This is a genomic window from Tenacibaculum sp. M341 (assembly GCF_004337695.1).
GTDB lineage: Bacteria > Bacteroidota > Bacteroidia > Flavobacteriales > Flavobacteriaceae > Polaribacter.
In genome coordinates this window covers 173,014-403,699 of sequence record NZ_SJXJ01000001.1, presented here as the reverse complement: position 1 = coordinate 403,699, position 230,686 = coordinate 173,014, and the positions used below count along the sequence as shown (strand labels likewise).

Genomic DNA, 230,686 nt, shown 5'->3' with positions numbered 1-230,686 from the left:
GCTAGTGAATCATATCTTAAATCTCCTAACTCTATGGCAATGTTTTCAAAACCATTACTATATTGCTCTAGATATTTGTTGTGTTTTGCCATTTTTATATTTGTTTTTAATTATTTAACAGACTGATAAAATTGTAATGCTAACTCTGTAATTTCTTTTTGTTTTGCTATCCCATTAATCCATTCTAAACGTATAGACTCCCAACCATAATACATTCCTGCTAAACCACCATTAATAGCTGCTGTTGTATCAGTATCACCTCCTAAATTTACTGCACTTAAAACAGATTCCGTATAGTTGTTTGAATTCATAAAACACCAGAGTGCACTTTCAATAGATTCTAATACATATCCACCAGAATTAATTTGATTTTCTGATAGTTCATATACTTTATACTTTAAAATTCTATCAAATAAACTTACCTCTTCTGCATTAAAACCATTCAGTACTATAAAATCATTTACAACGTTTTGCATTTTAGCATATGCTGTTATTTTATTTTCTCCTGACAGTAATAAAATTCCAAACTCAACAAAAATAAAGCACGATACTACAGACCTTAAATGGGCATGCGTAATACTAGAAACTTCCTTTATTGTTTGAAATCTGATATTAATATCTTTCTCTTTATACAGAAAAAAGACCAAGGGTAAAATTCTCATTAAAGAACCATTACCATTATTTTCTGGAAAAAACTCACCGCTAAACTTAGCTTTTTCTCCTTCTATAATTCTTCGTAAGCTCCTTCTGGTAGTTCCTCCAATATCAAAAACTTCATCATGAGCACCCCAATATCCTTCTGTATACCATTTTACAAAAGTTTTTCCAATATCTTCAATATCATATTTCTTTGAAAGGCTTTCTGCTGTACAAAACATCATGGAACTATCATCTGAAAAAGTTCCTGCTGGCTGATTCCAACACATAAACGCTAGATAATCATCCACAGGATTTTCTTTAAGATACTCTCTAGACTTAAATTCTACAGGTACGCCTAATGCATCTCCAATAGCTTGTCCAAAAAATGCTTCTTTTATTTTATTTTCTAAATTCATACACTGCCTTTCTAATATTTATGAAATTATTTACTTAAACTCTATAAACTCAGCCGGTACATGATCTGTTAACCAAACTCCATTTTTAGATTGATAAAACTCAAATCCTTTTGCTTGCATATCTCCAGATCGTACGGTTAAAATAATAGGCACTCCTCTTCTACTTCCTACTTTGGTTGCCGTTTGTAAATCTTGACTTAAATGTACATGCTGTCTGTTCATTTTTTTCAATCCGCCTGATTTAATTAAGCTCATAAACTTAGAAACCGTTCCATGGTATAAAAACTCAGGAGGCTGAATAGCTTTAAACTCTAAATCTATTGTTTTTAATGAATGCCCTTGATTAGCTCTAATCATGGTTTCATCTTCATTAAAACTGAATCTTTTTTTATCGTTATTAGCAACAACTTCTCTCAAAACATCAATTGAAAGATTCATGTTTCTTCTTTTCGATTTTGCTATTAATTCATCTATCATTGCCCAACCATTTTTATCTAATTTTAATCCAATTGTTTCTGGTTGATGTCTTAGCAATAGACTTAAAAATTTACTTATTCTTTTTATATTTTTTTCGTTCATTTTCTTTTTGTTTTACAAGGAAATCAATTTCCTCGTTTAATTAATTGTTTTTCCATTTAGAATATCCTTCTCTGTAATACCAATAGGAATTCTATATACTGGAATTTTAATGTTATAATGTTTTATATACTTTTTTATAGCGTTATCTATATCGTTCATATAATAACGAGATGAGAAATGTCCTAAGATTAATTTATCTATGTTAATATTGGCTACCATTTCCATCACTTCTTCTAAAGAACTGTGTTTGTTTTTATCATTTCCTGATGCTAACTCTTCTTTTGTTAAGAAAGTAGCTTCATGAATTAATATTTCTGAATTATCATATTTCGAATAATCAAAAACTGGGGTATCACCAGAATAAGTTAGAATTGTTCTTTTAACTTGTTCATTAATAAAATCATCTCCTTTCTCTTTCTTTAAGTTAATCAAATCTTGCTGTACTAAACTTCTAAATTCAGGTTTTAACTTCTTTTTAGTTTCTGCTACTCGAAACGATAAACTTTTTAATTGATTCGATACATTTATATGCTTATTTTCAAAACAAAACACTTCGTAATTATTCTTTATTTGAACCACTTGCTCATTCTCTAATGGAATCCATTCTGTTCCTGTTGTGTGTGGATCAAATTTTGATGTAAATGTTTCTATAAACGGAAATGATCCTGAATCTTTCGGATAAAATATTTTAGGTTTTCTGTTTGCAAACAATTGATTGTATTGAAAAAGGCCTCCTAAATGATCTCGATCTGCATGTGAAACGAACACATGTTTAATTTTACCACTCTTACCCAAAAGATTTGATGTTACTCCATCGCCAGCATCAAATAACAATCCTAATTCTTCTATAAAGTACCAGGTTGCAAATAATGCCGTTGAATATCCATGTATTGTTAGTTTCATTTTTTATTTCTTTTTTAAATAAATAGTAATTATGATAATCTTCATTGCGAGGCACGAAACAATCTGCTAGTCGATTTATTAGAAATCATATACTATCGTATCAATATCATTTTTTATTAAATTCTCTTTAATAATTGGTTCTATTTTTTCCCATTTACCTCCTGCCAAACCACAACCAATTCTAGGCATATGAACAGAGGCGTTCAATTCTGTTGCTACTTCAGTTAATTTTTCAAGGCACTCGTCAACTGCTTCATATCTTATTGGAACACCATTACTTCCTGTTTTCATGCCTCTTTGCCCAATCATATTACACACATATGTGAACTTATCAACCTGAATAATTTGAATATTTCACAACTCAAAATCATTTTTAGATCTTTCTCTATGCCATTTTCTGTAACTGATTTCTGGCTCTTTCCATCTTTTTGAAACTGCTAAAACAAATCCTTTTCCCCATCCTCCTAAATCATTACAAATGTGAGCTATAATTTTAACTCCTTTTGCTTGAGGAGAAGTAGCATCTCCTTTTATATATTTTATCTCTTTCATTTTTATTTTTTAAACATTATTTACATACATCTTATAATTCTCTTCATCAAAGCATACAAATAATACTTTGTCTAAAACAGGATATTCTTTTACTGTTTGAATAGCTATTTCTGCAGCTATTTCCTTCGGAAAACGATAAATTCCTGTACTTATATTCGGAAAAGCAATTGTTTTTAAACCATGCTCTTTGGCTAATAGCAAACTATTTTTATAACAATTTGCTAATAACTGCTTTTCAATATCATTTCCTTTATTATATACTGGTCCTACTGTATGAATTACCTTTTTTGATGGTAAATTTCCAGCAGTAGTAATAACAACTTCTCCTGTTTTACATTTTCCTTGCCTATTTCTTATTTGTTGACATGCTTCTAAGATCACTTTTCCTCCAGCTTTATGAATTGCACCATCAACTCCACTACCTCCTAACAAACTAGAATTAGCAGCATTTACTATAACATCTACATTAACAGTAGTAATATCGGTTTGTATCACTTCAATTTTCATATATCTTTTCTATGGTAGCTATTAACTCTGTCACTTCAATAGCCTCACTTTTGATATATTTACTTCCTATGTACACTTTCAATACGCTTATTTCTCCTTGAATAGCCTTATTAAATTCAGATAATCTATCTGATGGTACCCACAACTCATCATGAATTTTTCCACCCACATTTTCTATCTCATATTTTTCAAACTCTTCTTCTGTAATATCAAATTGAGTAACAAAACCTAGATAATTTCCAAACTCATCTTTGGTATTCCATTTAGATGCTATTTCAGAAGCATATACTTCATTTAAAACTGGATAAAAAATTGGCTGCCATTTTAGTCTAGGCGGAAATTCTTTGAATCCACTTTCAGCTATTAATTGCAACTCTTTTTCTCCTACAGGTCTAAATAGTGTTATTGTTTTCATTTTCTTTTAATTTTTCTCTTACCTTCATTAAAATTTTACCTAGCTTATTTAAACCAGTTCCATCTTTTCCGTCACCCCAATACGAATCATTTTCTGTATGCTCTATAATTTTTAAGTCAAACGTTTGGAATAAAATTTCTTTTAACTCATTATGTTGATGAAATTTAGCATATACAACATTGTACATCACATTATCTTTAATTTTATCCCAATTACGTTTTAACTTTACTTTTCTCGATCTACCTAACTCAGCAGCTTTCATTGGCGAAGCACTTTTTCTTATTTTTTCTTGATAAGATTTATTATCAAACTTTTGTGCTTGAAAATAATGCTCTGAAGTTGGCCAAGTTTTACCGTTCATTTTTACTGGATATAAGGCGAAGTTTGAAAATTCTCCCCATTTTTGATGTTCGCTATAAAACTTGATCGTTTCCATTCTTAATCTTTATAAAAAATGCTATCATTCCATTGCTCTACTTCATCCATCCAGTTTTTAGGAATACACTCATCTTTTGAATTCATTATAGAAATACCTCCTACAATTGCACATGTAGTATCTCTATCTCCTAATGCCGAAACTGTTTTCCAAAGAGATGTTTCAAAATTATTCATATGATGATAAATACTCCATAAAGCAATAGGTACTGTATCTTGAGCTAGCATTTTAGTTCCGTTACCTAGTGCAGTTACTATTGTATTAATTGTATACGATTTAGGTAATGTTTTTATCTTTTTAATTTTATATTTTAAATCACTCTCTGGTGTATATTCAATTATTGTATCTAACCAAACATCTTTATCTATATTCTTTGTTTCCGTACACAAAGCTGTTGCAATAGCTACACTAATAGCTCCTGCTATGGCTTCATTGTTATAATGTGTTATTTCTGACGACAGCTTAGCTTGCTCTGAGACCTTATCTAAATTATCATAAAAATAAGCTCCAATTAATGCTACTCGCATTGCTCCGCCATTCCCCATAGATCCTGATCCGTTAAAACTAGATTTAGAAATAGACAACCAATCTGTATTCCCTTTCATATCCATCAATTTTCTGTGCATTGAAGGACCGTAACCTCTATGCCTATCTTTCTCATAGTTTTCAGCAAATTTAACCGCTATAAAATCCTGATTTACTTCTCCAAACTCTTCTAACGATTGTAAAATAGGAATCGCCATAATAGTATCATCTGTAAATCTCCATTGTGTTTCTGGAATTGTTTTGTTACTTAGCGCTATTTCTACTTCATCTCTATTTCTAAAAAAACTATCTCCAAAAGCATCTCCAATAGAAATTCCTGTTAAAGATTGTTTTGCCAATGCTATTCTTGTTTTCATTTTTCCATTTTTTGTGCAAATTGATGACTCAATTCTATTATTTCTTCCTTTTTTACTAAAACTTCTTTCCATTTCTCAGGAATTTCATCTATTCCATAATACAATCCTGACAAAGCTCCTGTAACACATGCGGTTGTATCTGTATCTTCACCTAAATTAACAGCTTTTAAAACTGAGTCTGTGTATGAATTTGTGGTTAAAAAACACCAAATACTAGCTTCTAATGTATTTAACACATATCCTGATCCACTGATTTGTTTTTCTTCAAGTGTTCTTAAAGGTTCAATATCATAATCATTAACTTTATTTTCTAATACTCTATGAAACCTATCTATCTCTGCTTGAGAACAAATGGCATTTGAATATAAAAAACCATTCACCGCAGTTATCATATTTTTATAAGCTTCAATTTTATCTATTCCCTTTAACAACTCCAGTAAAAACTCTACATAAATAAAACAACTGATTACAGATCTGATATGCCTGTGTGTAATAGATGATACGTCTTTAACAATAGCAAATCGCTCTTCAATAGGCTTATCTTTTACATAAAAAGCAATCGGGCTAATTCTCATTAACGATCCATTACCATTGTCAAACTCTCCGTCTCCTCCTGCCAACGTAGCTGGTGTTCCCTTTATAAAAGCATGAATTGCCGAGTTGGTTGCAATACCAATGTCAAAAACTTCTCCATGTGCTGTCCATAAAGTATCTGTATACCATTTAGCAAATGTGTTGGCTATATCACTACAACTGTATCCATTACATAAGCTATCTGCCAAGCAAAAAGTTAAAAAACTATCATCACTCCAAGTTCCTTTTGGTTGATGATGCGAACCAAACTCAAGCATATCTGTAACAGGACTATTGTTTAAATAATACCTACTTTTAAATTCTACAGGTACTCCAAGAGCATCTCCAATTGCCAGCCCTAAAAACATTGCTTCTATTTTATTTTTCATAACATATTTTCTTTCTAATTAAACAAACTTTTAAACGGTTCTATAAATTTCTCATTCCTAGAATAAATAGCAAAAACTACTTTTTTAAATTGATTTTTAAACCTACCATTAAAATGTTTATGGAATAGATTTGCTATTTCAATAGGATCGTTTTGAAAAACGCCACAACCCCACGCTCCTAAAATTAAATTTTCATACCCTTGATCTGCACATAATGTCAACATTTTCTCTATTCTGACACTCATAATTTCAGAAACATCTTTTAATAATTCTTTCTCTTTCAATTTAACAACTCCTTTATTTACTGCTGCAGAAGTTATAAAACTACACAAAACAAATTCTTTTAATAAATCACCTTTTTTATTTCTAAAAACTGGCACTTCAGGACTATTAATCATTCCATCAGTATACATACATGATTTCATAGCTCTGTGAGTTTCATAAAAATTATAAGTACTCATTTGACAACCATACAAAGCTGATGAAACTGCTAAACTTTCTTCTTGTGCTAAAGCTCCATTTAAAAAGCCTCCTCCAGGATTTTTTGCTGAAGCAAAATTTAAACACATTAACTTTTCATGTTGCTCATTACTTAGTCTTAAAATTGCACTTATCGAATCTTCACTAGTTACTTCAAAACTCGTCTGATTATTTTGTTTTAACTCTATACTATCTTTTAGAGTCTTTAGCTCTTCTGATTTAAAAAATCGTGATCTATTTATTGCTGAATCAATTTCACTTTTTAAAGATACTTTTTCTCCATTCTCAACGATATAAAAACCATTTTGAATAATTTCTAAAGTCTCTTTTGCTTTTAATTTTCTTGTTGACTTTTTCATCTTATTCTCAATCTTTTATTTACAGTTTCATCTCTACTTATAAATGGTTTTTCCTCAGGAACCATCAAACTCTCCAAATCATTTTGTAATACAAACTGATGTTGTTCATTTACAAATGACGATACATCTTCTATTTCTAAAATATCTTCTTTTGCATATTGTACGATTTCTTCATTTCTAATTCCAAGCTGAATGGCTCTTCTCTCTAATTTCGCACCATATGGATCATGATCTGGATCCCACTGCAAACGAATTGATGAATTTGCTACCGCTTCTTTCCATGCTTCATGACTTTCATATAAATCTGCTTGAAAACTAGAATACACTGCTTGTGATAAATAGCGTTCAAATGCTTCTCTTTTTAAATGAATTGCTAATACAACTTCCTGTCCTTCTTTAGTTCCCCAACCATTACGATACATCATCCATAAGAAATTAGGCTTAATCCAAGTCATTCTTGTATACTTAAACGGACCTCCAAAAAATTGATTTCTTACCGCAAAATTTCCAATTGCTGGTCTGTATGATTGATATACAATTACTTTTTCATCGTCGTACTGTGCCATTATATGATGCCCTTTTTCTGGCCATTCGTTCAACTGTTCTGTATATTTTTTAACTTTTACTTTCATGTTTTCTTTTTTTAAAAGGAGATCTAACTCCTTATTTATGGAATATCATAATGCAGATCTTTCTCATCGTGAGTAAAAAAATATGCATAGTTTGACCTTAATTCATCCCACCCTTTTTCTGTTTTATATTTTTCCTTCATAACATCTTCCCATGCTATCCTCATTTGTCTTGCGCATAAAAGAGGTGGCATTCCACCTATTCCTGTTCCTAAACCTGGTATCGCTACCGTTTTTACTTTATCTTTTATTTTGGTTCCATCTTCAAACTCTCCTTCTTTTAGCAAAGTGAAAATTGCTTTCGTTGCTAAATAAATGTTAGGAGACCTTAATATGGTCATTGGTGTTCGCATAGTTGGCGCAGAAATCAAATACTTAAATTGTTCTTTATCTGTTGATACTATTGCCGCTTGCCCTACTAAAAGTTCACCATAGTATTTCTCTCTCAATAATTTTTGCAACTTTTTTTCAATATGCCATCCTAAGTTTTTCGAAATTGAAAAATCAATTCCTCCATTCATAAACCCAAAACTATTGGCTGGACTCACAATAGCATCGCAAGACAGGTCAAATATTGATTGGTTACTTACAATTACATCATCAATATTATAAAACACTTTACTCCATGCTTCTGTTAATTTTGAATTAATATCTGTAAAATAAAACTTCATATTTCTTCCAATTTAATTTGCGTCACACCATCAACATCTCTAAAACTATCTGTGGTATAAATCTCTTTAAAGTGTTCATTTAATGCTGCTACACCTTTGTTAAAAATACCATGACTAATCGCTAAGTATAAGTCACCTGCATTTTTCTTTTTCAATTCTCCTGCTAACCCCATAAATGTACCGCCGCCATCGCAAATATCATCTACAATTAAGCAATCTTTCCCACCTAAATCTTCTTCATACACTTTAAAACCTTCTAATTTTCCATTTTTTACATTTCTCTTTTTCGAACATTCAATCACAGCAATTCCCCCCAAATATTCCGACACTTTATAAATCTTTTTCAATGCACCTCCGTCAGGAGAAATCAATAACACTTCTTTTCCTATCTTTTGTAATACCTTTTCTATAAAAGTATGGTTCGGTATACTTTTACAATTATTTAATAACGCCGGAGTTACCTCTGAATGCGGATCAAAAACCGTGATACTACTCAATTGTTGATTATTTAATACATCAGCATACACCTTTACCGTTAAAGGTTCGCCAGCCACCATCACACGATCTTGTCTTGCTCCTGGAAAATATGGTAAAAAAACGTGCACATTTTTCACCCCACATCGCTTTACAGCATCAATTGCACAAAGCAGCATTCCAAAATCATTAAAAGAAGTAACTCTTGCTGTTATAGTAACCTCTATAACATTTTCTAAATTACTTTTTAGTTTAATGTGTGGTTCACCTCCTGAAAAAACAAAAGACTCAAAAAGAACCTGTCCTTCTCCTAATGGTTTAAATGATGTATCTAAATTAAAAATCATATTGTGTTATTTTTACGCAAAACTAAGACATAAAAACAATACAACAAAATATTTTGTGTAAAATTTACACTATCTTAATTTCAAAGTGGAAATCTTCGGCGACTAATTGATCGTATTTCTGTTTGTTAAACTTGAAGAGTTTCGCAGGTCTACCGCTGCCTTTCTGTTGAATTTTATCTGTCTCTTCTACAATTCCGAAGCTTAATATTTTTTTTCTAAAGTTTCTTCGATCAATTTGATGTTCTAGTATGGTAGTATATAAGTTTTCTAGATCAGAAAACGGAAATTCTTTATTTAAAAGGTCAAAACCTATTGGCTCATATTGCAATTTTGCTTTTAAACGTTTTTGAGCCATCTCTAAAATTACTTTATGATCAAAAGCTAATGAAGGCAAATCATCCATAGCAAACCATTGTGCTTCATCAGCATCTGTATCTGCTTTTATGGTAAAATGATTAGGTCTAACCAAACCAAAATAACTTACTGACACTACTCTATTTCTAGGATCTCGTTTAGGAGCCCCAAAACTATATAATTGCTCTAAATAATCTATGGTAACACCAGTTTCTTCTTTAAGCTCTCTAGTTACTGCAGACTCTAAAGATTCATCATCTAATACTAATCCTCCTGGTAAAGCCCAAGAATCTTTAAAAGGTTCAACACCTCTTTTAATTAATAAAACAGATAATTTTTTAGATTCGTAACCAAATACAACTGCATCTACAGCTACTTTTATATTTTGAATTGCTGGCATATTTTGTGTTTAGACCACACAAAATTACAAAGTTTCCCTTTAAAACACATCACTCAATAGGTATTTTGTACTCGTATTTCTTCAATTTATGATAGATTTAATTAAATTCTGAAATTGATTATAAAAACTAAGAACTTTCATAAATCTGTGCCATGTAAATTAGTATTTTCGCGACATTAAAATTAATGCTGATTATGATTACTGTAGATCAATTACGTGTAGAGTTTAGTGGTAACACCTTATTTAGCGATGTTTCATTTGTAATTAATGAAAATGATAAGATTGCTTTAATGGGAAAAAATGGAGCAGGAAAATCTACCATGATGAAGATTATTGCAGGAGTTTCTTCTCCTACAAAAGGAGCGGTACGTTGCCCAAAAGATACAGTAATTGCCTATTTACCGCAGCATTTATTAATGGAAGATAATTGCACTGTTAAAGAAGAAGCATCCAAAGCTTTTCAAGGTATTTTTGATATGAAAGCAGAAATGGATGATTTAAATAAGCAATTAGAAACTCGTACCGATTACGAATCGGAAGCTTACATGAAAATCATAGAGCGTGTATCTGATTTAGGTGAAAAATACTACGCCCTAGAAGAGATTAATTACGAAGCTGAGGTTGAAAAAGCTTTAAAAGGACTAGGTTTTAAACAAGATGATTTAGATAGAGCTACTTCTGAATTTAGTGGTGGATGGCGTATGCGTATAGAATTAGCTAAAATATTACTTCAGAAACCTGACTTAATTTTATTAGATGAGCCTACCAACCACGTAGATATTGAATCTGTTATTTGGCTAGAGAATTTCTTATTAAATAAAGCAAAAGCTGTAGTAGTAATTTCTCACGATAAAGCTTTTATTGATAATATCACCAATCGTACCATAGAAGTGACTATGGGAACTATTCATGATTACAAAGCTAATTATTCTCATTATTTAGAATTACGTAAAGAACGTAGAGCTCACCAATTAAAAGCTTACGAAGAACAACAAAAATTTATAGCTGATACCAAAGCTTTTATAGAACGTTTTAAAGGAACTTATTCCAAAACGAATCAAGTAGCTTCTAGAGAACGTATGCTTGAAAAATTAGTTCCTATAGAAATTGATGAAGTAGATACTTCTGCTCTAAAACTTCGCTTCCCTCCTTCTCCTAGATCTGGAGATTATCCTGTTAAAGTTGAAGGCTTAACTAAAAGTTATGGCGACTTAACTGTTTTTAAAGATGCTAGTTTTTCTATTGCAAGAGGTGAAAAAGTATCATTTGTTGGTAGAAACGGTGAAGGAAAATCTACCATGATTAAGGCAATTATGGGAGAAATTGATTTTGAAGGTGAATGTGGTTTGGGGCACAATGCTAAAGTTGGATATTTTGCTCAAAATCAAGCTTCTTTACTAGATCCTGAGTTGACAATTTTTCAAACTGTTGATGAGGTTGCTGAAGGTGATATTCGTACACAAATAAAGAATATTTTAGGTAGATTTATGTTTAGTGGCGATGATTTAGAAAAGAAAGTTAAAGTATTGTCTGGGGGTGAAAGAACTCGTTTAGCAATGGTTAAACTATTACTAGAACCAGTAAACTTATTGATCTTAGATGAGCCAACGAATCACTTAGATTTGAAATCGAAAGATGTAATTAAAGAAGCTTTACTTAATTATGACGGAACTTTAATTTTAGTTTCTCACGATAGAGATTTTCTTCAAGGTTTATCTGAAAAAGTATTTGAGTTTAAAGATAAGCGTGTAATTGAACATTTTGAAACTATTGACGCATTTTTAGAACGAAATAATATAAATGCCTTAAAAGAGATTGATTTGTAAAATATTTTGTTTTTACTATGATTTCTCCAGGTTTTATTAAAATCATTGAGTCTACTGATTTTATTCAATCACAAATTTTAGTTAAAATAGCACATATTGAAAATGGCATTCCGCCAGAAACAAAATTATATGATACTTTTACCAATGAATATTGGATTGTAAAAAAGCGAGTTCATACGAGTCTTTTAATACAGAATAATGCTGAAAAGTTTTTCGATTGTGAAACTCAATCCATACACATAGACAATCATTTTGTTTCTCTAAAAGAAAAAGAAGTCAATCTAAAAAAAGATGTAGAAAGAAGTCAAAAAGGAATTTATTTTTACATACTTCAATATTCAAACAAAAAACTACAAAAGAAACAGATTAAAGGGAATTTTCTTAGAATAGAAACTCCTTTATAATAGTTTTAAACTCAGAAAAACATTATAAAATAATTACAGTATTTGTAGTGTTTTTTGCAATAAACGTAGTTTTTAACTCTGTAAAGACAACTAATAAAACCCAAAAAAGAAGCTAATACATTTAATATTGTCTAAAACACCAAAAAAATAATTAATACGAATCATTTTTTTAAAAGGTCTTGATCGAAACAAGTTTCGATCAAGACCTTTTTTTAATTTCATCAAGATCTTTTTTCAAAAAAAAACAACTAATCACTTAAACATTATGCGTAAAAAAACCCTTAAACCAAAAGGTTAAAGGGTTGAATATTTCGCTTACTAAAAAAGTAGTATGTATAATTTCTCTATTGTTTTGTTAAGTATAATTATCTACAGCGAATTCTTGCTTTCTAATTAAACATGAATTGCTCTGTTTTGAATTGTTTTTAAATTTTGTATTCATAGCCTCGTTTTTTATCAAAACAATGCTAAATCTTTTTTTACATGAATCAAAATCAATTTTCAATAATAGAAAGTTTATTTACAACTATTGTAAGTTTTTTTCTATTTATTGAAAAACATCCATTAACTATTCTATTAATTAGAAAAATTGATCATCATATGTCTTTATTTTTATACTTCAACAATAATAATTTAAAGTGTAAACATTGAAGTTTTGAAAGTAAAAGACCAATTAAAATAACATTAAATAATCTAAAAAATCCAATTTCATTTTTCTATTTTTGTCGTTTCAACACAACAAAAAACAATGAGTTTAACAACATTAAACGCAATCTCACCTATAGACGGTAGATACCGAAATAAAGTAGCTCAATTAGCAGATTACTTTTCTGAAGAAGCATTAATTAAATATAGAGTTAAAGTTGAAATTGAGTATTTCATTGCTTTATGTGAAATTCCATTACCTCAATTAGAAGGTATTGATAAAGGATTATATGAAGACTTGAGAAAAATCTATATTGATTTTACTGCGGAAGATGCTCAAAAGATTAAAGACATTGAAAGTGTAACTAATCATGATGTAAAAGCTGTTGAGTATTTTATTAAAGAAAAATTTGACACTTTACAATTATCTCAATACAAAGAGTTTATTCATTTTGGATTGACTTCTCAAGATATTAACAATACTGCTATTCCTCTTTCTATTAAAGACGCTATTGAAGAAGTTTATTTTCCTACATTAGATAGTTTAACTTCAAGATTAGCTGAATTATGTGAAGAATGGGAAAATGTTCCAATGTTAGCTCGTACTCACGGACAACCAGCTTCTCCTACTCGTTTAGGTAAAGAGTTATTTGTTTTTGTTGAGCGTATCAATCAGCAAGTATTATTTTTACAACATATACCAAATGCAGCTAAATTTGGTGGAGCTACAGGAAACTATAACGCTCACAAAGTTGCATATCCATCTATAGATTGGAAATCTTTTGGTACTTCTTTTGTAGAAGAGGTTTTAGATTTACACCATTCTTTTCCAACTACTCAAATAGAACATTATGACCACATGGCAAGCTTGTTTGATGCCATGAAAAGAATCAATACTATTTTAATTGACTTAGATAGAGATATTTGGACATATGTTTCTATGGATTACTTTAAGCAAAAAATTAAAAAAGGTGAAGTTGGTTCATCAGCTATGCCACACAAAGTAAATCCGATTGATTTTGAAAACTCTGAAGGTAATTTAGGTATTGCAAATGCTATTTTAGAACATTTAGCTGCTAAACTTCCAGTTTCTCGTTTACAACGTGATTTAACTGATAGTACTGTTTTAAGAAACGTTGGTGTACCTTTCGGACATACATTAATTGCATTTAAATCTACCTTAAAAGGTTTAAACAAATTATTGTTAAACAAAGAAAAATTTGAGGAAGATTTAGAGAATAATTGGGCAGTTGCTGCAGAAGCTATTCAAACAATTCTACGTAGAGAAGCTTATCCTAATCCATACGAAGCTTTAAAAGGGTTAACTCGTACCAACGAAAAAATTACCCAAAAATCAATTGCAGATTTTATTGACACATTAGAAGTATCTGATGCTATTAAAAATGAGTTAAAGCAAATTACACCTTCAAATTATACAGGTATTTAATGAAATATATCGCATATATATCAATATTAGTAATGTTCATCGTTTCTTGTGATACAAAACCCACAGGAAACGCTGAGCGTTTTAAATACGGAACTTTTGAAATTCCTGCTGGAGAGGGATACTCTAAAACAACTATTATTAGAAAAGATAGTTTACAAATTGAGTATTACACAAAAAAAGTAACAATTTCTACAGATAGTACCGTATCAGAGAAAGAAATTAAACGAGTAGATACTTTATTAATTGGTTGGAAAAATAATTTCGCATATACACTGCGAATGAAAAATCCAAGAACAGATTTAGATAAAGATCCAATTTTTGTTCAAATAACAAAAGTTAGAGACTCTTCTTACGATTTCAAATCAAGAATAGGCTATTCAAAATTTACTACTCCAGGAACCGTTTACATAAGTAAGTAATTATTTTTCAGTTTCCTTTTATGAAATACATTACTGCTATTGTATGTATATTATTTGTGCTAGTCTCATGTAATTTGAGTACAAAAGATAGTTCTGAACGTTTTAAATACGGAACTTTTGAATATTCTCCTGGTAAAGGCTATAAGAAAACTATTATTATTAGAAAAGATAGCTTACAAATAGAATACAACACTAAAACAGTTACAATTTCAACAGATAGTACTGTTGTTGAAAAAGAAATTCAAACCATAGATACAGTATTCATCAAATGGAAAAATAATTTTTCATATAACTTGCGAATAAAGAATCCTAAAACTGATTTTGAAAAAGAGCTTATTAATGTTCAAATAACCAAAGTAAGAGATTCATCTTACGATTTTAAATTAAAAAGAGGATATTCTAAATTTACTTCAAAAGGAACGCTTTACATCAGTAAATAATTATTACTGATTCTTTAATTTTCTTAAAAATTTCATAAAAATCAACTATTTAAATTGGTTTTTAATAATAATTCTATTTAATTTGCGAGCTGAATGGAGTTTTTGAAGAGATATCTATATATTATCGTGCTTACATTATTACTGATGCCTTCAGTAATTAAGCTAACGCACCACTGTTGTGACGTTGCTTCACTTGCTCACCATTGTGATGATCATCATCATCAAAAGAAAGAGATATCTACTTCTAAGAAAGATCTTAGTTTTCATGAATTAGAAATAGATTGTGACATTTGCTCTTTTCACCTTCATAATTTTGCTTCAACTGAAATTCAGCATATTGTTTTAGTTTTTTCTGAAAAAATTGACGCTTATGCTAATTTCTACTGTTCATTTAGTCTAGATTTAAACTTACTATTCCAACTTAGAGCTCCTCCATCTTTAGTCTAGATTAATTAAACAACACTTTAATTTACACTAAATTACCATAATGAACTTAAGAATTAAACTTTTGATTCTATTCGTGGGCATTAATATAGCTTCATTAATAGGTCAAAACTGTAATTATACCTTTTCAGGTCTTGTAGAGGACTTTCATGATAAGTCACCACTAGTTAATGCAACTATTTATATAAAGAATTTAAATAAGTATACGACTAGTGATTTTGATGGAAAGTTTAAAATTCCAAATCTTTGTGAAGGAAAATTAATCGTTGAGATTTCACATTTAAGTTGTGATACACAAACTTTAGAACTAACATTAAAAAAAGATTTATACAAAATAATAGATCTAGAGCATCATGTTGAAGAGTTAGATGAAGTTCGTGTAAATTCACAAACAAAAATTGAAAAAACAAGCATTGAGAAATCAGTAAAACAAGAAGTTGTAGAAAGTTTTACTGATAAATCTCTAGGTGATGCTTTGAATACTGTAAGTGGTGTTTCTTCTTTAAATACAGGAAATACCATTGTAAAACCTATGATTCATGGCTTACACAGTAGTAGATTACTAATTATCAATAACAATGTCCGTTTATTTGATCAAGATTGGGGAGATGAACATGCACCTAATGTTGATATTAATGCTGCCAATACTTTGCATGTTGTAAAAGGAGCAAATACACTTAGATATGGTAGTGATGCTATTGGAGGTCTTGTAATTTTAAAGCCTAAAAAATACGCCGTTAAAGATAGTTTATTTGGTAGCTCTATTTTATCATTAAATACGAATGGTAGAGGTGGTAATTTCAACTCTGAAATTGTTAATACTTACAAATCTGGTTATTATTTGAGACTACAAACTAGTTTTAAAAGATTCGGTGATTTTAAAGCTCCTGATTATTATTTAACGAATACAGGACTAAGAAACATAAATTCTTCTGCTAGATTTGGATACAATAGCTTTACAAGAGGATTTGATGTGTTCTATAGTTTTGTAGATAATGAATTTGGTATTTTACAATCTTCACATATTGGAAATGTAAACGATTTAGTAGCGTCTATAAATAATAGACAACCGAGAGTTATCGATGACTTTTCATATGATATTAATACACCTAAACAAGCTATTAGACATTATTTAGGGAAAGTTGAAGCATATCAACGTTTTAAAAACTTTGGTAAATTAACAGCGCAATATGATTTTCAAGTAAACAGACGTAAAGAGTTTGATACTAGAGTTGGAAGTTTTAAAAATGTTCCTGTAATTGATTTACGTTTGTTTACCACAAGTTTACAACCTAACTTAAAAATTGATTTCTTAGATGATTTTGAATTTAACACAGGTATTTTAGCTAGATTTCAAGAAAACGACGCTATTGGTGGTACTGGAACTAATCCAATAATTCCAGATTATGAAAAATATGATTTTGGAACTTACTTTACAGCAAATTATCAGCCTGATGCTACAACAGATATTAGTGCTGGTGTTCGTTATGATTACTCTTACATAAAAGCCGAAAAACGATATAGAGTAAATGACTGGTTTGAAGTTTATAATTATGATGAATTATTTCCTGAGTTTGATACTGGTATCATTAGAAGCTCTCGAACTTTAACCAGACCGGAATTTACTTTTCATTCTGTTTCTGCAAATGCTGGTTTATCAAAACGATTTGACAATGACTTTAATTTACTAGTAAATTATGGTTTGGCAACACGTGTGCCAAATCCCTCTGAATTATTTAGCGATGGATTGCATCATAGTACAGCGCGTATAGAAGTTGGTTTTTTAACTATGGAACAAGAAGTAGCCAATAAATTTTCTATCTCATTTGAGAGAAATAATGAAAATTTTGGTTTTTCAATTAGTCCATATTACAATTCTATTAACGGTTTTATTCAACTTATTCCTGTTGATACCGTTACAACCATTAGAGGTGCATTTCCTATTTGGCATTACAACCAAGTAGATGCTCGAATTTTTGGAATTGATATTGATATTAATAAAAAAATTAACGCCCAACTAAATTACCAAGGAAATATTAGTTTGTTACAAGGAGATAATTTGACAGAAAATATACCCTTAATTCATATGCCAGGTACCAATTTTACAAATAGTATAGCTTACACTAATAAAGATTTTCACAATTTATCTGTAGGCTTAAAAAGCAAAACTGTTTTGCAACAAAATAGATATCCTGATTATAACTTTTTTACTTTTAATCCAATTATTCAAGAAGATGTTTTTGTAGATATAAGCTCTACTCCTGCTAGTTACTCTTTATTCGACTTTAATAGTTCAATAACTTTTAAAGCTTTTAAAAAAGGAAGTGTTAGGTTTGAACTAAACGTAGAGAACATTTTCAATACGTCCTACAGAGACTACTTAAACAGACAACGATATTATACTGATGATATTGGCAGAAATATTAACCTTAAAATTAAATTTAATTATTAATTAAACACAATTATGAATACTCTAAAATTAACAAAAATGAAAACAATTAAATTATTAGCTTTCTTATTTATTTCAAGTTTAGCATTTACAGGATGTTCTGATGACGATGATGATCACGGTGGTGATGATCACGATCACGAGGAAGAAGTGATTACAACTTTAACGTACACACTTACTGACGGTACAGATACTATTACATTAACTTTTGAAGATTTAGATCCAGACGATTCTGTTGATGGAGTTGCTACTGTATCTGGAAACTTAAAAGCAAATACTGATTATACAGGTGAATTAACTGTTTTAAACAAAACTGATAGCGATGATCCTGCACACATTCAAGAAGAAATTGAAGGTGAAGCTGAGGAGCATGAGTTTTTCTACACAACTACTGTAGCAAATGTTACTATTTCTAAAACTGATGAAGATGGAAATGGAAATCCTTTAGGTTTTACTACTAATTTAGTAACTGGTGCTGCTGGAACAGGAACTATTACTGTTGTTTTAAAGCATGAGCCTAAAAAGCCAAATGATGGTTCTGTTGCAGATGCTGGTGGTAATACTGATATTGAAGCTACTTTTACTGTTGAAGTAGAATAATTTCACCAATATTTCAAAAACTTTAATAAAAGAGCTTCATATGAAGCTCTTTTTTATTTTTATACTATCACAGCCGTGATATTCCAAAAAACATGAAATATAATGGAGGTTAGAACTGACTTAGTTTTACTATATAAAAAGGCGGATATCAATCCTCCAAAAAAAGCTATGTAAGTCAAATAAAAACCTTCATTTGAATTTAGTATGAATAAATTATTGAAAGGTAGATGAATTAAAGCAAATAACACAGCACTTAAAAACATTGCTCTATTAGCTGTTATTTTTTCTTGTAAATAATCTTGAATATAGGATCTAAAGAATAGCTCTTCATACAAGGGAACAAAAAAAGCTACACTTAAAACACTTAATTTAAAAAACGCTCCGTACCCATTAAACTCATATATCAATTGAAGACTCTCACCTGTAATGACATTATAAAAATTACTTAACGGAATTTGTACAAAAACAAATACGATACCCAATACAGCTGCTACTAAAGACCATTTTACACTAAAAAAATCTAATAAGAACCTAAACCTTCTGTTTTTTGTAATGTAAACAAAAAACAAAATTAACATACAATGAACTAAACTTTGAATTAAAATATAATATTGATTGTAATAATCAACTTCTAAATTCACAAAATAAAGCCAGCTACTTATAGCTTCCATCATTAAAACATATAGAAATGTATCTTTAAAAGCATATAAGATTTTAAAAAAACGCTCTTTCAATTCAAATAAATTTTAATTATTTGTTAAGATACTATAGAATATTCATTTCTTAATGCTTTTTTATTCAAAGTTATTTTTAAATTTATATTATATTATGTATACTTGTAAAAGTATTTAATCAGTCAAATAAATATCAAACTGAATCTTTTTAGAAAATATATCGCATTTTTAGGAATTATAGCTATAATAGCTCCTTCTTTAATTCAATTGCATCATGCATTTGAAGATCATGATCATGGTCATGTGGTATGTACCTCTAAAACTGAAAAACATTTTCATGAAGGTGACGAGAGTGATTGCTCAATGATGCACTATCAAATGGAAATTAATGCTACTGATTTTAATATTGCTTACGAAATATTACCAAAATATTTTGTTCCAACTAATTTTAATGAGTTACCATCAGATAAAAAAAATGTAACTCTCATAAGAAAATCTTCTCGGGCACCACCTATCACTGCTTAATTTTTGGTAAAATAAATTAATAATACATTGTTATTAATTACTTAGTAACATGTTTTTTCTAAGTATAAAAGACTACATATAGTTACTATATTTCTTTAGAAGTTATTAAAACAAACGTATTAAATTAATTTATAAAGCCTTTGACCAATAACAAATTATAAAAGAGATTATAATATTGGGATTTCTGGCATGTACCAAATCAATTTCCTTACTCAGGAACCGTCGCAAGTTCATAAACTAATACCTGAACATGATACGTATAATATGGGAGTATATACTATCATTACTGAGTTGTTTTTTAATGGTTTAATTTTTTCAGCAGGTTATTAGATATAGGGTTGAGTTTTGAAATTCAGGTATCTAGCCAGAAACTTCCAACTGATACTTTGCAACTTACAAAATTAAATGCAATAAATTAAATTTAATTGCTATAATTATAAATTTTGTAGAATATCATTTTCCTTGTATAAACAAAAAAACTGCCTTCAAAAGGCAGTTTTTCATTTATAAATACTTTTTAATTACTTAGAATCTAAATCTAATCATTTAAGTTATTGTCTTATGAAGGCTTATTTGTCGTTTCTCTTTTATATAAAGATGAATCGATAATCACTTTTTCAATCTCTTTATCGTTATTCTCTAATCTACTCAATAGTAATTCTGCTGCTGTCCTCCCTACTCTCTTACCGTGCTGGTTGATAGTTGTCATACTTGGCGTTAAATGCTCAGATATTGTTCTACCTGCATATCCTACCAAAGCAAGCTTACCACTGTCTAAGATATCTTTCTTTTTACCTACTCTAAAAGTAGCTAAAGAAGCCTCTTCATCTAATGCTATAATTGCATCAATGTCTTCACTCTCTATCATCTTATCCAATTCTTTCTCTACCCTTTTTTCTGGTCCGGTAATAATAATTGGTTCATGTGAATCTTTAATGGCATCTTCATAACCTTTAATTCTTAATTGCCCAACACTTAAATTATGAATGGTAGCTGCTAATGCAATTCTTTTTCTACCCATAAATTGTAATTCTTTTACAGCATTTAAAACAGCTTCATAATCATTTACCATTACTTTATCACATTTAACATCATCAGAAACTCTATCAAACATTAATAAATTAGTGTACTTAGAAATATTCGTTAAATGATCATAGTTTTCTAACACTTGTGTTTCTTCAGAAACCGCTATAATAATAGCATCAACCAAACCATTTGTTAATGCTTGTACATACTGAACCTCTTTTTTATAAGATTCATTAGTAACACAAATGATAATGTTATAATCAGTTTTTGCAACCTCATTTTCAATACCACGCAAAGCTCTTGATAAAAAGAAATTTTTAATACTAGGTAATATCACTCCGATAGTACTTGCCCTACCCGATTTTAAATTAATAGCTGTTCTATTTGGTTTGTAATTGTATTGCTTAGCTGCTTCTCTAACTCGTTCTTTAGTAGAAATACTAATTTCATGGCTATCATTCAATGCTTTAGATATCGTTGAAATAGATACATCAAGCATTTTAGACAGTTCTTTAAGTGTTATATTCTTCATTTATTGATTAGATTATATCGAATTACGAAATAAAAATACAAGAAAATCTTAATTTGTATCCTACAAAACATTTAAACTTCATTTTTATATTATTAAATCTTTAACTCAATTAACTGTATTATATTCAAAAAAACACTGAAAAACAAACGATTAATTAAAATAAGTGACAAATAAAATTTAACATTAATAACTTTATACTAATCTTTTGTTTAAACGCTAAAAACAATTTAATAATTTACTAAAAGTAATTTGGGATTCATTTAAAATAATTAACCTTATTTATCTGTTTTTATGAAACTTAATCAAAAAATTATCCCAACTAAAAAATTCATTGTTACTACGTTAACATTAGCAATGAGTGCTACTTTCAGTAGTTTTTGTATGGCACAAGAAATACAAAACAACAACTCAAAAGAAACAAAAGGTTTTTCTTTTGAAATTAAAAAAGATGCAGAACACAATCCTAAAAAGTATTCTAAAGCAGCCAAAAAATCCTCTTTTTTGGCTAAAGACATTTTAGTTTCTCGTGCTATTCTTCCAGCAGCTAGTTTTGCTGAAGGTCCTACATCTGGTCAATATATTGGTGCAACTTCTATTAATGAGCAAACTATTCCGTTTATCAATAAACAACCAATACAAGGTTTTTCTTCTGTATTAAATAACTACAACGGAACATTTACCGCTTTATCTGATAATGGTTTTGGTAGTATTGAAAACTCTGCTGATTATAATTTACGTTTATACACTATAAAACCAAGATTTAAAAGTGTTTTTAGCTTTGGTAAAAAGAAAGGAGATATTAAAGTTTTAGATTTTATAGAACTTAAAGATCCAAATCACTTAATCCCTTTTGCTATTGTAAACCATTTTACTGATGATAGAGTATTAACTGGTGCCGACTTTGATATTGAATCGATTCAGCGTACTAAAAATGGTGATTATTGGATTGGTGATGAATTTGGTCCATTTTTACTTCATTTTAATAAATATGGTGTGCTTTTAGATGCTCCTTATGCTTTGCCTGATTTTAGTGAACCTGGTAAAGAACTTAGAGCTCCTCAAAATCCGTATAACGAAGAAATTAGTGCTTTACGCGTAATGAATGCAATGCGCGCACATGCGAAAGCAAACGGAAGTAAGGCACCTGTAATGTCTCCTTGGTTTGTAATGTTAGATGATAACAATGCTAATACAACTGTTGGAAGTAGAAACAATGCTCCTGAAAGTTTAAAAAATGCTTCAAGTGAGTTATTCAATGTTACTTCATTAAACAAAGCTGGACATGACGTAGTTGTGTATACAGTGAATGATTCTGAAAACATGAATTTACTTTTAGAATTGGGTGTACAGGGAATTATTTCTGATCGTCCTGACCTTTTATTAACAGCGGTTGAAAATTTTGACGGAGATAACAATGGTACTCCTGATTATTTAGACGCTAATGGTTTAATTGATGTTACTAAATTTGATGCTCAAGGTCATAGAGGTGCAAGAAATCTTCGTCCAGAAAACACAATACCATCAATGGAGGCTGCATTAGATTATTTAATGCCAACTTTAGAAACTGATACTGGTATAACCTTAGATGGTGTACCTGTTTTAGATCACGATCCACATATTGAGGCTGCTAAAACACGTAAATTAGATGGTACTGCTTACGAATTTAATGATGAAGTATTGGTGAAGGATTTAACATTGCAAGAAATTCAAAACACATTTATTGCTGATAAAATTCTTGATGGACGACCAGTACAAACAAACGATTTAGCTTTGTCTCCTGTTTCGGTAGCTTTTGCTAATGAAAAAGGATTTATCAGTCCATATATTATGCCTTCACTTCAACAACTTTTTGATTTTGTTGCTTTTTATGTAGCATATTATAAAAATGGTGCTGGTAAAAATCATGCTGATGCTACTAAAAGATGGAAAAATGCAGCTAAAGTTCGTTTTAATATTGAAACCAAGATTAATCCAAGAACTGATGTTGATGATCGTGGCGATATTTTTGCAGAAAGAACTGTAAATCCTGAAACGTTTACAAAGGCTGTTGCTGATGTTATTGTTGCTAATAATTTACAAGATAGGGCTGATATTCAAAGTTTTGATTTTAGAACTCTTTTATTAACTCAAAAACTATATCCTGCAATTAGAACTGTATGTTTATTTGGTGATTTCCCTAAAGTTGGTAGTGCTGGTGACGGAACTAACTTACAAGATCAGAATGGCGAAAACACACCTTGGTTAGCCGGATTGTATTGGCCATATCGTCAAACAAAACTTACTTCTCAATTTAAAGTACCATCTAGTGGTGGTTTTGAAGGAATGGCATTAAGCAGTAATGGTAAAAAATTACTTCCTCTACTTGAAAAACCTTTGACAAACTCAGAAAACAACAACCTTTTAATTCATGAGTTTGATCTTAAAACAAAATCGTATACAGGTAAGCAATTTCAATATCCGTTGAATGAAAAAGCTGCAGCTATTGGAGATTTTATCATGTTTAGTAAAAAACGTGGTTTAATTATAGAAAGAGATAATTCTCAAGGAGATTTAAACGGATTTAAAGCTATTTACGAAGTTGAATTATCACCAAACAAAACTAAAGTTAAGAAACGTTTAAATCTTGATTTATTAGATATTAATGACCCTTTTAGAATTTCTACAGGTTTAAACGGCGATGTAGGTATTGGTAATAATTTTGCTTTTCCTTTTGTAACTATTGAAAGCGTTGTTGTTTTAAATCCGTTTTTAATAGGAGTTTTAAATGATAACAACTACCCTTTTAGCGTTGGAAGACATGTAGGAAAACAATTACCAGACGATAATGAATTTATTTTAGTTTGGTTAGATCAACCATTAGGTAGAAAATGGAAAAAAGATACTTTAAATAACTACAAGAAGAAACAAGAAGAAGTGAATGTGTATCCTAACACTTTTAGTGATAAAATTACTTTTTCTAATGACACTTTTTCAAAAAACACAGTGTCTATAGACATATATGATATCTCAGGAAAATTAGTTACTAAATTGGTTGATTCAAATGAAAACAACAACGGTTTTAACTATACTTGGAACGGAAAGAATGATCTTGGAAAAGAAATCAATACTGGTATTTACATTGCAATCATCAATGTTAATGGCGAGTTAATCAAGAAAAAAATAGTAAAAAAATAATTCAACTCTAAAGTATTTTACAAACTTTAGTATTCAATTTATTTGAGCAGTTCAATAGTTATTGAACTGCTTTTTCTTTTTAATTTTGCAGCGCTATAGCAATCAAACATGGATAACAACTATATTTTTACTTCTGAGCGTCTCGGTTTTAGAGATTGGAAAAACACTGATCTTTCACTTTTATTTGAAATGAATACAAATGAAGAAGTAATGCAATATTTTCCCACAAAACAATCTAAACAACAGTGTGAGGATTTTATTACTAGAATGCAAAACCAACTTCAAAAACTTAACTTTTGTTATTTTGCTGTTGAATTGATTACTACAAAAGAATTTATCGGTTTTATCGGTTTAAATGAACAAACCTATGAAGCAGATTTTAATCCGTCTATTGATATTGGTTGGCGTTTATTGCCTAAATTCTGGGGAAAAGGTTTTGCAACCGAAGGTGCTAAAGCTTGTTTAACATACGGATTTGATCATTTAAAACTTAAAGAAATTGTTTCGGTTGCTCCTGTTATTAATACACCTTCTATTGCAGTAATGGAAAAAATAGGAATGCAAAAAGTAAAAGATTTTAATCATCCATATCTTACAGAGTATCCTACACTTGAAAAATGTGTGTTGTATAATACATCAAATTCATAATATTAAATAGAAAAATGTTTTTGTTAATAATGTGAAATTTATAATTCAATTTTACAGTAACAAAAAACACTCATAATCGTCTCTGATTTTAGTAACCAAGTTTTAAAATTCAAAGATGAAGGATAAATTAATTCCTCAATTGTTCATTATTTTCTTAAGATATTTAATGGGCTTTGCTTTTGTATTCAATAGCATTAAAAAAATAAAAGGAAACAGATTTACCACTGAAAGTGGTGCTGAAAATCCTATTGATAGTGCTTGGCATTTTTTTGAAACCTTATATGAGTCTGGGATTTATTGGAAATTTTTAGGTTTAGGTCAATTAATTGCAGGGCTACTATTAATAACTCAACGTTATGCCAAATTAGGAGCTGTTATGTTTTTTCCTATTATGGCTAATATTTTTGTAATTACCATATCCTACGATTTTAGATACACCTACGTTGTTACAGCTTTAATGTTATTGGCTAATATATTATTACTTCTATGGGATTGGAACACTTTAAAAGTGTTAATAAATCTCAAACCAACTGTTTCTAATATAAAAAGATTAGAAGATCATAAAGTTTGGAGTATTATCGGTTTAACCTACTTATCTTGTTATTTTATTGCTGCATTAATTGCTAATGATAATGCTGCTTATATTTTACTTTTAAGTTTTGCAGCTATTAGTATTTTCGGGTTTGTTTTTGGAATACGAAACAGAAAAGCTTATTAGTTTTATTAGTGGAAACTAAGTATCAAGAATTAAGTACTGAGTATTGAAAAATATCTTTTTAAGCTTAAAGTTCCTTGCTTAAAAGTATAAGCAACTACATAAACAATTTGTTTCTTAAATTTAGCATTCAATATTTACAAATGGATAAACAACAAATCAACGAGATATTAGAAGAAAAGCATCAAATGTTATTCAATTGGATAGCTGAACAACCAACAGAGAAATGGTTATCTCATCCAGAAGGAAAATGGACCGCTGGTCAGCACATTGCTCATTTAGTTAACTCAATAAAACAAGTAAATTATGCTATGAGCTTGCCTAAATTTATATTAAAATATAAGTTTGGTAAAGCAAATAGATCTGTAAGAACTTATAATCATATTGTTGAACGATACGATGAAAAACTTGCTAAAAATCAAGAAAAAGCAAAAGCTTTTAACTCAAAATTAAAAGTCCCTCCTTTAAAACAGCGAGATCAATTATTAGCAACACTTTTAAAACAACAAAAAAAGCTTCAGAAAAAAACAAACAAGTGGTCTGATAAAGATTTAGACAACATTATTTTACCGCATCCACTAATGGGAAAAATGCCCGTTAGAGAGATAATTATGTGGACTGCACACCATACAGAACACCATACAAAAGATTTAATTGAAAACTACTAACGAAAATGCTATATTTGTGCCTCAAAAATGTAGCAGACATCAATGTTTAATAATTTAAGTGAAAAATTAGATAAGGCGTTACATACGCTGAAAGGTCATGGTAAGATAAATGAAGTTAACGTAGCTGAAACGTTGAAAGAAGTTCGTAGAGCTTTATTAGACGCCGATGTTAACTTTAAAATAGCAAAGCAATTTACCAACACAGTAAGAGAAAAAGCGATGGGACAAGACGTACTTACTACGTTAAATCCTGGGCAATTAATGGTTAAAATCGTAAAAGATGAATTAACCGATTTAATGGGTGGTGATACTGTTGGTATAAACCTTGGTGGTTCTCCAACTGTTATTTTAATGTCTGGTTTACAAGGATCGGGTAAAACTACTTTTTCTGGTAAATTGGCCAACTACTTAAAAAACAAAAAAACAAAACAAGTATTATTAGTAGGTTGTGATGTATATCGTCCTGCCGCTATTAATCAGTTACAAGTTGTTGGAGAACAAATTGGTGTTGAAGTATATGCTGAAGAAGGAAATAAAAATCCTGTTGAAATTTCAACAAACGCTATCAAACATGCAAAAGCCAATGGTAAGAATGTAGTTATTATTGATACGGCTGGTCGTTTAGCTGTTGATGAAGAAATGATGACTGAGATTTCTAACATTCACAAAGCTATTAAACCACAAGAAACATTATTTGTTGTAGATTCTATGACAGGGCAAGATGCTGTAAATACAGCAAAAGCTTTTAATGATCTTTTAAATTTTGACGGAGTTGTTTTAACAAAGTTAGATGGTGATACAAGAGGTGGTGCTGCATTATCTATCAAATCTGTTGTAGATAAGCCAATTAAATTTATTGGTACAGGTGAAAAAATGGACGCTATTGACGTTTTTCACCCAGATCGTATGGCTGATCGTATTTTGGGAATGGGAGACGTTGTATCTTTAGTAGAACGTGCTCAAGAACAATATGATGAGGCTGAGGCTAGAAAACTTCAAAAGAAAATTGCTAAGAACCAGTTTGGTTTTGACGATTTCTTAAGCCAAATTCAACAAATTAAGAAAATGGGTAGCATGAAGGATTTAGTTGGAATGATTCCTGGTGCTGGTAAAGCCTTAAAAGATATTGATATTGATGATGATGCTTTTAAAGGAATTGAGGCTATTATTCACTCAATGACTCCTTCTGAAAGAACTAAACCATCTATTATCAACGCAAGTAGAAAGAAGAGAATTGCTAAAGGTTCTGGAACTTCTGTTCAAGAAGTGAACCAATTAATGAAGCAGTTTGATCAAATGAGCAAGATGATGAAAATGATGCAAGGTGGTGGCGGAAAACGCATGATGCAAATGATGAGAGGAATGCGTTAATAATTTATTAGAAACAAGATAATATTGGTGGTTTAGAAATTTCGAAGCCACCTTTTTTGGTTGTAAAACCAGTATAAACAACAACACACAACACAACAACAATGATTTTATTAGACGGAAAAAAAACATCAGCAGACATTAAAGAAGAAATAGCTTTAGAAGTTGGTGAATTAAAAAGAAATGAGAAAAAAACACCTCATTTAGCAGCTATTATAGTTGGTAATGATGGTGCTAGTTTAACATACGTAAATGCAAAAGTAAAAGCATGTGAGCGTGTAGGTTTTGAATCTACTTTGATTCAATTATCTGAAGAAACTACTGAGGAAGAATTATTGAATGAAATTGAAATTTTAAATGTTGATAATGACATTGATGGTTTTATCGTTCAATTACCTTTACCTAAACATATTGATGAACAAAAAGTTTTAATGGCAGTTGATCCTGAAAAAGATGTTGATGGATTTCATCCTGAAAATGTTGGAAAAATGGCGTTAAACTTACCTACATTCATTTCGGCAACTCCGTTTGGTATTTTAGAGTTATTAGAGAGATATAATGTTGAAACATCTGGTAAAAATGTAGTGGTTATTGGTAGAAGCCATATTGTAGGAAGTCCTATGAGTATTTTAATGTCTCAAAAAAGAAAAGTAGGAAATGCTACTGTAACCTTAACACATAGTAGAACTCAAAACTTAGAAGAAATTACTAAAAAAGCAGATATTGTAGTTGCAGCAATTGGTATTCCTGAGTTTTTAAAAGCAGATATGGTTAAAGAAGGTGTAGTAGTAATTGATGTTGGTATTACTCGTGTAGCAGATGCTTCAAAAAAGAGTGGTTTTAGATTAGTTGGTGATGTTGCTTTTGAAGAAGTAGCAGCTAAATCTTCTCATATTACTCCTGTACCTGGTGGTGTTGGTCCAATGACAATAGCAATGTTATTAAAAAACACATTATTAGCAAACAAAAGAAGAAATAAATAATTTTATTGATTCTTAATGATACTCAAAAGGATTGAATTTAAAATTCAGTCCTTTTTTACTTTATCTTTATTACCTCACAAGATTTCGTATGTCAATAGAAAATATTCCTGAAATTTATATTCAAAATCAAGATAAAAATCCTGATTTGTTTGTTTACGACTTTAAAATGACAAGTGATGTTGTAAAAAGTAAAGTCAATTTAGGAATGAATATGTTTAGCTTTTTACAAGTTGGAACCAAACAGGTGCATTTTGCTGAAGCTTCTGTTATAGTTAATAAAGATCAGTCTCTTGTTTTAAAAAAAGGAAATTGGCTTTGGACAGAATTATTAGATACGGAAACAATTTACTATTGTAAGCTATTATTTTTCTCTCAGAAAGTTTTAGAAGACTTTTTAAAGAAACATAACATTGGTAAACACTTAAATAAAACCGAAATTCCATATTTTACCATACAAAATGATGCTTACATTACTTCTTACATCAACTCTTTAAACACTATAGATAAAGCTAAATCAAAATTTACTGATAGATTATTACTTGTAAAACTTGAAGAACTCCTACTCTATCTTATTAGTAAATATGGCATTGCTTTTGAAATATATTTACAATCTTTAATCACAAAAGAGACTTCAACATTTAAAAAAATTGTAGAAAGTAAAATTCACTCTAATTTAAAACTAGAAGAGATTGCTTTTTTATGCAATATGAGCTTATCTACTTTTAAAAGGCACTTTTTAAATGAATACAATGAATCTCCTGGTAAATGGCTAAAAAACAAAAGACTATTAAAAGCTAAAGAAACTTTAAAGACTGGTAATTTAAAACCTTCAGAAATTTTTTCTGATTTTGGATACAATAATCTATCTAATTTTAGCATTGCTTTTAAGAAAAAATTTGGTGTTAACCCAAGTGAAATTAACTTGTAAAGTATTTTAATAAAAACAGTGTTTTTCCGTTAACATATATCTATAAATAACCTTAATTTAATTTAATATTAACTAATGGTCGTTTTTCATAAGTTTTTGAACTATTTTAGTAAGCGGAAACAATAAGGAGAGATTTATTTTTGTTTTTTATTTAACTTTAAAATTACAAAAATGAACATCACATTAGAACAAGCAGAAAAAATTATTAGCGTAGCAAAAAATAAATCTGTTGAAATAGATACTAAAATGAACATAGCAGTAGTTGATGCTGGTGCAAATTTAGTTGCTTTTGCTCGTATGGACGGTGCTTGGTTAGGTTCTTTAGATATTTCTATTAAGAAAGCAAAAACGGCTCGTTATTTTGATATGAATACTGGCGTTATTGGAGAATTATCTCAACCAGGTGGTTCTTTATATAATATTGAGCATTCAAATAACGGTTTAATAACATTCCCTGGTGGAGTACCTATTAAAAACGAAGCTGGAGAAGTTATTGGTGCTATTGGAGTGAGCGGTAGTACTGTAGAAAATGATCACACTGTAGCTGAAGCAGGAGCATTAGCTATTTAATAATAACATTATATATTTATAAAAAACCCTTCATAAATAATATAATTAGAATTGGTCGGAAATTTTTTCCGACCTTTTTTATTCTATAAAGTGTATGCTAAACACACTCTGTTATTTCTTATAGTAAACTTATGAATGAATTTGAAGTCCTAGTTCTTTTCCTTTAGTCAACATAAACTCATAAGAAGCTTCATAATTATTAGGAATTTCACCTTCTAAAATAGCTTCTTTTATCGCTTCTTTAATCTGACCAATTTCTCTACATGGTTTTAAATTAAATACTTTCATTATTTCTTCACCAGTAACAGGTGGTTGAAAATTACGAACTCTATCTCTTTCTTCTACCTCTTTTATTTTAGTACGAACTAATTCAAAGTTTTTGTGGTAACGTTTAAACTTCTTAGGATTTTTAGTAGTTATATCTGCTTCACACAAAGTCATTAAACTATCAATATCATCACCTGTATCAAAAATTAAACGTCTTACAGCCGAATCTGTTACTTCAGTAGCTAATACAATTGGTCTTGAACTCAATAGTACCATTTTCTGAACAAATTTCATTTTATTATTCAAAGGCATCTTTAACCTTTTAAATAATTTATACACCATTTTAGATCCAACAAATTCATGAGAATGGAATGTCCAACCATTTTTTTTGTCAAATCTTTTCGTAGGTGCTTTTCCTATATCATGCAACAAAGCGGCCCATCTTAACCAAACATCACTTGTTTTTTGGGCTATATTGTCAACCACTTCTAATGTATGATAAAAATTATCTTTATGAGTTTGACCTTCTACATCTTCTACTCCTTTTAACGCTATTAGTTCAGGAATGATTTTAGATAATAACTTTGTCTTTTCTAATAATAAAAAACCTATAGAAGGCTTTGGTGAAGCTAATATTTTATGTAATTCATCAACAATTCTTTCTTTAGTGATGATATCTATTCTATTAAAATTCTTTGAAATTGCTTCTAAAGAGTTTTCTTCTATTGTAAAATTAAGTTGTGTAGCAAAACGTATTGCACGCATCATACGCAATGGATCATCAGAGTAAGTTATATCTGGATCTAATGGAGTTCGTATAATTTTGTCTTTTAAATCTTGAATTCCGCCAAAAGGATCTAATAACTTTCCAAAAGATTCTTTATTTAAGCTTAATGCTAAAGCATTTATGGTAAAATCTCTTCTATCTTGATCATCTTGTAATGTTCCTGATGAGACTTCTGGATTTCTACTCTCTCTATTATATGATTCTTTTCTTGCTCCTACAAACTCTACCTCTATATCATTAAAACGTAACATTGCTGTTCCGTATGTTTTGAAAATTTGTACTTTAGGTTTAGTTGGTAATAAACTTGCTACTTTTTCTGCTAATTCGATACCACTCCCCACAGCAACAACATCAATATCTTTAGCAGTTCCTCGCTTTAAAATAAAATCGCGTACAAAGCCGCCTATCACATAACTTTCTAGTTGTAATTCTTCACTAGCTTTAGTTATATAATTGAATATTTCGTTAGAAAGTGCTTCTTTAAAAAACTGTTCTTGCATACTATTCTCTTATCACAATAATATCTTCGCCATCTATTTTCAAGATTGTTGAAGATTTGGTTGAAATTTTATCAGTCTGCAAATCTACCACATAATCTACGCCATTCAAAATAGATTTTGAAATTTCAGAAAATGACTTTGGTGTTGGTTCTCCACTTATATTTGCTGAAGTTGACACAATAGGTTTTCCAAAATCAGTAATCATTTTTTCGCAAAAATCATTTTTTACAATTCTAATCCCTATCGTTGTATCTTCTTTGTTAATAATATTATCAGCAATACCTTTCGGATTTTTATAAATAATGGTAGTAGGTTTTGTTGACGTTTCTAAGATCTCTAAAACTTTTTTAGGTATATCACTTATATAAATTTTTAGCATTTCTAATGAATTTACTAAAACTATTAAGCTCTTAGATTCTTCTCTATTTTTCAATTTATAAATCTGTTTTACTGCTTCTTCATTGGTAGCATCACAACCTATTCCCCAAACAGTATCTGTTGGATACAAAATTGTTTTTCCTGATTTTAACGATGCTACTGTATCTTTAACTATTGTAAACATTTATATGGTTATTGTTTTAGTAGGTTAACTCAATGTAATCTAGAAACTTCTTCTGATATTCATTCAAGTTACTAACTGCTTCTATTTTATCTACTGCTATTTTAGTATTATCAAAATTAAAAAAAGATATCTGTATTTCTTCCTTATATATTTTCTTTAAGGTTATTAATGCAGTACTAATACTACCTACAACTATTTTAGGTTGTTCGTTTCTTAAAGCAAAGTCTAACTCCACATTAAACTTGTTTCTACGAATCTCACAATTTAACTCGCTTTTAATTCCAGCTATTCTTTCCTCTGTTTCTCTACCATGAGGAATATATACAATCTCTTTATCTTTATAATGTAAAGCTATCTTTTTTAAAGTTGTAACATAATCTTTTTGAGATAGAATTTTCGCTGCTACAACATTAGTTCCAATAATATACACAATATCTTCTTGAACCTTATAATCCTTAGTTTTTAAAGATGCAAACCAACTAAAATTGTTTTTTAATACTGTAACATTTGGGATGTTTCCTAAATCGTAATATGTATAAAAACCGATACTCTCAACAGGTTTTTCTATAAAAATATTTAACGACTTATAGATACTTTCTACAATACTATATTTAATACCTGCTTTGTTTTTTCCTTTGAATAAAGAAAAACGGTTGGTTAAGTTTTTATTTTTCTTAAACTCATCAGCTATATTTACGGTTGCATGTCCATCATCTAACAGATAAAGATGATTATACCTCAAATTATTTATAAAATAACTAGCTATAGGAAATGCTCTTGAAAATAGATAATCGTAAGATTCTTTCTGAAGTTTTTTTATCAACTTAATCCAAGAAACTCCGTAAGAAGACTTTTTTTTAGTTCGGATAATGTGATTCCAATTTCCTGATTTTTCTATCAAAAAATTTAACGTCTCATCGTCTTTTTTATCTGACTTAATAATTAACAAACAATTATCAAGTTTTAATTGATTGCGAGCTTCAATTGCTCCTAAAAGCTCTAATGGCTTGGTTATAAAAAAAATAGACTTCATTTAGTTTAGAAATTTAGTTGATCTTTTACTTAGCCATGTTCTATATTTTAAAACATCTAAATAATACTTAGTAATCGCTACTAATAAATAAAACTGTATGTTCAACTTTGGTATAAAAAACAATACAAAGCCTAAAATACCTAATAATAGTTTACCAAAAACGTTTTTTAATACTAAGAGTAATTGTGCTATATGTTTTTTGACTCCCTTAAAATGAGTATCAACATATACATGTCTTGAGAAGATAACTTCAGATTTTGTTAAAGCTGCTGTTTTTACATTAATTCTTGAAGCCCCTCCATGATCATGCACAATAAATGCATCTTTTAATAAAGCTACTTTTCCTCCTTTATCAGTAACTTTTTTACATAAATCTACATCTTCAAAATACATCCAAAAATCTTCATTCCATGCATTAATTTTTTGAAACCACTCTTTACTAATGAAAACTGTAGAACCAGAAACCCAATCAGGAAAAATAATGTTAGAGGTGCTTTTTGATATTTGCTTATAATCATTGTTCAATAATCTATATACAGCTCTAGTTAAACCAAATAAGGTTGAAAACTTTGGAAAAATTCTAATACTATCTTCCGATTTTCCTTTGCTATTTTGCTGACTACAAGAAACAATTCCAAAATCGGGTTCATCTTTTACCTTTGAAAGCATTTTCTCAATAGCATCCTCATTTACTAAAGTATCAGGATTCAAGAATAACAAAGAGTTTCCTACTGCATTTTTTGCTCCAACATTACATCCGTTAGCAAAACCATTATTACCAGTATTTTGAATAAAAATTACTTCTGAATGCTCTTTCGAAAAATCAACTAAACGATCATCATTAGAAAAATTATCAACAACCAAAACTTCTAAAGAAAAAGAATCACTTTTAATATTCTTAATCGTTCTCAAGCAATTATCTACATACTTCCAGCTTTTATAATTGACTATGACTATTGAGACATCAATAGCTTTTCGATTATCTGGTAAATTAAAAAAAGTTAACTGACTATTTTTATTTGTAGTGATGCTTCTTGAAAACTTTAATCTTACTAATTCATAATAACGTTTATACACTCCATAACCATGTAAGTAAGATATCTTTAATCCTTTAAGACCATCTAAAAAACCTAACTTTAATACAAAATGTAATAAAAAACGAATTATTGGTTTTACTAAAAAATGATAAAATGTTACTTTTTCTTTTTTGGCAAACAGCTCTTCTGCTTGTAACTTGGCATAATGATTTAATTTTGATTTATATGAAGTATAATCACTATACGAATAATGATTTAAAGAATGTTGCAATTTTTTCACTTCTCCTTTGGCTATTATTGTTTCATGAACCTTACCTTCATACTTACATAATTTTCTATCAAAAAAACGAATCACCTTACTTCTTTGAAAACCACTAAAGTATAGTCTTTTATTATTTATAAAAAAGTTTCTATGAATGTAATATCCTGCATTATTTATATTTCCCGAAGATATTATTTCTAATAATTCTTCTTTTAACTCTGGAGTTACTTCTTCATCTGCATCGAGTAAGAAAATCCAATCATGAGTTGCTTGCTCAATTGCATAATTTTTTTGTGTTGAAAAATCATCAAATTTCCGTTGTAATACTTTTACATTTTGATGCTTTTTAACAATTGATAAAGTGTTATCGGTACTAAAAGAATCTATAACTATTAATTCATCTACAAAATCTAATGATGAAATGGCTCTTTCAATATTTTTTTCTTCATTTAATGTAGGGATTATAGCTGTTACTTTTATCAAAATAAATCAATTAATCAATAAACAAATAAGTACTTGTTTAAGGCAAAGATAATTTTAAAAATAAAAAACAACTAACATTTTTTAAGCTTAAATTTCTTTGCTCTTGCTAACTAAAACTAAATTTAAGTAGAATTATTTTCTACTGTTTTATTTGGCAAATAACTGACTTTGATCTTTAAATGCCTTAAATTCTAACGCATTGTTTTCTGGATCATTAAAAAATAACGTTGCTTGTTCTCCTACTTTTCCTTTAAAGCGAATTGTTGGCTCAATTATAAACTTAATTTTATGAAATTTTAATCTTTCTGACAATTGCTCCCAATCTTCCCAAGATAATACTACTCCAAAATGAGGAACTGGTACATCATGACCATCTACAGGATTCGTTATTGATTTTGTTGGAATAAAATTTTCTTTTTGATGCAACACCAATTGATGTCCAAAAAAATTAAAATCCACCCAATAATCAGCACTTCTTCCCTCTTCACACTGAAGAATTTCTCTATAAAACAATCTACATTTTTCTAAATTTTGTACTGGTATTGCTAGATGAAATGGTTGTACTGACATGTATTTTCTATTTGGAATTGTATGTTTCTTACACTGCTAATTTAGCGAAAACATTCAATTTTTATTCATCTTTTACCACAGATACAGCGGTACCCGTAACAGAAACGATTAATGTAGATGAATTCGATAATGGTTCTATTTCAACAGAAATACCAACAATAGCATTTGCATTCAGTACGATAGCGTTATCTTTCAATTTTTGAAAAGCTTCTTCTTTTATATTTTGTAAACCTTCTTCAGAAGCTTTGTAATACTTTTTCATACTAAACATGTCTTTAAATGACACATTTGTACCTTTATAAGTGTAAGAAGTATTATAAGATATACCTGTTACTATTCCTTTGTATTCTGATATTTTAAAACCTTCTATTGAATTTGTTGTTGTTAAGATCATTTAATGTTTTTACTTTATTAGTAGAAAAAATATTTATTTGTTACGTCTATTAATATATCTAATTTTTATAACGTATAAATAAGAAAGGTCCAAGATTTTAAAAACCTTGGACCTTTCTTAAACATTTCTATATGTTTTATTTTCCACCTTTAAGTGTTTTTTGCCATTCTTTTAATTCCTTCCATTTACCATCAAATGCTAATTTAGATTGTTCTGGCCAAGTATGAGGTTTGTGTCGAGTATAACGATTACCCGCTTCTTTCAATATCCCTTCTAAAGTTGCTACAGTAGCTTTACTTAGCTTTTCAAAGGTTTCTAAGCCATTTTCTGATAAAATAGAAGCTATTTTAGGACCAATACCTTCTATCTTTTTTAAATCGTCTTTCTTTTGAGTTTTTGATGGTATAGAACTTAAATCTACAACACTATTATGAATTCCTGCATACGGAGATGGTACATAATCATCTGCTTCATTATCATTAAACCAACCAGTATCATTACTTAAATAACGAAATTCATATTTTTTACCATTTTTGAGTTTTAAACTTTTAGTAAAAGAATCTCCATCTTTTTTCATTTCAGAAGAGCTCTCATTTATTTGCCAGTCATTAAAATCTCCTAATAATAAAACCTGCGATGAATTTAACGTTTCGTAATTCCCAATTTTAAATGTTACTAAAGTATGTAGTTCTTTACTTTCTACTTGCTTAACTATTGCCATTTTTTAAGTATTTATTTCTTATAAATATAAGATATAAATTATTTAATTTCAATAAATTAAACTTCAAAAAAAAGCCATAAAAACAAATCACTAATAACGTATTTTACTCTTTTTTACCAAATTAATTATTTAGACTACTTAGAGTCTTAATTCTTTTAGTTTTCTTCAAAAAAAAGCACTGATTTTTAACATATTATAAATGATATTTTTTATATAAAAAACTACTTTTTATACGTTTAAAAACCTACAGCTGTGTCATCTCCACGATGATCTGCTCCTCCTTCTAATTTTCCATTAGGTAACACCAAAATAGCATCAACTTTACCTATAACTGGTGAATTAGTTTCATCTAAAGCATATCCTAAATTCTGTAAATTAGTTTTTACTTTTTCAGAAAAACCTTTCGGTTCCATTTTAATATCATCAGGCAACCATTGATGATGAAATCTTGGTTGATTCACAGCAGCCTGCATTCCCATATCATATTCATGTACATTCAAAATTGTTTGTAATACAGAAGTAATAATAGTTGATCCTCCTGGAGTACCTACTACCATAAATAACTTCCCTTCTTTTTCTACAATTGTTGGAGTCATAGAACTTAACATTCGTTTTTCTGGTTCTATCTTATTTGCCTCTGCTCCTACCAAACCAAACATATTAGGCACACCTGGTTTGCTGCTAAAGTCGTCCATTTCATTATTTAAAAAGAAACCTAACTCAGAACTGTACAATTTAGATCCGAATGCTGCATTTATAGTTGTGGTTACAGAAACTGCATTACCATACTGATCTACAATTGAATAATGAGTTGTTTCTGTACTTTCATTAAAATCTACTGTTCCATGTGATAATTCGCTAGAAGAAGTTGCTTTTTCAAATGAAAAACTTTTCATTCTTTCAGTATTGTACTCTTTACTAATCAAAGTATTTCTAGGTATTTTCACAAAATCAGGATCACCTAAAAAATGACTTCTATCTGCATATGCTCTACGCTCTGCTTCTGTTATTACTTGAATTGCTTTCGTAGAATTATGACCAAATGAATGTAAATCATAAGGCTCAATAGCTTTCATGATTTGTGCCAAACAAATTCCTCCACTAGATGGCGGAGCCATTGATATAATTTTTAAATCATCATAAGTAAAAGTAATTGGATCTCTCCACTTAGCTTCATATTTTGCTAAATCTTCTTCTGTAATTATTCCTCCGTTATCTTGTATAAAAAGAGCTAACTTTTTTGCTGTTTCTCCTTTATAGAATTCATCTCTTCCATTCTTTTGAATTCTTGATAAAGTTTCAGCTAAAGCATTGTATTTAATTGTATCTCCTTTTTTCCAATTATTATCTAATAAAATAGTTTCTTTATTAGCTTTCCTAAAAGCTGGTGTATGCTTTTTTAATCGATCTTCTTGCTTTTGAGTTACAATAACTCCCTTTTTAGCTAAATCAATAACTGGTTGTATAATTTCTTCTACTGATAATTTTCCAAATTTTTGATGAGCAGCAAATACTCCGGCTACAGTTCCTGGAACACCAACTGCCATACTTCCCAATGTACTTTTACCTTCTATTACATTACCTATAGAATCTAAATACATATCTTTTGTAGCAGCCAACGGTGCTTTTTCACGGTAATCTAGTGCGCCTATTTCTCCTGTATTTTTTCTGTAAACCATAAATCCGCCACCTCCTATATTACCTGCATAAGGAAACGAAACTGCCAAAGCTAATTCAGTAGCCATCATGGCATCAAAAGCATTTCCTCCTTTTTGTAAAATAGCTACTCCTATTTTTGAAGCTTCTTCTCTAGCGGAAACTACCATTGCTTTATCGGTAATTACACCTACTTCTACTTTTTGTTGAGTACAATTAATTAATAAAAGGATTGAAAAAATAAATAAGGCTGATTTTCTCATAATTTTTGAATCTCTAGTTTGATATATTGATTGATTTCTTTAAAAAACGTTTTAAAATCATTTTCTAGTTCTGTGTAATGCAATTCTAAATCTTCAATGGCTAAATGCATTTGAGATTTTCCTTTTGTTCTTCTATTCATTCCATGCAATACATCCTGAATTCCATCTAAAAATTGATAATTATACAACCAATCATATTGAATCATATACGGAAGTAATTCCTGAGTTTTTTCAGGTAAATTTTCTCTATTTTTTAATAATAATGCATAAATACTTTGAGAAAACACATTCAACGGAATTTGTGAATAGGAATCCCAATTTTTGGCTAAAAAATGATCGTAAAAAATATCAATAATAACACCTCCATAATGTCCATAACGTTTATTTAGCCTACGCTTACTTACTTTCACTATTTCATTTGTATCAGTAAAGGTATCTATTTTTCGATGTAAAAAGATACCTTTTTGAATGTCTTCAGAATAATGTTTAAACTTGTTTCCTCTGATATGATCGGCTACGAAATTTCCTATGATAACTTCTGAATTATTAGGAGATAAATAGAGATGTGATAGAAAATTCATAGAATAAAAGTAGGGAAAAAACTTAAATCGATACTCCTCTTCTTTGATTTTGTTTATTTAACACTGAACTGATTTTTTATAGAGATAGGTTTACCTTCTTGTGTTATTCCTGTTATTTCAATCTCAAAATCACCAGAAACATCTGAAGTATAAAAACTTACAGTATTGTCATCTGATAAAGTAAGGTTTGGATTCCAATATAATTGAGTTCTAAAATCTGGAATTCTTTTTATGCTTCCTTTTTGATAACTTTGAAAAAAATACTCCTTTTGTGGTTCAGGTTTTAATATTTCAAATTCTTTGGAATGTATTTCGTTAGGTTTAAATTCATCTTCAAATGTTTTAACAACCATTACGCCTTGATAGACTTCACTTCCATAAACATATTTATTTCTATATATAGTAACCGTATTTATTTTGTGAGCTTTTAACTCAAAGAAATCGTTATGGTTATAAACCATATATCCATCAACTATTAATAAAGAAGGTAAACTAGCATTCGTATCTAAGTTTTGATCTCTTACATGTATATAATATTGTCCTCTCTTCTTATTTAAATACACATTCTCTAAAACCTCTATAATTGTTTCCTTTACAGTAGGAAATCGTTTATAATCATCTAGTTTTATTATTGTTTTTTGATCTTCAAAGAAAAGTGATGGTATTTTAAATTTAATGATACTATCTTTTTTTACTACTTGGTATGCATTTTCAATTTGAAAATATTTACTTCTATTTTTTATAGATTCTATTAACTCCTCATTCAATTTTAAGTATTTAAAATTTGAAAACTTATCACCTATCGCTTCTTCGTTTACCAAAGAAATTTCATAAACTTCTCTGTTGCTGTTCAATACTTGAAGGTTTATTGTAGATGTATTTATATTTTTTACATTAAAATAAAATATCCCTTCCTCATTAGTAATAGCTGTTTTCACAAAAGTATTATCATCCTTTACAGATAAAGCTAATTTTATATTTGCAACTTTATGAGTAGGATTTTTGGAAACCAACTTCCCTTTAATCAAACTTCCTCTTAATTCAGGTAAATAGAATTTAATTTTTGAAGAATTATCTTTTACTTTTTTATCAAACTCAAATTGTGTTAATTTTAATGGTATGTCGTCATTGTTTTTTTGTGTTACAGAAACTGAATACGATCCATTCATTAACAACTTGTCAAACATTAATTCTACTTTATCTCTTTTTGAATATGATTTTTTATTTATTCTTAAAAGATCATTATTTATTATGTTACTTTTTGATTGTGTTGTGATGACTACTTCTTTATTTTCATCTTTTATCAACGCTGTTTCAAAAGGATTTACAATATAAATTTCATCTTCAAAAAATAATTGATCATTTTTCATCCATTGTGTATATGCTATTAATTTATAAGTACCTGTATTTAATTTGGTACCTATATAAAAATCACCATATCCTACGCTTTCCGATAAGTTCACCTTGTGTTTTAATACACTTTTACTTTGAGAATTAACAAGTTCTAAATATGCGATTTTACTTGCTTTAGACAATTTTTTTTGTTCTTTTTCTAAACAATAAATTTTATAATATAATTTTTCTCCTGTCAAAAGAAAATTATTGTTGTAATGAACAAATAAATACTCTTGAGGTAAATCATTAAACGATTCTTTAGAAATACTTAATTGACTATTTAAGTTTATGTAACTCAAAAACGTTAAAAATAATGTCAGTTTTTTCATAATTTTTCTTAATCTATCCAAAAATCTGGTTTTTCTGCTTCTCCAACAAATCTACAATCAGCACAACTGTCATTAACGACATAGTAAGGACCTGGCATAGTATCGGATACATTGGAGTTTAAATCCCAATATTGATATCCATTACTAAGAGCATTTAAAAGAGGTTTAGATTCTCCATCTCCGCTTAACACAGCAGGTGTTACTAGTATACATTCTTCTGGATAATTATTTATAACATCAATATTCAAATCTTCAGAATTAAAAAATATTCTTTTTTCAGAAACTGAGGAAACTTCAAAAAAACCGATTACTTGTCTATTATCGTCATTTTCAGAAGTAATATTTCCTTGAATAAAACCTACTTGATTTTCTAAAAAAATTCCTTCTGACTCTGAAAATCTCTTTAATGCCTGGTAAAAACTATAGGCTTCTAAACTCTGAACATATTGTTTTATAAGTATACTATATCTATGAGCTACTATGTAGTTTTGAGTTGAAATAGAACGAACTACAAAACCTTTTAAATCTCCTTCAGATAAAGACTGTGTTTCCGATTGAATGATTTTATTCGAAAAATCTGTTTTATAACAAACATGACCTCCTTGATCACTTTTTACAAGAATATTTTCTGGTGGATAGGGCACTAACTCTAACTCAAATGGTGTCCAGTAAGGTGCAACTAACTTATAAGTTTCTTCATATTCAAATAAATAATAACGAGCATTTTTTTCTAAACTTTTGCTGTCTAAGGAAATTTGAATAATTTCTTCTTTAAGATTATTCTCCTCAATCGAATAATTAATATTTTTAATCTCTGAAACACCAGTAATAGATTCGAAAGTTGAAGTAAATTCTCCTTTATCTTTTGTTTTAATATTTAATTTATATTTCTTCCCTAATGCTGCTTCAAAAGTTACATCAGATTTATAAATACCTTCGCTAATTTCTGAAAAATTATATACATTCTGTGCTTCATCTATTACACATACTATAGATTGTTTTTCAGGTATATTATTGATAGAATCTATCTGAATAGTTCTTGATAACTTAATAATATGATGTTTATTTTCATTTGTTATTCTGGCTTCAACTACTAATAAATCGTCAAAAGCGATATTTTCGTTTTCGAAAGGTTCAACACAGCTATTGTTCAAAACCATGATCAAAAAAAATAATATGTGTAATGTGTTTCTTTTCATAATCTAAAATTTAAAGTTATAGGTGATTGTTGGTATTGGCGTAGAAAAAATAGAACTCTTATATCCATTAATATTTCCATTTTCTGTTTCAAAGAAAACTGAATAAGGATTATTTCTACCTAAAACATTGTACACAGAAATGTTCCAAAAACTATGAGCAAACTTTTTAATTTTGTGGTTCCCTTCAATATTAATTCCAATATCTAATCGGTAATAATCAGGAATTCTAAAAGCATTTCTATTACTATAGTTTGAGTATTCAATACCGTTTAATATGTATTTTCCTGTTGGATATGTTACAGGTCTTCCCGTTTGATAACTAAAATTGCTAGAAACACTATATCTGTTCGTGATTTTATAATTAAAAACAACATCTAAACTATGAGGCTTATCGTAATTTGTAGGAAAAAACTCACCATTATTAACAGTTTCTTCTTTAAACTGACTATCTAATTTTATGAATGATCTAGAATATGTGTATGCTAGCCAACCATTGGCTCTTCCAACTTTTTTTCTTAATAAAAATTCTATTCCATAAGATTTACCTGGTCCTTGTAAAACTTCTGTTTCTATATTTTCATTTAATAATAATGTCGCACCTGTCTTGTAGTCTATTAAATTTTTATAATCTTTATAATATCCTTCTAAACTTAATTCAAAGTTATTGTCTGCTAAATTTTTAAAAACTCCCAAAGAAAACTGTGTTCCTTCTTCTGGTAAAATATTCACATCTGACAACCTCCAAGTATCTATTGGTGATGCTGTTGTATTATTACTTAATCTATGGATGTATTGAAATGACTTGTTTATTCCTGCTTTTATAGACAAATCATTTTCAAACGCATATCGACCTGAAAAACGATAACTAAATCCTTGGTAAGCTTTATATACTTCATTATTATTATAGGATATTGTATTTAATAATGTTGACTCGTTCTTAGGTAAATTTTCTTCATAAAATCTCTGTTCAGATAATCCTAATCCTAATCCTAAAAATTGTGAAAAACGTAAACCTACATCAAAGGATAACTTTTTATTTAAATTAATTGCATCTGAAATAAAAACACCATTTTCTAAACCTCTTTCTTTTGCTATATTTAAAGGTATTACTGTGGAATTTTGATCACTTGGATTTATATTACCTGGTGATACATTATATAACTTTGACTCGATTCCATAATGAAATACATGTTTTTTAGAATGCTTGTACTGCATTTTTAACTTCAGATCAGTTTCGTTAATTCTATATTTTAAATTGAAGTTTCTGTTTCCCTCATTTTTATAGTCAATATTAAAATTATATCCACTATTTGCTAAAATTAAATTCCCTTTATGCTTATCGTTAAATTTATGTTCAAAATTTAATGTTCCAATAATATTGCTATAATTATTAATTGAATCAGAAGCTATTTGAAACTTATCTTTACTGTAATAACCTGTAATTTTAAGAGAGTTCTTATCGTTAAACTTATGACTATGTTTTGCTATTGCATCATAAAAAGAAACATTGCTATTTTTTAATCTTTTGTCATCCAAAAGCTCTAAAATCCAATCAGAATAAGTACTTCTTAATCCTATTAATAAAGATGATTTATCTTTTACAATTGGAGTTTGTACACTAATATTTCCTGTAACAGGTCCTATGGATGCTTCACCTATTACTTTCTGAGTATTACCTTCTTTTGTTTTCATATCAAAAACTGAGGAAAGCCTACCACCATATTCTGACGGAATATTTCCTTTATATATTTTTAAATCATCAGTAGTAAAAGGATTTATAGCAGAAAATAATCCCAAAAAGTGAGTAGGATTATACATTACTCCATCATCTAATAGAAATAAATTTTGATCAACTTTTCCTCCTCTAACATTTACTCCTTCCGCTCCCTCTCCTGCAGATTTGATTCCTGGTAGAGTTAAAACTGCTCTTAACAAATCTCTTTCTCCTAAAACTTGTGGTATTGTTTTAATGTCTTCAGCTTTCAACTGAGTTATACCAGTAACAGTTTCGCGTAAGTTTTTATCTTTTTCACCCTGAATAACTACTTCATCTAATTCTTCTAATTTTTCTAACATTGAAAAGTTTAAAGAACCATTATCGTATATAACCAACGTATAACTATCATTAGAAAAACCAGCATATCTAGCTTCTAAGTTATTTTTTCCATACGGTAACTGTAATTTATAATATCCTTTTTTATTCGTAGTTGTGTAAATATTTTTCTCTTTTTCTAAAATAGTTACTCCTTCAATAGGTTTATTTGTTTTATCGTTTATCACATAACCACTTATTGTATATAAATCTGATCTTTGACTCTTTTCTTTACCTATAAAAACATCAACATCATCGTAATTTTCTACTATTATAGGTGAAACACTATTGGTGTTTTTTACATTTTCAAAAATTGTTGGTCTAATTAAAACTCCTTTAGTTAAAATAACTTTACTTGTTTCTATAATTGAATAATTTATATCTGTATCAATAAATATTTCATCTAATATTTGCTCTAAAGAAGCATTTGAAAAGGTTTTTGTTATTTTTCTATCACTCAACCATTCTTCTAAAAAAAAGAATTCATAAGCAGTGTTTTTTTCTATTATTTGAATGATTTCCTTTTGATTTAGTTGATTAAATTCAATAGAAATCTTTTTTGAATTGTTTTGAGAAAAAATATTGTTAACCCAAGAAACAATTACAATGAATAAAAGTATCTTTTTCATAGCTATTTAGTTGATTTCAATAAGTTTTTGATTGATCGTTTTTACTAATTCTTGGTAAAACGCATCTGGATTCTTTTTTCTAATATAATTTTTACTCTTGAATTGGTTAGAGATAAGTTTTTTTAAATTTGGAAATATTTTGACAAAATCTTTCTTGCTTTTCACAAATCGAAATTCTCCATCATATTCAAGTAAATACCTTACTCTTTCACTAAATTCAAAATGAACAAAGTTTTCTTTTGACTTTCTATATGCCTTCTTCTTGTACTTTTTATAAAGTGATAAAAACTTGTTTTTAGTTAGTGGCTCTACAAATCCAAAAGAGCTATTAGTATTGATAAAGTTTGTGGTTTTTAATTCTCTTTTCAACTTACTTATAACTAACTCTTCTTTAATACTAATAGTTTTAGATTTTATTGGTGCAATATCTTTAATTGTAAAATTTGATACCAATTTATTCTCTAAAATGAAAATAAAAGTTTCGTCATTATCTGGTATTTTAACAATTACTTGATCATCTACTAAATCATATTTAAAAATGACATCAGTAAATTTTTCTCCCTGATAATTAACATTTCCTGTTAAAAAATAATTCGTTAAATAATAATTATGATCTCCCCTTAACTTTCTAAATTTTTCTTTAAAAAGCACTCCATAGCTTAAAGATGTGTTTTTAGGGTTAACAATATGATCAAATTGGGCATAATAAGTTTTCTCTTGCTGTGAAAAAGTAATATTACACAGAAGTATGGAAAACAGTAGCAAACGGTTTTTCATAATAATTTTTATAAGATTTTTTGGCTGATATTGCTAATATATATAATTCACACCAATTTCCTATAATTCAATACAATAAATCCACTACTTACAATGTTTATTTACGATTTTCTCAATATTAACTCTTATTTCCTTTTAAAATATATTTCATCTCTTAAAAAATCAACATATTGTTATTTAAGATCACTCAACTTTAAACTCTTTTCTTGTAGAAATAGGTTTACCTTCTTGTTTTATTCCTGTTATTTCAATCTCAAAATCACCAGAAACATCTGATGTATAAAAACTTATAGTGTTTTCATCTGATAAAATAAGATTTGGATTCCAATCTCTCTAACTCCTAATCCTATAATTTCAATCTATCCAAAAATCAGGTTTAGTTGAAGGACCAGAATCTCTACAATCACCACATTTTTTAGGTACCAATATATAAGGACCTCCAGGACAATTAGACTCTGGGTCTTTTCTAGCATAAAAAACATATTCACCTGACTCAAGTAATTTTAACAAAGGAGATTCATCTCTAATTGCTAAAGAGGGCTTTAAAAAATAACATTCAGATATATTATTGTAATATAATTCATCTGTTACATTTTCTCGGTTAAAGAATATTCTCTTATATGAAATTGAAGAAACATCAAAATATCCTACCACTTGTTTTCCTGTTTCAATATTCTTTATATTACTTGGAATTTTTCCAACTTGGGTTTGAGAGAAAACATCATTAGAAACCGAAAATTTTTCTAACAACTTATAATAATTATGTGTTTTTTGACTAATTGAAAATTGCTTTATTAAAATGCTATACCTTATACTTATTTCAATATCATCTATAGGTATTGTTCTTACAGGAAATTCGCGAATGAAATTCTGAGATAATTTAGTAGTTTCAGCCAGAAGTATTTTTTTTGAATGTACAGTTGGATAGCAAAACCTACCATAATCTTTTAGTACTGGAGCAATTACAAATGGAGGTGTGTCTGAAAAAACTTTAAGTTCTTCAGTATTCCAAAAATTAGGAGCCATTTTGTATGTTTCACTATACTCATACCTATAAAACTTTTTATTTTCATCAAAGCTTTTTGAATCAACACTTAAAACTAATTTAGTTTTAGAATCATCCTCTATTACAGTTCTATTTATAGACTCAATGATAGAATTCTCCTCCATTAATTGCTCCGGAGTTGATTCATATACTTTTCCATCTTTTGTTTCAATTACTAACTTATAACTTATATTTAAATCAGCCTTAAATTTTTCTTCAGACTCATATTTACCTTCTTCTATTTCTATAAAATTATATACTAATTGATTATCATCAACAATAAATACTTTAGCTCCAGTTTCCTTTATAATTTCATCTGTCCTTAGTTCTACAGTATTAGATAATTTTACTAAATGATTTTTGAATTCATTTGTAATAACCGCATTTACTACTAAACTTCTTTCAAACGAAAGGTTTTCAATATCAAAAGGTTCAATACAACTTATTAGTAAAATAAAACAAAACCAAATATTATATCTTCTCATTTTCATTATACATTTTCTTTATCAATCATTTAATTTAACATAGACTGTTTTTAAAATGATTATTATTTAATATACATTTATACTTGTTCTTAATCAATCCAATAATCAGGTTTTAAAGCTGGACCTAAATGCCTACAATCACCACATTTTATTGGAATCATAAGATAAGGAGCTACTGGTATTGGAGTAATTTCTTCTGATAATCCATAAAAAACAAACCGTCCAGAATTTAATATCTCTAACAAAGGGGATTCATCACGTATACTAACACGAGGTGCAAAAGTTTCATAGCATTGACCTGAAGTATTATTATCATATAAAGCATCTGTTACTTCTTCTCTATTCAAAAAAAATCTTTTTGAATTAACAGATGAAATATGAAAATAGCCTACAGCCTTACTACCTGTTTGAGTATCTTCTATATTACTAGGAACTTTGCCTACTTGTGTTTGAGAAAAAACATTATCGGAAATAGAAAACTTTTCTAGTAGCTTAAAATAATTATAAGCTTTTTGACTAATTGAAAACTGCTTAACTAAAATACTATAACGAATGCTCAATGCCACATCTTCTAAAGGAATACTTCTTATAGGAAAATTACGAAGAGAGTTTTGAGATAAGTTAGTTGTTTCTGTTACTATTATTTTTTTCGAATAATTAGTTGGGTAACAAAATCGATCAAAATCTTTTAATTCAAGATCAAACACATAAGGAGGTCTATCAGAAATTGTTTTGATTCTATATTTATTCCAAAAAGTAGGGGTTACTTTATATGTTTCAATATATTCATATTTGTAAAACTTTTGATCTTCATCGAAACTTTTGGCATTAATGCTTAAAACCACTTTTGTTTCAGAATTTTCTTCAATTACATCTTTGTTTATTTCTTCAATTATAGAATTTTCTTCAGCAAGTTTCTCAGGTGTTGATTCATAAATTTTTCCATCCTTTGTTTCTATTACTAGCTTATACTCCAAATTTAACTCTGCTTTAAATTTCTCTTCAGATTCATACCTTCCATTTTCTACCTCTAAAAACCTATACAACTGACTATTAGAATCTACTACAAAAACTTTTGCTTCAGTTTCTTTTATTATTTCATCAGAACTTAATTCTACAGTATTTGATAATTCTACTGTATGATTCTTATACTCATTAGTAATAACTCCATTTACTACTAAATTCTTTTCAAAAGAAAGATTTTCAATATCAAAAGGTTCAATACAACTTACTATCAAAATAAAACAGAACCAAATGTTATATTTTTTCATTTTCATTTTTAAATTTACATTATTGTTATTATAGTATGATTATAAAATATTGAACTATTTTGCTTTTAATTAAATCACAACAAATCAAGTAAAAACCTCAATTACTCCACTTTAAACTCTTTCTTTAAAGATATAAGTCTACCATCTTCTGTTACCCCTTCTACTTCAATTACAAAATCTCCTGAAACATCTGAAGTATAAAAATTTAGTGATTTTTTATTCGATAAATCTATGTTTGGATTCCAATATAGTTGAGTTCTAAAATCAGGTACTCTATCTATTTCTTCTGATAAATCATCGTCATATCTTTGAAAAAAATATTTCTTATTAGGTTGTACTTTTAAAACTTTAAATTCTTTTAACACATTAGTATTTAACAGTTGATTTTTTTCAAAAGTTTCTACAAAAACAATTCCAGAATAAATATCATTACCATAGAAAAAAGGTTTATTTATTAATGAAATAGAATTTATTTCTTTTGGATCGAGATTTACAAAACTTATATGATCCATAACAATATTACCATCTACTATAACAAGTGATTTTGTGTTTATAAACTTTGAATTGGTTACAACATACACCTTCTGGTCTTTATCTTTCCCAATAATTCTTGCACCTTCAACAACTTCTGTAAAAGTTTCTTTTATTGTTTTAAACCTCTTAAAATCATCTAACTTGTATGTAATTTTCTCTGTACTTAATAATGGGAAATTACTAGGCTTCTTAATTAAAGAATCTTTTTTAACATCTGAATAAGAATTTTCTATTTGAGAATAAATACTCTGTTTATTCATTATAGCTATCAAACTATCATTTACTTTAAAATCTAAATTTTTACCAAAACTAAAACTAGGAACATCTTCTTTTGCTAATTTAATCTCGTAATCAGCTCCTTTAACATTTAAGACTTGCAAATACACAGATTCATTATTTAATTCACTAACATTAAAGAAAAAATTTCCTTGTTTATCAGTAGTTGCAGTCAATGGTAAATTATTTGAACTATTTAATGACAATGATAATTTTATATTAGAAATTTCTTCTCCATTCTTAGCTTTTAAACAACCTTTTATCAAACTCCCTCTTAATTCAGCTAAATCATCATTTTTTGTAGTATTAATAGATCCTTTATTAATAATTATTGCTTTATTTGGAATGTATTTATTTTTTTTTCTAACTGATATAGACAAATTACTCTTTAATATTGAGTCTTTAAATTCTAACACCACTTTTTCTCTTTTACCATAATTATACTTGTCTATTTTTACAGGTAAAAAAGCATTATCAATGTTTCTATTAGTAATGATTTCTTTATTACTTTCATCAATTTTTTCAATTTTTCTAAAAAATGGATTCATAATAAAAATATTACTTTGAGAAAAAGAACCTTTACTCCCCATCCATTTAGTGTAAGCTATTAATTTGTAGGGTCCAGATTGGATTTTAGAAGAAATAAAAATTTCACTATTTCCTTGTCCATTTCTTAAATTAATTTTTTGCTTTAAAATACTTTTATCCTCATTATCTACAATCTCGACATAAGCTACTTTACTATTCTTTGAAATTTTATTTGTATAAGAATTTAAACAATAGAGTTTATAATAAAGTGTTTCTCCTGTTACTAGAAAATTAGAATTATAATGAATCTGTACTTTTTCATTTAATACTTTATTAAATACTTGAGAACTTTCTGTTCTATCTTGTCCTTTTATGGTTAATATCGATTGTAATAACAATACTATTATTAAAATATTTTTTTTCATAATTTTTAATTAATCTATCCAAAAATCAGGTTTCTCAGCAGGTCCTAAATGTCTACAATCACCACATTCCCTTGGAATTACTAGATATGGAGCAAATTGAATAACTGAGATTTCATCTGATAAACCGTAATAAACATACCTTTCTTCTCTAAGTAGATTTAACAAAGGTGATTCTCCATCTCTTGCTCTTACAGGCGGAGCAAAAATATTATAACATTGACCTGATGTATTATTGTTATAATAAGTATCAGTTACCTTGTCTCTATCAAAAAATATTCTCTTTGTAAATACAGATGCTACATGAAAATATCCAACAGCTTTATTTTTTGTATCAATACTCCTTATGTTACTGGGGATTTTTCCTACTTGCGTTTGTGAAAAGACATTATCAGAAATAGAAAATTTTTCTAATAATTTATAATAATTATACACTTCTTGATTAATAGAGAACTGTTTAACCAAAATGCTATAACGTATACTTAAAGCGATATCTTCAATAGGAATACTCCTTACAGGAAACTCTCGAATAGAACTCTCTGATAGATTCGTTGTTCCTTTTAAAATTATTTTCTTGGAGGCACTAGTCGGATAACAAAATCTATCAAAATCTTTTAGTTCAAGATCAAATTCATAAGGATAAGTATCTAAAACAGTTTTTATTCTATATTTTCTCCAAAAAGGAGGTGTCACTTTATAAGTTTCAACATATTCATATCTATAAAATTTTTGATCATCGTCAAAACTTTTAGTATCAACACTTAAAATAACTTTCGTTTCAAAATTATCTTGAATTACATCTGTATTGATTTGTTCTATTATAGAAGTTTCTTCTGCTAACTTCTCTGAAGTTGACTCATAAACTTGCCCATCTTTGGTTTCTATGATAAGCTTATACTCTAAGTTTAACTCTGCTTTAAATTTTTCTTCAGACTCATATTTACCAGCACTAACTTCTATAAACCTATGTACTAACTGATTGCTATCTACAATAGAAACCTTAGCATCTGTTTCAAATTTAACTTCATCTGAATTTAACTCTACTGTATTTGATAACTCAATCATATGATGTTTGAATTCATTAGTAATTACAGCATTTACTACTAAATTCTTTTCAAATGAAAGATTTTCTATATCAAAAGGTTCTATACAACTTGTTATTAAAATAAAATAAAACCAAACTTTATACTTTTTCAACTTCATTTTTAAAATTTAAAATTATAAGTAATCGTTGGTATTGGATTTGAAAATATAGAACTCTTATAACCATTTACATTACCATTTACAGTTTCAAAAAATATCGAATACGGATTATTTCTACCTAAAACATTGTAAATTGATATATTCCAAAAGCTATGTGCAAACTTTTTAATTTTGTGATTTCCTTCAATATTAATCCCAATATCCAAACGATAGTAATCAGGAATTCTAAATTGATTTCTAAAACTATAGGTTAAAAACTCTACTCCATTAGAGGTATATTTTCCTGTAGGATAAGTAATCGGTCGACCTGTTTGATACGCTAAATTTGCTGAAAAACTATACCTTTCAGTTAACTTATAGTTTAAAACAGCACTAAAGTCATGAGGTTTATCATAATTTGTTGGAAAATATTTTCCATTATTTATAGTTTCTTCCTCAAATTGGCTATTAAATTGAATTAATGATCTTGAATAACTGTACCCAAGCCATCCGTTTAGTCTTCCTTCGTTTTTTCTTACTAAAAATTCTACTCCGTAAGATTTTCCATCTCCTTGTAGAACATCAGTTTCAATATTCTCATTTAGTAATAAAGTTGCCCCAGTTTTGTAATCTAATAAATTATCATAATCTTTAAAATACCCTTCTAAACTAAGTTCATACTTATTTCCTTTAATATTTTTAAAAAGACCTAAGGTAACCTGTCTTCCTATTTGAGGTTTGATATTTACATTTGACAACCTCCAAGTATCTATAGGCGTTGCTGTAGTATTATTATTTAACCTGTGAATATACTGAAATGACTTATTAAAACTACCTTTTAAAGACAAGTCTTCTGTTAATGAGTATCTACCTGATAAACGATAACTTAATCCGTGATATGCTTTAAAAATTTCATTATTACCATAACTTTTAGTTGTCAATAAATTCGAAGAATTTTTAGGTAATCCATTCTGATAAAAGTTTTGTGAAGAAGCACCTAATGCCAAAAACTGAGAAAACCTTAAACCTACATTAACATTCAATTTATCAGTAACTTTTATTTCATCAGCTAAAAAAACGGCATTTTCAAGTGCCCTTTCTTTAGCTATGGACAAAGGTGTTATATCTGAATTGGTACTACTAGGTAAAATTGTACCAGGAGATATATTGTATAATTTAGACTCTAAACCATAATCAAAATTATGAGTTTCAGAATGTAAATATTTCATTTTCAATTTCAAATTAGTTTCATTGATATTATAATCTAAATTAAAACCGTTTTGATTAGTATCATCATCAAAATCTATACTAAAGAAATACTTACTATTTGATAGAATCAGATTACCAGTATTCTTTTCATTAAATTGATGTCTCCAATTAATTGAAGCTATTGAATTACCATATTTATTTATAGAATCTGATGCTATTTGATATTTATCTAAACTATGATAACCAGTTACCTCTAAAGAGTTATTATCATTAATTTTATGGTTATACTTTGCTATAACGTCATAAAAAGAAGCACTACTGTTTTCAAAATTATCTTTATCTAAAAGATTTAATATCCAATCAGAATACGTACTTCTTACACCAAGCATTAAACCTGATTTATCTTTAATTACTGGTATTTCAACACTAAGATTACCTGTAACAGGTCCTATAGATGCTTCTCCTTTAAATTTTGTTGTATTGGGATTTTTAGAATTTATATCAAAAACAGAAGAAAGCCTACCTCCATACTCTGCTGGAGTACTACCCTTATATATTTTTACATCCTTAGTCGTAAAAGGGTTTACTGCAGAAAACAAACCTAAAAAATGTGTAGGATTATATATTATTCCATCATCTAATAAAAATAAATTCTGATCTACCTTTCCTCCTCTTACATTTACCCCTTCAGAGCCTTCACCTGTAGACTTTATTCCTGGTAAAGTAGTGGCTACCTTAAGTATATCTCTTTCCCCAAAAACCAGTGGTATATTTTTTATTTTCTCTGCTTTAATTTGTGTTACACCTGCTATTGTTTGTTTGACATTTTTATTAATGTTACCATCTATTACAATTTCATCTAATTGTTCAGATGTTTCTCTAATAAAAAAATCTAAATTTCCGTTTTCAAAAACTATAATATTCTTTGATTGCTTTTCATAATCTATAAAAGAAACTTCTAATTCATTTTTACCAAAAGGAACATTTATGCTATAAAATCCATTTTTGTTGGTAACAACATATTTCCCTGTACTTTTTTCATATACAGATACACCTTCTATAGCTTTTTTTGTGGTTATATTTTTTACATATCCTTTAACTGTATAGTTGGTCTTTTTGGTCAAACTCTCTCTACCAATCTTTATAAAGTTTTCATTTTTACCTTTTTCAAATACAACTGAAGAAACATCTTCTGTTAGAGATTCATTATCTGTTTGATATACACTTCTTTTTATAAGATAGCCTTTTGTGAGAACTACCTTATTATTTTCTAATACATGAAAATTAACATCACTGTTTTCAAACACTTTTTCAAGTATTTCACCTATATTTCTATTTTTAAAAGAGTGAGTGTTCTTTACAGTATCCATCCATTTTTTTAAATAGAAAAATTTATAATCAGTTTTCTCTTCTATAAGCTGTATAATTTGTTTTTTATTTAAGTTTCTTATTTCTAGAGAGATTTTTTCCTTTTTTGTTTGAGAAAAAACTTTGACAAAACTTATAAGAAGAAAAAAACATAGCAAAATCTTATTCATAATTAGCCTTTTTTGATGTAATTAATTTCATTAACTCTACAATAAATTTATTGTAGTTATTCTTTTGAAGGAATTTGTTTTTCTTATAAAACTGTGTAATAGTTTTCTTTTGATTTGGAAATTCTCTTTCAAAACTTTTCTTTGATTTTACCGTAAAAATTTTATCATCAAAATCAACAAGATGTTTTATTTCTTTTTTAAAAGTATAATACACATATGCTCCATCTTTATTTTCCTTTCTTTTTTTATGATATTTCTTTAAAAGTGAAAAAGTATTAGAAAAGTAAACCTGTTCTAAGAAACCATAATCATTATAATTAATAAACTTTTTACCTGCAATTTGAAATTCTGACACTAAACTTTTATCAAGTATAATAGACTCTTCTATACTCTTAGTATTTACTTTCAAAATCAATAAATCTTCACTCAACTCGTATTTTATATACTTATCATAAAAAACTTGATTGCGAAATTTAAGTTGACCTTTCTGATACCTTTCGGATATGAAATAATTATGGTTTCCTTTTTTCTTGCGATATTTTTCCTCAAAAACAACTCCGTAATTTAAGTTTACATTTTCATTACCAACTTTGTTATCAAAAGTATTGTATAATTTAGAATCTTGATTTTGAGCAAAAAACATAGGGATATTGATGAAAAACACCAATATCAATAAGATATTTCTTTTCATTTATTAACAATTTATTAATTTAATGAGTAACTTAACTGTAGCAAATAATAAGCACGTATGTTCATTAAAACTTTAATTTCAAAATAAAATTTATGTTTTAAAATAATATTGGAGTAACAATTAGCGTTAGTGAGCTGTGTAAGATTTATTCTAACAATTTGTAAAATACATAGCATACACAGAAAAATTGAAAACAGTAGTAAACAGTTTTTCATAATAATTTTTATAAGATTTATTGGCTGATACTGCTAATATATATTTTTCACACGAATTTCCAATATCCACAACAAACATTTTAACAACTTGCTATTGTTTTTAACATTTATATATTTTTTAAATCTTTTTCCAATAAATTATTTAGTAAAACCATTAATGATTACTCAACTTTAAACTCTTTTCTTGTAGAAATAGTTTTACCTTCTTGTGTTACTCCCGTTATTTCAATCTCAAAATCACCAGAAACATCTGAATTATAAAAGCTTATTGTATTTTTTTCTGATAAAATAAGATTTGGATTCCAATATAATTGAGTTCTAAAATCTGGAATTCTTTTTTTACTACCTTTTTGATAACTTTGAAAGAAATACTCTTTCTCTGGTTGTACATTTAAAACCTCAAATTCTTTTATTTGATTATTATTAAGCATGTAATCTTTTTTAAAAGTTTCTATCAATAAAACTCCTTGATAGATTGCATTTCCATAAAAGTATTTATCTATAATAATGGATATTCTTTTTATTTTTCTACTATCGTAATCGATAAAATCATTATGATTATGAACTACATGACCCTCTACAATTAATAGTGATGGTAAACTTTCTACTGAACTTATTTCATCAATATCTGATAACGGAACTATAAACCTATCTCCCTCTTATAGATTTCTAATCTTAGCCTTGTCTATTATTTCTACAAACGTTTCTTTTTCAATTTTAAAAGTATGATGAATGTATTTATCATCTTGATTTTCTTTCACAAATTTTAAATGTTTCTTCAGTAATTGAAAACCATCATTTTTAAAAACGTTTTCAACAAAACCGTATTCTTCAGTTTTTATAAAAGACCTATCCTCTATTTGAAAGCTTTTCACCAATTCTTTTTCAGGAACTATAGAAACATACCCATCTAAATTTAAAATCTTTAAAACGATAAAATCATCAACTATATCATACTTTAAAAAAACATTACAAAAAACTTCTCCTCTGTAATTTATACTTCCTTTTTTAAATTGATCTGTCACAAAAAAATTATGATTCTCTTTTATTTTTTTGATGTACTTTTCTTTATAAACAGTTCCGTAACTTAATTTTGTATTAATTTGATTTACAGTATTATCAAAAAGAGCATAAATTTTCTGATCTCTTTCATTATTTTGAGATGATACTGAGCTACTAATAAGTACTAAAAAGAATAATAAATATGCATTCATTATTTTAGATGTAAAGTTTGGTCGATTTTGTTCAAAAAGAACAATAATTTAAAATTAGTTGTTATTATTTGCTAAAACTGTTAAAAAGCTAATTTTTGCTATTTTTTATTGTAAGATTGTTAAATAATTTTGAAACCACACAAAATTGTGATGCTCTTTATCAAATCATAATTTATAAATAACGCATACCTTAATCATCATTTAAATAAATACAATATGAAAAAATTAATTGTTCTACTAATAAGCATACATTCAATAATTGGTATAGCTCAACAAAAAAATATGACAAATAATTCCGAACCAAAAGATGAAGCTATTTTTCCTGAAAAATGCTTAGGTGTATGGGAAGGTATTATGCAAATCTACGGTAATAATAAACTTCTTGATAATGTTAATGTAAAGTTTACGGTTGCAAAAACAGATATTACTGGCAAGTATGTTTGGAAAACTGAATATCTATCTCCTAAAAGAACAATTGTAAAAGATTATAAACTTATTATTAATGATTTAGAAACTGGTCGTTATGTTTTAGATGAAGAAAATGGAATAAAATTGATGACTTATAATGTAGGCGATAAATTGTATAGTTCATTTAAAGTAAAAGACACTCATTTAACTGCTTCTACAGAATTTTTAGGTGACAAACTTATTTTTGAAGTAACATCGGGTAAAGAGATTAGCAAGGAAAATGATATTGCTGGTTTTTCAGTTACCAATGTACAGCGAGTGGTACTTCGTAAAACTAAATAAATACTTTGCAACTAAAAAAAAGCAATTACAAAATATTTTGTAATTGCTTTTTAATTAGAAAATATACTTTCTATTAATTTTTACTTGGTATATTCTTTAAAATCTCTAATAAGAACTTCCAAAACTTTTGAGTAGATGAAATTTGTGCTCTTTCATCTGGTGAATGAGCTCCACGAATATTAGGTCCAAAAGAAATCATATCCATATTCGGATAATTTTGTCCTAAAATACCACACTCTAAACCAGCGTGACAAGCTGCTACATGAGGCTCAGCATTATTCATTTCAACATATAAGCTTTTTAAAACTTTTAAAATATCTGAATCTGTATTTGGTAACCAACCAGGGTAAGAACCTGAAAATTCTACATCAAAACCAGCTAATTCAAATACCGAACGTAAAGAATTTGCTAAATCCCACTTATTTGTTTCAGAAGAAGAACGAGTTAAACATCCTATTTTAATATTTCCTTCTTTTAGGATTACTCTGGCAATATTGTTAGACGTTTCTACTAAATCTTCAATATCAGGACTCATTCGGTACACACCATTTAAAGCTCCATATATAGACTTAATTAAACCTGTTTGAACACCTAATTCTACTACTTTTTCAGGTAATGCTGTTTCTTTAATTTCAATTTCTAAATTTGGCTCTAAAGAAGCAAATTCAGCTTTAATTTTTGTAATTAATTCGGCTAATTCTGAAACAAAAGATGCTTTAGAAACAGTATCAACTACTACAGAAGCAAAACTTTCTCTTGGAATAGCATTTCGTAAACTTCCACCATTGATTTCAGCTATACGCACTCCATAATTAGTAAAACCGTCAAACAACAAACGATTCATTATTTTATTAGCATTACCTAAACCTTTATGAATATCCATTCCTGAATGCCCACCATTTAATCCAGTAACAGCAATTTCAAAAGCTGTTGTATTTTCTGGAGTTTCTTCTTCTTTATAGGTTCTTGTAGCTGTAATATCTACACCTCCTGCACAACCAATACCAATTTCATCATCTTCTTCTGTATCTAAATTCAATAAAATTTCACCAGTAAGTAAACCACCTTCTAATCCCATTGCTCCAGTCATACCAGTTTCTTCATCTATCGTGAATAAAGCTTCAATTGCAGGATGTGCAATATCTGTAGAAGATAAAATAGCCATAATTGATGCTACTCCTAATCCATTATCAGCTCCTAATGTAGTTCCTTCAGCCTTTACCCAATCACCATCAACAAACATTTTTATACCTTCTGTATCAAAATCAAAAACAGTATCAGCATTTTTTTGATGTACCATATCTAAATGACTTTGCATTACAATGGTTTTTCTATCTTCCATTCCAGAAGTTGCAGGCTTTGCTATAATTACATTACCAACTTTATCAACTTTTGTTTCTAAATTTAATTTTTTACCAAAATCAACCATAAATTGAATAACACGCTCTTCCTTTTTTGACGGACGAGGAACTGCATTCAAATCAGCAAAGTGATTCCAAACACTTTTTGGTTCTAAATTTCTTATTTCTGAGCTCATATTTGATTTGCTTTAATTGATGATTCAAAGGTACGTTTTTAGGATGTAAAACGATTATATTTCGCTAAGCAACCTAAGAAAAACTTACTGGTTTAAATAAAATAGGTAAAAGTCCAAGCAAAATAACTGTCTCTTCCAGTTATATCTATTACAGGAGAAAAAACTGGTGAATTTCTGTATGGATCTGTTATACCATAATAATATCTTAAGCTTGTCATAAAACGTTCATTATATTGAAAATTTAGACCGAAAGCTACAAACATATTAAAAGAAATTTTACCATCACTTCTTGTATCAAACTCTAAATCATAAGGTTCAACATATAAAGGATCTAGAACATAATCAAATTCAGATTCATTAACTAGGTTGTAATTGTAAAGTAAATCAAATGAAGGTCCAATATTTACCCCTAGTTTGTAATCGTCTTTTATCAAATACGAATAGTTTAATAAAATAGGAATACTTATATTCTGAAGGTTAAATTTTATGTCTCTAGGCTCAGCAAGCTGATTCTCTCTTCCTACAAATTTCACAAAATGCTTGTTATAATTAATTTCAAAAAATAATTCGAAACGTTCACTTAATTCCGCAGTTCCAAGAACTCCTACTGTAAAACCTGTTGACGATTTAGAAAACAAATAACTCGCATCAGTAATATAATTTGTTGCTCCAATAGTAACTCCAAATCTTCCATCAAATAAAGGATCGCTATCGTTTCTAAAAAAATTATTTTGACTAAATAAAGTTGAATATATTGATAAACAAATTAAGACTGTAAAATTACGCATATTCCTTTCTTATAAATTTTAGCAAATATATATATTTGCTAAAATTTATTTTATGAAAAAACTAATTATTGTTTTTGCCTTATTTACTCTGTTTGGTTGTGAAATTGAAAACATTGATTTCATTACTCCAATAGTATTAACAGATGAACCTAGCAGTGTTTTAACAAATTCTGCTGTTTTAGGTGGTGAAGTAGTAGCTGAAGGTGGTAAAGATGTAATTGAATATGGTGTTGTTTGGAGTGAAAATTCCTCACCTACTATTAATGATAATAAATCTGTTGAAGGAGAGCGTTTAGGAAGTTTTTCTAATCTCTATTCAAATTTAAAGTCTAATACTAAATACTTTTACAGCGCATACGCAATCAGTGAAATTGGTGTTGGTTATGGTAAGGTATATGAATTCACTACTTCATCTGAACCTTCTTGTGATCCGGCTATTGATAATAGAATTGATACTGGTGTTAATCAAATCAATATAGATATGGTTAAAAATCAAGATCCTACTGGATTTAATGATGGAAATATTGAATTTGAAGCTAGTAGTGGCTTTTCAACCGCTAGATTTTTTCTCCAATTTAACGAAATAAATAAATCGCTTCCATTAACAGGTGAATATAAAACAGTTGATTTATTTGATAATCAATCAACTCGATCTAATGGTGAAGTAAAACTAAAAATCACTGATTTTGGTTTAGGCTCGTTAGGTGGAGGGAGTGCTCCTATTGGGGAAACAGTTTATGTTGAAAATAAAGATGGTAAAATTACTTTTATTTTTTGCGGAGTCAATGTAGGAGATGTTTACAATCTATCTGGTAAATTTACATATGAATAAATAGTTCTAAATGGAATTTTCTTCTAAATTACTAGAAAACGCGGTAAATGAAGTGAGCAGATTACCTGGTATTGGTAAGCGTACGGCACTGCGTTTAGTATTACACTTATTAAAACAACCCAAAGAGCATACAAAATACTTAGCTGAGGCATTAAGCACTTTAAGAAATGATGTAAAGCTATGTAAGAAATGTCATAATATATCTGACACTATTTTATGTGACATTTGTAGTAACCCTAACAGAAATCAAGAAATTGTATGTGTTGTTGAAGACATTAGAGATGTAATGGCTATAGAAAATACGGGACAATTTAGAGGTTTATACCATGTTTTAGGAGGTAAAATTTCTCCTATTGAAGGAATTGGACCTCAAAACTTAAAAATTGAATCTTTAATTGAAAAAGTTAAAAACGGGGAAGTTAAAGAGTTAATTTTCGCACTGAGTTCTACCATGGAAGGTGATACCACAAATTTTTACATATACAAACAAATTGAAAGTTACAATATAAAAACATCTACAATAGCCAGAGGAATTTCTGTTGGTGATGAATTAGAGTACGCCGATGAAATTACTTTAGGAAGAAGTATTGTAAATAGAATTCCGTTTAGTCAATCTCTAAAAGGATAAATTTATATTACAAAGAAAAAGGTACACGTTACAAAGTATCGTACACCTTTTTAACAGTTTGACTTTCTTAATTTAAATTATGAACACAAATTCAAGAATTAGTATATAAACTATATCAAACTGTTATTAAATTCTAACCAAGATAGATTGTTTATTAATCTTATCTTAAAGATAATCAATTTATTATGTAACCACAAAAGGATTATCACTTTTTAACACTTTAAAAACTTAATTTACAAACACATACAACATACATCAATCATAAAAAGAAAAACGCGTGTAATATCTAATATTACACGCGTTTCTATTAACAGTTTTTTCTCTTAGTGTCTTAAAGCATAACTTGCGCCTTTACCAAACTCTGTTAAGAATAATAATGATGTTTTCATCAGTCTGTTAACTCCCTTAAGTAATAATTTAACCATGTTAAAAAATTTAATAATCCCTGATCAAATTTACATTATTAACATATGTTAACAATACAAGTATCGATGTATGGCAGAAATAAATCGTTGAAAATAAGTAAACAAGCGTTAAACAGAATTTAAAAAACTAACAATCAAAACATTAACAAAAAGAAAAACGCACATAATACATTGTATCATATGCGTTTCTATTAACAGTTAATTATTCTTAATCTATCGAAACTTTAAAAGTTTCTAACCAAACCCTGTTAAGAATAAAATGATGATTTCATCAACCTGTTAACTCCCTTAAGTAATATTTAACCATATTAAATATTTTATCCCGAGTCAAAGTTACACACATTGATCTATGTTAAGCATTGAGTTTCGACACTTAACATATGTTAATCGTTGAAAAGCTTTATTTAACAGTTAAAAAACTAAATAACACACACTTACAAACTCCTACTTTTAATAAAATCAGTTATTAAATAACTAATAAACTTACCTACTTGAGCAGAAGTTGTTGAATTTTCTACAATTATTGGCGCACCTTCACAAATGTGTAAATATGCTGCATTTTTATTCTTTCCTAATTGATATACAAAATAACGTGCTTGTTGAGGCGTAAAACCACTTGGAGTCATAGCACTACTCGGAAAGTTTTGTATGCAATCTAAATCTATCTCAATTCCAAAAGAATTCTCTGCTATAAAATTTGTAGCTCTTTCTAACTCTCTATCAAAAGAAGTTGTTTTAAACACTTCCATTTCCTCAAAAAAGTTATATTCAAGATTAAAATCGTTATGAATTTGTTCAAAAATATATTGAGGTGTGTAATTTTGATGCAAACCAAACATAAAATAACGATGTAAGAAATTGTGTTGCAAAGCATATGAAAAACCATTTCCACTATGACGTTCTTCTAACAATCGTAAATCTGTATGCGCATCTAAATTAATTACATTTATCTTTTCATTTTTAGCTAAAGAAGTTCCTTTAATATTTCCATAGGCATTGTTGTGTCCTCCACCAATTACAATAGGTATTTTATTTGCACTAACAATTACCTCAATCCATTTAGACAATTCATCATCTACTTTTTTAACTAACTCATCACCTTCTGCCCTATTTGCTGCATTAAAATTCACAACATCATCTAAAAAATCTAAATACCCCAAAACCAATACATCTTCTCCTCTATTAAACTGATTCTGCTGAGTATTTAAAAATGCTTTCAGAGCAGGAATAAAAGCTGTATGAGCACCTCCATTTCCGTAATTCATTCGTACACCAATGTCTTCTAGCACACCAATAATTACAAATTTAGCTTTAGAACTTTGTAACTCTTCAATTACATTTTTTGATTTGGTTATCGTTTGTACACATTCTCCTAACTTTATTTCTCCACTTCTTACATTTATCAATTCTCTTACATTCTCCTCAGAAAAAACTTGTAACACCATATTCTCTTTATTTTTCAGTACTAAACCTTTTCTCCGTTTAAATACACAACATCAATTAAATTAGAACCAAAACTATATGGTAAAAATCCGTATGAAGGAATTTCTTTTGTTATAAAAAAGTTTGCTTTTTTACCTTTAGTAATTGATCCTACTTCATCTTCTAAATTCATTGCATATGCACCATTAATAGTTGCTGCATTTATGGCTTCTTCAGGTGTCATTTTCATTTTTATGCATGCAGTTGCTACCACAAAATTCATATTTCCTGAAGGTGTTGATCCTGGATTATAATCTGTAGCTAAAGCCAATGGTAAACCTGCATCCATTATTTTTCTGGCTGGCGTATAAGGAATACTTAAAAAATAAGAACACGAAGGCAGTGCTACTGGCATTGTTTCACTGTTTTTAAGCGCTTCAATATCATTCATAGTCATAACTTCTAAATGATCTACAGATAATGCATTATTTTGAACACTTGCTTGTAAACCTCCTATGGAAGTAAATTGATTTACATGAATTTTAGGTATCAATCCGTGTGCAATACCTGCTTTCATTATTCGTTCTGTTTGTTTTACAGAAAAATATCCTGTTTCACAGAATACATCAATAAAATCGGCTAATTTATCAGCAGCAACCTTCGGAAGCATTTCTTCAATAACTAAATCTACATAAGCTTCTTTGTTATCAGTATATTCTTTCGGAAAAGCATGTGCACCTAAAAAAGTAGCTTTTATAGGAATAGCATACTTCTGTTGTAACTTTTTTATTACTCTAAGTATTTTTAGCTCTGCTTCAACTGTTAGTCCGTATCCTGATTTAATTTCTACTGCACCAGTCCCCTGTTGAATAACTTCTTCTAATCTTTTTGCTGATTGATTATACAAATCTTCTTCTGAGCATTCTTGTAATTTTTTTGCAGAATTTAAAATGCCTCCTCCTCTATTGGCTATTTCTTCATAAGTTAATCCGTTAATTCTATCAACAAACTCTTGCTCTCTATTTCCAGCGTACACAATATGTGTATGACTATCGCACCAAGAAGGTAAAATCATCTTACCTTCACAATCAATTATAGTAGCTTCATTAATAGCAGGCATTCCATCCATACTACCATAATCTGTAATAATATCATTTTCAACAACAAGAAAAGCATCTTTTATAGTAGGTAATTCGTTCATTTCTTTACCTGAAACTTTACTTACGCTTTTATCTCTTACTTGTATTAGTTCTTTTATATTTTTAAAAATAGTTGTCATAAACAAAAATATCTTTTATTCTAAAGTGTAATAAAAAGGAAAACTCCATTTAACATCTAGTCCTTTTTCAATAGTCAAATTCTTTTTTCCTCTTGATAGTTTTTTTAAATCTAAATACCCAATCAATCCAAATTGCTCTGTTCTTGAGTGTGTGTATCTTAAAAAGTCAATATGTTGCTCTTTTTCATCAATTTTTACTGTAATATATTCTTTGTAACATTTTAATAATAAAGCATCTTCTTCTTCATGTGTTAATCCTTCTTTATCATGATCACAAATTTCTTTTCGTTGTTTTTTCTCATGAATAAACATTGGAATAAAAACCTTTATCACATCTTTTTTAATAATATCAGAAGGTATCTCTGGTGTTAGTAAGAAATTGTTTTTATCATTATTAACCTCGTAATAACTGGCTTCTAATTTCGTTTTATCAAAATAATTATCATACCTAATTAAATAAGGTATATTGGTTTCCTTCATTTGATAAATAGCAATAATACTTCCTGATAATAAAAACAGTAGCATTAAATAAGAAAGTCTCTTTTTCTTCTTAAAGTTAGATCCAAATATCATGGTTACCTGTAAAATAGTTTTATACAACGGTCCATACATAATCATTGAAACTAAACGTACTACCTTAAATAATCGTACTTGAATTTTGTCATTCGTTTTGTTCTTTTTTGTGTTGGCAAAAATGGAATATCCAATCTGTAGTACCAATAAAATGATTAAAATAATAATTGGAATTAAAACAATTGTTGAAGGTATAAAAAGCGATAGTAAATTATAAATTATGATATAAAAACTAGCTACAACAGATAAATACATGTATATCAATAGAGCGGTAAATGCTGCGGAAAAAATAACACTACATAATTCATCTACATTATCAATGGTATCTTTTAATTTCGGTAAAATTGTTAAAAATTTTTCTGTATAGGTTTTTGAATACATACTGTCATCCAAACTATAATCAGAAAATACCGAGTTTAACCCTACTAATCCTATCCAATAGGCTCTTAAAAAGAAATGAATTACAAACATAGAAGCCATAACACTTATAGCAAATAGTCCTAAAAAAACAATACCATAGGCTATTAAATATTGACTTGGATACAAAATACTAATAAAAATATTCGTCATCCATTCAACCATGCCAAATAACTTAAAAGTACCGAAGATTGCAATTGCAGATACTAGTAGTTCAGCTTCCCAACTTTCATCTTTTAATCGTTGTAACCATGCTCTTTTAGATGATTCTCTATTATCTTGTTGATCCATATTTGGTTATTTTCGACTAAAATAGAATATTTATTATAAAATTAGTTACCAGTTCTTGATAGACTAAACTTATATTAAAAATACAATATTAGGTAGTTGAAGTTTTCTTTTAGCTACAGAGTTAGAGACTGAAGGTTTCAGTATATTAAAATACTTCTTAATTCTTAGTACTTCATACTAAAAACTCTTCCAGCTTCTAACGCTTAGCTTTCTCTACCAACTCTAACTTATCTAAAGTAGCTTTTGTAGTAAACAAACCATAATTTATAAATACACTCTTCTTTTCTACTTTATCAATAGTACCAACAGAGTTTCCGTCAATCAAACGAACTCTATCTCCTACTTTAAAAACATAACTAGCTCTTTCTTCTGCTATTTTCTTAGCTTCTACCTTTTTCTCTTGTCTAACTTTAACTACTTTTTTAAGTACTTCTTGCTCTACTTTTTTAATAGCTTCTTTTTGTTCATCAGCTATTTTTTTGTCTTTGGCTTTTTCTGTTTTTGTTTTCTTTTTAGGTGGGTTTTTCTTTGTGAATTTGGTTTTTTCAGCAGCTACCCATTTAAAAAAGTTTGCTGATAATTCTTTTTTATTATTGGTTTGAAAGTATTTGTTTAATAACTCATTAAGCTTACGACCAAGACCAAGCATACGTTGATTGTTATCGTATAACTCTTGAAAACCTTCTAACTTTTCTCGTATTTTTTGTTCTTTTTCTTGTAAGCTTTCTATATGCTCTTGTCCTTTAGATTGTTGCTTTTCTAAAGAATCTGAGGTTTTTTGCAACCTGTTACGTTCTTTCTGTAATTTAGATATTGTTTTATCTAAACGTACTTTTTCACTTTCTACTCGCTTTTTAGCTCTGTTAATTAAACTGTAAGGAATACCGTTTTTCTGAGCCACTTCAAAGGTAAATGAGCTACCTGCCTGACCTATAAACAACTTATATTTAGGTTCTAACGTACGCTCGTCAAATTGCATATTGGCATTCGTAACATTTTCTAACTCATTTGCCAATACTTTTAAGTTAGCATAATGCGTTGTAATAATTCCGAACGATTTTTTTTGATAAAATTCTTCTAAGAAAATTTCAGCTAAAGCCCCTCCTAATTCAGGATCTGACCCCGTACCAAATTCATCAATTAAAAACAACGTATTTGCATCACATTTACGTAAAAAGTAACGCATATTTTTTAAGCGATAACTATAAGTACTTAATTGATTTTCTATAGATTGATTATCACCAATATCTGTTAAAATGGTTCCGAATAACGAAGTTTCACTACGCTCATGTACTGGAATTAACAATCCACTCTGTAGCATTACTTGTAATAAACCTATTGTTTTTAAAGTGATACTTTTACCTCCTGCATTAGGACCAGAAATAACAATAATCTGTTGTTTCTCGTTTAATTCAATTGTTTGAGGTATGGTGGTAATGTCTTTATCTTCATTCTTCTTCCAAAGAATTGGATGATAAGCATCTCTTAAATAGATTTTTTGCTCGTTAGAAATTTTAGGTAAAATAGCATTAATTGATACTGCGTATTTTGCCTTTGCTCCTACTAAATCTAGGTGCGTTAAAAACTCTAAATACTCTTTTAATAATGGAACTAACGGACGAATTTCTTCTGCTAAAGCTCTTAAAATTCTAATAATCTCCTGTTTCTCCTCGTATAATAGGTTCTGTAACTCTCTACTGTAACTTAGTGTTGCTTGTGGTGCAATGTATACAATGTTTCCAGATTTAGAGGTTCCCATAAGGCTACCTTGTACCTTTTTTCTGTGCATTGCTAATACAGCTAAAACACGTTGATTATCTATAATAGATTCTTTAATATCATCTAAATAACCATTAGCTATGTTTTTGCTTAATGCTCTAGAAAAGCTTTCTCCTATTTTTCCTCTAACTTGATTTATTCCTCTACGGATTTGTTTTAAAGCTGAAGATGCATTATCAGCTATTTCTCCATAAGGTGTTACTATTTTTAAAATAGCATCAGAAACAAAGGTGGTATACTCTACTTCTTCACTTAAATCAAATAAGGTTGGATAATATTCTTTAAATTTCTTTAGAAACTTTTTTAACTCATTTACTGTTTGTGTAACCGTTGCAATTTTTAACAAAGCATCTGCTTCTAAATAACTGTTTTCTATTGCTAAACGCTTTACAAAATCAGTAATGTTATCAAAACCATGATTTGGTATTCTATTTTCATTTTCAAAAGAAGCAACGTATTCATTCACCAAATTTAGCTCAAAAAACAACGCTTCTTTGTTGTAAATAGGTCTTGTATTTAAAATTTCCTTTCTACCTAACTGTGAAATACACGACAAAGCAACCTGTTCTAAAACGGCTGTAAATTCTAAGTCTTGTAATGTTTTTTCTGAAATATTCTGTTTCAATTTCTTATTTTTGAAAGCTACAAAAATATAAATAATGCAAGTAAATATCGCTGAAAGTTGGAAACATATTTTACAACCTGAGTTTGAAAAAGATTATTTTAAATCTTTAACTCAATTTGTTAAGGAAGAATATAGTTCGCATACATGTTATCCTAAAGGGAATGATATTTTTGCTGCATTTGATTTTTGCGCCTTTAATGATGTAAAAGTTGTCATTATTGGGCAAGATCCTTATCATGGAGTTGGTCAGGCAAATGGTTTGTGCTTTTCTGTACACGATACTATTGCACACCCTCCTTCTTTAATTAATATTTTTAAAGAGTTAGAACAAGATTTGAATATTCCGTATCCTACATCGGGCGATTTATCTAGATGGGCTAAACAAGGTGTGTTACTATTAAATGCCACTTTAACAGTTAGAGCCCACGAAGCTGGAAGTCATCAAAAAAAGGGATGGGAAAAGTTTACTGATGCCGTAATTAGTAAAATATCTTCTGAAAGAGAAAATGTTGTTTTCTTACTTTGGGGTGGTTACGCCAAGAAAAAGGGTGCTAAAATTGATACTAAAAAACATCATGTATTACAATCTGGTCATCCTTCACCTTTAAGTGCCAACAGAGGTTACTGGTTTGGTAACAAACATTTTTCTAAAACTAACGAGTTTTTACAAAATCAAGGATTAGATACTATAACTTGGTAATTGTTGATGGTTTGAGGTTAATGTTATTATTTTTTAAATAATTGATTGTTACTAAAACATTACTGTTTTAAGTTTTTGTCACTCCTACAGTTGCCATTACATTACTGTTTTAAGCTTTTGTCACTCCAACAATTGCCATTACATTACTGTTTCAAGCTTTTGTCACTCCAACAATCGCCATTACATTACTGTTTCAAGCTTTTGTCACTCCAACAATTGCCATTACATTACTGTTTCAAGCTTTTGTCACTCTAACAATCGCCATTACATTACTGTTTTGAGCTTTTGTCACTCCAACAATTGCCATTACATTACTGTTTCAAGCTTTTGTCACTCCAACAATTGCCATTACATTACTGTTTCAAGCTTTTGTCACTCCAACAATTGCCATTACATTACTGTTTTGAGCTTTTACAGAAATAAGTTAAAAGTCTACATATATAGCTTCATCTAACTCATATCTCAAATAACACTTATATATTCTTGTAAAAGAAAATACTTTTATCCAAAAAACAAATAATGAATAAAATAAACCCAATGACACTTATTGGTCTTGTAATAAATGCCTTTATCTTAATTTTTACAGGAACTTCAGAAAGATATCAAATACTATTTATACCAACCTTAATTGCTTTTTTATTGTGCATTATTGGAGCAATACTAGTCGCTAAAAATCAATTAAAAGCGGGTAAAATCACTTTTATTATTGGCAGTATTTTATTTATTCCCTTAGGAATAGTTGGTATTATGGGAATTCAAAAAACAATTAGTGAAATAGCAGAAAAACAATTTAACGAAGAAAATTATGGAAACAGCAATTAAAGAAATTGGATTAAGTTGGAAAGGGAGAAACAAATCATTTATGGTGGGTGGAATAATGATTTTAGGATCTATTATTTTATCTGCTAGTTTTAATAGAATTGTTTTAATGCCTTTGGTATTCGGAATTGTATCTATTGTAATAGGATCTTTAACTGCAGGCACTAAAATATTTAAATTTTACCCAAAACATTTTGTTTTTCAACCTAGTGCAGTACACAAAAGATTAATTTTAAATGATGATTTGGTAAGTTTTGAAGTTGAAAACCGTAAAATTACCATTCATTATAATGATGCTGGTTCAAATAAGAAAATCAAAATTTTAAAAGAAGTAATAACTCAAGAAGATGTTGATGTTTTAAGAAACACATTAAACGAAATAATCGTTAATAGAGTTGGTGAATAATTGTATCGTCTAATTAATCTAACATTTAAAAATCAACACATAATGAATCTGATCAATTTCAAATCAGCATTAGTAATACTAATACTTTCACTTGGTATTTCTTGTTCATTACACAGTCAAAAAAAGACTCATGATGTATGGGAACACACTGAAATAGGAAGCATTACTATTTATTTTTCTTTGGAAGAGGCTTTAAAGACTCCTGAAAAAATTAGAGGACTACAATTAAGAGACCTCGGACTAAATGAACTTCCGAAGGAAATAAGCAAATTGAAAAATCTTGAATACTTAAGAGTTCATCATAATAACTTAACAACAATACCCGATTTTATTATTTCATTACCTAAATTGAGAGTATTAGAGATTGGAGGAAACAGACTTGGTAATGTAACTGAAAAAATTGGCAAAATGACAAATCTTGAGCATTTAGGACTTAAAGCAAATGGTTTAACTAAAATTCCTGAAAATATCGGTAAACTAACGAAACTAAAAACACTAAATCTTGACTTTAATTACTTAACTTCTCTACCTGAATCTATCAAAAATCTCATCAATTTAGAAGATCTTTCATTGATGAGAAATGATAGTTTTACAAGAGCTGAACTTGAAAAAGTAAAAAAATTATTGCCTAAACAATGCTTTGTAAGATAAAAACAACAGATGCTATACTACCGTTATTTCTGGTAGTAAAGTATCATTGTAATACGGTAATGTAATGGCATCTAAAATATCTTCAGTAACATCAGGATAATTCACCTTTACTATTTCTGATGATTTTAACCACTTCTCTATTTTGGGTAATCTTTTCTTGTTTAGTTTTTTTAACACCGGAACTCCCATTTCCCTCAAAGACAAAGCATTGCATTGTTGCTCGTACTGGTTTTTCATAGGAATTACCATCAACTTCTTTTTTAAATACAAAGCTTCAGCCGGCGTTTCAAAACCAGCTCCGCATAACACACCACTAGAAGAGGCAATACTCTTAATAAATTCTTTTCCGTTAATAGGATGAATTGTGATGTTATTGTGTAACTGAAATTGATTGGTATGTTTTGAAAAAACTTGCCATTTTACGGTTTTAAACTTTGATAAAATTTTGATTAACTTTTTATCTCCATAAGCTGGTAAATACACTGTATAATGCCCTTTATTGGTTATGTTTTTATAGCGTATTTCTTTTCTTATAATTGGTAAAAACGTAGCTGAAGAATATGTTTTAAAATGGAATCCGAACTTATTTCTAGCAGGAGCATAATATTTCAAAATAAGTCTTTCCAGTTTAAATCTTCCGTATTTAGGTGCATTATCATCTGACACTGCATTCTGATGACTTAATGATATTATGGGAACGTTTCTTAATTTACATGCCCAAGCAGATACTGGCTCAAAATCATTAATTATTAAATCGTAATCTCTTACTGGCAACGATTTGATCTCTTTCCATAAAACCTTTGATTTTACTTTTTTTAATGTTTCTACGATATCTACTCCACCTCTTTTTCCGAAGATAAAACTTAAACCATATAATTTATATTTTATTTCAAAAGGTAACTCTAATTCGCATTGATAACCACTTATTAACACATCTACATCTGCCCTTTTTTGTAAAAATGGTATAATTTCTAAAGCTCTACTTGCATGACCGTTTCCTGTTCCTTGAAAAGCGTATAAAATCCTCATATCTATTTAGAAAATTTTTGAATATTAAACTCCTGTAGTAATTCGTTAAAAATTTCGGTATTGCTATGTGCTCCGTTTCCTATTAATTCAGATTCGTGCACCTCAATAGCATCAACCTCTTTTTTAACTAAATCATCTTTTTCATATTCGTATAAACTCCACGCTTGATTAGTATATTCTAAAGCTGTTAAATTTTCAATCCAGTCACCTGAGTTTAAATAAATAGTACTTCCTTTTTCATTATTTACTTCCCTAATCGTTGGTTGGTGTATATGACCACAAACAACATAATGGTAGTTTTCGTCAATGGCAATATCTGCTGCTGTATTTTCAAAGTCGTTTATAAACTTAATAGCTCCTTTTACACTGTTTTTAATTTTCTTACTAAAAGACAACTTACTGTAGCCCAACGTTTCACTAACCCAATTTACAAAGGTGTTTAACATTATTAAAAAGTCGTAGCCTATACCTCCTAGTTTTGCCAACCATTTAGAATGTTGCATGGTAACATCAAAAACATCACCATGAAAAAACCATCCCTTTTTACCATCAATATCTAAAACAACTTTGTTTACTATTTCAAAACTTCCTAAACGAAAACCTTTAAACCTACGTAACATTTCATCATGATTACCAGTTATATAATACACTTTGGTATCTGAAGTTATAAAAGCCATTAATTGTTTAATCACTTTTAAATGCGATTTCGGAAAATAACGCTTATTAAACTGCCATATATCAATAATATCACCGTTTAAAATCAGAATTTTAGGATTAATTGTTTTTAAGTAGTTGTGTAATTCAACAGCCCTACACCCAAAAGTTCCTAAATGCACATCTGAAATAACCGCAATATCTAACTTACGTCTCTTACTTTTTTTCATCGTTTAAAGGTCAATTACAATTCTAAAATTCTCAATAAGTTATTAGAACGTACTTTGTTTAGTTAATCGATGCTAAAGTATGTGAAAACGCTGTGTTTTGAGTAAAATATTAATTAATAGACTGTTATAAAAAGTTGAATTAATACAAGTCTTTGTAAATTTTTTGTAAAAAAATAAGGGTAGTTTGTTGTTTTAGTACAAATACCATCAGCAAATAATGCTGATGGTATTTAAATATCACTAAAGTAAAGTAGTATTTGTTATAAAGCTTTCTGTAGGTAGCTCTATTGCTTCTTTATCTTTTCTGAATAATCTGGCTGAAAATTCTCCTTTTAATTGAATTGTGTCGTCGGTTACCTGTAACCAGCTTCCTTCACGCAATCCTAACACCGGAGTTTCATTATAAACATGATATTCTTTAATTCTTGTTTCTCTGGTTTCTCCCATATGAGTTGAATCAGGATTTGGATCTAAATAATGTGCATTAATATTAAAAGGAATTAACTCCATTGTTTTAAAACTAGGCGGATATACAATTGGCATATCATTCGTGTTCATCATAGTAACACCACAAATATTACTACCTGCACTTGTACCTAAATAAGGAGTTCCGTTTTCTACCACCTTTTTTAAATCGAATAAAATATCATTTTTATATAATTGATTCACTAATTCAAAAGTATTTCCTCCACCAACAAAAATACCTTGTGCATTTTGTATCGCTTCTTTTGGATTATCAAACTCATGAATTCCTTTTACTTGAATATCCAACTTATCAAAAGCTTCTGCCGCCTTAGCTGTATATTCATCATATGAAATTCCGCTTGGACGAGCGTATGGTATAAAAACAATCTCTTCTACCGTATTATCAAAAAAAGTAGATAATGTTGGTAAAATATATGCTAAATAACTGCTTCCATGAACAGTAGACGTGCTTGCTATGATTATTTTTTTCACTTTTTATTTGATTTAGTTTTAACAAATGTATTTAAAATCATAGTTTTGCAACTCAACAATTAACAAAAAAAAATATTATTATGAAAAAATTACTTTTTCTTTTTGCAGCAACTTTATTATTCGTTTCATGTTCTGATAGTGATTCAGGTACTAGTTTAGATCTTAATGATAGTACTATCAGCGGAACTTGGGATTTAACTTTATTTGATTTAGATGCTGTAACTACTTTAAATATTCAAGGTGCAAATATTTCTGGTGAATCTAAGGCTGTAGGTAAAGATTATAACTTTAGTATCACTTTTACTGACAATCCTAAAGAATTTACTACAAGCGGTAGTTTTACTGTTGTTACAACTAGTACTACCAATGGAGTTACTAATACTTTAGAAGAAAAAGTTTCTGCTATCTCTGAATTAAGTTCAGGTGAATGGAAAATTGAAGACAATCAATTAGTACTTATAGGAGGTGGTGTTTCTTCTCCTATCGGTGTTGAAAGTATCACTGAAAACAAAGTTGTTTTAAAATTAAACGTTGATGAAACTCAAGATACTCAAGGTTTTGATTTTAACGTTAAAGGTGTAAGCACTTTTGTATTTGAAAGATAAAAATTAATTAATATTCAAATATAAAAACGCATCCAAATCGGGTGCATTTTTTATTTAACATACATTTCTACCAATGTTAAAACTTAGTATCTATTAACATTAAACTACTTATTTTTAACTCAATAGCCAATGTATCCTTGCAAATAAGTTATACTCTTGTACTTGTTTAAAATATATCAAATTACACCATGAAAAATTTATTATTAATATTTGTAGCAAGTGTGTTATTTATTTCTTGTAATGAAGAGGCTACAAACACTGTAAATCAAAACGATTTAGCTGGTACTTGGAATTTAACTGAATTTATAATTGGTACACAGAGAACTACAACTGCTATACCTTCCGGAGATGTAATTAACTCCACTACTTCAAAGACAATTGGTAAAGAGTCTAGTTTAACTTTTACATTTGATGAATCTACTAATGAGTTTACCACTGATGGTGAAATTACAATAGCACTTACAACAGATATAGGTACTAACAATCCAAGAACAGTTGAGGTAAAAACTAAAATAATTTATGGTTTGAATTCTGGTGCATGGAAAATTGAAAATGATCAATTGATATTTTCTGTAGATGATAAAGATGTTGTTATGGATTTAGACCGTTCTACAGATGGTAAAATAGTTTTAAAACAAATTATAGATACTAGCCATGATTCTTTAAGTGGAGATAAAAATATTAAAACACAAGGCATAGTTACTATTGTTCTTGAAAAATAGTTTTTAAAATAAATAGAGCATACAAAACCTGTAAAATTAATGTTTTACAGGTTTTTCTATTTAACAAACATTTACAGTTATATTAAAACTTTTTAAGAAGAATAGTGTTTTAATTTGTAACAGAACTAATTATATGCAAAAACTATTACCTTTTTTCTTTTTTACAATTACTTTTTATGGTGTTTCTCAAAACACTAGTATCGAAATTTCTGGTTCGCTATCTGATCGAATTGGGGAGGTTGTAAACGCTCATATATTAAATAAAACCTCAAAAAAAGGAAGCTTTTCTGACGATGAGGGAAATTTTAGTATCAAGGTTTCTTTAAATGATGAAATTGAAATCACTTCTGTTCAACATCATACTGTTAATATTACCGTAAGCAACGACATCATAACAAATAGAGAATTAATAGTTCAACTCCATTTAAAAGATTACCTATTAGAAGAAGTTGAAGTTAAAAAAACAGACTTATCGGGAGTTCTTGTGTCTGACTCTAAAAACATTGGAATATCTGACAGAGAAAAAATAATGCAAAACTTAGGTTTTAATCCACATCCTAAAAAAATATCTCAAATAGACCGTAAACTAATAACCGCTTCTTCTAGCGGAGCTGGATTAGTTTCTTTAGACCTAGTAATAAACACCTTATCTGGAAGATTAAGAAAGCTAAAAGAGGAAAAAAATGTAATTGAAAGTGATCAAAAAATGCAATTCATAAAAGATACGTATGGAAAAATGATTGTTCAAGAATTTGGTATTGATAGTTTAGAACTTAGTCGTTTCGTTTACTTTTCTCATTTTGATAAAAACTTTAATAAAGCTTATCATAGCAGCGAATTAGTATTTATTGAATTTTTACAACAACAGGCTACTTTATTTAAAACTCTAAAAGAATAATTGGCTTTGAAAAATATTTCACTACTTACTATATTTATTACTGGATTAAACACTTATGGTCAAAAAGTAATTATAAAAGGGAATGTTTTTGATGGTATAGGTACCATTCCAAATGCACACATACATAATAAAACAACCAAACAAGGTGCTTTTACTGATTATGAAGGAAACTTTCAACTTGAAGTTTCTCTAAATGATGAAATAGAAATTACTTCAATACAACATCATACCAAAGAAATAACCATTAATAATGTAATTCTTCAAAACAAAGATATTTTTGTAAAACTTCATTTAAAAGACTATCTATTAGATGAAGTAGTCATAAAAAAACAAAATCTGTTTCCTTCTTATGAAAGAAATTTTAAACAAAGTATAAGAGATATAGCCGTTGTAAAATCAGAAAGTCTAGACTTTTCTAAGATTGACTTTAATGAAACTGTTACCCTAAAAGATGATAATATATCGAAATCTAAAGTAGATATATCTAAAATGGTAGATCCTACTAAAAGATTTGAAGGAGTAACTTTAACTTCATTTTCATTATTTACTACCAAAAAAGAAAAAAGATTAAAAGAGAGAATTGCTAAAGAAAATTTTGAAGATCAACTTCCGGATAAAATTATCAGTTTAATTGGTAAACACAATTTAATTACTATCTATAAAATTCCAGAAGATAAAATATATCTATTCATAAACTATGCTATCGATAAAAAAGTAAAAGAATTAGTAAAAAAAGATAAAGTTTTGTTATTAATAGAAGATATAAAAGATAAAAGTGAGCGCTTTCTTAAAGAAAACCAATAAAAACTATTAATTTGGTCTCTTTTTTGCACCAAATAAAATCATGAAAAAAATACTCTTACCATTTATACTCATATTTTCATTATATGCTTTTAATGCTCATAAATTTTACATAGCACTTACCGAAATAGAATTAAATTCTGAAAAACAATCTGTGCAAATGATTATGAATGTGTTTATAGATGATATAGAAACAGCAATTAATAAAGACTACAATACAGATTTACAATTAAATACTAAAAAAGAGAATAGTAAAGTTGATGAGTTTTTCTTCAAATATTTACAAAAGCATTTTGATGTTACTATAGATAACAATAAATGTAATTATAACTTTATTGGTAAAGAATATGAAGGTGATTTGGTTTACTTTTATCTAGAAATTGAGAACATTCAAAACTTAAAAAACATTGAAATACAGAACGATGTATTAATTGAACATTTTCCAGATCAACAAAATCTAATTAAAGTAAAAGTAAACGGAGAAAGAAAAAGTTTATTTTTAACCAATTCAAATGATAAAGGTTTGTTAACTTTTTAACGAAACCGCAAACTTATTAGTAATTTTAAGCACTATTTCAAATAACATAACTAAAAATGAAAAAAACAATTGTACTGATTTTTTCAGCTTTGTTTGTGATTACAACCATTTCAGCACAAAACAATGCAAGAAAAACACAAAAAGGTCATACAAATGAAAACAAGTTTAAACAACTTGATGACTTATTGGCTACTCCAAATGACAAACACACAGCTTCTGGTGCTCCAGGTGTAAAATATACTCAACAAAAGGTTGATTATAAAATGGACATCGTTTTAAACGATGAGAAACAACAAATATCAGGAAAAGAAACTATTACATACCATAATAATTCTGAAGATGCATTACCTTATTTATGGGTACAGTTAGATCAAAACATGCGTGCTGCAGACTCTAAAACTCCAGACATTAGAACTGATAGAGTTCCTAGAGCTGTTGATAAAAAGAGTTTTGATCGTAACTTTAAAGATGCTCCTTTTGATGGTGGTTTTAAAATAATGAGTGTAACTAATACAGATGGTAGCAAATTATCATACATTATTAACCAAACAATGATGCGTATTAACTTACCTACGCCATTAGCTGCAGGTGCTACTTTTTCTTTTAACATTGAGTGGTGGTATAATATTAACAATCATAGAGTTGTTAGAGGAAGATCTGGATACGAACATTTCCCAGAAGATAACAATAACAATTATGTAATTGCTCAGTTTTATCCAAGAATGTGTGTGTATGATAATGTAGAAGGATGGCAAAATGATCAGTTTTGGGGAAGAAGTGAATTTGCTTTAGAGTTTGGTGATTTTGAAGTAAACATTACAACTCCTGACGATCATATTTTAGGAGCTACTGGTGTTTTAATGAATGAGAAAGAAGTATTAACTAAAAAACAACAAAAGCAGTTAGCTGTTGCTAAAAAGACTTTTGATAAACCTGTTATTATAGTTAGTCAAGCTGAAGCTGAAAAAACAGAGAAAACAAAATCTAAAAAAACAAAAACTTGGAAGTTTTTTGCTAAAAACGTAAGAGATTATGCTTTTGCTACTTCTAGAAAGTTTATTTGGGATGGTATGGCTGTTGATATTAACGGTAAAACGGTAATGGCATATTCATATTATTCAAAAGAAGCGAATCCTTTATATGGTGATCATTCTACAAAGGCTGTTGCACAAACATTAAAAACATATTCTCGTTATACTTTTGATTACCCTTACCACAAAGCTATTTCTGTAGATGGACAAATGGGAATGGAATATCCTCAAATATGTTTCAACCCAGGAAGACCTAATCCTGACGGAACGTATTCTGATAGAGTAAAATATAGAATGATTAAAGTAACAATTCATGAAGTAGGACATAACTTCTTCCCTATGATTGTTAACTCTGATGAGCGTAAATGGACTTGGATGGACGAAGGTTTAAACTCTTTTGTTGAAATGCTTGCCGAAAAAGATTACGACCCGAATTTCCCTATTGTAAGAGGTTTACCTAAAAACATTGTTGGGTATATGGATGGAAATCAAGAAAGAATAGCGCCAATTATGTCTAAAGGTGATAATGTATATGAGTTTGGTAATAACGCATACGGTAAACCTGCTACTGGTTTATGGATTTTAAGAGAAACTATTATGGGACGTGAGTTATTTGACTATGCTTTCAAAACATATTCAAAGCGTTGGAAATTTAAACACCCTACTCCTGCTGATTTCTTTAGAACTATGGAAGATGCTTCTGCAATGGACTTAGATTGGTTTTGGAGAGGTTGGTTTTATACTACTGATGTAACTGATATAGGAATTCAAAATGTAAAGAAATTCTATACAAAAGAGAATAAAAATGATGTAGATTTTATTGAAGACACAACTGCTGGTTTAGCTTTTGGTAAAGGAAAGAAATCAGATTCTAAATTTTACTATGAAGTTACTTACAACAAACCTGGTGGTTTAGTAATGCCTATTATTGTTGAATTTACATACAAAGATGGTACTAAAGAAAGAAAAACATATCCTGCTCAAATTTGGAGGTTAAATGATAACCAAGTAACTAAAGTTTTCTCTTCTACTAAAGAAGTAACAAACATTGCTCTTGATCCAGATTTAGAAACTGCGGATGTTGATACTAGTAACAACAACTGGCCTAAGAAGAATGACACTAAATTTGATGCTTTTAAAAGTAAAATTAAAGGATAATATTTAGTAATACATTTTATAATTACAAAAAAGACAGCAATAGATAATTGCTGTCTTTTTTACTTTATACGGTTATTTACATTTAGTAAATTTGTGTAATTACTAATAGCTACGTTAAAACCTATTTAAACATGGATTTATTTAATCAAAATAATGAAATCACTAATTTACTACCTAGTGGTGGTACTGTAAATTATTACGGATGCGTGTTTAATAAAAAAGAGGCTGATTTTTATTACGATCATCTTTTACATAACATTGAGTGGAAAAATGATCAAGCTATTATTTTTGGTAAGCTCATAACCACCAAAAGAAAGGTTGCTTGGTATGGAGATAAACCTTTCCAATACACATACTCAAAAACTACTAAAACAGCCTTAACCTTTACTGATGAACTTTTAAACATTAAAAAATTCATTGAAAAAGAAACAAACGAAACATATAATTCTTGTTTATTGAATCTATATCATGATGGCTCTGAAGGTATGGCTTGGCATAGCGATGGCGAAAAGGACTTAAAAAAGAATGGGGCTATTGCTTCTATAACTTTTGGAGCGGAAAGAAAGTTTGCTTTTAAAAATAAGGACACTAAGGAAGTTGTTTCTTTAGTGTTACAACATGGTTCTCTTCTTGTTATGAAAGACGAAACACAAACCAATTGGTTGCACCGCTTACCTCCTACTAAAAAAATCCACAGACCAAGAATTAATCTTACTTTTAGGACAATAACCACTATTTAGCAATCGGCTTGCAGTAAGCAGTTTTTTAGTTGGCAGTAGTTGAACTACTCTTATTATATAGCCATTAATCTGAAAATTTGATGCGGTGTAACTAAAATCACAAAGTCTAACCTCTTTTTTCTAGCTTCTATCTTCTTTATTAATTATAAAAAACAATATACGCATTTAAGCTTGTAGCAATCGTCATCCAAACTAAATAAGGCGCTATTAAAGCAGTATAAAACTTCAACTTTTTAAGATGATTAAAAGCGAAATAACCTATCAGTAACCATAAAGCTGCTATTACTATTAAACCGACTACGGTAAGATGCTTGTTGAAAAAGACTAAGTTCCATCCTACATTCAATAACCATTGCGCTATGTATAAACTCATTAACGTTTTACTAAATTCTTTGTACTCATAACTTAATTTGGTCATGTAAAATGAAAATAACAACATAATGGTAGTCCAAGCCACACCAAAAACCCAATTTGCAGGTGTCCAAGGTGCTTTGTTTAAAGATTCATACCAACCTGTTCTAGGTCCGTCATTCATTACTAAAACACCAACATAAAGTGCTAAAAAATTGAATACTAAAAAAATGATGAAACGTATGTATTTATTCATAAATGGTTAATTAATTTTTATATGATCTATCGTTAATTTGAAATCTTCGTTTTTCTTATTTCCGATTAAAATAGCAACTTTTTCTATTTTATTAGAAGAAAAGTTATCCTTATCCAAACGGTACCCTCTAAAAGAAGGATAAAAATCCTTTAAATCTAATACAATTTCTTCCCAATTATTAGAAGTTTCAAAAGATTGTACATACCAATAACGCTGACTTAATGTTGATTTTATTCTGAATTGATATTGTTTTCCGTCTCCTTTTACTCTTAACTTTACGCGAGTAGCATCCGAAGGTACCTCAACAGAAACAGAAGCTTGTGTCATAGCAAAACCTCCATTATTTTCTGTAGAAACAGCTCCCGAAAAAACAGCATCAAACTCGTCATTTAAAGAAATTGAAGATGATGAAATGCCTCCCATAACATCATCATTTACAATTCTCCAACGATTCATTTCACAATCTTTATGAAAATCAAAAACAGTTTGTTCCTTCATAAATAAGCATATTGAAAAAAATAAAATCAGCAAGCGCATATTATAATTTTAAACTTACAATACCTGCATCAATTGGAAATACTTGTCCAGATATAGCTGCAGCGGCATCTGATAATAAATAAGCTGCTAAACTAGCGACCTCTTCTGCTTTTAAAAACTTTTTAAGTGGATGACGCATTTCCATATTTTCACGCTGCTTATCATTTCTTAATAGTTTTTCTGCCAACGATGTATCTGTAACTGTTGGAGCAATACAATTGAATCTTACTTTTGTAGCAAACTCTCCTGCTAAAGATTTTGTAATTCCCTCTACTGCAGATTTACTAGCTGCAACACTTGCATGAAATGGCATACCTAATTTAGTAGCTACTGTACTGAATAAAATCACACTACCATTATTATTTTTTAATGATTTTATATATTTCTGAATAACTTTTACAGCTGCTATTACATTAATTTCAAAATCATTTCTAAAATCATCTAAAGACAATCTATTTATAGGCTTTAAATTAATACTACCAGGACAAAATACCAATCCATGAATGTCATCTTCTATTTCTGGTAACTCATCTTCTAAAACATCAATTGAATAATGAGTTATGTTTGTATGAGCTTCTGGTACTGTTCTACTTAAATTAATAATTCCATGGGTCTCTTTTAATGCATTTACAATTGCACCTCCAATACCTTTACTACCTCCTATTACTAGTATATTTTTCATATGTATGTTGTTTGTTCTTCTGAAAACAGAAGCTTATTTTATGATTTCTAAACTGAATTAGCGTTTAGATACTTTATTATTTGAAATATTTCTTTGTCTACTACACTTAAACCTTCCTTTTGCAAATTCTCTTTTTGCTTGATGCTTTGTACTTCTACCTTGTACTCGTTTGCGCCACATTCTAAAGCTTGAAGGTTTCATTTCTTTGCGCATAAGGTCAATCACTTCTTGTTCCTTTAATCCAAATTGATATTTAATTGCATCAAAAGTGGTTCTGTCTTCCCATGCCATTTCTATAATTCTATCTATTTGTCTATCCGTCATAGTAATCTAAGTTTAAAAAAGTGTTCTTTAAATCAGTCATTTTATTAATGAACTTTTTGTTCTCTACGTAATTTTTATTTTTTAAAAACTGAATTGAATTTCCATCGGCATGGATGCTAAAAAACTGAGCATTATAAATCACCAGTTTATAATAAGGTATTGCCCAAGAAAAACGTTCTAATCTGTTAGTAAAATGCACTAAAATCCCTTTAGGTCTTAGCTCAATATTTCCATAATTCAATTCACTAAACTGTTTTTGTTTAGGCTGAAGTTTACTACTCATTTTTGCAATCATTAGCCTACCCGATCCTACACCTTTCATTTTAATTTTTTGAAATAGTGAAAAGTCTTTTCCTAAGGCTATGTTTGTTTCTTTGATGAAATCTTCGTTGTTATATGTTGTATTGTAAATCATTCGTCTCTTAACATTCTTTTTCTATCTGTGATAGTATGTTTTCTTAAAATTCGCATACTCTCTCTACGTACCATCGGATTTTTTTTCATATTCCATAAAATATCACTTGCTTTCTTTCTATTCTCTTTAACATCTACAATCGGACATGGATAATCTTTCCCTAAATGGAAATTATTAAACTGCTGGTCTAATTGTGTCATTAAATAAGGTTCATGAATAAAAGGCACTGGTAAATTTGCTAATTCTGGCACCCATTTTTTTATAAATAAAGCATCCGGATCATGTTCTTGTCCGTTTTTTATCGGATTGTAAATGCGTAAATTGTTAATTCCTGTTTCTCCTGCTTGCATTTGTAACTGCGGAAAATGAATTCCTGGTTCAAAATCTAAGAAACATCTAGACAAATGATGAGTTGCTTCTTGCCAAGGTTGCCATAAAATGTGTGTAAAAAAAGAAACCAACATTGCTCTCATTCTAAAATTAACATAACCAGTTTCATTTAAACAACGCATAGAAGCATCTACTAACGGAAAACCTGTTTGACCTGTTTCCCATGCTATTTTATAAGTTTCAGAAATTGATTTTTTAAGTTTGTGATATCCTTTATTAATGCTTGCATTCTCCATAGTACACTCCATTTCAAACTTTTGAATAAAGTGTGCTTGCCAACGTAAACGAGATATAAAAGCTCCTAAATGTCTTTTATTCTCACTTTCTGCTTTTACTTCTTTTGCTTTCTGAAAAATTTCTCTAATTGATACATTCCCCCATGCTATGTATGGAGATAAACGACTACAACTTGATCTTGAAGCTTCTGGCTTAGATATATGGAACATGTATTTCTCATGTCTTGTTTCAAAAAAAGTATCTGCATATTTCCAAGCCATCGATCTACCACCATACTGAAAATTCGTATCCTTCTCAGTAGCTAAATCCATTAACATAAAATACTTAGATAATTTATCTATTTCTTGAATTGACAAGAAATCTTGTGAAGATGCTTCAAATGTTAAAGGAGATTGGTACATGTAATGTTCCCATTTTTCAAACCAATCTTCTCTATTTAACAAACCTCTTAAAACTCCGTTGTTAATATTTTCTGACCATTCAATCGAATTGTTTCTACAATATCTATTGAATTCTTTATCTCTATTAAAAGTAACTAATAAACCTGTTTCTTGATGCGAATAGACATTAGTGATATTGTAAGCATTAAACAATTGATTAAATACCGCAAAAATATCTGCCTGTACACATAAAACTTTAGTGTTGTACTTTTGTAACTGCTCGTTAAGATCTTGTAATGATTGTTTTATAAAATTCCAATGACGCTCACTGTAATGAGGATCATTAAGTAATAAATTTTCAAAAACATACAATAACAATACTCTTTTACCGCTTTGTAAGGCATTGTATAAAGCCTCGTTGTCTTCCAATCGTAGATCGCGTTTTAGCCATACTACTGTTATGTTCTCTCTATCACTCATCTTTTTAAATCTTTATACTGTTTGTTGCAATTCTTTGGTTTGTTCTAAACTTTGTAAAAAGTCGGTTGCGTTTTTAAAATGTAGTGTTCTTTTCTCCGCATCCATTTTATCTAAGTTGGTAATCAGCATTCGTAGTCGGGCATTTTTAGATAAAAACGCTCTATTTACATCCATAAATCTCCAAAACAACCCGTCCCAAATTTTCTGCCAATCACCATTTTCGTAATTACTCATTTTTTTGATGTAATTACTGCTACTTATATAAGGTTTGGTAGACATTAAGCCTCCATCAGCAAATAAACTCATACCATACACATTAGGTACCATTACCCAATCATATGCATCAATAAAAAGCTCCATAAACCATTGGTATACCTCATCAGGATCAAACTCACATAACAACATAAAATTCCCTAAAACCATTAATCGTTCAATATGATGAGCATATCCTGTTTTTAATATCTTTTTTATAATATTATCTACTGGTAAAATTCCTGTGGTACCTGTATAGAAAGGAGCTGGAATTTTTCTTTTATGCTTCCAGAAGTTTTTGGTACGCTCTTCTGTTCCTTTTACTTCGTAAACACCTCTAATGAATTCTCTCCATCCTAGAATTTGTCGAACAAAACCTTCTAATGAATTTAAAGGAACTCCATTCGAATTTGAATACTCTACAGCTTTATGTATAACATCTAAAGGAGCTAATAATCCTACATTTATTAATGGCGATAATACACTATGATTTAAAAAATGAGCTTCTTTTACCATTGCATCTTCATAATCACCAAACTCATGAAAACGTACTTCAAAAAATTGTTGTAGCCAGACTTCTGACTCTTCATAAGTAATTGGATAAATAGAAATGTTTGAAAGGTTTCCTATATTTTTAGAAAAATGATTTGATATATATATTCTGGCTTCTTCTGTAAATACATTCTTATCTGGAAAGGAAATAGCTGGTGGAATTTTGTTTTTAGGATACTTTTTTCGGTTATCTACATCATAAGTCCACTTTCCTCCTACAGGACCTCCATTTTCTATTAAAACATTTCTTTTTACTCGTTGTTCTTTGTAAAATGTTGTTTGAAAAAACTTCTTTTTTGTTGACTTAAAAAAAGGACTTAAATCTTCTCTAGAATTTATAAACAATGGATTGTCGTACCAGTGTAATTCTACAGAATCATTAATTACGCTTTTTATTCTCTTTTCTAGCCAATTATCAGTAGGATCAACAATATGTAACTCCTTCACCTCTGACTTCATTAAATCAGCAATCAATAATCTAATATCTGAAAGTGAATTCGCTGCTTCAATATACACTACCTCAAATCCGTTTTCTTTTAAATAACTTTCATAAAATTTCATTGTTGCTCTATGAAAATAAAGTTTTTGTTTATGAAAATTATATTGATTAAAAAACAATGCTTCTTCTACCATATAAATAATAGTATTTGAAGGTAGAAAATCAATATTTTTAAATAATTGATGTGGAAAAAGTATTGTTATATTCTTCATTTAAAATAATGTTGGTTGTAACCACATACTCTGATACGCTCCTTTACTATCGTATCTTTCTGCTTGTAGTTTTACGTTAAACTTTCTATCTCTTGGGTCGTTACCAACTCCTGCTACGTATTGCCAATTTCCATAATTGCTATGCACATCATAGTCAATTAACATACTTTCAAAATAAGCTGCTCCAATTCGCCAATCTAGCAACAAGTTTTTTGCGAAATAAGAAGCTACGTTTTGTCTGCCTCTATTGCTCATCCAACCTGTTTTTTGCAATTCAATCATATTTGCATTCACAAATGGTTCGTTTGTCTCTCCTTGAATCCATTTATCTATTAACTTCTGATCAACTTTCCAATCGTACTCAATATTTTTTATACCCGTTACTTTGAAAAGTTTATTCTGATGCTTTAACGATAAAAACTTAAAGTAATCTCGCCATATCAATTCAAAAATCAGCCAGTAAGTAGATTGATTACTTCCAAATTCAGCTTCAAACTTTTTTACCTCCCAATAAATTGTTCTTGCTGATATACTTCCATTTGCTAGCCACGAAGAAAATTTAGAACTGTAGTTCGTACCTATTAATCCGTTGCGTGTTTTTTTATACACTGCTAGCTTTTTGGATTCGAAAAAATACTCATTCAAACGTTCTTTTGCGGCATTCTCCCCCCCTTTAAAAGGAAAAGCTGTATTAATGGGCTTTGAAAAACTATTGAATCCTAATTTTGAAAGTGTTGGAGCCTCGTACTCAAATTCAATATAATCCTTTCTCGATTTCATTACCGATAAAGTTTCCTCTTGAATATTCCCATACTTCTCTACTTTCTTCCTGAAGTTGGTAAATACTTCTGGTATGGTACGTTCATTAAAAGGAATGTCTGCTGGATGATATAAAAACTGATCGTACATTTCAACTACTTCAGTACTCTCTGGTAGTTTATTTTTTACTTTATTGATCGTTTTTAACTCTTCATCAGTAAACTCTTTTTGAACATAAAGAGCATCCGCTTTGTGTGTCAGACAAATTTCAGGCAATAGAACATGCGGATGCTCATAAGAAAGAAAAAAAGAAATATTATGTTTCTTAAGATTTTCTGCTAAATTATTTACAGACTCAATTAAAAATTGAGCTCTAAACTTTTCTGTTTTTTTAAATCCGAATTGTGTTGTTTCAAACTCATTAGGATTAAAGAAATACGCAGCAATTACACGATCGTAATGAATACAAGCATCATGCAATACTTTATTGTCGTACACTCTTAAATTGTTTGTAAACCAAACTATAGCTGTTTTTGTCTGCTGCATTTTTTACTACAATATTTAACGTTCTCCCAGTCTCTTTCCCATTTTTTTCTCCATGTGAAAGGTCGCTTACAACACTCACATATTTTTGTTGGCAAATGCTGTTTTTTTACATTCCTCATTTTTGAACTATCAATGCATCTATCATACCTTTAAATACAAATGCATGAAAGGGCAAAACCGAATACCAATACAATCGTCCCCAAATTCCTTTTGGTCTAAAAACCGCACGCTGATATAGTTTGTTTTTTACAATTTTAAATTCTAACCAAGCTTCTCCTGGTAATTTCATTTCAGCAAATAACAACAAACGTTTTTCTTTTTTATCTGCTAATAAAACTCTCCAAAAATCAAGTGGATCACCAGGTTCTAAATACGTATTATGAGTTCTTCCTCTTCTTAAGCCTACGCCTCCAAAAAGTTTGTCAACATATCCTCTTATTCGCCACAACCAATTGAAACTATACCAACCATTCTCACCTCCGATACACCAAATTCTGTTAATGGTAAAGTCTTCATCTTCTATTTTTCTTGATCTTACATCTGAAAAACAACCAAACTTTGGAATTTGAATGTGGGTATTTAACTGTGCATTAAAAACACCACTACTCATAGCATCTTTCCAACTAGAAACTACATCATTTTGTTGAATTTTTTGAAAAGCTAAGGCAACAGATTCTTTGTACGTAATTGGAACAATATTTAACAAGCTATTTATATTGCTTTCTTTCGCTATTACCTCTACCTTCATACTATCTACTAAAGCTTGCGCTAGATTAAAAGAAGTTGAAGTAACAAAGTATAGCCAATAAGATGATAGTTTAGGAGTTAAAACCGGTAACGTAAAAATGTAACGTTTAAACTGCCTTACCTCTGCAAACTGTAATAACATTTGTTTGTAGGTTAATACCTCTGGTCCGCAAATATCAAATGAGTTATTGTACAATTTTTCATTAGCTAAGCCTTTCACTAAAAAGCTCAGTACATCTCTAATGGCAATGGGTTGTGTTTTTGTATTTAACCATTTAGGCGTTATCATTAAAGGTAACTTCTCTACAATATCTCTTATAATTTCAAAAGATGCACTTCCGCTACCTACTATAATACCTGCTCTAAAAGTGGTTAGTGCGTAATTATCAGATTTTAGTGCCTCCTCTACGCGTAATCGAGATTTTAAATGTTTCGACAATGAACTATCATTTACAATCCCGCTTAAATAAATAACTTGCTTACAATTTGTTTTTTCTACCAGCTTTTTAAAATTAAATGCGCACTTTTTTTCTAGATCTTGAAAATTAGTTGCTGTTGTAGACATGGAATGTATTAGATAATAAGCCGCATCTATATCTGTTGGAAAAGCTGGTATTTCTTCTTCTAAAAAGTCTACCTTTATAAATTCAATATTTTCCTTGTTTTCTATTTCATCAGGAATTCGATTTAAATCACGGACACAACAGACTAGTTTATGACCTTTTTCTAATAGTTTTAAAACTAATCTTTTTGCTATGTAGCCTGTTGTACCTGTGATTAATACCTTCATTTATATTGTTTTTTGAATTTCTTTAGGACGTTGATATCCTTCTCTTGTAAGCAGTTTAGGCACTGCATAACCATCTAAACCATTAATGGTAGCTACTTCTCCTTTAGATAGATTTAAGAAACCATCTTCTTCTAACATATCATCTTTTACATCAAAAAATTGAATTTCTCCAACAACCATAATGGTATCATTAGCTCTTATATAATACTCCTCTACAAATTTCATGGCTATTTTTACAGGAGATTCTTTTACAAAAGGTGCTACAAAGCCATTTAAATATTCGGGTGTTAAGTTGGTTACATCAAATTCAGAAATACTTTTATCATATTTTGCTGATGTATGATGCGCATCTTCTATTATTGGTTTTGTGATATGATTTAAAGTATAGTATCCTATTTCTTTTAAATTCTCATAAGTATTTCTAGGTACTGTTGTTGGTCTTAGAATAAACCCTAGTAACGGTGGATTTGAACCTAAGTGAATAATAGAACTAAAAACAGCTACGTTTTCTATGGCACTAGAAGAAATACTACCAATTAAATTGGCAGATTTATAGCCCGATAAGCTATTCATTAAATTAATTCTGTGAATATGATCAAAACTATTGATGTCTTCTTGTGTGAAAAATGCCATTAGTATTTTTTAAAGTTATTTATCTTAATGTTTGTTGCTTTTAAATCGTGCATTAGGTTATACAATCCAAAGAATGTTCTATTGATGTATATAAAGTGCTTAGAACCTCTATTACCATTCATATTTCTCAACTCAGTGTTCTTTGCATACTTGGTACCTAGCTCGGTTATTTTACCGAAGAATTCTTCATTAGAAAAATCGAATGTTTCGTTATTGAATGGTTCTGTAAAAAGACTCAACATTTCATGGAACATAGCCTTGAAAAATGTTAGTTCTTCTTGTGTATCATCTTCTCTTAATATTTCTAATTGATATAACTTCTCTACAAAGAAGGCTTCATTAGAAATATTATCCTTATTAGCTAACTCAAAATAAGGCACATAAAAGTCTTCTGGTACTTCTTTCATACAACCAAAATCCAATACAATTAACTCAGCTTCTTTTGAAATCAAAAAGTTACCTGGGTGTGGATCTGCATGTACTTTCTTTATCACATGCATTTGATACATGTAAAAATCCCATAAAGCTTGTCCTAATTTATTCGCTTTTTCAGTGTCTGTATTTGAACTTGTGAATTCTGAAAGATGTACTCCTTCCATCCAATCCATCGTTATAATTCTATCTGAAGAAAAATCTTCATAATAATTTGGAAAGCGTAAGTTAGCGATGTGCTTACAAGCATTAACGATAGCTTGACTTTGTGAAACTTCTAATATGTAATTCGTTTCTTCAATCAGCTTGTTTTCTACTTCTTTAAAGTATTTATCGCTGTCTTTACCTCTAATATTGAACATTTTAATAGCAATAGGTTTTACCAATGCTAAATCTGTTGAAATACTTTCGGCTACGCCTGGATATTGGATTTTAACCGCATACTTTTTTCCATCTTTTTCAGCTAAGTGAACTTGACCAATACTGGCTCCGCTTACCGCATTTAAATCAAACTTATCAAACAACTCGTTTGGAGCTTTTCCAAAATATTTTTTGAATGTTTTATTTACCAATGGTGGTGATAATGGTGGTACAGAAAATTGCGATAAAGAAAACTGCTCTACATAGGCTTGAGGTAAAATACCTTTTTCCATACTTAACATTTGAGCAACTTTTAAAGCACTTCCTTTTAACTGCTTTAAACCATCATAAATATCTTCAGCATTGTCTTTGTTTAACTGTTCTTTTGCTTCTTCTTCTCCACTAACTATTTTATTACCGTAGTATTTTAAATAGTTTACGCCAACTTTTGCTCCAGTTTGAACTAGTTTAGTGGCTCTTTGAATTTTTGAGGTGGGGATTCTGTCTATCGTCTTCATATATCTGTCTTCATTTTTTCTTTAAATAAAAATTTTCCTAAATCAATAACACTTTTGATTGGCGCAATATTTAATATTTCGAAACTTGCATTTACTGCTTTTTCAATAAAAACATCTGTTTTTTCAAAAGAAGCAGAAGTATCTTCTAACCAAAATTTCATCGTAAATAATAATTGTGCCCAAGCGCTTTCTCCAATAGCTTTATCTTGAATTTTTTCAATTCTCTCTTGCTTAAAATCAAGTTTATCTATATCTAAACTATGTATGAAGCTTATAAAATGCTTTCTTAATCCCTTTAATAATTTTAGGGATTGTAACTTATTAGCATCTAATGCATAGGTAACATAGCTTCTATTAGCAGTAAGTATTTCAAAAAAAGTGAAATAAAAACTTAATAGTTTGTTTCTGGTATCAAAGTCGTGAAACTCTTCGCTTTTGTGTAATAATTCTAATGTATTGACAAAAAACTCTGTAAAAACCGATGTTCTAATTGCTTCAAAAGATGCATAACTACTATAAAATAGTGCTTCATCAAAGTTGTTGTCTTTTGCAAACTTATATACCGATTTTGGATCTTCATTGTGTTCTAAAACATAATCCATATACATTGTTAAAATGTCTTCTTTTTTTATACTCTTCTTTTTAGCCATGAATAAAATTTTAAGTTACATTATGGTAACTAATTTGTAGTGTTTCAAAGATACGATTTTTTTGTTTAATTTTTACAACAATAAATTAAACAAAAATTAAATACTATAAAAAATACGAGCTATCATCGTTGATAGCTCGTATTTAATTACCAGTGTATATTACATTGATTAATTCTTCAAAGCATAGCCTGCTGCTCTTCCGAATTCCGCTAAGAATAATGTTGTTTTCTTTGATAATCTGTTTAATTCTTTAAGTAATAATTTTACCATTTTTTCTTATTTTATAATCCCAATTCAAATATAGATAATTAACATGGTTTAAGCATCAGTGTTTTCCCCCCTTATTAAAACATTATCAGTTAATTACACATTACAGAAAGTAAAAAACAACGATAAAATACATTTTTAAGCAGTATTAAATGATTCTTTAAAAAAAGACGAGAGCCATATTAAATATGGCTCTCGTTTAACAGTTTTTACTAATCTTAACTTAAAAAAAGTACTATTTTATCTTTTTATGTTTGTATAATCTTTCGATACTTTTTTAATAACTGTTAATTCCCTTAAGTAATAATACCTTATATTAAATAATATAATTAATCCCACTCCAAATATATAGAAAATTATCATATGTTAATAAAAAAAACATTGTTCTTTTATCACAAACAGCAAATAATCAATTACATATGGTAAAAAAAAGGATTTCTAATTGTATTTTAACTACATGAGGTTATTGCTTTTTTTAGTTTACTGATTAACACATAAAGTTCTTCTTCTTTATAACTTGCAAAACCTACACGAATACAGTTATGGTTCGATTTAATACTATCGTAACGATTAAAATCTCCAATTTCTAATTTATACTTTCGAGCTTCTAAAGCTATCTTGCTCCAATTGTAAGGTGTTTTCAAATGTAACCATACTGCCATACCTCCTTTCGGAATTTCAAAATCAACATAGTTTCCCAATTCAGATGACACCAATTCACAAAAAAGATCTCTTCTTCCCCTGTAGACTTTCATTACTCTTCTAATATGATTATCTAAATCGCCAGATTGAATAAAATCTGCAAATGTCAACTCTAACAAGGCATCTCCTTGTCTATCAACAATTCTTCTCAATTTTGCAGCTTCATCAATAAAAGATTTATGAGCTATTAAATATCCTATTCTAAAAACTGGTGCTACTGTTTTGCAAACTGATCCTATATAAATTACATTCCCGTTTACATCGTGACAGGCTAATGGTAAAATAGGTGCATGATTATAATTAAAATCATAATCGTAATCATCTTCTACAATAGCAAATCCATACTCTTTAGCTAAATTTAGTAAATGAATCCTTCTTTCTGCAGATAAAGTAACTGTAGTTGGATGATGATGATGAGAAGTTACATAAACAGCTTTTACCCTATGCAACTTACATAACTTTTCTAAATCCTTAGTTATTAATCCTTCTTCATCAACTCCAATTCTTTTTATGATTGCTTTCGATTTTTCAAAGGTAATATCTGCGGATATATAGTTGGTTTTTCCCACTACCACTACATCATTTTCTCTCAACAACAATTGGGAACTTAAATAAATACCATTTTGGCTACCTCTAGTTATTAAAATGTTATCTAGATTAATTTTTAATCCTCTTGTTTCATTCAAATAAGCCACTAATACTTTACGTAACTTTTCATTGCCATATGTAGAAACATATGAAAGATCTTTGTAAATATTCTTTTTACCTGCTACTCTTCGATAAGTTCTAGCAATTTCATCTACTGGAGTCAATCGAGTATCACATATTCCATCATTTATGTAAGTCCAATCATCTTTTAGTTCATTGAATTTTCTCCCTAGGAAATCATTGGTGTAAAAATCAAATTTCTTTGAATCGTTATTCTTTGTTTCTGATACTGATAATTCTTTCGGGTTAAAATCTGGTAATTTACAATGTACAAACGTACCTTTTTTGGGTACACTCTCTACCCAACCTTGCATTGCTAATTCGTCGTAACAAGCTACAATAGTTTTTCTATGAACATTTAATAAATCAGCTAAAGTTCTTGTTCCTGGCAATTTACTTTGCGACGGTAATTTTTGTTCTTTAATTAATTGTATAAATTGATTAGACAATTGAATATATAATGCTTGAGACGATTTTCTATCTAACTTAAAATAGGTTTTATACGGAAACATACTGGACTACTTATTGTTTTTCTTCTGGATGCTTATAGTAGTCCATAAAAATACTACTTTTGAAGTATAAATAAGAAAACTAACATGAATAGAAGTGAATTAAATAATTCTGAATTCAACGAATATTTTAAAAGATATATTGATCAATTACCTGAAAACATCAACCTAAAAGAAAGTTTTTCTGAAGGAATGAAAAACACTTATAATTTCTTCAGTAATATTTCAAACGACAAACTTGAGTATAAATATCAACCTGAAAAATGGACTGTTAAAGAAGTATTTCAACACATCATTGATACAGAACGTATTTTTATGAATCGTTGTTTTAGAATTGCTAGAAGAGATCCTGAAGACTTAACAAGTTTTGATCAAAATATATATATCGCTCCTTCTAAAGCTAATGATAAAAGTATTACTGATTTATTGGGAGAGTTTAAAATAAATAGAACCAATTCTATGTATTTATTAAATACTTTAAACAATGAAGATTTGTGTTTTGTAGGTAAGGCTGGCGGAAGTAATTTATCTGCTAGAGCAGCTGCTTTTATTATACCTGGTCATGATATTTGGCACCAAAAAGTAATTACAGAACTATATTTATAACAATAATGGTAGAATTTAAGATAGCGAGTGCAAGTGATTTTGAAATGCTTGCTTTGCTAGGTAGAGTTACTTTTAGAGAATCTCATGGTGGATATATTGAAGACAAAACAAATTTAACCGCATACCTTGATAAAGCTTTCTCTACCGAAAAAACTTTAGAAGAATTACAAAATAAAAATAACATCTATTATATAGTTTATAAAGACAAATTTCCTATTGGTTATGCTAAACTTGTATTAAACGCAACCATAGATTGTGTTTCTTCAAATAACAGCTGTAGACTGGAAAGAATTTATATTCTTGATGAGTTTATTGCTATGAAATATGGTTACGAGTTATGTAATCTTGTAATTAAAAAAGCTGAAGAACTAAACTTTGATACCATTTGGTTATCTGTATACATTAAAAACACCAGAGCTATTCATTTTTATGAAAAGTATGATTTTGAAAAAGTAGGAAACATCTCTTTTCAAATAGGTAAAAAAGGATATGATAATCCTATTTTATCAAAAAAACTATAGAGAACAATAAATTTAAAATTATGGAAGAATTTGAAAAAAGTAAACTAAATCGTGTTAAAAGAGGAGCTAATAGAGCTGTTTACGATAAAAAAGTAGTTCATGAAATTATAGATGCTGGTTTTTTAGCACATGTTGGATATATTTATGATGGTTACCCAATATCTATACCAATGGCTTATGCAAAAGATGGTGATAAATTATATTTTCATGGTTCTACCGGAAATAGAATGTTACTTTCTATTCTTGAAAGTAAAAAAACATCTATAAATATTACTCATTTAGACGGATTAGTATTAGCACGTTCTGGTCTTCATCATAGCGTAAATTATAGATCAGTTACCTTGTTTGGATCTTTACAAAAAATAGATGATGATGCTAGAAAAACAGAGATATTAGAAAAGACCATTAACAATATGACTCCTGATAGATGGGATAGTTTACGAACTATGACTCAACAAGAGTTAGATAGAACTATTATTGTTGAATTTACCATAGAACAAGCTTCGGCTAAAGTTAGAGCTGAAGGTGTGAATGACGAACCTGCTGATGAAAATTTGCCTATTTGGGCTGGAGTTATACCTATAAAGCAAATTGCTGAAAAACCTATTTCTGATGATAAACTAGCCGATAGTGTTCAAACACCAAAGCATATTATTGATTATTACGAAAAAAATAAAGCAACACTAGCTTAATAATTAAGATTTTAAAAGGTTAACCTTAATATATTGAATCTATTAATTGAAACATTTCTTCTCTAGATGGATTGTCTGGAAATGGTTTATTAAGAATTTTATGAAAAAATATTTTATAATCAGTTACCATTTCATTGAAGTCTGTTTCGGTTAACTTTTTAAAATCTTCAGTATCATCGGGTAATGCTCTTGACAAAATTTCGTCATACCAATCTTTATCTTCATAACTATTTATTTGCCAATCATCTCCTGTATGTTCCCATATAGAAATTATTCCCAGCAATCGTAATGGATCTGAACCAATAAATTGCCTTTCTTCTTTTACAGCCCAAAAATCACCTAAATACTCCTCTCGTTCATCAGGATACAAGAAAATTTTATATCCTTTAGATTTTATAATTCCTAAGGCTGTATTGTAAGTATTCATGGCATCAGCAATCCTACATTTGTTTTCTTTCATTATTTATAGAATTTTACTTTTTATAAGAAACAATATTGATATTATCAGATTTAACTTTGAACTGAAAAGATATTTTATAAAAATGTAAATTATCGAAATCTCTTTTTGTTAATTGAAGAAACTTACTCAATTCATTTATTGTTCTAAATTTAGTTTTAAAACAATTATTAAAATCTTCTAAATGAAATGTAAAATCCTTATCTAAATTGTTTTCTAGGTAACTAGCAAACTTCCTTTGTAAGTTCACTTTTTTATTTACGGAATACCAAGTGTAACCAAGTACTAAAAAAACAATGATCATAACTGGAAGGAAATATTTTTCTGAACCTGGATACGATCTTACACCTAGTGAAAAAATATTGGACATCAGCTTTTTCATTGTTGCTTTACATCAAAAAGTATTATGAGTTATTTTTTTCTGATAAATACTCTTTAGTATCTTCAAAATCGGCAATTAACATATTAATTCTTTTACTTTCAAAATATTCAATATACTCATCACGACTTTTATATACAGCATTCTCAAAACTTTCATAATGCTCTATACACCCTAATACTTCTTTACTCTTTTTTGTTGAAACCTTTTTTAAATACTCTTTCGTTAACTCTTTATCAATACCAAAAACAAGCTCGATATCAGTTGTGCACTCTAAATCTGTTCCTCCTCCATATTTTACACTATACAAGTCATAAATATCTTCAAAATCCATTATTTTATACAACATAAAAGCACATAACTGAATCGTTTCTGTTGGAATTTCTACTTCTTGACCTTCCAATTCTTCTGCTATTAGCCATTTTATTAGAACTTTATCAGACGGACTAAAATCATTGTAAAGAGTAAAAATTAACTCGCTCCTTTTCCAATAATTATCATCCCAATAATCGTTTTTTTGACATCTAAACTCTTCTAGAATGGTATTATCATTGGTTTTTCTATACTTTTCAAGTATTTCTTTCATAGCTGTAAATTTATAAGTTGATTTGTTTATGAATCGGAATTGGTAAATCTACTCCCTCTTTTATAAATCGTTTGTGAACCGCTTCTTTCAATTTACATTTTGTTTTAAATTCTTTAAAAGGTTCAACCAACCACACATAAGCCCGTAAATGAATATGATCGGAATGAATATCAATTACTCTAACATCAATTTCTCCGCTATTATTCATTTCATCTTTAATTACATTAGGTAATTTAAAAGCTTCTTCCTGAATAATTTTTCTAGCCAAATCAATATCAGCTTTCACTCCAACTTTAAAATTATTAAAACTAAGTACGTGAGAATCTTGTATGGTGTGATTTAAAACAGAATCGGTACTAATTACAGAGTTAGGTATAATTAATCTTTTGTTTTCAAAATTATTAATTACTGTATGTCTTAAAGTAATATCTTCTACTATTCCTACACGCTCTGTATCTAATTTTATGTAATCTCCTACTCTAAAAGGTTTAAAAATTACGATAAAAGCCCCTGCTATTAAATTCGATAAGGCAGCTTGAGCAGCAAAACCAATTACAGCTGCAATAATACCTGCTCCAGAAAAAATAATTGTGGCTTTACTTCTAAATAAAGGAACTGTAAGTATGATATACACCAAAGCAAAAATTCCGATAAAAAACTTTACGGAATTTCTTAAAAATTGAATACTGGTTCTACCAAAACGTTCTGATGTTCTTGATTTGATTATCAACAGAATCAGATATCTTATAATTCTTGATAAAATCCATGCAGTAAATACTACCAAAAATATGTAGAGTGAAATTCCTAGTAAAGAATCTAAGTCTAGTAGATATGTAAGTATTTTCTGCATATAAAGTTAGTATCTAAAATAAAGCTGTCTGACTTTCATCATCGCCTTCTTTCTTCTTTTTAATGGCATTTTCAAGCGCCTTTTTAGCTTTATCTTCTTTACTTACCATATTAGATGGTCTTTCAACCGCATCCTCTTCTACATTTTCCACGTTTTCAGTAACTTCTTCAACAGGCACTTCCTCTGGTTCCTCTTCATATGGAAGTGACTCTAAAAAGTTAATCGTTCTTATTTTAGCTGCTGTTAATTGATTACCTACTGCTTTAATTCCTTTGATAGATATAAAATCTTCAAAATTTACTTCCATTCTAGGTAAACTACGTTTAGAAAACACAATTTCTACTACAGGTCTGTAATCAGTAGCTACAATTTGTAACTGAGATTTTTCATGATCTGTAATAAATACTTCTTCTTTATCTGTAGACTCTAATAAAAATCTCTTCACAAAATAACGTTCTTTATGACCGTCGTAATAAATAGCTGAAATTGGTTTTTTAGGCTTCCATTTTTCTAGTACAATCATATCATTGGTAAAATGCATTGCCAAATCTGGAGTAACCGCTTTTGCTTTACCTGATTGGGATACTATTAATATTTTATCTTCTGCCTTAAACTCTCCTAACAGCTCTCCTCTTTCATCAACATTTAATCTCTTCACAGTATCATCAAACCAAATTTTACGAGGCTTTAAAGTAGAAACCCCAGCTTCTTTAAATTCAATTTTCTTAATACTTTGTTTAGTAATTAAATTTCCTCTTACAGATCTTCCTTTAATAGCTAAATCTGCAAAGTCTATATCCCATTTTAATTTTTTAATACTCCCTACTGCTCTCAATAAAACAGTCACTATTTCAGCTTCACCATTTGGGTTCGCTGTAAAGTATAATACTTTAGAACCTTTATTCCCGTTTGTTAAATCATATTCTTTATCTCTGGTTACTGAGGTAACATTGAAACGTTTCATATAACTTGGTCCACGAGTACCATCCTTGTACATCATATTGTACACGGTTCTTTTGTCTTTTTTCTTAAATACTGCAATATGGATAATGCCTTTACCAACAAAAGTTTTAGATCCTACTTTGGTTACTAACATTTTTCCATCTTCTTTGAAAACTATGATGTCATCAATATCTGCACAATCAGATACAAACTCATCTTTTTTCAAAGAAGTTCCAATGAATCCTTCTTCTCTATTTACATAAAGTTTGGCATTTCTCATAACCACTTTAGTAGCTACGATATCATCAAAAATTCTGATTTCTGTTTTACGTTCTTTTCCTTTTCCATATTTTGCTTTTAATTCTTTATAATAATCAATAGCAAATTCTATTAAGTTATCTAAATGATGTTTTACTTCAGCAATTTTTTCTTCTAAGCTTTCTATAAACTGCTTAGCCTTATCAATATCAAACTTCGAAATCTTTTTAATTCTGATTTCAGTAAGCTTTACAATATCTTCTTCGGTTACTGCACGTTTTAAATGTGTAACATGTGGCGCCAATCCTTTGTCAATTGCCTCAATTACACCATCCCAAGTTTCTTGTTCTTCAATATCACGATAAATTCTATTTTCAATAAAAATTCGTTCTAAAGAAGAAAAATGCCATTGTTCTTCTAACTCATTTAATTGAATTTCTAGTTCTCTTTTTAATAATTCTACCGTAAAGTCAGTAGACTTTTTAAGTACTTCAGAAACACCAATAAAAATAGGTTTGTTATCTTCAATAATACAACATAACGGTGAAATAGAATTCTCACAATTGGTAAATGCATAAAGAGCATCAATTGTTTTATCTGGAGAAATATTTGGTGGTAAATGCACTACAATTTCTACATCTGCAGCCGTATTATCTTCTATTTTCTTTATTTTAATTTTTCCTTTATCGTTCGCTTTTAATATGCTATCAATTAAAGAAGTTGTAGTAGTTCCGAATGGAATTTCAGTTATTACTAATGTTTTCTTGTCAAGCTGAGATATTTTTGCTCTTACACGTACCTTTCCTCCTCTTTTACCATCACTGTAATTGGTAAAATCAGCAACACCTCCTGTTAAAAAATCTGGAACAATTGTAAAACTACGACCTTTTAAATACTTAATGGATGCATCAATTAATTCATTAAAGTTATGAGGAAGAATTTTTGTTGAAAGTCCTACTGCAATACCTTCAGCTCCTTGTGCAAGTAACAATGGGAACTTTACAGGAAGGTTTACTGGTTCTTTTTTACGACCATCATAAGATAACTGCCATTCTGTAGTTTTAGCATTGAAAACAACATCTAATGCAAATTTAGATAAACGTGCTTCAATATAACGCGATGCTGCAGCTCTATCTCCTGTTAAGATATTCCCCCAGTTACCCTGCATATCAATTAAAAGCTCTTTTTGTCCCATTTGCACCATGGCATCTGCAATAGAAGCATCACCATGTGGGTGATACTGCATTGTATGACCTACAATGTTTGCTACCTTGTTATAACGCCCATCATCTAAATCTTTCATAGAATGCATAATACGACGTTGCACAGGCTTAAAACCATCTTCAATGGAAGGTACTGCTCTTTCTAAAATTACATACGAAGCATAATCTAAAAACCAATCTTTGTACATACCAGTTACCTTAGTAATGGTTTCTGTATTTTCTGATTGATTTTCGTTGGTTAATTCTTCGTCGTGTTCGTAATTGTTATTTTCTTCGCTCATGTATTAACTTTATACGCTTTGAGTGTTATTTTTTAAATATAAATAAATTATTAGTCTCCACCACATCCTCCACAAGAACTGCATGAACTACAAGAGCTACATGAGCTACAAGAAGAAGAACAACTTGTAGTACAAGAACTATCTCCAAAAAACCAATTAGAAGAACCTTTTGCTTTACTCAATTGATTTCCCAAGAGTACCGTTAAAGTTCCTACTAATATGATATGTTCATTATTTATAATTTTTCTTAAATAATCGTCTTTTGTATCTATATAACTATTTATTTCTGATAAGAATTTCCTTTTTAATTTTCTTTGATAAACAGTAGAAAAATACCAGTAAGAAATTACCAATAGTGCAATAGTTACTATCATTAAAACAGATAAAGGTTTTTGACGTAAAAAACCAATGATCAATCTAGAAAAAATAAAAGAATAAAAAACAAAAAGTAAAATTAAAGCATAAATTTTACCTTGAATTAACTCTTTAGAATGTAAAACTTTATCTATGATCAAATCTGCTACATTAGATAATCTTTTAAATAATGATTTATTCTTAATTTCATTAATAGCAACTCTTAAACTGTCGTCAGGAAACCTTTCTATATAATTAAGAACTGCATTTTCATAAACATCCTCTTCTTCTGTTCTTGTTTTTTTTAATGATACTGCCGCTTTATCGTCTTCATCAGAAACTTTTAAAAAGCTTTTATCAAATAAATCATTGCATTTATATAATACTAACTTATGTAAACTTTGTTCAGCTACTTCAATAATTTCTTCTTTGGTTAATTTTCTTAAATATGGATTTTTAAAAATTAATTCTTCAAATGCCTTTTTTACACTGTAACCAATTACTATATCTAAAATACCAATTAATCCCAAAAAAGCAAAAAGAGTTATCGTTACAAACCCCGGATTATCTATCATTAATAAGATAGGTTTCCATAACATAACTGCTGGTATTAATAGAACTAACCCTATCAACAACAGCTTACTTTTATCATCAATTATATTATTCAATCTTTCGTCAACCTTGTTAATCTGTATATTATCCTCAAAAGATTGAGTAGTCCAGATTACTTCATTTTTAGTCTTAAAGTATTTTTCATATTTATCAGCTGTAAAACTTACTGCATTAGCTAAATTTTCTTGTTCACCTACTCTTCCTGTTGATGGAATATGCTTTATATTTTTACCTAAAAGATCACAAAACTGCTGATATGATTCAGAAAAAGTCAAATGTAAATGCCAGACAATATCAATAATATGAGATGGTGAGACCATTTTCTTTGAAACAGCTGCTAAAAACATAAACTTTTTATATTCTAAAATAGCATCTTCTGTAAACTTAATAGACCAATTATTTTCGTATGACAGCTTTATTGAAAAACCATAATCTTCTTCTGGGTGATCTAACTTAAAATCTCTCACATTTTCCCAGAGCAATTTTTCTTCTTTATTCATGTATTTAACTTTCCTCTACAATATCTTGTTCAACCTTTAAATTTTGAATGATAAATTTTTGTCTATCAGGTGTATTTTTCCCCATATAGAATTGAAGCATCTGATCTATAGACATTTCTTTATCTAGCATTACAGGATCTAAACGAATATCATCACCTATAAAATGAACAAATTCGTTTGGAGAAATCTCCCCAAGTCCTTTAAATCGTGTAATTTCAGGTTTTCCTCTCAATTTATTGATAGCAGCTTGTTTTTCAGCTTCGGAATAACAATAATGTGTTTCCTTTTTATTACGAACTCTAAATAAAGGTGTTTCTAAAATGTATAAATGCCCCTCTTTAATTACTTCTGGAAAAAACTGTAAAAAGAAGGTTATTAATAACAAACGAATATGCATACCATCTACATCGGCATCAGTTGCAATTACAATGTTGTTATATCGTAATCCTTCTAAACCATCTTCAATATTTAAAGCAGCTTGCAATAAATTAAACTCCTCGTTTTCGTATACAATTTTCTTGGTTAATCCGTAAGAATTTAAAGGTTTTCCCTTTAAACTAAAAACGGCTTGAGTGTTAACATTTCTTGACTTAGTGATTGATCCAGAAGCCGAATCTCCCTCCGTTATAAATAAAGTTGTATTTAAATAATCTTCCTTTTTAGTATCACCAAAATGAATACGACAATCACGTAATTTTTTGTTATGTAAATTTGCTTTTTTAGCTCTATCTCTTGCTAGTTTTCGTATTCCAGAAAGTTCTTTACGCTCTTTTTCTGCTTGTAAAATCTTTTTCTGTAATGTTTCAGCAATTACTGTATTCTTGTGTAGATAATTATCTAACTTATTTTTTACAAAGTCATTGATATAAGTACGAACTGTTGGTAAATCACCTCCCATTTCGGTAGAACCTAACTTTGTTTTTGTTTGACTTTCAAAAACAGGTTCCATTACTTTAATAGAAATGGCTGCTATTATTGATTTACGTATATCTGAAGCTTCAAAATTTTTACCATAAAACTCTCTGATTGTTTTAACAACTGCTTCTCTAAACGCTGCTTGGTGTGTACCTCCTTGTGTAGTATTTTGACCATTTACAAACGAATGATATTCTTCTGAATATTGCGTTTTACTATGCGTCATTGCAACTTCAATATCATCTCCTTTTAAATGAATTATTGGATACAACATATCTTCTTGATTGTTGTTATCTTCTAATAAATCCTTTAATCCATTTTCTGAATAATACTTTTCTCCATTGAAAACAATTGTTAACCCTGGATTTAAGTATACATAGTTTTTTAGTAGACGAATTACATACTCAGGACGGTATTTATAGTTTTTAAAAATAGCATCATCTGCAATAAATGTTACTTTAGTTCCTCTTCTTCTAGATGTTTCTTCTAAAAGGTCTTGATTTGTAAGATTCCCTTTTTCAAATTCTGCTGAAGCAGATTTACCATCACGTGTACTTTCTACCCTAAAAAAAGTAGATAATGCATTTACTGCTTTGGTACCAACTCCGTTTAAACCTACTGACTTTTTAAAGGCTCTACTATCGTATTTACCTCCTGTATTCATTTTAGAAACCACGTCAACTACTTTCCCTAAAGGGATACCACGACCGTAATCTCTAACAATTACTTTATTTCCTTGAATAGATACTTCTATGGTTTTACCAGTACCCATTACAAATTCATCAATAGAGTTATCTAAAACCTCTTTAACCAAAATATAAATACCATCATCTGGCGAAGATCCATCTCCTAGCTTCCCAATGTACATTCCAGGTCGCATTCGGATATGTTCCTTCCAATCGAGTGATCGTATATTATCTTCGGTATATTTCGTTTCTTGCGTCATAAAAATCAGTAAAGTTGAGGTATGAACCGCTAATATAGTACTTAGCTTTATTTTTAAAAAGAATATAATCAGGATTTAATTAACAAAAAACGCCAACGATGTTAAAAACGTTGACGTTGGGTATTTTAATCTATTTTTTAGACTATTCTGACCAATATCTTAAAGTAACTACAATGAATCCATCTGCCTCTACAAGATCATTTGATAATGTTATTGTTTTACTACTCGCTCCATCAAAGTATCCATCAAAAGCGTCAAAACGATATGATCCTTCTTCTAAATTAAAAAACAAATCTATTGGATCTCCTTGATTTTCTCCTGCGGAAAAATATACATTCGTTGCTAAATTTTGCGCAAAATATCCTGGTAAGGTATCTGCTGATATTGAATTTCCATTATTATCAACTAACTCAATTCTTACATTAAATGTTTGTGGAATTTCTTTTAAATCTTTAGCAACATCTATGATTTCTTCAACATAATTAGAAACACCAATAAAACCTTGGTTAATTTTCCCTATCAATCTTTGAACTTCTGATACGTTATTACTGTTTATAGCTGTAACTAATGCTTGAGAATCGTTTTCTACACCATCACCAATTCCTTCTATTTGAGAAGCTCCAAAAACAATTTCATCTACTTCTAAATTTGGATTTAAATTTTCAGCATTGTAAGCAAAAGAAATAATTTCATCAGAATATTCTTCAATAGTAGCAAACTCTTTATTTATAATTGCTAAAAAACCTGTTGTATTTGGCGTTTGACCAAAAAAGTACTCAACAGTAAGAGTTCTTAACGCTGAAGTTGCTTTTTCATTACTATTAGTAATAACTTCTCCAGATGTAATTATTGAATTTAAAGAGTTACTTGTATTTTTTTGAGCTTTTAAATTAAAACCAAATGCTGTTAAACAAACAATACAGATAAATTTTAGTGTAATTTTTTTCATTTTTTTGAGATTAAATTATTTTATCCTGAAATTTATTCATTGGTTTAAAAGTTATCTAAACTATAAATTTAATTTTCTGTTATCATAAAAGTCTCAATGTTAATTTAAAATCAGTTTTAAATTAATTACAATAAAAAATCTCTGTCGAATTTAAATATCAACAGAGATTTTTTTAAAAGTTTTAATTGCTTATTATGTTCTTATTTAGAACTACTTTTCTTATTAAACATACTTGCTATAGATTTTAAACCTGCATTATCTTGATCTATCTTACTACTATTTACCATTTTCATAATAGCAGAAGGATCCATTTTTTCTCCTAACAATCTAGCAATTCCTACTCCAAATTTTTCAGCTTCAACAACCCCAACAATTTCTTTAATATCATCAGTTGTTTCACCTAAGTAATAAATAGTTCCTCTTCCTATTTTGTCATTAAACTTCATTAATGTTTTATATTCTGAATCTTTAAAAATACTTCTTAGCTTATTTTTTTCAGTTGTTAACTCTTCTTCACTTGCATCAGATTTAGCTAAGAATGCAATATTAACTTTTTTAACACTTTTAAAAGCTTTTAAATCTTCTTCAGATACATCTTCCTTTAAATCAAAAGGCAGTGTACTTGTTGAAAAATCTAATGTTGTAAAGTTGTCATTAGACTGACTTTCAACCAAGTATTTTTGCAAGGTTAGTTCCTTTTGGCAAGAATTCAAAAAAACTGCCAAAAACAGTATTGATATGGTAGTATATAGTTTTTTCATGGAATTTATATTTTTAAACCAAGAGGAATTTTTCCTCTTGGTTATGTATTAGATTAAAATTATTTGTTCGATTTTTTCTCGTAGTTACCAGCTATTTTTGCTAGTTTGTTTACATCTATTTCTCCTGTTAATGAAATAATAGTTGCTGAAGGCTTATCATCTTTGTCTTCTTTATCAGAACTTTTCACATACATTAAAACCTCACTTACAATATCTTTATTACTTGTAGATTTGATGTAAATTTTAACTCTAGATCCTTTATCTTTTACTCTCATTAACTGAGTTAAGTTTGAACTTTTAATAGCCTTATTAACCATTTCATCCATTTGAGCTGCTATTTTCATATCTTCAGTAGAAAAAACTTTTAACTCTTCTAATGATTTCGCTGTATTAATAATTTCCATATCTTCAGATTGCGCATCTGGAAACTTTTTAATTAACTCAAAAGCATCCTTGGTTACAACTACAGATGAAACTTCATCTAAATACTCTAATTTATCAAACATAGATTGACTAAATCCTACGTTAGCGGCAAATATAAATGCTAATAATATGATTACTTTTTTCATGATTTCTAATTTTTAAACTTGGGTTTACTTGTTTACTTTTTTAATTAATAATTTACTTTGTTAAGTACTGTTTTCACAGTTGAATCGTAGGTACCTAATTTACCAACAGCTTCTCTTCCTTTATTTAAATTGTTTGAAACTGCATACAATGCGTCATTTCCTTTATTTAAATTGAATGAAACCTGCAACAATGCTTCTTTTACTTGAGCATATTGTTGTTTTGCTACATATTTATCATGCTCTTGCTTTCCTAAATAAATACTTACGACTAAAGTTAAAGATGCTGCTATTGATAACCATTTTAAGTTCTTACTTTTTGTTTTCTTAGGTTTTAACTGAATGATTGTATCACAAACTTCACTTTGACTTTCTTTAAAATACTCAAACAGCGCTACGTATTCTTGTAAATGTGGAGCTACATTACCCGATGTAAAATATGTTCTTAATAATTGCTCTTCTCTTACAGAAGTTTCCGCTTCTAAGTATTTTTCTAATAACTTTTCTATGTTAGCTAACTCCATAGTTATGTTTTTTAATTAACGCTTCTCTTATTGTTTTGCGAGCTCTAGATAAAGCTACTCGAACTGCTGTTGGCTTCATATTTACCATTTCACATATTTCGTTAAAATCATATTGTTCAATATCTCTTAACTGAATAATCATTCTTTGCTGTTCGGGCAAATTTTCTATAAGCTCATGCACTTGGTTTACACTATCCTTATATTCTACTTTCTTTTCTAACAATGTTTCTTTTTCTTTATAATTGCTATGCACCAATGTTAAGTTGCTAGCTTGTTTCGATTTTAATCTATCAAAACAATAATTTTTTGTCATTGTCATTGCAAAAGCTTCTACATTCTTATAAGTAGCCAATTTTTCCTTGTTTCTCCATAATTTAAAATAAAGCTCTTGTGTCGCATCTTCTGCTTCCTCTCTCGATACAAGCAAGCGTTTTGCTAAACGAAACACCTTATCTTTAAAGGGTAAAACAGCTTTTAAAAAGTCTGATTGGTTCATAGTTTGGTTACTTAATTGTTAGTTGTATTAACTTCTTTTACACACTTACGACGAGCCAGTGTTTTTTTTGTTACAATTATATTTCAAATAAATACTAATTTTTACATAAATTACGTTAAATACTATAGGTACATTGTAATTTTAATTATAAATTTACAATTATTAAGAGTAATTATTTTGTTATGAAAGCTAGATTTAAAACGAGTGTAATGTTAATTGAAAATATAAAAAGTATACGAATGAAACGAAACATGACCTACAAAGTATTATTGCTTTTAATAACTTTCTTCTCTTTATTTAATTGTAGTAAAGATGAATTTGTTCCTGGTGATTTAGAAGTGAATGATTTTGTTTGGACAGGTTTAAATGCTTATTACAGATGGCAAGGTGAAATTAGCGATTTATCTGACAGAAGATTTTCTACCAGAGAACAACTAAACACTTATTTAGCTGGATTTGATGAACCTAATACTATTTTTCAAAGTTTATTATACAGACCTATTGATATTGATTCTGTTTCTACTCTTCATGAAGATTTCAATATTTTAGAAGAACAATTAAAAGGTGTTATTCTTACTACAGGAATGGAATTTGAAATTGTTAATTTCAGAGACAATTCTGAAAATGTTTTTGCATTTGTTTCTTATGTACACCCTAATTCTAGCGCTTCTCGTAACGGTGTAACAAGAGGTATGATTTTTACAGCTGTAAATGACACCCCATTAACTAGAGCAAACTACAGAGGTTTATTATTGAACAATCCTACAGGATATTCTATTACGTTGGCTGATAACTATAATAATGGTAATCCAATGATTACTCCTGCTTCACCTACAACTACTCCAGCCGTCATTGATTTAGTAGCAGAAACAATCTCACCAGATCCTGTTGCAATTAATAAAACATTTACTGAAGGAACTACCAAAATAGGTTATTTGTTATATAATGAATTCAATAATGAGTTTTTAAATGAATTGAATATTGCTTTTGCTAATTTTAGAACAGAAGCTATTGACGAATTAATTGTTGACTTACGATACACTTCTAATGGATCTATTGAAGCTGTGAATATTTTAGCTAGTTTGATTGCTGGTCAATTAAAAGGTGAAGTTTTAGCCTCTGAAGTATGGAATAATAAAGTAAACACCAACAGAAGCACACAATTATTAGAAACTTTAATCACTGATATTCTTCCTAACAGAAATCCTTTAAATGCTTTAAATCTTACTAAGGTATATTTTTTAACGTCTAATAAAACAGCTTCAGCTTCTGAAGTTTTAATTAATGGTTTAGCTTCTCATATTGATGTTCATACCATAGGAGAAAACACTAAAGGTGTTTACAATGCCTTTTCTGTTTTATATGATTCTGAAAATTACAAGAAATTTGAAATAAATCCTAGCCATAATTATGCATTACTTCCTAACGTTGCAACTGTACTAAACAAAGATGCGATAAATAGCAGAATCACTGCATCACAAACATTAGCGGAAGATTATGGTAATTTAGGAGAATTAGGTGAAAGAACTGACCCTATTTTAGATTTTGCAATAGATAATATTATTAATAGTACTACATCTGATGTTCCTTCGGAATTCAGACGTCATGGTAACTCTAAAGAAAACTATGTTACCAATGAAGTTTTATTAACTCCTCTTAAATAAATAAGAAGGAGTTATAAAAAACTTTGAATAGCTAATTCATAACTTTTTAGTCCAAAACCAGAAATTACTCCCTTAGCATTCGGAGCTATGTAGCTTGTATGTCTAAATTTTTCTCTAGAATGAACATTAGAAATATGAACTTCAATAACTGGAGTTTCTATTGCTTTAACTGCATCTCCTATTGCTACTGAAGTATGTGTGTAAGCAGCTGCATTCAAAACAATTCCGTCATAAGAAAAACCAACTTCATGAATCTTATTGATTATTTCACCTTCAATATTTGATTGAAAATATATCAACTCTACATTCGAATACTTTTCTTTTAATTCTTCTTCAAAAAATGACTCAAAAGATGTATTTCCATATATAGTTGGCTCTCTTTTACCTAATAAATTTAAATTAGGTCCATTTATAATTATTAATTTCATTTTAAAAATATTTTTACCTACCCCAAAGATTATAAACAATACCTAAACCTAAATGACTATAAGTTGGCTGTCTTTTTTTAACAGCAGAATAGAAAAGGTTAAATTTAAAGCTATCTGTTAACTTATACCCTAATAGAGGTTTAAAAAAGATACCACCTCTATCTCCACTTGGAGACAATCCCACAGCAAAACCTGCATCAATACCAAAATAAAAAGCATCGCTAGCAGAATGAAACCTTACAGAACCACCGATAGGCATGTACAGGAAAGAATCCTTTCTTTCTCCATTAAACTCTTTAGGCAAATAAAGTACAAAATTCAACGAAGGTCCTACTTTAATATTATTAGAAACTTCAAATAGGTAATTAGCATCTAAACCATAAGCAAACGTAGAAAAATTTTCTATGTTACCAATAGTAATTCCTGTATTCACCCCCACATTTACTTCTTCTTGAGAAAATAGATTATTTAGTGAAAATAAAATAAAAACAATTACTAGATTATTCTTCATATATAGAGATTTGCGTACGAATATAAAGATATTTTTAAGGTATAAAAAAAGAGACTGTTTAAAAAACAGCCTCTTTTAAAATATATTTTTATTCTAAATTAGAAAGAGTAGTATCCTCCTAATCCGATAACAGCAGCATTAGAACCATCTACACTGATTCCAGAGTAAGTAGCTTGTAATGTAATGTTATCCATAACTTTGTAACCTACCATTGGTCTGTAGTAAAATCCACTTTCTAAACCAGTGTCTACACCGATAGCGTAACCTAAGTCAGCACCTAATACAAACTTTTCAGAAACATTATACCTTGCAGCAGCAGCAACTGGTAAAAAAGCATTACTTGGTCCTTCAACTGTTACAGATGTTCCTCCTGCAGTAAAAGTTTGATCTTTACCTAAAAATTGTAAGTAAGAAAAAGATGCTCCTAATTCGAAATCGTCAGATAATCCGAATAAATAGTTAATTTCACCACCATAAGCAAAAGAACTAGCATCACTAGCGTCACCTACTGGTAAACCGATGTTAGCACCAACGTTGAAAGTTCCTTCTTGTGCATTTAATGTAATTCCGAAAGTTACCATAGCAATAGCTAATAATAATTTTTTCATAATTTTTTATAATTTAAGTTAATTCGGGGGCAAAAGTAATCTTATTTTATAAATAGCAAAGCCTTTTTAATGTTAAAAAACACCTTTTTTTGTTATCATAGGTTAATTCTTTTTTTACCAACCTCGTTTTAAACAACATAGAAAAATTAAAAATAACCTTTTTAAAAATTTTAGCTTAAATAAACTTTTTTCACTACAAAAAGAGTACATTTATTTGTATTAGACATAATCTTATATATAGAAAGAAAGACTAATGGATTGGATTCAAAAAATAGCAGACTATCGTCAATACTTACAAATTGAAAGAGGCTTATCAGATAACTCTATAGATAGTTATGAAAGAGATGTTGTAAAACTTGTAAACTATCTTAAAGAATTTCAAATTGAAACATCTTCTATTCTTATTCAAAAAAAAGAAATACAAAATTTTATTTATGAGATATCTAAAATAGTGAGTCCAAAAACACAAGCTAGAATAATTTCTGGTTTGAGAAGTTTTTTTGATTACTTGGTTTTTGAAGATTATAGAGAAGACAATCCTTTAGATTTAATTGAGGCTCCTAAAACTGGAAGAACATTACCTGACACCCTTTCTAATGAAGAAATAGACACTATAATACGCGCTATCGAACTTTCGCATCCTCAAGGAGAACGAAACAGAACAATTATTGAAACTATTTATGGATGCGGTTTACGTGTAAGTGAATTAACAAACCTTAAACTATCTGATCTCTTTTTTGATGAAGGTTACATTCGCGTGATTGGTAAAGGTGATAAATATAGATTAGTCCCTATTCATGAAGTGACCATAAAATATTTAAACATATATATAAATGAAATCAGAACACATATAGAACCTCATAAAGAAGATACTGATATCATTTTTTTAAATCGAAGAGGAAAAAGATTAACTCGTCAAATGATTTTTACAATTATAAAACAATTGACAGCTAAAGCCAATATTGAAAAGAAAATTAGTCCGCACACCTTAAGACATTCTTTTGCTACTCATTTATTAAAACAAGGAGTAGATTTAAGAGCTATTCAACAATTGTTAGGACATGAGAGCATAACTACTACAGAAATATACGTTCATTTAGATAATGAATACTTACAAAAAGTAGTTGAAGAGTTTCATCCAAGAAATAAATAGGAAAATAAAGCGCATAAAAAAAGGCAAGCTACCTACATCACACTGCTACAACCTAATACCCTTGCTGCATTCCTGCCCTGGGGGATTCAAAGGGAGCTAGTTGTGTAGAACTTGCCGGCTGCAAATCTACAACCTTTTTTTGAATTGACAACAAAAAAAATTAATGTTTTTTCTGTAACATTTTTAAGATGTTGAATACTAATAAAATGTTTTAAGTAATTTCGCAAATTTTTAACTAATCAAAACTTATTTAAATGGAAAATCAAGTAAACCAAGCTAACAGTAAAAACACTATTTTAAACTATGGAGGGATATATGGACTAATAATTGTATTTGTAAGTTTAGTTGCCTATGCTATGGGTAAACATCTGGACCCAAGTGTAGCAATGATATCTCTTTTAATAACTGCTATAGCTATAATTGGATCTATAGTTTTAGGTATTAGAAAATTTAAAATTCAGAACAATGGTTTTTTAACTTTTGGGCAAGCTATTAAAATTGGTGTAGGTATTGCTATTTTAGGTACATTAATCGTTATTATATATCAGCAAATCTTTACTAATGTTATTGAGCCTGATTTCATGCAACAAGCTTTGGATAGAACAGAAGAATCTTTAATTGATGCTGGGTTATCTGATGAGCAAATTGAAACTCAGTTAGCTATTCAGGAAAAAATGTCTGGTCCATTAATTTCATCTGCTATGGGAATTTTATTTTGGGCTTTTATTGGTTTTGTAATTTCTGCTATAGCAGGAGCTGTAATGCAAAAGAAAGAAGAAGATACTTTTTAAATCTAAGTACTACTACATATAAAATAAATTGTAACTTTACATTTCTAAAATTGGGTAGTAATTAATGATAAATATATCGGTAGTAATACCACTTTTAAACGAAGAAGAATCTTTACAAGAATTATATGATTGGATTGCAAAAGTTATGCAGTCCAATCAATTTTTATATGAAGTTATTTTTATTGATGATGGGAGTACCGATAACTCTTGGAACATCATCCATAAATTATCTGAACAACACCCTGAAGTCAAAGGAATTCGATTTCAAACTAACTATGGAAAATCTCAAGCTTTAGATGCTGGTTTTAATTTAACAAAAGGTGAAGTAGTTATCACTATGGATGCTGATTTACAAGACAATCCAGATGAAATTCCTGAACTTTATAAGTTAATTACTGAAGAAAACTACGATTTAATTTCTGGCTGGAAAAAGAAACGATATGACAATGTTTTAACTAAAAATATTCCCTCTAAGTTGTTTAACTGGGCAGCAAGAAAAATATCTGGTTTAAAGTTAAATGATTTTAACTGTGGTCTTAAAGCATATAAAAACGAAGTAGTTAAATCTATTAAGGTTAGCGGTGAAATGCATCGCTATATTCCTGTACTAGCTAAAAACGAAGGATATAGAAAAATTGGTGAAAAAGTAGTAAAACATCAAGCTAGAAAATACGGAGAAACAAAATTTGGAATGGATCGATTTGTAAACGGTTTCTTAGACCTCATTACCATTTCATTTTTATCAAAATTTGGCAAGAGACCTATGCACTTTTTTGGTTTGTATGGAACACTAATGTTTTTATTTGGTTTTATCTCTGCTTTTTACATAGGTTTTATGAAACTATATAGAGTTTTTCACAAAATTAAGACTATATTAGTTACAGATAATCCTTGGTTTTATATTGCACTCACCTCTATGATACTGGGAACATTATTATTTTTAGCTGGTTTTGTTGGGGAACTTATTATTAAAGTTAATGCTCATCAAAAACACTACAACATCAAAGATCAAATAAACTTTTAACCTTATTAATATCTCTAAAAAATGCAAGAAATTATAGATAAAGCTACACTATGGCTAACAGACACTTTTGATACTGATACTCAAAGTGAAATTCAAACATTGGTAGATCAAAAATCGGAAGATTTAGTGGATCGATTTTATAAAGATACTGAGTTTGGTACCGGTGGTATGCGTGGTGTGATGGGAGCTGGAACTAACAGAATAAATAAATACACTTTAGGAAAAGCAACCCAAGGTTTAAGTAACTACTTAAACAAAGTATATGCTAATGAAGATATTAAGGTAGCTATAGCTTATGACTGTAGGCATAATAGTAAAGAGTTTTCTGAATTAGTAGCTGGTGTTTTATCGGCTAACAATATCAAAACTTATGTTTTTGAGGACTTACGCCCTACTCCTGAATTATCTTTCGCTGTAAATCATTTAGATTGTCAGGCAGGTATCGTTCTTACAGCATCTCACAACCCTCCAGAATATAACGGTTACAAAGTATATTGGACTGACGGAGGTCAAATTGTTCCGCCTCAGGATAAAGAAATCATATCAGAAGTAAATAGTTTAGAGTTCTCAGACATTAATTTTAATAAAAAAGAAGATCTAATTTCATATGTTGGTAATGATATTGATGAGGCTTTTTGGGATGCTTCTATTAAAAATGGAACTTTTGAAGTTGGTGATAGATCAAACTTAAAAATAGTTTTCACTTCATTACATGGTACATCTATTAAATTAATTCCAGAAGTATTAAAGCGTGCAGGGTATTCAGAAGTTCATATTGTTGAAGAGCAAGCTGAACCTAATGGTGATTTTCCAACAGTAAAATCACCAAATCCAGAAGAACCAGAAGCTTTAGAAATGGCTATTAATTTAGCTAATGAAATAAATGCTGATATTGTTATTGGTACAGATCCTGATAGTGATCGTTTAGGTATTGCTGTTAGAGATTTAGAAGGTAATATGAAGTTACTTAACGGAAATCAAACCATGAGTGTTATGACTGATTTCTTAATAAAACAATGGAAAGAAAGCGGTAAATTAAATGGTAAACAATTTGTTGGTTCCACAATTGTTTCTACTCCTCTTGTAAATGAAATAGCTAGTAGTTATGGTGTTGAAACTAAAGTAGGACTTACTGGCTTTAAATGGATTGCCAAAATGATTAAAGATTTTCCTGAACTTGACTTTATTGGGGGTGGTGAAGAAAGTTTTGGTTTTATGGTAGGTGATTTTGTTCGTGATAAAGATGCTGTGACTTCTACCCTACTTGCTTGTGAAATTGCTACATATGCAAAAAACAATGCTAGTTCATTTTACAAAGAGTTAATTACAATTTACACTAAACATAATTTCTACAAAGAACATTTAGTTTCTTTAGTAAAAAAAGGAATGAAAGGTGCTGAAGAAATTAAGCAGATGTTAATTGATTTAAGAGAAAATCCTCTATCTGAAATTAACGGAGAGAAAGTAGTATTCGTAAACGATTATTTATCTTCAACAAGCACTAACTTAAACACGGGAGAAAAAACAACTATTGATATTCCTAAATCTAATGTTTTAATTTACGAAACTGAAAACGGAACTAAAGTTGCTTGTCGTCCAAGTGGTACAGAACCAAAAATTAAATTTTACATCAGTGTAAAAGATTCTTTAAACAGTGTTGAAAATTATGAAACTGTAGAAAAGAACTTAGATAGTAAAATTCAAAAAATTATAAAACAACTAGGAGTTTAATTAATGAATTATTTTAAACGTTTTTTAAAATATGCCATTCCATATAAATGGACTGGCATATTTGGTATCATATTTAATATTTTTTATGCTTTTTTTACAACATTGTCATACATTATATTGATGCCAACATTAAATGTACTTTTTGAAGAAACTGAAAAGGTTTATACTAAACCTGAACTCACTTCTTTTTCTGGTCAAAAAATTAAAGCATACTTTAATGATCTTTTAAATTATTATGTAACCTACAACAATGAAAATTATGGTGCTGAAAAAACGTTGATGTACATTATAGTGATAGTTGTATTTGTTTTTTTATTAAAAAACATTTTTGGTTATTTAGGTCAAGTTTGTTTAGCTTTTCTGAAAAATGATGTTTTAAAAGACTTAAGAATAATTTATTATAATAAAATCTCAAACCTTTCTATCCCATATTTCTCAGACCAAAATAAAGGAGATATTATTTCTAGAGCTACTACAGACCTTAACAACATAAACAATACATATTTAACTCTTGTTATTATTTTCATACGAGAACCTTTAAATATCGTATTTACATTATGCGCAATGTTAATTACTAGTTTAGAGTTATCGATTTTCATTTTTGTTTTTATTCCATTAGCTGGTTTATTGATAAGCGCCATCAGTAAAAAAATAAAAAAACAATCTGGAGAAATATTTTACAAAAACGGTGTATTCTTAGGTTTGATTGAAGAAAGTATTTCTGGACTAAAAATTATAAAAAACTATACGGCAGAAGCTTTATTTGCTAAAAAATTTAATGATCAGACTGTTGAAATTAAGAACTTAAGTAATAAATTGAGTATCAGGGAAAGCATTGCTAGTCCTTTAAGTGAATTTTTAGGTATTCTAACCATTGGTTCAATATTATGGTATGGTGGTAAAATGGTTTTAATAGATCAATCATTAGCAAGCGGAACTTTTGTTGGTTTTATGGCAGCTGCATATAACATATTATCACCAGCAAAAGCAATTGCAAAAGCTAATAATAATGTAAAAATAGGAGACGCTTCTGCTAAACGTTTTTTTGAAGTTTTAGATACTGAAGATAGCATCAAAGAAGTTAGTGATCCTTTAGAAATAGATGACTTCAAAAATGAAATTGAGTTTAAAAACATCTATTTTAAATATAATGATCAGTATGTTTTAGAAAACTTCTCCTTAAAAATCCCAAAAGGTAAAACGGTGGCTTTTGTTGGTCAATCTGGAAGTGGTAAATCAACACTAGCTAACTTAATTACTCGTTTTTATGATGTGGAAAAAGGTGAAATTTTAATTGATGGTATCAATATTAAAAACATATCTAAAAAATCACTTCGTAATTTAATGGGAGTTGTAGCTCAAGACCCAATTTTATTTAACGATTCTGTAAAAAACAATATTCTTTTAGGTAATACTAATGCTTCTTTTGATAGTGTACAAGAAGCTGCTAAAGCTGCCAATGCTCACGATTTCATTGAAAATCTTCCTGAAAAATATGAAACCAATGTGGGTGAACGTGGAGATGAACTCTCTGGCGGACAAAAACAACGTGTATCTATTGCTAGAGCTATTTTAAAGAATGCTCCAATAATGATTCTTGATGAAGCTACATCAGCTTTAGATAGCGAATCTGAAAAGTTTGTTCAAAATGAACTAGATATCATTATGAAAAATAGAACTTCAATGGTAATTGCGCATCGCTTATCAACCATTCAAAATTCTGACTTAATAATTGTAATGAGAGATGGTAAAATTATAGAACAAGGAAAGCATACAGAATTACTTAACAAAAATGGTGATTATGCTAAACTTGTAGCAATGCAAACGATTTAATTTATAAAGTTTTAACTTACAAGTTTAAAGACAATAGATTTTATATTTTGCAATTCAATATTTCTTACAATAAAAAAACATAAAAAGTTAAGGAATGTGAGTATGGTTTAAGAGAAAAACTGTCACTTCGAGTGAGATTATTTGTAATGCAATGAAAAAAATTGTATCGAAAAGCTTTCACAACATGAATTGTTCTCGATACAATTTTTTATTACGTTTTAATTCTTAAAAATCACTCAAACCGACAAAGATTTTGTATCAAATATTGACGTTAAGAAATAAAAAGATTTGTCATTAAATGATAACTGTATACTAAAACACTGCTAACTGTAAACTAAAGATTATGGTTTCAATATAAAAATAGCAATCCCTACAAATACAATAATTTGTAGCCATTTTAAGTATAACCCAATTTTATTATTCTTTTTTATTAAAGTAGATATTGAACCTGCCAAAATTGCAATGGTAGAAAAAACAACAAAAGAGACAAGAATAAAAATTCCGCCTAAAACATAAAATTGAATAAAACTTGAGATAGTCTCAGAAAATAAAAAACGAGGAAAAAAAGCTAAAAAGAATATTGTTACTTTCGGATTTAATACATTCATCCAAAAACCCGTTTTGAATAATTGTAAAGTTGTTTTAGTCTCTATATTATCAGTAGAAAAGGCAATTTTTGCATCACTCTTATAAACCATATAAGCCAAATACAAAAGATAACCAGCCCCGAAAAGTTTTATTAAAAAGGATATATGCTCGTTAGCTTTAATAATTTGAGAAACGCCTACGGCTACTAATGTGGTATGAATTATACAGCCAGTCATTAATCCAAAAACAGTAGCCAAACCATACTTTTTTCCATTTACAATACTTTGTGTAAGTACAAAAATATTATCAGGACCAGGTGAAATTGCTAAAATTGCCGTTGCTGAAGCAAATGCTAGTAAAGTTTCAAACATAATTTTTAATAATTACGAATTTAAAATTATGAATTACTTTTTATTTCTTTAAAATAGCTTTGTTAATTCTCTTTATCAATGAAGGTCCTTCGTAAATAAAACCAGTATAAATTTGAACTAAATCTGCACCTGCTTCAATTTTTTCTAAAGCATCTTTTTCTGAATGAATTCCTCCTACTCCTATAATTGGAAATGCCTTATTAGAATTATCAGCTAAATATTTAATTACTCCTGTACTTCTATCTTTAATAGGTTGACCACTTAAACCTCCATTTCCTATTTCTTTTAATCTTGCTTCAGAAGCTTTTAAACCTTCTCTATTTACAGATGTATTAGAAGCAATAACTCCATCTATTTTAGTTTCTGCAACCAACTCAATAATTTCATCTAATTGAGTGTTATTTAAATCTGGAGCTATTTTTAATAAAATAGGTCTCGACTTTGCACCACCAGACATTGCTATCTCATTATTTAATTTTTGAACTTCTGTAATTAATTCTTTTAAATAATCTGCATCCTCTAATTTAGCATGACTTGATACATTTGGACAACTTACATTTAACACAAAATAATCAACATGTGGATGTAAGCCCTTAAAACATTCCAAATAATCTGCTGTATAATCTTCGGGCTTAGTAGCTGTATTTTTACCTATGTTTCCTCCTATAATTACTTTTCCTTTATTCTTTTTTAATTGCTCAATAGCAGCTTCTAAACCTTCATTATTAAATCCCATTCTATTGATAATTCCCTTATCATCTTTTAAACGAAATAATCTTTGCTTAGGGTTACCTACTTGACCTTTTGGTGTAACTGTACCAATTTCTACAAAACCAAAACCAAAATCAGCTAATTCATTGTACAAAACTGCATTCTTATCAAATCCCGCTGCTAAACCTACTGGATTACTAAAAGTTAAACCGAAAAGATTTCGTTCTAAACGCTTATCATTTACTTTGTATAATCCTCTAAAAATTGAAGAAACAAAAGGAATTTTTGACAATACTTTTACTAATGAAAACGTAAAATGATGGATTTTCTCTGGATCAAAAAGAAAAAAAATAGGACGAATAAGTAATTTATACATTGTATTTATTTGATCGATATACTATACTATCGATGACTAAGTTTTAGTTGTGTTTATAAAAAAAGCTCCCTTTTAAAAGGAGCTTTCTATTTTATCTTAATTCAGCAGCAACATTCTTTTCAAATGTTTGCTGTAATTTTTGCATTATTTTATCAATCTGCTTATCATTCAAAGTTTTATTTTCGTCTTGTAAAATAAAACTTACTGCATATGATTTCTTACCTTCTGGTAAATTCTCACCTTCATATACATCAAACAAATCTACATTCTTCAATAATTTTCTTTCTGATTGGAAAGCTAAATTATAAATCTCTTTAAATTCAACTTTAGCATCTAATAACAACGCTAAATCACGCTTAACAGCTGGGAATTTAGGTAAATCAGAAACTTTTATTTTCTTATTCCCTGTTAATTGTAAAATATTTTGCCAGTTAAAATCTGCAAACAATACTTGTTGTTTTATTGAAAATTCTTTTAATACTGATCTTTTTACAACACCTAAGTCTACTAGTTTCGTTTTACCTAAGCTTAAAGACAAACCTTCAGAAAAAACATCTGATTTTGTTGGAGTAGATTTTAAATTAGAAAAACCTAAACGAGCTAATAGATTAGTTACAATTCCTTTTAAATAAAAGAAATCAGAAGAAGTACTTGCAACTTTCCAACTATCCTTTGCTCTATTACCAGTAACAAATAAAGTTAAATGCTTGTCTTCTTGGTATCCACTTTCATATTTATGATATGTTTTTCCTAATTCGAAAAACTTAAGTGAATTATTTTTTCTATTAATGTTATAAGCAATACTCTCTAAACCACTAAATAATAATGATTGACGCATTACTTTCAAATCATTACTTAACGGATTCAACATTTCTACATTAAACTCATCTTTTAAATTATCTGAAAGTTTAATATAATCAGCCTTTGTTAATGAATTTGCCATTGTTTCATTAAAACCTAAAGCTACTAGTTGATTTGCTACTACATTTTCTATTTTTACTTGAACATCATTATCAAAAGAAATAGAAGTATTTAGTTTATGAGAAAACTCTATATTATTGTAACCATAAACACGTAAAATTTCTTCAATAATATCAGCTTCTCTTTGAACATCAACTCTATATGAAGGAATTACTAAACCTAAACCAGCTTCGGTAACACTGTTTATTTTAATTTCTAATGAAGCTAAAATATTTTTAATAGTTTCTTTAGGAATTTCCTGACCTATAAGTTTGTATACGTTTTCAAAAGATAAGAACACCTCAAAATCCTTAACCTTTTCAGGGTAAAAATCCATAATATCAGAAGACATTTTACCTCCTGCGTATTCTTCAATTAATAAAGCAGCTCTTTTTAAGGCATATTTAGTTTGGTTGATATCTATTCCTCTTTCGAAACGGAAAGAAGCATCTGTATTTAAACCATATCTCTTTGCAGTTTTTCTAACTGAAACAGGATTAAAATAAGCACTTTCTAAAAAGATAGTCGTTGTATTTTCGGTAACTCCAGATTTTAAACCTCCGAAAACACCACCAATACATAACGGGTTTCCTTCAGCATCACATATCATAATGTCTTCAGCAGACAATTCTCTTTCTACTTCATCTAAAGTGACAAACTTAGTACCCTCTTCTAAATTTTTAACGACAACTTTATTTCCTCTAATTTTAGAAGCATCAAAAGCATGCAATGGTTGTCCTAATTCATGCAACACATAGTTTGTAATATCAACTATATTATTTTTAGGAACAATACCTATAGCTTTTAACCTATTTTTTATCCACTCAGGAGAATCTTTTACTTCAACATCTGTAATGGTAATTCCACAATATCTTGGAACTAATTCTTTGTTCTCAACTTCTACATCAATCTTCAATCTTCTTTCATCAACATGAAAATCAGAAACAGACGGAGAAATTAATTCTAAATTCACATCTTTTTGTAACAAACCAGCTCTTAAATCTCTTGCTACTCCAAAATGGCTCATAGCATCTGCTCTGTTTGGTGTTAAACCAATTTCAAAAACATGATCTGTTTCAATATTAAAAACTTCAGAACAAGGTGTACCTGGAACAAAAGATTCTTTTAAAACCATAATTCCATCATGACCAGAACCTAACCCTAATTCATCTTCAGCACAAATCATTCCGTGACTTTCCTCACCTCTGATTTTACCTTTTTTAATTTTAAACCCTTCTCCTTTTTCATCATATAACATAGTACCTATGGTAGCTACAGGAACTTTTTGACCCGCTGCAACGTTAGGAGCACCACACACAATTTGAACTGGAGATTCTCCTCCTAAATTAACTGTAGTAACCTTTAATTTATCAGCATTAGGGTGCTTTTCACAAGTAAGCACTTCTCCAACTACTACACCTTTCAAGCTTCCTTTAATACTTTCTTTCAGCTCAATACCTTCAACTTCTAACCCTAAATCAGTTAACAGTTCTCCTATTTTCTCAGGAGCCCAATCAAACTGTAAAAACTGTTGTAACCAGTTATATGATATTTTCATTGTGTTTTTTATACTATTTGACTTGCAAATTTACACTTTTCTATCAATTAAAACAGCCCTAAATCACACAATTAAATTCTCACTTTTTTTTTCATAATAAATACAGTAATAATTTATTGATTTTTAACTATTAACTAATGTTTGATTAACATTATTAAAAGTTATTTGCCAAAAACTAACTAAAAATATACTTTCAATGAAACCATTAATAAATCTTATATTTTTAATTTCAGTGATTGCATCCTATGCGCAAATTCCAGCGTATTATAACGATGTAAACCTAAATTTAAGCGGCAATGCATTAAGAAACGAACTTTCTACTAAGGTAATTGCTACACATACAAACTTTTTAAGCTATACTCCTGGTGTTTGGAATGCTTTAAAACAAGCAGATATAGATCCAACAAACTCTTCTAGAGTCATTTTAATTTACGGATGGAATGATTCTGATGGTACTATATCTAATGATAGAACTAGAGGCATAAATAATAACGGTGGAGCTTCTACTGACTGGAATAGAGAACATGTATATCCAAGATCTTTAGGTAATCCGAATTTAGGATCTTCTGGTGCTGGATCAGATGCTCATAGTTTAAGACCTTGTGATCCTGCAAGAAATTCATCTAGAGGAAATAGAAAATTTGCTGATGGTAATGGAAATTCAGGTGGTGTATCTGGTGGATGGTATCCTGGTAATGAATGGAAAGGAGATGTAGCTAGAATGATGATGTATATGTACATTCGCTACGGAAATCAATGTTTACCCAGAAATGTTGGAGTTGGAACCTCTGTTTCTTCTGATAGTAATATGATTGATTTATTTTTAGAATGGAATGCTGAAGATCCTGTTTCTTCATTAGAAATTCAAAGAAACTCTGCTTTAGTAGGAATACAAGGAAACAGAAATCCTTTTATTGATAATCCTGCTTTTGCAACACAAATTTGGGGTGGTCCTCAAGCACAAGATCGTTTTGGAAATACCGGAGGCGGTGGTTCTGGTGGTGGAAACAACAATGAATTATTTATTTCAGAATACATTGAAGGATCATCAAACAACAAAGCTTTAGAAATTGCAAACCTTAGTGGTAATACTGTAAATTTATCGAGTTATTCTTTAAGAAAAGCTACCAATGGAAGTGGTAATTTTTCAACCGTTTATAATTTATCTGGTCAATTATCAAATGGACAAGTTTACGTAATTGCAAATAGCAACGCTTCTTCAACTATCAAAAACAAAGCGAATACAACTACTTCTAGCGGTATCGTTACTTTTAATGGAAATGATGCTATTGGATTATTTAAGAATGGTACTTTAATAGATCTTATAGGTAATCCTTCAAGTAGTTCGAACTTTGCTCAAAATGTTACATTACAAAGAGTTTCTAGTGTAAATTCTCCTAGTAGTACATACATTTCTTCTCAATGGAATAGATTAAGTGTAGATAACTCTTCAGGTTTAGGTACCATTTCTGGCGGAAGTAATAATACTAACATTTGTGATGGTGTATCTGAATGGAGAAGTAATATTAATTATGCTGTAGGTAGTAGAGTAACCTATTTAGGTAACCTATTTGAAAGAACTGTTAGTGGATGGACATTAATAGGTGCTTGTGGATCATCTCGATCAGTTAATACATCAGAAAAAACACAAACTCCTCCTCTATTGACAACTACTTTTAATGTTTTTCCAAATCCGGCTGAACAATTTTTAAACATCAATTTATCAAACGAAAAAGAAGCTTCTTTTCAAATAGTAAATTACCTTGGTCAAGTTTTATTGAAAGGAATGCTACCTTCTACCAACGGAAAAATTGATATCATTAATTTAGATAGAGGAAATTACATTCTTCAAATAAATCAAGATGAAAAAATATACACCAAGCACATAATAAAAAGATAAATACATAACTTTTTTATAAAGTGAGCTGACCAATGTTTTTATTTGGTCAGCTTTTTTTTATACAATTACTTTTTTATTAACATAAGGTAAATTTTAAGCAAAAATTCAATTTAAAAAGCCATTTACCATGAAAAATTCTTCGTTTTTATTGAAAATTGTTAATAACTTATCAATCGTTAACAATCACTTAACAATATTTTAACATTACAGTCAGTTATTTGCCGAATCAAACATAAAAACCCTGTAAATGAAAAAATTAATACCATTTTTACTGTTCTTTTTAACAGTGACTATAACGTTTGCGCAAATACCTTCGTATTACAATGATGTTAATTTAAACCTTAGCGGTTCTTCTCTTAAAAATGAACTTGCTTCTAAAATAATAAGTACTCACACAACGAATTTATCGTATACTCCTGGTGTTTGGGATGCTTTAAAGCAAACAGATTTGGACCCAACTAGTTCATCTAGAGTATTATTAGTTTATGGTTATAGTTCATCAGGAACTACAGCAAGAACAAGAGGAGTAAATGATAATGGTGGTGCTACTTCTGATTGGAATCGTGAGCATGTGTATCCAAAATCATTAGGTAATCCTAACTTAGGAACTTCTGGTCCTGGTGCAGATGCACATCATATTAGACCTGCCGATGTTACTTTTAACTCACAAAGAGGTAACTTAAAATTTGTAGATGCTTCTGGTAATGCAAGAAGTGTATCTGGAGGTTGGTATCCTGGTGATGAATGGAAAGGTGATGTTGCACGTATGATGATGTACATGTATTTACGTTATGGTAATCAATGTTTACCTAGTAATGTAGGAATTGGTAGCAGTGCTTCTTCTGATGCTAATATGTTGCAATTATTTTTAGAATGGAATGCAGAAGACCCTGTTTCTAACTTTGAAATTCAACGTAATCCTATCTTAGAAGGTTTACAAGGAAATAGAAATCCATTTATTGACAACCCTGCTTTTGCTACTGAAATTTGGGGAGGTCCTCAAGCAGAAGATCGTTTTGGAAACACCGGAGGCGGTGGCTCTGGTGGCGGTGGAGGAAATACATTGTGTAGTTCTACTGTTACTTCTTTTCCATACTCTCAAAGTTTCGAAAACACTTTTTCTGGTTGGAATCAAGCTTCAACTGACAACTTTAATTGGTCTTTAAATTCTGGTAGTACTCCATCTAGTAATACTGGTCCTAGTAGTGCAAATGCTGGTTCTTACTATATATACATGGAATCTTCAAGTCCAAATAACTCCAATGATAGAGCAATCCTTTATGGTCCTTGTTTTAATCTTTCTTCTGCTAGCCAAGCTTCTGTTACTTTTAAATATCATATGTATGGTGCAAGTAATATGGGAAGTCTTTCTTTAGAAGCTAGTTTAAATGGTACTAGCTGGACATCTATTTGGAGTAAATCTGGTAATCAAGGAAATTCATGGCAAACAGCAACTGTTGATTTATCAGGTTATTTAGGTCAAACAGTTCAGTTACGTTTAAATGGAATTACTGGTACTACTTGGCAAGGAGACATGGCTGTTGATGCTTTTAATGTTTCTACTTCTGGAAGTTCTGGTGGTGGCTCTAACGATCCTTGTGAAGGGGTCTCTGAATGGAGCAGCAGCACTAGTTATGCTGTTGGAGCTAGAGTAACTTATTTAGGGAACTTGTACGAAAGAACTTCTTCTGGTTGGGTTTTATTAGGAGCTTGTGGTGCTTCTAGATCAGCTGGTAATGTTAACACACCAACTCCCCCTCCATTTACAGCTACTTTTAACGTATATCCTAATCCGACAAAACAATTTTTAAACATCAATTTAGCTAACAACAAAGAGGCTTCGTATAAAATTATCAATTATATAGGTCAAACTTTAACAGAAGGTACCTTATCTAATACAACTACAATTGATATGAGTGAATTACAAAAAGGATCTTATATACTACGAGTAACAAATGGTAAAGAAACATTTACAAAACAGATTATAAAAGAATAGCATCAAAACGCTACTTTATAATATAAAAAACTGCCTGATTAGAATATCAGGCAGTTTTTAGTTTTATAGAGATATTGTTTAAAAATTAAACTTAATCAACCATACAACATTTTTTATATTTCAATCCACTGTTACATGGACAAGGTGCATTTCGAGAAACATCAACACGTTTAAAATGAAGATCCATATCATCCATATCTTGTTTGAAGATTTTTTCTAATAACTCATATAATTCAGGATGTTTTTTAGCTAATAATTTAGGTCGTTCAAAAAAGTACTCGCTTACTACCGAAAAGAACTCGGCATTATTGGTACCTCCATACGGATTGATATCTGACTCTCCTTCATAAATTTCATCTATCTTTTTATTCATCAAATCTAACCAAGGAATCACATATTGTTTATCTAACAACACTTTAGGTACACCGTCAATTTCTCCATCTAACTTATCAATTAAATGTACAAATTCATGTATTGCTGTATTCTTTTTATCAGATCCGTTTTCAAAGCCTAAATGTAATGCTGGTTTTGATAATACCATTTTTCCTTCTAAATAACCATTTCCTACCATTCCTAGAATTCTTCTATTCTCTCCTGTAGTTTTAAAATCTCTATCAAACATTCTAGGATATAATATGATCTCTGATATGTTAGGATATCGCCAAGTTGGAAAGTTGAAAATAGGAATTACAGCACTAGCACCTATCAATAATTTATCTGTAATATCAACTACTGTATCTACTCCTATGAACTTGCAGTTCAAAATAAAATCATGAACTTTATATTCGAATATTTTTTTCTGATTAGCATCTAATGCATTGTAAAAAGCTACTTTTTCTACTAAAATCATCTTCCATTTCTTCAAAAATGGAGTTGTAGGACTAATCCATTCTGATTTTTTAGGCTTTACGAAAAAAACAGCATAAACAATAAAGACAATAATTAGGAATAAAGAAAATAATACTGCCATAAATACTAGATGTAATCCTCATCATAAACCACTACAGAATTTACTGCTAAATCGTGCATAGCTTTGTTTTGTTTATCGCTGGAAATAGTAAATAAAGAAATCCAACCAAGTATTGATTTCATTAAAAATCGAATAACAGATTGTATAATATTAATCTTTTTACCAGAATTAGTATTTTGTACTTTAACCTTACACATTCTATGTCCCATAGAAGCGCCAAATAAACTCACTGTAATAGGTTCATACAAAAAAATCGCAATAACAGTTATTACTTTATATGTATTAGACACTTGATCTAACGAACTAAAAATTTCAGTTGAAGCTCCTATTAAAGCTATAATTATCAATCCATCAATTACCGAAGCTTTAAGTCTATCAATTATTCCAGGATAATCTACTTTTTCCATGTATAACAAAGTTTTAGGTCGGCAAAAGTAATACAAAATTGATGTGAAAACGAATTTACTAGGCAGATTTGATAACAATTATAGAGCTTATAAACTATTGAAAAATATTGTTTTATAATTTATCACTTTTTTAAAGTATAAAAGTTTGTGGTGAATTGAAAAAATATGTAGGTTTGATAAAACAATTAACAAACAAAATAAGATGGAAATTACGGCAAATAACCCAAACAGAAAATCGTGGTTAAAAATCAGTGACAATTCGGATTTTCCTATTCAAAATATACCTTTTGGCGTTTTTTTAACAAGAGACGATATCATTACTATTGGAACTAGAATTGGTGATTATGCTATTGATTTAGCTGCTTTACACCAATTAGATTACTTTAAAGGTATTCCTTTAACTGATGATATTTTTTTACAAGACACTTTAAATGATTTTATTGCTGACGGTAGAAAAACATGGAGATTAGTTAGAAATAGAATTGCTGATATTTTTGATGTTACCAACGGAAAACTTAGAGATAATGCTGATCACAAAGACAAAATTATTTTTAGAATGGATGAAGTTGAAATGCTTCTTCCGGTTCAGGTTGGTGATTATACCGATTTTTATGCAAGTAAAGAGCATGCAACAAATGTAGGAAGCTTATTTAGAGATCCTAAAAATGCTTTATTACCAAACTGGTTACACATTCCTATTGGATATCATGGTAGAAGTTCTTCTATTGTTCCTTCTGGTACACCTATTAGAAGACCTATTGGACAGTCTAGACCTGCTGAAGGAGAAAACTCGCCTAATTTTGGTCCTTCAAAATTATTAGATTTTGAACTAGAAATGGCTTTTATCACTACTGTTGCAAATGATTTAGGTGATCGTGTATCTGTTGAAGAAGCAGAAGATCATATTTTTGGATTGGTTTTATTTAATGATTGGTCTGCAAGAGACATTCAAGGATGGGAATACCAACCATTAGGACCATTTTTAGGTAAAAACTTTGCATCTACAATTTCACCATGGATTGTTACTTTAGATGCCTTAGAGCCTTTTAGAGTAGAAAACCCAAAGCAAAATCCAGAGCCTTTACCTTATTTACAACATGAAGGTAAACATAGTTTTGATATTAATTTACAAATGGCTATTCAACCTGAAGATAAAGAGGAAACAGTAGTTTGTAACTCTAACTTCAAATACATGTACTGGACAATGGCACAACAATTAGCACACCATACAGTTAATGGTTGTCCTGTAGAAGCTGGAGATATGATGGGTAGTGGAACTATTTCTGGTCCAACACAAGATAGTTTTGGTTCTATGTTAGAATTAACTTGGAAAGGACAAAATCCAATCAAAATGAACGATGGTTCTGAACGTAAATTCATTAACGATAATGATACTGTTATTATGAGAGGTTATTCTCAGAATGATAAAGTTCGTATTGGTTTTGGCGAATGTGTTGGTAAAGTATTACCTGCAAAAGAGTTTAAAAAATAAAAAACTTTATAACCTACTAGAAAATTGAGTTATCAATAATCTAGATATCTTATTAGAGGCCTTTCAATTAAAAATTAATTGAAAGGCTTCTTTTTTTCATCCGACAAAGTGTTTTTATCTAAAAATTCACTTTTATTTAAATTTGAAAACTGGTAAATACTTAAAATAACACTCTAATTAATTTTTGTAAATTCACAAGCGAAAATCAACCAATTATGAAATCTTATTTTTACTTTTTTATTTTTCTAATTTTTATTTCTTGTAACTCAGAAAAGAAAAATATAGTTCAGAAACTTGAAAAAGGATCTTATAAAGGTATTCTTCATATTCAAGATAACGAACAGATTCCTTTTAATTTTGACGTAAATAATGAAAAAGAATTCACTGTTTTTAATGATACAGAAGCCATTAAAGTAACTGAAATTTCTTACAAAAATGATTCTATCAAAATTCAATTACCTTATTTTGAAGGGTATATTACTGCCAAAATCAAAAAAGATGGATTAGAAGGAATTTTTATAAAGAAAAATGTTGATAGAGTTGTTCCTTTTTCAGCAATAAAAAATAAACCTCGTTTTGAAACAACTGCAAAACCTTTAGTGAATATTGAAGGAAGTTGGGAAACTGTTTTTAGTCCAAATTCAGAAGAAGATAAATACATTGCCAAAGGTATTTTTAAACAAAAAGGAAATAAAATAACTGGAACTTTTAGAACAACTACTGGTGATTATCGTTTTTTAGAAGGCGTAATGAATAATGATATTGTAAAGCTTTCAACCTTTGACGGTGCACATGCATTTTTATTTACTGCAAAAGCTACTGATTCTACTTTAAATGGTTTCTTTTATTCTGGAAACCATTGGAAAGAATCTTTTGTTGCAAAACTTAATAATGAATACGAATTACCAGATGCTGAAAAGCTTACTTTTTTAAAAAAGGGATACGATAAAGTTTCTTTTTCTTTTCCTGACGATAAAGGGAATTTGGTTTCTTTAGAAGATGAAAAGTTTAAAAATAAAGTAACTGTACTACAAATAATGGGAACTTGGTGTCCAAATTGTTTAGATGAAAGTAAATATTACGCTGAAGTTTATAATAAATACGAATCGAAAGGAGTTGAATTTGTTGCTTTAGCATTTGAAGTTGCTAAAACCCAAGAAGAAGCCTTCGAATTGATTAACAGATTAAAAGATCAAGTAAAAATTCCATATACTGTGTTACTTGCTCAAGTAGCCTCTGCTAGTAAAATTTCAGCACAACAAAAATTGCCAATGTTGAATCATATTTTATCTTATCCTACTACAATCATTATCGATAAAAAAGGAAAGGTTCGTAAAATACATACTGGTTTTAATGGTCCTGCTACAGGAAAAGAGTATGAGAATTTTAAAACTAACTTTGAAAGTTTTTTAGATGAGTTAGTAATGGAGGAATAATAAAAGAGTGTCAGAATTAATATTTTTCTCTTAATTCTGACACTCCTAAAATTCTTAAGCTCTTAAAACACCTACTGCACTAATATAAAATACTGCCAAGGTTGTAAAGTAGTTTCTTTTAAAGTATCAAAATCGAAGCTACCGCCTGTAATATGCTCTTTGTAAGTTCCTTTTAAAACTCCAGTAAAGCTTTGCTCTTTGTTTGATAAATTACCTACAAAAATCACTTTTTGTCCTTCTTTTTCTCTAGAAAAAGCTAAAATATCTTCATTTTTAGTATCTATTCTAGTGTAAGAAGCAGACTTTTTACCTCCATTTAAAGCTTTGTTATTTAATTTTAAATCACCTAATTTTTTTAATAAATCCCATTCTTTACCTTTAGTTTTGGTTATAGAATCTTTTTCAAAGAATTTTAATCTATGATCTAAACCATACTCTTGACCAGAATAAATTAAAGGCATACCTGGTGTAACATAACTTAAAGCTGTGAATAAAGGTGCACTCTCCCCCATTCTTTCTTTTATTGTACCGTTCCATGAGTTTTCATCATGATTGGTAACAAAAGTCATTAAAATATCATCAGCAGCATATCGTTCAGCATCTTTAGAGAATACAGCATCCCATTCTGCTACCTTTTTTTCTCCTTTGGCAATATGATTCATAGAATGATGACGATCCCATCCATATCCCATATCAAATAATCCATCTTCCATTAACTCAGGCTTCCATGCTTCAGCTAACATAAAAATATCTTTTTTAGCTCTTAGTTGAGGAATAGCCTCTTTCCAAAAAACTGTAGGTACTTTACCTGCAACATCACATCTAAACCCATCTATATTTTCATTTACAATCCAATATGTCATATCTGCAATCATTTGTTTGCGCAAATCAGCATTTTCATAATTCAAATCAGCTACATCTGTCCAATCAGTTTCTTCAGGATGAATTACTTCTCCTTTATCATTTTTTGTATAAAAATCAGGATTTGTAGTCAACCAAGTATGATCCCAACCAGTATGATTAGGTACCCAATCTAACACAACATAAATTCCATTATTATGCGCTGTTTTTAATAAAGTTCTAAAATTTTCAATAGTTCCAAATTCAGGATTTATCTTTCTAAAATCAGAAACAGCATAATAACTACCTAAATATTTTGCCTGTTCTTCTTTAGGAAACTCTGAAGCAAACTTACTGTTTTCTCCCCCTGTGGCTTTACGTTTTGTTTCTGAAATAGGAAAAATTGGCATTAACCAAATAATTTTCACTCCCAATTCTTTTAACTGCGGAATATCTTTAGTAAAAGCATTAAAAGTTCCTTCTTTTGAATATTGACGAATATTAGCTTCGTAAATTACTGATGTTTCTATATCTACATCTGAGATTGGTTGTAAACCTTTTTCCTCCTTTACAGATTCTTCAGTTTTGTCTACTTGTTTTTCATCTTTTTTAACTTCTTGTTTACAAGAAAGGCATAATAGCATAGAAATGCTGAATATGAATATTTTTTTCATTTTTTATTCTTTTTGAATTAAAACATGAATACTAAAAATGCTAACTAAAAATAAATCAGTTCACTTCTTTACTATTCATAATGACTAATTTTTTGAAATTTTTATTGCTCTAGTAAAACAATATTATAAGGAGAATCAATCGTTATTTTTCCGTTTGTTACTGTAGCTTTTTGGTTTGAATACGCATCGTTTACAATAGTACCATCTTTAAAAACAGCAGCAACTTCTACTTCTTTTACTCCTTCTGATAAATTAAGTCCGATCATAACTTCATCCTTAAATTCTTCTGAAGTATATGTTCTTTTAAATGTATAAGGTGATTGTGTAAGCATTTTATGAACTCCTGCACCAACCGATGGATGATTTTTTCTAAACATACCTAACTTTTGAAAATGAGTTAGTAAAGCTTTAGTATCATCATTATTGACATCTTCCCAATTCATAAAAGAACGTAATTTTGCATCTCCTACTGCTTCATCATTGGTTAAAACTCTTCCTGTTTCGTCTCCGTAATAAATTTGTGAAGCTCCAGGAGCCAATAATAATTTTGTCCCTGCATCATAAGTATGTTCTCTTTTTGCATCAAACGGATGACCATCATCATGAGATGAAATGTAATTTAAAACACTTGCGCCTTTTAAATCTCCATGAATTTTATCTGAATAAGTAGCAAATAATTTCTCTATATCCCATTCTTTGGCAGTCCATTTAAAATCAAAATTGATTAAACTCGTAAATCCATTATCAAAATAATCTACTTTTTTATCTCCATAATCATAAAATCTTCCTCCATTTATTCCATATCCATATACTTCACCTGTTAAATAAAAATGATCTTCTAATGTATTTGCTGGATTTGCTTTTTTAAATGTGCTAAAAGCATCGTCACATATTTTTCTAAACTCTTTCCAAACACTTTCTTCAACGTGTTTTACAGTATCTACACGATATCCATCAATACCATACTCTGCTACATAATCAGCTAACCACTTCATAATGTAAAAACGTGGTGCCTTTGGGTAACCGGTAGCAGCAAAAAAAGCGTCCAATTCTTTTTGTTCTTGAGCTAATCTTCCTTCAGATTTCCATTTTTCTACCAACTCTTTTGGCAATTCAACTTCTTCATTACTGTTGGTTAATACATCTGGTAAATTTTTAACAAGCGTACAACTTACAAATGTTTCATAATCTTTGTATACACATTGTGGTTCAGTTCTTACCCAATCATTAGACCAAACAGGGTCTTTTTCGGTTACAGGTCCTGTGTGATTTACTACAGCGTCCAATAAAATCTTAATATCATTTTCATGAGCAACAGTTATCAATTCTTTTAAATCAGCTTCAGTTCCAAAATTCGGATCTAAATTTGTCCAATCTTTGGTCCAATACCCATGAAAACCATAACTAAATCCAGTACTTTCATCTGTTCCTCCATGAATCTGTTCAAAAATTGGAGATAACCAAATTGCATTTACACCTAATTTTGTAAAATAACCTTCTTTTATTTTTTGAGTAATTCCTTTAATATCCCCTCCTTCAAAACCTCTATTTACTCCTGTTTTTTTAGTTCTATCAAAATTAACATCATTAGAAGTATCTCCGTTATTAAAACGATCTGTCAATAAAAAATAGATGTTAGCAGCTTCCCAAACAAAAGGAGCTTTTTTAACTTTTACAGAGGTTTCAGTAACCTTTGCTGTTTCTTTTTGTTGTTTACAATTAAAAAATAATGTAAACATTAGCATTAATACTAAAAAGTGTTTCAAAATTTATAATTTAATAGTTAAAGTGTTTGAGTTGTTTGTCATCCATTTTACAGGAATGGATACCTGTTTGCTATCTTTATTCCAACTAAAATCTATGCTTTTACCTCTAAGTGTTACTTTTTTCGGTTGTTGCTTTATATTGTGAATGATTACATTGATTTTTTTCAATCCTGCTTTGTATTTTTTTCCTATTTCAGCTTTAAAAACTATGTTTAATTTACTCTTTTTACTATTTGATGTAAAATTCATTAATTCATACATCCCTTTTTCAAAAGCATTAGCTGTAACACCATCATCATTATAAATTTTTCTATTACTCTTTTTAACAGAAACATCATGATAATAATGTAAATCAAACTCAGATAATGAATAGTCTTTTGTTGTTTGAATAGTTTGAATTTTAGGAATAAAAGCTCCAGCTCTAACATAAGTAGGAATTGAATTTTCTTTTACTTTAACATTCTTAGATTGTCCTCCTTCAATTTTTTCATCTGTATAAAAATCAAACCAAACTGAATTCTTTGGAAAATACACTTCTTGTTCATTTAACTTATATTTTAAAATTGGCGTGATTAAAAAATCTTTTCCCCATAAATAAGTTGTAGCATTTGAAAATAAAGTTGTGGTTTCATCTTCAAAAAACAAAGGACGCATTAAAGGAGCTCCACTTACATGATTTTCGTAAACTGTTGTATAATTATATGGTAACAATTGATAACGTAAGTTAATTGCTTCTTTTGCTAACTTTTTAGCCTTTTCAGCTCTAAAAACTGGTTCACTTGGTACTTCCTCTTGTGCATGTGGGCGATAAATCGGTTGAAAAACACCGTATTGTAACCAACGTGCATACAATTCGTCGTCTAGGTTTGCTCCTGCAAAACCTCCTAAATCAGAATGCATAAAAGCTAAACCTTGTAAGCCCATTTGCAATGCTATTTCTGGTTGACTTTGTAAGCCTCCCCAAGTTCTATTAACATCCCCTGACCAAGGAATCATTCCAAATCGTTGCGAACCAGAATACCCAGCTCTCATTAAAATAAACGGACGCTCTTCTGAAAATTCATTTTTATATCCTTCATAAATCAATTTTGCCCAATCATGTCCGTAAATGTTATGAACTTCGTCTGCAGTACCTGTAGCGTGTAATAATTTAGATGGATGCACTTCTGGCTCTCCTAAATCACCCCACATACCTGAAACTCCGAGATTTTTTAAATCTTTATAAATATTCCAAAACCATTCTTTTCCTTTAGGATTATAAATATCTATTAATCCTGTATTCCCAAAATAAAAATCATATGTGAAAGGATTTCCTACTGAATCTTTAGCCAAAATACCTTTGTCAGTAGCTTCTTTCCATTTTTTTGAGCTTGTTAGTACAAAAGGTTCAGTAATTAAAACAGTTTTAACGCCATCTTTCTTTAAATCAGAAATCATTTTTTTCATATTTGGGAAAGAATCTTTATACACTTCTAAATTCCCCATGGTTCCTTTGATTTCTTTTCCAAACCAATATAAATCAAGAATTACCGCATCTACAGGAATTTCTTCTTTTTTAAATGCTTCAATAGTTTCTTTGGTCTCTTTTTCAGAGTGATAACCAAATCTACTAGAAAAATTACCCAATGCCCAACGTGGTAACATTGGTTGTTTTCCAGTTAAATCAGTATAATTATCTAATAAATTATACCACGTATTACCTACTATAATTTGATATGTTTTTCTACCTGAAATAGTTTCGTAGGTTAAAGTGTTATTTTTCTGACTATCTAAATCTAAATATCCAATAGGTGCATTATCAAAGTGAATCATATACTTTTTTGAAGACACGACAATTGGCATGGTAAAATTCATTAATTCAGAATGTGTTTCATAGCCGTAATGAGCTCTATTATACAAAGGAAGACGATTTCCTCTTCTATTCATACCTAAAGCTCTTGCTCCTCCACCATATAAAATTTCATCATTTGTAAGATTAAATTCAATCTTTTCAGTAATATCAGCAGTAATATTACCTTTTACCATATCCATAGGTTGGTGTTTGCTCTTATAATATCCTCTTTTTTCAGATATAATAGGTGTTCCTTTATAAGAATATGAAATTTTAAAAGGCGCTTTTTGGATAGTTACACTAATACCACAAGAAGTAAAATAACACTGATTACTCGTTTCTTTAAATTTAATAGATTTACATTCTTCAAAATTTTCAAATCCAACTAAAGCATGAGATGCCGACTTATAGGTTTCTCCAGTTGGTACAAATTTAGTTTCTATGATCTCTGGAGAATAAAAATTAAACATGTAAGCCCCATCATTTGTCTTCACTTCTAAAAATTCACCATCTTTAAAAGAAGCTTCAATAAACTTTCTACTATCATTTTGAGCAAATATTGCGATGGTAGAAAGAAGATATATAATTGAAAAAATACGTTTCATTAGTTATGTAATAAGAATTTTGCTGGAATATCAAATCGTTTATTCCATGAGTTTTCACTATGATCTGCACCATCAAACTTTAAATTTTTATAGTTTGATGTATTGTACCCTACTTTATTGAAAATTGCATCTACTTTTTTAGCATAAGGAGGATAATATTGATCTAATGTTTTTGTTCCATAATCAAAATAGAAAGTATGATTTTTGGGATCTGGAACATTACCTGCTAAATATGCTAAAATTGCTTTACCCACCGGATTATCTACTATGGGTTGTGCTCCTGGCCAATGTGTTGAGAAACATACTGCTCCAGAAAATATTTCAGGATATTCACAAATAGCATACATAGACATTAATCCGCCCATAGAAGAACCTGCCACAAATGTGTTTGATTGATCTTTATATGTTGCATAATTTTTATCTATAAATGGCTTTAATTCTTTCACCATAAACTTTAAATATTCATCTCCTTTTAAATTAAGATTGAATCCTTGCTTTTTTGCATCAGCATATAAAGAGTCTCTAACTTTTGTAGGCATGTAGTTATTAGCTTTTTCTGGATATAAATCTTGCCATCTAATGTCAGAAATACTATGTATTCCAACTACTATAACATCTTTAATTTTTTGGTCTTTGTTTAATTTAGAAATCCAATCATCAACTTTCCATTCTTGCTTGTTCCATGTAGTTGTTGAATCAAATAAATTTTGACCGTCATGCATATATAGCACTGAATACTTTTTGGTTTTATCATAATTTTCAGGTAACCAAACATCCACATTTCTAGGAGTAATATACTTTGATGGAAATTTTTCAACACGCTCTAAACTTCCTGCGTATAAAACTGCTTTTGATACTCTTTTTACTTCTATTTTTTTATGCTGAGCATATATTACAGTCATAAAAAAAACACATATAATTGATACGATAGATTTCATTATTTGGCTAATAAAAATTTTAATGGAATGTTAAATCGTTTGTTCCATGAGTTTTCCGAGTGGTCGGTTCCTTCAAAAAATAAGTTTTTAGAATCCACCTCTGAATATCCTTTATCCTTTAAAATCTCGTCTACTTTTGATGCGTAAATAGGATAATATTGGTCTAAGGTTTGATTTCCATAATCAAAATATATTTTATGAGTTCCTGCTGATGGCAAATTCTTATCTACATATTTAAATATTGCTTCCGGATATGGATTATCTTCTGTAGGCATAGCTCCCACCCAATGCGTAGATAAACAAGCTGCTCCTCCAAAAACTTCTGGATATTCACTAATCGCATACATTGACATTAATCCACCCATACTTGATCCCATAACAAATGTGTGCGCTTTATCTCTATAAACTGAAAAATTTTCATCGATAAAAGGCTTTAATTCTTTTACTAAAAACTGTAAATAATTATCTCCATTAAGCGTAAAATCTTTAGAACCAGCAATACTTTTTAAGGATGGTTTAATACTTTCATCTATAAAATCATATGCCTTTTGTGGAAATAAATCTTGCCAACGAATCTCTGGAATATTATGAATAGCCACTACAATAAAACCTTTTACAGTATTGTTTTTTTGTAATTGTGTTGCCCATTCATCTACCTTCCACTCTTGTTTATTCCAAGTTGTAGTACTGTCAAACAACATTTGTCCGTCATGCATATATAACACGTTATACTTTTTATTTTTAGTATAACCTGTTGGTATCCAAACATCAATATTTCTTGGTTGTATATATTTAGAAGGAAAATTTTCTACTCTATTTAATAAACCTCCGTAAAGTGTAACCTCTGTTATTTCTTTTGTTTTAATACCTTGTTCAACCTCTTTTTTTTGAGTTTTCTTTTGATTAGCACAACCAAAAGCAAACAATATTAAAACAAATAATGTTATTATGTTTTTCATAAAAACTAATTTAATTTGGTAGTTAAAATGATACTTCCTTTTTTATTTAATTCAATAGTATCTTTTAAAGAAATAACTTCTTCTGTTATAATATTTTTCAGCTTTTTGCCTTCGATATTTAATTCTTTAAACCTTTCTAAATCAAGAATTATTGGTGATTCATTTTTGTTGATTATATGCAGAACTGTTTCTCCTTCAATAATTCTAGCTAAGACATAAGTTCCGTTTTCCGGTGCAAAGTGAATCGTTTTTCCTTTATGAATTGCTTTACTATTTTTTCGATAGTTTAAAATCTTTCTCAAGTAAGATTGCATGTCTTTCTCACTTTCAGATAAACCTTCTGTTGTAAAAGCATTTTGAGAATCGTTTTCCCATCCTCCTGGAAAATCAGATCTTATTAAACCATGATCACCTGGTCTTTTACTGTTTTCTTTTAAAATTTCTGTTCCGTAATATATTTGAGGTATTCTAGGAAGTACTAACATGTAACTTAGCGACATTTTAGTATTTGTAATATTTTCTTTTAAAGATGTAAATATTCGATTCTCATCATGGTTATCTAAAAACACTAATAAATCATTCGGATTTACATATGCAAAGTCATTTGCCAATGCTTCATACATTTTTATAAGTCCCGTATTCCAGTTTTCAGACTCATTCAATGCTTCTGTGATTGACTTTTTAACCGCAAAATCCATAGTAGATTTTAAATTAGACTCATAACCATCTTTGTTTTTCTTTCCTCTTTGCCAATATGCTATTAGTAATGGATTGTATGACCACTCTTCTCCTACAATAGAAAAGTTTGGGTACTCATTCATAATACTTCCTGCCCATTTAGACATAAATTCTTTATCTGGATATGGATACGTATCTTGTCGTATTCCTCCCAATTGTAAAGTCTCAATCCACCAAATACTATTTTGAATAATGTAATTCGCCATAAATGGATTTCTCTGATTTAAATCGGGCATTGTTTTTACAAACCAACCTTTACTCATTGCATTTTTATCTACTTCAGCTGCATAAAAATCTTGATTGGTGGTTCTTCTATGATTTGTTGGAATTAAAGATTCATTTTTCCAATTTCCTTTATTTTTTTCATAGTTTTCTTGATAGTTTACCCAATCTTCAAATGGTAAATCTTTCATCCACCAATGCTCCAAACCACAATGATTAGCTACCTGATCCATAATTAATTTCATATTTCTCTTCTTCATTTTTTTAGCAAGATTTTTATAATCTTCTAAAGATCCAAAGCGAGGATCTACTTGATAATAATCGGTAATAGCATATCCATGATAAGAACTTTGGTACATATCATTTGTTAATAAAGGAGTTGGCCAAATACTAGTAAAACCTAAATTTTCTATATAATCTAAATGATTTATAATTCCTTGAATGTCTCCTCCATGACGTTTATAATCATGCATTCTATCTATTTCTTTTTCTTTTAGTGAAGTAACAATATCGTTTGAAGTATCTCCATTAGCAAAACGGTCAGGTGTTATCAAATAAATAGCATCAGTGCTATTAAAACCTGTATATTGTTCTGAGCTTTGAGTGCGTTTTTTTAACTCATAAGTATGTTTCTTTTCTGTTCCATTTTCAAAAGAAAAAACAATATCAAATTTACCAGCAGATGTAGTTTTTTCAATAACTAGATCTAAAAATAAGTAATTAGGACTTTTTCCTTTTGTAATATTTTGAATGCTTACTCCTTGATATTCTATTTTTGGAGTCGCTTTAGAAATATTCTCTTCTTTCACAAGCAACTGTAGTGAAGTATCTTTAAAGCCAATCCACCAATTTGGAGGCTCAACACGTTCTAAAAATGTATTTGAAACTTCTACCTTTTTAGGTGTTTCAACCTTATTTTCTTCTTTTGAAACACAAGAAAATAAAAATAATAAGATACTAAATATTAATAGGCGTTTCATCGTAGTTAGTAGTAGTGAATTTTGCTGAAAATTACATTTGTGTATTTAAGTAAAACCTCACAGATTTAAATAACCTGTGAGGTTTAAAAAATAATTCTTAATGTTATACTGTTATTAATGTATTCGGCTTAACAGTTACATTTTTTTCATTAACTAAAATAGTTAACTCTTCTTTTCCTTCTAATTCAAATTTTACATCATTATGACAAACAGAAATCTTAATGATTTGGTTTCTAAAGTTGATTTTAAAAGAATAACTTTCCCATTGTTCTGGAATTTGAGGCGTAAAACTTAAGGTATTATCCTTAATTCTCATTCCTCCAAAACCTTCAACAATACTCATCCATGTACCAGCCATAGATGTAATGTGTAAACCTTCCTCTACTTCTTTATTGTAATCGTCTAAATCTAAACGAGAAGTACGTAAATAAAAAGTATAAGCTTGTTCCATTCTACCTAATTTGGCAGCTTGAATACTGTGTACACACGGCGACAAAGAACTTTCATGAACTGTTAATGGTTCATAAAAATCGAAATGACGCTCTAATTCTTCATTTGTAAAATGATCTTCAAAAAAGTAGAACCCTTGTAAAGTATCTGCCTGTTTGATATATGGTGATCTTAAGATACGATCCCAACTCCACTTTTGATTGATTGGACGCTGTGATTTGTCTAAATTAGCAACAGTTATTAAATCTTTATCTAAAAATCCATCTTGTTGTAAATAAACCTGATGTTTTTCAGAATAAGGGAAAAACATATTGTCTGCTACTTTTTTCCAATCTGCTAATTCTTCTTTAGTAATATTTGTTTTACTACTAATTCTTGAAAAATCATCTGCATAATCTTTTGCAACAATATCAATATTTTCTAACGCATAATCAATACACCATTTTGCTATGTAATTAGTGTACCAGTTATTATTAATATTGTTTTCATATTCATTAGGTCCGGTAACACCTAACATTACATATTTTTGTTTGTCTTCTGAAAAATTAACACGTTGGTGCCAAAAACGAGCAATACCAATTAAAACTTCTAATCCTTTTTCTGGAATATAGCTGTAATCACTGGTATATCTATGATAATTAAAAATAGCAAAAGCTATAGCTCCATTCCTATGAATTTCTTCAAAAGTAATCTCCCATTCATTGTGACATTCTTCACCATTCATGGTTACCATTGGATATAAAGCCGCTCCATTTGTAAATCCTAATTTCTCAGCATTTTCAATTGCTTTATCTAATTGATTGTATCTGTAAGTAAGTAAACTTTTAGCTACTTCTTCATTTTTAGTAGCCATATAAAATGGTAAACAGTATGCTTCTGTGTCCCAATAAGTACTACCTCCATATTTTTCTCCTGTAAATCCTTTTGGACCAATATTTAGACGAGCATCTTTACCTAAATATGTGTGATTTAATTGCATGATATTAAATCGAATACCTTGTTGCGCTTTAACATCTCCAGTAATCGTAATATCTGCCATTTCCCAAATCTTAGCCCAAGCTTCTTTTTGCTGATTGAATAAAGCTTCAAAACCAAGATCTAATGCTAACTTTAATACATTTTTAGATGCAGTTATTAACTGATCTTCTTTATGATTTGTATCTACAACATATCCTCCAAACTTATGAATTGTAAAAGTTTCATTAGCTTTTACATCAGCTTCATAAGTAAAAGATATTTGGTTAGCTGTTTGATTTGTTGTAGGCTGAATTTGTTGTTGTTTGTTGTTTAAAAAGCACTGTGATTGCATAAAAGTACAGGTATGAAAATTAGTTTTCATCGTATGTGCTTCTATAAATGCTTGTTGATGCTCATTGTCTGATTCTATATTGGTAGTATTCCAAAATTGATCATCCCAATTGCTATCTTCATTTTGAATACCACTATCTAAATAAGGTTCAAAAGTAATTTTTGCGTCAGAATCTATTGGAGTTACATTATATTCAATAACACCTACTTCATCAAGATCTATACTTAAAAAGCGTTTTGTTTCAACTTTTACGGTACTATTGTTTTGTAAAGTCGCTGTGAAACTACGGTACAAAACTCCTTCTTTCATATTTAACTCACGACGAAAATCTGATACTTTTACACACGCATTTAAATCTAACTCTTCACCGTTAACAAATACGTTAATACCAATCCAATTAGGAGCATTTAACACCTTAGCAAAGTATTCTGGATATCCATTTTTCCACCATCCTACTCTAGTTTTATCTGGGTAATAAACACCAGCTATGTAGCTTCCTTGAAATGTCTCTCCTGAATATTTTTCTTCAAAATTTGCTCTTTGTCCCATGGCACCATTACCAATACTGAACAAACTTTCAGAGGATTTAATTCTATTATCGTCGAATCCTTCTTCAATAATAGACCATTCGTGAGGTATAATATAATTCTGGTTCATTTTCTTCCTTAAATAAGTAAAAAACTGTTCGTTTTTTTAATTTTCTATTAGTTGTTTTATAAATGCAGTTGTTATTTCTGTGAAATCTTTAAATACATAATCTGCTTCTTTTAATGTTTCTTTTTCTCCAATACCTATAGAAATCATACTCGCAGCATTTGCGGCTTGAATTCCAGCTACTGAATCTTCAAAAACAATACAATCTTCAGGTTTTATGTTTAATTCTTTGGCAGCAATTAAGAATACTTCGGGGTCTGGTTTTGCTTTACTAACATTTGTACCATCTACAATAGATTTAAAATCGTTAATAAGAGCAACTTTTTCTAAGATCATACGTGCATTTTTACTTGCAGAACCCAATGCAAAAGGTTGTTCTACCTCTTTTAAAAAATTAAGAACTTTAGGTACATCTACCAAAATCTCATCTTCAGTCATGGTATTAACATACCCTAAATAATCAGTGTTTTTTTTAGCCATCAACTCTGTAAACTGCTCTTCAGATACAGAGGTATTTCCCCATGCTAAAATTTTTTCTAGAGACTTTACACGGCTAACACCTTTTAGTTCTTCATTTTGTTCTTCAGAAAAATCTATATCCAAACTATTGGCTAGTTTTTTCCATGCTAAAAAATGATATTTAGCGGTGTCAACGATAACACCGTCTAAATCAAATATGAATCCTTTCTTATTCATTTTTAAATATCTTCGTTTATTTGGTAAGAAATTGCTTTTTTATTTGTTATTAAAAAGTTTGATAAACCAGCGATTATTAAACTTAATCCAGCTACAATCATGGCATTAATAGTTTGTTCACCTAAAAGGTTAGAGATAAAGTTAATTCCTCCTAAGGCAGCTATTATTTGTGGTATTACAATAAACATATTAAAAATCCCCATAATAACTCCCATCTTTTTAGGATCTACAGAACTTGATAACATTGCATATGGCATTGATAAAACACTACCCCAAGAAAAACCTATTAGTATAAATGATACTATTAAATAACTCGGTGATGGAATAAAATACATAGAAATAAATCCGATACCACCAGCAATTAATGAGAACATATGTACATATTTCCTATTAATTCTTCTTTTAGAAGTATATAATACAAGTAGTAAAGCAAAAACCATAGATGACAAACCATAAATCCCCATGTATTTACCTACTTGATTCGAAGATTCTTGAAATGCTGTATTAATTACATTAAATTCTTTAGCTTGTACTTCATTTGACATATCATATGCTTCTTCTACAGGTGCTGGTGTTTTAAAAACATGTTCAGTAAGTGCTGGATTAGCCATAGTCCACATGGTAAAAAAGGCAAACCAACTAAAAAACTGAATAACTCCTAACTTCTTCATAGTCAAGGGCATTCTCGATATGTTTTCTAAAATATCTGATATAAATCTATTTTTCTGCCTCTTTTCTTCTTCAAAAGCTTCCATATCTTCAGGCGGATATTCTTTTGTTGTAAATACTGTATATAAAATACTTACAAGAAAAATAACCGCTCCAACAGCGAAAGCTACTTTTACAGAATCAGGAAGAACTCCAGAAGCAGCTTCATCACTTGCTCCTAATTTAGACACCATCCATGGTAAACTACTTGCAACCCATGTACCCACACCTATTATTAATGTTTGTACAACAAAACCATAAGAGCGTTGAGAGTTTGGTAATTTATCAGCGACTAATGCTCTAAAAGGCTCCATAGATATATTAATAGAAGCATCTAAAATCCATAAAAAACCAGCAGCAACCCATAATGTAGGAGAATGTGGTATAAAAATCAAAGTAATTGAACTTAATATCGCTCCTATTAAAAAGTAAGGACGTCTTCTTCCCCATCTAGGGCTCCAAGTACGATCACTCATGTATCCAATAACAGGTTGTACTAGTAAACCTGTTAAAGGTGCTGCAATCCATAAGATGGGAATATCATCTATGTTAGCTCCTAATGTTTGAAAAATTCTTGACATGAAACCACCTGTTAAGGCCATTCCAAATTGAATTCCTAGAAAACCAAAACTCATGTTCCAGATTTCTAAGAAACTTAATTTACGCTTGTTCATTATCGTAATTATTAGTTGATACTACGATAAGCGCTAAGACTTATCTTACTTTTTTGCAGAATATAAGATTATCGATAAGTCGTAAATATGGTGTAAATATATAATTTTTTTTGTTTAATCAACATAAAATCCCTTAGAAGCTTTAAAAAACAAACTTTTACCTCTAAGTCAAATGATTAAATCATGTTCCTTTTCATTGAGTATTGAGTATTGAGTATTGAGTATTGAGTATTGAGTATTGAGTATTGAGTATTGAGTATTGAGTATTGAGTATTGAAAAATAATAGTTCTAAGTAAAACAGTGAACTATCTTTTAAAAAAGATATCATCAAATTACAAAGCTTAGAAAATTACAGCATACAATTTCACTATTGTTAAAACATGAACAAAACTTCACATCTCAATTTCACTAATTCCATAACTTCTTCTACGGATTTATATTCTTCAAGATTACATCATTTTGAAGATTATTCCATGATCGGTAGATCTTTACTTGATTCTCTAATTTTCAAATTACTAGATATCACTTTAGTTTGAGATATTTTAACTCTTTTATTTTCTTCAATTCGATCAATTAAAAGTTCCGCAGCTTGTTCACCCATTGTAAAACCATGTTGCACCACAGTGGTAATTGAAGGCGATGAATACTCTGATATTAAGCCATCTGTAAAACCAACTACGGAAATATCTTCAGGTATATTCATTCCTTTTTCTTTTGCTATTCTGATAGCTATTGCAGCATAAATTTCATTAACCGCAAAAACTGCATCTATTTTCTGATCAAATAACTTCTTTATCTGTTCGTAAATACTTTGCTCCTCATCTACATTGATTATTAAATCATTGTTAATTGGCGTCAACGATTCTTTCAAAGCCCTCTTATACCCTTTCAACCTGTTCAATCCAACCGTAACATGCTCTGGAGTTGTTATAATACCAATATTTTTACAACCTATATCCACCAAATGCTTTGTTGCCTTATGCCCAGCCCCTACATCATCCACAATAACCTTATCACATTCTATAGAATCATGAACTCTATCAAATAAAACCAAAGGAACTTCGTTTTCTATTAAGTTATAAAAATGGTTCAAATCATTATTCCTAAGAGATTCTTTAGCTATAGAAACTATTAACCCATCTACACTACCATTGGTAAGTACATTTATGGTTTCTACTTCTTTAGCTTGATTTTCATTAGAGAAACAAACCATTATATTGTAACCACGTTCATTCGCTACTTTTTCTATTCCAGAAATCACTGTTGAAAAGAAATGATGTACTATTTTAGGTAAAATAATACCAATCACTTTTGTCTTTTGATTTCTTAATTGTAACGCTAAATTATTAGGTCGATAATTATAGTGGTTTGCATAAGCTTTGATACGTTCTTTAGTCTCTTGACTAATTTCATGACTATCTCTTAAAGCTTTTGACACTGTTGAAGTTGAAACACCCAACTCCTTAGCTATTATTTTTATGGTAATTTTTGGCTTCATATTTTGCAAAGCTGATAAAAAAATCAACACTAATTTATCAATACGTTAAGTTAAAGTTAAAAAGTTATCAACACGAAAACGTTTTCGTAGTGTTAATAGTAGCTAGAGCGTATTTTTAATACCTATATTCACATCGCAGATTAAAGATTATTGATAAAAACAAACGAATTAAATTTACTTATTTATCTAAGAACACAAACATGAAACAAACAAAACAATTATTTAGTTTATTTCTACTGCTTTCTTCTTTGATTATACATTCGCAACAAACAGTTAAAGGTACTGTAACCGAAAAAGCTACTGGAGCTTCATTACCTGGTGTATCTGTTATTGTGAAAGGACAAACAAGAGGTGCGGAAACAGACTTTGATGGAAATTACACCATCGATAATATCAAGCCAACTGATGTTTTAATTTTTTCATTCATAGGTTTTGCCACAAAAGAAGTTACAGTAGGAAATCAAGCTACTATTAACTTAGCTCTAGAAGAGAGTGAACAACTACTAAACGAAATCGTTGTAGTTGGATATGGTACTACCACTGTAAAAGACGCAACAGGATCAGTTGAAGTAGTTTCTTCTAAAAAATTCAATAAGGGTGCTATTGTATCTACAGATCAGCTTTTAACTGGTAAAGCTGCTGGGGTTAGAATAACAACAAATGGAGGATCTCCTGACTCGGCTCCTAATATTAGGATACGTGGAGGATCATCACTAAGTGCACAGAACAATCCTTTAATTGTTATTGATGGAGTTGCTATTGGTAATGATAACCCAGCTGGGGTTTCAAATCCATTAACATTAATTAACCCTAACGATATTGAAAGTTTTTCTATATTAAAAGATGCTTCTGCTACTGCCATATATGGTTCAAGAGCTTCTAACGGGGTAATCATCATTACTACAAAACAAGGTTCTTCAGGGAAAACTAAATTCAATTTTTCTTCTGACATCTCTATTAGTAATGCAGGAGAAGGTTTAGACTTTATGGACGGGAGACAGTTTTATAACTTTATTGAGCAAAACTTCCCTACACGATTAGGTCAGTTAGGTGTTCCTGTTGGTAGTGTTAATTCTAACGAACAACCTATACAAATAGTAAATGGTAGAGCTATTTACAATACCAATTGGAGAGAAGCAATTTTAAGGACAGCTATTACTACAAATACAAACTTTAGTGTTGGGGCTAATTTGTTTGATAAAATTCCTTTCAGAGGATCTGTAGGATATACCAAAGCGCAAGGAATTGTTCAAAATGACGATTATGATAGGTTTACTTCTTCATTGAAATTAACTCCAAAATTTTTAGATGACAATCTTAAAGTTGATGTAAATGCTAAAACTATCTTTGCTGAGAAAAATGCGATAAGTACTGATGATGTTATTAGAGAATCATTACAGTTTGACCCTACAAAACCAATATTCAACAATTCACCAACTAATAGATTTGGACAATATTATTTAACTACATTTGATGATGCAGGTAAATTTAGAAGAATTGTTCAAAGCAATCCATTAGCTAGATTAGATCAAAGAGACAGACCTGAAAATGTTTTCCGTTTTTTAGGTAATATTGAATTTGACTATACCATGCCATTTTTACCAGAATTGAAGGCTGTGCTTAACTTAGGTTTAGATGCTTCTAAGTCGAAAGTAGAAGAAACTTTCAGTCAAAATGCTTTTGAAACTTATCAATTTGACACTGAAAACGATAATATCAATAATAACTTTCTTTTCAATCCAGGTGTAAATTTTAGAGAAAACCAAAGTGTTACAAACACAACTTTAGATGGTTATTTAAAATACGAAAAGGTTTTAGAAAAAGGGTTCATTAATAAATATGATATTCAAGCTGGTTATTCATATCAGAATTTTAAAAATGATGGTACACAAGATAGATTTATCTACAATAATGTAACTGGAGTTAGAGAAGCTGTAGTAAATCCTGCAAACCCTAATTTTAGATATTTCAATGTATTAAATCTACAATCTTTCTTTGGTAGAGCCAATATTAGTTTATTAGATAGATACCTATTGACTTTCTCTATTAGAGCTGATGGTTCTTCTTTATTTATTAAAGAAAATAGATGGGGATACTTCCCTGCTGCTGCATTAGCTTGGCAAATAGATGAGGAAGACTTTTTAAAAGATTCTAATTTTGTCCATAATTTAAAACTTCGTTTAGGTTGGGGTAAAACTGGGCAACAAGATATTACGGGTACTGTAGGTTTTTATCCTTCAATTCCTTTATTCTTAGCGGGAGATAATAATAGTCAATATTTCCCTAATTCATCAATTTATTCTGCTCAAGCATTTAATCCAGACTTAACTTGGGAAAAAACTTCTACGTACAACTTAGGTTTAGATTTTTCACTATTCAAAAATCAATTATTATCTGGTAGTTTTGATATTTACAAAAGATTTACTACAGATTTATTAGCTGAAGTACCAATTCCTCCAGGACAAGCCTTAACAAATGCTTTTGTTGACAACGTTGGAGAAACTGAAAGTGAAGGTTTTGAATTAAATATCAATTCTACTCCTGTAGATACTGAAGATTTCACCTTTAGCGTAGGTGGTAACATTGCTTATAACCGAACAGAAGTTACTAATTTAGACGGAATAGATAAAATTACAGTAGATGATACTGATCTAAGAGGTACTGGAACAGATTTATTAAGTCATGCAGTAGGACAACAGGCTGGAAGTGCATCTGTGTTTAAACAAATTTATGACACAAACGGTAATCCTATTCCAAATGCATTTGTAGATATTAACGGAGATAACAAAATTAATGATGATGATAAATTTTATAAAGCTATTGCTCCTAATTGGACTTACGGTTTTAATTTAAGTTTTAATTATAAAAACTGGGATTTAACATCTAACTTTAGAGGACAAATTGGTGGTTATGTTTATAATTTTTCTCAGCTTAACTATGGTTTCCTAGAAAGCGCAATAAGTTCTAGTCAAAACAACCTTACAAATGTATTAGATTTCAATAACGGTGCTGCTAACTCTGTGTTTAGTAATGTGAATGGTGACGCTCAATTTACAGATCATTATCTTGAAGATGCTACCTTCTTAAGATTAGATAACATCACTTTAGGTCATAGATTTGATAATATTATCAAAAACGGAACAATAAGATTATATGGTTCAGTAATGAATCCATTTATCATAACTAACTACACAGGTTTAGATCCTGAAAACTTTGGAGGAATTGATAGAAATGCCTATCCAAGACCTACTGTATATACTTTTGGTATTAACGCTGATTTTTAAAAAGACTTAAAAAATGAAAAAATTTATAACATTAATAGGTTTATCACTGACCTTTTTGAGTGCTTGTACTGGTGATTTAGATGTGACTCCAGAAGTTGAGTTAAGTTTGGAACAAGTATTAGCTAATGACCCAAATGCAGTTGATGGCTTAATTTCTAAACTATACGGTTCGTATGCTTTAACTGGACCAACAGGACCTGGTAGTACAGATATTGTAAGTAATGATGCAGGTGAAGGTGCTTTTTTAAGAGCAATTATCAATTTACAAGACTTTACTGCTGATGGAATGAAAAATAGATGGGGTGATGATGGTTTAGACCAGCTTACAACTACTTCTAATTGGGATCAAAACAACAAGTTTTTCAGGCTTTTCTTTGACAGAGCTTATTTTACCATTCCACAATGTAATAACTTTTTACAAATTCTAGATGGTGCAGATTTTCCAAACGAAGAAAATATTAACGCAGAGACTAGGTTTTTAAGAGCCTTAGCATATTATAACATTATAGATGTATTTGGAAAAGGTGTTTTGGCTACAGAAGAAAACTTAGGTCAATCTGATTTCTTAGAAGAATCAAGTAGAGTTGAATTATTCAACTATGTTGAATCTGAATTATTAGAAATTGAGCCTGTTATTTCTGAAACAAGCACTTATGGTAGAGCTAATAAGTATGTAGTAGATATGTTATTAGCAAAATTATATATTAACGCTGAAGTTTACACTGGAACTGCTCGTTGGGATGATGCTGCTACTTATATTAATAAGGTAATTAACGAAGGTGGTTATAGTTTAGATACTAATTTTGTAAAAGTTTTTTCTGCGGATAATAATACTTCTACTGAAATTATTTTTCCTTTAATTGCAGAAACTATTTCTAGTCAAAGTTATGGTAACACAACATATTTAGTTAACGGTAACCTAAGTTTAGATACTATGCCTTTAGCACAATTTGGGGCTACAAATGGTTGGACAGGTCATAGAGCTACAAAAGCTTGGTATGGATTGTTTGGTAACCTAGCTACTACTACTGATGTTAGAGCTAGTTTATTCTGGACAACTGGACATAATTTTGAAATGAACGATTATAGAGAGTGGACAGATGGATATCCTTCTATTAAGTTCAGAAACACAAATTCAGATGGTTCAGGAACTCCTACAGAGTTTTCTGGAACTGACTTTCCTTTCTATAGATTAGCTGATGCATATTTAATGTATGCAGAATTAGCTTTAAGATCGGCTAACGGAACAAACCTTGGTGATGCTTTAAATTATGTAAACGCTGTTAGAACTAGAGCTGGAGCTTCAAGTATTACTACTGCCGATTTAACTTTAGATTTTGTTCTTGATGAAAGAGCAAGAGAATTAAACTTAGAAGGACACAGACGTTCTGATTTAATACGTTTTAAAAAATTTACTGGAAATAGCTATTTATGGCCATGGAAAGGTAATTCTGTGAATGGTGCTTCAATTCCTGAACACTACAAATTATTCCCAATACCTGCTACAGCTTTGCAAGCAAACCCTAATTTAAAACAAAATCCAGGATACTAATAATACAACAACATGAAAAATATATATATCAAAATTTCTTATGTACTAGTTTTCGTACTAGCTGTAGGAATTATTGGATGTAACGATAACTCTGAGACTTTTACAGTCTCAAGTAATCCAACTACTCCAATATTAAACAATGTTTCTATCAGTGATATTGAAATTGATCGAGTTAATGTTAATACCCCTGGTTTAACATTAAACTGGGAAAATGCTGATTATGGAGTACAATCTGTAATTACTTACGATGTACAGTTTTCAAGTGATGAAAACTTTACTAATCCTGTAATTGCGTCTTCTGTTCAAGGAAAAAACTCTGTTACACTTTCTATGGGAGAGTTAAACACAAATGCTGGTAATGCTGGTCTAAATCCTTTTGAATGGAGTAATTTATATGTAAGAGTTTCCGCTTCTTTAGGTAGTCAAAATGGGGTTCCAACACCTTCAAACACATTAGTTTTAAATGTGTATCCATTCTTTAACTATGTTTTTGATGATTACTTTATTGTTGGAGATGCTACATCTCCAGGTTGGGATAATAACAACAATAATCCTGCTTTATACAGAGATATTGATAACCCTAACTTATTTACATACACTGGATATTTTGGAAGTGGATTCTTCAAAGTTTTAGAAACTAAAGGTTCATGGACTCCACAATGGGGTACAAATGATGGTACTTCTATTGAAGCAAACCCAGGCGGTGGTGATGATCCTGAAAGATTTCCTGATGCTGGAGGAACAAATATTACTCCAGGATACTACACCTTTACTATAAATTTTGGAACAAATGACTTCTCTTTTGAAGCTTTTGATGAAACTGGAATTACTAGTCCTGGTAGTTTAGAAGTACAAGGTAGTTCTTTAGCTACTTCTGTAGCACTAACTCCACTTGCTTTTGATGGTCACATATGGTATGCTAACTCTGTAAGATTATTACCTGGTGAATTACAGTTTTTAGCAAACGGAGCAGATGCTTGGGGTAGTGATACTGCTTTCTCTGGTATAGCAACCGTTGGTGGTGCTAGCATTCCTGTACCTGTTGAAGATGATTATGATATTTGGTTTAATGATTTAACTGGTCAGTACATACTGATTCCTTTAAACATTTAATTTAAAAGACTTTAAAATGAGTAAATTAATAAATAAAATAGTAATTGCATTTGTGGCTACCATGTTTATGTTGGCTGCATGTGAGAATGAAGAAAATTTAAATATTACTTCTCCTGAGCCTGTCTTTACATTAGACACTCCTGGTATTTCAAATGTATTTTTAAATTTTGCTTTACCTGATAATCCAGCGTTTACAATTACATGGAAAGATGAACTTACCAAAGACAACAATACCTATAATATTGAAATGTCTAAGGATGATACTTTTGATTCTCCTATAGAATTAGGACAAACTGAAGGTACAAGTTTTTCAATGTCTGTTACAGAATTTAATACGGTATTGAAAGATGCTGGGTTTTCTTCTTTTGAAGAATTACCAGTACATTTTAGAGTAAAAAATGGAGAGAAAGTTAGTAATTCAATATTTTTATTGGTAACTACTTATTCTGTAGAAATTCCATCAATTACTGCTCCTGACGCTACTTTTAGTATTGTACTTTCAGATTTAGATCCTGAAGCAGTAGCTACAACAATGACATGGACAGATCCAGAAATAAACGATAACAGCACTGCTGCTATTACTTATAGACTAGAATTAGCGGAAGCTGGTACCAGCTTTGCTACTCCTTTAACAGTTGCAGAATCTTCTGATTTAACATATGATATTACACATGGAGCCTTTAACACTTTAGCTTTAACAGCTGGTTTAGTTGCTGAAACAAGTGGTAATCTTGATTTAAGATTAATAGCTACTACAGCAACAGATTCTGGTGATTTGATAAGAACTTCAGATACAGTGACAATTGCGGTTACTCCGTATGATGTTACTTTACCTTCTTCTTTATTTGTTGTAGGTGCTGGTGCTGTTGATGCTGGTTGGGGATGGACTTCTCCTGTAGAATTACCTTTACAAGGAAAAGTATATTCAGGAAACATTAGATTAACACCTAATGGTGGTGGAAATTTCAGATTCTTTACAGTTAGAGATGATTGGGGTTCTGGACAAAATTATACGTACTATGCCGATAGAGGATATACTTTTGATCCTAATTTATCTGACGCAATGGACGGTGATAATAACTTCTTATTTACTGGTGCGGAAGGTGAATATTTTATAGAAATTGATACTGAAAATGAAACAATCACTTTAGGACCTCCTGTTGTTGGACCAAATTGTGTTCACGATCAACTTTGGGTTGTAGGTGCTGGTGCTGTTGATGCTGGCTGGGGATGGACTTCTCCAATCAGAATTAGATGTACTGGTAACGGTTTATATCAAGGTAACATCAATCTTACTAATGATGCTTTCAGATTCTTTACAGTTAGAGATGACTGGAACTCTGGACAAAACTATCCTTTCTATGCAAATGATGGTTATACAATTAATACTGATTTAGTAAATGCTGGTGACGGAGATAGTAATTTCTCTTTTACAGGCGCACCTGGTGAATACTTTTTAACTGTTGATACTGTTAATAAAGAAATTAAATTAGAACCTAAAAATACTACTTGCGAGTTTGTAGATTTATGGATGGTTGGTGCTGGTGTTCCTGATGCTGGCTGGGGATGGGCTTCTCCAATTCAATTCTCTTGTGTTGATATAGGATTATACAAAGCTGAAGTTACTTTTGCTAATGATGCTTTTAGATTCTTCACTGTAAGAGACGATTGGAATTCTGGTAGAAATTTCCCATACTATCAAACTGAAGGTTATACTGTTGACGCTAATTTTGAAGATGCAATGGACGGTGATAACAACTTTAGATTTGTTGGTACTCCTGGTACTTATACCATTTATATGGATACAATAGCAAAAACAATTACTTTAGAGTAAATTTAACCAGAAATATACCTAAATTTAAAAGCTATTCTATCTCTATAAATTAGTAGATAGAATAGTTTTTTTAATTATTCAAACATGAAAAAATTTACAACAATATTATTCTTATTATTGGGGAGCATTCTCACTTATGCACAACAGCAAACTGTTACTTTTTCAGTTGCGCCAAGTACATTTAATGAAGATGACGCTATTACAATAACTGTTAGTAATATAAACACTACAACATGGGGTGTTTCTGATATTTATTTATGGACTTGGTCTTATGACATTAATGATGAAAATGTCGTGGATGCACCAAACAATGGTTCATGGACCAATTCTAATGAAGCACATAAACTAACAAATAATGGTGATGGAACTCATTCAATAACTCTTACACCAACTACTTTTTACAATAGGACTGGTATTGGTCGTGTTGGTATGCTTATTAAAGCAAAAGATGGTACTGGAGACAAAAAATCTCAAGATTACTTTCATGAAGTAGGTGCTTTTCAACTAAATGTAAGTGCTCCAACAGAAAATACTACCATTATTAATTCTGGTGAAACAATTAATGTTACTGCTACAACAAGTTTAGCTGCTAACTTCACATTAAAAGGAAATGGCACTACTGTAGATACTCAGAACAGTACTACTTCATACAGCTATAGCGCTGCTATTACTGAAACAACTGATTTTATTTTAGAAGCTGTAAACGGTGCAGAAACTTTATCTAAATCGTTTAAAGTATTAGTGAAACCAACAATTGTAGAAGAAGCTTTGCCTGCTAATTTAAAAGATGGTATCAATTTTAATGCTTCTGATAATACAAAAGCTACTTTAGTATTATTTGCTCCTAATAAAGATTTTGTACATGTTATTGGAGATTTCAATAGTTGGGCTATTGATGATAATTTCTTAATGAAAAAAGATAGTAGCAAAGATCGTTTTTGGATAGAAATTTCAGGATTAACTCCACAAACCAATCACATGTATCAATATTTAATTGATGGTGAAATAAGAGTTGCAGATCCCTACTCTACTTTAGTGCTTACCGAAACTAACGATCAATTTATCAACGCTACAACGTATCCTGATTTACCAACATATCCAACTGGAAGCACAAATCATGCTGTTACAGTTTTAAAAACAGGTGAAACTCCTTTCAACTGGCAGGTTACTAACTTTGATAGACCAGAAAAAACAGATCTTGTAATTTATGAAATTTTATTACGCGATTTTGATAGTTTACATAGTTTTGATGCTTTAAAAGCTAGATTAGATTATTTAGAAACCTTGGGAATTAATGCTATTGAATTAATGCCTGTTAGTGAGTTTGACGGGAATGAATCTTGGGGATACAACCCATCATTTCATATGGCTTTAGATAAATATTATGGTACTAAAGAAGCTTTTAAACAACTAATTGATGAATGTCATAAAAGAGGAATTGCTGTAATTTTAGATGTTGTATACAATCATGCTACAGGACAAAATCCATATTACAGAATGTGGAATACTGTAAATGGTGATTACGGAGGAACTGCGACTGCTGATAGTCCTTTTTTCAATCAAACAGCGAAACATTCTTTTAATGTTTTTAACGACTTTAACCATAGTTTACAAGCTACTAAAGATTATGTAAAAAGAACTACTCAATATTGGATTGAAGAATTTAAAATTGATGGTTTCAGATGGGATTTAACCAAAGGATTTACACAAAACTGCTCTGCTTCTGATGACGCTTGTACAAATGCTATGCAAGCTGATAGAGTTGCTGTTTTAAAAGAATATGCAGATTATCAATGGGATGTTGACAATGATTTTTATGTAATTTTTGAACACTTAGGAACCAATACTGAAGAAACAGAATGGGTTAATTATAGATTATCTGAAGGAAAAGGAATTATGATGTGGAGTAATTTAAACTCTAATTACAACGAAACAACAATGGGATTCCATAATTCAAATAAATCTAACTTTTCTTGGATTGATTACAAGCAGAGAGGTTGGTCTGTACCAGCAAACATTGCCTACATGGAAAGTCATGATGAAGAACGTTTAATGTACAAAAATCTACAATTTGGTAATCAAAATGCTAGTTATAGTGCTAGAGATTTAAATACTGCTTTAAATAGAGTTGCTAGTGCAGGTGCTTTTTATTTTACAGTTCCTGGACCGAAAATGATTTGGCAATTTGGTGAATTAGGGTATGATATTAGTATCGATCAAAATGGTCGTACTGGTAACAAACCTATTTTATGGCAATATGATAACGTTACTGAAAGAAAAGCGGTATACAATCTTTGGTCCAAACTAATTGCTTTAAAAAAACAAGAAGGAATTTTTAAAACTTCAGATTTTACACTAGATGTTGATGATAATACTGGTTTAAAGAAAATTCAACTTATAAATGATGATAATACTGATGACTTACAATACATCACTATTATAGGTAACTTCAATATCGTTGAACAAAATATAAACCCTACATTTCAAAAAACAGGTACTTGGTATGATTTATTAGATGAAACAAACACTATAAATGTTACTAATGCCAACGGTACTATTTTATTACAACCTGGTGAAGTTAAGGTTTTCGGAAGTGCTGCTGTTACTTTGTCTACTGATGAGTTTATTAACGAAACTGATAATTTAACTTTATTTCCAAATCCTTCAAGTGAGTTCTTCTCATTAAATAAAGATGTTGAAGATATTGTAATTTATAATATCTCAGGAAAAGAAATAAAAAGCTATTCTGGGAACTACAACAAAAATCATTCTTTTTCAATAGATAACTTATCATCAGGTATTTATTTTATTAAAGGAACGACTAATAGAACTTTGTTTTCAAAAAAATTGCTTGTAAAATAAATTCCATTTTAACTTTCAAAAGAGAAGACTAACCTTCATTGGTTGGTCTTTTTTTTATTAAATAATTCCTACTACTCATCAATATAAAATTTGATATTTTTGTAGTTATAAACACACATAGATGAAGAGATTTTTTAAAATTCTAGGAATAATCATAATAGTTTTAATAGTAGCCGTTACTGCTTTTTACTTTGCCAACAACGAACCACTTCCGGTTGGTGAAAAGGGAGAAAAAGCTGAAACACTAGCTAAGAAAATGTTAGCTGCTATTAATAATGAAGCTTATGAAAATACAGAAGTTTTAGAATGGTCTTTTCGAGATACTAATTTTTACAAGTGGTATAAACAACAAAGTTTAGTTGAAGTATCATGGAATGGTAATAAAGTTACTTTAGACACTAGATCTTCAGAAAATAGCAAAGTAATCAATAATCCAGATAACAAACCTGAATCTGAACTAATTAAAAAAGCCACTACTTATTTTAATAACGATAGTTTTTGGTTAGTTGCTCCTCATAAAATACTTGATGCAGGAACGGAAAGAAGCATTGTTAATTATAATGGTAAAGAAGCCTTACTTGTTTCCTATACTTCTGGAGGTAGTACTCCTGGAGATTCGTATTTATGGATTTTAGATGATAACGGCTTCCCTACTTCATACAAAATGTGGGTAGGAATCATCCCTATTGGAGGAATTGAAGCTACTTGGAACGATTGGAAACAAACCAATTCTGGTGTTCAACTTCCTACTAAACATTCAATTTCTTTATTTGGTTTAGAAATCGATATGGGAGATGTAAAAACTAGCAATCCTACTTCTGATGGCTTAGCTAATAAAATTTTAAAAGCAATCAAACATGATGCTTATAACAAAACCAACTTTTTAGAATGGAGTTTTGGTGGAAGACGTTCTTATAAATGGAATAAAAAAGATCATATTGTTGAAGTTTTATGGGATAGCACTAAAGTAATTTTACATCCAGATAACTTAGATAAAAGTACACTGTTTTACAATAATAAACCAGCTGCTAAAAATGAAGAAGTTATAAAAAAGGCTGAAAGTTATTTTAATAATGATAGTTTTTGGTTAGTTGCACCTCATAAACTATTTGAAACAGGCATTATTAGAACCGTTAAAAAAGTAGATGGTAAAGAAGCATTACTAGTAAAATATACTCAGGGAGGAACAACTCCTGGAGATTCATATTTATGGATTTTAGATGAAAATTATATTCCAAAAAGTTATAAAATGTATGTACCTAGTATGAAAATGGATGGTGTTTCTGCTACTTGGAAAGATTGGATTACTACTGAAAGTGGTACTTTACTACCTACAAATCATACTTTTGGAGAAAATGGAATTTTAAGCATGGGAGATGTTAAAGGGTACAACTAATCAACAAAATTTTATATTTTAAAATTCTAAAATTAAATCCACTACTTTTGCAACATGCGAATAGATATTATTACTGTAGAGCCTGATTTATTAAGAAGTCCTTTTGAAAATTCAATGATGAAAAGAGCCATTGAAAAAGGATTAGCTGAAGTGCATTTTCATAATTTAAGAGAATATGGTCATGGCAATTACCGTCAAATAGATGACTATCAGTTTGGTGGCGGCGCAGGAATGGTGTTAATGATAGAGCCAATTGCTAGGTGTATTGAAAAGTTACAAGCAGAACGTACCTATGATGAAATCATATATACAACTCCTGATGCTCAAACATTAAATCAAGCTACAACAAATCATTTATCTTTAAAAGAAAACATCATTATCTTAACAGGTCATTACAAAGGTGTTGACCAAAGAGTTAGAGATAAATATATAACCAAAGAAATTTCTATTGGTGATTATGTATTAACGGGTGGCGAGTTAGCGGCAGCTGTAATATGTGATGCTGTTATAAGGTTAATTCCTGGTGTTTTAGGTGATGAAACTTCTGCTTTAACAGATTCCTTTCAAGACAACCTTTTGTCTCCTCCAGTATATACAAGACCTTCAGACTATGAAGGTATGAAAGTTCCTGAAATTTTACTTTCTGGAAACTTTCCTAAAATTGAAGAATGGAGAACTGAAAAAGCCTATGAGCGTACCAAACAAATCAGACCAGACTTACTAGATGAATAAGCTTTTACCTCTTATTAAAAAACACCCAGCAATTAGCATTGTTATAGGTTTTCAATTATTTCGTTTTTTATTGATTCCTTTTATGGGCTTAATGCCTCAAGATGCTTATTATCATTTTTATGGCGAAAATCTATCTTGGTCTTATTTTGATCATCCTGGTATGATTGGATACCTTTTACGTTCTTTTACATTCGTATTTGGTAAATCAGTTTTTGTTGTAAAACTTGCAGATTTTGTAATTACATCACTTACACTATTTAGTTTTTATAAATTAGGTAGTTACTTTCTGTCTACCGAAAAACTAAACAAAGCAATTGTATTAATAACTTCTACATTTTTCATATCAATATTGTCTTTTAACTCTACACCTGATGTTCCCTTATTATTATTTTGGACATTAAGTGTATTGTTTCTTTACAAAGCTATATTTGAAGAACGTAACATGTATTGGATTTATGCTGGTGTAGCCATGGGACTCGCTTTTAACAGTAAGTATACGGCATTATTACTTCAATTTGGCTTATTAGCCTTTGTTGTATTTTCAAAAAAATATAGAAAGTTAATTCGATCACCTTGGTTATGGACTAGTATTTTCATATCAATATTGGTTACCTTCCCTGTGTGGTATTGGAATTATCAACATGATTTTGCATCATTCTTATTTCAATCTTCTAATAGAACAAGTAGCATTTCAAAATTTAAGATTTCTCCTTCATTCTTTTTTGGAGCAATTGGTCATCAATTATTTTTATTGTTGCCTTTCTTATTTGTAATATTCATATTTTTTACTTTTAAATACTTAAAACGTTTTTTTACAACATTTAAGTTACCTAATAGCAAAACATTATTTTTATTAGCTTTCTTTATTCCTACTTTTTTAGGATTCTTTTCACTTACACCAATATATTGGGTAAAATTAAACTGGTTAATGCCTTCTTACATTACTGGAATTATATTAGGGAGTATTTTTATCAGTAAAAAATTCGTAAAATATCAAGTTATATTTTCTGTGGTTTTACACCTTCTTGTAAGTCTACAAATACTATTTTATTTGGTTCCAATTAAAAGTGATGATACTTGGGTAGGTTGGGAAGAATTAGCTAATGAAATGGATGTATTACAAGAAAAATATCCTAATACTTTTATTTTTTCCAATGATGGTTATAAAACATCTGCGGCTTTAAACTTTTTTATGGACGATAAGGTTTATGCTTCTAATATTATTGGATTACATGCGTTACATTTTGATTATTTAGGTGATAATTTAAATGATTTAAATGGTAAAAATGCTTTTTTTATAGATTCTGATAAACGTTTTAAAAACGATAACAAAAAAGAACAAATTATTCCAGAGATATCAAATTATTTTGAAGAATATATTGAATTAGATCCAATTATTATTTCAGAAAAAGGTAAAAAAATTCGTAAGTTTTGGGTGTATTATTGTAAAAACTACAAAGCCAAACCTTAAAAATATTATGATTCATAATTAAGAGAATCTAACTTTAAAAGCTTGAAATTTGATTTCAAGCTTTTTCTTTTTCATCCTTGAATAGTTTTACCATCATAGTATACCTATATTATTAAAAGAGCATTTTTACTTTTCTAATAGATATAAAAAAACATATTTAACCACTTTACCTGATCTAACAATAGGAATCTCCTCTACTCTATTTATAATACTGTATTCGTTTTTGTACATCTCGCTTGGATCGATATAATTTCTACTATCTGTTATAAATAAAGCTTTTGCTAATGACGATGATTGCTGTTTATTGATCCAATAATACTTATGAATTTCATTTAAGGCTCCTATACCATAGACATTCATATGATTTGGTCTTGCTATATAATAATCTATGTGAGCTGCAGGATACCAACGATTTGATATTATTGGAAAACTTTTCAATTCTCTTTCTTTAAAGATCAAACTTAATTTCTCAGATGCTTGTTTCCATCCGTACATATCCAACAAAACATCTTTTCTTCCTAAACTCTCCTTATCTATTGATGATTGTTCTGGTAAAAATAAACCCTCATTAATTACAAAAACTGTGATGAATAATAATGTATAAAAACTAACTCCACCTATCACTAATTTCTTTTGTATATTTTTTCTCTCAGCAATAAATAAAGCTATTAAAGGTAACATTGTTATGTAAGAAACCCCAGACCAATGTGGTAAAGTATCTCTAAACAACGACAAATAAATAGTTGTTAAAATCAATGGAACTGACACTGATAAAAATAAAAACAGTTGCTTTTTTTCTACCAGAAAACGTTTCTTAAAAACAGCAACCATACATAAAACAAACATGATTACTACATAAGGATTGTTATATAAAAACTGCCCTAGTGCTTCTCTTAAAAACGAATCTTTATTAAACTTAAAACTAAATAAAGACACTCTATCTCCATGAAACTTATAACTAATAAAATCGTTATCATAATTCCAATAGAAAATTAGAATCATAAAAAATAAAGGAAATAAAAATCCTACATAAAAAAATACGTTTTTCAACCATTTTCTATTACATAACAACACATATAAAAAGACTCCAAATAATAAAAAAACAGCCTGATATTTAGCATAAATAGCACATCCTGAAAATAAAAAGCCAATTATGAGTTTTAGTTTTGATACATCATTGGGATTATAAGGTAATACTTGTATAAAAAAATAAAAACCTAACAACCAACACAAAACCAAAGGCGAATCTGGTAAAATAAATGTTCCTGCTATCACAAAACCATAAATATGAATAGCATACAGTAAAACTGCTATAAAACCAGTTTTTTCATTTTTTAAATAATTAGCTACCAAAAAAACAACATACATACTAATACCTGAAGGTATGATTGCAGCTAATCGAATTGCTAATTCTGAATCGAAATATAAATTCAATGTAAAAAATTGAATAAAAAATCCAACCATTGGAGGATGATCAAAATGACTAATTGCTGGATATTTTGCATACAACCAATAATACACTTCATCGTTACCAAACTCTAAACTTGTGGCTAAAAAAAAGCGGAATAAAACGCTAACAACAATAACTATTATAGCGAAACCTTTGTAGCTATACTGCATTAATGAATTCTTCTTTTTTCAGGAAAAAATATTCCCATACTTACAAATGCGATTAAAACTCCTAAAAATGAACCTACAAAAATATCTATCCAAAAATGTTGAGAAAGATATACTCTTGAAACTCCAGCAACCACTGCTAAAAAAATCCATAAATATTGAGAAAAGCAATTTTTAAAATACAAACAAAGTGTAGCAAAAATAGCAAAAGCAGTCATTGTATGTCCTGAAGGAAATGAATTCCAAAGTGCCATTTTTACTCCTTCTACCAAATGCAATTGTTCTTCACCAAAAAGACCTAGAGGTCTTGGAATTCCTTTAAAAATTATCTTTTTAAAAAGATGAGTTACCAATAATGTTAACACTCCAGCAACCATAAAAACATAAGACATTTTTCGCTTTACAAAAAAGAAAACAACTGTTAACACGCCAAACATAACACCATCACCTAAAAAAGTAGTGTATTTAAAAAATATATCTAAAAAAGTGGTATGAAAAGTATTTAAGAATAAATGTAAATCCGCTTTATTAAAAAAGATTAACAAAAGAATAGACGCTATGAAAAATATAGCATAAGTAGCTACTATTTCTTCTCTTATGCCTTTTGCAAAATTGGCTAATGCATTTATATGATTTCTAAATGTAAAGTTGGTCTTTCTTTTTAACGGAAGTGTAATTGAGGTTTTCATATTTGAATATTTTTTCATCCAAATATATTTTCACAAGTTATATTAAACTGAAACTATCTATTAAATAAAAGACAATAAAAAAGAAGTGCTTAACGGTAAATCAACAATTTTTTAAAAAACATTCTTTCATTATTAAAGATGGCTTAATAAAAGTAAAAAGAGTAAAAAATCAATAAATATTAATTTTTTACTCTTCTATTTAATTAAGAATTTACCTTTACGGAAAAACTTATATACTTGATTTCACAGTATTATATTCAGAAATAATCTCTTCAACTACTTGTTTTGCTGGTTTTATTTCGTGAATTAATCCTGCAATTTGTCCTATTTCTAACTCTCCTTCCTCTAAATCCCCTTCAAACATTCCTCTTTTAGCTCTTGCTCTTCCTAGAAGAGTTTTTAAATCATCAATAGTCGGATTTTGTTGATACAACTCTTGAACATCTTTAAAAAACTTATTTCTAACCAAACGTACTGGTGCTAATTCTTTTAATGTTAAATAAGTATCACCGTCTTTAACATTTACAATAGTATCTTTAAAATTAGCATGCGCAGAAGACTCTTCTGTAGCTGCAAAACGACTACCAATTTGAACTGCATCAGCACCTAAAACCATTGCTGCAAGCATTCCTCTACCCGATCCTATTCCTCCAGCAGCAATCACAGGTATCTTTACCTGATCTTTAACCATTGGAATAAGCGTAAAAGTTGTGGTTTCCTCTCTTCCGTTATGTCCACCAGCTTCAAAACCTTCACAAACAACAGCATCTACACCAGCTGCTTCTGCTTTTAAAGCAAATTTTACAGAACTAACCACATGAACTACTGTAATACCTTTTTCCTTTAAAAAAGAAGTCCATGTTTTAGGGTTTCCTGCAGAAGTAAAAACAATTTTCACTCCTTCTTCAACGATGATATCCATTATTTGCTCAATATCTGGATACAACATTGGTACATTAACTCCGAATGGCTTATCTGTTGCTTTTTTACATTTTTGGATATGTTCTCTTAAAACATCTGGATACATTGATCCTGCTCCAATTAAACCTAATCCACCAGCATTAGAAACAGCTGAAGCTAATTTCCACCCAGAAACCCAAATCATTCCTCCTTGAACTATTGGATATTCTATATTAAAAAGTTCTGTGATTTTATTTGTCAAAATATGTTTTTAATTAGTTGATGATATAAATAAAAAAGATTAAAATTAAGAGGCAAGCTGTAAACAATAAAAATACTGGTAACTTAACCACTTTAAAAGAAAAACTAACTAGCTTCTCTAAACTTTCTGAGCCAAAATTAATGTTTTCTATATAAGAATCAATTGTATCTGTTCCTTCTTCTTCTGAAATATGACTTACTTCTACTTCTTTAAAATCTATTTTATCCGATATAAAAATTAATACTTTTCTAATTATTTTTCCGAAGAAACCACCAATTAAAGGTATTTTATCAGTGACAGCATGAGTTAAAATAGGTATGGTAACTATATGTAATATTCCTTTAAATAATAAAGAAAAAACATACCCTCTATTTTCACTGGTTATTTGGCTTTTAGTGTTTGATAAATCTTTAATCGCCAATTTCATAATCTCCAAAGAATAATTAGATATTTTTAAAATATCCATTTTCATTTTAAACAGTAATAGTATAATACCAGATAATATTCCTGTTAAAAAGAACAGTACTAAACCTACTACAGCATAGATGATATATTCTATATGAACTAGTTTTAATGAATAAAAACCAAAAAAATATAAGAATAAAGAAAATAAAACAGGACGAATAACCCAGCTTACAATGTACTGTGGTAATAAAAATAATTCTACAAAATTGGAGATAACTTTTTCATTTTTGTATTTTGAAATATCAATCCCCAATTCATCTTTTATCTTTCTATCTAAATCCTTTACATCTTCTTTATTCTTAATTTTCATTCAATTTACTCTTTAATCAACTTAACTATTTTATGCTGATTTCCTTTTGATGTTTTTACTAAATATAATCCACTGTTAAAAGAAGTTATATCAATTTCTTTAGCAGTTGCATTTTTAATGTTCAATAACTCTTTTCCTAAAACTGAATAAATAACAACATCTAAAGCCTCAGAAGAATCGGTATTGTTTAATTGTAATGTGAAAGTGTTTTTAACAGGATTCGGAAATACTTTAAATCCACCAAAATCTGCTACATCATTTACAGAAAGCGTCTCAGAATATGCTTTATCAAAATTAGGAATTCCATATCCATGTTGATCAGTTGGATTGGTATATCTATCTGCAGATTCTCTAATCTTCTGCATAATTTCCATATTTGTTAAATCAGGAAAAGCTTGCCAAAAACAAGCAATTACACCTGCCATTACTGGTGAAGAAAAAGAAGTTCCGTTAGAAGTTCTTGCATTTCCAGAAATATGATCTATCACATATACATTTTGTCCATGAGCTAACACATCTGGTTTTACTCTACCATCAGAAGTTGGACCAAAAGAACTAAAAGATGCAATTGTACCAGAAGCATTCACTGCTCCTATTGAAAATACACTAGGGGCATCAGATGGTGCTCCCATATATCTCCAAGCTGAACTTCCTGAATTACCTGCTGAGTTTACAATAATCATTCCTCTAGAAACTCCAATTTCAGCTCCTCTAGTTATAAAAGTAGTTTTACCATCCATATCATCATAAGTATAGCTGTAATTTGAATTATCAAACGTAGTATACCCTAAAGAACTGTTTATTACATCTACTCCTAAACTATCAGCTCTTTCTGCTGCTTCCACCCATAAACTTTCTTCTAAAGGCACTTCTCTTGCAGCATCTTCTGTTCTAAATAAATAAAAAGAAGCATCTGGAGCCGTACCAATAAAATCTCCGTCTAAATAAGCCCCAATATCAGATAAAACATTAGTACCATGATTGTGAGCTCCGTAAAAATTATCATTTCTATTTACAAAGTCATAACCTCCTAAAATCTGATTATTATCTCGTAATCTTTTAAAAGCTTCTAATGTGTTTACATTCGGAAAACCTGCATCAATAACAGCTATATGCATATTGTTTCCTGTAAATCCTTTTTGATGTAACGTTTCTCCTTTCAACATTTCTATTTGATTCTTAGCATTACCATAATTAAAAGTAGTTGCTGAATTCTCAAATTTATTTTGATGTTGATGCTTTTTACGTTGACTATTTTTAGTTACAGTGCCTCTTGCACTTAATGCTCTGTTGGCAAATTCTATTTTTTCTACAAAAGAAAAATTAGTTAATAAATTATCAATATCTGCCTTTGCTCCTTGAACATGAATTGCATTTAACCATCTAGATTTTGCTAAAGCGGTAATGCCTGATGCACTCTTTATTTGATTATAATATGTAACTTCTACTGGTACATCTTTTTCATCTAAGGCTATAGATTGTTTAGTTCTTCTATCTAAAGCTCGTTGCGTTAACATGGTTAACGGATTTGCCATAAACGTTGAGGCACTTGGTTTATCTTTTAAGAAAATCCAAGCATCTTCTTGTGCAAAAATTTGAATACTTAATAAAAATACAAGTAAAGTAATTGTTTTTTTCATTGAAGGTTGATTTAAGATTAAATCTTAAATATAAGCATTAAGAAATAACTCCTGAACCTAAAAGCTCCTCATTTTTATACCAAGCTACAAATTGTCCTTCTTGAATTGCTGATTGTGCATTTTCAAACTCTACATATAAACCGCTCTCTACTTTGTGTAACGTTGCTTGTTCTAATTTCTGACGATAACGAATTCTTCCCTCTACTTCCATCGTTTCCCCTGTTTGTAAAGCGATATCTTCTCTAACCCAATGTAATTCTTCATTAGATACAAATAACACATTTCTGTATAAACCTTTATGCGCTTTTCCTTCACCTGTATAAATTACATTTTCATTTACATCAGTTTCTATCACAAACAAAGGCTCTTTTGTTCCACCAACAGCCAATCCTTTTCGCTGGCCTTTCGTAAAATAATGCGCTCCTTGATGCTTACCTACTACTTTACCATCTGCAACAGCGTAACTATATTTTTTAGCTTTGTAGGCTAATTCGCTTTCTTTAGAGTCAAAACTTGGTAACATTTTGTTGTAATCCTCAAACGTACTTGGTATTTGAACTATTTCTCCTTCTTTAGGTTGTAACTTTTGTTGTAAAAAATCTGGTAAACGTACTTTACCTATAAAACACAATCCTTGCGAATCTTTTTTCTCTGCAGTAATTAAATCAGCTTCTTTAGCAAGTTCTCTTACTTCTGGTTTTGTTAATTCACCAATAGGAAACAATGCTTTTGCCAATTGTTCTTGCGATAATTGACATAAAAAATATGATTGATCTTTGTTATTGTCCTTACCAGCTAATAATTTATATACAGGTTTACCGTCAATAATTTCCTCTTCCTTTCTACAATAGTGTCCTGTAGCAACATAATCAGCACCTAAACTAAGAGCAATATCCATAAAAACATCAAACTTAATTTCTCTGTTACAAAGTACATCAGGATTAGGAGTTCTCCCCTTCTCATATTCATCAAACATATAATCTACAATACGTTCTTTGTATTGTTCACTTAAATCAACTGTTTGAAAAGGAATTCCAAGTTTATCAGCCACAATCATAGCATCATTACTATCTTCTAACCAAGGACATTCATCAGAAATTGTTACAGAATCGTCATGCCAATTCTTCATAAACAATCCTATTACCTCATACCCTTGCTCTTTTAATAAATATGCAGTTACACTACTGTCAACACCTCCTGAAAGACCTACAACAACTCGTTTCATATTCAATATAAATTAGTCTGCAAATTTACGAATACCTTTTCAAATAATTTGTATCGAATTTATATCTGTTTTAAAAGCTATATTTTTTATCTATCGCATACTTCACCAACTCATTTCCACTATTCAATTTTAGCTTACGAATCATGTTTTTTCGATGGGTATCAACCGTTGTTTTAGCTATAAATAAATTTTCAGCAATTTCTTTTGAAGTTTGACCATTTGCTATTAGTTGAAGAATTTCTTTTTCTCGGTTAGATAATACTACTTTTTCTGATGTTCCAATGGTTACTTTTTTATCAATATAATCGTTCATAAAGTTAAATGCCACATTGGGATCGAAGAATGTTTCGCCGTTAGCCACTGTTACAATTGCTTTAGAAAGCATTTTAATACCTGAATTTTTCAGTAAATATCCTGATGCTCCCACATCTAACATCTGTTTTATCGCCTCTGGTTGATCAAACATTGTTAATGCCAGTACTCTTATGTGAGGATATTTTGTTTTAATAGCTTTGGTGGCTTGTATACCATCCATTTTAGGCATTCGAATATCTGTAATTACTAATTTAGGCTGTTTTAATGATACTAACTTTACTAAATCTTCACCATTGTTTACAGTTCCTATAATATTGATATGTTCGTCATATTCAAAAAATGATTTTACTCCATCAATTAGCATTTGATGGTCTTCTGCCATTGCTATTGTAATCATATTGTCGTGTCTTTTACTCAAATATACAAATAGAATCTACTGAAAAGCTACTTATAGTTAGGTATTCATAATTGGAATATTAATAATAATTGAAGTTCCTTTTTCTAAGGTTGAATCTATTTGAAATGTTCCTTGTAAATGTTGTATTCTTTTTTGAATGGATGCTATTCCTATTCCGCTTTTAAATGTGGTGTTTTCAACATCAAATCCTTTCCCATCATCTTCTATTATGATGTTTAACGAATTATCAAACTGAGAAATATTAATCGTTGCTTCAGATGCATTTGCATGTTTAATTATGTTAGTAGTTAGTTCTTGAATAATCCTAAACACAGTAATTTCCATACTATTTTCTAGTCTATTATCCAATCCATAATCAACTACATAAATCTTTATTTGATTTGCTGCTGATATTTTTTCTGCCATAATTTTAATGGCTACTAACAATCCTTGATTGGCTATTACTCCAGCATTTTTTGCATGCGCAATACTTCGGACTTTTAAATAGGTTTCATCAATCAATTTTTCAGTTTTATTGTATAATTCCTCTTGATTGAAGTGTTTTTTCTCTCGGTTCAATTTTAAATTTTCAAAATGCAATTTTAAGGTTGCTAGTACGCTACCAATATTATCATGTAAATCCTCTGCAATTCTAATCCGTTCTTTTTCTTGTCCGTCTATCATTGCATTAATTGTATGAATCTCTTGTTCTTTTATTAAAGTAAGATTCTTTTGCTTTTCTAGCTCTTTTTGTTGCTCTGCTAGCAAACGCTTTTTTCTAGAGTTTTTTAGATTTAAATAAGCTATTGTTCCTCCTAGTATTAATAGGATTGACGTTCCGTAAAAGAGATTCCTATTTCTCTTTTTTTCTTGCTGTTCTATTAATATTTGTTTTTCTTTTTTTTCTGTTTGGTATTTAATACTCATATTTGAAATTTCATCAATATGTTTTTCTTGATTTAATGCCATATTCAGAAAAAAACTTTTATCCAAATAATAATGTGCGCTATCAATTTTATTTAAATCACGATAAACTCTAGATTTCCAAAAGGTATAATAAGTCATATTCCAATCTATCAACTTACCTTTTAAATTATTAATCTTTATTTTATTTAAAAGATTCATTGCAATATTAAATTTCTTCATTTTAAAATTTAATACAGCAAAACTAATTTCAGTGGAAATATTTTTTTCTATATATCTACCATTATCATATTCATCATAAAAATTAAGAGCTTTTCTATAATACGGTATTGCTTTGTTATACTCTTTTGTATATTGATAATGAATAGCAATATGCTTGTAAATATTCCCTTTATAAAAATTTGGTATTTTTTTATTAATCAATCTTTCATAATATATTACATCTGACTTGTTTTCAAACTCTTGACTACTATTCCTCCTAATAAAAAAGAACTTGTAGTAATCACTAATGTTCTTGTCAATTACATCATCACTTATTGATTCCAACTCTTCTAATGTTGATTTATATAAATCATCATAAGTTGTAAAATATCTTGCTTGATATTCCAAAATGGTCTTCAGAATCTCTTTCTTTAAAGGTGAATACCCTATGCTATTAATCTTCTTTAAGCTTAAATTCAATGACTTTATAGCTTCTGAATCAAAATTTCTCTTATAATAGAAATGAAACAAGCCATTATTTAAAAGCTTTAATGAGTTTAAAAATTCATCATCTTTTAAAACTAATTTATAATTTGTTTCTTCTTCTGATTTTTTTTGAACACCTAAATTAGAAGAAAAATAAATCAATGTGTTAATTTCTGTGATTAACTCTTTATTTAGGCTCTCTCTTTCAAGCTCCTCTAATTTTTCTTTGGCTTTCTCATAATTAATTGATTTTAAAAAATAAAAAACTGAATCCAAATCATTCAGCTTTTTATTTTGACCAATGATTACTTTACAAAATAAAATAATCATAAAAAAAAATATTCTTTTTATCACAGTAAAACTCTTATTACACTAGGATTACAACCAAGATCTACTATTATATTATTTACTTTTGGTATACCCTGATAATAACCTGTTCTTCTTGGATCAAATTTAATTCCTGATTTAAAGAAATAAAACTCCTTTATTTCATTTTCTTTTTCTAATAAAGTTCCTGCAAAATCTTTATTAAAACCAAAATTGCCAATACTTTCATTAATTAATTCAGGGTTTTCTTTGTAATCTTCATCTTTTGGATTATATGCTCGCCTAAGTTGATCTGAAGTTAACCCCGTTTCTTCCTTTACTTTAAATTTTGAATGAAAATCAAATTTTCTAACCAATAAATTAGAACCTTCTCTATAAAAACGATGTCCATCTATAAAAGGGCTATTAGCATTACCATCATCAAAAACTGATGAAGAACTACCATCCTCATATTGAATTTTAACCCCTTTTAAATCATCAAATTTTATATCAAGTACAATACAAGTATTGTTTTGAATCCCTTGTAAAGAATCAACTAAACTCTCTTTTGATTTTAAGTTTACATCATTTACTTTAACATTAAAATCCTCTATTGTTTTAGTTTTCATTATTATTTCCTTATCCAAAACAAAAGTTTCTCCACACAATGCTTTTAGATTAATAGACATTGTATAAACAAACTCTTTCATCAAAGGATGATACATCAACTCAAATGTAATTTCTTTACTTTTATCAAATCCTATTGTTACATCTCCATGATAATTTTGTATATACAAATCACAATGAGTAGGCACAAATATACCTTCTTTTTTTCCTCTTCTATTGTCTCTGAAATTTCCATAAATTAAAAAGAACGTTCCATATCTAACCCCTCCTCCTAAAGTTTGCCATTGGTTATTTTGTTCCGGTTTTCCTTTTTTAGATTTGTTTTGATTAGGATTAAGTGAAATTGTAGTTTGTAAATTTTCGTGCATAATGATTGATTTTATATTTTCATTTTGATTTCAAATTTAATAGGTAATAAAAAGGGGAATCATACCTACAAATAGGTATTTATTCCTCCCTAAATATAGGTATAAAAACGAGAAAACATAAGAAATCATCAATCAACACAATGATTACATCAATAAATAACAATAAAATAAAGATTTCCTTAAATAAAAAAGAATAAGAAGGACTCTAGTGAATAGTAAAAAGCGTCAATAGAATACCTAGCACAACTACCACAAACTTTTTAATATCAAACCTATGATTTTCTGAGCTTTCAAATAAGATAACAGTAGAAATGTGTAAGAAAATACCAATGGTAAGTGCTGTAATTTCGTGATGATTTTTAATAAACCAAGTAACGTTATTACCTAAATAATAACCTAACGGACTCATTAAACTAAATATAAATAAGAAAATAAAAGCATTTCTCTTAGAATATTTAGAAAGTATAAAAAATGAAGTAAGCACAATTGCTATGGGTACTTTATGTACAATAATTGCCCATAGCAATTTTTGATCTGTATCGTGAATAGGTAATCCTTCAGAAAAAGCGTGCAAACATAAACTAATAAACAATAACCAAGCAGATTTTCTAGAATCTGAGTGAATATGTACATGTCCATGCTCTGCCCCTTTTGAAAAAGACTCTAAAACTGACTGAATTAAAATTCCGACTAAAATTAGAATTCCAATAATATTATGTTGACCATGCTCATGTGCATGACTGTGCCCATGGTCGTTTGAATATACTTCAGGAAGTAAATGCAAAACTGTAACAGATAGCAAATAAGATCCACTAAATGCTAACAGTAATTGTGTATACATTTTATTTTTAGGTTTAGCTATCAATACAAATAAAGCTCCAACTAAAACCGATAAAATTAAAAGTATATAACTCATTATTTTGCTACAATTATTAAGCGATTAGAATTTTGTTCGTCAAACGGAGTTAAATTATAATCACCAAAAACCTCAACAATAGTCAAACCAGCTTCAGTAAAGTAACGTTGCATCTTATTAAAATCCAAAAACTTTACCTTTTCAGTATAATTATGTTGTCTGTCATCAGCAAAAAAAGAAATATGCTTTAAAATAAAACCATCTTTTATTTCTCTTTTAATGTGAAATTCAATTCCTTCAATTTCTTTAACTTCCTCTTTAACTAAATTTTGCTGTGTTTTTATCACATTTAAAAAGTCAACCACTAAAAAAGCATCCTCTTTTAAACCGCTTTTCATTCCCTTTAACACTGAAAGGTCTTCAGCATCATCTTCAAAATATCCAAAGCTTGTAAATAAATTAAAAACAGCGTCATACTTATTTTCAATAGACTTACGCATGTCCCAAACTTCAAAATGCAACTTATCATTTTCAAATTTTTTAGCATGTGCAATACTATTTTTACTTAAATCTCCACCAGTAACTGTATACCCTAAAGAATTTAAATAAATAGAATGTCTTCCTTTTCCGCAAGGTACATCTGCAATATGTGCTGTTGTATCAAGATTCAAAAACCTTGTAATATTTTTCATAAACAACTGAGCATCTGCATCGTTTCTGTGCTTATACAACACATGATAGTATGGTGTGTCAAACCAAGAAGTAAACCAATCTTTTGTTTCCATAAGTATTAAGGTCGCAAAAGTAGTGAAAACTTACATTTTGTGAATATTAAAAGATTATAAATTTTAAGATCAAATAATACACTTCTAAAAAATACTTTTAATACCTCAAAAACAATTTAAAAATTAGAATTTCTAGTATTAATTACGGTTATGAATTTATTGCTAGCAGTTATCACAATTATTTTCATTCACCATTATTTTACAGTTACTTTAAAGAAATCTAAATTCAAAATTATGTTAAACAACATCAACAAGCTAGGAACTGTTTTAAACAAAGAAGCTCAAAAAGATATTAATGGCGGATACGGATTATGTGCTGGAGGACCAATGTATGCATTTTGCCCACCAGATTCTGCTAATTCTCAAGATCCATGCACAATTTGTGTAAACTTATTTTAAAAACTATAGAGAGGTAAAGCAATAAGGGTATTAGAGAATTTGTGATGCATGAATTTCTTAAATATTAAAGTTAACTTTTTACACCAAACACTTCCTTAGCGCTTCTACCTCTTTTATCATTTGTTTAGCTACCTAAACGCATTCATAATCGCTTTTTTATAGAAAATAATTTGTAATATTGCTTGTATAACAGATTATTTTGACTGAGATAAAACCAAAAGAGAACTGGAAAAAGAGACTTCATGAAATTATTTATGAAGCTGATACCCCTGCCGGAAAACTATTTGACATTATTCTTTTAATTGCCATTTTGCTAAGTATTGGAATTGTAATGCTGGAAAGTGTTAACACTATTGGCGAAAAGTATAGTTTCGAATTAAATATAGCTGAATGGATAATTACTATTTTATTTACGATTGAATATGTAATCAGAATCATTTCTATTAACAAACCAACTAAATACATTTTTAGTTTCTACGGAGTTATTGATTTCTTATCTACAGTTCCTAAATACTTATCATTATTTTTTGTTGGTACGCACAGCTTAGTAGCGTTAAGAGCTCTTAGATTACTTAGAGTTTTCAGAATTTTAAAACTAGGTCGTTTTATAGGAGAATCTCAAAGTTTAGCAAAAGCTTTAAAAGCGAGTAAAGCAAAAATCTCTGTATTTCTATTTTTTGTACTCATCATTTCAATCATTTTAGGTACAGTTATGTACTTAATTGAAGGAGCTGATAACGGCTTTACAAGTATTCCAAGAAGTGTTTATTGGGCTATTGTTACACTTACCACTGTTGGTTATGGAGATATAGCTCCTCATACACCATTTGGTCAATTTATAGCGAGTGTTATCATGATTTTAGGGTATGCTATTATTGCCATTCCTACCGGAATTGTTTCTTCTGAAATGGTAAAACACTCAGATGTTGGACTAAATACACAGTCTTGTCCTAATTGTGCTGCTGAAGGACATAAAGATGACGCAGTTTTTTGTTATCATTGCGGTCATAATTTACACGATTAATATGAACACGCTTATTACTATTGTTGGACCTACTGCTATTGGTAAAACTGCGCTTAGCATTCAATTAGCAAAACAGTACAAATGCGATATTATTTCTTGCGATTCTAGACAGTTTTACAAAGAAATGTGTATTGGTACCGCTGTTCCAGATGAAGATGAACTAAATGCAGCTACACATCATTTTATTCAAAATAGAAGTGTTTTTGATGATTACAGTGTAGGTGATTTTGAAAAAGATGCTATTCAGAAACTAAATACATTATTCACTAAAAATACTACTCAAATTATGGTAGGTGGTAGTGGTTTATATGTAGATGCTGTTTTAAAAGGATTGGATTATTTTCCGAATGTTGATCCTAAAATTAGAGAAAATCTTAATCAACAATTAGAAAACGAAGGTATTGAAGTACTACAACAACAATTAAAAGAGCTCGATATTACTTCTTACAATACTGTTGCTATTGAAAATCCACACAGATTAATTAGAGCTTTAGAAATTTGTATTGGTACCGAAAAGCCTTATTCATCATTCATTAATAAAGAAAAAGCACCAAGAAATTTTAAATCGATTAAAATTGGTTTGAATGCCGATAGAGAAATAATTTATGAGCGTATAAATTTACGTGTAGATTTAATGATGAAAAACGGATTACTTGAAGAAGCCAAAGCATTACACGCTCACAAGCATTTAAATGCACTACAAACCGTTGGCTATCGTGAATTATTTGAGTATTTCGATGAGAATTGGACCTTAGATTTTGCGGTGTCAGAAATAAAAAAGAACACACGCCGATTTGCGAAAAGACAACTTACTTGGTTTAAAAAAGACAAAAACATTCTTTGGTTTGACTACAAAGACGATCTTCAAAACATTTTAAAAGCCATTCAAGAAAGTTAAAGGTTTGAGGTTTGAGGTTTGAGGTTTGAGGTTTGAGGTTTGAGGTTTGAGGTTTGAGGTTTGAGGTTTGAGGTTTGAGGTTTGAGGTTTGAGGTTTGAAAGTTAAAAAACAAAATGATATTAGCAATTCTAAATGAAAAGATTCCTTCATCGTACCTCCTCGGAAAGACGCATCTAATTTTATTCAGCAAAACTGAAAAAAGAATTGATAATTGATCACAGATAACTGATCACTGAAAAACATTGATAACTGATCACAGATAACTGATCACTGAAACAAAAAAGCTAAACTCAAATTAAAAATTACTTTTTAAAATGAATTTAGCCAAAATTTAAACTTACTTATATAAAAACACTTACCACCACCAAGAAGAAGCATTGATATCATCACTGCCCATAGCAGAAGATGCCGCTTCGTAGTTAGCTGTGTTTACCGATTGTTCTAAACTCGGATATCGTAACCTTACTGGTACCATATCACCATTAATATTTCCTGAACCAGCCTGAATAAAACTAGGCTTTCCTGTACGTTTCCAATCAAACCAAGACTCTACACCACTGTGATATAAAGCCAACCACTTTTGCTCATATAAACGATCCGTGGTATTATCATAAGGAGCCGTTACAGATAAAAAGTCAGTAGGCATGTTAACATTCCATTGTTCAAAAGAAGCAATTACTGCAGTATCATAATAACTCTTTGCAGATCTAGACGATACTAATCCTTTTTCAGTAGCCTCAGCTAAAATAAAATTTAACTCACTGTAGGTCATAAAAATACCTTCTACCATAGTAGCACTTTCATAAAAACTATTAGCTCTTCTACTAAAATCAGCAGGTCTACCAATATCACTTAACGATTGCCCTGGTATCACACCCAACGTTCTATCATTGGTTCCTTCTTTCGGACTTACCCATGCATCTAAACGAGGATCATTATTTGTAGCTAAAAGATCTACAAAATGCTTTGTAGGAATCAACAAATAATAATCATAAGCTCTACCTCCACCAGGTAATACAATAGGTGAAATATCTGGTAAAGAACCACTGTAAGCATAAGTGGCATTATCAGCATTCGACTCAAAAATCGGATACGTAGCAAAATCATTTACGATAGCAGTAACTTCACTACTTACATTTTTAACATCACTAATTCTTAATAACAATCGTAAGCGTAATGAGTTTGCAAACTTTTTCCATTGCATCATATTACCATTGTACAAATTATCACCGTTAATAGTACCAGATACATTAATTATTTGGTTCGCATTTTCTAACTTCTCAAAAATACTTGTGTAAATAGCCTCTTGCGAATCGTATACCGGAGTTATAATTCCTTCTTTAGTTCTATTTGCTTCCGACATTGGTACAGCACCATAAGCATCTGTAATTACACTGTATATGTACGACTCTAAAATTAACCCTACCGCTTTGTAATTAACATCACCATTCTCATCTGCAATCTTTTTAATATCCTGAATATTTTGAAGAATTGTATACATTGGCGACCAAAAACGATCATCTGCTTGCCATCTATAAATATCTAAATCATTAAATTCATATCTTGCTCCGTACTGAGAAATAATATCTCCAAAATTATAAGACTCGTTCACCATTAAGTTAGACAAATCAAAAAGTACGGTTGGTAATAATAAACTTTCGCTAGCTACTTCAGGGTTATTCGGATTGGTATTTATTTTTGTAAAATCTTCTGTACAAGCACTAAAAACTATAAGTGCAACTACTATGTATATAATTTTTTTCATGTTTGTGATTGATTAAAGTTTCATATTAATTTTAAAACCATAACTTCTTGTAGAAGGCAATTGTGTTACCTCAAAACCAGGTAATAAAGTACCTCCAAATAATCCTTGAGCTTCAGGATCGATATTTGGAACATCTGTCCATAAAAATAAATTAGAACCTACTAAGCTAAATGACAATCCTTGTAACTGTAATTTTTCTAACACCGAATCATTAAAAGAATACCCAATACTTAACTGTCTTAACTTAACAAAAGAAGCATCAAATAAATTAGCTTCTGCATTACTTCTTGGTACAGCATATGCCCAATCTTCTGCAGTTACCTCTTGCGTATTAGGAACAAAACCACCAGCACCGTCACTTACCACTCCATTTCCAATAATTCCGTTTCTAGAAGATAACGTGTTTGCTAAAATTCCGCTCTCTCTACCAATTGCATGTGTATATGAATAAATATCACCACCTTCTCTAATATCAAACTGTGCAGAAAGATTAAACCCTTTATAACTAAAACTAGTTGACAGCCCTAGCATCCAATCAGGATTATAATTCCCAACTTTTCTTCTATTTCCTGTTAATGGCAATCCATTTTCATAAATAATATCACCAGCATCATTACGAATGTAGCTTTCTCCATAAATATCGCCCATTTGTCCACCTGGTCTCGCTTCTAAAGTAACACCATCCGGACCTTGTCCCATGATAAACGTATCTAAATTGTCTATTAAAGAAACTACTTCACTTTTATTCTTAGTAAAGTTCGCATTAATACTCCAATCAATATCGTCAGTTTTAATAGGCTTTACTCCTAAAGCTAATTCAATACCAGAATTTTTAATTTCTCCAGCATTTGTAACAATAGATCCAAATCCATTAGCTCCAGAAATACCTACGTTTAAAATTTGATCTTCTGTGGTTGATGTATAGTAAGTAGCATCAAAAGTAATGCGTCTGTTTAAAAACATTGCCTCTAAACCAACTTCTGTAGAAGTTGTTCTCTCTGGCTTTAAATTGGCATTTAATAATTCTGAAGGATTGGTTAAAGTTCCTCCTAAAGTTCCAAAATCATAAGCCGTTACTAAATTATAAGGATCAGTATCTCCACCTACAGCGGCAATATTAAAACGTACTTTCATAAAATCAATCGCTTCTGGTAATGTAAAAGCCGATGACGGTATAAAAGATACAGAAGCAGCCGGATAGAAATACGAATTATTATTGCTAGGTAAAGTAGTAGACCAATCGTTTCTTACAGACACATCTAAATACAAATAGTTTTTATAACCAATATTTGTAAATCCGTACACACTATTAATTCTTTTCTTAAATACATTATTTCTAATTACTGGCGTAACATTAATATTTTGTGCATTGTACAATCCTGGAATAGACAATCCGTTTCCTTGTAAAAAACCTTCTGTAATTTCCTGATCAAATCTGTTAGCTCCTACAGATGTTTTTGTTGTAAAATCATTGAAATCTTTGGTATAACTCAATAAGAAATCAGCATTAATTTCTGAAAAATCAATTTTTTGCTCTCTGTACATTCCATTCGGATTTCTTGTAGCTCCTATAGATCTTCTTGACCATCTAAAATCGTTAGACTGATCCATACCAATTCTTCCCAATAAACTCCATTGATCGTTAAACTGATACGTTAAATTTACATTTCCTATAAATCTAGTTTTATCAAAAGCATTGATGTTTTCATTTACAATAAACCAAGGATTATCTCCCCAAGAAAACAATTTACGTTGCTCTTGGTTTTCTACCTTCCAATAATCCTTCAATTCATTTAAATCAGTATTAATATAATTCCATAACAAAGTATACATTACACCTTGGTTACCATACCCTGCTACCGTTAAATTATCAGAACCTCTGGTAATATAATTCGTTCTAATAGTAGCTTTTAATTTATCTGTTAATTGGTATCCTCCGTTAAATCGAAAACTATTTCCTTTTAAATTCGTATTCGGCACAATTCCTTCGTTATACGTATTTCCATAACTAAAAAGAAAATCTCCTTTATCATTAGCTCCAGAAAGAGTTACTGTATTGTTTAAACCTACACCTTGTTTAAAAAAGTCGTTTAAATCGTATCTATTAATAAAAGGTCTAGTTACAGGTTCTCCTAAAGCCAATTCATGTGGAATAACACTACCATCTAAAGCAGGTCCAAAATTAGTTCCAAAATCAGAAGCATAAGCGCCTCCCCAGCCTCCACCATACTGAGTTTGTAACTCTGGTAAACGCAAAGCACTGCTAAACATTGTTGATGAAGAAATAGCTACGCCAATACCTTCCTGATCTTTTTTTGCAGTTTTAGTAGTGATTACCACTACTCCATTAGAAGCTCTCGATCCGTAAAGTGCAGAAGCCGCTGCTCCTTTTAAAATAGTTACCGATTCAAAATCATCTGAATTTAATTCAGAAATACCATTTCCATAATCAGTTGGCAAATCAGCCTGATCTGTAGTACCTCCACCAACACCAAAAATTCGATTGTTTACTGGTACACCATCTAAAATAAAAAGAGGTCCGTTACTATCTAAATTCAACGAATTTTCTCCCCTAATAACCACACGTGCAGAACTTGCCACACCATTACTAGCCCCAGTTACTTGTAAACCTGCTACTTTACCCGCTAACGAGTTTAATACATTTGTAGTTTTTACTTGTGTTAGCTCATTGGCTTTTAAATCGGTAGCCGCATACCCTAAGGCTCTTTTTTCCTTTTTAATACCTAAAGAAGTTACAATTACCTCATCTAATTGTGTATTATCTTCTGTTAATACTACTTTTAAAAAAGTTTGATTGGTGTATGTAATCTCTTGCGTTTTAAAACCTATAAAAGAAAAGTTTAGTACATCTCCTTTAGTTACAGCTATCATAAAATTCCCGTTAAAATCTGTAGCCGTACCATTCGTAGTATTTTTAACCATTACTCCTACTCCTGGCAAAGGTTCACCAGAGGCAGCATCGGTTACAATACCTTTTATATTTTCTTGTGCATATAATATAGATGCAAAAAATAGTAGTACAATTGTTAAATGTCCCCTCATTTTAAAAATTATTAATTGTTTTCATTTTTTATGTTCCTATTTGATGGGATAAAATTATAGAAACCCAAAAATAGATTGAACGATCGTTCAATTAAAAAATAGTTACGATAGAGTTAAGCAAATAGCTTGTTGTTTAAACTAAATGTTAACTAAAAAATGATTAGATTATAAGCATATATTTGCGCACTATGGGTAGAAAAAATTTGACAGGTCAACGACAAAAAGAGATTGTAATTGCCTTTTACGAAGTATCTAAAAACATTGGTTTAGAAAACGTATCTATTGCCAATTTAGCCAATCATATGGAGATTAGTAAGGGCTTAGTACTACATTATTTTGACAGTAAAGAGCATATACTTGAAGCTTTAAACACCTATATTTTAGAAGAGTATATTAACTTTATGAACAATAATACTCCTAATGAAATTACCTCTAAAGAAGCCCTACACCAGTTTATTGAAAAGTTGTTTTCTAGAGAATGGAATAACTATATAGATGACGGAGTTTTTTATAGTTTGTATGCTTTAATTTATAGAAATGAAAAAGTAAATGATAGTTTTAGAAGTTTTGGTGCTTCTTTAAGAAAGGTTTTAAAATCTAAACTACTAAGTGCTAAGGAGCACAACATAATCAAAAATCCTAATATTGAAGAGCTTAATGAAATTATTTTTGCTATGATTGATGGTGGTTATTTTTATTTAGGTACTCAAATGCGTAATGAAACCTCTTACCAACAACAATCAAGTATATATATTAAACATGTGTTAAGTCTGTTTCATTTTTCTTAACCTTTTAGTTATACTCTTAAATTTTTAAACACTGTAAAAATGGCTATCAATCCCCAAATGGTATTTACTACAATGGTAGGATTGTCTTTTATAGCCACAGCATTAATAACCAAACACAAAGCGCCTAAAAAGTTTAACCAATGGTAAGTAGGTTTTTCTGCTTTTAATTTACCTAAACTCAGTAATAAATACGATACCACAAAAAGTAACACGCCTAACCAACCTATAATGGTGAAGTAATTCATAATAGTAGTTTCTAAAAAGTGGTAAGTTACTAATCATTGTTTGTTATTGTATAATCACTTGTTTTTTTGTTATTTTACATGTAAATGTTCATTTAGCGCTGAAGACGCTTTCAAAATTGTATCTTTAGTGAGCATTCACAAGGCACGAACAAAGTTATCAATACTTATAGCAGTTGTGAATTGATTTCAAATTGTATCTTTAGTGAGCATTCACAAGTTTATCTAAAGAAAGTAAACTTAGAATTGAGTTGTGAATTGATTTCAAATTGTATCTTTAGTGAGCATTCACAAGTTTATCTAAAGAAAGTAAACTTAGAATTGAGTTGTGAATTGATTTCAAATTGTATCTTTAGTGAGCATTCACAAGCCTGACCATTATGTGCTATTTTATACAGATGTTGTGAATTGATTTCAAATTGTATCTTTAGTGAGCATTCACAAGTAATGATTCAAACAGTATTGCAGGTAAGGTGTTGTGAATTGATTTCAAATTGTATCTTTAGTGAGCATTCACAAGTTTATCTAAAGAAAGTAAACTTAGAATTGAGTTGTGAATTGATTTCAAATTGTATCTTTAGTGAGCATTCACAAGCCATGCTTCATGATATTTGAGTAGGAAGCTGTTGTGAATTGATTTCAAATTATATCTTTAGTGAGCATTCACAAGATAACGAACAAACAATCTGTTTGACTCTAGTTGTGAATTGATTTATTCACTTATTTGTTATTTTACATTTAAGTGTTCATGAAGCGCTAAAGGCGCTTTCAGAATTGTATCTTTAGTGAGCATTCACAAGAGATAAGAAATTCAAAAGAATTGAAACTTGGTTGTGAATTGATTTCAAATTGTATCTTTAGTGAGCATTCACAAGTTTGCTTTACATTTCATACATCGACCACACGTTGTGAATTGATTTCAAATTGTATCTTTAGTGAGCATTCACAAGAACTATAAAAATAAATGAATATACAAGTTTGTTGTGAATTGATTTCAAATTGTATCTTTAGTGAGCATTCACAAGGTAAATCTTATAAAACCTCCATATTTACTGGAGGTTTTAAGTTTTATAGAATTTAAAAATTAGAACAATTCAAGTTGCTGAACTGGCTTTTTAATCAAAAAAAACTTACTGAATACGTCTAAAAGTTACTTTTTATAAAAACGTACATAAAACATGATCTCAACTCCACTCAAACTAACACTTAGAGGTGCCTTTTTGAGTTTTTTAAGTACTTAGAGTTTGATTAATAAAAAAGTCCACATAAAATGTGAACTTTTAAATAAGGTTTAGTACTCTCCTACTGTTACTATATTTCCTAAATGATTTAATCTTACTTTTATAATATTTTTCAAGTTTTTTGGGGAGGTAATTCTTCTATAGGTAAAATCTATATTATTTGTTACAGTTGTTTCTAAATGATGTCTAAACCAATAATCTTTAGAAGATGTTTTCTGTACCCTAAACAAATAATTACTTAACAATGTTGCATTTTTATCATTTAATAAATCAATATTTTCTAATAAAATAGCTGTATCTGGTATTAAAAACATTTCATTCTGTTTTATACTAAACAAAAACTCCCATCCTAATTGCTCATTAAAGCCCCTATCTACTATTGGTAATCCTTGGTTTGCCCTAGTTACTGCTTCAAAAAACGATACCACGCTCTCTTGTAAAACTCCTTTATCATCTTTGTAAATAGCTATATGATGGTTATTACTTGTACTTACATAACTAGTAGGTATTGAAACCTCATTTAACAATATTTCTTTACCTAAGTGATTTTTCTTGTTATGTAATGATACAGCGTTAGATACTCCTGTAATAGTAACTCTTTTAATGGCAATACCTTTTTCTTTATGCAACCAAATAGGATTGGTTTCTAAATTTGAAAAAGCTTTTTTCTTATCTCCATTATACGCCTTCAACCTTTCTTCAAGAATTTGTTTCACTTTACCATCTATCACTTTCTCTATTTTCAAATCTGGTGAAACAGGTTTTCTAATGGTATAAATTATTTCATAACAATACACTTCTTTTAAAGGTTCATTTTTAAAAGTAATAGGATGCTTTTTTAACGTTTTAGTATTAAAAGCTTCTACAGCATTGTTATTAAATTGTTTTAAATGTGCCAAAATCAACTCTTTTTGATGCTTATTGGCTATTAAATTTGCTTTCGCAATTGTAAAGTTTTTCCCTAATTTAGTAGGAGTACTCATTAAACGTTTGGCTTTACCATAAATAGTTTCGTTATGTAGTTGCCCTCTTGGTGTTAACTGTACTTTTTGTTGTAGCCCTTTACTTGTTTTGTAAATATTACTGTTTTTGGTAACTACTTTATTTTTATTTTTAAAGGAAACTAACACATTTTGTATGTGTTTTTGAGCCTCACTTCTAAAATTAGGTATTGGTGCTATAAATTTTTGTCCTTTTTTAATTTTCTTTTCTATACCAATAATCTCTGCGTAAAACCTATGTTGTTCATTTTTTCTAGCATTTAAAAAATTAAAATACTGTACATGCTTTCGGGTAGTAAAAGCAACCGTTAATGCATCCATTGCATGGTGCCTATGGTCATTACGCTTGGTCCAATCTTTAATAACTTCTACCTTTTTTAACTTTCCTGTACCTACATTCAGTCGCTCTTCTTCTACAGTTAAACCTAAGGCTTTATATTTAGGTAAGTTTAATTCTTTCATCATATTTACCAAGCCCCAATCTAAACGTAAAGTATCTGTAATACTTCCGGTAGTACTCACCACATCTTTTACTACATTACCTAAAATTTCTTTCGCTTTTTTTGCAATATACTGGCTATTTCGTAAGTCTCGTTCAATAAAACCATCAGACAACTCTTGCTGCGCTAGTAGTAATTTATTTCTTTTAGCTTTAGAAAAAGCTCCTTTACCTTTATCATACAAACCATCTACTCTTGCTTTGTACAATGGCAACTCATTATTAAAATCATTAGTAATAAAATCTAAAGCAGTTCTGTTAGATTTTTGTTTGTTTATTGCACTAAAAGCTAATGTTTTATTAGAAAAAGAATCGTCAAACACCAATGCTTTAGGTATAATGTGTTCTATTTCTATCTCTTTACTAAACAAAGCTTCTTTTGCTATTTTTTTATTGGTAAATACATCTTTGTAACCATTTGCAGCCAATTCTTGCCATAAACGATATCGTATTACATCATTCTTTGTAGGATTAGGTATTTTAAAATCTTTACTTAACAATGCTTTTATACTATCATTTCTTCTCGTAGCCTCATTAATTCCCTTAGTCATTAGCTCACGTTCTTTGGCACTCTTTTTCAATTCTCTTGCAAGCTCTATTCTAACCTCATCAATAGTACCATAAGTGGTTATAATTTGATTTACAAGATTTATCATTTGATTTAAAATCTTTTCAACCACAGGGTTTCGTAAACTATTTTTAGGCAATAATGTTAACTGTTTGGCTAAAGTTTTTAATTCTTTAGCTTCTTTAGTTTCACTATTAGAATGATTGTATTTTGCCAATTTACAAGCGTCAGAAAAAACACTTCCTGTTTTTAAATAAGGTATAATTTTACGAATAGCTTTGGTTGATAAATTTCCATAATCATTAGGCAAAGTAACCGTTGCTAATAATTTTGCATGTAATACAGAAAAACCAAACTTTTCTACTAATTTTTTCTTTAAAGTAACCGAAGCGTTACCATATAGTACAGCATCTTCTTTACTTACAGTATCATCATCTTCTGTTGCATGCAATAAATGCCATAATTCATAAGCAGGCTGTTTGTCAAAATCTTCACCTTCTTTAGTAGCATTAAAATTTAAAATACTAGTATCAATTTGTAATTCACAAAACACAACATGCAGCTCATCTTTAATTTGTTTGGCTGTTTTTTTATTCCAATCATGCCCATAACCTTCGTTAATAGCTATTTGTTCGTATACAGCATACAAGGCTTTATTAGTTGTATTACCTTCTAAACCTTCTGGGTAATTTGTTTTCCAATCTTTTGCCTTTAAACCTAAAACTTTTAAAACCTCACTTTCTTTAAGGTTCCCTTTAATATTTAAGGTTTCAAATAACAACGTTTTATCTTCTTCTTTTAACACAAAAGCTTCCTCAGTTTCTTTTAAAATACATTTTACATTATTTACATATTGCCAAACTTTAAATTCTTGAAATAAAGGAGATGATTTTGCAGCTACTTTTCTTCCTACAATTCTAGTTTTTTCTTTGTTTGTTTTGGTATCAACATAGCGTTGTTCCCTACTCTCAAATTGGCAAAAACTGATTTGTCCTTTTTGAGACTTTAACTTTCTTTGATAAAAAATAACGACATCTCTTATTTCCCCTTTAAGCTCTGGAGTTAACTCGCTGTAATATTTGGCTTGTGTTTCCCATATTTGTTCAAACTCATCTAAATAATCTTGCCTGTAAAATACTTGTTTTTTTAATGATACATGCGAATTCTTAATAATTTGCTGCCACAAATATTCTCCAACAGTAATTTTATTAAAATAAAGCGCTTTACTTCTATCAGAAATGGCACCTAAATAACCACTCGATTTATGTAAGTTATTATTAATTTCTACTAAAACGTACGCTACTTCTTCAATGGCTAATTGTTGTTCAATAGCTTTAGATCGCCAAGTATAATGTTGCAATTTTTTTTCTTCTCTTTTTCCTTTATTTTCTGCGGTGTAAATGCCTTTAATCGCTAAAAAACGCTTCCTACTATTTTGTTGCCCTTGATCTTTTAGGGCATTTAACAATTCATCATCTAAAACAGATGGATAAAATTGTTGCTGGTATTGCCACACTTTAGCAAATTCTTTTTCTAAATCAGATCTGTAAAAATCGGGCACATACTTTTTACCTTTTTTTAGCTGTTCATATACATATTTACCTGGTGTTAGGTTGTTTTCGTAGAGTGTTTTTGCTATTGCCATACCATCTATAGCCACACCTTCATTTTCTTCTCCCTTTGTTTTTCTGCTACTTTTGTAACCTCTTTTTTTATTAATAGCTAATAAAACTCTAGCTAACTCTTCTAAGGTTATTTGTTGTTTAGCAGCTTTTGCTCTTATCTGTAAAGTTTCATGCGTAGTATTTTTTCCCGTTTCAGCTAGTATACTATCATTAGTAATAATGGTGTGCTTTTTTAAAATAGCTATTAAATTTGCACGTCTTAATTTAAACCGTTGTAGATTTCTTCTGGCACTTCGTTTTAAGGTTCTATCTGCATTTGTAGACAAAGGTCTACCTTTTTCAAAATCGGTCTTTTCATCTGTAGTTAAAGGATTCACTCTAACACCTAATTTTATAATTTTAGATGTTTCCTTTTCTGATTCTTCTACCAAAGCCCAACCTATAGAAGTGGTACCTAGGTCAAGTCCTAAAATTCTTTTTTTCATTTATATTTTAATATGAGGTTGTGTATAGCTTAAAAAGCCAATTCTTTACATCTGATATGATATAAAGAATGTGTAACAATTTTTTAAAAATGAATTACTAGCTAAAAGTAATAAAATCATTTATTCTAAAATACGGTTTACCGTACATTATAAACCAAAAAAATAATTATATTTGAATCATACAATTTTGAAATCAATTCACAATAAGGATTATTCCGTTGTGAAAACATTTAAGGTGGCGCAAGTCGCCTTTTTTTATTCAAAAAACAATATCCTTTTCCTAAAAGCGAGATAATACTTCTTAAAAACGAGACAACACTTCCTAAAAACAAGATGATGCTTCCTAAAAACGAGATGACGCTTCCTCAAAATGAGATGATGCTTCCTCAAAACGAGATAACGCTTCCTAAAAGTGAGATAATACTCACTAAAAACAAGATAACACTTCCTCAAAATGAGATGACGCCTCTTCAAAACGAGATGACGCTTCCTCACAAACAACTCAAAATCCCTGAAAACAGGGTATGTTATAATAGCAACAAGTATTAATTTAGTAGTTCTAAAAATTTACATACATACTTCCATGAGCTATACCATAAAAATTGACTGTAACGCATCTGGAGAAAATTCTCTTTCAGAACAAATAGTAATTTCTAAAACTACTACTAATAAAGAACTTGAGTTAACCGATTATCAAAACATTTTACAATCATTAACGGCTACATTAACTTCTTTTATTGAAAAAGGTGAGATTTACGAATTCAATTACATTATAAAAGTAATCTACCAAGAAGAAATGGTGATGGATTCTATTGATGGAGAAATGGCTCTTTTTGAAAAAATTGTAAAACATAAAGAGTTGTTAGAATTCATTAATAAGTATGTAAATACAGCTGCTAATGGAAAATATGGAAAAAGAATTTGGGAAGATTCTGAAACTCCACTAGGAAATGGAGCTATGATCGCTTTGGTGGAAACTGATAAGAAATACATAAAAAATTACATCGATTTTCTTAGAACTTGCGATTTAGATCATGAAGTATCTCAATGGGGAGATATAAGCGATATTATAAATACATATGGTTACAGCTCTGAAACAAGTGAACTTGCCATAGCTAGACTTATGAGTTGTGCAGGTCAACACGGAAAAGAACAGTTTGAAGATTTCTTAGAAAATGGTTTAGAAACATATATAACAGAAAATAAAAAATCGTTTTTAACTGCTTTAATCGCAGAAACTAAGTATAGTTTATACTATTGTAACTATTATCACAACTGCTTAGAAGCCCCAAAAGATGATTTTATTAATGAAGTAATTGAAAGCATAGAGGAACTTGTATCCATATTAGATAAAAGTGATGTTGATTTTTATACAAAAGAACTTATTGAAATGTGGGAAGCTCATAGAGTTTTAAAATAATATTAAACATTGGATTATGTACTTATAAAACATACTTATTGTACGTTTTATACTGGAAGCCTTGGTATTTACTGAGGCTTTTTTATTGTAATACACATAATAAAAATACCTAAGTACATGACAAAAAACTTAAAAATAATTTTTCGTTGTCAGGTCGAGCGCAGTCGAGACCTTGTTATCGTTAGTAATTTTAATAAAAACCTCTCGACTGCGCTCGAGGTGACATGATAAACCTATCTCTAAATAAAGTACTGGTTTTTAGTTATAAATATATTGAAAAGATGTTTTTTTGTCATGTACAAAGTAAAAATACAATTATGTAAATTACCAATATAATCACCGTCTTATAAAAGAACATTGTTTAAAAACCTGTTAGCAATAATGAAAATAGAAAATCTACCTTTTAACAATATTGAATTGAAGCAGCTAATGGCAGCTGAAGGAACGGTTTTAGAAATTAATAAAGACGATCAAATTTTAAGACAAGGGCAGTTTATCAAAGTAATACCCATTGTATTATCTGGAGCCATTGGTGTTTACCGACACGATGATAATGGTAAAGAGGTATTTTTATACACTATAGAACCTTCACAAACTTGTGCCATGACATTACAGTCGTACAAAATAATTGAACCAAGTCAAATATTTGCCACAGCAATCACACAAACCAAACTACTAGCCATATCCATTGAAAACTCAACAAAATGGATGGATGAATTTAAAGAATGGAAAAAATTTGTTTTTAAAAGTTATAATTCACGTTTTCAAGAATTAATTAATACAATTGATACTATTGCTTTTCAAAAACTAGATACTCGATTACTGAATTATTTAAAAGATTATTCGAAAATTACAAATAGTTATACCATTCAACTCACGCATCAAAAAATTGCTAACGATTTAAATACTTCCAGAGAAGTTATTTCCAGACTTCTTAAACAAATGGAACGCAACAATATACTAGTACTATCTCGAAATAAAATTCAGCTTTTGTGATATTTTTTATTGTGAATTTGAAATAAAATTCTGTCAATTCGAGTGGTTTCTCTGAATGAAATGAAGAGAAATTACATCGAGAATAAGAATTTTATAGTAGCAAAGATTTTCAATACACTTTTTCGTACCTCAAAAAGCACTCAAACTTACAATTTAAGGTTTGTTAAACTTCTAAATACACACCAAGCGATACTTGTTTTTAATTAAATTTACAATTAACACATATATAAACAGCTATTAAACTATGAAATTAGATCCAGTTATAAAATTGAATGAAGAACTAGAGGAAACCATTGGTGATTTAACTGCTTTAGGCATGGACTATTATGATATGAGACAATATGATAAAGCAGAAAAATTATACTTGAATGCTTGGGATTTATTACCAGACCCTAAAATGAACATACATCATTACTCCTATCACATTTACATTAACTTATCTTACTTATTAATAAGGAACAAAAAATATAAAAAGGCTAACGATCTACTTTTAAGTTGGATTCTTTTTAGTAAAAAACATGATTATGGTCCTAAAGTGAAAGCTTATATCATATGTGCTAAAAGTTATTTACACTTAAGAGATGTTGAAAATGCCAAAACGTATCTATACGAAGCTTTAAAATACGATCAAAAAGATTTTTATTTCAAAAGTGAACCTTCTTTATATCTTGATATTGCTTCAAAGAAAATAACAAACACTGAAATAATTCAACAATTATTTGATCAACAAATAGAAAAAGAAAAAAATAGAATAATTGAGTTTACTTTTAAAATTAAAGAAATAAAATCTGTAAACTGTAAAAAACGTATAGAGAAAGCTTTGAGCAATCTTACCGAAAAAAGTAAAGTATCTGTAAATATTGAAGAAAAAACTATTACTGGTGAATTTCCTTCATATCTATGCCCTTTATCTCCCATAAAATCTATGCGAGAAGCACTTGACAAAGCAAAATTGCAGTATACGATATATTAATAGTTATTCTATATTATTGACAACAGATGAACTGTAATCTTTATGCTAAAAACAACAACAAATTAGCATTGTCTCGATAATAAAATTCAGCTTCTGTGATATTTGTCACTGTGTAGTTTTATAATTCTATTGAATTTTGTGACATAACTGTAAACAAATTTCAAGATGATAAAAAACATGGGGACTACAGACAAAATAATACGTATAGCAATAGCTGGTGTGGTTGCAGCTCTTTACCTTACTAATATTATCAATGGTTTAACCGCTATTATCTTAGGTGTTTTAGCGCTTATTTTCTTAGCCACAAGCTTTATTAGTTTTTGTCCGTTATACTATCCTTTTAAAATTTCTACACGTAAAAAAAATTAATTAAAGTAGATTCATTTCATAGATCATAGTTCTAATTTTAGATAGCCTATTAAAAGGTTTTAATTAAATTTATCATCTAACATTTAAAACTATGAAAAAACTAGTCTTGTACATACTACTAACTTTAGGTTACAGTTGCAGTTTAGTTATGGATGATATTGAAGGTACGTATACTCCTTACGGATTTGTACACAACAGTAAAATTGAAACCATAAACGAACCCAATTGCAAATTAATTGTAAAACCTAATGGTGTGTATATATGCGAAAATTGTGACAAAATTGAAGGTTTAGAAATAGGTAACTACGGATTTTGGAAGGATATAAATGTTGATTATTTGTGTGATTTTATCCACAAAAGAAAAGATGGAAAAGTATATTCTGAACATGGCAGACATCAGGTAGATGAAGGCGATTTAGTTTCAATAATATCTTTTGAAGTTCAAAAAGGAGAAACCAAACAAAGAGTCTACTTTAAAAAAACAAGCGAGGCATATGATGCTTTTGTAAACGGAAAGAAAGATGCTGATATTATTTCTGAGTTTGCTAATTATGTACACTAACAAATAACTTTCACTACGAACGAAACGTGATAAAATAAAGCAATCTGTTTATTATTAGTTTAAAACTATAACATAAAAATAGCTCGTTGTGCATTTGGTGTAAAATTCTGTCAATTCGAGTGATTTTTCAAAATGAAATGAAAGAAAACTGTATCGAGAATAAGAATTTTAACTTCGAAAAATAGTTCTCGATACACTTTTTCGTGCCTCAAAAGTACTCGAACAGACAATGCAAAGTTGCTAGAACTTTTAAACGTTACAGCAGTAAAAAATAAACAGATTGCTTCGCTCCAAGCAAAGACTTTATTTACGATACTTCCATTTAAAGTCATCTAAAAACAAAAAAAATTACGAACCGTAACAAAATGCACAATTCGTAATTTATAATTATTTATTCGTAATTAATTTCCCTATTCTGGTAAGCCTTTCCACTTTCGAATAGGTAATAAATACAATGCAATTCCAAGTATCCAAAGCGATATAACTGTTACAAATCCGTATACCTCAAACCATTCTATAAAACTATTAGTTCTTAAATTATGCTCAACTCTTAAATAAGTGGTATACAACCCAAATAACGCTACAAATATTAACGGTATAATAAACAATGACAAAGAGAATAATATAGCTGTTATTAACTTATTCCATCTTTTCTTAAGTGAAATAATAGAAAAAACTATTACACAAACACCTATGAACAATGAAATTATCATTTCTACATATTTCCTTCCAAAAAGTTCTTTTATAGAATTAGGTAAGTTAGATATAGTAAGAATCAGAATTATTAATAGTACACTACCTGCCACAAAACTTAACAATAATGTTCTTATATCAGTAACTTTAAATAAAAATAATAAAAGACCAATTACCAGAGAAATTACTATGTAAGCATATAGAGTAAACTCATCAAACTTTTGGTTGTAAGATTCGTATACATTACTAAAAAAATCATCTAAACGCCCCAAATTACAATACGGCACCTCTTTAAAATACTCTTTTTCTGTTCTTTCAACTAAAGCATACTGCCCGTCTTTTGTTAACGGATGCCTTTTAAGATATAATAACTCCTTTTCATTTCTTCCTTTTAACAAAATTGTATCTGTTACAGTAACATTTCTATAATAATCTAATCTTATTTTTTCATATTCATATTCATTAGTAAGGTCTCTATCTCTAATATTTTCTCTAAAATGATAATTATTTTCTGTATTCAACAAATACAGCCAATCTTTCATATTTAAATTATGAGCTACTTGATATTTTTTAGCCAAATCAAAAAACGGAAGTATTGCTTTTTCTATTTCTTTTTCATCCTTTTTATTTAATAACTCTTCATAATAAGCTAATCTTTTCTTATGATCTGTTGAGTCTTGACCATACCTATATAATTTATCTGAATAATTAAATAAAGACTGCTCTATCAAATGTTCAAATCCTGAAATATCATGTACTATCCTATATTTAAAATTATGCTTTCGGTCATACTCTTCTCCAACAACATAATCTACTTCTTTCATAGCATGATGACCAGCATAAGAATTTACGTTCTCATTATCTTTTTCCATTTTATCATGATCGAGTTTATAAAACTGGTAATGATAATCTCCATAAGTAAAATAATGCTTTGTGGTATCTACACTAATTCCCAACTTATACAATTCATCTTTAGCATGATTTAAAGGAAATGGGTTAGGATATTGTTTGTGATCTATGTTATAATCTGTAGAATGCTCTAATAAAAAGATAGAAAGTCTATTCCACTCTTTGATATCTGTATCAATAGCAGACCAATCATACATGGTTCTTATTTTTAGTTTTAATCCTACATTAAAAGAATAAAACTGTGTAATATTTAAAAATATAATTGCTACAATGCAGCAAAACTGCTTAAAAAGTGTTCCTTTTTTTAAATGATACAAGTTTTTAAACGCATTATTTTGTAGATAATAAATAACCCAAACTAACAAAATAATAATAGAAAAGAGTATCCCTGTAAATACGACAGAAGTGTCAAAGTAAAACTTATCCAATCGGTATTCAGAAGAAACTTCTAACTGATTATTTACAAACAAAAATCCGGCGATAAAGAAAGCTAAATGTAATACTAGTGCTGTTAACATCATCCATACCAATCGAGTATTCCATATTAACGGATAATTTTCTAATAAATATTTATTGATCTTTTTTATATAACTCATTACTTTTTCTTTTTAATTAATAGACAAAAAATCGACGTGTAGATTCTGAAATATTACGAATGTATTGTATTTCAACTTCAGATTGTGCTATAGCTAACAACACTGTATTAAAAGTAACTTCTTTATTAAAATACAAAATGTACACTCCCCCATTAAACTCAATTTTTTCTAATAAGTTTTCTTTGAACAATGCTTCAATATCATTTCTGTTAGCATCAGTATCTATTTCTACAATTAAGGCTTTTTCCTCTTTCTCTTCAAGTTGTAAACTTTCTGAAGGCTTTCCGTTACGCAAATAAATAACATGATCTGATACTTTTTCTACCTCATACAATTGTTGAGATGAAAATACCATAGCAATAGGATTGACATACGACTTTGCCAACATTTTTAAATCTTCTAAAATGATTTGTTGTGCTAGTATATCTAAATTCGCCAAAGGTTCGTCTAACAAAACAATTTCAGGGCGGCGCAACATGGTTCTAGCCAATTCAAAACGCATTTTATATCCTGAAGAAAGTTCTTTCCACTTTAAATCCTTATACTTCCATAAACCAAAGCGAGCAATCATCATATACACCAATAAATCGTTGTCTTCACCTTTTATTCCATGATGTACTAATGAAAACTTCAAATTATCGATTACACTTCCGTACCAAACTCCTGTACGTTGTGGAATGTATACTAATTTAGATTTTAAATCGTAGTCATCTTCTATCTCTTTGGTAAAAGAAAAATTTAAATCTCCTGAACTTGTATGAATTAAATACCCTAAAGCAGTTAATAAAGTAGTTTTACCATTTCCATTTTCACCTACAAGACCAAAAATATCTCCTTTCTTTAATTCAATATTCACAGGACCAAGTACAAAACGTCCTTTTTTGTAATTTTTGGTAATGTTTTCTCCTTTCAATACTGTTTTCCCTAACAAATTAGGATCTTCAACAGCTACATTTCTTATTTCTTTCGCACATTCTTCTAAAGCTTCATATAAAGATGATTTATCTTCTGATACTTCTTTTTCATATACCTCTACAAAAGCTAACACCTTTTTAAATACCTTATTAGAACTCGTATTTAATGCAGCATCTAGCATGGTTCTGTATCCTAAAGAGAAATCTCCTCGTTTAAAATACTGCAACGCATTATTTATTAAAACTTCTTGCTTGTTTTCCATATTCTTTTTTAAGGATTAAATTTTTCTATGCAATAAATAGTTTACTTCTTCAAACAAAAAAAAGCATTACTTATTGATTTACAATTATTTTTGAATACCCAAAAGTACTGTTTTATTTTTCAATCATTATCCAATGTGATAAGATTTCCTTGTTGTCTATTAACTCTCTGTAAGTTTTTATTTCTCCTGTACAATAATGCATATATGTATTGGAGTTAGTTTCATATTCAAGTAAATCGTATTCAGTATCGCCAACAATCAAACCACATTTAGTTATAGTTCTTCTATACTTTTCAAACTCTTTTTCAGATATTTTTTTACTGTTACTTGAGTTCATCTGAATATTAATAATAGTATCTGAAACTACTTTAAAACTAAAAACTTCTTGGTTGTACAATGCTTTAGTCACTTTAATAAAAAGATTCTCATTCATTAACTTTTTTGAACAAAAAGAAGCAATATAAGCTCCATCAAAATCTGATTGTACAACCTTAATTTCATTTTTTTCTTTATCAATAAGTTCTAATATTACTTGAGGTAAAACACTATTTGATTTTTTGTCAGTAATAATACCTTTAATTGTATAAATTTCACCTTTCTGCTGACCTAATTGAGCTACAGAAGAAAAACTAAACATCAAAACTATTATAAAGGTTAAATATATTCTCACTCTAAAACAACATTAGAATCCATCCATTTAACACCTGTATTTTTAAAATACTTATAAATCATAGGTACTGATTGTTGTGATTTTGAATGAATATCATGAAACAACAAAATTCCTTTTCGCCATAATAACATTAATTTTATTTGACGATTGGCTACTTTCTCTGCATTTAGTTTAGAACTCCAATCTCTCGAATCAATATTCCAATAAATTATTTTTGAATTTTTAGTATCAAAATAATTGACTAACTGCTTGTTTCGTTGCCCATATGGCGGACGGAAATACAGTAATTCATTTTTATTTTCAGGATAAAAGATATCTTGAATTAATGTATTTGTGCCGTCAATTGAGCTTTTCCAAGCGGTATACTTTTGATGTGATTTATGAATATCGCCGTGAGACAAAACAGTGTTATTTCCATATAAATTAATCAATGCTTCTTTGGAAGTGCTTTGCAATCTTTTTTTCAAATTATGACCTAACACAAAAAACATTCCTGTTAAATCATACGTATTTAATACCTTAATTAATTTATCGGTATTACCGTTTACCTTAGTTGGTCCATCATCAAAAGTCAACAGAAAATGTTTATCTGTAAAATTATGTCCTTGAATTTCACTTTTTGAAAACTGTAAAATCTCACTTGTAATTCTTGGATATAAAGCTGCTAAACGTATTTGTTCTTTTACATAACTTTGATAAAATAATTTGGTTTGTTGATACCAAGTCTGAAATTTAGAAGGTAATACATGCTGTAAATGTATTTTTGATAACTCTTCCCATGAATTTGACTTCTGAATCGCTACAACTTCTTGTAACGATTCATTAGACAAACTTTTAATATTAGTTAGTATTCTTTTTTTAGTTTTCTTTTTCCAAAAACTAACAGAATTCTCTTTAACATTTTTCACCTTAGTTCTTGTAGAAACTTCTGCCATAGACAATGCATCAAATTGATTGAAAACCTCAATAAAAACAAGCATTTCACATTTAGATGCAATATCAAAATTTTTACTTGAGTTCATTTCTAAAGGCCAACTGTTTGCTGGTGCATCTACTTTCTTAGCAAAAGAAATAAAAGGTGTTAAAATGAATAAACAAAATAGTATGTATACCTTCTCTTTCATTATCTTAATTTAGCTGACATTCTTGAAATTCCTTCATTATAAGCCCTGTGTTCTCTGTTACGTTTAGCATTTTTAAAGTTTTGTAATGCATCTGCCCACTGCCCTTTCTTTTCATAAATTCTAGCAATATTGTAGTACGAACTTGCTCTTACAATATGTGCTTTACTTCCGTAGGCTAAATCAATTGCCTTTCTATTTGCCCATAATGCTTCTGCTTCTTTATTTAACTTTTGAAATGCCAATCCTAAATTACTGTATGCTTGTCCATTTCTATGATTTAATTCAATAGCATTTTGGTATAATGCCACAGCATTTTCTAAATTCCCTGCATGATATTCTTGCTCTCCTTTTCTGTTTACTTTAATAGACTCACTTTTATCTGAACTAGATACTATTGAATTATCTCCGGCATGTCTGTAATTTCTTAATAAAGTACGAACACCTTGCCAAGTTGTAGCGTTTTTAAAGTCTCCTACATTTACAATATTTCCATTTTCATCAATTAAAAACGGAATCCAAACAGTTCCTTTTTTACCTCTTGGCATTGTATAAGTTTTAATCAACGTATCACCAATGTAAATAAACACTTTTGCATTACTAATATTTGAAAGATTTGAATTATTAATACTCTCTCTATCTGTAAAGTTATGTACTGCATATACATACTTTTTTCCTTGTTCTTTTCTAGTAATTGTAATAGTTTCTGGTCCGTAACTATCTGTATCGTCAACATCTAAATTAGCTTGCGAAGCGTCTTTATCATGATAACAAACATAACCTCCTTCATACGATAAATGTGAATCAATATCTTGCGGATTATATCCCCAGTTTAATACAATACGCATTCCGTCTAACTCATACATAGTTGGACTTATTGCATAGGTTAACCCATCACATAAACATTTAGTTACTAATGCAGAATATCCTTCTTTTTTAATAATTACTACTACACTTGCATCATTTCTAAACTGCTGTGGTATGGTTACTTTTCCGCTTGAATTTGTATATCTAGATACCGATGTAGCTCCGTTTTTTTGAAAAATCACTTCTGCATTCGGAATTACCTTGTCTTTTACTACTGCACTTAACACCAAAATTTCTGATGATGATTGCGCAAAAGTGATAATGCTAAAAATAAATGCTACTAATGATAAAATAGTTTTCTTCATAATGTTTGTAATACTTCTTTTTGTTTTTTATTAGTTTTATTGTTTTTAATTACGTTGGTAATTGTCTGTGTTCGTATATAGTTTTATGATAACTTCCATCTTCATAAAGCACAATATCATATCCATTTACATTTTTCAATGCAGTTATCATTTGCTCTTTTAACTCATTAGAATCTAAACAAACCTGACCTCCATTGCTAAATACTGGCCAAAAGTCGAAACTGGTAATATTTTCAACATGATCTATAATAGTTAAATCTATAACTCCAACTAATAGTTTGCCTTCAATCTGTCGACTAAATTCATATTCTTCTCTAAACCATCTCGTATTCTCTTCTTCGTTTATTAAAAAACAAATATCATTTTTCTCTGTAATTAAATTTGAATTAAAAGTATTGGTATCTGTGTTTGTACAAAACGATGCTAAAGAAGCGATAAACTCTTCCTTTTTTATCGTATCAATAGATATGATTATGTTGATGTCTAGCTTCATTTTTTTATCGATCATGGTATTCTTTTACATCATCGTATAAAATGTATTTCCATTCATACTTTTTCTTGTTAAAAATCTTTAATTTATAATGACCTTCTCCAGTTTGAAAAGAATAATTTACTTGCTTAAAAAAAATGGTATCCTTGTTAATAATAGCATCTGTTCCAGAACAGCCTCCCTCAGCTTCCCCAAAAGACAGCCTAGATTCATTAAAATTACTTTTTATAAAAGAATAAATTTTATCTTCTGATTGAATTAAAAGATAGCTTCCTGAATAACAATCTGACAGTTCTTCTGTTAATGTATAAGACTTTTTAAGAAAATCATATGCTTCTACAAACTTAATATTATGATTATCATATTTTCGAGGTGTAACATTTGTAATAGCTAAAACATCCTCTCCAAACAAAATCAATTCTTTGTTATTGTATATCACCTTAACATATTTTGCCCATTCACAGTAATCTTGCCATTTATCTCTTTTAGCTTTTGCTCTAGTTTTTGGTCTTTCAAACTTAGTAGCACTCAATATTTTAATTTCAGTTATTTTTTCTACTTGCATAGTTTTAATAACATTCAAATCTGCATCGTATATATTATGAGTTCCTTTTAACAATAATCCTTTATTATTATCATACTTCTCAAAATTTGCAGGAGCTAAAGCAGCTATTTTCTCTACATCTAAATCAAAATGAGTATTAGATGTTAAATAACCATCGAAAACATAACCAAAAGAGTTGGTATTATTTATTCTCACTTTTACCCATTCACCAAAAATCTCTTTGCTGTTATCTGTAATTGTTAATTTTTGATTGGTTCTATCTACAATTTCCACTTCCGTTCCATAAGCAAACTTATGAATTACATTTCCATGAGGTTTATCTCTACATAAAAGCCCACTTTCAGCAGTTACATACATGGTATACTTGTATGTTTCCACTTCTTTTAAAACCTCTTTCTTCAATGTAAAATTGAAAAATGAAATGGTTATAAATAAGATAAATACAATTGATTTTTTCATATCCGTATAATGCACTTACTCCTTCTCTTCTATTTTGGTTAACAAGATAAAGGATTTTTATGGATACGAAACTATAGAATATGATTATGAACTAAAGCTTTGAATGCATATTTGCCTTATTTCAGTATATAACTGTGGACTATTATTTTTTAGTAGTTAGTACAAAGTATTAAGTATTGAGTATTAAGAAAACTTCTAACTCCTAACTCCTAACTCTTAACTTCAGACTTAAACCTCTAAAAAACTAGAGGAATAACGTAACTAAACATAAAAATCAACAACAACACAGCTATTGTATTTAAGATGAAACCGACCTTCATCATATCTTTTACTTTAATATATCCACTTGCAAATACAATTGCATTAGGTGGTGTAGCCATAGGCAACATAAATGCACAACTACTTGCCATGGTTACAGGAATTAACACATGAATAATCGGAATATTTAATCCTGTGGCAATACCAGCTACTACAGGAGCTAACACAGCTACTAAAGCAACATTGCTCATTAATTCTGTCATAAATAGCATTAGAATAATTAAAATACTAACTGTTAAAAACACTCCTAAATTACTTGCTGCTATGGTAGTGGATACTAAATTTACAATACCGCTGCTCGACATTCCTTTAGCCAATGCCAATCCTCCTCCAAAGAGAATTAAAATTCCCCAAGAAAGCTGTTGGGTATCTTTCCATTCTAAAATAAACTCTCCTTTCTTATAATTAAAAGGCACTGCAAAAATTGCCAAAGCTGCCATAATGCTTATAATGGTATCAGACAGCTTTAATTCTGGTAATACTTTATTTATTAAAGATCTAAAAATCCATAGTAATACCGTAACACCAAAAATTAATAATACATGCTTTTCCTTTTTACTAATCTTTCCTAATTTTTCTAATTCATCATTAATAACAGTTTGCGATGTTTTAAATGCCAAATCTTTACTCGGAAACATTAACCTTACCAACACCAAATACACTACTCCTATCATTACTATTGAAAAAGGAAAGCCAATACTCATCCATTTTAAAAAAGAAATTTCAATTTGATATTCATTCTCTAACAAACCTATCAACACAGAGTTTGGTGGCGTTCCAATAACAGTTGCAATTCCTCCTGCATTTGCTGAAAAAGCGATTCCCAACATAACTGCTAATGCGAAATTTTGATCTTTTTTAGTAAAACCATCTTCATCATTAATCAATAATTGAATAACAGATAAGGCTATGGGTAACATTACCACGGTGCTTGCTGTATTGCTAATCCACATACTTAACAATCCAGTGGCAATCATAAACCCTAAAATAACTCCGTTCGGTGAGGTTCCTGTCAATTTTACTATTGTTAATGCAATACGTTTATGTAAGTTTACTTTTTCTAAAGCCAATGCTAATACAAATCCTCCAAAGAATAAAAAAATGATCGGACTTCCATAATTTGCTCCTACTTCATTTATAGGCATTACTTTTAACAACGGAAATAAAAATAGCGGTAACAATGCTGTAACAGATATAGATACTGCTTCTGTAATCCACCATGTAATCATCCATAGTGCTACACTAATAACTGCATCTCCGGTACTAGAAACGAACTCAAAAGGCAAACTATTAATTAGTATAAATAGCAACGGACCTAATAGTAATCCTAATTTTTTAATTCTTGTGTATTCCATGGATAGATAGTATCAAAATCTTAATTGCGAACTTATTTATAATCGATTAAAAATAAAAATACTCACTCTTATATTTTATCAGACTCAGTAATTACTAAAATATTCAATAATACTTACATAAATAACCGATTTTTTCTTATCAGAAAGTTTATAAGTATATTGGCGAAAATTTTTTATATGAAGAGCAATTATACCAGTATTAATTTTAAAAAATGGCTTGATAAATTACAACAAGAAAGCTGGCAATTAGAATTACTTATTTCTGGGGTATCCATTTTAGGTTTGTTTACTGCGTTAGAGCCTTTACAACATAAAATAAACGAAGCTTCGGTAGTTGGAAGTCCATATAGGTACATTTTTAGTTTTTTAAACACTTCTTTTTATATCCTTATAATGAACTTAGTATCTCATGTGGTATTAAGAGGTTTATGGATTGGTGCTATTGGTTTACGTTATGTTTCTGGTGATATTGATTATGCTACTTTAAAATACAGTAAAAAATTCACTGATTATTTAAGTAAAAAAGTTGGTTCTTTTGATAGATATATTTCAAAATTAGAAGACTTATGTAGCATTTTATTTGCTATGACATTTTTGGTACTCTTCTACTTTATTTCTTTTTTAATTTTTATGTTTTTGATGGCTGCCATCATTAACTTTTTTGCCACTTCAAACATGGTTACTTCTAATCTTAATAAGGTTTTAATCTTCTTGTTTTTAACTGGTTTATTGTTTAGTTACCTTATTGTATTTTTTGATTTTATAACGCAAGGATTGTTAAAAAAGAAAAAATGGACTAGTACACTTTACTTACCTTTATACAAGATTTTCAGTATTTTAACCTTGTCTTTTTTATACAGACCATTAGTATATAATTTTTTAGATAATAAATTTGGAAAAAAAGTGTTACTAATATTAATGCCTTTATATATAGGTATTGGTATTTTAAGTGGAATGAAAAATATTCAATCAAATTATGTAAGCCATAGTAATAACTCTTCTAGTACTTTTTCTCATAATAAAAACTATTTGAATCTTATGGAAGAAAATCAATATGTAAATGATGTGGCTATTAACTCTAAAATAATTGAAAAATCTTATTTAAAAGTTTTTGTTGTTTTTAAAGATGAAATTGAGAATATTATTTTTCAGAAAGACACTGCTTTAAAACCAGAAAAAGACCGTAGAGGAGTAAAAAACATCTTTTTTAATATTGGAGAAAAAAACAATCAAGACATTGACAGCATAGAAAAAGTATATTTAAACACATTCAATAAAGTATATCAACTAAAAATAGATAGTACTTCATTTTCATCTGATTTTATTTCTACTAAATTAAATAAGCAATTGGGATTTGAAACGGTTTTACCTTTAAAAGATGTTTCTGAAGGAAAACACATTTTAAGAATAGATAGAACTAATTTTACTAGAAAAGAAAAGAATGAAATCACTGAAAAAGTAATTGAAATTCCTTTTTGGTATTATAAAAACTAATAATAATTTATATTTGTTATAAGCTCAAACAATAAAAATGAAAAAAACCATATTAACAGTACTTACTGTATGCCTCTTAATGGTATCTTGTAAAGAAGAAGCTAAAAAAGAAGCAGCAAAATCTCCTGTAGTAGAAAATAATAAGAAATTTGATCTACTTTTAAAAGAATATAATGAAGGAAAGTTGTTGTTAAATCCTATAAATGCTACATATGCTGGTGACAGTAGATTTAATAATCTTTTTCCTAATTTTTTATCTGATGGATATATTTTAAAAGCAAAAGACTTCTATACAAATTATCAAGTTAAACTTGAAGACTTTCCTAAAGAGGAGCTGACCAAAAGCCAACAAATGAGTAAAGACGTAATGGCTTGGGATTGTGAAATGGCTTTAGCACAAGGTAGTTTTAAAAACGATGTATTACTTCCTATTAACCAAATGTGGACCATTAATTTACAAATGGGACAATTAGCCAGTGGTAGTAGTGCACAACCTTTTAAAACTGTTAAAGATTACGAAAATTGGCTAAGTAGATTAGAGCAATTTAATGTTTGGTTAACATCTGCTAAAGCAAGAATGCAAGAAGGTATTGAAAAAGGGTATGTATTACCTAAATCATTAATTAAAAAAGTAATTCCTCAATTCAAAGTATTAGCTGAAACTAAATTAAACGATCATTTATTTTACACTCCTATAAAAAACTTTCCTGAAGCTATTACTGAAGAAGAAAGAAATGATCTAACCAAAAAATACAGCACTATTTTAGAAGAACAATTAATTCCTTCTTTTAGAAGTTTATACCAGTTTTTAAGTACTGATTATTTAAGTGCAGGGTTAAACACAAGTGGTATTTCAGCAATTCCTCAAGGAAAAGAATATTATCAACATGCTATAAAAAACTATACCACTACTAATATGACTGCTGATGAAATTCATCAACTTGGTTTAAAAGAAGTAGCTCGTATTTTATCTGAAATGGAAAAAGTAAAAGAGCAGGTTGGTTTTACAGGCGATTTAAAAGCTTTCTTCAATTTTGTTAGAATTAATAAGGATCTTATGCCTTATACTGAACCTCAACAAATTATTGATAACTTTAATGCTATTCATGAAAAAATGAAGCCACAATTAGAGAAGTTATTCGGTAACAAACCTAAAACTCCTTTTATTGTTAAGCAAACCGAAAAGTTTAGAGAAGCGTCTGCTAGTGCAGAATATAATCCTGGTTCATTAGATGGTACTCGTCCTGGTGTATTTTATACTCCAATTCCTGATGCCTCTAAGTACAATGTATTTTCTGATGAAGCTTTATTTTTACACGAAGCTATTCCTGGACATCATTATCAAATTTCATTAACGCAAGAAAACAATGATTTACCTGACTTTAGAAAAACATTGTGGTACAGTGCTTATGGTGAAGGTTGGGCTTTATATACTGAAAATTTAGGTAAAGAACTTGGTTTGTACACAGATCCTTATCAATATTTTGGAATGTTAGGTATGGAAATGCACAGAGCTATTCGTTTAGTGGTTGACACTGGTTTACATGCAAAAGGTTGGACTCGTGAACAGGCTATTCAATACTCTTTAGATAATGAAGCTGAAAGTGAAGCTAGTATTATTTCTGAAATTGAACGTTATATGGCAAATCCTGGTCAGGCATTATCTTATAAAATTGGTCAATTAAAAATAAGAGAATTGAGAGCCAGAGCAAAAGAGGCTTTAGGTGATCAATTTGATATTAGAGAATTCCATAATCAAGTATTAGAAACTGGGTGTATCCCATTAGCACTACTTGAAAATAAAATAGATGAATGGATTGCTTCTCAGAAGTAATCATATTATATTTCTAGATATAGAAAAACGTCTCTTTGATTTTATTCAGAGAGACGTTTTTTTATGCTTTCTAATTTTCATTCGGAAAGTTTAATTCTTCATTCGGAAAGTTTTCACTGTCTTTTAAAGTAGTAGCAATTATTTTCAATCTGAAATATTTAAAATTCAGATATGAAACAAAAAATTACATTTCTTTTTGCTTTATGCATTGCTCATCTTACAATGGCTCAAATTGTAAACATACCCGACCCTAATTTTAAAAGTAAATTATTAACTGGTGTACATGCTGGAATTGATACAAATAACGATGGAGAAATTCAATATTCAGAAGCTGCAGCTTTTACAGATCCTATTAATGTAGGTAATTCAAACATTAGTGATTTAACAGGAATTGAAGCTTTCACCAACATTACTATTTTAGCTTGTGAGGGCAACAACTTAACTAAGTTAAATGTGAGTCAAAACACAAAGTTAGAAATGCTTTTTGCCATGGGGAATCAGATTGAAAAACTGGACCTTAAACAAAACTCTAATTTAAAACTTGTATATGTATACAATAACAATTTAAAAAGACTAAACATTGCGAATGGTAATAACAGTAACATCACAACGTTTTACAGTCTTCACAATCCTAACTTAAAATGTATTGAAATTGATTTTCAATTTACTCCTCCAAGTTCATGGGTTAAAGATAGTATTGCTGGCTATAGTGTTGGTTGCCCAGCGGAAAGTGTTGGACCAGACAAAGGGTTTCCTACACCATTTACACCTATGTTTAGATCAGCATCTAATCAAATAGTTAATATTCCAGATCCTAATTTTAAAAACGCATTGTTAACTGGTATACACTCAGGAATAGATACTAACAATGACGGTGAGATTCAATATTCTGAAGCAGCTGCTTATAGTACTGGTATAAATGTTGGAAATCTTAATATTTCGGATTTAACAGGTATTGAAGCTTTTACTAATATTACCGTTTTAGCTTGTCATGAAAATAATTTAACCAAATTAGACCTTTCTCAAAACAAAAAACTAAAATCATTGTTTGTTATGAGTAATCAAATTGAAAAAATTGATTTAAAGCATAATCCAGATTTAGAGGTTGTCTATTTGAGTGATAACAATCTTAGTAGAGTAAATATAGCTAATGGAAATAATGCTAATATTCAAACTTTATACACTAATCTAAATCCTAATTTAGAATGTATTGAAATCGATTTTGGTTTTACCCCTCCTACTGGTTCATCTAACTCTTGGCTAAAAGATAGTACAGCTAATTATAGCACAGGTTGTCCAGTGGAAAGTGTGCTTCCAGATAAAGGTGGACCAACACCATTTACACCAATGTTTAAGTCTGCTTCTAATCAAAATGTAAGTATTCCAGATCCAAATTTTAAAAACGCATTGTTAAATCATAGTCCTGCTATTGACACTAATAACGATGGAGAAATTCAATATACAGAAGCAGCTGCTTTTACTACTTTATTACAAGTAGGTAGTAAAAACATTAATACGCTTATTGGTATAGAAGCTTTTGTGAATCTTACTTGGTTAAATTGTGCTGGAAATAACTTAACACATCTTAATCTTAGTCAAAATACAGCATTAGAATTCCTTTATTCGGCAGGAAATCAATTAGAAAGCCTAGACTTAACCAAAAACCCAAATCTTAGAATATTATACACTTGGGAAAATAACTTAAAACGTTTAGATGTAGCTAATGGTAATAATTCATCAATTACTAATTTTGATGCTCATAACAATGGTAACTTAAAATGTATTCAAATTGATAGTGGCTTTACTCCTAGCGGTTGGTACAAACCTGGAAACGCTATATTTAGTAGTCAATGTTTATATACAGCAGATGCGGCATTACCTGATAAAGGATTTCCTTCTCCTTTACCTTTAGGTGGTTTTAGATCTAATAATAGTAATATTACAGTATATCCAAATCCAGCTACAAGTTCATTAACTGTTGCTGACAGACAAAACTCTATTGAACATGTAGAAGTATATAGTTTAGATGGCAGACAATTGATTAACTCTAAAGAGCAACGTTTTGATATTTCAACATTAAAAGAAGGAATTTATGAAGTAAAAATTTATCTCAACGATAAACATATTACCTCTAAAAGAATCATAAAGAAATAATCTATAATCAAAAAAGGAGACTAAAAGTATTTTCATAACTTTTAGTCTCCTTTCTTTTTTATAAAACAAACTGTCTTATAATTTATTCTTAAGCTTTTTTAAAGCAACTGCTACTTCTAAAGGCCTGTCTGTAGCTAAAATATTAGCTCCATTTTCAATATAAGTAACATACACATCGTCATTACCTTTTGCTTCAGCACTTTTATCTAAGTTTCCTAAAGTTCCTAAAATGGTATGAATACCTAAGTTTTGTAATTTAAGATAATGTTCTTTTTTAGGCTGTCTAGTTCCTACAAAACCTAATAATTTATCCGTTGGAAGCTTTGCTTTTGCTAATTGTTCTAAAGCCCCATCATTACCTGCAGAAACAGATATCATAACATCTTTATTTAACTCGTGTACCAACTTAGCGTCTTCAACTCTGTAAGTAATTATTGCTGCATAATCTACTGCTTCATGTTTCTCTACTGCTGCCAATACCTTCTTAAATGGTACTCCACGTTTTACATCTAATGTAAATAAAACCTTTCCTTTTCCCCAAGATAATACTTCATCTAAAGTAGGTATTTTAAAAGTTGTTGTGTTTCCTTCATTATCTACTAAATTAAGCGATTGTAATTCTTTATAAGTAGCCTCAGAAACATTTCCTTTTCCTGTAGTTGTTCTATCCAATGTTTTATCATGCATCATTACTAATACACTATCTTTTGTCATTGCAATATCACATTCGATAACAACTGGCGTATGCTTTAAAATATTTTCAAATGATTCTATAGCGTTTTCTGGAAATCCAGTATACGGTCCTCCTCTATGGGCACTTACCAATGGAACTGGACTCTTTTTCCATTTTTTAAAAGAAGAAATAAAAACATCATTGTCTATTCTACTAATGCTTTTAACTTCTTTAGTAGTTATCTCTGGCTGCTTCTTAGTTTCATTTTGCTTACAACTAAAAAGTAACACAAAAGAAAGAAAGGATATGAAAATTATTTTAAAGGATTTCATGATTACTTAAAATTTGATTAGGAGCGCGAAATTAGTTTTCTTTTACAATCTTTCATAATTAGTTGTTATTATTCTGAAGGTATTGACAAAAAATTAACATACACTAAACTCTATATTTGAAATTAGGTTTCTTACTTTTAAATTTTAAATCACCATTCATGAAAAAAATCATCTTTCTTTTACTTCCTCTTTTATCATTTGCACAAGGCAACACTGAAATTTTCTTGTTCGACATTTCTAAAAAAGGTGATAACTGGAAAGTTACAAACGGAAAAAACATTTCTAATAATGAAGGATATGATAGTCAACCACATTTTTACAGTAAAGATTTGATTTTGTTTTCTTCTACTAGAAATAAACAAACCGATATTGCTGCTTACAGTATTACTAACAATAAAATTTCTTACATAAATAACACTCCAAATGGTGGTGAATATTCTCCACAACGAATTCCAAAATCAGAAAATATTTCTGCTGTACGTTTAGACACCGATGGAAAACAACGTTTTTATGAGTATAATTTTATAACTGGTAAAGACAAAGAGTTAATTAAAGATTTAGTAGTTGCCTACCCATTATGGTATAATAAAAACACTATAGTATCTTCTGTAATTGTAAATGATAGTTTAGAACTTTTTGTAAGCGACTTAGAGATGAAAAAGAATACTTCTGTTACTAAAAATGTAGGACGTTCTTTTCATAAAATTCCTAAATCTAAATTCATCAGTTTTATGAAGAAGAATGGTGAAAATTGGGAAGTTTGGGGGTTAAATCCAGATACAGCTATCATGAAAAAAATTATATCCGTTGGAAAAAGTCAAGACATTTGTTGGTTGAAAGACGGTACCATGTTAGTTGCAAGTGGATCAAAAATTTTAAAATTCAAGCCAAAGAAAGACACTGAATTGACTCTTTTTCATGATTTTTCACACTTGAAGTTTAAAACAATATCAAGAATAACTACAAACAAAAAAAGTAAAAAATTAGCTATAACAGTTGAATTACAGTAAAGAAAATATATCAAAAAAATAAGCCTAAAGTTAAATTAACTTTAGGCTTATTTTTTTATTTATTACTCAGGTAGAAGTATTATTCATCGTTTCCTTCACCTTCGTATTTATCTTTTTTAAGAACATTCTTTCTTGGTCTACCTTTTTCAGAAACTTCACCATCAATATAAAATTCCCATTTTCCTTTTCTTTTTCCGTTTTCGTATAAACCTTTTTCTTTAATCACACCTTTTAAATCGAAATACTTAGCTTCTCCATTTAAAACACCATCTACATAATTTACTTCCTCTATTAAAATTCCGTCTTCACTAAATATTTTAGAATTACCGTGTTTTTTCCCTGCTTTATAAGAAGTAATTTCTGTTTCCTTTCCATTCATATAATAGTTTTTAAGAACTCCATTTAGCTTACCTCCCTTGTAAAACTCTTCAGAAAATAACTGGATTCCATCAGAAAAATAGTAAGTCCACTTACCTACTCTTTGCTTTCCTATCATTTTCCCTTTTGTTTTTACCCTACTTTTACTATAAAACTTTACAAAAGCTGTATCAGAAGAAGCTGAAAATTCTTTAACTATTATTGGGTACGGAGATCCTTGTTCGTAAAAAGTGAACGTTCCTACTTCTTTTCCGTTTTTAAACTGTCCTTTGTAACGAATGTCTCCATTGTCATAGTATTTTTTCCAAACACCAATGCGTTTTCCATTTGCATCTACCTGATTTAGTTTCTTTTGACTAAAACCTGAAAATGTAAGTAACATTGTAATTACAAAACTTAAAACAATTATCTTTCTTTCTTTTACCATTGTTTATGCTTTTTGTTCTTATATTTAGTAATTATTATGTAAAAGTACACAAACCATACCAATATGAGTATCGATTTTTTAATTTCTGTATTAAATAATGTAGATACCCCTAAAAAAATAAATCGTAATAATGCTGCAATTATTGTATTGGAGCACCCAAAATTGATAAAACACTTAGTTACAATCACTTTTGATGTTGACAACAAACTGTGTGTTAAAGCTGCTTGGATTTTAGAATGGATTTGTACTCATTACGATATTGTATACCTATCTCCGTATATTGATTTCTTTACTGAAAATCTAAAAAACTTAAAAAATGATAGTGTTTTACGGTGCTGTGCTAAAATCTGTGAAAATTTAGCCACTGCATATTCTTCTAAAGAAAATAATACTGCCAAAAAGTGGATTTTAAACAAAAATATTGATACTATTATTGAAATTGGTTTTGACTGGTTAATTACGGATCAAAAAATTGCTGTAAAAGCATATTCTATGACTTTTTTGTACGTTTTTGGTATTGAAAAAGACTGGGTACACCCTGAATTAAAACATATTATTTCTTCGAATGTTATTCATGAAAGTAAAGGTTGTGAAGCTAGAGGACGCAAGATTTTAAAACTTATGAAATAGTAAACAGTTTACAGTTTATTAGTAATCATTCATTATTTGATTGCTATTACTCTAAATTAAGGTATAATTATTGATGCTACTAGCCATAAAACCAAACACTATGAAAAAACTATTATTCTTAACTCTTACATGTGTTTTATTTTATAGTTGCTCAAAAAACATTGATGCTAAAACTCTAGAAGGTACTTGGTGGTTATCTATTGGAAATGGAGACTACGAACTTTCGTTTAAAAAAGACTCTATTTACATTGATAATGGATATGGATTACCTTATTCTGGTAAGTACTACATTAGGAAAGATAGTATTTTTATGAATATTGAAAATACTTTTACAAAAGCCAAAATTTTATACAATAAAAAAGATTCTTTACTAATCTTTAATAACAGTAAATATTGGAAACGCTATGATACTGTTAACAGAATGATTACTAAAAAATTTGATTTTATAAATATCGAAACTAAAAACATAATAGATTTAAATAATTTTAAAAGTATTAACTACTTATTAAAAGTAATCAAAAACTATAATAATGAGTTAAAAGTTATTTTAAATGATAAAATCACTGATACTGAACAAATTCCATATTTTTTAGCCTCAGCATGTAACGACGGAGAAAATTCCAAATCTATAATAGATGTTTTTGTGGGGAAAAATGTCAGTTTATCTGACTTGAAAGAAATATACATATTCTTTTACACATCAAATTATAAATCTGTTAGGTTAGTAACTAATTATAATTTTGAAACTAGATCTTTTTATTTCACTAATGAAAATATAACTCTTTTCCTTGACGATATTTCTATGTTTCCTCCCCCACCTCCACATCATGGGAACCTTTATCGTAAATATTTCATTAAAAAATTCAATCCAGTAACAATAGAAATCTCATCAGCTAACGATTTTGACAAACTATCTAAGATTGTTTCTGATAGAGTTTATTTAATCAGTATAGACGTAAATCTACCAATGAAAGACTATCTTCATTTAACACAGGTGATCAACAATATTAGAAAAAATAAAAAAGTAAAAATTCACACGGAAATTTTAGAATAACTCCTTTAAACTTTAATTCGGAAAGTATTTTCTGGTGTTTGGAAAGTTTTAGTGCACTCTAACTTAAATATAATTTAACTTCAAAGTATAATTAATCTAAAATTTCAAACTATGTTACAAAACATTTTAAAATTAAACGGGGTTCAAGAATTAAATAGTTCTAATTTGAAAACAGTTAAAGGAGGTGCTCAATTTCCATATGAGTGTACTTACAAAGGGGAAACTTTTGATTCTAGTATAGATGTTTCTGGTGATGGTGTTACTTGTAAATCTACAACAGAAAGTGAACAGTATTATGATTTTGGTACTCCTAGACCAGGACATGATGTAATGATGTTTTAATTTTTAAAACATCAATCTAATTTTAAGTTAGTTTAAAAAGAGGCTGTTTATATTTTTAAACAGCCTCTTTTTTATGATAATTCTTCTAAGTTAGTTGGTTTTCTGTACCCTTGAAAAGGTTGTTTCAATAACTCTTTTAAATTAGAATTCTTTGCTTCATCAGGAAAAGTATCTACTCCATACACAATCTTATCTCTATCTAACTGCATGTAAGTGCCTAACAATCGATCCCAAATAGAAAAAATATTTCCGTAGTTACTATCTGTGTAAGGCAATAAATTATGATGGTGTACTTTGTGCATATCTGGCGAACAAATTATATAACTCAATGCTTTATCTAACTTTTTAGGCATTCTAATATTCGCATGATTGAACTGTGTAAACACCAATGACAACGATTGATAAATCATAATAATATAGAAAGGTGTTCCTACAATAAACACACCTATTAGCGTAAATGTAAAACGAATTACACTTTCTATTGGATGATGCCTGTTTGCTGTTGTAGTATCAACTTTATGATCTGAATGATGCACCAAATGTACCATCCACAAAGGTTTTACTTTGTGCTCTACTAAATGAGCTAAATACGCTCCAAAAAAATCTAAAAATAAAACACCTAGTAAAATATAAGCCCATAAAGGCATTTCAGGTAACCAATTGATTAAACCGAAATTATTATCAGCAACCCAAAAAGAAGTTTTTAGTAATAAAAATGCCAATGCAAAATTTATAATAACAGTAGTACCAGTAAAAAATAAGTTTGGTAACGCGTGTTTCCATTTATTATGTTTCCATTTAAATAAAGGAATACCTCCTTCTAACAACCAAAAGAATGTAATACCTCCTACTAACAACATACTTCTGTGTAATGAAGGCATACTTTCAAAATAAGATCTAACTATCTCCATATGCTCCTAAAATTTTAATTGAAACAATGTAATCAAAAAAACACCACCTAAAATATAACTATGTTAAAAAACAACAACTACACCTTGTTTTATATGCATATTTAACATTTTACACACCCAAATAATGAGAATATCATTACTTTTCAATCAAAATTATACAAACACAACATTTAAGATTTTGGCAATCTTCTCTTCAATTCTTCCACAATTCTGTATGTTGCCGGACAAATTTCTGTGTTCTTTATGGTTAAGTTTGCTAACTGAATAAACTTTTTTCTATTAGTATGCGGATATTCTGAACAGGCTTTAGGACGAACATCGTATATAAAGCACATATTATCTCTTTCATCTAAAAAAGGACATGGCGCTGATTTTAATACATGAAAATCATCTTCATCTATTTGTAAATATTGATCTTTAAAATCAGCTACTTTCATTTTTAAATGCTTCGCTATACGTTCAATATCTTTATAGGTAAACATTGGGCTGGTAGTTTTACAACAATTCCCACAGTCTAAACAATCGGTACGCTCAAATTCCTCTTCATGAATTTCTTGCACTAGTAAGTCTAAACGTTTTGGAGTACGTTTTTTTAATCGTTGAAAATATTTCTTATTCTCTTCTAATTTATCCTTTGCTAGTTTGCGTAAATTCTCTAAGTCTTTATCCATACTGCAAAACTACGTTAATAAGCTTTTAAATCGACCAAATAAACAAATAAAATTATGTAATTTTGCTACTCGATTTAAAAAGAATCAATCAACAGATGAACATACAATCGTTAATAGAAGCGAAAGTTAAAGAAGGTTTTCTTAGTTTATACGAAACAGAAATTCCTTCAGTAGAATTTCAAGCCACACGTAAAGATTTTGAAGGAGATATAACTGTAGTTGTGTTTCCTTTATTACGTTATAAAAAAGGAAATCCGGTACAAATTGGTAACGACTTAGGTAACTATTTAGTTGAAAAAGTAGATGAAATTACTGGTTTTAATGTAGTAAAGGGGTTTTTAAATTTAGTAATTAGCGATCGCTTTTACATTAATTTTTTTAATACGATAGCAGCAAACGATACTTATGGTTTTGCTGAAAAAAATGACGATGCTCGCATGGTGGAATACTCTTCACCTAATACGAATAAACCTTTACATTTAGGTCACGTTAGAAATGTATTATTAGGGTATTCTGTTTCTGAAATTTTAAAAGCTGCTGGACATACAGTTTATAAAACGCAAATTATTAACGACAGAGGTATACACATTTGTAAATCGATGTTAGCTTGGAAACGTTTTGGTAATAACGAAACACCAGCTTCTACTGGTTTAAAAGGTGATAAATTAGTTGGTAATTACTATGTTAAATTCGATCAAGAATATAAAAAGGAAATTAGTGAATTAGTTGAAGGCGGAATGTCTGAAGATGATGCTAAAAAACAAGCTCCTTTATTCTTAGAAGCTCAAGAAATGTTACGTAAATGGGAATCTGGAGATGCTGAAACAGTAAAGCTATGGGAAACCATGAACGGTTGGGTATATGAAGGATTTGATGTTACCTACAAAAACATTGGTGTTGATTTTGATAAACTATACTATGAAAGTAACACCTATTTATTAGGAAAAGATATTATTGAAGAAGGCTTAAAAAACAATGTTTTTTATAAAAAAGAAGACGGTTCAGTTTGGTGCTCTCTTAAAGAAGATAAATTAGATGATAAACTAGTATTACGTTCTGATGGAACTGCTGTATACATGACACAAGATATTGGTACAGCTATTCAAAGAGCAAATGATTTTTCTGGTTTAAACGGAATGGTATATACCGTTGGTAACGAACAAGATCACCATTTCAAAGTGTTATTCTTAATTTTAAAGAAGTTAGGTTATAGCTGGGCAGATCAATTATATCATTTAAGTTATGGTATGGTAGATTTACCTTCTGGAAAAATGAAATCTCGTGAAGGTACTGTTGTTGATGCTGATGATTTAATGGATGAAATGACAAATACAGCTCGTGAAATTTCACAAGAATTAGGAAAGCTAGAAGGCTATTCTGACGAGGAAAAAGAGAAATTATATAATATAATTGGTTTAGGAGCTTTAAAATACTTCATTTTAAAAGTAGATCCTAAAAAACGAATTTTATTCGATCCAAAAGCTTCTGTAGATTTCCAAGGAAATTCAGGACCTTTTATTCAAATGGCGTATGCAAGAGTGCAATCAATTTTAAGAAAAACGACATTTGACTATTCTAAAGTAATTACTGACATTGAGTTACATGAAAAGGAAAAAGAGCTGATAAAACAATTAGAACTATATCCTGAAGTAATTCAACAAGCAGCTAAAAATTATTCACCTGCATTAATTGCTAATTATACATTTGATTTGGTAAAAGAATTTAATTCGTTTTATCAGAACGTGTCAATTTTAGGTGAAGAAAACGAAGATAAAAAGATTTTTAGAGTTCAATTAGCAAAAAAAGTAGCTGATACCATTGAATCTGCCTTCAAATTATTAGGAATAAATGTTCCTGAAAGAATGTAATTTTTCAATGCTACAATGGTCATGATAAAAAGAATTACAGTAGTTTTAATATTTACTTTTTTATTAAAAACAAATTTATTTTCTCAAAACAGAAACGATTTTGGTTTTAAAGTTTATGAATCAGGTATTCTATTTTTAAGAGATGGTTCATCACTTAAAGGTCTTTTTAAATTAACATCTGGAAATAAAATTAAATATAGAAAAACTAAAGATTCTAAGAAAAGAACATTTAACCAAAAAGAAGTTAAAGAACTAATATTTGATGATGGAGAGATTTACACTTATAAAATTCTTCAAAAAAATATTGGTGGTAGAAGAAAAGATGTAGTTTTTTTAGTAAAAGAAGAACAAAAAGGTAAACTTTCTTTATTTTCTAGAGAATTTTCTGGTAGTAATTATTTAACAGGAGATAATTTTACTTCAAACCTTTTTTATATTTGCAGAAAAAATTCCATCTACATAAAACAAATGCATCATAGAGACAAAAAAAATATAGCTATATTAAAATCTATGGGCAATGAATGTTCCATTTTTACAGAAAAGATTAGAGATAAGAATAGTTATAAAAAAAACTTTGAATCAAGTTTTAAAAAAGCTATTAAGTTTTACAATCACAATTGTGATTAATTAAAAATATTGAAAAATATTTTTTTCGGAAGTTGTAAATTTGTTTAACAAAATTTTTTACAACTTCGCAAACTAGAAAATAAAACAACTAAAAACAAACACTATAAAATATGAAATACGACGTTATAGTTATCGGTTCTGGTCCTGGAGGATATGTAACCGCAATTAGAGCCTCTCAATTAGGATTTAAAGCAGCTGTAGTAGAGAAAGAAAGTTTAGGTGGTATTTGCTTAAACTGGGGATGTATTCCTACAAAAGCATTATTAAAATCTGCTCAAGTATATGATTATTTAAAACATGTGGATGCCTATGGTTTAAAAGCTGAGGCTATTGATAAAGATTTTGATGCTGTTATCAAACGTAGTCGTGGTGTTGCTGAAGGAATGAGCAAAGGTGTTCAATTCTTAATGAAGAAAAACAAAATCGATGTTATTAACGGTTTTGGTAAAATTAAAGCTGGAAAAAAAGTAGATGTAACTGCTGAAGATGGTACTGTTACTGAATACAGTGCTGATCATATTATTATTGCAACTGGTGCTCGTTCTCGTGTATTACCAAGTTTACCTCAAGATGGAAAAAAAGTAATAGGATATAGAGAAGCTATGAGCTTACCAGAACAACCAAAATCTATGATCGTTGTTGGTTCTGGTGCTATTGGTGTTGAGTTTGCTCATTTTTACAATACAATGGGTACAGATGTAACTATTGTAGAGTACATGCCAAATATTGTTCCTGTAGAAGATAAAGATGTATCTAAACAAATGGAGCGTTCTTTCAAAAAAGCTGGTATTAAAGTAATGACTAACGCTTCTGTTGAGTCTGTTGATACTTCTGGTGATGGTGTAAAAGCTACCGTAAAAACTAAAAAAGGAGAACAAATTTTAGAAGCTGATATCGTTTTATCTGCTGTTGGTATTAAAACAAACATTGAGAATATTGGTTTAGAAGATGTAGGAATTATTACTGATAGAGATAAAATTTTAGTAAACGATTTTTATCAAACTAACATTCCAGGTTACTATGCTATTGGTGATGTAACTCCTGGTCCAGCATTGGCTCATGTTGCTTCTGCGGAAGGAATTACTTGTGTTGAAAAAATAGCTGGTTTACATACTGAAACAATCGATTATGGAAACATTCCTGGTTGTACTTATGCTACCCCAGAAATCGCTTCTGTAGGATTAACCGAAGAAAAAGCGATAGAGCAAGGTTACGATATTAAAGTAGGTAAATTCCCTTTCTCTGCCTCTGGTAAAGCAAAAGCTGCTGGTACTCCTGAAGGTTTTGTAAAGGTTATTTTCGATGCTAAATATGGTGAGTGGTTAGGTTGTCATATGATTGGTGCTGGTGTTACTGATATGATTGCTGAAGCTGTTTTAGGTAGAAAATTAGAAACTACTGGTCACGAAGTATTAAAAGCAATTCACCCTCACCCAACGATGAGTGAAGCGGTAATGGAAGCTGTGGCTGATGCTTATGATGAAGTAATTCACCTATAGGAATATAGTTTAAGAATATTTTTAAAAGCCTTGCAGATTAAATTCTGTGAGGTTTTTTTATGATTTGAGGTTTGAGGTTTGAGGTTTGAGGTTTGAGGTTTGAGGTTTGAGGTTTGAGGTTTGAGGTTTGAGGTTTGAAAGATACTTTTTAGAAAATACAATTATTAATTTTCCTGTTATAAAAAAGTTAAGAATAAAAACACTGAATACTAATAATTGATCAGTGATAACAGATCACTGAATAAGTAACTGTTGTCCTACAAAAATACTATTCGATTTTAAATTATTTTTCTCCTTTAATATAGACACGCTAATTCCATATTTTTTAGCAATACTATACAATGTATCACCAGATTTTACAATATGATACTTAGAAATATCAAGAGAATCTTCAGAAACTTGTTCTGGTACTTCACTCCTATTTAACACTTCATTTTTCTCCTTATAACCGATAACAATCTCATCTCCTACTTCAATAGAATCAAAATTCACCATGCTGTTCAAACGATATAATCGAGATAAATGCATATTATATTTTCTTGAAATACTACTTAATGTTTCTCCTTTCATAACTTTATGAGTTATTGTAGGATCATATTCTTCAACTATTTCTTTCTTTTTTGCTGCTTTTAATGGAAAGGTTTCAGAAACATCACCTGTAATTAAGTTCATATATGCTGTTTTTCCATCTAATAAAATAGGATCCCAACCTTCAGGCAATTTTTTATCCTGACTAAAAACAGTTCTGCTTACTAAAAGCATAAAAAAAATAATTTTCCACATACTTAATTATTTTAGTAAATAAATTATTCAAAACAAGTAAACCTCATTATTTTGAATAATCATCTTTTATTTTCGGAAGCTCTAATTTATAAATAACCGATACTGTTCTTACAACTATGATTACTATTGATGAAGCAATGAAAACTACATCTTCATGAACACCTAACTTTTGTAAAAAAAGATAAATTAAACCTCCTAACAAACAAGCCGAAGCATATATTTCTTTTTTAAAAATCAAAGGTACTTTTCTTGTTAAAACATCTCTAATAACTCCGCCAAAAACAGCTGAAATCATTCCCATTATTATCGCAATAACAGAAGGTAATTGATAATCTAACCCTTTTTGAAGACCTAATAAAGTAAACACACTAATACCAACAGTATCAAATAAAAAAAACGTTTTTCTTAAAGGCTCTATTCGCTTTTTAAATAAAAAAGTAAACAAAACCGCTATTAGAATAACCCAAACATAATTTAAATCACCAATCCAATTAATAGGATGCGCATTTATCAAAACATCTCTCAACATTCCCCCACCTACAGCTGTTACAAAAGCGATAATGATAACGCCAAATAAATCAAAGTTCTTTTTAGAGGCTACCAAAGCACCACTCACAGCAAAAGCAAATGTTCCTAATATATCTAAAATATAAATTACACTCATTTAGTTAACTCTTAACGTCTTTTTCATTACTTCTTAATTCTTCTTTATTTTTAATAAAAAACTTAAAAATTAAATTTAATAAATCATTTGCAAATTTGGCATACTCTTTTCTTTACTTTTGCACATTAAATAATATAATTTTGAAAAAAATACTTTTTTTAATTTTTATAGCCTCATCATTACAAGTTATTTCTCAAAAAACAAAAAGAATTAGAATTCTTTCTTCTGAAATAACAACTACAGATGAAGATAGGTATCCAGGTGCAACCGTTTTAATAAATAATGTAAAAGTTGCTCATGAAGGAGCTGTTTTAGACTGTAAACGTGCACTACTTTACAAAGAAAAAAACTTATTTAAAGCCGTTGGTGAAGTTGTGATTGAGCAAGGAGATAGCATTATTCAGTATTCTGATTTTGCTAATTATGATGCTAATACTAAAATAGCTAAATCTTGGGGAAATGTAGAAGTAAACGATAAAGAAATGAAGCTTACTACAGATACGCTTTATTTTGATAGAACTAAACAAGAACTTTTTTATCCTACCTTCGGAAAAATTAAAGACAAGAAAAATACGCTTACAAGTGATCGCGGGACTTATTATTTAGAAAGTAAAAAGTTTACCGCCAAAACTAGAGTGAATGTTGTAAACCCTGATAACAAACTAGAATCAGATCATTTAGATTATTATACCAACTCTAACTTAGCATATATTTACGGACCATCTACAGTTTATAATTTAAAAGACAGCACTAAAATTTATGCTGAAAAAGGTTTTTTCGATACCAATACAGATATATCTTACTTTGTAAAAAACGCCAAACTGTATTTAAAAAACAAAACAGTGGCAGCAGATAGTTTGTATTACGACAAACGTAAAGGTTTTGCTTCTGCTAACAACAAAATAAAAGTAATTGATACTATTCAAAACTCTGTAATTAAAGGTAATTATGCAGAAATTTTTGAGTTACAAGATTCTCTTTTTATTGTAAAAAAGCCGGTAGCAATTTCTATCATGGAAAAAGATTCTTTATATATTCATGGTGATACCATTTTAGTTACTGGAAAAAAAGATAATAGAATTATGAGAACCTATCATAATGTAAAAATCTTTAAATCTAACTTACAAGGAAAATGCGACTCCATACATTCTAATCAGGTTACAGGACTTACAAGAATGTTTAAAAACCCGATTTTATGGTCTGGTAAAAGTCAAATTACAGGAGATAGCATTCAGTTTTTAACAAATAAAGAAACCAATAATTTAGATTCATTACGAGTTTTACAAAACTCTTTCATCATTCAAAAAGACTCTATTGACCCAAATTATTTCAACCAAATAAAAGGAAGAAATATCTATGGTAAATTTATAGATAATGATTTACGAACCATGCTTGTAAAAGGAAATGCTGAATCGTTATATCATAGTAGAAATGAAGATACTCAAGTACTTGAAACTATTACCAAAGAAATAGCAAGTGATATTAAATTTGAATTAGAAAATAATGAAGTAGTTCAAACCACTTATTTCAAACAATCTGAAGGAAAAACCTATCCTCCATCTGAATTTCCTGAAGAAGAAAAAAAGTTCCAAGGTTTTATTTGGCGAGAAGATGAACAACCAAAAAAAATGGAAGACATCTTTATTAAAGACAAAGTAAGTGATAGTAAAACGGATACCAAAGACAAAAAAGTAAAGAAAAATAAAGCTGCAGAAAAAGCGAAAAAAATTCTTGAAGATGAATATTTAAAAAGAGATAAACTGAAAAAAGTAGACGAAGAAGAAGAATGAAAGAGGACTTTTTAAAATATCAAGGCCAAACAACTCCTCACCCACTTGGAATAGAAATCACAAGTGCTAAAGGAAGTTACATATATGATGCTAACAACAAAAAGTATTTAGATTTTGTTGCTGGTGTATCTGCTAATAGTGTTGGGCATTCTAATGAAGCAGTTAATAAAGCTATTACAGAACAATTACAAGCGTACACTCATGTAATGGTGTATGGAGAGTTTATTCAAGAACCACAATTAAACCTATGCAAAGCATTGGTAAACTCTTTACCTGACTCTTTAAATTCAGTATACTTAGTCAACTCTGGAGCAGAAGCAACGGAAGGAGCTTTAAAATTAGCTAAAAGATTTACCAATCGATATGAAATCATAGCTGCTAAAAATGCATATCACGGTAACAGTGCCGGTGCTATGAGTGTGTGTGGTTCTGAAGAACAAAACAGCGCTTTCAGACCTTTAATTCCTGGAACAAGATTCATAAACTTTAATAACGAAAAAGATCTAGAGAAAATAACTACTAAAACTGCGGGAGTTATTTTAGAAACTATACAAGGTGGTGCAGGATTTATTGAGCCTAAGAATGATTATCTAAGAAAAGTAAAAGAAAAGTGTGATGAAGTTGGTGCTTTATTAATTCTAGATGAAATTCAGACTGGTGTTGGTAGAACAGGTACTTTTTGGGGATTTGAAAACTATAATGTTATTCCTGATATTATTATTACAGGAAAAGGTTTAGGTGGCGGAATGCCAATTGGTGCTTTTATTGCTTCTTACGAAGTAATGGATACACTTAAAGAAAATCCTAAACTAGGTCATATTACTACATTTGGAGGACACCCATTAATTTCAGCTGCTGGTTTAGCAACCATCAATGAAATTAATGATAGAAATTTAACGAAAGAAGCCCTTCGAAAAGAACAGATAATTAGAGAACAATTAGCGTCTCATAGATTAGTAAAGGAAATTAGAGGAAAAGGATTAATGCTTTCCTTAATTATGGAGTCATCAGAAATTGCAGATACCGTAGTTTTAGAAGGCTTTAATCAAGGGCTAATTCTTTTTTGGTTACTCTATGAAAAGAGAGCTGTTAGAATTACTCCTCCGCTAACTATTTCAGAAAGTGAACTTTTAGAAGGTTGCAAAATTTTAACAAATATTTTAAACAATATCATAGATAAAGCCCCGTTATAATAATGTCTATAATTGATTGGGGATTTTTATTATTGACTATTAAAATCGGTTGGAAGTCTTTTTCTAACCGATTTTTATCTTTCTACAACGTTTTAGAAGCCCTAATACTAAGAAAATCAAGCATAAACATTTTTTGTAGAAACAAGTAAATTTTTATATTTTGTGAGACACAAATTTAGGTATATATGTCGACTGAAATTAAACGTCTTTTTGATTTTCCTTATTATCAATTAGAGAACTTTAACTTGCAAAAATCTCTAGTAACTAATTATAATGGAAATTGGAAAGCTACTTCAACCCAAGAGTACATTGATAAAGCGAATGCAATTAGTAGAGGGTTACTTAGGTTAGGAGTTCAACCAAATGATAAAATAGCTATCATTTCAACGAATAACAGAACTGAATGGAATATTTGTGATATAGGAATATTACAAACAGGAGCTCAAAACGTTCCTATTTATCCTACTATTTCTAAAGAAGATTATGAGTACGTATTAAATCACTCAGAATCTACCTACTGTTTCGTATCTGACGAAACAATTCTTGAAAAATTAAATCAAATTAAAGGAAATACTAAATTAAAAGCTGTTTATACTTTTGATGAAATTTCAGGAGAAACAAACTGGAATGAAGTATTAACTTTAGGAGAAGATAAAAGTAACCAAGACGAAGTTGAAGCTAGAAAGAATGATGTAAAACCTGATGATTTAGCTACTTTAATTTACACTTCTGGAACCACTGGACGCCCAAAAGGTGTAATGTTGTCTCACAACAATATTGTTAGTAATGTATTAAGTAGTGGTAAAAGAGTACCTTTAATTCAAGGAAAAGAGAAAGCTTTAAGTTTTCTACCAGTATGTCACATTTTTGAAAGAATGATCTTATACTTATATCAGTATTGTGGTATTTCTATCTATTTTGCAGAAGCTATTGATAAATTAAGCGAAAACGCTCAAGAAATCAAGCCAAATGTAATGACTGCTGTTCCTAGATTATATGAAAAGATTTACGATAAAATTTACGCTAAAGGAACCGATTTAACCGGTATAAAGAAAAAATTATTTTTCTGGGCTATTGAATTAGGTTTAATATATGAGCCATACGGTGCTAACGGATGGTTATATGAGAAAAAACTGGCTATTGCTCGTAAGCTTATTTTCTCTAAATGGCAAGCTGCTTTAGGTGGTGAGCTAAAATTAATGGTATCTGGTTCTGCTGCTTTACAACCTCGTTTAGCGAGAGTATTTGCTGCTGCTGGAATGCCTGTTATGGAAGGTTATGGTTTAACCGAAACTTCTCCTGTAATTTCTGTAAACGATCAACGTGATGGTGGTTTTAAAATTGGTACTGTTGGTAGAATTATAGATGGTGTTGAAGTTAAGATTTCTGAAGAAGATGAAATTTTAGTAAAAGGACCAAATGTAATGATGGGTTACTACAAAGATCCTGAAAAAACTGCTCAAGTTTTAAAAGATGGCTATTTCCATACTGGAGATAAAGGTAAAATTGAAAATGGTTTCTTAAGCATTACTGGGCGTATTAAAGAAATGTTTAAAACTTCTGGTGGTAAATATGTGATACCTACATTATTAGAAGATAAATTAAAGCAATCACGATTTATAGAACAAATTATGGTTGTTGGAGAAGGTGAAAAAATGCCTACTGCTTTAATTCAACCTAATTTTGAATTTGTAAAAGAATGGGCGAAGCGTCACAATGTTGAAGTTGGTTCTCTTGCTGATATTGCTGCTAATCCTAAGGTAATAGAGCGTTTACAAGAAGAAGTTGACGAATGTAACTGTCATTTTGGTAAATGGGAACAAATCAAACGTTTTACATTAACTCCTGAAGAATGGACTATTGATGGTGGGCATTTAACTCCTACCATGAAAATGAAGCGTAAAATAATCAAAGAGATATATACTGATTTATACGAAAAAATGTACGATAGATAAGATACTAACTATTTATTGCAATCATAAATTTAAGGTTACCTTCAAAAAAAGGTAGCCTTTTTCTTTACTCTTATTCTTTACTTCATAAAAAATTATTCTCAAAAGAAACAATAATCATATTTATAATAAACAACATTTATAAAACACAAAAGGCTGCATTTTTAATAAATGCAGCCTTTTGTTTATTTTACCAACCCATACCGTCTGGGTATTCAAAACATATACATGGTGCTGAAGGCTCTGGCGCCGAACATGGATAATTACAAATTATCCCTCCATTAATAGTTTCTTGTTGATTTTTTGTTAACTCTTTAACATCCTTAGTTTTTAAGATTTTTCTTAACATTATTAAAAGTTTTTAAATTTATTTCCATTAAATATAAAAAACTTATTCATAAGTTATTGATTTTCAGAAAAACTTAACACTCTACTCTTCCTCTGGTGGTGGATGACCATGAATATCCTCATACACCTCATCAAAATTATTTCTTAAATATGAATTTAATTTCTTTTTGTAATCATCCTGTAACCAGTCTATAAAATTATGTGTAGACTTACAAATACATTTAGAATACCTATGAATTCTATCGTCAATATCTCCAGATAATTTTTTAGCTAAAATAATAGCATCAAAAACATCTTCACTATTTTCAATACACATTCTAGCATGATGTTCTATCGATTTTTCTAATACTTTTTTTGAACTCTGACCAGATTGTATAGTATCTATGTATACTTTTTTTACATCAAAGTACAAATTTTCTTCCTTCGTATTAGCAAACTCCTTTTTAACAGCTTCTGGCAATTCATATCTGAAAGTACTCTCTATATCTTCATCTGTTAATAGATTATCCAGATAAAAATTAGGAGCTCTAAACATTTTTTGCCAATCTAAATCAGCTCCCCAAGGACCAAATCTATGGAAGTTATTCCCTAAATCAATTACATTAAACTCATTTTTATTCTTATAAATACGAGAACCACGACCAATCATCTGATAATATAGTGTTAGCGATTTAGTTGCTCTATTTAAAATAATTGACTGAACTGAAGGTTCATCAAATCCGGTCGTTAAAATACTAACCGATGTTATAATTGCATTTGGTGTTTGATTAAACCACTTTAAAATAGCATCACGCTCTTTTTTAGTATTGGTATTATCTAAATGCGCAATAGGTAAACCTGCTCTTTTAAAAGTATCGTATACATATAAAGATGTATTAATACCATTATTAAAGATTAAGGTTTTAGTATTTTTTGCTCTTTCTTCATATGCTTGCAATAATTTTGAAAGCATATTTGTATTTGTATATAAATCTTCAGACGATTTAACAGTATAGTCTCCGTTAGCCCCAACTTCAAGAGAAGTTAAACCAACATTATAAGAATATACATTTGCTTTTGCTAAAAATTCATTATTAATTAATGTAGCAATACTCTCCCCTGCAATAAGCTCATCATAATTATCTTTCATTGGCATTTTGATGTTTGAACTCAAAGGAGTTGCTGTTACACCTAAAACGAAAGATTTATTAAAAAACTTAAATAATTTAGTAAATGAATTGTAATGCGCCTCATCAATAATTACTAAACCAACATCAGAGATATCTAAAATATCATCATTCAAACGGTTGTTTAAAGTTTCTACCATTGCTACAAAACAATCAAACTCACCTTGATCGTCTAAACTAGCCTTACTATCAATAATTTTATTTTCAACACCAAACTCACCTAACATTCTTGCTGTTTGCTTACATAATTCTATTCGGTGCGTCATTATAAGTACTTTCTTCTTATAATGTTTAAGATACTGACGCGTAATCTCAGAGAAAATTACCGTCTTCCCTCCTCCAGTTGGTAATTGATATAATAAATGATAATTTTCAGGGGCATTTTCAAAGCTCTTAAAAATCTTATATAAAGCCTCTTTTTGATAGTTATATAAACTTTTTCCTACCTTATTTTTTGTCTCACTGTTACTCAAAAGCCTAATTTTTGTAAAGTTCAAAAATACAACCTATTTGTAAAAGCATTGGTATTATTTTATGATTTTTTCAAGATCAATTCTAGTTATGTCATAATGAGAAGCATGAACTACAGCTTCACCTCTACTAACTAACAGTAATTGAGGAGATTGATGTAACACTTGAAAAACATAACCAACCTCATTTGAGACGTCTCTAAAGTTTAATAAATCTAAATAATATACATCAATTTTATCACTTACAGATTCAGGAAAATTACTATCAAAATTTTTAATTACAGATCTACTTATAGCACAACGAGTTGAATGCTTAAATATTGCAGCTGGTTTTATTTTTGATTTTTCTTTTATCTCTTTAATTTGTTCTATTGATCGTAACGGAATCCAATTCACATTCGATTTTTGTTCTTTTTTATCTTCCTTTTCTGTTTTTCTAAACATATTTCCAAAAATACCCATACAAATGTTTTTAATTATTTCTGTAGTCGATAAACTACCTGTTTTCTTTCAATAAGACAAAAAGACATTGAAAAACAGTCTAAAAAAGACAAAATGACGGTTTTTTATCACTATTTTCAATTGGTATTGATTTTGCCATAAAGCAAATAAAAAAATAAAAAAATGAATTTTAATAACTTCACTATAAAATCTCAGGAAGCAATTCAACTTTCGCAACAAATAACTCAAGAGTATGGACATAATCAAATAGAAAATGAACATATTTTTAAGGCTTTATTTCAAGTAGATGAAAATGTTTTACCATTCATCTTAAAAAAATTAAATGTAAATATTGATTTGGTAAAACAAGTATTAGACAAACAACTAAATAGTTTTGCTAAAGTTAGTGGTGCGGAAATAATGCTATCTAGAGAAACGAATAAAACGTTAAATGATGCTTCTATTTTAGCTAAAAAAATGGAAGATGAGTATGTTTCTGTAGAACATTTAATATTAGCTATTTTTAACTCTAAAAGTCAAATAGCACAACTTTTAAAAGATCAAGGAATTAAAGAAAAAACCTTAAAAGCGGCTATTGATGAACTTAGAAAAGGAAACAGAGTTACTTCTCAAAGTGCAGAAGAATCATATAACTCTTTAAATAAGTATGCTAAAAATTTAAACAAGTTAGCACAAGACGGAAAATTAGATCCAGTTATTGGTAGAGATGAAGAAATCAGACGATTATTACAAATTTTATCTCGTAGAACTAAAAACAACCCGATATTAGTTGGTGAACCTGGAACAGGTAAAACAGCTATTGCAGAAGGTTTAGCACACAGAATAATTCGCGGAGATGTTCCTGAAAACTTGAAAGATAAACTAATTTTTTCTTTAGATATGGGAGCTCTAATTGCTGGTGCTAAATTTAAAGGAGAATTTGAAGAGCGCTTAAAAGCTGTTGTAAAAGAGGTTACTGCTTCTGAAGGCGATTTGGTTTTATTTATAGATGAAATTCACACCTTAGTTGGAGCTGGTGGCGGACAAGGTGCAATGGATGCTGCAAATATTTTAAAACCTGCCTTAGCCCGTGGAGAACTACGTGCAATTGGTGCTACTACACTAGATGAATATCAAAAATACTTTGAAAAAGACAAAGCTTTAGAGCGTCGTTTTCAAAAAGTAATGGTAGACGAACCTGATACAGAAAGTGCTATTTCAATTTTACGTGGAATTAAAGAGAAATATGAAACTCATCATAAAGTTAGAATTAAAGATGAAGCTATTATTGGGGCTGTTGAACTTTCTCAACGTTACATTACTAGTCGATTTTTACCAGACAAAGCTATTGATTTGATGGATGAGGCAGCTGCTAAATTAAGAATGGAAATTAACTCAAAACCAGAAGATTTAGATGTTTTAGATAGAAAAATAATGCAACTTGAAATTGAAATAGAAGCCATTAAAAGAGAAAATGACGTTGTAAAATTAAAAGCTTTAAATGCTGATTTAGCTAATTTAAAAGATGATCGTAATGAAATTAATGCAAAATGGCAATCTGAAAAAAGTGTTGTAGACGCTGTACAGTCTTTAAAAACAGATATAGAAAATTTTAAACTAGAAGCAGAAAAAGCAGAACGTAATGGTGATTATGGTAAGGTTGCCGAACTACGTTATGGTAAAATTAAAGAAGCGCAAGAAGCTTTAGAAAAGCAGCAAACAATATTAGCTAATCAAGACGAAAACTCTCTTATTAAAGAAGAAGTTACCTATGATGATATTGCTGAAGTGGTTGCTAAATGGACAGGAATACCTGTTACTAAAATGCTACAATCGGAACGTGAAAAGTTACTTCGCTTAGAAGACGAATTACATAAACGTGTTGTTGGTCAGGAAGAAGCTATTGAAGCTGTTTCAGATGCGGTAAGAAGATCAAGAGCTGGTTTACAAAATCCTAACAAACCTATTGGTTCATTCTTATTTTTAGGAACTACAGGTGTTGGTAAAACTGAATTAGCTAAAGCATTGGCTTCTTATTTATTTGATGATGAAAATGCGATGACTCGTATTGATATGAGTGAATACCAAGAACGTCATTCTGTAAGTAGATTAGTAGGTGCCCCTCCTGGATATGTTGGTTATGATGAAGGTGGACAACTTACCGAAGCTGTTAGAAGAAAGCCTTATTCCGTTATATTACTAGATGAAATTGAAAAAGCACATCCTGATACTTTTAATATATTATTACAAGTGTTAGATGAAGGTAGATTAACTGACAATAAAGGACGTGTTGCAGATTTTAAAAACGCTATAATTATCATGACTTCTAACATGGGAAGTCATATAATTCAAGAGAAATTTGAAAACATGAAAGGGGACATCGATACAACTATGGACTTAGCTAAAGGTGAAATTTTAGGGTTGCTAAAACAAACGGTACGTCCTGAATTTTTAAATAGAATTGATGATATTATTATGTTTACTCCACTATCAGAAAATAACATAAAGAGTATTGTTTCACTACAATTAAATAGCGTTAAAAAAATAGTAGCAGAACAAAATATCACTTTAGATGCTACACAAGAAGCGATTAAATATTTATCTAAAAAAGGATATCAGCCTGAGTTTGGAGCCAGACCAGTTAAACGTGTGATTCAAAAAGAAGTTTTAAACTTACTTTCTAAAGAAATTCTTGCAGGTAAAGTAACTAATGATAGTGTTATTTTATTAGATGCTTTTGATGATAAGCTAGTTTTTAGAAAACCTGCTAGTGACGAAGAAGAATAGTTTATAAATACATAGGATTGGTTAATTAGTTAGAAAGCTGACTGAGAATTTTAAACATTTTCAGTCAGTTTTTCTTGTATTACAAGACACTTGAAAGTCGAGCTATAAATGTTTCTGAGACAAAACTGACAACAAATCCCATCGCAACTATTGACAGTATTCCTATTAATAAATTTTTAACCAATTGGTTTTTTCTTTCTTTAACTGCATCAATCTTTATCTTTTCTAAAAGTTCTGGAGATGCTTTCTTTGTTATTATAACTCTTGATTTTTTTCTTCTTTTTTCTTTTAAAATATCCTTTCTCTGAAAAAGATTTTTTCTCTCCTTTCTAACTGAATTGTTTTTTAATGAATTTGCTGCACCTTGTGCGCTCATACCAGCTCCTACCATAACTTAATTTTTTATTTTATTAGTAGCAGTGTAAATGGTATTGTTACAAAAAAAATAAAAGACAGTTTAAAAAAACTGTCTTTTATTTTTTAATTAGAGACTGATTTTGAAAGTTAAAGCACACAACTTCCAAAATCGTTTCTTTATGTTAAAATTGCGTATTCTTTTTTTAGATAAGAGGTAAACTCTTAAAATGATTGATCATCAAAAAAGCTAAAGCTACCATTACAACTGTAGTTATAGCTGCATACTTAACATAATAGAGGATTCTAGTGGTTTTCATAATCTATTTTTAAAAATTAAAAAAAAATTTAAAATGGTCTAATAATAACCGATTCAAAATTTAAATTGTTATAATCTATTTCATTTTTTGCGGTGCAAATATATGGATTTTACAATATAAATTCGTTTTCATAGTATACTATTTCAACCCCGTTCTACATTTAATACATTTTAAACTAAAAATACCCTACGTTATTTTAATAAAAAATTAATTTTTAATGTAAAAACATTCTCTTTCACAAAAAAATAAGGTGAATAACTAATACTATTTATTAGTTATTCACCTTATTTTTAATCTGTTTTAATCTCAGTACTAATACTCTATTTTATCATCTTTTTCAGACCATTTCTGAAAAGGTTCTAAAGCAATATCTCTACCTACTTGTTCAAAAGGAATACTTCTTTTTTCATATGGTAATGGTATTTCTTTATAAATGAACTCGTCGTCAAATCCTATGTTTGCGGCATCTACTTGATTACTTCCGTAGTAAACCTTATCAGGACGCGCCCAATAAATAGCTCCTAAACACATTGGACATGGTTCACATGAAGTGTAAACAACACAACCATCTAATTGAAATGAACCTAAATTTTTACACGCATCTCTAATTGCTGTTACTTCCGCATGAGCTGTAGGATCATTCGTAGATGTAACTTTATTATTACCCCTACCAACAATTTCACCATCTTTTACAATGATACAACCAAAAGGACCTCCCTCATTGTTTCTCATACCTTTTAAAGCTGCCTTAACAGCTTCACTCATATACTCTTCGTGTTTACTCATGGTTTTTATTTTAAATATAAAAAAAGGACGGCAAAAGTAGGTTATTTCTTTAAAAAAATTAGTGTTGATGAATTATTATTTTACAAAGCAAATTCATTTTTTAAAACTCCTACCTGTCTTCTTTTCCAAAAAATTGCATCTTTCCAACGAGATTCTGCCCCATAGAATAAATCTTTATGCTTTACATAATGTTTCCAAATAGAATTAATTTGTGAGGTATACACCTCAGAAAATCGATAAACTTTAGCAATATCATATTCTTTTATAAAATTAAAATGCTTTAATAATTCTGTAACTTGCATTGCACATGCCATTGCATTAAACATTCCTTGAGATGATAATGGATCAAAACTAATAGCTGCATCGCCTAAAACCAACCATTGCTTACCTGCAACTTTATCTAATTTTGTCGAATTAGCACTCACTGTTCCATGAAACTGAAGCTGATCAATGGCTTTTTCTACATATGAATAAATCCGTTTATTCTTCTTTATCAATTCTAAAAAAGAGTCTATATTTTTAAAAATACTTTTTTCAAACAGATCAGCATCTGTTTGATACGATAATACTCTTTGATTATTTGGCAATACCGCAGTATACCACCAACCATTTTCATCTGAAACAATCGTACTCATAGCATTCTCTTCTTTATTAGGAAGTGTTATCCAACAAGAAATCAATGCATCTAATGAAGTTCGTTTAATTTGTAAACTCTTTGCAAAATGAGCACTACGCCCTGTGGCATCAATTACAAAATCTGCATTAAAAATAGTTGTTGTTCTATTTTTTAAATCATCAGACTTACAAGTAACTTTCCATAAATTATCTTCAAAAATACTGTTAAAAAAACGAAGTCCCCAACAACAAGTGACTCCTTTCTCTATTGCTTTATCTCTTAAATAAACCTCAAACTTTTTTCGATCTAAACTTTTAGAAAACCCATCAGGGTTTCTTAAATGATCTACAATTTGAACGCTATCATTACCCCAATAAGATTGCATTCCTAAATTATTTATAAACAAAGATTTTTGTGTTTCTTCATCAGGCAGTAATTGTAACTTATTAAGTATACGTTGAGCTGCAGGAGCCAAAGACTCCCCTACTTTATCAGCAGGAAGAGCTAGTTTATCCACAACCGTAACCTTAAAACTATCTGCTAAAGAAATGGCAGCAATGCAACCTGCAATGCCGCCACCTATAATTAATATTTCAGTTTTATAATTATTCAATTTATTTAGGAATATATCTTGTAAAACGTGTCATTTTCTCTGGAATACCAACTTCTTTTAATTTTGTTTCTGGATGTTGTAATGAAGTGGATTTGTTTATTTGATGCATCTTAGATGCTATTAAACTTACCAGATTTTTTACATTTTTAGTTTCATAATTATCTTTAATTAACTCATGTTCTATTAACTCTAGTAAATGATCTTTGGTACTCTCTAATAAAAACTGCTCATTTAATAAATGTTCCTCTGATAATTTTTGCAACGTAACATCTAATAATTTTTGAGAAGCTTCATCAAATTTATCATTATCGCTTAAAATATGTTCAAGTTCATGCTTAGTTAAAGCTAAAAGTGCTTCTTCTTGCTCTTTTGTAGGTGCAATACCAACTTGCATTTCTTTTGGAAAATTAGTATCATTTGCAACTCCTGGACGCTTTTGTACAACTGCTAACTTGTCAAAATATTTAATCATACAGTTAATTTGATTTGTGTAAGTTGGAGCCTCTCCATCTAATGGTAAATCACCTAACCAATCTGCTCTACTAGCAAAAGCTTCCATTCTTGTTTCTTCAGATAAATTGGTATCCAAAGTTTGTTCGTACCTTTTCTCATCTAAGATATTGTTAGGAACTCTTGCTGGCCAAAATGTAGGTAAATACGGATCATACTCTGTAGTATAACCATCTCTACAACTTGCAGTATCTGTTTGCCACGGAATAGCCATCCAACGAGTAATACCTCCTGCAACTTGTCCTCCTAAAATAGGACCTTTAGCTAAAGGAAGTATGTCATTATTCATTGTAGGCCCATAATAAATAGCATTTACTGGAGGCGTTTTAGGCGCATGTTTTACTCTAAAAGGTGCCATATACATACCTGATGAACGCATAGGCCAAGTCATTTCACAACCAGGATGAAAAGCATCTGCTAAACAAAAATCCATAGCTGCTTTAGTCAACATATCTGGCTGTTCTGAAACTGGTAAATCATCGATTCCTTTAGGTTCTGGTTTAAAAGGACATCCTTCTCTATCAATATAATCTGCATCAAAATCACCAGTTACCCACTGATCTAAAAATGATAATTGTAAATCGGATAACGTAGCATTTTGACGAACAGAACCTGTAGAAGGAATACTAATAGCATCTCCATACAACCAAGGCCATAATTGAGGTGCTGTAGCCCCTTTTACATCTATTCTTCTAAAATTATTAGAAATAGTTCTTCTCATTTCAAGAAAAGCTGGTGATGGATTGCCTAATTTCTTAATCCATTCACTTGTTGTGTAATTAAACTGACCTCCAAAACCGAAACCTCCTGCAAAACCAGCATTCACCCATTGTAAATCGGTCATGCGTTGAAAGATTGGTAAAATATCTTTGGTAAAAGAAGGACGTATTGGACGTGCTAACATTCCTGATTTTACAGCAACATCACGCATTAAATCCCACATAGTACGTACAGATTTCTGCATAGGTGCATAATCTGGTGGCGCACAAACCACCCACGCAGGATCTACTTTTAATTTTACTCCTTGATACTCTACTTCTGCTGTTACAGGTCCATCAGAAGTATCATCATACCATCCTTCATTATTGGCAAAAGTAATGGCTATATCTCCATTTATATTTTCTGATTTACCATGACCTCCTAACATTATTAAGCGACCTTTTTCATCGGTACGCATTTCTCCTAGATACACTTTTTCTGATAAAAATTCACCTTCAAATCGAGGTCCATTAACTACACTAGTACCTGAAATAGATTGCGCTTTTCCATCAATTAAAAGAGAACTTCTATCACCAACATTAATATTTCTCAAAAAAGAAGGAGGAGCAT

203 protein-coding genes, 1 other RNA gene and 1 CRISPR repeat array (2 of these 205 running past the window's edge) are annotated in these 230,686 nt (G+C 29.6%); of the genes, 75 read left to right on the top strand and 129 right to left on the bottom strand.

The window, feature by feature from the left end; genetic code table 11:
* From EYW44_RS01710 to EYW44_RS01640, 16 genes are all read right to left on the bottom strand, one after another.
* Window positions 1-92: the start of a hypothetical protein gene (locus EYW44_RS01710; RefSeq protein WP_132721765.1), read on the bottom strand. 172 nt of this gene lie to the left of the window's left edge; 92 of the gene's 264 nt are visible here — the first part of the coding sequence; the start codon lies at window positions 90-92; its stop codon lies off the left edge, out of view.
* An 18-nt stretch (window positions 93-110) separates the two neighbouring features.
* A complete protein-coding gene (locus tag EYW44_RS01705) occupies window positions 111-1,055 on the bottom strand; it encodes an ADP-ribosylglycohydrolase family protein (protein ID WP_132721763.1) in 945 nt (314 codons plus the stop codon).
* A 30-nt stretch (window positions 1,056-1,085) separates the two neighbouring features.
* Window positions 1,086-1,634 (bottom strand): RNA 2'-phosphotransferase, encoded by a 549-nt coding sequence (locus EYW44_RS01700; RefSeq protein ID WP_132721761.1) that lies wholly within the window; start codon window positions 1,632-1,634, stop codon window positions 1,086-1,088.
* Between the two features lie 36 nt (window positions 1,635-1,670).
* Window positions 1,671-2,537 (bottom strand): MBL fold metallo-hydrolase, encoded by an 867-nt coding sequence (locus EYW44_RS01695; protein WP_132721759.1) that lies wholly within the window; start codon window positions 2,535-2,537, stop codon window positions 1,671-1,673.
* 78 nt (window positions 2,538-2,615) lie between these two features.
* Window positions 2,616-2,855 carry a hypothetical protein gene (locus tag EYW44_RS22755; RefSeq protein WP_367180336.1) on the bottom strand — a complete coding sequence of 80 codons (240 nt, stop codon included), beginning with the start codon at window positions 2,853-2,855 and terminating at the stop codon, window positions 2,616-2,618.
* A gap of 36 nt (window positions 2,856-2,891) precedes the next feature.
* A complete protein-coding gene (locus EYW44_RS22750; RefSeq protein WP_306766628.1) occupies window positions 2,892-3,089 on the bottom strand; it encodes a hypothetical protein in 198 nt (65 codons plus the stop codon).
* A 9-nt stretch (window positions 3,090-3,098) separates the two neighbouring features.
* Complete coding sequence (locus tag EYW44_RS01685) at window positions 3,099-3,596, bottom strand: O-acetyl-ADP-ribose deacetylase (protein ID WP_132721757.1); 498 nt, start codon at window positions 3,594-3,596, stop codon at window positions 3,099-3,101.
* Window positions 3,586-4,011 (bottom strand): ADP-ribosylation/crystallin J1, encoded by a 426-nt coding sequence (locus tag EYW44_RS01680; RefSeq protein WP_132721755.1) that lies wholly within the window; start codon window positions 4,009-4,011, stop codon window positions 3,586-3,588. Before EYW44_RS01680 ends, EYW44_RS01685 begins: the two co-directional genes overlap by 11 nt.
* On the bottom strand, window positions 3,989-4,447 hold the full coding sequence (locus tag EYW44_RS01675) for an NADAR family protein (RefSeq protein WP_132721753.1): 459 nt from the start codon (window positions 4,445-4,447) through the stop codon (window positions 3,989-3,991). The genes EYW44_RS01680 and EYW44_RS01675 overlap by 23 nt, the downstream gene beginning before the upstream one ends.
* A 2-nt stretch (window positions 4,448-4,449) precedes the next feature.
* Entirely contained in the window at window positions 4,450-5,349 is a 900-nt protein-coding gene (locus tag EYW44_RS01670; protein ID WP_165872134.1) for an ADP-ribosylglycohydrolase family protein, read from the bottom strand.
* Entirely contained in the window at window positions 5,346-6,311 is a 966-nt protein-coding gene (locus tag EYW44_RS01665; RefSeq protein ID WP_132721749.1) for an ADP-ribosylglycohydrolase family protein, read from the bottom strand. The genes EYW44_RS01670 and EYW44_RS01665 overlap by 4 nt, the downstream gene beginning before the upstream one ends.
* 14 nt (window positions 6,312-6,325) lie before the next feature.
* A complete protein-coding gene (locus tag EYW44_RS01660; protein ID WP_132721747.1) occupies window positions 6,326-7,150 on the bottom strand; it encodes a TIGR02452 family protein in 825 nt (274 codons plus the stop codon).
* Entirely contained in the window at window positions 7,147-7,782 is a 636-nt protein-coding gene (locus EYW44_RS01655; protein ID WP_132721745.1) for a DUF4291 domain-containing protein, read from the bottom strand. The genes EYW44_RS01660 and EYW44_RS01655 overlap by 4 nt, the downstream gene beginning before the upstream one ends.
* A gap of 35 nt (window positions 7,783-7,817) precedes the next feature.
* Window positions 7,818-8,450 (bottom strand): macro domain-containing protein, encoded by a 633-nt coding sequence (locus EYW44_RS01650; RefSeq protein ID WP_132721743.1) that lies wholly within the window; start codon window positions 8,448-8,450, stop codon window positions 7,818-7,820.
* The gene (gene prs / locus EYW44_RS01645; RefSeq protein WP_132721741.1) at window positions 8,447-9,271 is read right to left on the bottom strand and encodes a ribose-phosphate diphosphokinase; all 825 of its coding nucleotides are present in this window, start codon (window positions 9,269-9,271) and stop codon (window positions 8,447-8,449) included. Before prs ends, EYW44_RS01650 begins: the two co-directional genes overlap by 4 nt.
* 64 nt (window positions 9,272-9,335) lie before the next feature.
* Window positions 9,336-10,025 (bottom strand): NUDIX hydrolase, encoded by a 690-nt coding sequence (locus EYW44_RS01640; RefSeq protein ID WP_132721739.1) that lies wholly within the window; start codon window positions 10,023-10,025, stop codon window positions 9,336-9,338.
* A gap of 194 nt (window positions 10,026-10,219) precedes the next feature.
* On the opposite strand from EYW44_RS01640, the gene EYW44_RS01635 reads away from it, so the two are divergent.
* The 8 genes from EYW44_RS01635 to EYW44_RS01600 all read left to right on the top strand — a co-directional run bounded on the left by EYW44_RS01635 (window position 10,220) and on the right by EYW44_RS01600 (window position 18,699).
* A complete protein-coding gene (locus tag EYW44_RS01635; protein ID WP_132721737.1) occupies window positions 10,220-11,851 on the top strand; it encodes an ABC-F family ATP-binding cassette domain-containing protein in 1,632 nt (543 codons plus the stop codon).
* A 17-nt stretch (window positions 11,852-11,868) separates the two neighbouring features.
* Window positions 11,869-12,255 carry a hypothetical protein gene (locus EYW44_RS01630; protein WP_132721735.1) on the top strand — a complete coding sequence of 129 codons (387 nt, stop codon included), beginning with the start codon at window positions 11,869-11,871 and terminating at the stop codon, window positions 12,253-12,255.
* Window positions 12,256-13,003: 748 nt separating this feature from the next.
* Window positions 13,004-14,347, top strand: a complete 1,344-nt coding sequence (gene purB, locus EYW44_RS01625) for an adenylosuccinate lyase (RefSeq protein ID WP_132721733.1) — start codon at window positions 13,004-13,006, stop codon at window positions 14,345-14,347.
* Window positions 14,347-14,766 carry a hypothetical protein gene (locus tag EYW44_RS01620; protein WP_132721731.1) on the top strand — a complete coding sequence of 140 codons (420 nt, stop codon included), beginning with the start codon at window positions 14,347-14,349 and terminating at the stop codon, window positions 14,764-14,766. Before purB ends, EYW44_RS01620 begins: the two co-directional genes overlap by 1 nt.
* A 20-nt stretch (window positions 14,767-14,786) precedes the next feature.
* On the top strand, window positions 14,787-15,206 hold the full coding sequence (locus tag EYW44_RS01615; RefSeq protein WP_132721729.1) for a hypothetical protein: 420 nt from the start codon (window positions 14,787-14,789) through the stop codon (window positions 15,204-15,206).
* Between the two features lie 144 nt (window positions 15,207-15,350).
* The gene (locus tag EYW44_RS01610) at window positions 15,351-15,653 is read left to right on the top strand and encodes a hypothetical protein (protein ID WP_132721727.1); all 303 of its coding nucleotides are present in this window, start codon (window positions 15,351-15,353) and stop codon (window positions 15,651-15,653) included.
* A gap of 73 nt (window positions 15,654-15,726) precedes the next feature.
* Window positions 15,727-18,102: a TonB-dependent receptor gene (locus tag EYW44_RS01605; protein WP_243643588.1), complete on the top strand. Its 2,376-nt coding sequence runs from the start codon at window positions 15,727-15,729 to the stop codon at window positions 18,100-18,102.
* Window positions 18,103-18,138: 36 nt separating this feature from the next.
* Window positions 18,139-18,699 (top strand): type 1 periplasmic binding fold superfamily protein, encoded by a 561-nt coding sequence (locus EYW44_RS01600; protein ID WP_132721723.1) that lies wholly within the window; start codon window positions 18,139-18,141, stop codon window positions 18,697-18,699.
* 59 nt (window positions 18,700-18,758) lie between these two features.
* Here the strand turns inward: EYW44_RS01600 and EYW44_RS01595 are convergent, their stop codons facing one another.
* On the bottom strand, window positions 18,759-19,433 hold the full coding sequence (locus tag EYW44_RS01595; protein WP_132721721.1) for a CPBP family intramembrane glutamic endopeptidase: 675 nt from the start codon (window positions 19,431-19,433) through the stop codon (window positions 18,759-18,761).
* A gap of 207 nt (window positions 19,434-19,640) precedes the next feature.
* Here EYW44_RS01595 and EYW44_RS22055 point away from each other — a divergent pair, with 207 nt between their 5' ends.
* Entirely contained in the window at window positions 19,641-19,898 is a 258-nt protein-coding gene (locus tag EYW44_RS22055; RefSeq protein ID WP_165872133.1) for a hypothetical protein, read from the top strand.
* Between the two features lie 559 nt (window positions 19,899-20,457).
* Here EYW44_RS22055 and EYW44_RS01590 read toward each other — a convergent pair.
* Window positions 20,458-21,456: a LacI family DNA-binding transcriptional regulator gene (locus EYW44_RS01590; protein ID WP_132721719.1), complete on the bottom strand. Its 999-nt coding sequence runs from the start codon at window positions 21,454-21,456 to the stop codon at window positions 20,458-20,460.
* A gap of 291 nt (window positions 21,457-21,747) precedes the next feature.
* Here EYW44_RS01590 and EYW44_RS01585 point away from each other — a divergent pair, with 291 nt between their 5' ends.
* The 8 genes from EYW44_RS01585 to EYW44_RS01550 all read left to right on the top strand — a co-directional run bounded on the left by EYW44_RS01585 (window position 21,748) and on the right by EYW44_RS01550 (window position 30,510).
* Complete coding sequence (locus tag EYW44_RS01585) at window positions 21,748-24,630, top strand: esterase-like activity of phytase family protein (RefSeq protein WP_132721717.1); 2,883 nt, start codon at window positions 21,748-21,750, stop codon at window positions 24,628-24,630.
* A 108-nt stretch (window positions 24,631-24,738) separates the two neighbouring features.
* Window positions 24,739-25,278 carry a GNAT family N-acetyltransferase gene (locus tag EYW44_RS01580; protein ID WP_132721715.1) on the top strand — a complete coding sequence of 180 codons (540 nt, stop codon included), beginning with the start codon at window positions 24,739-24,741 and terminating at the stop codon, window positions 25,276-25,278.
* Window positions 25,279-25,393: 115 nt separating this feature from the next.
* Window positions 25,394-25,996, top strand: coding sequence for a hypothetical protein (locus tag EYW44_RS01575; protein WP_132721713.1), 603 nt, complete (start codon window positions 25,394-25,396; stop codon window positions 25,994-25,996).
* A 140-nt stretch (window positions 25,997-26,136) separates the two neighbouring features.
* Window positions 26,137-26,661 carry a DinB family protein gene (locus tag EYW44_RS01570; protein ID WP_132721711.1) on the top strand — a complete coding sequence of 175 codons (525 nt, stop codon included), beginning with the start codon at window positions 26,137-26,139 and terminating at the stop codon, window positions 26,659-26,661.
* 42 nt (window positions 26,662-26,703) lie between these two features.
* Window positions 26,704-28,032 carry a signal recognition particle protein gene (gene ffh / locus EYW44_RS01565; protein ID WP_132721709.1) on the top strand — a complete coding sequence of 443 codons (1,329 nt, stop codon included), beginning with the start codon at window positions 26,704-26,706 and terminating at the stop codon, window positions 28,030-28,032.
* Window positions 28,033-28,133: 101 nt separating this feature from the next.
* The gene (folD, locus tag EYW44_RS01560) at window positions 28,134-29,012 is read left to right on the top strand and encodes a bifunctional methylenetetrahydrofolate dehydrogenase/methenyltetrahydrofolate cyclohydrolase FolD (protein ID WP_132721707.1); all 879 of its coding nucleotides are present in this window, start codon (window positions 28,134-28,136) and stop codon (window positions 29,010-29,012) included.
* An 88-nt stretch (window positions 29,013-29,100) separates the two neighbouring features.
* Entirely contained in the window at window positions 29,101-29,940 is an 840-nt protein-coding gene (locus EYW44_RS01555; protein ID WP_132721705.1) for a helix-turn-helix domain-containing protein, read from the top strand.
* Between the two features lie 171 nt (window positions 29,941-30,111).
* Window positions 30,112-30,510, top strand: a complete 399-nt coding sequence (locus EYW44_RS01550) for a GlcG/HbpS family heme-binding protein (RefSeq protein ID WP_132721703.1) — start codon at window positions 30,112-30,114, stop codon at window positions 30,508-30,510.
* 129 nt (window positions 30,511-30,639) lie between these two features.
* Here EYW44_RS01550 and EYW44_RS01545 read toward each other — a convergent pair whose 3' ends face one another.
* The 21 genes from EYW44_RS01545 to EYW44_RS01445 form a co-directional block, all read right to left on the bottom strand.
* Window positions 30,640-32,064: a CCA tRNA nucleotidyltransferase gene (locus EYW44_RS01545; RefSeq protein WP_132721701.1), complete on the bottom strand. Its 1,425-nt coding sequence runs from the start codon at window positions 32,062-32,064 to the stop codon at window positions 30,640-30,642.
* 1 nt (window position 32,065) lies between these two features.
* Entirely contained in the window at window positions 32,066-32,626 is a 561-nt protein-coding gene (locus EYW44_RS01540) for an L-threonylcarbamoyladenylate synthase (RefSeq protein WP_132721699.1), read from the bottom strand.
* 16 nt (window positions 32,627-32,642) lie between these two features.
* Window positions 32,643-33,659, bottom strand: coding sequence for a polysialyltransferase family glycosyltransferase (locus tag EYW44_RS01535; RefSeq protein WP_132721697.1), 1,017 nt, complete (start codon window positions 33,657-33,659; stop codon window positions 32,643-32,645).
* Window positions 33,660-35,441: a glycosyltransferase gene (locus tag EYW44_RS01530; RefSeq protein WP_132721695.1), complete on the bottom strand. Its 1,782-nt coding sequence runs from the start codon at window positions 35,439-35,441 to the stop codon at window positions 33,660-33,662.
* A 147-nt stretch (window positions 35,442-35,588) separates the two neighbouring features.
* Complete coding sequence (locus EYW44_RS01525; protein WP_132721693.1) at window positions 35,589-36,011, bottom strand: VOC family protein; 423 nt, start codon at window positions 36,009-36,011, stop codon at window positions 35,589-35,591.
* A 61-nt stretch (window positions 36,012-36,072) separates the two neighbouring features.
* The gene (locus EYW44_RS01520; RefSeq protein ID WP_132721691.1) at window positions 36,073-36,405 is read right to left on the bottom strand and encodes a YbjQ family protein; all 333 of its coding nucleotides are present in this window, start codon (window positions 36,403-36,405) and stop codon (window positions 36,073-36,075) included.
* 136 nt (window positions 36,406-36,541) lie between these two features.
* Window positions 36,542-37,126: a helix-hairpin-helix domain-containing protein gene (locus tag EYW44_RS01515; protein ID WP_132721689.1), complete on the bottom strand. Its 585-nt coding sequence runs from the start codon at window positions 37,124-37,126 to the stop codon at window positions 36,542-36,544.
* A 236-nt stretch (window positions 37,127-37,362) separates the two neighbouring features.
* Entirely contained in the window at window positions 37,363-39,045 is a 1,683-nt protein-coding gene (ggt, locus tag EYW44_RS01510) for a gamma-glutamyltransferase (protein WP_132721687.1), read from the bottom strand.
* Window positions 39,042-39,626 carry an acyl carrier protein phosphodiesterase gene (locus EYW44_RS01505; RefSeq protein WP_132721685.1) on the bottom strand — a complete coding sequence of 195 codons (585 nt, stop codon included), beginning with the start codon at window positions 39,624-39,626 and terminating at the stop codon, window positions 39,042-39,044. The genes ggt and EYW44_RS01505 overlap by 4 nt, the downstream gene beginning before the upstream one ends.
* Window positions 39,627-39,679: 53 nt before the next feature.
* Entirely contained in the window at window positions 39,680-41,350 is a 1,671-nt protein-coding gene (locus EYW44_RS01500) for a hypothetical protein (protein ID WP_132721683.1), read from the bottom strand.
* Window positions 41,351-41,358: 8 nt separating this feature from the next.
* Window positions 41,359-42,549, bottom strand: coding sequence for a DUF4249 domain-containing protein (locus tag EYW44_RS01495; protein ID WP_132721681.1), 1,191 nt, complete (start codon window positions 42,547-42,549; stop codon window positions 41,359-41,361).
* Window positions 42,550-42,552: 3 nt separating this feature from the next.
* On the bottom strand, window positions 42,553-45,270 hold the full coding sequence (locus EYW44_RS01490; protein WP_132721679.1) for a TonB-dependent receptor: 2,718 nt from the start codon (window positions 45,268-45,270) through the stop codon (window positions 42,553-42,555).
* Window positions 45,271-45,276: 6 nt separating this feature from the next.
* Entirely contained in the window at window positions 45,277-46,047 is a 771-nt protein-coding gene (locus tag EYW44_RS01485) for a hypothetical protein (protein WP_132721677.1), read from the bottom strand.
* A 354-nt stretch (window positions 46,048-46,401) separates the two neighbouring features.
* A complete protein-coding gene (locus EYW44_RS01480; protein ID WP_207893729.1) occupies window positions 46,402-47,577 on the bottom strand; it encodes a DUF4249 domain-containing protein in 1,176 nt (391 codons plus the stop codon).
* A gap of 89 nt (window positions 47,578-47,666) precedes the next feature.
* Window positions 47,667-48,848, bottom strand: a complete 1,182-nt coding sequence (locus tag EYW44_RS01475) for a DUF4249 domain-containing protein (RefSeq protein ID WP_165872132.1) — start codon at window positions 48,846-48,848, stop codon at window positions 47,667-47,669.
* A 101-nt stretch (window positions 48,849-48,949) separates the two neighbouring features.
* Window positions 48,950-50,611, bottom strand: a complete 1,662-nt coding sequence (locus EYW44_RS01470) for a hypothetical protein (protein ID WP_132721671.1) — start codon at window positions 50,609-50,611, stop codon at window positions 48,950-48,952.
* A gap of 9 nt (window positions 50,612-50,620) precedes the next feature.
* A complete protein-coding gene (locus EYW44_RS01465; RefSeq protein WP_132721669.1) occupies window positions 50,621-51,811 on the bottom strand; it encodes a DUF4249 domain-containing protein in 1,191 nt (396 codons plus the stop codon).
* A gap of 2 nt (window positions 51,812-51,813) precedes the next feature.
* Window positions 51,814-54,537 carry a TonB-dependent receptor gene (locus EYW44_RS01460; protein WP_132721667.1) on the bottom strand — a complete coding sequence of 908 codons (2,724 nt, stop codon included), beginning with the start codon at window positions 54,535-54,537 and terminating at the stop codon, window positions 51,814-51,816.
* Complete coding sequence (locus EYW44_RS01455; RefSeq protein WP_132721665.1) at window positions 54,530-55,228, bottom strand: hypothetical protein; 699 nt, start codon at window positions 55,226-55,228, stop codon at window positions 54,530-54,532. The genes EYW44_RS01460 and EYW44_RS01455 overlap by 8 nt, the downstream gene beginning before the upstream one ends.
* A 376-nt stretch (window positions 55,229-55,604) precedes the next feature.
* Entirely contained in the window at window positions 55,605-55,874 is a 270-nt protein-coding gene (locus EYW44_RS01450; protein WP_132721663.1) for a hypothetical protein, read from the bottom strand.
* Between the two features lie 228 nt (window positions 55,875-56,102).
* Window positions 56,103-56,657 (bottom strand): hypothetical protein, encoded by a 555-nt coding sequence (locus EYW44_RS01445; protein WP_132721661.1) that lies wholly within the window; start codon window positions 56,655-56,657, stop codon window positions 56,103-56,105.
* Window positions 56,658-56,873: 216 nt separating this feature from the next.
* On the opposite strand from EYW44_RS01445, the gene EYW44_RS01440 reads away from it, so the two are divergent.
* On the top strand, window positions 56,874-57,407 hold the full coding sequence (locus EYW44_RS01440; RefSeq protein ID WP_132721659.1) for a hypothetical protein: 534 nt from the start codon (window positions 56,874-56,876) through the stop codon (window positions 57,405-57,407).
* Between the two features lie 73 nt (window positions 57,408-57,480).
* On the opposite strand, the gene EYW44_RS01435 is transcribed toward EYW44_RS01440, so the two are convergent.
* Window positions 57,481-58,944: an aminoacyl-histidine dipeptidase gene (locus EYW44_RS01435; RefSeq protein WP_132721657.1), complete on the bottom strand. Its 1,464-nt coding sequence runs from the start codon at window positions 58,942-58,944 to the stop codon at window positions 57,481-57,483.
* A 92-nt stretch (window positions 58,945-59,036) separates the two neighbouring features.
* Window positions 59,037-59,732: an outer membrane beta-barrel protein gene (locus tag EYW44_RS01430; RefSeq protein WP_132721655.1), complete on the bottom strand. Its 696-nt coding sequence runs from the start codon at window positions 59,730-59,732 to the stop codon at window positions 59,037-59,039.
* Between the two features lie 52 nt (window positions 59,733-59,784).
* On the opposite strand from EYW44_RS01430, the gene EYW44_RS01425 reads away from it, so the two are divergent.
* Together EYW44_RS01425 and recR are read left to right on the top strand one after the other, a co-directional pair.
* Complete coding sequence (locus tag EYW44_RS01425; protein ID WP_132721653.1) at window positions 59,785-60,564, top strand: hypothetical protein; 780 nt, start codon at window positions 59,785-59,787, stop codon at window positions 60,562-60,564.
* Window positions 60,565-60,574: 10 nt separating this feature from the next.
* The gene (recR, locus tag EYW44_RS01420; protein ID WP_132721651.1) at window positions 60,575-61,192 is read left to right on the top strand and encodes a recombination mediator RecR; all 618 of its coding nucleotides are present in this window, start codon (window positions 60,575-60,577) and stop codon (window positions 61,190-61,192) included.
* 859 nt (window positions 61,193-62,051) lie between these two features.
* Here the strand turns inward: recR and EYW44_RS01415 are convergent.
* From EYW44_RS01415 to EYW44_RS01400, 4 genes are all read right to left on the bottom strand, one after another.
* Window positions 62,052-63,062 carry a formimidoylglutamase gene (locus EYW44_RS01415; protein WP_243643587.1) on the bottom strand — a complete coding sequence of 337 codons (1,011 nt, stop codon included), beginning with the start codon at window positions 63,060-63,062 and terminating at the stop codon, window positions 62,052-62,054.
* A 20-nt stretch (window positions 63,063-63,082) separates the two neighbouring features.
* A complete protein-coding gene (hutI, locus tag EYW44_RS01410) occupies window positions 63,083-64,318 on the bottom strand; it encodes an imidazolonepropionase (protein WP_132721649.1) in 1,236 nt (411 codons plus the stop codon).
* Window positions 64,319-64,333: 15 nt separating this feature from the next.
* Window positions 64,334-65,599: a hypothetical protein gene (locus EYW44_RS01405; RefSeq protein WP_132721647.1), complete on the bottom strand. Its 1,266-nt coding sequence runs from the start codon at window positions 65,597-65,599 to the stop codon at window positions 64,334-64,336.
* A 196-nt stretch (window positions 65,600-65,795) separates the two neighbouring features.
* Window positions 65,796-68,003, bottom strand: a complete 2,208-nt coding sequence (locus tag EYW44_RS01400; protein WP_132721645.1) for an endonuclease MutS2 — start codon at window positions 68,001-68,003, stop codon at window positions 65,796-65,798.
* A gap of 34 nt (window positions 68,004-68,037) precedes the next feature.
* Here EYW44_RS01400 and EYW44_RS01395 point away from each other — a divergent pair, with 34 nt between their 5' ends.
* From EYW44_RS01395 to EYW44_RS01380, 4 genes are all read left to right on the top strand, one after another.
* Window positions 68,038-68,703, top strand: a complete 666-nt coding sequence (locus EYW44_RS01395; RefSeq protein WP_132721643.1) for a uracil-DNA glycosylase — start codon at window positions 68,038-68,040, stop codon at window positions 68,701-68,703.
* A gap of 519 nt (window positions 68,704-69,222) precedes the next feature.
* Complete coding sequence (locus EYW44_RS01390) at window positions 69,223-69,525, top strand: hypothetical protein (protein WP_132721641.1); 303 nt, start codon at window positions 69,223-69,225, stop codon at window positions 69,523-69,525.
* On the top strand, window positions 69,509-69,928 hold the full coding sequence (locus EYW44_RS01385; protein ID WP_132721639.1) for a hypothetical protein: 420 nt from the start codon (window positions 69,509-69,511) through the stop codon (window positions 69,926-69,928). The genes EYW44_RS01390 and EYW44_RS01385 overlap by 17 nt, the downstream gene beginning before the upstream one ends.
* Window positions 69,929-69,970: 42 nt before the next feature.
* The gene (locus tag EYW44_RS01380) at window positions 69,971-70,579 is read left to right on the top strand and encodes a leucine-rich repeat domain-containing protein (protein WP_132721637.1); all 609 of its coding nucleotides are present in this window, start codon (window positions 69,971-69,973) and stop codon (window positions 70,577-70,579) included.
* Between the two features lie 12 nt (window positions 70,580-70,591).
* Here EYW44_RS01380 and EYW44_RS01375 read toward each other — a convergent pair whose 3' ends face one another.
* The 3 genes from EYW44_RS01375 to pepE form a co-directional block, all read right to left on the bottom strand.
* Window positions 70,592-71,608: a glycosyltransferase family protein gene (locus tag EYW44_RS01375; protein WP_132721635.1), complete on the bottom strand. Its 1,017-nt coding sequence runs from the start codon at window positions 71,606-71,608 to the stop codon at window positions 70,592-70,594.
* 2 nt (window positions 71,609-71,610) lie between these two features.
* Window positions 71,611-72,492, bottom strand: a complete 882-nt coding sequence (locus tag EYW44_RS01370; RefSeq protein ID WP_132721633.1) for a UDP-2,3-diacylglucosamine diphosphatase — start codon at window positions 72,490-72,492, stop codon at window positions 71,611-71,613.
* A gap of 240 nt (window positions 72,493-72,732) precedes the next feature.
* On the bottom strand, window positions 72,733-73,449 hold the full coding sequence (pepE, locus tag EYW44_RS01365) for a dipeptidase PepE (protein WP_132721631.1): 717 nt from the start codon (window positions 73,447-73,449) through the stop codon (window positions 72,733-72,735).
* A gap of 80 nt (window positions 73,450-73,529) precedes the next feature.
* Between pepE and EYW44_RS01360 the strand changes: the two genes are divergently transcribed.
* From EYW44_RS01360 to EYW44_RS01330, 7 genes are all read left to right on the top strand, one after another.
* Window positions 73,530-74,054, top strand: a complete 525-nt coding sequence (locus tag EYW44_RS01360; RefSeq protein ID WP_132721629.1) for a hypothetical protein — start codon at window positions 73,530-73,532, stop codon at window positions 74,052-74,054.
* Between the two features lie 188 nt (window positions 74,055-74,242).
* Window positions 74,243-74,776: a lipocalin family protein gene (locus tag EYW44_RS01355; protein ID WP_132721627.1), complete on the top strand. Its 534-nt coding sequence runs from the start codon at window positions 74,243-74,245 to the stop codon at window positions 74,774-74,776.
* 133 nt (window positions 74,777-74,909) lie between these two features.
* The gene (locus tag EYW44_RS01350; RefSeq protein WP_132721625.1) at window positions 74,910-75,674 is read left to right on the top strand and encodes a hypothetical protein; all 765 of its coding nucleotides are present in this window, start codon (window positions 74,910-74,912) and stop codon (window positions 75,672-75,674) included.
* 6 nt (window positions 75,675-75,680) lie between these two features.
* The gene (locus EYW44_RS01345) at window positions 75,681-76,478 is read left to right on the top strand and encodes a carboxypeptidase-like regulatory domain-containing protein (RefSeq protein ID WP_165872131.1); all 798 of its coding nucleotides are present in this window, start codon (window positions 75,681-75,683) and stop codon (window positions 76,476-76,478) included.
* Between the two features lie 40 nt (window positions 76,479-76,518).
* On the top strand, window positions 76,519-77,013 hold the full coding sequence (locus tag EYW44_RS01340; RefSeq protein ID WP_243643586.1) for a DUF6702 family protein: 495 nt from the start codon (window positions 76,519-76,521) through the stop codon (window positions 77,011-77,013).
* A 56-nt stretch (window positions 77,014-77,069) separates the two neighbouring features.
* Window positions 77,070-79,202: a M1 family metallopeptidase gene (locus tag EYW44_RS01335; protein ID WP_132721621.1), complete on the top strand. Its 2,133-nt coding sequence runs from the start codon at window positions 77,070-77,072 to the stop codon at window positions 79,200-79,202.
* A 131-nt stretch (window positions 79,203-79,333) separates the two neighbouring features.
* The gene (locus tag EYW44_RS01330; protein ID WP_132721619.1) at window positions 79,334-79,942 is read left to right on the top strand and encodes an alpha-ketoglutarate-dependent dioxygenase AlkB family protein; all 609 of its coding nucleotides are present in this window, start codon (window positions 79,334-79,336) and stop codon (window positions 79,940-79,942) included.
* Between the two features lie 139 nt (window positions 79,943-80,081).
* Here EYW44_RS01330 and EYW44_RS01325 read toward each other — a convergent pair whose 3' ends face one another.
* The 14 genes from EYW44_RS01325 to EYW44_RS01260 all read right to left on the bottom strand — a co-directional run bounded on the left by EYW44_RS01325 (window position 80,082) and on the right by EYW44_RS01260 (window position 93,133).
* Window positions 80,082-80,549 carry a TspO/MBR family protein gene (locus EYW44_RS01325; protein ID WP_132721617.1) on the bottom strand — a complete coding sequence of 156 codons (468 nt, stop codon included), beginning with the start codon at window positions 80,547-80,549 and terminating at the stop codon, window positions 80,082-80,084.
* Window positions 80,550-80,555: 6 nt separating this feature from the next.
* The gene (locus EYW44_RS01320; RefSeq protein ID WP_132721615.1) at window positions 80,556-81,047 is read right to left on the bottom strand and encodes a CIA30 family protein; all 492 of its coding nucleotides are present in this window, start codon (window positions 81,045-81,047) and stop codon (window positions 80,556-80,558) included.
* Window positions 81,048-81,087: 40 nt separating this feature from the next.
* Entirely contained in the window at window positions 81,088-81,768 is a 681-nt protein-coding gene (locus tag EYW44_RS01315; protein WP_132721613.1) for an SDR family NAD(P)-dependent oxidoreductase, read from the bottom strand.
* Between the two features lie 57 nt (window positions 81,769-81,825).
* Window positions 81,826-82,092: a TIGR03643 family protein gene (locus EYW44_RS01310; RefSeq protein ID WP_132721611.1), complete on the bottom strand. Its 267-nt coding sequence runs from the start codon at window positions 82,090-82,092 to the stop codon at window positions 81,826-81,828.
* Window positions 82,082-82,507 (bottom strand): hypothetical protein, encoded by a 426-nt coding sequence (locus EYW44_RS01305; RefSeq protein ID WP_132721609.1) that lies wholly within the window; start codon window positions 82,505-82,507, stop codon window positions 82,082-82,084. Before EYW44_RS01305 ends, EYW44_RS01310 begins: the two co-directional genes overlap by 11 nt.
* On the bottom strand, window positions 82,504-83,994 hold the full coding sequence (locus tag EYW44_RS01300) for a cryptochrome/deoxyribodipyrimidine photo-lyase family protein (protein ID WP_132721607.1): 1,491 nt from the start codon (window positions 83,992-83,994) through the stop codon (window positions 82,504-82,506). The genes EYW44_RS01305 and EYW44_RS01300 overlap by 4 nt, the downstream gene beginning before the upstream one ends.
* 12 nt (window positions 83,995-84,006) lie before the next feature.
* Window positions 84,007-85,509: a cryptochrome/photolyase family protein gene (locus EYW44_RS01295; RefSeq protein WP_132721605.1), complete on the bottom strand. Its 1,503-nt coding sequence runs from the start codon at window positions 85,507-85,509 to the stop codon at window positions 84,007-84,009.
* Complete coding sequence (locus tag EYW44_RS01290) at window positions 85,510-86,814, bottom strand: DASH family cryptochrome (protein ID WP_132721603.1); 1,305 nt, start codon at window positions 86,812-86,814, stop codon at window positions 85,510-85,512. It abuts the gene before it with no gap.
* On the bottom strand, window positions 86,790-86,933 hold the full coding sequence (locus tag EYW44_RS01285; protein ID WP_132721601.1) for a DUF2256 domain-containing protein: 144 nt from the start codon (window positions 86,931-86,933) through the stop codon (window positions 86,790-86,792). The genes EYW44_RS01290 and EYW44_RS01285 overlap by 25 nt, the downstream gene beginning before the upstream one ends.
* Window positions 86,930-88,351 (bottom strand): SDR family oxidoreductase, encoded by a 1,422-nt coding sequence (locus EYW44_RS01280; RefSeq protein WP_132721599.1) that lies wholly within the window; start codon window positions 88,349-88,351, stop codon window positions 86,930-86,932. The genes EYW44_RS01285 and EYW44_RS01280 overlap by 4 nt, the downstream gene beginning before the upstream one ends.
* Window positions 88,352-88,984, bottom strand: coding sequence for a flavin reductase family protein (locus tag EYW44_RS01275; RefSeq protein WP_132721597.1), 633 nt, complete (start codon window positions 88,982-88,984; stop codon window positions 88,352-88,354).
* The gene (locus EYW44_RS01270) at window positions 88,984-90,294 is read right to left on the bottom strand and encodes an ABC1 kinase family protein (protein WP_132721595.1); all 1,311 of its coding nucleotides are present in this window, start codon (window positions 90,292-90,294) and stop codon (window positions 88,984-88,986) included. Before EYW44_RS01270 ends, EYW44_RS01275 begins: the two co-directional genes overlap by 1 nt.
* The gene (locus tag EYW44_RS01265) at window positions 90,291-90,944 is read right to left on the bottom strand and encodes a TetR family transcriptional regulator C-terminal domain-containing protein (protein WP_132721593.1); all 654 of its coding nucleotides are present in this window, start codon (window positions 90,942-90,944) and stop codon (window positions 90,291-90,293) included. Before EYW44_RS01265 ends, EYW44_RS01270 begins: the two co-directional genes overlap by 4 nt.
* Window positions 90,945-91,660: 716 nt before the next feature.
* The gene (locus EYW44_RS01260) at window positions 91,661-93,133 is read right to left on the bottom strand and encodes an aminotransferase-like domain-containing protein (protein WP_132721591.1); all 1,473 of its coding nucleotides are present in this window, start codon (window positions 93,131-93,133) and stop codon (window positions 91,661-91,663) included.
* An 84-nt stretch (window positions 93,134-93,217) separates the two neighbouring features.
* Between EYW44_RS01260 and EYW44_RS01255 the strand changes: the two genes are divergently transcribed.
* The 3 genes from EYW44_RS01255 to EYW44_RS01245 are packed head-to-tail and all read left to right on the top strand — an operon-like array spanning window position 93,218 to window position 94,949.
* On the top strand, window positions 93,218-93,736 hold the full coding sequence (locus tag EYW44_RS01255; protein ID WP_132721589.1) for a DinB family protein: 519 nt from the start codon (window positions 93,218-93,220) through the stop codon (window positions 93,734-93,736).
* Window positions 93,737-93,741: 5 nt separating this feature from the next.
* Window positions 93,742-94,257, top strand: a complete 516-nt coding sequence (locus tag EYW44_RS01250; RefSeq protein WP_132721587.1) for a GNAT family N-acetyltransferase — start codon at window positions 93,742-93,744, stop codon at window positions 94,255-94,257.
* Between the two features lie 20 nt (window positions 94,258-94,277).
* Entirely contained in the window at window positions 94,278-94,949 is a 672-nt protein-coding gene (locus EYW44_RS01245; protein ID WP_132721585.1) for a pyridoxamine 5'-phosphate oxidase family protein, read from the top strand.
* 25 nt (window positions 94,950-94,974) lie between these two features.
* On the opposite strand, the gene EYW44_RS01240 is transcribed toward EYW44_RS01245, so the two are convergent.
* From EYW44_RS01240 to EYW44_RS01185, 12 genes are all read right to left on the bottom strand, one after another.
* Window positions 94,975-95,409, bottom strand: coding sequence for a hypothetical protein (locus EYW44_RS01240; protein ID WP_132721583.1), 435 nt, complete (start codon window positions 95,407-95,409; stop codon window positions 94,975-94,977).
* 13 nt (window positions 95,410-95,422) lie between these two features.
* Window positions 95,423-95,788, bottom strand: a complete 366-nt coding sequence (locus tag EYW44_RS01235; protein ID WP_132721581.1) for a hypothetical protein — start codon at window positions 95,786-95,788, stop codon at window positions 95,423-95,425.
* Between the two features lie 22 nt (window positions 95,789-95,810).
* Complete coding sequence (locus EYW44_RS01230; protein ID WP_132721579.1) at window positions 95,811-96,371, bottom strand: hypothetical protein; 561 nt, start codon at window positions 96,369-96,371, stop codon at window positions 95,811-95,813.
* A 10-nt stretch (window positions 96,372-96,381) separates the two neighbouring features.
* A complete protein-coding gene (locus EYW44_RS01225; protein WP_132721577.1) occupies window positions 96,382-97,221 on the bottom strand; it encodes a mechanosensitive ion channel family protein in 840 nt (279 codons plus the stop codon).
* Window positions 97,222-97,234: 13 nt separating this feature from the next.
* On the bottom strand, window positions 97,235-99,925 hold the full coding sequence (locus tag EYW44_RS01220) for a DNA gyrase/topoisomerase IV subunit A (RefSeq protein WP_132721575.1): 2,691 nt from the start codon (window positions 99,923-99,925) through the stop codon (window positions 97,235-97,237).
* Between the two features lie 50 nt (window positions 99,926-99,975).
* Window positions 99,976-101,391, bottom strand: coding sequence for a glycine-rich domain-containing protein (locus tag EYW44_RS01215; protein ID WP_132721573.1), 1,416 nt, complete (start codon window positions 101,389-101,391; stop codon window positions 99,976-99,978).
* 4 nt (window positions 101,392-101,395) lie between these two features.
* Window positions 101,396-103,252, bottom strand: a complete 1,857-nt coding sequence (locus tag EYW44_RS01210; protein ID WP_132721571.1) for a DNA topoisomerase IV subunit B — start codon at window positions 103,250-103,252, stop codon at window positions 101,396-101,398.
* A 142-nt stretch (window positions 103,253-103,394) separates the two neighbouring features.
* Complete coding sequence (locus tag EYW44_RS01205; RefSeq protein WP_132721569.1) at window positions 103,395-104,201, bottom strand: hypothetical protein; 807 nt, start codon at window positions 104,199-104,201, stop codon at window positions 103,395-103,397.
* A gap of 200 nt (window positions 104,202-104,401) precedes the next feature.
* A complete protein-coding gene (locus EYW44_RS01200; protein WP_132721567.1) occupies window positions 104,402-104,962 on the bottom strand; it encodes a DUF4252 domain-containing protein in 561 nt (186 codons plus the stop codon).
* 59 nt (window positions 104,963-105,021) lie between these two features.
* Window positions 105,022-105,531, bottom strand: a complete 510-nt coding sequence (locus EYW44_RS01195) for a DUF4252 domain-containing protein (RefSeq protein ID WP_132721565.1) — start codon at window positions 105,529-105,531, stop codon at window positions 105,022-105,024.
* Between the two features lie 44 nt (window positions 105,532-105,575).
* A complete protein-coding gene (locus tag EYW44_RS01190) occupies window positions 105,576-106,052 on the bottom strand; it encodes a hypothetical protein (RefSeq protein ID WP_132721563.1) in 477 nt (158 codons plus the stop codon).
* The gene (locus tag EYW44_RS01185) at window positions 106,039-106,548 is read right to left on the bottom strand and encodes an RNA polymerase sigma factor (RefSeq protein WP_132721561.1); all 510 of its coding nucleotides are present in this window, start codon (window positions 106,546-106,548) and stop codon (window positions 106,039-106,041) included. Before EYW44_RS01185 ends, EYW44_RS01190 begins: the two co-directional genes overlap by 14 nt.
* 239 nt (window positions 106,549-106,787) lie before the next feature.
* On the opposite strand from EYW44_RS01185, the gene EYW44_RS01180 reads away from it, so the two are divergent.
* On the top strand, window positions 106,788-108,212 hold the full coding sequence (locus tag EYW44_RS01180; RefSeq protein ID WP_165872130.1) for a S41 family peptidase: 1,425 nt from the start codon (window positions 106,788-106,790) through the stop codon (window positions 108,210-108,212).
* 11 nt (window positions 108,213-108,223) lie between these two features.
* Here EYW44_RS01180 and aroQ read toward each other — a convergent pair whose 3' ends face one another.
* The 3 genes from aroQ to EYW44_RS01165 all read right to left on the bottom strand — a co-directional run bounded on the left by aroQ (window position 108,224) and on the right by EYW44_RS01165 (window position 109,759).
* A complete protein-coding gene (gene aroQ, locus EYW44_RS01175; RefSeq protein ID WP_132721557.1) occupies window positions 108,224-108,640 on the bottom strand; it encodes a type II 3-dehydroquinate dehydratase in 417 nt (138 codons plus the stop codon).
* Window positions 108,641-108,653: 13 nt separating this feature from the next.
* Window positions 108,654-109,151, bottom strand: a complete 498-nt coding sequence (locus tag EYW44_RS01170; protein WP_132721555.1) for a hypothetical protein — start codon at window positions 109,149-109,151, stop codon at window positions 108,654-108,656.
* Window positions 109,152-109,249: 98 nt separating this feature from the next.
* The gene (locus EYW44_RS01165) at window positions 109,250-109,759 is read right to left on the bottom strand and encodes an outer membrane beta-barrel protein (RefSeq protein WP_132721553.1); all 510 of its coding nucleotides are present in this window, start codon (window positions 109,757-109,759) and stop codon (window positions 109,250-109,252) included.
* A gap of 253 nt (window positions 109,760-110,012) precedes the next feature.
* Here EYW44_RS01165 and xerD point away from each other — a divergent pair, with 253 nt between their 5' ends.
* Entirely contained in the window at window positions 110,013-110,912 is a 900-nt protein-coding gene (gene xerD, locus EYW44_RS01160; RefSeq protein WP_132721551.1) for a site-specific tyrosine recombinase XerD, read from the top strand.
* Window positions 110,913-110,930: 18 nt separating this feature from the next.
* Here xerD and ffs read toward each other — a convergent pair.
* Window positions 110,931-111,029: signal recognition particle sRNA small type (ffs, locus tag EYW44_RS01155), an RNA gene on the bottom strand.
* Window positions 111,030-111,166: 137 nt separating this feature from the next.
* On the opposite strand from ffs, the gene EYW44_RS01150 reads away from it, so the two are divergent.
* From EYW44_RS01150 to EYW44_RS01135, 4 genes are all read left to right on the top strand, one after another.
* Complete coding sequence (locus EYW44_RS01150; RefSeq protein WP_132721549.1) at window positions 111,167-111,703, top strand: DUF4199 domain-containing protein; 537 nt, start codon at window positions 111,167-111,169, stop codon at window positions 111,701-111,703.
* Window positions 111,704-111,770: 67 nt separating this feature from the next.
* Window positions 111,771-112,727, top strand: a complete 957-nt coding sequence (locus tag EYW44_RS01145; protein ID WP_132721881.1) for a glycosyltransferase family 2 protein — start codon at window positions 111,771-111,773, stop codon at window positions 112,725-112,727.
* Window positions 112,728-112,748: 21 nt separating this feature from the next.
* Window positions 112,749-114,458 (top strand): phospho-sugar mutase, encoded by a 1,710-nt coding sequence (locus tag EYW44_RS01140; protein WP_132721547.1) that lies wholly within the window; start codon window positions 112,749-112,751, stop codon window positions 114,456-114,458.
* 3 nt (window positions 114,459-114,461) lie between these two features.
* Window positions 114,462-116,291, top strand: a complete 1,830-nt coding sequence (locus EYW44_RS01135; RefSeq protein WP_132721545.1) for an ABC transporter ATP-binding protein — start codon at window positions 114,462-114,464, stop codon at window positions 116,289-116,291.
* A 341-nt stretch (window positions 116,292-116,632) separates the two neighbouring features.
* On the opposite strand, the gene EYW44_RS01130 is transcribed toward EYW44_RS01135, so the two are convergent.
* The 3 genes from EYW44_RS01130 to pheT form a co-directional block, all read right to left on the bottom strand.
* The gene (locus EYW44_RS01130) at window positions 116,633-117,250 is read right to left on the bottom strand and encodes a LysE family translocator (protein ID WP_132721543.1); all 618 of its coding nucleotides are present in this window, start codon (window positions 117,248-117,250) and stop codon (window positions 116,633-116,635) included.
* Between the two features lie 40 nt (window positions 117,251-117,290).
* Window positions 117,291-118,337: a quinone-dependent dihydroorotate dehydrogenase gene (locus EYW44_RS01125; RefSeq protein WP_132721541.1), complete on the bottom strand. Its 1,047-nt coding sequence runs from the start codon at window positions 118,335-118,337 to the stop codon at window positions 117,291-117,293.
* A gap of 91 nt (window positions 118,338-118,428) precedes the next feature.
* Window positions 118,429-120,855 (bottom strand): phenylalanine--tRNA ligase subunit beta, encoded by a 2,427-nt coding sequence (gene pheT / locus EYW44_RS01120; RefSeq protein ID WP_132721539.1) that lies wholly within the window; start codon window positions 120,853-120,855, stop codon window positions 118,429-118,431.
* Window positions 120,856-121,051: 196 nt separating this feature from the next.
* Here pheT and EYW44_RS01115 point away from each other — a divergent pair, with 196 nt between their 5' ends.
* Both EYW44_RS01115 and EYW44_RS01110 read left to right on the top strand, forming a co-directional pair.
* Window positions 121,052-122,755, top strand: a complete 1,704-nt coding sequence (locus EYW44_RS01115; protein WP_132721537.1) for an endonuclease — start codon at window positions 121,052-121,054, stop codon at window positions 122,753-122,755.
* 247 nt (window positions 122,756-123,002) lie between these two features.
* Window positions 123,003-124,751, top strand: a complete 1,749-nt coding sequence (locus tag EYW44_RS01110) for an endonuclease (RefSeq protein WP_132721535.1) — start codon at window positions 123,003-123,005, stop codon at window positions 124,749-124,751.
* 91 nt (window positions 124,752-124,842) lie between these two features.
* On the opposite strand, the gene EYW44_RS01105 is transcribed toward EYW44_RS01110, so the two are convergent.
* Both EYW44_RS01105 and EYW44_RS01100 read right to left on the bottom strand, forming a co-directional pair.
* Window positions 124,843-125,721 (bottom strand): zinc-dependent peptidase, encoded by an 879-nt coding sequence (locus EYW44_RS01105; RefSeq protein ID WP_132721533.1) that lies wholly within the window; start codon window positions 125,719-125,721, stop codon window positions 124,843-124,845.
* A gap of 5 nt (window positions 125,722-125,726) precedes the next feature.
* The gene (locus tag EYW44_RS01100) at window positions 125,727-126,128 is read right to left on the bottom strand and encodes an RDD family protein (RefSeq protein ID WP_132721531.1); all 402 of its coding nucleotides are present in this window, start codon (window positions 126,126-126,128) and stop codon (window positions 125,727-125,729) included.
* A gap of 202 nt (window positions 126,129-126,330) precedes the next feature.
* Between EYW44_RS01100 and fahA the strand changes: the two genes are divergently transcribed.
* Together fahA and EYW44_RS01090 are read left to right on the top strand one after the other, a co-directional pair.
* Window positions 126,331-127,620, top strand: coding sequence for a fumarylacetoacetase (fahA, locus tag EYW44_RS01095; RefSeq protein WP_132721529.1), 1,290 nt, complete (start codon window positions 126,331-126,333; stop codon window positions 127,618-127,620).
* A gap of 215 nt (window positions 127,621-127,835) precedes the next feature.
* Window positions 127,836-129,056: a peroxiredoxin family protein gene (locus EYW44_RS01090; RefSeq protein WP_132721527.1), complete on the top strand. Its 1,221-nt coding sequence runs from the start codon at window positions 127,836-127,838 to the stop codon at window positions 129,054-129,056.
* A gap of 71 nt (window positions 129,057-129,127) precedes the next feature.
* On the opposite strand, the gene EYW44_RS01085 is transcribed toward EYW44_RS01090, so the two are convergent.
* The 10 genes from EYW44_RS01085 to EYW44_RS01040 form a co-directional block, all read right to left on the bottom strand.
* The gene (locus tag EYW44_RS01085) at window positions 129,128-130,570 is read right to left on the bottom strand and encodes an alpha-amylase family glycosyl hydrolase (RefSeq protein WP_132721525.1); all 1,443 of its coding nucleotides are present in this window, start codon (window positions 130,568-130,570) and stop codon (window positions 129,128-129,130) included.
* A 101-nt stretch (window positions 130,571-130,671) separates the two neighbouring features.
* Window positions 130,672-132,336 carry an alpha-amylase family glycosyl hydrolase gene (locus EYW44_RS01080; RefSeq protein ID WP_132721523.1) on the bottom strand — a complete coding sequence of 555 codons (1,665 nt, stop codon included), beginning with the start codon at window positions 132,334-132,336 and terminating at the stop codon, window positions 130,672-130,674.
* Between the two features lie 3 nt (window positions 132,337-132,339).
* Complete coding sequence (locus EYW44_RS01075; protein ID WP_132721521.1) at window positions 132,340-134,772, bottom strand: glycoside hydrolase family 31 protein; 2,433 nt, start codon at window positions 134,770-134,772, stop codon at window positions 132,340-132,342.
* Complete coding sequence (locus EYW44_RS01070) at window positions 134,772-135,674, bottom strand: alpha/beta hydrolase (RefSeq protein WP_243643585.1); 903 nt, start codon at window positions 135,672-135,674, stop codon at window positions 134,772-134,774. Before EYW44_RS01070 ends, EYW44_RS01075 begins: the two co-directional genes overlap by 1 nt.
* Before the next feature lie 35 nt (window positions 135,675-135,709).
* The gene (locus EYW44_RS01065; protein ID WP_132721517.1) at window positions 135,710-136,669 is read right to left on the bottom strand and encodes an alpha/beta hydrolase; all 960 of its coding nucleotides are present in this window, start codon (window positions 136,667-136,669) and stop codon (window positions 135,710-135,712) included.
* Between the two features lie 5 nt (window positions 136,670-136,674).
* Entirely contained in the window at window positions 136,675-138,609 is a 1,935-nt protein-coding gene (locus EYW44_RS01060) for a glycoside hydrolase family 13 protein (RefSeq protein WP_132721515.1), read from the bottom strand.
* A gap of 103 nt (window positions 138,610-138,712) precedes the next feature.
* Window positions 138,713-141,025, bottom strand: coding sequence for a glycoside hydrolase family 65 protein (locus tag EYW44_RS01055; RefSeq protein ID WP_132721513.1), 2,313 nt, complete (start codon window positions 141,023-141,025; stop codon window positions 138,713-138,715).
* Between the two features lie 36 nt (window positions 141,026-141,061).
* A complete protein-coding gene (gene pgmB / locus EYW44_RS01050) occupies window positions 141,062-141,718 on the bottom strand; it encodes a beta-phosphoglucomutase (protein WP_132721511.1) in 657 nt (218 codons plus the stop codon).
* Window positions 141,719-141,720: 2 nt separating this feature from the next.
* Window positions 141,721-143,100, bottom strand: a complete 1,380-nt coding sequence (locus EYW44_RS01045; protein WP_132721509.1) for an MFS transporter — start codon at window positions 143,098-143,100, stop codon at window positions 141,721-141,723.
* 467 nt (window positions 143,101-143,567) lie between these two features.
* A complete protein-coding gene (locus tag EYW44_RS01040) occupies window positions 143,568-144,599 on the bottom strand; it encodes a LacI family DNA-binding transcriptional regulator (RefSeq protein WP_132721507.1) in 1,032 nt (343 codons plus the stop codon).
* A gap of 200 nt (window positions 144,600-144,799) precedes the next feature.
* On the opposite strand from EYW44_RS01040, the gene EYW44_RS01035 reads away from it, so the two are divergent.
* From EYW44_RS01035 to EYW44_RS01000, 8 genes are all read left to right on the top strand, one after another.
* Window positions 144,800-147,883, top strand: coding sequence for a SusC/RagA family TonB-linked outer membrane protein (locus EYW44_RS01035; RefSeq protein ID WP_132721505.1), 3,084 nt, complete (start codon window positions 144,800-144,802; stop codon window positions 147,881-147,883).
* A 13-nt stretch (window positions 147,884-147,896) separates the two neighbouring features.
* On the top strand, window positions 147,897-149,435 hold the full coding sequence (locus EYW44_RS01030) for a RagB/SusD family nutrient uptake outer membrane protein (protein WP_132721503.1): 1,539 nt from the start codon (window positions 147,897-147,899) through the stop codon (window positions 149,433-149,435).
* A 12-nt stretch (window positions 149,436-149,447) separates the two neighbouring features.
* Window positions 149,448-150,548, top strand: coding sequence for a SusE domain-containing protein (locus tag EYW44_RS01025; RefSeq protein ID WP_132721501.1), 1,101 nt, complete (start codon window positions 149,448-149,450; stop codon window positions 150,546-150,548).
* Window positions 150,549-150,564: 16 nt separating this feature from the next.
* Window positions 150,565-152,382, top strand: a complete 1,818-nt coding sequence (locus EYW44_RS01020) for a SusE domain-containing protein (RefSeq protein ID WP_132721499.1) — start codon at window positions 150,565-150,567, stop codon at window positions 152,380-152,382.
* A gap of 84 nt (window positions 152,383-152,466) precedes the next feature.
* The gene (locus tag EYW44_RS01015) at window positions 152,467-155,244 is read left to right on the top strand and encodes an alpha-amylase family glycosyl hydrolase (RefSeq protein ID WP_132721497.1); all 2,778 of its coding nucleotides are present in this window, start codon (window positions 152,467-152,469) and stop codon (window positions 155,242-155,244) included.
* Window positions 155,245-155,365: 121 nt separating this feature from the next.
* Window positions 155,366-156,640 carry a hypothetical protein gene (locus tag EYW44_RS01010; RefSeq protein WP_132721495.1) on the top strand — a complete coding sequence of 425 codons (1,275 nt, stop codon included), beginning with the start codon at window positions 155,366-155,368 and terminating at the stop codon, window positions 156,638-156,640.
* A gap of 54 nt (window positions 156,641-156,694) precedes the next feature.
* Complete coding sequence (gene trmD, locus EYW44_RS01005; RefSeq protein ID WP_132721493.1) at window positions 156,695-157,372, top strand: tRNA (guanosine(37)-N1)-methyltransferase TrmD; 678 nt, start codon at window positions 156,695-156,697, stop codon at window positions 157,370-157,372.
* Window positions 157,365-158,843 (top strand): glycosyltransferase family 39 protein, encoded by a 1,479-nt coding sequence (locus tag EYW44_RS01000; RefSeq protein ID WP_132721491.1) that lies wholly within the window; start codon window positions 157,365-157,367, stop codon window positions 158,841-158,843. The genes trmD and EYW44_RS01000 overlap by 8 nt, the downstream gene beginning before the upstream one ends.
* Before the next feature lie 126 nt (window positions 158,844-158,969).
* On the opposite strand, the gene EYW44_RS00995 is transcribed toward EYW44_RS01000, so the two are convergent.
* From EYW44_RS00995 to EYW44_RS00945, 11 genes are all read right to left on the bottom strand, one after another.
* Window positions 158,970-160,463 (bottom strand): ArnT family glycosyltransferase, encoded by a 1,494-nt coding sequence (locus EYW44_RS00995; protein WP_132721489.1) that lies wholly within the window; start codon window positions 160,461-160,463, stop codon window positions 158,970-158,972.
* On the bottom strand, window positions 160,463-161,149 hold the full coding sequence (locus tag EYW44_RS00990; RefSeq protein ID WP_165872129.1) for a phosphatase PAP2 family protein: 687 nt from the start codon (window positions 161,147-161,149) through the stop codon (window positions 160,463-160,465). Before EYW44_RS00990 ends, EYW44_RS00995 begins: the two co-directional genes overlap by 1 nt.
* Window positions 161,150-161,378: 229 nt before the next feature.
* A complete protein-coding gene (locus EYW44_RS00985) occupies window positions 161,379-162,311 on the bottom strand; it encodes an NAD(P)H-dependent flavin oxidoreductase (RefSeq protein WP_132721485.1) in 933 nt (310 codons plus the stop codon).
* Between the two features lie 13 nt (window positions 162,312-162,324).
* On the bottom strand, window positions 162,325-163,086 hold the full coding sequence (locus EYW44_RS00980) for a hypothetical protein (RefSeq protein ID WP_132721483.1): 762 nt from the start codon (window positions 163,084-163,086) through the stop codon (window positions 162,325-162,327).
* A gap of 5 nt (window positions 163,087-163,091) precedes the next feature.
* Complete coding sequence (locus EYW44_RS00975) at window positions 163,092-164,726, bottom strand: S8 family serine peptidase (RefSeq protein WP_132721481.1); 1,635 nt, start codon at window positions 164,724-164,726, stop codon at window positions 163,092-163,094.
* A 37-nt stretch (window positions 164,727-164,763) separates the two neighbouring features.
* Window positions 164,764-165,951, bottom strand: coding sequence for a tRNA 2-thiouridine(34) synthase MnmA (gene mnmA / locus EYW44_RS00970; RefSeq protein ID WP_132721479.1), 1,188 nt, complete (start codon window positions 165,949-165,951; stop codon window positions 164,764-164,766).
* A gap of 70 nt (window positions 165,952-166,021) precedes the next feature.
* A complete protein-coding gene (locus tag EYW44_RS00965; protein ID WP_165872128.1) occupies window positions 166,022-166,663 on the bottom strand; it encodes a response regulator in 642 nt (213 codons plus the stop codon).
* A gap of 57 nt (window positions 166,664-166,720) precedes the next feature.
* Complete coding sequence (locus EYW44_RS00960; RefSeq protein ID WP_132721477.1) at window positions 166,721-168,604, bottom strand: sensor histidine kinase; 1,884 nt, start codon at window positions 168,602-168,604, stop codon at window positions 166,721-166,723.
* 20 nt (window positions 168,605-168,624) lie between these two features.
* Complete coding sequence (locus tag EYW44_RS00955) at window positions 168,625-169,575, bottom strand: hypothetical protein (RefSeq protein ID WP_132721475.1); 951 nt, start codon at window positions 169,573-169,575, stop codon at window positions 168,625-168,627.
* Between the two features lie 205 nt (window positions 169,576-169,780).
* Window positions 169,781-170,491 carry a ZIP family metal transporter gene (locus EYW44_RS00950; protein ID WP_132721473.1) on the bottom strand — a complete coding sequence of 237 codons (711 nt, stop codon included), beginning with the start codon at window positions 170,489-170,491 and terminating at the stop codon, window positions 169,781-169,783.
* Entirely contained in the window at window positions 170,491-171,216 is a 726-nt protein-coding gene (locus EYW44_RS00945; RefSeq protein WP_132721471.1) for a class I SAM-dependent methyltransferase, read from the bottom strand. The genes EYW44_RS00950 and EYW44_RS00945 overlap by 1 nt, the downstream gene beginning before the upstream one ends.
* 234 nt (window positions 171,217-171,450) lie before the next feature.
* Between EYW44_RS00945 and EYW44_RS22050 the strand changes: the two genes are divergently transcribed.
* The 3 genes from EYW44_RS22050 (at window position 171,451) to miaA (ending at window position 173,537) form a co-directional block, all read left to right on the top strand.
* Window positions 171,451-171,615, top strand: a complete 165-nt coding sequence (locus EYW44_RS22050; RefSeq protein WP_165872127.1) for a hypothetical protein — start codon at window positions 171,451-171,453, stop codon at window positions 171,613-171,615.
* A 199-nt stretch (window positions 171,616-171,814) separates the two neighbouring features.
* Window positions 171,815-172,639, top strand: coding sequence for an ion transporter (locus EYW44_RS00940; RefSeq protein WP_373681040.1), 825 nt, complete (start codon window positions 171,815-171,817; stop codon window positions 172,637-172,639).
* A gap of 1 nt (window position 172,640) precedes the next feature.
* Window positions 172,641-173,537 (top strand): tRNA (adenosine(37)-N6)-dimethylallyltransferase MiaA, encoded by an 897-nt coding sequence (gene miaA / locus EYW44_RS00935; RefSeq protein WP_132721467.1) that lies wholly within the window; start codon window positions 172,641-172,643, stop codon window positions 173,535-173,537.
* A gap of 356 nt (window positions 173,538-173,893) precedes the next feature.
* Here the strand turns inward: miaA and EYW44_RS00925 are convergent, their stop codons facing one another.
* Window positions 173,894-175,303, bottom strand: a complete 1,410-nt coding sequence (locus EYW44_RS00925) for a SusD/RagB family nutrient-binding outer membrane lipoprotein (protein WP_132721465.1) — start codon at window positions 175,301-175,303, stop codon at window positions 173,894-173,896.
* A 12-nt stretch (window positions 175,304-175,315) separates the two neighbouring features.
* Window positions 175,316-178,366 carry a SusC/RagA family TonB-linked outer membrane protein gene (locus EYW44_RS00920; RefSeq protein WP_132721463.1) on the bottom strand — a complete coding sequence of 1,017 codons (3,051 nt, stop codon included), beginning with the start codon at window positions 178,364-178,366 and terminating at the stop codon, window positions 175,316-175,318.
* Between the two features lie 188 nt (window positions 178,367-178,554).
* On the opposite strand from EYW44_RS00920, the gene EYW44_RS00915 reads away from it, so the two are divergent.
* Window positions 178,555-179,154, top strand: a complete 600-nt coding sequence (locus tag EYW44_RS00915; RefSeq protein WP_132721461.1) for a TetR family transcriptional regulator — start codon at window positions 178,555-178,557, stop codon at window positions 179,152-179,154.
* Window positions 179,155-179,162: 8 nt separating this feature from the next.
* Here EYW44_RS00915 and EYW44_RS00910 read toward each other — a convergent pair whose 3' ends face one another.
* Both EYW44_RS00910 and cas9 read right to left on the bottom strand, forming a co-directional pair.
* A complete protein-coding gene (locus EYW44_RS00910) occupies window positions 179,163-179,399 on the bottom strand; it encodes a CBU_0592 family membrane protein (RefSeq protein WP_132721459.1) in 237 nt (78 codons plus the stop codon).
* Window positions 179,400-179,571: 172 nt separating this feature from the next.
* Window positions 179,572-180,066: a CRISPR direct-repeat array (repeat unit 45 nt; unit sequence GTTGTGAATTGATTTCAAATTGTATCTTTAGTGAGCATTCACAAG).
* A gap of 621 nt (window positions 180,067-180,687) precedes the next feature.
* Window positions 180,688-184,815 carry a type II CRISPR RNA-guided endonuclease Cas9 gene (cas9, locus tag EYW44_RS00905; RefSeq protein ID WP_132721457.1) on the bottom strand — a complete coding sequence of 1,376 codons (4,128 nt, stop codon included), beginning with the start codon at window positions 184,813-184,815 and terminating at the stop codon, window positions 180,688-180,690.
* Window positions 184,816-185,398: 583 nt separating this feature from the next.
* On the opposite strand from cas9, the gene EYW44_RS00900 reads away from it, so the two are divergent.
* From EYW44_RS00900 to EYW44_RS00880, 5 genes are all read left to right on the top strand, one after another.
* Window positions 185,399-186,235 (top strand): hypothetical protein, encoded by an 837-nt coding sequence (locus EYW44_RS00900; RefSeq protein WP_132721455.1) that lies wholly within the window; start codon window positions 185,399-185,401, stop codon window positions 186,233-186,235.
* Between the two features lie 381 nt (window positions 186,236-186,616).
* Window positions 186,617-187,231: a Crp/Fnr family transcriptional regulator gene (locus EYW44_RS00895; protein ID WP_132721453.1), complete on the top strand. Its 615-nt coding sequence runs from the start codon at window positions 186,617-186,619 to the stop codon at window positions 187,229-187,231.
* A 244-nt stretch (window positions 187,232-187,475) separates the two neighbouring features.
* On the top strand, window positions 187,476-188,204 hold the full coding sequence (locus EYW44_RS00890) for a hypothetical protein (RefSeq protein WP_132721450.1): 729 nt from the start codon (window positions 187,476-187,478) through the stop codon (window positions 188,202-188,204).
* A 177-nt stretch (window positions 188,205-188,381) separates the two neighbouring features.
* Window positions 188,382-188,573 carry a YgaP family membrane protein gene (locus tag EYW44_RS00885; protein ID WP_299635008.1) on the top strand — a complete coding sequence of 64 codons (192 nt, stop codon included), beginning with the start codon at window positions 188,382-188,384 and terminating at the stop codon, window positions 188,571-188,573.
* Between the two features lie 91 nt (window positions 188,574-188,664).
* Entirely contained in the window at window positions 188,665-189,135 is a 471-nt protein-coding gene (locus tag EYW44_RS00880) for a hypothetical protein (RefSeq protein WP_132721446.1), read from the top strand.
* Window positions 189,136-189,545: 410 nt separating this feature from the next.
* Here EYW44_RS00880 and EYW44_RS00875 read toward each other — a convergent pair whose 3' ends face one another.
* The 8 genes from EYW44_RS00875 to EYW44_RS00840 form a co-directional block, all read right to left on the bottom strand.
* Window positions 189,546-191,333: a hypothetical protein gene (locus EYW44_RS00875; protein ID WP_132721444.1), complete on the bottom strand. Its 1,788-nt coding sequence runs from the start codon at window positions 191,331-191,333 to the stop codon at window positions 189,546-189,548.
* Window positions 191,334-191,349: 16 nt separating this feature from the next.
* Window positions 191,350-192,510 (bottom strand): ABC transporter ATP-binding protein, encoded by a 1,161-nt coding sequence (locus EYW44_RS00870; RefSeq protein ID WP_132721442.1) that lies wholly within the window; start codon window positions 192,508-192,510, stop codon window positions 191,350-191,352.
* 112 nt (window positions 192,511-192,622) lie between these two features.
* On the bottom strand, window positions 192,623-193,147 hold the full coding sequence (locus EYW44_RS00865) for a hypothetical protein (protein WP_132721440.1): 525 nt from the start codon (window positions 193,145-193,147) through the stop codon (window positions 192,623-192,625).
* A gap of 29 nt (window positions 193,148-193,176) precedes the next feature.
* On the bottom strand, window positions 193,177-194,304 hold the full coding sequence (locus EYW44_RS00860; RefSeq protein WP_132721438.1) for a polysaccharide deacetylase family protein: 1,128 nt from the start codon (window positions 194,302-194,304) through the stop codon (window positions 193,177-193,179).
* Window positions 194,304-195,473 (bottom strand): tetratricopeptide repeat protein, encoded by a 1,170-nt coding sequence (locus EYW44_RS00855; RefSeq protein WP_132721436.1) that lies wholly within the window; start codon window positions 195,471-195,473, stop codon window positions 194,304-194,306. The genes EYW44_RS00860 and EYW44_RS00855 overlap by 1 nt, the downstream gene beginning before the upstream one ends.
* Before the next feature lie 49 nt (window positions 195,474-195,522).
* Entirely contained in the window at window positions 195,523-195,966 is a 444-nt protein-coding gene (locus tag EYW44_RS00850) for a hypothetical protein (RefSeq protein ID WP_165872126.1), read from the bottom strand.
* A gap of 4 nt (window positions 195,967-195,970) precedes the next feature.
* The gene (locus EYW44_RS00845; protein ID WP_132721432.1) at window positions 195,971-196,987 is read right to left on the bottom strand and encodes an SH3 domain-containing protein; all 1,017 of its coding nucleotides are present in this window, start codon (window positions 196,985-196,987) and stop codon (window positions 195,971-195,973) included.
* A 236-nt stretch (window positions 196,988-197,223) separates the two neighbouring features.
* Window positions 197,224-198,660 carry an SLC13 family permease gene (locus tag EYW44_RS00840; protein WP_132721430.1) on the bottom strand — a complete coding sequence of 479 codons (1,437 nt, stop codon included), beginning with the start codon at window positions 198,658-198,660 and terminating at the stop codon, window positions 197,224-197,226.
* Between the two features lie 177 nt (window positions 198,661-198,837).
* On the opposite strand from EYW44_RS00840, the gene EYW44_RS00835 reads away from it, so the two are divergent.
* The 3 genes from EYW44_RS00835 to EYW44_RS00825 all read left to right on the top strand — a co-directional run bounded on the left by EYW44_RS00835 (window position 198,838) and on the right by EYW44_RS00825 (window position 204,142).
* Window positions 198,838-200,154 carry a hypothetical protein gene (locus tag EYW44_RS00835; RefSeq protein WP_132721428.1) on the top strand — a complete coding sequence of 439 codons (1,317 nt, stop codon included), beginning with the start codon at window positions 198,838-198,840 and terminating at the stop codon, window positions 200,152-200,154.
* A gap of 37 nt (window positions 200,155-200,191) precedes the next feature.
* A complete protein-coding gene (locus tag EYW44_RS00830) occupies window positions 200,192-201,988 on the top strand; it encodes a DUF885 domain-containing protein (protein WP_132721426.1) in 1,797 nt (598 codons plus the stop codon).
* Window positions 201,989-202,159: 171 nt separating this feature from the next.
* A complete protein-coding gene (locus tag EYW44_RS00825) occupies window positions 202,160-204,142 on the top strand; it encodes a T9SS type A sorting domain-containing protein (protein ID WP_132721424.1) in 1,983 nt (660 codons plus the stop codon).
* 75 nt (window positions 204,143-204,217) lie between these two features.
* Here EYW44_RS00825 and EYW44_RS00820 read toward each other — a convergent pair whose 3' ends face one another.
* Window positions 204,218-205,147 (bottom strand): glycerophosphodiester phosphodiesterase family protein, encoded by a 930-nt coding sequence (locus EYW44_RS00820; RefSeq protein WP_132721422.1) that lies wholly within the window; start codon window positions 205,145-205,147, stop codon window positions 204,218-204,220.
* Between the two features lie 158 nt (window positions 205,148-205,305).
* On the opposite strand from EYW44_RS00820, the gene EYW44_RS00815 reads away from it, so the two are divergent.
* Window positions 205,306-206,157 carry a hypothetical protein gene (locus EYW44_RS00815; protein ID WP_132721420.1) on the top strand — a complete coding sequence of 284 codons (852 nt, stop codon included), beginning with the start codon at window positions 205,306-205,308 and terminating at the stop codon, window positions 206,155-206,157.
* Between the two features lie 79 nt (window positions 206,158-206,236).
* Here EYW44_RS00815 and EYW44_RS00810 read toward each other — a convergent pair whose 3' ends face one another.
* A complete protein-coding gene (locus tag EYW44_RS00810) occupies window positions 206,237-206,962 on the bottom strand; it encodes a toxin-antitoxin system YwqK family antitoxin (protein ID WP_243643584.1) in 726 nt (241 codons plus the stop codon).
* Window positions 206,963-207,025: 63 nt separating this feature from the next.
* Between EYW44_RS00810 and EYW44_RS00805 the strand changes: the two genes are divergently transcribed.
* The 3 genes from EYW44_RS00805 (at window position 207,026) to EYW44_RS00795 (ending at window position 208,988) form a co-directional block, all read left to right on the top strand.
* Window positions 207,026-207,592 carry an adenylosuccinate lyase gene (locus EYW44_RS00805; RefSeq protein ID WP_132721418.1) on the top strand — a complete coding sequence of 189 codons (567 nt, stop codon included), beginning with the start codon at window positions 207,026-207,028 and terminating at the stop codon, window positions 207,590-207,592.
* A gap of 100 nt (window positions 207,593-207,692) precedes the next feature.
* Window positions 207,693-208,646 (top strand): hypothetical protein, encoded by a 954-nt coding sequence (locus tag EYW44_RS00800; RefSeq protein ID WP_132721416.1) that lies wholly within the window; start codon window positions 207,693-207,695, stop codon window positions 208,644-208,646.
* Window positions 208,647-208,757: 111 nt separating this feature from the next.
* Window positions 208,758-208,988, top strand: coding sequence for a hypothetical protein (locus EYW44_RS00795; RefSeq protein ID WP_132721414.1), 231 nt, complete (start codon window positions 208,758-208,760; stop codon window positions 208,986-208,988).
* 71 nt (window positions 208,989-209,059) lie between these two features.
* Here the strand turns inward: EYW44_RS00795 and EYW44_RS00790 are convergent, their stop codons facing one another.
* Complete coding sequence (locus EYW44_RS00790) at window positions 209,060-209,899, bottom strand: sterol desaturase family protein (protein WP_132721412.1); 840 nt, start codon at window positions 209,897-209,899, stop codon at window positions 209,060-209,062.
* 170 nt (window positions 209,900-210,069) lie between these two features.
* The gene (locus EYW44_RS00785) at window positions 210,070-210,570 is read right to left on the bottom strand and encodes a YkgJ family cysteine cluster protein (protein ID WP_132721410.1); all 501 of its coding nucleotides are present in this window, start codon (window positions 210,568-210,570) and stop codon (window positions 210,070-210,072) included.
* 95 nt (window positions 210,571-210,665) lie between these two features.
* Between EYW44_RS00785 and argS the strand changes: the two genes are divergently transcribed.
* The 3 genes from argS (at window position 210,666) to lpdA (ending at window position 214,564) form a co-directional block, all read left to right on the top strand.
* A complete protein-coding gene (gene argS / locus EYW44_RS00780) occupies window positions 210,666-212,438 on the top strand; it encodes an arginine--tRNA ligase (RefSeq protein WP_132721408.1) in 1,773 nt (590 codons plus the stop codon).
* A 21-nt stretch (window positions 212,439-212,459) separates the two neighbouring features.
* Window positions 212,460-213,065: a hypothetical protein gene (locus tag EYW44_RS00775; RefSeq protein ID WP_132721406.1), complete on the top strand. Its 606-nt coding sequence runs from the start codon at window positions 212,460-212,462 to the stop codon at window positions 213,063-213,065.
* A gap of 110 nt (window positions 213,066-213,175) precedes the next feature.
* Entirely contained in the window at window positions 213,176-214,564 is a 1,389-nt protein-coding gene (gene lpdA, locus EYW44_RS00770; RefSeq protein ID WP_132721404.1) for a dihydrolipoyl dehydrogenase, read from the top strand.
* A gap of 234 nt (window positions 214,565-214,798) precedes the next feature.
* On the opposite strand, the gene EYW44_RS22565 is transcribed toward lpdA, so the two are convergent.
* Together EYW44_RS22565 and EYW44_RS00760 are read right to left on the bottom strand one after the other, a co-directional pair.
* Window positions 214,799-215,347 (bottom strand): LysM peptidoglycan-binding domain-containing protein, encoded by a 549-nt coding sequence (locus EYW44_RS22565; protein ID WP_132721402.1) that lies wholly within the window; start codon window positions 215,345-215,347, stop codon window positions 214,799-214,801.
* Between the two features lie 46 nt (window positions 215,348-215,393).
* A complete protein-coding gene (locus EYW44_RS00760) occupies window positions 215,394-216,011 on the bottom strand; it encodes a trimeric intracellular cation channel family protein (protein WP_132721400.1) in 618 nt (205 codons plus the stop codon).
* A gap of 140 nt (window positions 216,012-216,151) precedes the next feature.
* Here EYW44_RS00760 and EYW44_RS00755 point away from each other — a divergent pair, with 140 nt between their 5' ends.
* The 3 genes from EYW44_RS00755 (at window position 216,152) to EYW44_RS00745 (ending at window position 220,949) form a co-directional block, all read left to right on the top strand.
* Window positions 216,152-217,801 (top strand): OstA-like protein, encoded by a 1,650-nt coding sequence (locus EYW44_RS00755; RefSeq protein WP_132721398.1) that lies wholly within the window; start codon window positions 216,152-216,154, stop codon window positions 217,799-217,801.
* Window positions 217,798-218,994 (top strand): aspartate aminotransferase family protein, encoded by a 1,197-nt coding sequence (locus EYW44_RS00750; protein ID WP_132721396.1) that lies wholly within the window; start codon window positions 217,798-217,800, stop codon window positions 218,992-218,994. The genes EYW44_RS00755 and EYW44_RS00750 overlap by 4 nt, the downstream gene beginning before the upstream one ends.
* Window positions 218,995-219,179: 185 nt before the next feature.
* A complete protein-coding gene (locus tag EYW44_RS00745; protein ID WP_132721394.1) occupies window positions 219,180-220,949 on the top strand; it encodes an AMP-dependent synthetase/ligase in 1,770 nt (589 codons plus the stop codon).
* Window positions 220,950-221,136: 187 nt separating this feature from the next.
* Here EYW44_RS00745 and EYW44_RS22045 read toward each other — a convergent pair whose 3' ends face one another.
* The 3 genes from EYW44_RS22045 to ytxJ all read right to left on the bottom strand — a co-directional run bounded on the left by EYW44_RS22045 (window position 221,137) and on the right by ytxJ (window position 223,392).
* The gene (locus EYW44_RS22045; protein ID WP_165872125.1) at window positions 221,137-221,295 is read right to left on the bottom strand and encodes a hypothetical protein; all 159 of its coding nucleotides are present in this window, start codon (window positions 221,293-221,295) and stop codon (window positions 221,137-221,139) included.
* An 81-nt stretch (window positions 221,296-221,376) separates the two neighbouring features.
* Window positions 221,377-222,933 carry a DEAD/DEAH box helicase gene (locus tag EYW44_RS00740; RefSeq protein WP_132721392.1) on the bottom strand — a complete coding sequence of 519 codons (1,557 nt, stop codon included), beginning with the start codon at window positions 222,931-222,933 and terminating at the stop codon, window positions 221,377-221,379.
* A 54-nt stretch (window positions 222,934-222,987) separates the two neighbouring features.
* Entirely contained in the window at window positions 222,988-223,392 is a 405-nt protein-coding gene (gene ytxJ, locus EYW44_RS00735) for a bacillithiol system redox-active protein YtxJ (RefSeq protein WP_132721390.1), read from the bottom strand.
* Window positions 223,393-223,554: 162 nt separating this feature from the next.
* Here ytxJ and clpB point away from each other — a divergent pair, with 162 nt between their 5' ends.
* Entirely contained in the window at window positions 223,555-226,158 is a 2,604-nt protein-coding gene (clpB, locus tag EYW44_RS00730) for an ATP-dependent chaperone ClpB (RefSeq protein ID WP_132721388.1), read from the top strand.
* 79 nt (window positions 226,159-226,237) lie between these two features.
* On the opposite strand, the gene EYW44_RS00725 is transcribed toward clpB, so the two are convergent.
* The 4 genes from EYW44_RS00725 to EYW44_RS00710 all read right to left on the bottom strand — a co-directional run.
* Entirely contained in the window at window positions 226,238-226,549 is a 312-nt protein-coding gene (locus EYW44_RS00725) for a hypothetical protein (protein ID WP_132721386.1), read from the bottom strand.
* 595 nt (window positions 226,550-227,144) lie between these two features.
* Window positions 227,145-227,618: a nucleoside deaminase gene (locus EYW44_RS00720; protein WP_132721384.1), complete on the bottom strand. Its 474-nt coding sequence runs from the start codon at window positions 227,616-227,618 to the stop codon at window positions 227,145-227,147.
* An 80-nt stretch (window positions 227,619-227,698) separates the two neighbouring features.
* The gene (locus tag EYW44_RS00715) at window positions 227,699-228,847 is read right to left on the bottom strand and encodes an NAD(P)/FAD-dependent oxidoreductase (protein ID WP_165872124.1); all 1,149 of its coding nucleotides are present in this window, start codon (window positions 228,845-228,847) and stop codon (window positions 227,699-227,701) included.
* Between the two features lies 1 nt (window position 228,848).
* Window positions 228,849-230,686: the 3' portion of a LodA/GoxA family CTQ-dependent oxidase gene (locus EYW44_RS00710; RefSeq protein WP_207893727.1), read on the bottom strand. 1,351 nt of this gene lie beyond the right edge of the window; only the last 1,838 of its 3,189 coding nucleotides appear in the window; its start codon lies off the right edge, out of view — the gene reads right to left on this strand; its stop codon occupies window positions 228,849-228,851.

Excerpts from the sequence above, each read along its gene's own strand:
- EYW44_RS01705 (WP_132721763.1), bottom strand. The coding sequence starts at position 1,055 with ATGAATTTAGAAAATAAAATAAAAGAAGCATTTTTTGGACAAGCTATT.
- EYW44_RS01700 (WP_132721761.1), bottom strand. The coding sequence starts at position 1,634 with ATGAACGAAAAAAATATAAAAAGAATAAGTAAATTTTTAAGTCTATTG.
- EYW44_RS01695 (WP_132721759.1), bottom strand. The coding sequence starts at position 2,537 with ATGAAACTAACAATACATGGATATTCAACGGCATTATTTGCAACCTGG.
- EYW44_RS22750 (WP_306766628.1), bottom strand. The coding sequence starts at position 3,089 with ATGAAAGAGATAAAATATATAAAAGGAGATGCTACTTCTCCTCAAGCA.
- EYW44_RS01685 (WP_132721757.1), bottom strand. The coding sequence starts at position 3,596 with ATGAAAATTGAAGTGATACAAACCGATATTACTACTGTTAATGTAGAT.
- EYW44_RS01680 (WP_132721755.1), bottom strand. The coding sequence starts at position 4,011 with ATGAAAACAATAACACTATTTAGACCTGTAGGAGAAAAAGAGTTGCAA.
- EYW44_RS01675 (WP_132721753.1), bottom strand. The coding sequence starts at position 4,447 with ATGGAAACGATCAAGTTTTATAGCGAACATCAAAAATGGGGAGAATTT.
- EYW44_RS01670 (WP_165872134.1), bottom strand. The coding sequence starts at position 5,349 with ATGAAAACAAGAATAGCATTGGCAAAACAATCTTTAACAGGAATTTCT.
- EYW44_RS01665 (WP_132721749.1), bottom strand. The coding sequence starts at position 6,311 with ATGAAAAATAAAATAGAAGCAATGTTTTTAGGGCTGGCAATTGGAGAT.
- EYW44_RS01660 (WP_132721747.1), bottom strand. The coding sequence starts at position 7,150 with ATGAAAAAGTCAACAAGAAAATTAAAAGCAAAAGAGACTTTAGAAATT.
- EYW44_RS01655 (WP_132721745.1), bottom strand. The coding sequence starts at position 7,782 with ATGAAAGTAAAAGTTAAAAAATATACAGAACAGTTGAACGAATGGCCA.
- EYW44_RS01650 (WP_132721743.1), bottom strand. The coding sequence starts at position 8,450 with ATGAAGTTTTATTTTACAGATATTAATTCAAAATTAACAGAAGCATGG.
- prs (WP_132721741.1), bottom strand. The coding sequence starts at position 9,271 with ATGATTTTTAATTTAGATACATCATTTAAACCATTAGGAGAAGGACAG.
- EYW44_RS01640 (WP_132721739.1), bottom strand. The coding sequence starts at position 10,025 with ATGCCAGCAATTCAAAATATAAAAGTAGCTGTAGATGCAGTTGTATTT.
- EYW44_RS01635 (WP_132721737.1), top strand. The coding sequence starts at position 10,220 with ATGATTACTGTAGATCAATTACGTGTAGAGTTTAGTGGTAACACCTTA.
- EYW44_RS01630 (WP_132721735.1), top strand. The coding sequence starts at position 11,869 with ATGATTTCTCCAGGTTTTATTAAAATCATTGAGTCTACTGATTTTATT.
- purB (WP_132721733.1), top strand. The coding sequence starts at position 13,004 with ATGAGTTTAACAACATTAAACGCAATCTCACCTATAGACGGTAGATAC.
- EYW44_RS01620 (WP_132721731.1), top strand. The coding sequence starts at position 14,347 with ATGAAATATATCGCATATATATCAATATTAGTAATGTTCATCGTTTCT.
- EYW44_RS01615 (WP_132721729.1), top strand. The coding sequence starts at position 14,787 with ATGAAATACATTACTGCTATTGTATGTATATTATTTGTGCTAGTCTCA.
- EYW44_RS01610 (WP_132721727.1), top strand. The coding sequence starts at position 15,351 with ATGCCTTCAGTAATTAAGCTAACGCACCACTGTTGTGACGTTGCTTCA.
- EYW44_RS01600 (WP_132721723.1), top strand. The coding sequence starts at position 18,139 with ATGAAAACAATTAAATTATTAGCTTTCTTATTTATTTCAAGTTTAGCA.
- EYW44_RS01590 (WP_132721719.1), bottom strand. The coding sequence starts at position 21,456 with ATGAAGAATATAACACTTAAAGAACTGTCTAAAATGCTTGATGTATCT.
- EYW44_RS01585 (WP_132721717.1), top strand. The coding sequence starts at position 21,748 with ATGAAACTTAATCAAAAAATTATCCCAACTAAAAAATTCATTGTTACT.
- EYW44_RS01580 (WP_132721715.1), top strand. The coding sequence starts at position 24,739 with ATGGATAACAACTATATTTTTACTTCTGAGCGTCTCGGTTTTAGAGAT.
- EYW44_RS01575 (WP_132721713.1), top strand. The coding sequence starts at position 25,394 with ATGAAGGATAAATTAATTCCTCAATTGTTCATTATTTTCTTAAGATAT.
- EYW44_RS01570 (WP_132721711.1), top strand. The coding sequence starts at position 26,137 with ATGGATAAACAACAAATCAACGAGATATTAGAAGAAAAGCATCAAATG.
- ffh (WP_132721709.1), top strand. The coding sequence starts at position 26,704 with ATGTTTAATAATTTAAGTGAAAAATTAGATAAGGCGTTACATACGCTG.
- folD (WP_132721707.1), top strand. The coding sequence starts at position 28,134 with ATGATTTTATTAGACGGAAAAAAAACATCAGCAGACATTAAAGAAGAA.
- EYW44_RS01555 (WP_132721705.1), top strand. The coding sequence starts at position 29,101 with ATGTCAATAGAAAATATTCCTGAAATTTATATTCAAAATCAAGATAAA.
- EYW44_RS01550 (WP_132721703.1), top strand. The coding sequence starts at position 30,112 with ATGAACATCACATTAGAACAAGCAGAAAAAATTATTAGCGTAGCAAAA.
- EYW44_RS01545 (WP_132721701.1), bottom strand. The coding sequence starts at position 32,064 with ATGCAAGAACAGTTTTTTAAAGAAGCACTTTCTAACGAAATATTCAAT.
- EYW44_RS01540 (WP_132721699.1), bottom strand. The coding sequence starts at position 32,626 with ATGTTTACAATAGTTAAAGATACAGTAGCATCGTTAAAATCAGGAAAA.
- EYW44_RS01535 (WP_132721697.1), bottom strand. The coding sequence starts at position 33,659 with ATGAAGTCTATTTTTTTTATAACCAAGCCATTAGAGCTTTTAGGAGCA.
- EYW44_RS01525 (WP_132721693.1), bottom strand. The coding sequence starts at position 36,011 with ATGTCAGTACAACCATTTCATCTAGCAATACCAGTACAAAATTTAGAA.
- EYW44_RS01520 (WP_132721691.1), bottom strand. The coding sequence starts at position 36,405 with ATGATCTTAACAACAACAAATTCAATAGAAGGTTTTAAAATATCAGAA.
- EYW44_RS01515 (WP_132721689.1), bottom strand. The coding sequence starts at position 37,126 with ATGGCAATAGTTAAGCAAGTAGAAAGTAAAGAACTACATACTTTAGTA.
- ggt (WP_132721687.1), bottom strand. The coding sequence starts at position 39,045 with ATGAGAAAATCAGCCTTATTTATTTTTTCAATCCTTTTATTAATTAAT.
- EYW44_RS01505 (WP_132721685.1), bottom strand. The coding sequence starts at position 39,626 with ATGAATTTTCTATCACATCTCTATTTATCTCCTAATAATTCAGAAGTT.
- EYW44_RS01500 (WP_132721683.1), bottom strand. The coding sequence starts at position 41,350 with ATGAAAAAACTGACATTATTTTTAACGTTTTTGAGTTACATAAACTTA.
- EYW44_RS01495 (WP_132721681.1), bottom strand. The coding sequence starts at position 42,549 with ATGAAAAGAAACACATTACACATATTATTTTTTTTGATCATGGTTTTG.
- EYW44_RS01490 (WP_132721679.1), bottom strand. The coding sequence starts at position 45,270 with ATGAAAAAGATACTTTTATTCATTGTAATTGTTTCTTGGGTTAACAAT.
- EYW44_RS01485 (WP_132721677.1), bottom strand. The coding sequence starts at position 46,047 with ATGAAAAACCGTTTGCTACTGTTTTCCATACTTCTGTGTAATATTACT.
- EYW44_RS01480 (WP_207893729.1), bottom strand. The coding sequence starts at position 47,577 with ATGAGAAGATATAATATTTGGTTTTGTTTTATTTTACTAATAAGTTGT.
- EYW44_RS01475 (WP_165872132.1), bottom strand. The coding sequence starts at position 48,848 with ATGAAAAAATATAACATTTGGTTCTGTTTTATTTTGATAGTAAGTTGT.
- EYW44_RS01470 (WP_132721671.1), bottom strand. The coding sequence starts at position 50,611 with ATGAAAAAAAATATTTTAATAATAGTATTGTTATTACAATCGATATTA.
- EYW44_RS01465 (WP_132721669.1), bottom strand. The coding sequence starts at position 51,811 with ATGAAGTTGAAAAAGTATAAAGTTTGGTTTTATTTTATTTTAATAACA.
- EYW44_RS01460 (WP_132721667.1), bottom strand. The coding sequence starts at position 54,537 with ATGAATAAGATTTTGCTATGTTTTTTTCTTCTTATAAGTTTTGTCAAA.
- EYW44_RS01455 (WP_132721665.1), bottom strand. The coding sequence starts at position 55,228 with ATGAAAAGAAATATCTTATTGATATTGGTGTTTTTCATCAATATCCCT.
- EYW44_RS01450 (WP_132721663.1), bottom strand. The coding sequence starts at position 55,874 with ATGCTTAATAATAATCAAATAAAAGAATTTGAGGTTTTAAATGTACAA.
- EYW44_RS01445 (WP_132721661.1), bottom strand. The coding sequence starts at position 56,657 with ATGAATGCATATTTATTATTCTTTTTAGTACTTATTAGTAGCTCAGTA.
- EYW44_RS01440 (WP_132721659.1), top strand. The coding sequence starts at position 56,874 with ATGAAAAAATTAATTGTTCTACTAATAAGCATACATTCAATAATTGGT.
- EYW44_RS01435 (WP_132721657.1), bottom strand. The coding sequence starts at position 58,944 with ATGAGCTCAGAAATAAGAAATTTAGAACCAAAAAGTGTTTGGAATCAC.
- EYW44_RS01430 (WP_132721655.1), bottom strand. The coding sequence starts at position 59,732 with ATGCGTAATTTTACAGTCTTAATTTGTTTATCAATATATTCAACTTTA.
- EYW44_RS01425 (WP_132721653.1), top strand. The coding sequence starts at position 59,785 with ATGAAAAAACTAATTATTGTTTTTGCCTTATTTACTCTGTTTGGTTGT.
- recR (WP_132721651.1), top strand. The coding sequence starts at position 60,575 with ATGGAATTTTCTTCTAAATTACTAGAAAACGCGGTAAATGAAGTGAGC.
- EYW44_RS01415 (WP_243643587.1), bottom strand. The coding sequence starts at position 63,062 with ATGGTGTTACAAGTTTTTTCTGAGGAGAATGTAAGAGAATTGATAAAT.
- hutI (WP_132721649.1), bottom strand. The coding sequence starts at position 64,318 with ATGACAACTATTTTTAAAAATATAAAAGAACTAATACAAGTAAGAGAT.
- EYW44_RS01405 (WP_132721647.1), bottom strand. The coding sequence starts at position 65,599 with ATGGATCAACAAGATAATAGAGAATCATCTAAAAGAGCATGGTTACAA.
- EYW44_RS01395 (WP_132721643.1), top strand. The coding sequence starts at position 68,038 with ATGCAAGTAAATATCGCTGAAAGTTGGAAACATATTTTACAACCTGAG.
- EYW44_RS01390 (WP_132721641.1), top strand. The coding sequence starts at position 69,223 with ATGAATAAAATAAACCCAATGACACTTATTGGTCTTGTAATAAATGCC.
- EYW44_RS01385 (WP_132721639.1), top strand. The coding sequence starts at position 69,509 with ATGGAAACAGCAATTAAAGAAATTGGATTAAGTTGGAAAGGGAGAAAC.
- EYW44_RS01380 (WP_132721637.1), top strand. The coding sequence starts at position 69,971 with ATGAATCTGATCAATTTCAAATCAGCATTAGTAATACTAATACTTTCA.
- EYW44_RS01375 (WP_132721635.1), bottom strand. The coding sequence starts at position 71,608 with ATGAGGATTTTATACGCTTTTCAAGGAACAGGAAACGGTCATGCAAGT.
- EYW44_RS01370 (WP_132721633.1), bottom strand. The coding sequence starts at position 72,492 with ATGAAAAAAAGTAAGAGACGTAAGTTAGATATTGCGGTTATTTCAGAT.
- EYW44_RS01360 (WP_132721629.1), top strand. The coding sequence starts at position 73,530 with ATGAAAAAATTACTTTTTCTTTTTGCAGCAACTTTATTATTCGTTTCA.
- EYW44_RS01355 (WP_132721627.1), top strand. The coding sequence starts at position 74,243 with ATGAAAAATTTATTATTAATATTTGTAGCAAGTGTGTTATTTATTTCT.
- EYW44_RS01350 (WP_132721625.1), top strand. The coding sequence starts at position 74,910 with ATGCAAAAACTATTACCTTTTTTCTTTTTTACAATTACTTTTTATGGT.
- EYW44_RS01340 (WP_243643586.1), top strand. The coding sequence starts at position 76,519 with ATGAAAAAAATACTCTTACCATTTATACTCATATTTTCATTATATGCT.
- EYW44_RS01335 (WP_132721621.1), top strand. The coding sequence starts at position 77,070 with ATGAAAAAAACAATTGTACTGATTTTTTCAGCTTTGTTTGTGATTACA.
- EYW44_RS01330 (WP_132721619.1), top strand. The coding sequence starts at position 79,334 with ATGGATTTATTTAATCAAAATAATGAAATCACTAATTTACTACCTAGT.
- EYW44_RS01325 (WP_132721617.1), bottom strand. The coding sequence starts at position 80,549 with ATGAATAAATACATACGTTTCATCATTTTTTTAGTATTCAATTTTTTA.
- EYW44_RS01320 (WP_132721615.1), bottom strand. The coding sequence starts at position 81,047 with ATGAAGGAACAAACTGTTTTTGATTTTCATAAAGATTGTGAAATGAAT.
- EYW44_RS01315 (WP_132721613.1), bottom strand. The coding sequence starts at position 81,768 with ATGAAAAATATACTAGTAATAGGAGGTAGTAAAGGTATTGGAGGTGCA.
- EYW44_RS01310 (WP_132721611.1), bottom strand. The coding sequence starts at position 82,092 with ATGACGGATAGACAAATAGATAGAATTATAGAAATGGCATGGGAAGAC.
- EYW44_RS01305 (WP_132721609.1), bottom strand. The coding sequence starts at position 82,507 with ATGATTTACAATACAACATATAACAACGAAGATTTCATCAAAGAAACA.
- EYW44_RS01300 (WP_132721607.1), bottom strand. The coding sequence starts at position 83,994 with ATGAGTGATAGAGAGAACATAACAGTAGTATGGCTAAAACGCGATCTA.
- EYW44_RS01295 (WP_132721605.1), bottom strand. The coding sequence starts at position 85,509 with ATGAAGAATATAACAATACTTTTTCCACATCAATTATTTAAAAATATT.
- EYW44_RS01290 (WP_132721603.1), bottom strand. The coding sequence starts at position 86,814 with ATGCAGCAGACAAAAACAGCTATAGTTTGGTTTACAAACAATTTAAGA.
- EYW44_RS01285 (WP_132721601.1), bottom strand. The coding sequence starts at position 86,933 with ATGAGGAATGTAAAAAAACAGCATTTGCCAACAAAAATATGTGAGTGT.
- EYW44_RS01280 (WP_132721599.1), bottom strand. The coding sequence starts at position 88,351 with ATGAAGGTATTAATCACAGGTACAACAGGCTACATAGCAAAAAGATTA.
- EYW44_RS01275 (WP_132721597.1), bottom strand. The coding sequence starts at position 88,984 with ATGGCATTTTTCACACAAGAAGACATCAATAGTTTTGATCATATTCAC.
- EYW44_RS01270 (WP_132721595.1), bottom strand. The coding sequence starts at position 90,294 with ATGAAGACGATAGACAGAATCCCCACCTCAAAAATTCAAAGAGCCACT.
- EYW44_RS01265 (WP_132721593.1), bottom strand. The coding sequence starts at position 90,944 with ATGGCTAAAAAGAAGAGTATAAAAAAAGAAGACATTTTAACAATGTAT.
- EYW44_RS01260 (WP_132721591.1), bottom strand. The coding sequence starts at position 93,133 with ATGTTTCCGTATAAAACCTATTTTAAGTTAGATAGAAAATCGTCTCAA.
- EYW44_RS01255 (WP_132721589.1), top strand. The coding sequence starts at position 93,218 with ATGAATAGAAGTGAATTAAATAATTCTGAATTCAACGAATATTTTAAA.
- EYW44_RS01250 (WP_132721587.1), top strand. The coding sequence starts at position 93,742 with ATGGTAGAATTTAAGATAGCGAGTGCAAGTGATTTTGAAATGCTTGCT.
- EYW44_RS01245 (WP_132721585.1), top strand. The coding sequence starts at position 94,278 with ATGGAAGAATTTGAAAAAAGTAAACTAAATCGTGTTAAAAGAGGAGCT.
- EYW44_RS01240 (WP_132721583.1), bottom strand. The coding sequence starts at position 95,409 with ATGAAAGAAAACAAATGTAGGATTGCTGATGCCATGAATACTTACAAT.
- EYW44_RS01235 (WP_132721581.1), bottom strand. The coding sequence starts at position 95,788 with ATGAAAAAGCTGATGTCCAATATTTTTTCACTAGGTGTAAGATCGTAT.
- EYW44_RS01230 (WP_132721579.1), bottom strand. The coding sequence starts at position 96,371 with ATGAAAGAAATACTTGAAAAGTATAGAAAAACCAATGATAATACCATT.
- EYW44_RS01225 (WP_132721577.1), bottom strand. The coding sequence starts at position 97,221 with ATGCAGAAAATACTTACATATCTACTAGACTTAGATTCTTTACTAGGA.
- EYW44_RS01220 (WP_132721575.1), bottom strand. The coding sequence starts at position 99,925 with ATGAGCGAAGAAAATAACAATTACGAACACGACGAAGAATTAACCAAC.
- EYW44_RS01215 (WP_132721573.1), bottom strand. The coding sequence starts at position 101,391 with ATGAATAAAGAAGAAAAATTGCTCTGGGAAAATGTGAGAGATTTTAAG.
- EYW44_RS01210 (WP_132721571.1), bottom strand. The coding sequence starts at position 103,252 with ATGACGCAAGAAACGAAATATACCGAAGATAATATACGATCACTCGAT.
- EYW44_RS01205 (WP_132721569.1), bottom strand. The coding sequence starts at position 104,201 with ATGAAAAAAATTACACTAAAATTTATCTGTATTGTTTGTTTAACAGCA.
- EYW44_RS01200 (WP_132721567.1), bottom strand. The coding sequence starts at position 104,962 with ATGAAAAAACTATATACTACCATATCAATACTGTTTTTGGCAGTTTTT.
- EYW44_RS01195 (WP_132721565.1), bottom strand. The coding sequence starts at position 105,531 with ATGAAAAAAGTAATCATATTATTAGCATTTATATTTGCCGCTAACGTA.
- EYW44_RS01190 (WP_132721563.1), bottom strand. The coding sequence starts at position 106,052 with ATGGAGTTAGCTAACATAGAAAAGTTATTAGAAAAATACTTAGAAGCG.
- EYW44_RS01185 (WP_132721561.1), bottom strand. The coding sequence starts at position 106,548 with ATGAACCAATCAGACTTTTTAAAAGCTGTTTTACCCTTTAAAGATAAG.
- EYW44_RS01180 (WP_165872130.1), top strand. The coding sequence starts at position 106,788 with ATGAAACGAAACATGACCTACAAAGTATTATTGCTTTTAATAACTTTC.
- aroQ (WP_132721557.1), bottom strand. The coding sequence starts at position 108,640 with ATGAAATTAATAATTATAAATGGACCTAATTTAAATTTATTAGGTAAA.
- EYW44_RS01170 (WP_132721555.1), bottom strand. The coding sequence starts at position 109,151 with ATGAAGAATAATCTAGTAATTGTTTTTATTTTATTTTCACTAAATAAT.
- EYW44_RS01165 (WP_132721553.1), bottom strand. The coding sequence starts at position 109,759 with ATGAAAAAATTATTATTAGCTATTGCTATGGTAACTTTCGGAATTACA.
- xerD (WP_132721551.1), top strand. The coding sequence starts at position 110,013 with ATGGATTGGATTCAAAAAATAGCAGACTATCGTCAATACTTACAAATT.
- EYW44_RS01150 (WP_132721549.1), top strand. The coding sequence starts at position 111,167 with ATGGAAAATCAAGTAAACCAAGCTAACAGTAAAAACACTATTTTAAAC.
- EYW44_RS01140 (WP_132721547.1), top strand. The coding sequence starts at position 112,749 with ATGCAAGAAATTATAGATAAAGCTACACTATGGCTAACAGACACTTTT.
- EYW44_RS01135 (WP_132721545.1), top strand. The coding sequence starts at position 114,462 with ATGAATTATTTTAAACGTTTTTTAAAATATGCCATTCCATATAAATGG.
- EYW44_RS01130 (WP_132721543.1), bottom strand. The coding sequence starts at position 117,250 with ATGTTTGAAACTTTACTAGCATTTGCTTCAGCAACGGCAATTTTAGCA.
- EYW44_RS01125 (WP_132721541.1), bottom strand. The coding sequence starts at position 118,337 with ATGTATAAATTACTTATTCGTCCTATTTTTTTTCTTTTTGATCCAGAG.
- pheT (WP_132721539.1), bottom strand. The coding sequence starts at position 120,855 with ATGAAAATATCATATAACTGGTTACAACAGTTTTTACAGTTTGATTGG.
- EYW44_RS01115 (WP_132721537.1), top strand. The coding sequence starts at position 121,052 with ATGAAACCATTAATAAATCTTATATTTTTAATTTCAGTGATTGCATCC.
- EYW44_RS01110 (WP_132721535.1), top strand. The coding sequence starts at position 123,003 with ATGAAAAAATTAATACCATTTTTACTGTTCTTTTTAACAGTGACTATA.
- EYW44_RS01105 (WP_132721533.1), bottom strand. The coding sequence starts at position 125,721 with ATGGCAGTATTATTTTCTTTATTCCTAATTATTGTCTTTATTGTTTAT.
- EYW44_RS01100 (WP_132721531.1), bottom strand. The coding sequence starts at position 126,128 with ATGGAAAAAGTAGATTATCCTGGAATAATTGATAGACTTAAAGCTTCG.
- fahA (WP_132721529.1), top strand. The coding sequence starts at position 126,331 with ATGGAAATTACGGCAAATAACCCAAACAGAAAATCGTGGTTAAAAATC.
- EYW44_RS01090 (WP_132721527.1), top strand. The coding sequence starts at position 127,836 with ATGAAATCTTATTTTTACTTTTTTATTTTTCTAATTTTTATTTCTTGT.
- EYW44_RS01085 (WP_132721525.1), bottom strand. The coding sequence starts at position 130,570 with ATGAAAAAAATATTCATATTCAGCATTTCTATGCTATTATGCCTTTCT.
- EYW44_RS01075 (WP_132721521.1), bottom strand. The coding sequence starts at position 134,772 with ATGAAACGTATTTTTTCAATTATATATCTTCTTTCTACCATCGCAATA.
- EYW44_RS01070 (WP_243643585.1), bottom strand. The coding sequence starts at position 135,674 with ATGACTGTAATATATGCTCAGCATAAAAAAATAGAAGTAAAAAGAGTA.
- EYW44_RS01065 (WP_132721517.1), bottom strand. The coding sequence starts at position 136,669 with ATGAAAAACATAATAACATTATTTGTTTTAATATTGTTTGCTTTTGGT.
- EYW44_RS01060 (WP_132721515.1), bottom strand. The coding sequence starts at position 138,609 with ATGAAACGCCTATTAATATTTAGTATCTTATTATTTTTATTTTCTTGT.
- EYW44_RS01055 (WP_132721513.1), bottom strand. The coding sequence starts at position 141,025 with ATGAACCAGAATTATATTATACCTCACGAATGGTCTATTATTGAAGAA.
- pgmB (WP_132721511.1), bottom strand. The coding sequence starts at position 141,718 with ATGAATAAGAAAGGATTCATATTTGATTTAGACGGTGTTATCGTTGAC.
- EYW44_RS01045 (WP_132721509.1), bottom strand. The coding sequence starts at position 143,100 with ATGAACAAGCGTAAATTAAGTTTCTTAGAAATCTGGAACATGAGTTTT.
- EYW44_RS01040 (WP_132721507.1), bottom strand. The coding sequence starts at position 144,599 with ATGAAGCCAAAAATTACCATAAAAATAATAGCTAAGGAGTTGGGTGTT.
- EYW44_RS01035 (WP_132721505.1), top strand. The coding sequence starts at position 144,800 with ATGAAACAAACAAAACAATTATTTAGTTTATTTCTACTGCTTTCTTCT.
- EYW44_RS01030 (WP_132721503.1), top strand. The coding sequence starts at position 147,897 with ATGAAAAAATTTATAACATTAATAGGTTTATCACTGACCTTTTTGAGT.
- EYW44_RS01025 (WP_132721501.1), top strand. The coding sequence starts at position 149,448 with ATGAAAAATATATATATCAAAATTTCTTATGTACTAGTTTTCGTACTA.
- EYW44_RS01020 (WP_132721499.1), top strand. The coding sequence starts at position 150,565 with ATGAGTAAATTAATAAATAAAATAGTAATTGCATTTGTGGCTACCATG.
- EYW44_RS01015 (WP_132721497.1), top strand. The coding sequence starts at position 152,467 with ATGAAAAAATTTACAACAATATTATTCTTATTATTGGGGAGCATTCTC.
- EYW44_RS01010 (WP_132721495.1), top strand. The coding sequence starts at position 155,366 with ATGAAGAGATTTTTTAAAATTCTAGGAATAATCATAATAGTTTTAATA.
- trmD (WP_132721493.1), top strand. The coding sequence starts at position 156,695 with ATGCGAATAGATATTATTACTGTAGAGCCTGATTTATTAAGAAGTCCT.
- EYW44_RS01000 (WP_132721491.1), top strand. The coding sequence starts at position 157,365 with ATGAATAAGCTTTTACCTCTTATTAAAAAACACCCAGCAATTAGCATT.
- EYW44_RS00995 (WP_132721489.1), bottom strand. The coding sequence starts at position 160,463 with ATGCAGTATAGCTACAAAGGTTTCGCTATAATAGTTATTGTTGTTAGC.
- EYW44_RS00990 (WP_165872129.1), bottom strand. The coding sequence starts at position 161,149 with ATGAAAACCTCAATTACACTTCCGTTAAAAAGAAAGACCAACTTTACA.
- EYW44_RS00980 (WP_132721483.1), bottom strand. The coding sequence starts at position 163,086 with ATGAAAATTAAGAATAAAGAAGATGTAAAGGATTTAGATAGAAAGATA.
- EYW44_RS00975 (WP_132721481.1), bottom strand. The coding sequence starts at position 164,726 with ATGAAAAAAACAATTACTTTACTTGTATTTTTATTAAGTATTCAAATT.
- mnmA (WP_132721479.1), bottom strand. The coding sequence starts at position 165,951 with ATGAAACGAGTTGTTGTAGGTCTTTCAGGAGGTGTTGACAGTAGTGTA.
- EYW44_RS00965 (WP_165872128.1), bottom strand. The coding sequence starts at position 166,663 with ATGATTACAATAGCAATGGCAGAAGACCATCAAATGCTAATTGATGGA.
- EYW44_RS00960 (WP_132721477.1), bottom strand. The coding sequence starts at position 168,604 with ATGATTATTTTATTTTGTAAAGTAATCATTGGTCAAAATAAAAAGCTG.
- EYW44_RS00955 (WP_132721475.1), bottom strand. The coding sequence starts at position 169,575 with ATGCACGAAAATTTACAAACTACAATTTCACTTAATCCTAATCAAAAC.
- EYW44_RS00950 (WP_132721473.1), bottom strand. The coding sequence starts at position 170,491 with ATGAGTTATATACTTTTAATTTTATCGGTTTTAGTTGGAGCTTTATTT.
- EYW44_RS00945 (WP_132721471.1), bottom strand. The coding sequence starts at position 171,216 with ATGGAAACAAAAGATTGGTTTACTTCTTGGTTTGACACACCATACTAT.
- EYW44_RS22050 (WP_165872127.1), top strand. The coding sequence starts at position 171,451 with ATGTTAAACAACATCAACAAGCTAGGAACTGTTTTAAACAAAGAAGCT.
- miaA (WP_132721467.1), top strand. The coding sequence starts at position 172,641 with ATGAACACGCTTATTACTATTGTTGGACCTACTGCTATTGGTAAAACT.
- EYW44_RS00925 (WP_132721465.1), bottom strand. The coding sequence starts at position 175,303 with ATGAAAAAAATTATATACATAGTAGTTGCACTTATAGTTTTTAGTGCT.
- EYW44_RS00920 (WP_132721463.1), bottom strand. The coding sequence starts at position 178,366 with ATGAGGGGACATTTAACAATTGTACTACTATTTTTTGCATCTATATTA.
- EYW44_RS00915 (WP_132721461.1), top strand. The coding sequence starts at position 178,555 with ATGGGTAGAAAAAATTTGACAGGTCAACGACAAAAAGAGATTGTAATT.
- EYW44_RS00910 (WP_132721459.1), bottom strand. The coding sequence starts at position 179,399 with ATGAATTACTTCACCATTATAGGTTGGTTAGGCGTGTTACTTTTTGTG.
- cas9 (WP_132721457.1), bottom strand. The coding sequence starts at position 184,815 with ATGAAAAAAAGAATTTTAGGACTTGACCTAGGTACCACTTCTATAGGT.
- EYW44_RS00900 (WP_132721455.1), top strand. The coding sequence starts at position 185,399 with ATGAGCTATACCATAAAAATTGACTGTAACGCATCTGGAGAAAATTCT.
- EYW44_RS00895 (WP_132721453.1), top strand. The coding sequence starts at position 186,617 with ATGAAAATAGAAAATCTACCTTTTAACAATATTGAATTGAAGCAGCTA.
- EYW44_RS00890 (WP_132721450.1), top strand. The coding sequence starts at position 187,476 with ATGAAATTAGATCCAGTTATAAAATTGAATGAAGAACTAGAGGAAACC.
- EYW44_RS00885 (WP_299635008.1), top strand. The coding sequence starts at position 188,382 with ATGGGGACTACAGACAAAATAATACGTATAGCAATAGCTGGTGTGGTT.
- EYW44_RS00880 (WP_132721446.1), top strand. The coding sequence starts at position 188,665 with ATGAAAAAACTAGTCTTGTACATACTACTAACTTTAGGTTACAGTTGC.
- EYW44_RS00875 (WP_132721444.1), bottom strand. The coding sequence starts at position 191,333 with ATGAGTTATATAAAAAAGATCAATAAATATTTATTAGAAAATTATCCG.
- EYW44_RS00870 (WP_132721442.1), bottom strand. The coding sequence starts at position 192,510 with ATGGAAAACAAGCAAGAAGTTTTAATAAATAATGCGTTGCAGTATTTT.
- EYW44_RS00865 (WP_132721440.1), bottom strand. The coding sequence starts at position 193,147 with ATGTTTAGTTTTTCTTCTGTAGCTCAATTAGGTCAGCAGAAAGGTGAA.
- EYW44_RS00860 (WP_132721438.1), bottom strand. The coding sequence starts at position 194,304 with ATGAAAGAGAAGGTATACATACTATTTTGTTTATTCATTTTAACACCT.
- EYW44_RS00855 (WP_132721436.1), bottom strand. The coding sequence starts at position 195,473 with ATGAAGAAAACTATTTTATCATTAGTAGCATTTATTTTTAGCATTATC.
- EYW44_RS00850 (WP_165872126.1), bottom strand. The coding sequence starts at position 195,966 with ATGAAGCTAGACATCAACATAATCATATCTATTGATACGATAAAAAAG.
- EYW44_RS00845 (WP_132721432.1), bottom strand. The coding sequence starts at position 196,987 with ATGAAAAAATCAATTGTATTTATCTTATTTATAACCATTTCATTTTTC.
- EYW44_RS00840 (WP_132721430.1), bottom strand. The coding sequence starts at position 198,660 with ATGGAATACACAAGAATTAAAAAATTAGGATTACTATTAGGTCCGTTG.
- EYW44_RS00835 (WP_132721428.1), top strand. The coding sequence starts at position 198,838 with ATGAAGAGCAATTATACCAGTATTAATTTTAAAAAATGGCTTGATAAA.
- EYW44_RS00830 (WP_132721426.1), top strand. The coding sequence starts at position 200,192 with ATGAAAAAAACCATATTAACAGTACTTACTGTATGCCTCTTAATGGTA.
- EYW44_RS00825 (WP_132721424.1), top strand. The coding sequence starts at position 202,160 with ATGAAACAAAAAATTACATTTCTTTTTGCTTTATGCATTGCTCATCTT.
- EYW44_RS00820 (WP_132721422.1), bottom strand. The coding sequence starts at position 205,147 with ATGAAATCCTTTAAAATAATTTTCATATCCTTTCTTTCTTTTGTGTTA.
- EYW44_RS00815 (WP_132721420.1), top strand. The coding sequence starts at position 205,306 with ATGAAAAAAATCATCTTTCTTTTACTTCCTCTTTTATCATTTGCACAA.
- EYW44_RS00810 (WP_243643584.1), bottom strand. The coding sequence starts at position 206,962 with ATGGTAAAAGAAAGAAAGATAATTGTTTTAAGTTTTGTAATTACAATG.
- EYW44_RS00805 (WP_132721418.1), top strand. The coding sequence starts at position 207,026 with ATGAGTATCGATTTTTTAATTTCTGTATTAAATAATGTAGATACCCCT.
- EYW44_RS00800 (WP_132721416.1), top strand. The coding sequence starts at position 207,693 with ATGAAAAAACTATTATTCTTAACTCTTACATGTGTTTTATTTTATAGT.
- EYW44_RS00795 (WP_132721414.1), top strand. The coding sequence starts at position 208,758 with ATGTTACAAAACATTTTAAAATTAAACGGGGTTCAAGAATTAAATAGT.
- EYW44_RS00790 (WP_132721412.1), bottom strand. The coding sequence starts at position 209,899 with ATGGAGATAGTTAGATCTTATTTTGAAAGTATGCCTTCATTACACAGA.
- EYW44_RS00785 (WP_132721410.1), bottom strand. The coding sequence starts at position 210,570 with ATGGATAAAGACTTAGAGAATTTACGCAAACTAGCAAAGGATAAATTA.
- argS (WP_132721408.1), top strand. The coding sequence starts at position 210,666 with ATGAACATACAATCGTTAATAGAAGCGAAAGTTAAAGAAGGTTTTCTT.
- EYW44_RS00775 (WP_132721406.1), top strand. The coding sequence starts at position 212,460 with ATGATAAAAAGAATTACAGTAGTTTTAATATTTACTTTTTTATTAAAA.
- lpdA (WP_132721404.1), top strand. The coding sequence starts at position 213,176 with ATGAAATACGACGTTATAGTTATCGGTTCTGGTCCTGGAGGATATGTA.
- EYW44_RS22565 (WP_132721402.1), bottom strand. The coding sequence starts at position 215,347 with ATGTGGAAAATTATTTTTTTTATGCTTTTAGTAAGCAGAACTGTTTTT.
- EYW44_RS00760 (WP_132721400.1), bottom strand. The coding sequence starts at position 216,011 with ATGAGTGTAATTTATATTTTAGATATATTAGGAACATTTGCTTTTGCT.
- EYW44_RS00750 (WP_132721396.1), top strand. The coding sequence starts at position 217,798 with ATGAAAGAGGACTTTTTAAAATATCAAGGCCAAACAACTCCTCACCCA.
- EYW44_RS00745 (WP_132721394.1), top strand. The coding sequence starts at position 219,180 with ATGTCGACTGAAATTAAACGTCTTTTTGATTTTCCTTATTATCAATTA.
- EYW44_RS22045 (WP_165872125.1), bottom strand. The coding sequence starts at position 221,295 with ATGTTAAGAAAAATCTTAAAAACTAAGGATGTTAAAGAGTTAACAAAA.
- ytxJ (WP_132721390.1), bottom strand. The coding sequence starts at position 223,392 with ATGGGTATTTTTGGAAATATGTTTAGAAAAACAGAAAAGGAAGATAAA.
- clpB (WP_132721388.1), top strand. The coding sequence starts at position 223,555 with ATGAATTTTAATAACTTCACTATAAAATCTCAGGAAGCAATTCAACTT.
- EYW44_RS00725 (WP_132721386.1), bottom strand. The coding sequence starts at position 226,549 with ATGGTAGGAGCTGGTATGAGCGCACAAGGTGCAGCAAATTCATTAAAA.
- EYW44_RS00720 (WP_132721384.1), bottom strand. The coding sequence starts at position 227,618 with ATGAGTAAACACGAAGAGTATATGAGTGAAGCTGTTAAGGCAGCTTTA.